This window comes from Serratia sp. LACPHL-BACT-2024-00286, assembly GCF_043109535.1.
In the GTDB taxonomy this organism is placed as follows: domain Bacteria; phylum Pseudomonadota; class Gammaproteobacteria; order Enterobacterales; family Enterobacteriaceae; genus Serratia; species Serratia sarumanii.
The window spans coordinates 55,028-280,018 of record NZ_JBICNA010000001.1 but is presented as its reverse complement, the minus strand read 5'-3'; the positions used below and the strand labels follow the sequence as shown (position 1 = coordinate 280,018).

The 224,991-nt window shown below is 60.4% G+C and carries 216 protein-coding genes and 3 pseudogenes (2 of these 219 only partly in view); 119 read left to right on the top strand and 100 right to left on the bottom strand.

Annotated elements, in window-relative coordinates:
- Positions 1 to 265, top strand: partial view of a siderophore-interacting protein gene (locus ACF8MC_RS01380; protein ID WP_164104834.1) — the 3' portion only. It extends 554 nt beyond the left edge of the window; only the last 265 of its 819 coding nucleotides appear in the window; its start codon lies off the left edge, out of view; the stop codon is at positions 263 to 265.
- Positions 266 to 559: 294 nt separating this feature from the next.
- Positions 560 to 1,663 carry a sodium-potassium/proton antiporter ChaA gene (gene chaA, locus ACF8MC_RS01375; protein WP_033647747.1) on the top strand — a complete coding sequence of 368 codons (1,104 nt, stop codon included), beginning with the start codon at positions 560 to 562 and terminating at the stop codon, positions 1,661 to 1,663.
- Positions 1,664 to 1,700: 37 nt separating this feature from the next.
- Here chaA and lpxO read toward each other — a convergent pair whose 3' ends face one another.
- The 6 genes from lpxO to putP form a co-directional block, all read right to left on the bottom strand.
- Positions 1,701 to 2,603 carry a lipid A hydroxylase LpxO gene (gene lpxO, locus ACF8MC_RS01370; protein ID WP_033634956.1) on the bottom strand — a complete coding sequence of 301 codons (903 nt, stop codon included), beginning with the start codon at positions 2,601 to 2,603 and terminating at the stop codon, positions 1,701 to 1,703.
- Between the two features lie 235 nt (positions 2,604 to 2,838).
- Entirely contained in the window at positions 2,839 to 3,627 is a 789-nt protein-coding gene (phoH, locus tag ACF8MC_RS01365) for a phosphate starvation-inducible protein PhoH (RefSeq protein WP_015378226.1), read from the bottom strand.
- Between the two features lie 719 nt (positions 3,628 to 4,346).
- Positions 4,347 to 5,645, bottom strand: coding sequence for an iron uptake transporter deferrochelatase/peroxidase subunit (gene efeB / locus ACF8MC_RS01360; RefSeq protein ID WP_049234819.1), 1,299 nt, complete (start codon positions 5,643 to 5,645; stop codon positions 4,347 to 4,349).
- An 11-nt stretch (positions 5,646 to 5,656) separates the two neighbouring features.
- Positions 5,657 to 6,793, bottom strand: a complete 1,137-nt coding sequence (efeO, locus tag ACF8MC_RS01355) for an iron uptake system protein EfeO (protein ID WP_033647749.1) — start codon at positions 6,791 to 6,793, stop codon at positions 5,657 to 5,659.
- A 20-nt stretch (positions 6,794 to 6,813) separates the two neighbouring features.
- Positions 6,814 to 7,659: an iron uptake transporter permease EfeU gene (gene efeU / locus ACF8MC_RS01350; protein ID WP_049194677.1), complete on the bottom strand. Its 846-nt coding sequence runs from the start codon at positions 7,657 to 7,659 to the stop codon at positions 6,814 to 6,816.
- A 237-nt stretch (positions 7,660 to 7,896) separates the two neighbouring features.
- Complete coding sequence (gene putP / locus ACF8MC_RS01345) at positions 7,897 to 9,381, bottom strand: sodium/proline symporter PutP (protein ID WP_033647752.1); 1,485 nt, start codon at positions 9,379 to 9,381, stop codon at positions 7,897 to 7,899.
- Positions 9,382 to 9,952: 571 nt separating this feature from the next.
- On the opposite strand from putP, the gene putA reads away from it, so the two are divergent.
- Entirely contained in the window at positions 9,953 to 13,924 is a 3,972-nt protein-coding gene (gene putA / locus ACF8MC_RS01340; RefSeq protein WP_164104835.1) for a trifunctional transcriptional regulator/proline dehydrogenase/L-glutamate gamma-semialdehyde dehydrogenase, read from the top strand.
- Positions 13,925 to 14,241: 317 nt separating this feature from the next.
- Here putA and tcyN read toward each other — a convergent pair whose 3' ends face one another.
- The 7 genes from tcyN to ACF8MC_RS01305 form a co-directional block, all read right to left on the bottom strand.
- Positions 14,242 to 14,994, bottom strand: coding sequence for an L-cystine ABC transporter ATP-binding protein TcyN (tcyN, locus tag ACF8MC_RS01335; protein ID WP_164104836.1), 753 nt, complete (start codon positions 14,992 to 14,994; stop codon positions 14,242 to 14,244).
- A 3-nt stretch (positions 14,995 to 14,997) separates the two neighbouring features.
- Positions 14,998 to 15,660 (bottom strand): cystine ABC transporter permease, encoded by a 663-nt coding sequence (gene tcyL, locus ACF8MC_RS01330; RefSeq protein ID WP_033634963.1) that lies wholly within the window; start codon positions 15,658 to 15,660, stop codon positions 14,998 to 15,000.
- Positions 15,660 to 16,460 carry a cystine ABC transporter substrate-binding protein gene (gene tcyJ / locus ACF8MC_RS01325; RefSeq protein WP_164104837.1) on the bottom strand — a complete coding sequence of 267 codons (801 nt, stop codon included), beginning with the start codon at positions 16,458 to 16,460 and terminating at the stop codon, positions 15,660 to 15,662. The genes tcyL and tcyJ overlap by 1 nt, the downstream gene beginning before the upstream one ends.
- A 115-nt stretch (positions 16,461 to 16,575) precedes the next feature.
- Positions 16,576 to 17,568 carry a D-cysteine desulfhydrase gene (locus ACF8MC_RS01320; RefSeq protein ID WP_025303239.1) on the bottom strand — a complete coding sequence of 331 codons (993 nt, stop codon included), beginning with the start codon at positions 17,566 to 17,568 and terminating at the stop codon, positions 16,576 to 16,578.
- Between the two features lie 123 nt (positions 17,569 to 17,691).
- Positions 17,692 to 18,201, bottom strand: a complete 510-nt coding sequence (gene fliZ, locus ACF8MC_RS01315) for a flagella biosynthesis regulatory protein FliZ (RefSeq protein WP_033647756.1) — start codon at positions 18,199 to 18,201, stop codon at positions 17,692 to 17,694.
- Positions 18,202 to 18,256: 55 nt separating this feature from the next.
- On the bottom strand, positions 18,257 to 18,979 hold the full coding sequence (locus ACF8MC_RS01310) for an RNA polymerase sigma factor FliA (protein ID WP_004934752.1): 723 nt from the start codon (positions 18,977 to 18,979) through the stop codon (positions 18,257 to 18,259).
- 182 nt (positions 18,980 to 19,161) lie between these two features.
- Positions 19,162 to 20,397, bottom strand: coding sequence for a flagellin FliC (locus ACF8MC_RS01305; protein ID WP_033653649.1), 1,236 nt, complete (start codon positions 20,395 to 20,397; stop codon positions 19,162 to 19,164).
- 281 nt (positions 20,398 to 20,678) lie between these two features.
- On the opposite strand from ACF8MC_RS01305, the gene fliD reads away from it, so the two are divergent.
- The 5 genes from fliD (at position 20,679) to ACF8MC_RS01280 (ending at position 26,065) form a co-directional block, all read left to right on the top strand.
- Positions 20,679 to 22,094: a flagellar filament capping protein FliD gene (gene fliD / locus ACF8MC_RS01300; RefSeq protein ID WP_033634969.1), complete on the top strand. Its 1,416-nt coding sequence runs from the start codon at positions 20,679 to 20,681 to the stop codon at positions 22,092 to 22,094.
- Between the two features lie 33 nt (positions 22,095 to 22,127).
- Positions 22,128 to 22,538 (top strand): flagellar export chaperone FliS, encoded by a 411-nt coding sequence (gene fliS, locus ACF8MC_RS01295; protein WP_033634970.1) that lies wholly within the window; start codon positions 22,128 to 22,130, stop codon positions 22,536 to 22,538.
- Positions 22,538 to 22,906, top strand: a complete 369-nt coding sequence (fliT, locus tag ACF8MC_RS01290) for a flagella biosynthesis regulatory protein FliT (RefSeq protein ID WP_004934765.1) — start codon at positions 22,538 to 22,540, stop codon at positions 22,904 to 22,906. The genes fliS and fliT overlap by 1 nt, the downstream gene beginning before the upstream one ends.
- 308 nt (positions 22,907 to 23,214) lie before the next feature.
- Complete coding sequence (locus ACF8MC_RS01285) at positions 23,215 to 24,063, top strand: helix-turn-helix transcriptional regulator (protein ID WP_164104838.1); 849 nt, start codon at positions 23,215 to 23,217, stop codon at positions 24,061 to 24,063.
- A 706-nt stretch (positions 24,064 to 24,769) separates the two neighbouring features.
- Complete coding sequence (locus tag ACF8MC_RS01280; RefSeq protein ID WP_164104839.1) at positions 24,770 to 26,065, top strand: hypothetical protein; 1,296 nt, start codon at positions 24,770 to 24,772, stop codon at positions 26,063 to 26,065.
- Positions 26,066 to 26,107: 42 nt separating this feature from the next.
- On the opposite strand, the gene ACF8MC_RS01275 is transcribed toward ACF8MC_RS01280, so the two are convergent.
- Positions 26,108 to 27,025, bottom strand: coding sequence for a LysR family transcriptional regulator (locus tag ACF8MC_RS01275; protein ID WP_164104840.1), 918 nt, complete (start codon positions 27,023 to 27,025; stop codon positions 26,108 to 26,110).
- A 128-nt stretch (positions 27,026 to 27,153) separates the two neighbouring features.
- On the opposite strand from ACF8MC_RS01275, the gene ACF8MC_RS01270 reads away from it, so the two are divergent.
- On the top strand, positions 27,154 to 27,753 hold the full coding sequence (locus ACF8MC_RS01270; protein WP_164104841.1) for an FMN-dependent NADH-azoreductase: 600 nt from the start codon (positions 27,154 to 27,156) through the stop codon (positions 27,751 to 27,753).
- A gap of 50 nt (positions 27,754 to 27,803) precedes the next feature.
- On the opposite strand, the gene ACF8MC_RS01265 is transcribed toward ACF8MC_RS01270, so the two are convergent.
- A complete protein-coding gene (locus ACF8MC_RS01265; protein WP_164104842.1) occupies positions 27,804 to 29,822 on the bottom strand; it encodes a glycosyl hydrolase family 28-related protein in 2,019 nt (672 codons plus the stop codon).
- A gap of 313 nt (positions 29,823 to 30,135) precedes the next feature.
- A complete protein-coding gene (gene fliE / locus ACF8MC_RS01260; RefSeq protein ID WP_033638515.1) occupies positions 30,136 to 30,450 on the bottom strand; it encodes a flagellar hook-basal body complex protein FliE in 315 nt (104 codons plus the stop codon).
- 314 nt (positions 30,451 to 30,764) lie between these two features.
- Here fliE and fliF point away from each other — a divergent pair, with 314 nt between their 5' ends.
- The 14 genes from fliF to sra all read left to right on the top strand — a co-directional run bounded on the left by fliF (position 30,765) and on the right by sra (position 42,000).
- A complete protein-coding gene (gene fliF, locus ACF8MC_RS01255) occupies positions 30,765 to 32,465 on the top strand; it encodes a flagellar basal-body MS-ring/collar protein FliF (RefSeq protein WP_164104843.1) in 1,701 nt (566 codons plus the stop codon).
- A complete protein-coding gene (gene fliG, locus ACF8MC_RS01250) occupies positions 32,462 to 33,454 on the top strand; it encodes a flagellar motor switch protein FliG (protein ID WP_033634975.1) in 993 nt (330 codons plus the stop codon). The genes fliF and fliG overlap by 4 nt, the downstream gene beginning before the upstream one ends.
- The gene (gene fliH, locus ACF8MC_RS01245; protein WP_033653642.1) at positions 33,447 to 34,151 is read left to right on the top strand and encodes a flagellar assembly protein FliH; all 705 of its coding nucleotides are present in this window, start codon (positions 33,447 to 33,449) and stop codon (positions 34,149 to 34,151) included. The genes fliG and fliH overlap by 8 nt, the downstream gene beginning before the upstream one ends.
- Positions 34,151 to 35,512, top strand: a complete 1,362-nt coding sequence (gene fliI, locus ACF8MC_RS01240; RefSeq protein WP_033634977.1) for a flagellar protein export ATPase FliI — start codon at positions 34,151 to 34,153, stop codon at positions 35,510 to 35,512. The genes fliH and fliI overlap by 1 nt, the downstream gene beginning before the upstream one ends.
- Before the next feature lie 21 nt (positions 35,513 to 35,533).
- Complete coding sequence (gene fliJ / locus ACF8MC_RS01235) at positions 35,534 to 35,980, top strand: flagellar export protein FliJ (RefSeq protein ID WP_033647768.1); 447 nt, start codon at positions 35,534 to 35,536, stop codon at positions 35,978 to 35,980.
- The gene (locus ACF8MC_RS01230; RefSeq protein ID WP_103773554.1) at positions 35,977 to 37,197 is read left to right on the top strand and encodes a flagellar hook-length control protein FliK; all 1,221 of its coding nucleotides are present in this window, start codon (positions 35,977 to 35,979) and stop codon (positions 37,195 to 37,197) included. Before fliJ ends, ACF8MC_RS01230 begins: the two co-directional genes overlap by 4 nt.
- 165 nt (positions 37,198 to 37,362) lie before the next feature.
- A complete protein-coding gene (gene fliL / locus ACF8MC_RS01225) occupies positions 37,363 to 37,848 on the top strand; it encodes a flagellar basal body-associated protein FliL (RefSeq protein WP_039565519.1) in 486 nt (161 codons plus the stop codon).
- A gap of 5 nt (positions 37,849 to 37,853) precedes the next feature.
- Positions 37,854 to 38,858 (top strand): flagellar motor switch protein FliM, encoded by a 1,005-nt coding sequence (gene fliM, locus ACF8MC_RS01220; RefSeq protein WP_033634981.1) that lies wholly within the window; start codon positions 37,854 to 37,856, stop codon positions 38,856 to 38,858.
- Complete coding sequence (gene fliN / locus ACF8MC_RS01215) at positions 38,851 to 39,267, top strand: flagellar motor switch protein FliN (RefSeq protein WP_004934799.1); 417 nt, start codon at positions 38,851 to 38,853, stop codon at positions 39,265 to 39,267. The genes fliM and fliN overlap by 8 nt, the downstream gene beginning before the upstream one ends.
- On the top strand, positions 39,267 to 39,671 hold the full coding sequence (gene fliO, locus ACF8MC_RS01210; RefSeq protein ID WP_033647771.1) for a flagellar biosynthetic protein FliO: 405 nt from the start codon (positions 39,267 to 39,269) through the stop codon (positions 39,669 to 39,671). Before fliN ends, fliO begins: the two co-directional genes overlap by 1 nt.
- On the top strand, positions 39,668 to 40,429 hold the full coding sequence (gene fliP, locus ACF8MC_RS01205; RefSeq protein ID WP_025303257.1) for a flagellar type III secretion system pore protein FliP: 762 nt from the start codon (positions 39,668 to 39,670) through the stop codon (positions 40,427 to 40,429). The genes fliO and fliP overlap by 4 nt, the downstream gene beginning before the upstream one ends.
- A gap of 21 nt (positions 40,430 to 40,450) precedes the next feature.
- Positions 40,451 to 40,720 carry a flagellar biosynthesis protein FliQ gene (fliQ, locus tag ACF8MC_RS01200; protein ID WP_004934803.1) on the top strand — a complete coding sequence of 90 codons (270 nt, stop codon included), beginning with the start codon at positions 40,451 to 40,453 and terminating at the stop codon, positions 40,718 to 40,720.
- A gap of 2 nt (positions 40,721 to 40,722) precedes the next feature.
- Positions 40,723 to 41,505 (top strand): flagellar biosynthetic protein FliR, encoded by a 783-nt coding sequence (gene fliR / locus ACF8MC_RS01195; RefSeq protein ID WP_033647774.1) that lies wholly within the window; start codon positions 40,723 to 40,725, stop codon positions 41,503 to 41,505.
- Positions 41,506 to 41,865: 360 nt separating this feature from the next.
- The gene (sra, locus tag ACF8MC_RS01190; protein WP_086556932.1) at positions 41,866 to 42,000 is read left to right on the top strand and encodes a stationary-phase-induced ribosome-associated protein; all 135 of its coding nucleotides are present in this window, start codon (positions 41,866 to 41,868) and stop codon (positions 41,998 to 42,000) included.
- A gap of 272 nt (positions 42,001 to 42,272) precedes the next feature.
- Here the strand turns inward: sra and flgL are convergent, their stop codons facing one another.
- Positions 42,273 to 43,232 (bottom strand): flagellar hook-associated protein FlgL, encoded by a 960-nt coding sequence (flgL, locus tag ACF8MC_RS01185; RefSeq protein ID WP_041035613.1) that lies wholly within the window; start codon positions 43,230 to 43,232, stop codon positions 42,273 to 42,275.
- Positions 43,233 to 43,290: 58 nt separating this feature from the next.
- Positions 43,291 to 44,940, bottom strand: coding sequence for a flagellar hook-associated protein FlgK (gene flgK, locus ACF8MC_RS01180; protein ID WP_033634988.1), 1,650 nt, complete (start codon positions 44,938 to 44,940; stop codon positions 43,291 to 43,293).
- Between flgK and ACF8MC_RS01175 the strand changes: the two genes are divergently transcribed.
- Complete coding sequence (locus ACF8MC_RS01175; protein WP_033653639.1) at positions 44,933 to 45,151, top strand: hypothetical protein; 219 nt, start codon at positions 44,933 to 44,935, stop codon at positions 45,149 to 45,151. The genes flgK and ACF8MC_RS01175 overlap by 8 nt on opposite strands.
- Here ACF8MC_RS01175 and flgJ read toward each other — a convergent pair.
- From flgJ to flgB, 9 genes are all read right to left on the bottom strand, one after another.
- Positions 45,148 to 46,092: a flagellar assembly peptidoglycan hydrolase FlgJ gene (flgJ, locus tag ACF8MC_RS01170; protein ID WP_060438546.1), complete on the bottom strand. Its 945-nt coding sequence runs from the start codon at positions 46,090 to 46,092 to the stop codon at positions 45,148 to 45,150. The genes ACF8MC_RS01175 and flgJ overlap by 4 nt on opposite strands.
- Positions 46,092 to 47,192 (bottom strand): flagellar basal body P-ring protein FlgI, encoded by a 1,101-nt coding sequence (locus ACF8MC_RS01165; protein WP_004934816.1) that lies wholly within the window; start codon positions 47,190 to 47,192, stop codon positions 46,092 to 46,094. Before ACF8MC_RS01165 ends, flgJ begins: the two co-directional genes overlap by 1 nt.
- Before the next feature lie 10 nt (positions 47,193 to 47,202).
- Complete coding sequence (flgH, locus tag ACF8MC_RS01160; RefSeq protein WP_004934817.1) at positions 47,203 to 47,904, bottom strand: flagellar basal body L-ring protein FlgH; 702 nt, start codon at positions 47,902 to 47,904, stop codon at positions 47,203 to 47,205.
- Positions 47,905 to 47,987: 83 nt separating this feature from the next.
- Positions 47,988 to 48,770 carry a flagellar basal-body rod protein FlgG gene (flgG, locus tag ACF8MC_RS01155; protein WP_004934819.1) on the bottom strand — a complete coding sequence of 261 codons (783 nt, stop codon included), beginning with the start codon at positions 48,768 to 48,770 and terminating at the stop codon, positions 47,988 to 47,990.
- Positions 48,771 to 48,788: 18 nt separating this feature from the next.
- On the bottom strand, positions 48,789 to 49,544 hold the full coding sequence (locus ACF8MC_RS01150) for a flagellar basal body rod protein FlgF (RefSeq protein ID WP_033647783.1): 756 nt from the start codon (positions 49,542 to 49,544) through the stop codon (positions 48,789 to 48,791).
- Positions 49,545 to 49,556: 12 nt separating this feature from the next.
- Positions 49,557 to 50,780, bottom strand: a complete 1,224-nt coding sequence (gene flgE, locus ACF8MC_RS01145; protein WP_033634993.1) for a flagellar hook protein FlgE — start codon at positions 50,778 to 50,780, stop codon at positions 49,557 to 49,559.
- A 54-nt stretch (positions 50,781 to 50,834) separates the two neighbouring features.
- Positions 50,835 to 51,512: a flagellar hook assembly protein FlgD gene (gene flgD, locus ACF8MC_RS01140; protein WP_033634994.1), complete on the bottom strand. Its 678-nt coding sequence runs from the start codon at positions 51,510 to 51,512 to the stop codon at positions 50,835 to 50,837.
- A 12-nt stretch (positions 51,513 to 51,524) separates the two neighbouring features.
- Positions 51,525 to 51,929 carry a flagellar basal body rod protein FlgC gene (gene flgC / locus ACF8MC_RS01135; protein WP_004934826.1) on the bottom strand — a complete coding sequence of 135 codons (405 nt, stop codon included), beginning with the start codon at positions 51,927 to 51,929 and terminating at the stop codon, positions 51,525 to 51,527.
- 5 nt (positions 51,930 to 51,934) lie between these two features.
- The gene (gene flgB / locus ACF8MC_RS01130) at positions 51,935 to 52,348 is read right to left on the bottom strand and encodes a flagellar basal body rod protein FlgB (RefSeq protein WP_033634995.1); all 414 of its coding nucleotides are present in this window, start codon (positions 52,346 to 52,348) and stop codon (positions 51,935 to 51,937) included.
- Positions 52,349 to 52,508: 160 nt separating this feature from the next.
- Here flgB and flgA point away from each other — a divergent pair, with 160 nt between their 5' ends.
- From flgA to ACF8MC_RS01105, 5 genes are all read left to right on the top strand, one after another.
- Complete coding sequence (gene flgA / locus ACF8MC_RS01125) at positions 52,509 to 53,162, top strand: flagellar basal body P-ring formation chaperone FlgA (protein ID WP_033647785.1); 654 nt, start codon at positions 52,509 to 52,511, stop codon at positions 53,160 to 53,162.
- 129 nt (positions 53,163 to 53,291) lie between these two features.
- Positions 53,292 to 53,603 carry a flagellar biosynthesis anti-sigma factor FlgM gene (flgM, locus tag ACF8MC_RS01120; RefSeq protein ID WP_033653635.1) on the top strand — a complete coding sequence of 104 codons (312 nt, stop codon included), beginning with the start codon at positions 53,292 to 53,294 and terminating at the stop codon, positions 53,601 to 53,603.
- Positions 53,604 to 53,643: 40 nt separating this feature from the next.
- Positions 53,644 to 54,078 carry a flagella synthesis protein FlgN gene (locus tag ACF8MC_RS01115; RefSeq protein ID WP_033634998.1) on the top strand — a complete coding sequence of 145 codons (435 nt, stop codon included), beginning with the start codon at positions 53,644 to 53,646 and terminating at the stop codon, positions 54,076 to 54,078.
- A 230-nt stretch (positions 54,079 to 54,308) separates the two neighbouring features.
- Positions 54,309 to 54,683, top strand: a complete 375-nt coding sequence (locus ACF8MC_RS01110; RefSeq protein WP_047571546.1) for a type II toxin-antitoxin system RelE/ParE family toxin — start codon at positions 54,309 to 54,311, stop codon at positions 54,681 to 54,683.
- Positions 54,676 to 54,978, top strand: coding sequence for a DNA-binding transcriptional regulator (locus tag ACF8MC_RS01105; RefSeq protein ID WP_015378258.1), 303 nt, complete (start codon positions 54,676 to 54,678; stop codon positions 54,976 to 54,978). Before ACF8MC_RS01110 ends, ACF8MC_RS01105 begins: the two co-directional genes overlap by 8 nt.
- Positions 54,979 to 55,222: 244 nt before the next feature.
- Here ACF8MC_RS01105 and ACF8MC_RS01100 read toward each other — a convergent pair whose 3' ends face one another.
- The 18 genes from ACF8MC_RS01100 to flhD form a co-directional block, all read right to left on the bottom strand.
- Positions 55,223 to 56,038, bottom strand: a complete 816-nt coding sequence (locus tag ACF8MC_RS01100; RefSeq protein WP_033653633.1) for a 5'-nucleotidase, lipoprotein e(P4) family — start codon at positions 56,036 to 56,038, stop codon at positions 55,223 to 55,225.
- Between the two features lie 328 nt (positions 56,039 to 56,366).
- Positions 56,367 to 56,771, bottom strand: a complete 405-nt coding sequence (locus tag ACF8MC_RS01095; protein WP_041035624.1) for a flagellar protein FlhE — start codon at positions 56,769 to 56,771, stop codon at positions 56,367 to 56,369.
- Positions 56,771 to 58,849, bottom strand: coding sequence for a flagellar biosynthesis protein FlhA (gene flhA / locus ACF8MC_RS01090; RefSeq protein WP_033635001.1), 2,079 nt, complete (start codon positions 58,847 to 58,849; stop codon positions 56,771 to 56,773). Before flhA ends, ACF8MC_RS01095 begins: the two co-directional genes overlap by 1 nt.
- Positions 58,842 to 59,993, bottom strand: coding sequence for a flagellar biosynthesis protein FlhB (gene flhB, locus ACF8MC_RS01085; RefSeq protein ID WP_060430457.1), 1,152 nt, complete (start codon positions 59,991 to 59,993; stop codon positions 58,842 to 58,844). Before flhB ends, flhA begins: the two co-directional genes overlap by 8 nt.
- 129 nt (positions 59,994 to 60,122) lie before the next feature.
- Complete coding sequence (locus ACF8MC_RS01080) at positions 60,123 to 60,521, bottom strand: type II toxin-antitoxin system VapC family toxin (RefSeq protein WP_033640020.1); 399 nt, start codon at positions 60,519 to 60,521, stop codon at positions 60,123 to 60,125.
- A complete protein-coding gene (vapB, locus tag ACF8MC_RS01075; protein ID WP_041035628.1) occupies positions 60,521 to 60,754 on the bottom strand; it encodes a type II toxin-antitoxin system VapB family antitoxin in 234 nt (77 codons plus the stop codon). Before vapB ends, ACF8MC_RS01080 begins: the two co-directional genes overlap by 1 nt.
- A gap of 125 nt (positions 60,755 to 60,879) precedes the next feature.
- Complete coding sequence (gene cheZ, locus ACF8MC_RS01070; RefSeq protein WP_004934858.1) at positions 60,880 to 61,524, bottom strand: protein phosphatase CheZ; 645 nt, start codon at positions 61,522 to 61,524, stop codon at positions 60,880 to 60,882.
- Between the two features lie 10 nt (positions 61,525 to 61,534).
- Complete coding sequence (gene cheY / locus ACF8MC_RS01065; protein WP_004934862.1) at positions 61,535 to 61,924, bottom strand: chemotaxis response regulator CheY; 390 nt, start codon at positions 61,922 to 61,924, stop codon at positions 61,535 to 61,537.
- Between the two features lie 102 nt (positions 61,925 to 62,026).
- Complete coding sequence (locus ACF8MC_RS01060) at positions 62,027 to 63,076, bottom strand: chemotaxis response regulator protein-glutamate methylesterase (protein ID WP_033635003.1); 1,050 nt, start codon at positions 63,074 to 63,076, stop codon at positions 62,027 to 62,029.
- The gene (gene cheR, locus ACF8MC_RS01055; RefSeq protein ID WP_025159837.1) at positions 63,076 to 63,948 is read right to left on the bottom strand and encodes a protein-glutamate O-methyltransferase CheR; all 873 of its coding nucleotides are present in this window, start codon (positions 63,946 to 63,948) and stop codon (positions 63,076 to 63,078) included. Before cheR ends, ACF8MC_RS01060 begins: the two co-directional genes overlap by 1 nt.
- Before the next feature lie 37 nt (positions 63,949 to 63,985).
- Positions 63,986 to 65,602 carry a methyl-accepting chemotaxis protein gene (locus ACF8MC_RS01050; protein WP_086580036.1) on the bottom strand — a complete coding sequence of 539 codons (1,617 nt, stop codon included), beginning with the start codon at positions 65,600 to 65,602 and terminating at the stop codon, positions 63,986 to 63,988.
- Between the two features lie 76 nt (positions 65,603 to 65,678).
- On the bottom strand, positions 65,679 to 67,349 hold the full coding sequence (locus ACF8MC_RS01045) for a methyl-accepting chemotaxis protein (protein ID WP_033635005.1): 1,671 nt from the start codon (positions 67,347 to 67,349) through the stop codon (positions 65,679 to 65,681).
- A 195-nt stretch (positions 67,350 to 67,544) separates the two neighbouring features.
- Positions 67,545 to 68,045, bottom strand: coding sequence for a chemotaxis protein CheW (gene cheW / locus ACF8MC_RS01040; RefSeq protein ID WP_025303271.1), 501 nt, complete (start codon positions 68,043 to 68,045; stop codon positions 67,545 to 67,547).
- A 32-nt stretch (positions 68,046 to 68,077) separates the two neighbouring features.
- On the bottom strand, positions 68,078 to 70,069 hold the full coding sequence (cheA, locus tag ACF8MC_RS01035; protein WP_164104845.1) for a chemotaxis protein CheA: 1,992 nt from the start codon (positions 70,067 to 70,069) through the stop codon (positions 68,078 to 68,080).
- The gene (gene motB / locus ACF8MC_RS01030) at positions 70,066 to 71,136 is read right to left on the bottom strand and encodes a flagellar motor protein MotB (protein ID WP_392423096.1); all 1,071 of its coding nucleotides are present in this window, start codon (positions 71,134 to 71,136) and stop codon (positions 70,066 to 70,068) included. Before motB ends, cheA begins: the two co-directional genes overlap by 4 nt.
- Positions 71,133 to 72,023 carry a flagellar motor stator protein MotA gene (gene motA, locus ACF8MC_RS01025; RefSeq protein ID WP_015378266.1) on the bottom strand — a complete coding sequence of 297 codons (891 nt, stop codon included), beginning with the start codon at positions 72,021 to 72,023 and terminating at the stop codon, positions 71,133 to 71,135. Before motA ends, motB begins: the two co-directional genes overlap by 4 nt.
- Positions 72,024 to 72,167: 144 nt before the next feature.
- Positions 72,168 to 72,752, bottom strand: a complete 585-nt coding sequence (gene flhC, locus ACF8MC_RS01020; RefSeq protein WP_016927281.1) for a flagellar transcriptional regulator FlhC — start codon at positions 72,750 to 72,752, stop codon at positions 72,168 to 72,170.
- A complete protein-coding gene (flhD, locus tag ACF8MC_RS01015; RefSeq protein WP_033635008.1) occupies positions 72,752 to 73,102 on the bottom strand; it encodes a flagellar transcriptional regulator FlhD in 351 nt (116 codons plus the stop codon). The genes flhC and flhD overlap by 1 nt, the downstream gene beginning before the upstream one ends.
- 928 nt (positions 73,103 to 74,030) lie before the next feature.
- Here flhD and ACF8MC_RS01010 point away from each other — a divergent pair.
- The 37 genes from ACF8MC_RS01010 (at position 74,031) to ACF8MC_RS00830 (ending at position 114,607) form a co-directional block, all read left to right on the top strand.
- Positions 74,031 to 74,393, top strand: coding sequence for a hypothetical protein (locus tag ACF8MC_RS01010; protein ID WP_164104847.1), 363 nt, complete (start codon positions 74,031 to 74,033; stop codon positions 74,391 to 74,393).
- A gap of 54 nt (positions 74,394 to 74,447) precedes the next feature.
- On the top strand, positions 74,448 to 74,663 hold the full coding sequence (ydgT, locus tag ACF8MC_RS01005; RefSeq protein ID WP_033635010.1) for a transcription modulator YdgT: 216 nt from the start codon (positions 74,448 to 74,450) through the stop codon (positions 74,661 to 74,663).
- A 197-nt stretch (positions 74,664 to 74,860) separates the two neighbouring features.
- Complete coding sequence (gene uspC, locus ACF8MC_RS01000; protein ID WP_033635011.1) at positions 74,861 to 75,280, top strand: universal stress protein UspC; 420 nt, start codon at positions 74,861 to 74,863, stop codon at positions 75,278 to 75,280.
- An 85-nt stretch (positions 75,281 to 75,365) separates the two neighbouring features.
- Complete coding sequence (locus ACF8MC_RS00995; protein WP_164104848.1) at positions 75,366 to 76,400, top strand: NADP-dependent oxidoreductase; 1,035 nt, start codon at positions 75,366 to 75,368, stop codon at positions 76,398 to 76,400.
- An 830-nt stretch (positions 76,401 to 77,230) separates the two neighbouring features.
- Positions 77,231 to 79,570: a type VI secretion system Vgr family protein gene (locus tag ACF8MC_RS00990; protein WP_033647800.1), complete on the top strand. Its 2,340-nt coding sequence runs from the start codon at positions 77,231 to 77,233 to the stop codon at positions 79,568 to 79,570.
- Positions 79,571 to 79,580: 10 nt separating this feature from the next.
- Positions 79,581 to 79,970: a DUF3592 domain-containing protein gene (locus ACF8MC_RS00985; protein WP_033647801.1), complete on the top strand. Its 390-nt coding sequence runs from the start codon at positions 79,581 to 79,583 to the stop codon at positions 79,968 to 79,970.
- Between the two features lie 101 nt (positions 79,971 to 80,071).
- Entirely contained in the window at positions 80,072 to 80,572 is a 501-nt protein-coding gene (locus tag ACF8MC_RS00980) for a hypothetical protein (RefSeq protein WP_049194648.1), read from the top strand.
- Positions 80,573 to 80,742: 170 nt separating this feature from the next.
- Complete coding sequence (locus ACF8MC_RS00975) at positions 80,743 to 83,295, top strand: DUF2169 domain-containing protein (protein ID WP_164104849.1); 2,553 nt, start codon at positions 80,743 to 80,745, stop codon at positions 83,293 to 83,295.
- Complete coding sequence (locus tag ACF8MC_RS00970; protein ID WP_060430230.1) at positions 83,292 to 84,359, top strand: pentapeptide repeat-containing protein; 1,068 nt, start codon at positions 83,292 to 83,294, stop codon at positions 84,357 to 84,359. Before ACF8MC_RS00975 ends, ACF8MC_RS00970 begins: the two co-directional genes overlap by 4 nt.
- A gap of 30 nt (positions 84,360 to 84,389) precedes the next feature.
- Entirely contained in the window at positions 84,390 to 85,025 is a 636-nt protein-coding gene (locus tag ACF8MC_RS00965) for a DUF3540 domain-containing protein (RefSeq protein WP_033653621.1), read from the top strand.
- A gap of 16 nt (positions 85,026 to 85,041) precedes the next feature.
- Positions 85,042 to 85,434 carry a DUF4150 domain-containing protein gene (locus tag ACF8MC_RS00960; RefSeq protein ID WP_004934933.1) on the top strand — a complete coding sequence of 131 codons (393 nt, stop codon included), beginning with the start codon at positions 85,042 to 85,044 and terminating at the stop codon, positions 85,432 to 85,434.
- A gap of 44 nt (positions 85,435 to 85,478) precedes the next feature.
- Entirely contained in the window at positions 85,479 to 85,979 is a 501-nt protein-coding gene (gene tagV, locus ACF8MC_RS00955) for a type VI secretion system accessory protein TagV (protein ID WP_033638520.1), read from the top strand.
- A gap of 29 nt (positions 85,980 to 86,008) precedes the next feature.
- Complete coding sequence (gene tssJ, locus ACF8MC_RS00950; RefSeq protein WP_048321733.1) at positions 86,009 to 86,539, top strand: type VI secretion system lipoprotein TssJ; 531 nt, start codon at positions 86,009 to 86,011, stop codon at positions 86,537 to 86,539.
- A 40-nt stretch (positions 86,540 to 86,579) separates the two neighbouring features.
- Entirely contained in the window at positions 86,580 to 87,926 is a 1,347-nt protein-coding gene (gene tssK, locus ACF8MC_RS00945; protein WP_033638522.1) for a type VI secretion system baseplate subunit TssK, read from the top strand.
- A gap of 21 nt (positions 87,927 to 87,947) precedes the next feature.
- Positions 87,948 to 89,150, top strand: a complete 1,203-nt coding sequence (locus ACF8MC_RS00940; protein ID WP_049272050.1) for a DotU family type VI secretion system protein — start codon at positions 87,948 to 87,950, stop codon at positions 89,148 to 89,150.
- A complete protein-coding gene (gene tssM, locus ACF8MC_RS00935; protein WP_164104850.1) occupies positions 89,150 to 92,785 on the top strand; it encodes a type VI secretion system membrane subunit TssM in 3,636 nt (1,211 codons plus the stop codon). Before ACF8MC_RS00940 ends, tssM begins: the two co-directional genes overlap by 1 nt.
- 18 nt (positions 92,786 to 92,803) lie before the next feature.
- Complete coding sequence (gene tagF, locus ACF8MC_RS00930) at positions 92,804 to 93,523, top strand: type VI secretion system-associated protein TagF (protein WP_033647808.1); 720 nt, start codon at positions 92,804 to 92,806, stop codon at positions 93,521 to 93,523.
- Positions 93,524 to 93,546: 23 nt separating this feature from the next.
- Positions 93,547 to 94,578, top strand: coding sequence for a type VI secretion system protein TssA (gene tssA / locus ACF8MC_RS00925; RefSeq protein ID WP_041035655.1), 1,032 nt, complete (start codon positions 93,547 to 93,549; stop codon positions 94,576 to 94,578).
- A 121-nt stretch (positions 94,579 to 94,699) separates the two neighbouring features.
- Positions 94,700 to 95,236 carry a type VI secretion system contractile sheath small subunit gene (gene tssB, locus ACF8MC_RS00920; protein WP_033635026.1) on the top strand — a complete coding sequence of 179 codons (537 nt, stop codon included), beginning with the start codon at positions 94,700 to 94,702 and terminating at the stop codon, positions 95,234 to 95,236.
- Between the two features lie 3 nt (positions 95,237 to 95,239).
- Positions 95,240 to 96,745 carry a type VI secretion system contractile sheath large subunit gene (gene tssC / locus ACF8MC_RS00915; RefSeq protein ID WP_016927259.1) on the top strand — a complete coding sequence of 502 codons (1,506 nt, stop codon included), beginning with the start codon at positions 95,240 to 95,242 and terminating at the stop codon, positions 96,743 to 96,745.
- A 57-nt stretch (positions 96,746 to 96,802) separates the two neighbouring features.
- The gene (locus ACF8MC_RS00910) at positions 96,803 to 97,309 is read left to right on the top strand and encodes a type VI secretion system amidase effector protein Tae4 (RefSeq protein WP_074025815.1); all 507 of its coding nucleotides are present in this window, start codon (positions 96,803 to 96,805) and stop codon (positions 97,307 to 97,309) included.
- Positions 97,306 to 97,746 (top strand): T6SS amidase immunity protein Tai4 family protein, encoded by a 441-nt coding sequence (locus tag ACF8MC_RS00905; RefSeq protein WP_074025814.1) that lies wholly within the window; start codon positions 97,306 to 97,308, stop codon positions 97,744 to 97,746. Before ACF8MC_RS00910 ends, ACF8MC_RS00905 begins: the two co-directional genes overlap by 4 nt.
- 195 nt (positions 97,747 to 97,941) lie before the next feature.
- A complete protein-coding gene (locus ACF8MC_RS00900; protein ID WP_004961372.1) occupies positions 97,942 to 98,424 on the top strand; it encodes a type VI secretion system tube protein Hcp in 483 nt (160 codons plus the stop codon).
- Between the two features lie 49 nt (positions 98,425 to 98,473).
- A complete protein-coding gene (locus tag ACF8MC_RS00895) occupies positions 98,474 to 98,977 on the top strand; it encodes a type VI secretion system amidase effector protein Tae4 (protein WP_164104851.1) in 504 nt (167 codons plus the stop codon).
- The gene (locus tag ACF8MC_RS00890; RefSeq protein WP_033653617.1) at positions 98,974 to 99,432 is read left to right on the top strand and encodes a T6SS amidase immunity protein Tai4 family protein; all 459 of its coding nucleotides are present in this window, start codon (positions 98,974 to 98,976) and stop codon (positions 99,430 to 99,432) included. Before ACF8MC_RS00895 ends, ACF8MC_RS00890 begins: the two co-directional genes overlap by 4 nt.
- Before the next feature lie 18 nt (positions 99,433 to 99,450).
- Positions 99,451 to 99,798, top strand: coding sequence for a T6SS amidase immunity protein Tai4 family protein (locus ACF8MC_RS00885; protein ID WP_202637606.1), 348 nt, complete (start codon positions 99,451 to 99,453; stop codon positions 99,796 to 99,798).
- A gap of 69 nt (positions 99,799 to 99,867) precedes the next feature.
- Positions 99,868 to 100,206, top strand: coding sequence for a T6SS amidase immunity protein Tai4 family protein (locus ACF8MC_RS00880; RefSeq protein ID WP_223915260.1), 339 nt, complete (start codon positions 99,868 to 99,870; stop codon positions 100,204 to 100,206).
- 233 nt (positions 100,207 to 100,439) lie between these two features.
- Positions 100,440 to 102,182, top strand: a complete 1,743-nt coding sequence (tagH, locus tag ACF8MC_RS00875; protein WP_164104852.1) for a type VI secretion system-associated FHA domain protein TagH — start codon at positions 100,440 to 100,442, stop codon at positions 102,180 to 102,182.
- Complete coding sequence (locus tag ACF8MC_RS00870) at positions 102,182 to 102,955, top strand: PP2C family serine/threonine-protein phosphatase (protein ID WP_015378289.1); 774 nt, start codon at positions 102,182 to 102,184, stop codon at positions 102,953 to 102,955. The genes tagH and ACF8MC_RS00870 overlap by 1 nt, the downstream gene beginning before the upstream one ends.
- A gap of 28 nt (positions 102,956 to 102,983) precedes the next feature.
- Positions 102,984 to 103,970, top strand: a complete 987-nt coding sequence (locus ACF8MC_RS00865; RefSeq protein ID WP_033653614.1) for a hypothetical protein — start codon at positions 102,984 to 102,986, stop codon at positions 103,968 to 103,970.
- A 15-nt stretch (positions 103,971 to 103,985) separates the two neighbouring features.
- Complete coding sequence (locus tag ACF8MC_RS00860) at positions 103,986 to 104,807, top strand: type VI secretion system accessory protein TagJ (RefSeq protein ID WP_265093611.1); 822 nt, start codon at positions 103,986 to 103,988, stop codon at positions 104,805 to 104,807.
- A gap of 2 nt (positions 104,808 to 104,809) precedes the next feature.
- A complete protein-coding gene (locus ACF8MC_RS00855) occupies positions 104,810 to 105,385 on the top strand; it encodes a type VI secretion system baseplate subunit TssE (RefSeq protein WP_033635032.1) in 576 nt (191 codons plus the stop codon).
- A gap of 4 nt (positions 105,386 to 105,389) precedes the next feature.
- Entirely contained in the window at positions 105,390 to 107,276 is a 1,887-nt protein-coding gene (tssF, locus tag ACF8MC_RS00850) for a type VI secretion system baseplate subunit TssF (protein ID WP_033647812.1), read from the top strand.
- The gene (gene tssG / locus ACF8MC_RS00845; RefSeq protein ID WP_033653611.1) at positions 107,273 to 108,343 is read left to right on the top strand and encodes a type VI secretion system baseplate subunit TssG; all 1,071 of its coding nucleotides are present in this window, start codon (positions 107,273 to 107,275) and stop codon (positions 108,341 to 108,343) included. Before tssF ends, tssG begins: the two co-directional genes overlap by 4 nt.
- A gap of 56 nt (positions 108,344 to 108,399) precedes the next feature.
- Entirely contained in the window at positions 108,400 to 111,054 is a 2,655-nt protein-coding gene (gene tssH, locus ACF8MC_RS00840) for a type VI secretion system ATPase TssH (RefSeq protein ID WP_164104853.1), read from the top strand.
- A gap of 49 nt (positions 111,055 to 111,103) precedes the next feature.
- Positions 111,104 to 112,537: a serine/threonine-protein kinase gene (locus tag ACF8MC_RS00835; RefSeq protein WP_049211936.1), complete on the top strand. Its 1,434-nt coding sequence runs from the start codon at positions 111,104 to 111,106 to the stop codon at positions 112,535 to 112,537.
- Positions 112,538 to 112,678: 141 nt separating this feature from the next.
- Positions 112,679 to 114,607 carry a type VI secretion system Vgr family protein gene (locus tag ACF8MC_RS00830; protein ID WP_121535728.1) on the top strand — a complete coding sequence of 643 codons (1,929 nt, stop codon included), beginning with the start codon at positions 112,679 to 112,681 and terminating at the stop codon, positions 114,605 to 114,607.
- A 191-nt stretch (positions 114,608 to 114,798) separates the two neighbouring features.
- Here ACF8MC_RS00830 and sbmC read toward each other — a convergent pair whose 3' ends face one another.
- The 5 genes from sbmC to rclC form a co-directional block, all read right to left on the bottom strand.
- Positions 114,799 to 115,266 (bottom strand): DNA gyrase inhibitor SbmC, encoded by a 468-nt coding sequence (gene sbmC, locus ACF8MC_RS00825; RefSeq protein ID WP_049211939.1) that lies wholly within the window; start codon positions 115,264 to 115,266, stop codon positions 114,799 to 114,801.
- A gap of 22 nt (positions 115,267 to 115,288) precedes the next feature.
- Entirely contained in the window at positions 115,289 to 116,131 is an 843-nt protein-coding gene (gene kynA / locus ACF8MC_RS00820) for a tryptophan 2,3-dioxygenase (RefSeq protein ID WP_033635042.1), read from the bottom strand.
- 147 nt (positions 116,132 to 116,278) lie between these two features.
- Positions 116,279 to 117,616: a reactive chlorine resistance oxidoreductase RclA gene (rclA, locus tag ACF8MC_RS00815; RefSeq protein WP_060387932.1), complete on the bottom strand. Its 1,338-nt coding sequence runs from the start codon at positions 117,614 to 117,616 to the stop codon at positions 116,279 to 116,281.
- A 37-nt stretch (positions 117,617 to 117,653) separates the two neighbouring features.
- Positions 117,654 to 118,070 (bottom strand): DUF302 domain-containing protein, encoded by a 417-nt coding sequence (locus ACF8MC_RS00810; RefSeq protein WP_049211955.1) that lies wholly within the window; start codon positions 118,068 to 118,070, stop codon positions 117,654 to 117,656.
- 35 nt (positions 118,071 to 118,105) lie between these two features.
- Complete coding sequence (rclC, locus tag ACF8MC_RS00805) at positions 118,106 to 118,678, bottom strand: reactive chlorine resistance membrane protein RclC (protein ID WP_086556934.1); 573 nt, start codon at positions 118,676 to 118,678, stop codon at positions 118,106 to 118,108.
- A 137-nt stretch (positions 118,679 to 118,815) separates the two neighbouring features.
- Here rclC and ACF8MC_RS00800 point away from each other — a divergent pair, with 137 nt between their 5' ends.
- From ACF8MC_RS00800 to ACF8MC_RS00780, 5 genes are all read left to right on the top strand, one after another.
- Positions 118,816 to 119,691 (top strand): AraC family transcriptional regulator, encoded by an 876-nt coding sequence (locus ACF8MC_RS00800; protein ID WP_060387933.1) that lies wholly within the window; start codon positions 118,816 to 118,818, stop codon positions 119,689 to 119,691.
- A 159-nt stretch (positions 119,692 to 119,850) separates the two neighbouring features.
- A complete protein-coding gene (locus tag ACF8MC_RS00795; RefSeq protein ID WP_041035680.1) occupies positions 119,851 to 120,888 on the top strand; it encodes a LacI family DNA-binding transcriptional regulator in 1,038 nt (345 codons plus the stop codon).
- A 271-nt stretch (positions 120,889 to 121,159) separates the two neighbouring features.
- Entirely contained in the window at positions 121,160 to 122,395 is a 1,236-nt protein-coding gene (locus ACF8MC_RS00790; protein ID WP_170929829.1) for an MFS transporter, read from the top strand.
- A 21-nt stretch (positions 122,396 to 122,416) separates the two neighbouring features.
- On the top strand, positions 122,417 to 123,178 hold the full coding sequence (locus tag ACF8MC_RS00785) for an SDR family NAD(P)-dependent oxidoreductase (RefSeq protein WP_049196301.1): 762 nt from the start codon (positions 122,417 to 122,419) through the stop codon (positions 123,176 to 123,178).
- A 49-nt stretch (positions 123,179 to 123,227) separates the two neighbouring features.
- The gene (locus ACF8MC_RS00780; RefSeq protein ID WP_041035686.1) at positions 123,228 to 123,644 is read left to right on the top strand and encodes an RbsD/FucU domain-containing protein; all 417 of its coding nucleotides are present in this window, start codon (positions 123,228 to 123,230) and stop codon (positions 123,642 to 123,644) included.
- Between the two features lie 51 nt (positions 123,645 to 123,695).
- Here the strand turns inward: ACF8MC_RS00780 and ACF8MC_RS00775 are convergent, their stop codons facing one another.
- Positions 123,696 to 125,039 (bottom strand): colicin-like pore-forming protein, encoded by a 1,344-nt coding sequence (locus tag ACF8MC_RS00775; RefSeq protein WP_033653600.1) that lies wholly within the window; start codon positions 125,037 to 125,039, stop codon positions 123,696 to 123,698.
- Positions 125,040 to 125,414: 375 nt separating this feature from the next.
- Between ACF8MC_RS00775 and ACF8MC_RS00770 the strand changes: the two genes are divergently transcribed.
- Positions 125,415 to 126,128: a cysteine hydrolase family protein gene (locus ACF8MC_RS00770; protein ID WP_164104854.1), complete on the top strand. Its 714-nt coding sequence runs from the start codon at positions 125,415 to 125,417 to the stop codon at positions 126,126 to 126,128.
- A 52-nt stretch (positions 126,129 to 126,180) separates the two neighbouring features.
- A complete protein-coding gene (locus ACF8MC_RS00765) occupies positions 126,181 to 127,164 on the top strand; it encodes a GlxA family transcriptional regulator (RefSeq protein ID WP_048321738.1) in 984 nt (327 codons plus the stop codon).
- On the opposite strand, the gene umuC is transcribed toward ACF8MC_RS00765, so the two are convergent.
- From umuC to ACF8MC_RS00730, 7 genes and pseudogenes are all read right to left on the bottom strand, one after another.
- On the bottom strand, positions 127,101 to 128,387 hold the full coding sequence (umuC, locus tag ACF8MC_RS00760) for a translesion error-prone DNA polymerase V subunit UmuC (RefSeq protein WP_060445802.1): 1,287 nt from the start codon (positions 128,385 to 128,387) through the stop codon (positions 127,101 to 127,103). The two genes, ACF8MC_RS00765 and umuC, sit on opposite strands and share 64 nt — an antisense overlap.
- Positions 128,388 to 128,567: 180 nt before the next feature.
- On the bottom strand, positions 128,568 to 129,329 hold the full coding sequence (locus ACF8MC_RS00755; RefSeq protein WP_239506334.1) for an energy transducer TonB: 762 nt from the start codon (positions 129,327 to 129,329) through the stop codon (positions 128,568 to 128,570).
- Between the two features lie 220 nt (positions 129,330 to 129,549).
- Positions 129,550 to 130,467: a FecR domain-containing protein gene (locus ACF8MC_RS00750; protein ID WP_164104855.1), complete on the bottom strand. Its 918-nt coding sequence runs from the start codon at positions 130,465 to 130,467 to the stop codon at positions 129,550 to 129,552.
- 17 nt (positions 130,468 to 130,484) lie between these two features.
- Entirely contained in the window at positions 130,485 to 130,997 is a 513-nt protein-coding gene (locus ACF8MC_RS00745) for a sigma-70 family RNA polymerase sigma factor (protein ID WP_025303329.1), read from the bottom strand.
- A 167-nt stretch (positions 130,998 to 131,164) separates the two neighbouring features.
- A complete protein-coding gene (locus ACF8MC_RS00740) occupies positions 131,165 to 133,702 on the bottom strand; it encodes a TonB-dependent receptor (protein ID WP_060425913.1) in 2,538 nt (845 codons plus the stop codon).
- A 95-nt stretch (positions 133,703 to 133,797) separates the two neighbouring features.
- Positions 133,798 to 134,232 (bottom strand): translesion error-prone DNA polymerase V autoproteolytic subunit, encoded by a 435-nt coding sequence (gene umuD, locus ACF8MC_RS00735; protein ID WP_047730422.1) that lies wholly within the window; start codon positions 134,230 to 134,232, stop codon positions 133,798 to 133,800.
- Between the two features lie 188 nt (positions 134,233 to 134,420).
- Positions 134,421 to 134,600: pseudogene (locus ACF8MC_RS00730) on the bottom strand (hypothetical protein); the annotation flags it as partial.
- Between the two features lie 37 nt (positions 134,601 to 134,637).
- Between ACF8MC_RS00730 and ACF8MC_RS00725 the strand changes: the two are divergent.
- Positions 134,638 to 134,844, top strand: a pseudogene (locus tag ACF8MC_RS00725) (resolvase); the annotation flags it as partial.
- A 58-nt stretch (positions 134,845 to 134,902) separates the two neighbouring features.
- Here the strand turns inward: ACF8MC_RS00725 and ACF8MC_RS00720 are convergent.
- On the bottom strand, positions 134,903 to 135,274 hold the full coding sequence (locus ACF8MC_RS00720; protein ID WP_125460725.1) for a hypothetical protein: 372 nt from the start codon (positions 135,272 to 135,274) through the stop codon (positions 134,903 to 134,905).
- Between the two features lie 212 nt (positions 135,275 to 135,486).
- Positions 135,487 to 135,672, bottom strand: a pseudogene (locus ACF8MC_RS00715) (DNA polymerase V); the annotation flags it as partial.
- Between the two features lie 313 nt (positions 135,673 to 135,985).
- Between ACF8MC_RS00715 and fdhD the strand changes: the two are divergent.
- From fdhD to ACF8MC_RS00700, 3 genes are read left to right on the top strand one after another with little or no spacing between them, the layout of a single operon-like run.
- A complete protein-coding gene (gene fdhD / locus ACF8MC_RS00710; RefSeq protein WP_164104856.1) occupies positions 135,986 to 136,828 on the top strand; it encodes a formate dehydrogenase accessory sulfurtransferase FdhD in 843 nt (280 codons plus the stop codon).
- 58 nt (positions 136,829 to 136,886) lie between these two features.
- Positions 136,887 to 137,804 (top strand): bestrophin family protein, encoded by a 918-nt coding sequence (locus ACF8MC_RS00705; protein ID WP_033635062.1) that lies wholly within the window; start codon positions 136,887 to 136,889, stop codon positions 137,802 to 137,804.
- A gap of 34 nt (positions 137,805 to 137,838) precedes the next feature.
- Positions 137,839 to 138,801: a Dyp-type peroxidase gene (locus ACF8MC_RS00700; protein ID WP_033635063.1), complete on the top strand. Its 963-nt coding sequence runs from the start codon at positions 137,839 to 137,841 to the stop codon at positions 138,799 to 138,801.
- Positions 138,802 to 138,828: 27 nt separating this feature from the next.
- Here ACF8MC_RS00700 and arsC read toward each other — a convergent pair whose 3' ends face one another.
- From arsC to ACF8MC_RS00685, 3 genes are all read right to left on the bottom strand, one after another.
- A complete protein-coding gene (arsC, locus tag ACF8MC_RS00695) occupies positions 138,829 to 139,260 on the bottom strand; it encodes a glutaredoxin-dependent arsenate reductase (protein WP_048321742.1) in 432 nt (143 codons plus the stop codon).
- Between the two features lie 20 nt (positions 139,261 to 139,280).
- Positions 139,281 to 140,564, bottom strand: a complete 1,284-nt coding sequence (locus ACF8MC_RS00690) for an arsenic transporter (protein ID WP_060438531.1) — start codon at positions 140,562 to 140,564, stop codon at positions 139,281 to 139,283.
- 69 nt (positions 140,565 to 140,633) lie between these two features.
- Positions 140,634 to 140,960, bottom strand: a complete 327-nt coding sequence (locus ACF8MC_RS00685; RefSeq protein WP_033647837.1) for a metalloregulator ArsR/SmtB family transcription factor — start codon at positions 140,958 to 140,960, stop codon at positions 140,634 to 140,636.
- 150 nt (positions 140,961 to 141,110) lie between these two features.
- Between ACF8MC_RS00685 and ACF8MC_RS00680 the strand changes: the two genes are divergently transcribed.
- The 4 genes from ACF8MC_RS00680 (at position 141,111) to ACF8MC_RS00665 (ending at position 144,078) form a co-directional block, all read left to right on the top strand.
- Positions 141,111 to 142,220, top strand: a complete 1,110-nt coding sequence (locus tag ACF8MC_RS00680) for a YbdK family carboxylate-amine ligase (protein WP_033647839.1) — start codon at positions 141,111 to 141,113, stop codon at positions 142,218 to 142,220.
- Between the two features lie 95 nt (positions 142,221 to 142,315).
- Positions 142,316 to 142,495: a hypothetical protein gene (locus tag ACF8MC_RS00675; RefSeq protein ID WP_004935085.1), complete on the top strand. Its 180-nt coding sequence runs from the start codon at positions 142,316 to 142,318 to the stop codon at positions 142,493 to 142,495.
- A gap of 210 nt (positions 142,496 to 142,705) precedes the next feature.
- Positions 142,706 to 143,302, top strand: a complete 597-nt coding sequence (locus ACF8MC_RS00670) for a hypothetical protein (RefSeq protein WP_033635069.1) — start codon at positions 142,706 to 142,708, stop codon at positions 143,300 to 143,302.
- 2 nt (positions 143,303 to 143,304) lie between these two features.
- The gene (locus ACF8MC_RS00665; RefSeq protein ID WP_033635070.1) at positions 143,305 to 144,078 is read left to right on the top strand and encodes a DUF3307 domain-containing protein; all 774 of its coding nucleotides are present in this window, start codon (positions 143,305 to 143,307) and stop codon (positions 144,076 to 144,078) included.
- A 48-nt stretch (positions 144,079 to 144,126) separates the two neighbouring features.
- Here the strand turns inward: ACF8MC_RS00665 and mgtA are convergent, their stop codons facing one another.
- Positions 144,127 to 146,826: a magnesium-translocating P-type ATPase gene (gene mgtA, locus ACF8MC_RS00660; protein WP_033653591.1), complete on the bottom strand. Its 2,700-nt coding sequence runs from the start codon at positions 146,824 to 146,826 to the stop codon at positions 144,127 to 144,129.
- Between the two features lie 242 nt (positions 146,827 to 147,068).
- Positions 147,069 to 147,767: an MgtC family protein gene (locus ACF8MC_RS00655; protein WP_025303346.1), complete on the bottom strand. Its 699-nt coding sequence runs from the start codon at positions 147,765 to 147,767 to the stop codon at positions 147,069 to 147,071.
- Between the two features lie 501 nt (positions 147,768 to 148,268).
- On the opposite strand from ACF8MC_RS00655, the gene ACF8MC_RS00650 reads away from it, so the two are divergent.
- Together ACF8MC_RS00650 and ACF8MC_RS00645 are read left to right on the top strand one after the other, a co-directional pair.
- Positions 148,269 to 150,452, top strand: a complete 2,184-nt coding sequence (locus ACF8MC_RS00650) for a glycoside hydrolase (protein ID WP_164104858.1) — start codon at positions 148,269 to 148,271, stop codon at positions 150,450 to 150,452.
- Positions 150,453 to 150,513: 61 nt separating this feature from the next.
- A complete protein-coding gene (locus tag ACF8MC_RS00645) occupies positions 150,514 to 151,899 on the top strand; it encodes a CoA transferase (protein ID WP_164104859.1) in 1,386 nt (461 codons plus the stop codon).
- Here ACF8MC_RS00645 and ACF8MC_RS00640 read toward each other — a convergent pair.
- The gene (locus tag ACF8MC_RS00640) at positions 151,896 to 152,771 is read right to left on the bottom strand and encodes a LysR substrate-binding domain-containing protein (RefSeq protein ID WP_033653588.1); all 876 of its coding nucleotides are present in this window, start codon (positions 152,769 to 152,771) and stop codon (positions 151,896 to 151,898) included. The two genes, ACF8MC_RS00645 and ACF8MC_RS00640, sit on opposite strands and share 4 nt — an antisense overlap.
- A gap of 101 nt (positions 152,772 to 152,872) precedes the next feature.
- Here ACF8MC_RS00640 and ACF8MC_RS00635 point away from each other — a divergent pair, with 101 nt between their 5' ends.
- Positions 152,873 to 154,288, top strand: coding sequence for a pyridoxal-dependent decarboxylase (locus tag ACF8MC_RS00635; protein ID WP_103798399.1), 1,416 nt, complete (start codon positions 152,873 to 152,875; stop codon positions 154,286 to 154,288).
- Positions 154,289 to 154,301: 13 nt separating this feature from the next.
- Here ACF8MC_RS00635 and ACF8MC_RS00630 read toward each other — a convergent pair whose 3' ends face one another.
- Positions 154,302 to 154,943, bottom strand: coding sequence for a GNAT family N-acetyltransferase (locus ACF8MC_RS00630; RefSeq protein ID WP_077791457.1), 642 nt, complete (start codon positions 154,941 to 154,943; stop codon positions 154,302 to 154,304).
- A gap of 796 nt (positions 154,944 to 155,739) precedes the next feature.
- On the opposite strand from ACF8MC_RS00630, the gene rcsA reads away from it, so the two are divergent.
- The gene (gene rcsA / locus ACF8MC_RS00625; protein WP_033635078.1) at positions 155,740 to 156,369 is read left to right on the top strand and encodes a transcriptional regulator RcsA; all 630 of its coding nucleotides are present in this window, start codon (positions 155,740 to 155,742) and stop codon (positions 156,367 to 156,369) included.
- Positions 156,370 to 156,587: 218 nt separating this feature from the next.
- Here rcsA and dsrB read toward each other — a convergent pair whose 3' ends face one another.
- Both dsrB and cspE read right to left on the bottom strand, forming a co-directional pair.
- The gene (gene dsrB / locus ACF8MC_RS00620; RefSeq protein ID WP_033635079.1) at positions 156,588 to 156,788 is read right to left on the bottom strand and encodes a protein DsrB; all 201 of its coding nucleotides are present in this window, start codon (positions 156,786 to 156,788) and stop codon (positions 156,588 to 156,590) included.
- Positions 156,789 to 157,106: 318 nt separating this feature from the next.
- Positions 157,107 to 157,319 (bottom strand): transcription antiterminator/RNA stability regulator CspE, encoded by a 213-nt coding sequence (cspE, locus tag ACF8MC_RS00615; protein WP_004935122.1) that lies wholly within the window; start codon positions 157,317 to 157,319, stop codon positions 157,107 to 157,109.
- Positions 157,320 to 157,695: 376 nt separating this feature from the next.
- Between cspE and ACF8MC_RS00610 the strand changes: the two genes are divergently transcribed.
- The 3 genes from ACF8MC_RS00610 (at position 157,696) to ACF8MC_RS00600 (ending at position 159,951) form a co-directional block, all read left to right on the top strand.
- Positions 157,696 to 158,070, top strand: a complete 375-nt coding sequence (locus ACF8MC_RS00610; RefSeq protein WP_039565400.1) for a hypothetical protein — start codon at positions 157,696 to 157,698, stop codon at positions 158,068 to 158,070.
- A gap of 510 nt (positions 158,071 to 158,580) precedes the next feature.
- Positions 158,581 to 158,790, top strand: a complete 210-nt coding sequence (locus ACF8MC_RS00605; protein WP_033647847.1) for a hypothetical protein — start codon at positions 158,581 to 158,583, stop codon at positions 158,788 to 158,790.
- A gap of 153 nt (positions 158,791 to 158,943) precedes the next feature.
- A complete protein-coding gene (locus ACF8MC_RS00600; protein ID WP_033647848.1) occupies positions 158,944 to 159,951 on the top strand; it encodes an NAD(P)H-quinone oxidoreductase in 1,008 nt (335 codons plus the stop codon).
- Positions 159,952 to 159,995: 44 nt separating this feature from the next.
- Here the strand turns inward: ACF8MC_RS00600 and ACF8MC_RS00595 are convergent, their stop codons facing one another.
- Positions 159,996 to 161,048 carry an SDR family oxidoreductase gene (locus ACF8MC_RS00595; RefSeq protein ID WP_033653584.1) on the bottom strand — a complete coding sequence of 351 codons (1,053 nt, stop codon included), beginning with the start codon at positions 161,046 to 161,048 and terminating at the stop codon, positions 159,996 to 159,998.
- A gap of 110 nt (positions 161,049 to 161,158) precedes the next feature.
- Between ACF8MC_RS00595 and ACF8MC_RS00590 the strand changes: the two genes are divergently transcribed.
- Positions 161,159 to 162,091, top strand: coding sequence for a LysR family transcriptional regulator (locus ACF8MC_RS00590; RefSeq protein ID WP_164104860.1), 933 nt, complete (start codon positions 161,159 to 161,161; stop codon positions 162,089 to 162,091).
- 3 nt (positions 162,092 to 162,094) lie between these two features.
- Here the strand turns inward: ACF8MC_RS00590 and ACF8MC_RS00585 are convergent, their stop codons facing one another.
- From ACF8MC_RS00585 to ACF8MC_RS00575, 3 genes are all read right to left on the bottom strand, one after another.
- Positions 162,095 to 162,484 (bottom strand): YidB family protein, encoded by a 390-nt coding sequence (locus ACF8MC_RS00585; RefSeq protein ID WP_033635085.1) that lies wholly within the window; start codon positions 162,482 to 162,484, stop codon positions 162,095 to 162,097.
- A gap of 95 nt (positions 162,485 to 162,579) precedes the next feature.
- Entirely contained in the window at positions 162,580 to 162,828 is a 249-nt protein-coding gene (locus tag ACF8MC_RS00580; protein ID WP_033635086.1) for a GlsB/YeaQ/YmgE family stress response membrane protein, read from the bottom strand.
- 14 nt (positions 162,829 to 162,842) lie between these two features.
- Complete coding sequence (locus ACF8MC_RS00575) at positions 162,843 to 163,040, bottom strand: YqjD family protein (RefSeq protein ID WP_033635087.1); 198 nt, start codon at positions 163,038 to 163,040, stop codon at positions 162,843 to 162,845.
- Positions 163,041 to 163,666: 626 nt separating this feature from the next.
- Here ACF8MC_RS00575 and ACF8MC_RS00570 point away from each other — a divergent pair.
- Both ACF8MC_RS00570 and yjdN read left to right on the top strand, forming a co-directional pair.
- The gene (locus tag ACF8MC_RS00570) at positions 163,667 to 164,587 is read left to right on the top strand and encodes a Kdo(2)-lipid IV(A) acyltransferase (RefSeq protein WP_041035716.1); all 921 of its coding nucleotides are present in this window, start codon (positions 163,667 to 163,669) and stop codon (positions 164,585 to 164,587) included.
- A 178-nt stretch (positions 164,588 to 164,765) separates the two neighbouring features.
- A complete protein-coding gene (yjdN, locus tag ACF8MC_RS00565; protein WP_033635089.1) occupies positions 164,766 to 165,185 on the top strand; it encodes a VOC family metalloprotein YjdN in 420 nt (139 codons plus the stop codon).
- 15 nt (positions 165,186 to 165,200) lie between these two features.
- On the opposite strand, the gene ACF8MC_RS00560 is transcribed toward yjdN, so the two are convergent.
- Positions 165,201 to 165,395: a hypothetical protein gene (locus ACF8MC_RS00560; protein WP_004935157.1), complete on the bottom strand. Its 195-nt coding sequence runs from the start codon at positions 165,393 to 165,395 to the stop codon at positions 165,201 to 165,203.
- 160 nt (positions 165,396 to 165,555) lie between these two features.
- Between ACF8MC_RS00560 and ACF8MC_RS00555 the strand changes: the two genes are divergently transcribed.
- Both ACF8MC_RS00555 and ACF8MC_RS00550 read left to right on the top strand, forming a co-directional pair.
- A complete protein-coding gene (locus tag ACF8MC_RS00555) occupies positions 165,556 to 167,109 on the top strand; it encodes a sensor domain-containing diguanylate cyclase (RefSeq protein ID WP_164104861.1) in 1,554 nt (517 codons plus the stop codon).
- A gap of 478 nt (positions 167,110 to 167,587) precedes the next feature.
- Complete coding sequence (locus ACF8MC_RS00550) at positions 167,588 to 168,481, top strand: Kdo hydroxylase family protein (RefSeq protein ID WP_049234682.1); 894 nt, start codon at positions 167,588 to 167,590, stop codon at positions 168,479 to 168,481.
- Between the two features lie 41 nt (positions 168,482 to 168,522).
- On the opposite strand, the gene paaZ is transcribed toward ACF8MC_RS00550, so the two are convergent.
- Positions 168,523 to 170,589 carry a phenylacetic acid degradation bifunctional protein PaaZ gene (gene paaZ, locus ACF8MC_RS00545; protein ID WP_047571499.1) on the bottom strand — a complete coding sequence of 689 codons (2,067 nt, stop codon included), beginning with the start codon at positions 170,587 to 170,589 and terminating at the stop codon, positions 168,523 to 168,525.
- 317 nt (positions 170,590 to 170,906) lie between these two features.
- Between paaZ and paaA the strand changes: the two genes are divergently transcribed.
- From paaA to paaY, 13 genes are all read left to right on the top strand, one after another.
- Entirely contained in the window at positions 170,907 to 171,845 is a 939-nt protein-coding gene (gene paaA, locus ACF8MC_RS00540; RefSeq protein ID WP_041035726.1) for a 1,2-phenylacetyl-CoA epoxidase subunit PaaA, read from the top strand.
- A gap of 21 nt (positions 171,846 to 171,866) precedes the next feature.
- The gene (gene paaB / locus ACF8MC_RS00535; protein ID WP_004935173.1) at positions 171,867 to 172,154 is read left to right on the top strand and encodes a 1,2-phenylacetyl-CoA epoxidase subunit PaaB; all 288 of its coding nucleotides are present in this window, start codon (positions 171,867 to 171,869) and stop codon (positions 172,152 to 172,154) included.
- Positions 172,155 to 172,162: 8 nt separating this feature from the next.
- Positions 172,163 to 172,921: a 1,2-phenylacetyl-CoA epoxidase subunit PaaC gene (paaC, locus tag ACF8MC_RS00530; RefSeq protein ID WP_164104862.1), complete on the top strand. Its 759-nt coding sequence runs from the start codon at positions 172,163 to 172,165 to the stop codon at positions 172,919 to 172,921.
- A gap of 9 nt (positions 172,922 to 172,930) precedes the next feature.
- Complete coding sequence (gene paaD / locus ACF8MC_RS00525; protein WP_033653577.1) at positions 172,931 to 173,428, top strand: 1,2-phenylacetyl-CoA epoxidase subunit PaaD; 498 nt, start codon at positions 172,931 to 172,933, stop codon at positions 173,426 to 173,428.
- Positions 173,429 to 173,441: 13 nt separating this feature from the next.
- Positions 173,442 to 174,500, top strand: a complete 1,059-nt coding sequence (gene paaE, locus ACF8MC_RS00520) for a 1,2-phenylacetyl-CoA epoxidase subunit PaaE (RefSeq protein WP_164104863.1) — start codon at positions 173,442 to 173,444, stop codon at positions 174,498 to 174,500.
- 8 nt (positions 174,501 to 174,508) lie between these two features.
- Positions 174,509 to 175,282 carry a 2,3-dehydroadipyl-CoA hydratase PaaF gene (paaF, locus tag ACF8MC_RS00515; protein ID WP_164104864.1) on the top strand — a complete coding sequence of 258 codons (774 nt, stop codon included), beginning with the start codon at positions 174,509 to 174,511 and terminating at the stop codon, positions 175,280 to 175,282.
- 3 nt (positions 175,283 to 175,285) lie between these two features.
- Positions 175,286 to 176,077 (top strand): 2-(1,2-epoxy-1,2-dihydrophenyl)acetyl-CoA isomerase PaaG, encoded by a 792-nt coding sequence (paaG, locus tag ACF8MC_RS00510; protein WP_033635102.1) that lies wholly within the window; start codon positions 175,286 to 175,288, stop codon positions 176,075 to 176,077.
- 2 nt (positions 176,078 to 176,079) lie between these two features.
- Complete coding sequence (locus ACF8MC_RS00505) at positions 176,080 to 177,609, top strand: 3-hydroxyacyl-CoA dehydrogenase (protein WP_164104865.1); 1,530 nt, start codon at positions 176,080 to 176,082, stop codon at positions 177,607 to 177,609.
- Positions 177,606 to 178,046, top strand: coding sequence for a hydroxyphenylacetyl-CoA thioesterase PaaI (paaI, locus tag ACF8MC_RS00500; protein ID WP_060419004.1), 441 nt, complete (start codon positions 177,606 to 177,608; stop codon positions 178,044 to 178,046). Before ACF8MC_RS00505 ends, paaI begins: the two co-directional genes overlap by 4 nt.
- Positions 178,043 to 179,248 (top strand): 3-oxoadipyl-CoA thiolase, encoded by a 1,206-nt coding sequence (gene pcaF / locus ACF8MC_RS00495; protein WP_164104866.1) that lies wholly within the window; start codon positions 178,043 to 178,045, stop codon positions 179,246 to 179,248. Before paaI ends, pcaF begins: the two co-directional genes overlap by 4 nt.
- 15 nt (positions 179,249 to 179,263) lie before the next feature.
- Positions 179,264 to 180,571 (top strand): phenylacetate--CoA ligase PaaK, encoded by a 1,308-nt coding sequence (gene paaK / locus ACF8MC_RS00490; protein ID WP_033635108.1) that lies wholly within the window; start codon positions 179,264 to 179,266, stop codon positions 180,569 to 180,571.
- Positions 180,572 to 180,649: 78 nt separating this feature from the next.
- The gene (paaX, locus tag ACF8MC_RS00485; protein WP_033647864.1) at positions 180,650 to 181,588 is read left to right on the top strand and encodes a phenylacetic acid degradation operon negative regulatory protein PaaX; all 939 of its coding nucleotides are present in this window, start codon (positions 180,650 to 180,652) and stop codon (positions 181,586 to 181,588) included.
- 12 nt (positions 181,589 to 181,600) lie between these two features.
- Positions 181,601 to 182,197: a phenylacetic acid degradation protein PaaY gene (gene paaY / locus ACF8MC_RS00480; RefSeq protein ID WP_033635110.1), complete on the top strand. Its 597-nt coding sequence runs from the start codon at positions 181,601 to 181,603 to the stop codon at positions 182,195 to 182,197.
- A gap of 37 nt (positions 182,198 to 182,234) precedes the next feature.
- Here paaY and ACF8MC_RS00475 read toward each other — a convergent pair whose 3' ends face one another.
- The 5 genes from ACF8MC_RS00475 to ACF8MC_RS00455 all read right to left on the bottom strand — a co-directional run bounded on the left by ACF8MC_RS00475 (position 182,235) and on the right by ACF8MC_RS00455 (position 186,158).
- Entirely contained in the window at positions 182,235 to 183,632 is a 1,398-nt protein-coding gene (locus tag ACF8MC_RS00475) for an amino acid permease (protein ID WP_164104867.1), read from the bottom strand.
- Between the two features lie 55 nt (positions 183,633 to 183,687).
- Entirely contained in the window at positions 183,688 to 183,870 is a 183-nt protein-coding gene (locus tag ACF8MC_RS00470; RefSeq protein ID WP_239506335.1) for a hypothetical protein, read from the bottom strand.
- A gap of 58 nt (positions 183,871 to 183,928) precedes the next feature.
- On the bottom strand, positions 183,929 to 184,300 hold the full coding sequence (locus tag ACF8MC_RS00465; protein ID WP_033653570.1) for a RidA family protein: 372 nt from the start codon (positions 184,298 to 184,300) through the stop codon (positions 183,929 to 183,931).
- A gap of 1 nt (position 184,301) precedes the next feature.
- Positions 184,302 to 185,099, bottom strand: coding sequence for an alpha/beta hydrolase (locus tag ACF8MC_RS00460; RefSeq protein ID WP_164104868.1), 798 nt, complete (start codon positions 185,097 to 185,099; stop codon positions 184,302 to 184,304).
- A 147-nt stretch (positions 185,100 to 185,246) separates the two neighbouring features.
- The gene (locus ACF8MC_RS00455) at positions 185,247 to 186,158 is read right to left on the bottom strand and encodes a LysR family transcriptional regulator (RefSeq protein WP_103772243.1); all 912 of its coding nucleotides are present in this window, start codon (positions 186,156 to 186,158) and stop codon (positions 185,247 to 185,249) included.
- A 98-nt stretch (positions 186,159 to 186,256) separates the two neighbouring features.
- Between ACF8MC_RS00455 and ACF8MC_RS00450 the strand changes: the two genes are divergently transcribed.
- Together ACF8MC_RS00450 and ACF8MC_RS00445 are read left to right on the top strand one after the other, a co-directional pair.
- Positions 186,257 to 186,874 carry a glutathione S-transferase family protein gene (locus ACF8MC_RS00450; protein WP_033653568.1) on the top strand — a complete coding sequence of 206 codons (618 nt, stop codon included), beginning with the start codon at positions 186,257 to 186,259 and terminating at the stop codon, positions 186,872 to 186,874.
- A 4-nt stretch (positions 186,875 to 186,878) separates the two neighbouring features.
- Entirely contained in the window at positions 186,879 to 187,793 is a 915-nt protein-coding gene (locus ACF8MC_RS00445) for a pyridoxamine 5'-phosphate oxidase family protein (protein WP_103772242.1), read from the top strand.
- A gap of 38 nt (positions 187,794 to 187,831) precedes the next feature.
- Here the strand turns inward: ACF8MC_RS00445 and ACF8MC_RS00440 are convergent, their stop codons facing one another.
- Entirely contained in the window at positions 187,832 to 188,047 is a 216-nt protein-coding gene (locus ACF8MC_RS00440) for a glycogen synthase (protein WP_033647872.1), read from the bottom strand.
- 211 nt (positions 188,048 to 188,258) lie between these two features.
- Between ACF8MC_RS00440 and gabD the strand changes: the two genes are divergently transcribed.
- The 3 genes from gabD to ACF8MC_RS00425 all read left to right on the top strand — a co-directional run bounded on the left by gabD (position 188,259) and on the right by ACF8MC_RS00425 (position 190,640).
- Complete coding sequence (gene gabD / locus ACF8MC_RS00435) at positions 188,259 to 189,734, top strand: NADP-dependent succinate-semialdehyde dehydrogenase (RefSeq protein WP_039565356.1); 1,476 nt, start codon at positions 188,259 to 188,261, stop codon at positions 189,732 to 189,734.
- 101 nt (positions 189,735 to 189,835) lie between these two features.
- Positions 189,836 to 190,249 (top strand): GyrI-like domain-containing protein, encoded by a 414-nt coding sequence (locus ACF8MC_RS00430; RefSeq protein ID WP_164104869.1) that lies wholly within the window; start codon positions 189,836 to 189,838, stop codon positions 190,247 to 190,249.
- A gap of 19 nt (positions 190,250 to 190,268) precedes the next feature.
- Positions 190,269 to 190,640, top strand: coding sequence for a glyoxalase superfamily protein (locus ACF8MC_RS00425; protein ID WP_047571479.1), 372 nt, complete (start codon positions 190,269 to 190,271; stop codon positions 190,638 to 190,640).
- Positions 190,641 to 190,646: 6 nt separating this feature from the next.
- Here ACF8MC_RS00425 and ACF8MC_RS00420 read toward each other — a convergent pair whose 3' ends face one another.
- Positions 190,647 to 191,042, bottom strand: coding sequence for a cupin domain-containing protein (locus ACF8MC_RS00420; RefSeq protein WP_047571477.1), 396 nt, complete (start codon positions 191,040 to 191,042; stop codon positions 190,647 to 190,649).
- Positions 191,043 to 191,213: 171 nt separating this feature from the next.
- Between ACF8MC_RS00420 and ACF8MC_RS00415 the strand changes: the two genes are divergently transcribed.
- The gene (locus tag ACF8MC_RS00415; RefSeq protein ID WP_033647876.1) at positions 191,214 to 192,107 is read left to right on the top strand and encodes a LysR family transcriptional regulator; all 894 of its coding nucleotides are present in this window, start codon (positions 191,214 to 191,216) and stop codon (positions 192,105 to 192,107) included.
- Here the strand turns inward: ACF8MC_RS00415 and ACF8MC_RS00410 are convergent.
- Together ACF8MC_RS00410 and ACF8MC_RS00405 are read right to left on the bottom strand one after the other, a co-directional pair.
- Positions 192,104 to 193,093 carry an aldo/keto reductase gene (locus ACF8MC_RS00410; RefSeq protein WP_060430532.1) on the bottom strand — a complete coding sequence of 330 codons (990 nt, stop codon included), beginning with the start codon at positions 193,091 to 193,093 and terminating at the stop codon, positions 192,104 to 192,106. The genes ACF8MC_RS00415 and ACF8MC_RS00410 overlap by 4 nt on opposite strands.
- Positions 193,094 to 193,223: 130 nt before the next feature.
- Positions 193,224 to 203,240, bottom strand: a complete 10,017-nt coding sequence (locus tag ACF8MC_RS00405; protein ID WP_164104870.1) for a non-ribosomal peptide synthetase — start codon at positions 203,238 to 203,240, stop codon at positions 193,224 to 193,226.
- Positions 203,241 to 203,764: 524 nt separating this feature from the next.
- On the opposite strand from ACF8MC_RS00405, the gene pqqU reads away from it, so the two are divergent.
- The 4 genes from pqqU (at position 203,765) to ACF8MC_RS00385 (ending at position 209,006) form a co-directional block, all read left to right on the top strand.
- The gene (gene pqqU, locus ACF8MC_RS00400) at positions 203,765 to 205,897 is read left to right on the top strand and encodes a TonB-dependent receptor PqqU (protein WP_172448274.1); all 2,133 of its coding nucleotides are present in this window, start codon (positions 203,765 to 203,767) and stop codon (positions 205,895 to 205,897) included.
- Between the two features lie 147 nt (positions 205,898 to 206,044).
- Positions 206,045 to 208,417: a glucose/quinate/shikimate family membrane-bound PQQ-dependent dehydrogenase gene (locus ACF8MC_RS00395; protein ID WP_049211400.1), complete on the top strand. Its 2,373-nt coding sequence runs from the start codon at positions 206,045 to 206,047 to the stop codon at positions 208,415 to 208,417.
- Positions 208,418 to 208,644: 227 nt separating this feature from the next.
- On the top strand, positions 208,645 to 208,830 hold the full coding sequence (locus ACF8MC_RS00390) for a hypothetical protein (protein WP_164104871.1): 186 nt from the start codon (positions 208,645 to 208,647) through the stop codon (positions 208,828 to 208,830).
- On the top strand, positions 208,827 to 209,006 hold the full coding sequence (locus tag ACF8MC_RS00385; RefSeq protein ID WP_033635123.1) for a hypothetical protein: 180 nt from the start codon (positions 208,827 to 208,829) through the stop codon (positions 209,004 to 209,006). Before ACF8MC_RS00390 ends, ACF8MC_RS00385 begins: the two co-directional genes overlap by 4 nt.
- Here ACF8MC_RS00385 and ACF8MC_RS00380 read toward each other — a convergent pair.
- The 10 genes from ACF8MC_RS00380 to ACF8MC_RS00335 form a co-directional block, all read right to left on the bottom strand.
- A complete protein-coding gene (locus ACF8MC_RS00380) occupies positions 208,971 to 209,672 on the bottom strand; it encodes a LuxR C-terminal-related transcriptional regulator (RefSeq protein WP_164025309.1) in 702 nt (233 codons plus the stop codon). The two genes, ACF8MC_RS00385 and ACF8MC_RS00380, sit on opposite strands and share 36 nt — an antisense overlap.
- A 109-nt stretch (positions 209,673 to 209,781) precedes the next feature.
- Entirely contained in the window at positions 209,782 to 210,603 is an 822-nt protein-coding gene (locus tag ACF8MC_RS00375; RefSeq protein ID WP_223181969.1) for an adhesin, read from the bottom strand.
- 73 nt (positions 210,604 to 210,676) lie between these two features.
- Positions 210,677 to 211,219 carry a fimbrial protein gene (locus ACF8MC_RS00370; RefSeq protein WP_371317395.1) on the bottom strand — a complete coding sequence of 181 codons (543 nt, stop codon included), beginning with the start codon at positions 211,217 to 211,219 and terminating at the stop codon, positions 210,677 to 210,679.
- Positions 211,220 to 211,233: 14 nt separating this feature from the next.
- Entirely contained in the window at positions 211,234 to 211,725 is a 492-nt protein-coding gene (locus ACF8MC_RS00365; RefSeq protein WP_050438937.1) for a fimbrial protein, read from the bottom strand.
- A 15-nt stretch (positions 211,726 to 211,740) separates the two neighbouring features.
- Entirely contained in the window at positions 211,741 to 212,226 is a 486-nt protein-coding gene (locus ACF8MC_RS00360; RefSeq protein WP_223479916.1) for a fimbrial protein, read from the bottom strand.
- Between the two features lie 18 nt (positions 212,227 to 212,244).
- The gene (locus ACF8MC_RS00355) at positions 212,245 to 212,874 is read right to left on the bottom strand and encodes a fimbrial protein (protein WP_194243208.1); all 630 of its coding nucleotides are present in this window, start codon (positions 212,872 to 212,874) and stop codon (positions 212,245 to 212,247) included.
- 48 nt (positions 212,875 to 212,922) lie between these two features.
- Entirely contained in the window at positions 212,923 to 213,681 is a 759-nt protein-coding gene (locus ACF8MC_RS00350) for a fimbria/pilus periplasmic chaperone (protein WP_033635126.1), read from the bottom strand.
- A 33-nt stretch (positions 213,682 to 213,714) separates the two neighbouring features.
- Positions 213,715 to 216,240, bottom strand: a complete 2,526-nt coding sequence (locus ACF8MC_RS00345) for an outer membrane usher protein (RefSeq protein ID WP_164104872.1) — start codon at positions 216,238 to 216,240, stop codon at positions 213,715 to 213,717.
- A 61-nt stretch (positions 216,241 to 216,301) separates the two neighbouring features.
- The gene (locus ACF8MC_RS00340) at positions 216,302 to 216,847 is read right to left on the bottom strand and encodes a fimbrial protein (protein ID WP_033647884.1); all 546 of its coding nucleotides are present in this window, start codon (positions 216,845 to 216,847) and stop codon (positions 216,302 to 216,304) included.
- Positions 216,848 to 216,938: 91 nt separating this feature from the next.
- Positions 216,939 to 217,463: a fimbrial protein gene (locus ACF8MC_RS00335; protein ID WP_033635129.1), complete on the bottom strand. Its 525-nt coding sequence runs from the start codon at positions 217,461 to 217,463 to the stop codon at positions 216,939 to 216,941.
- 775 nt (positions 217,464 to 218,238) lie between these two features.
- On the opposite strand from ACF8MC_RS00335, the gene ACF8MC_RS00330 reads away from it, so the two are divergent.
- On the top strand, positions 218,239 to 218,511 hold the full coding sequence (locus ACF8MC_RS00330; protein WP_033647885.1) for a hypothetical protein: 273 nt from the start codon (positions 218,239 to 218,241) through the stop codon (positions 218,509 to 218,511).
- Positions 218,512 to 218,573: 62 nt separating this feature from the next.
- Here the strand turns inward: ACF8MC_RS00330 and ACF8MC_RS00325 are convergent, their stop codons facing one another.
- From ACF8MC_RS00325 to ACF8MC_RS00315, 3 genes are all read right to left on the bottom strand, one after another.
- The gene (locus tag ACF8MC_RS00325; protein ID WP_164104873.1) at positions 218,574 to 220,007 is read right to left on the bottom strand and encodes an EmmdR/YeeO family multidrug/toxin efflux MATE transporter; all 1,434 of its coding nucleotides are present in this window, start codon (positions 220,005 to 220,007) and stop codon (positions 218,574 to 218,576) included.
- 114 nt (positions 220,008 to 220,121) lie between these two features.
- Entirely contained in the window at positions 220,122 to 220,520 is a 399-nt protein-coding gene (gspS, locus tag ACF8MC_RS00320) for a type II secretion system pilot lipoprotein GspS (protein WP_047571465.1), read from the bottom strand.
- A 77-nt stretch (positions 220,521 to 220,597) separates the two neighbouring features.
- Positions 220,598 to 220,798 (bottom strand): hypothetical protein, encoded by a 201-nt coding sequence (locus ACF8MC_RS00315; protein WP_015378375.1) that lies wholly within the window; start codon positions 220,796 to 220,798, stop codon positions 220,598 to 220,600.
- 217 nt (positions 220,799 to 221,015) lie between these two features.
- Here ACF8MC_RS00315 and ACF8MC_RS00310 point away from each other — a divergent pair, with 217 nt between their 5' ends.
- Positions 221,016 to 221,450 (top strand): DoxX family protein, encoded by a 435-nt coding sequence (locus ACF8MC_RS00310; RefSeq protein ID WP_164104874.1) that lies wholly within the window; start codon positions 221,016 to 221,018, stop codon positions 221,448 to 221,450.
- A 49-nt stretch (positions 221,451 to 221,499) separates the two neighbouring features.
- Here the strand turns inward: ACF8MC_RS00310 and ACF8MC_RS00305 are convergent, their stop codons facing one another.
- From ACF8MC_RS00305 to ACF8MC_RS00295, 3 genes are all read right to left on the bottom strand, one after another.
- Positions 221,500 to 222,462, bottom strand: coding sequence for a hypothetical protein (locus tag ACF8MC_RS00305; protein WP_033635134.1), 963 nt, complete (start codon positions 222,460 to 222,462; stop codon positions 221,500 to 221,502).
- A 275-nt stretch (positions 222,463 to 222,737) separates the two neighbouring features.
- On the bottom strand, positions 222,738 to 223,370 hold the full coding sequence (locus ACF8MC_RS00300) for a helix-turn-helix domain-containing protein (protein WP_033647887.1): 633 nt from the start codon (positions 223,368 to 223,370) through the stop codon (positions 222,738 to 222,740).
- Between the two features lie 135 nt (positions 223,371 to 223,505).
- Positions 223,506 to 224,312 (bottom strand): IclR family transcriptional regulator C-terminal domain-containing protein, encoded by an 807-nt coding sequence (locus ACF8MC_RS00295; protein ID WP_033635136.1) that lies wholly within the window; start codon positions 224,310 to 224,312, stop codon positions 223,506 to 223,508.
- A 189-nt stretch (positions 224,313 to 224,501) separates the two neighbouring features.
- On the opposite strand from ACF8MC_RS00295, the gene ACF8MC_RS00290 reads away from it, so the two are divergent.
- Positions 224,502 to 224,991, top strand: the 5' portion of a protein-coding gene (locus tag ACF8MC_RS00290) for a 3-oxoacid CoA-transferase subunit A (RefSeq protein ID WP_033647888.1). Its footprint extends 200 nt past the window's final position; the window shows 490 of its 690 coding nt (coding positions 1-490); its start codon is at positions 224,502 to 224,504; the stop codon falls past the right edge of the window.

Below are 224,991 nucleotides of genomic sequence, written 5' to 3'. Positions count from 1 at the left end.
TGTTGAAGTCAATTGGATCGTCGGCGGCACGGAGAAAACCGACGAACTGATCGCTCAGTTCCGCGCGCAGTCCCTGCCGCAGGGCGAAGCGCACTTCTGGCTCGCCGGTGAAGATCGCCTGGTGGTGGGGTTGCGCCGCTACCTGCGCCGTGAACGCCAATGCGATCGCAATCGTCTTTATGCCGTACCTTACTGGCGTGAGGGGCTAAATGAAGAGGGTTACCACAATAAACGGCATGAAATCATGGATAATATTGATGACTAACTGTCTCGTTTTCCTTGATTAACCAAGCGGTAAATGAGTAAACACGACTTTTCTCAAATCTAACGTTAAAAATTGGCGTTACTGCGTAAAAGTAAGTAAATAAAACCGCACCCCGTGCGGTTTTTTTGCTACCCTGATCACATAAAGCAAGCAATTGCTTTCTCAGATAAAAACAACATCACACCGGCGCCGCGGGTGTATCCTAATATAAAATACCTACTGGAAACGCAGAGTTGCCGTGCCACGGCGACCGGCGCCGACGGGCTACGCTGTTTGAGAAGGAGTGCCACCCTCATGAAGTCGCAACACGATCCTGGCCGATCCACCAAATCTCGCCACACCGAATACTCGCTGATCTTCCCCATCGCCGCGCTGGTGGTGTTGAATCTGTGGAGCAGCACCGCTAACTTTCCGCTGATCGTCGGCATCAATATTCTCGCGCTGGTGGGGATCCTCAGCAGCGCCTTCAGCGTGGTGCGCCACGCCGACGTGCTGGCTCACCGGTTGGGTGAACCCTACGGCTCGCTGATCCTCAGCCTGTCGGTGGTGATCCTCGAGGTCAGCCTGATCTCGGCGCTGATGGCCACCGGCGACGCCGCGCCGGCGCTGATGCGCGACACGCTGTACTCCATCATCATGATCGTTTCCGCCGGCCTGGTCGGCTTCGCGCTGCTGCTCGGCGGGCGCAAATTCGCCACCCAGTACGTCAATCTGGGCGGCATCAAACAGTACCTGATGGCGATTTTCCCGCTGGCGGTGATTGTGCTGGTATTCCCGAGCGCGCTGCCGGGCGGCAACTTCAGCACCGGGCAAGCGCTGTTGGTAGCGCTGATCTCCGCCGCCATGTATGGCGTGTTCCTGGTGATCCAGACCAAAACCCACCAGAGCCTGTTCGTGTACGAGCATGAAGACGACGACGGCGACCCGCATCACGGCAAGCCTTCTTCCCACAGCAGCGCCTGGCATGCCGCCTGGCTCATCGTGCACCTGATCGCGGTTATCGCCGTCACCAAGTTCAACGCCAATCCGCTGGAAGGTCTGTTGACCAAAATGAACGCGCCGGCGCAGTTCACCGGTTTCCTGGTGGCGCTGCTGATCCTGTCGCCTGAAGGGCTGGGCGCGCTGCGCGCCGTGTTGAACAATCAGGTGCAACGCGCCATGAACCTGTTCTTCGGCTCGGTGCTGGCGACCATCTCCCTGACCGTGCCGGCGGTCACCATCATCGCCACCCTGACCGGGCAGACGCTGATCTTCGGCCTGCAAACGCCGCATATCGTGGTGATGCTGACGGTGTTGCTGCTGTGCCAGCTGTCGTTCTCGACCGGCCGCACCAACGTGCTGAACGGCACCGCCCACCTGGCGCTGTTCGCCGCCTACATGATGACTATCTTCGCCTGATCAAAAAGGGGCGCACACCGTGCGCCCCCACCTTCGTTTATACCGAGAAGAATATCGCCGCGGCGATCCCCCCGAACAAAATCCACTTGATGATGTAGTAACCGGTGCGATTCCAGGCCTTTAGGCGTTTCCCCACCCGGCGTATCGCATAGATGTATTTGAACATCTTGTTGACGCCGCCGGTGCGATCGCCCTCTTCATTCGGCGCGGTGGCGGCGCTCATCAGATTGCGCCCCAGCCAGTGGTTCACCGCCTGCGCCCAGCGGTAGCGCATCGGCCGTTCGATGTCGCAGAACAGGATAAGACGGTTCTGCCCGCTCTGGTTTTCCGCGTAGTGCAGATAGGTTTCATCGAACATCACGCCTTCCCCGTCGCGCCAGCTGTAGCGCTCGCCGTCCACCTCAATGAAGCAGCGGTCATCGTTGGGGGTAATCAGCCCCAGGTGATAACGCAGCGAACCGGCGTAAGGGTCGCGGTGGCGCGGCAAACGGCTGCCGTCCGGCAGTTCGGCGAACATCGCCGCCTTGACCGAAGGCAGGCTGCGCAGCAGTTCCGTGGTCTGCGGGCACAGGGTCATGGCGGAGGGATGGCTGTCTTCATACCATTTCAGATAAAAGCGCTTCCAACCGGTCTTGAAAAAAGAGTTGAAACCGGCGTCGTTGAATTGATCGGACGCCTTGATCTGCTGGATCTCCATCAGCTTCTGTCCTTCGTCGCGGATGGTTTCCCAGTTATCTCTCAACACCGCCAGCTCAGGAAACTGCTCCGGCTTCAGGTACGGCGTGGTCGGCACGCGGGAAAACAGATACATGAAGACGTTCAATGGTGCGGTAAAGGTGGAATGGTCAGACAGCTGCCGCCACACGTTGTAGCGCACCCGTCCGCGGTAATGCACATAGACGACGCATAAAATAAGCAAAATCAGAACGATGTATTTCATGTTTGAATCGCATCAAGGAACCTACACGCTATGCGCCGCACGGCGCACACCCCAGATAATGTCCTTTTGGCGGCACAGGCAAATTGCGCGCCAATCTGGCACTCACTAATCATTGACGCTAACTCAACGAAAATCTATACAAAAAACCACAATAATTTACACAAAGGTTAAACGAAATGATAAATGAGGGGCGATAAAAAAGGCCGCCGAAGCGGCCTTTCCATTAGCGGATAGGTTAACTGTAAGCGTTGAGCGTGCGCTGGCACAAAGCGGAACGCACGCAGTCCTGTTTTTCAAAGCGGATAACGCCGATCATCTCGTCCTCTTCGAAGCGCTCCAGGGCATCGCTGAGGCCGGATTTCACGCCGCGCGGCAAGTCGCACTGGGTCACGTCGCCGTTAACGATAACCGTCACGTTTTCTCCCAGGCGGGTCAGGAACATTTTCATTTGGCTGGCGGTCACGTTCTGGGCTTCATCCAGGATAACGACCGCATTTTCGAAGGTGCGCCCGCGCATATAAGCGAACGGCGCAATCTCTACCTTGCCGATTTCCGGGCGCAGGCAGTACTGCATAAAGGAAGATCCTAAACGACGTACCAGAATGTCATACACCGGGCGGAAATAAGGCGCGAACTTCTCGGAGATATCCCCCGGCAAGAAACCGAGGTCTTCATCCGCCTGCAAAACAGGACGGGTAACGATAATCCGATCCACCTCTTTATGAATCAGCGCCTCCGCCGCCTTGGCGGCGCTGATGAATGTTTTGCCACAGCCGGCTTCGCCGGTGGCGAAGATCAGCTGCTTATTCTCTATGGCTGATAAGTAATGACCCTGAGCTTCGGTTCTAGCCTCGATGGGTGAGCTATCGCGCTTGTCTCGCGCCATGCCGATAGACTCGACTCCCCCCATTTGCACCAGCGAGGTCACAGACTCTTCTTCCAGCTGGCGATGACTACGAGCGTCACGACGAATAACGCGTTTCGCTTCACGACGTGCTTTGATCACTGCTTTCTGTCTACCCATAGTGGCACCTTACAGTTTGTTTCACCTACCGCAACGGCCTGGCCGCGCGATTATGTTTCACACACGTATTAGGTTTTGGCCTCCTCCGAGCCAATAAGAGCCAAGGGACAAGGTGAATTGACGGCAACGCTTAAGCGCCGTGTCTTCACGGGACAACGCGGACTGCATCTGTAAACGTGGAGTAAAAAGTGATGAGATTCGGTAGCGATAAGAGTGCGGAGTTGCCGGTAAAAGAGAGTCGGAGAGATAACCCTCGTTACAACGAGAAATCAGGTGAGATGTGTTATTTTTTCTTTCCAGCCCAACCAAGGACTTTACCATTAGCGATCCCCGCAGTGATATTTACAGCTTCAAGCTGTGCACCGTGTGAAAACTACCGCCAGATGATTACAGTATAATGACATTCAATCTCGTCGCGTTACTAAAATGTAAAAAAATTTAATATCTTTTGTTTTCAGTCAGCGCTAAAACACTATATCACGCTCTACACGTCATTCCAGAAAAATTTTTACATCAACAATATCAATGAATTGCAATTAAAAACCACAAATGACACTTTGGTTTCTCGATTAAATTTTGCGCAATCCAAAGCCGGTGAGCCGTGCAGATTTTTTTAATCCGCAGGCAAAGCATCGAATTGAACTTCGTCGCGCAATGTCCCGCGCAATAGGCAATACAAAGTAAAACGAGGCGGAAGATCACGCCTCGTCATTGCGCACTCAGGCCTTGAGCAAGCCGCTGGCCAGATAGTCGCCGCCCTCTTTCACGCCCGGCAATACGAAGAAATACCCGCCGCCGATCGGCTTGATGTATTCCTCCAGCGCTTCGCCGTTGAGCCTTTTTTGCACCGTCAGGAATCCTTTTTCCAGATCGGCCTGATAGCAGACGAACAGCAGCCCCATTTCCAGCTGCCCGGCATTCGAGACGCCAAGAGAATAGCTGTAGCCGCGCCGCAGCATCAGGTTGCTTTGGCTTTCCGGCGTGCGGGGGTTCGCCAACCGAATGTGCGCGTCCATCGGTATCACCTTGCCGTCGGGATCGTTCGCGTAGTTCGGCTCGTCATGTTCATGCTTCATGCCGAGCGGCGCGCCGCTGTGCTTTTCGCGGCCAAAGATGGTTTCCTGCTCCTGCAGCGGCGTGCGATCCCAAAACTCGACGCGGAAGCGAATAATGCGCGCCGCCTGGTAGCTGCCGCCCGCCGTCCACGCCGGCTCGCCGGCGCCGTCGCCAACCCACACCACCTTATCCATCAGCGGTTTGTCGTCGGTTTTCGGGTTGGCGGTGCCGTCTTTGAAGCCCAGCAGGTTAATCGGCGTTTCTTTGCCTTTGCTGCGCGCCGCATGCGCCGAGATGAACCCTTCCCGCTTCCAGCGCACGCTGAGCAGATCCGGCGAATGCTTGATGATATCGCGCAGCGCGTGGAGAGCGGTTTCATTGGTGTTGGCGCAGATCTGCAGCAGCAGGTCGCCGTGGCACAGCGCGGCGTCCAGCGCATCGTTGGGGAAGCGCGTCATCTTCTGCAACCGCAGCGGTTTTTGCGCCTGCAGGCCAAAGCGTTCGTCGAACAGCGATGCGCCGACCGAAACGGTGATGGTCAGGTTGTCCGGGTAAATCTCCGGCCCCATGATGCCCGAATCGAGCGGCGGCAGCTTGGCATCCACTTCCGGCGCCTTGCCGCCGTGGGTCAGGAACGCGATGCGATCGGTCAGCAGCCGGAACAGACGCTCCAGATCCGCTTTGCTGGTCGCCAGCACGTCGAACGCTACCAGCATCATCGCCGCCTGTTGCGGCGTCAGCACCCCGGCCTGATGGCGACCATAAAACGGCTGTTTCTGCCAACGCTCATCCTGCGGCGTCGCCAACGGCTCCGCCGCGTTGCCCGCCGCCTGCGCCAGGCGGCTGCCGCCCAGCGCCAGTGCGCCCAGCCCCAGCCCTTGCAGCAAACGGCGCCGCGAAGGCGAGGCCGCCCCCTGCGATTGCGGATGCGGCCCGTTGTTCAGGCCTGCCTTGTTGCTCATAATCCTATGCCTCAGTCCAGGCCCAACACGCCGCGCAGTTGAGAAAGGTCTTCCGCCAGCGTGGTGATCGGCCCTTTCAACGCGTTGCGATCGGCTTCGCTCAGCTTCTCGTAGGACTCATAGCCCTCTTTGGTTTTGTACTTCGCCAAAATGGTGTCCACGGTTTTGAAGTTGGCGTCAATCTTGTCCAGCAGCGGCTTGTTGGCCTTGACCAGCAGCGGACGCAGCAGGTTGACGATCTTCTGCGCGCCGTCGACGTTGGCCTGGAAATCCCACAGGTCGGTGCGGCTATAGCGGTCTTCTTCACCGCTGATCTTGCTGGCCGCCACTTCTTCGATCAGCCCGGCTGCGCCGCCCACCACCTTGCTCGGCGGGAAGGTCAGTTCACCCACGCGTTTTTGCAGCTCAACGGTGTCCTGATACAGCCGATCGGCGTATTTATCCATGTCTTTGGTCGAGTTGTCGGCAAACAGCGCCTTCTCCAGACGGTGGAAACCGGTGAAGTTAGGGTCCGCCGATTTCTTCTCGTAGTCGTCTTCACGGGCGTCGATGCTGCCGTCCAGATCGGAGAACAGCTCGGCGATCGGCTCGATGCGCTCATAGTGCTGACGGGTCGGCGCATACAGCTTGCGCGCTTGCTCCACGTTGCCGGCCTTCACCGCGTCGGTGAACAGCTTGGTCTGTTTCACCAGCCCATCGACTTCTTTGGTGACGTAGACTTTGTATTCGGCGATCGGGCCAACCAGATCCAGCGCGCTCGGCTTGCCGTCGGTGGCGCCGTTGGCCGCCGCAGTGACGGTCAGTTTGCCTTTTGGATTGCTCAGCAGCCCGCAGGTCATATCATATTCGCCCGCTTCCAGCGTGGCGGTCATTTTCTGGGTGAAGCCCGGCGCGATGTTCTCGCGCTCTTCCACCACCATCACCCCTTTCAGGATTTCCCATTCGACGTTTTTCTGGCTGGTGTTATGCACCACAAACTGCGTCTTGCCGGCCGGCACCGTCAGCTGCATCGGTTCGCACTGCTTGTCGTTGACCGTGACTTTGACCTGCGGCACGTCCGCCGCCAGCGCATCGATGCTCAGCGCAAACGCCGGGATAGCCAGTAATGCTGCGTGCAACGCCTTGCGGCGAAATAACGGAGTAGACATACGAGATTCCCTATTAAACATTAATGATTGATTTTACGTTGCGCCGGAGCCGCTGCCGGCTCCGCGCGCTGCGGCAGGAAAAAGAAAATCAGCGCCGGGATCAGATACAGGAAGTAGACCGCCACTTCGCTGACCGTCGGCGCTTCCTGATAACCGAGAATGCCTTCCAGCAGGGTGCCGAACAGCGAATGGGTCGACAGGGTGCTGCTGAAATCGAAGGCGATGTCCTGGAAGTGGTTCCACAGGCCGGCTTCGTGGAAGGCGCGGATCGCCCCCGCGGCCAGCCCGGCGGCGACGAACAGAATGAACAGGCTGGTCCATTTGAAGAATTTGGCCAGGTGCAGCTTCACCCCGCCCCAGTAAATCATCATGCCCAGCACGATGGCGGCCGCCAGGCCGAGCACCGCGCCGATCGGCGCCGCGGCGCCCACGTCTTGCTGGAAAGCCGCCAGCAGGAAGAACACCGACTCCAGCCCTTCGCGCGCCACGGCGAAGAACACCATCGCCACCAGCGCCCAACCCTGCCCTTTGCCGGCGCTGAGCGCCTGATCGATCGCCCCTTCCAGATGCACCTTGACCGACTTGGACACTTTGCGCATCCAGAACACCATATAGGTGAGGATCAGTACCGCCACCACCGCGACGATGCCTTCGAACAGCTCCTGCTGCTTCTGCGGGAACTCGCCGGTGGTTTCATTGATGAAGATGCCGAGCGCCAGACACAGCGCCGCGGCGACAATCACGCCGACCCACACCGCGCCCAGCCATTGGCTGCGCTGCGTGCGTTTCAGGTAGCTGGCGATCAGGCTGACGATCAGCGCGGCCTCCAGCCCTTCACGGAACATGATAAGAAAGGGAACGAACATAAATAATCACCCCTGAAAAGACCGCGGCGGCAGAGAAAGCTGGCTCGACATGCGCTGCGCAACTCTGTAAAGAAACGTAAAATGCAACGAGAGTGATTATCATTCTGCCAAGAAGAAATACAAGAGGCGCCAGCGTGATTTTTTCTAATCAAATGTCACCAGGTGTTGGATGACGGCGATCGGCAGGCGAAAAAAAGGGCGCGTTACGCGCCCCTTGCTGACTGACATCGAACGGCGTTACACCGTTTTATACTCGGCTTCCGCCTGATCGAAACGCTCGGTCATGGTGGCGGATGGCCGGCGGCCCATCAGGCTCACTACCACGATAGCGAGGCAGCCCAGAATAAAGCCCGGGATGATTTCATACAGGCCCAGCCATTCGTACTGTTTCCAGACGATAACCGTCACCGCGCCGACCAGCATGCCGGCCAGCGCGCCGTTGCGGGTCATGCGCGACCACAGCACCGAGATCAGCACGACCGGGCCGAAGGCGGCGCCGAAACCTGCCCAGGCGTAGCTCACCAGGCCCAGCACGCGGTTCTCCGGGTTGGCCGCCAGCGCGATGGCGATCAACGCCACCACCAGCACCATCACGCGGCCGACCCACACCAGCTCACGCTGGCTGGCGCCTTTGCGCAGGAACGCCTTATACAGGTCTTCGGTGATCGCGCTGGAGCACACCAGCAGCTGGCAGCTCAGCGTACTCATGACCGCAGCCAGGATCGCCGACAGCAGCACGCCCGCCACCCATGGGTTGAACAGCAGCATCGCCAGCTCGATGAACACGCGTTCGCCGTTCTGCGACACGTTGCCGGCTTGATCCGGGTTATTGGCGAAGTAAGCGATGCCGAAGAAACCGACGGCGATGGTGCCGGCGAGGCACAGGATCATCCAGGTCATGCTGATGCGGCGCGCGCTGCGGATGGTGCGGTGAGAATCCGCCGCCATGAAACGCGCCAGGATGTGCGGCTGGCCGAAGTAGCCCAGGCCCCAACCCAGCAGCGACAGGATGGCGACGAAGTTCAGCCCCTTCAGCATGTCGAGGTTGGCCGGGTTCTGCGCCTGGATCACCAGCATCGAGGTATCGATGCCGCCGACGGCGAAGATCACGATCACCGGCGTCAGGATCAGCGCGAAAATCATCAGGCTGGCCTGCACGGTGTCGGTCCAGCTCACCGCCAGGAAACCGCCGATAAAGGTATACAGGATGGTCGCTGCGGCGCCGGCCCACAGGGCGGTTTCGTAGCTCATGCCGAAGGTGCTTTCGAACAGGCGCGCGCCGGCCACGATGCCGGAGGCGCAGTAAATGGTGAAGAACACCAGGATGACGATGGCCGAGATCACCCGCAGCAGCTTGCTGTTGTCTTCAAAGCGGCTGGTGAAATAGTCCGGCAGCGTCAGGGCGTTGTTGTTGGCTTCGGTATGCACGCGCAGCCTTCCTGCCACCAGCTTCCAGTTCAGGTAAGCGCCGATGGTCAGGCCGATGGCGATCCAGCTTTCGGAGATGCCGGAGAGGAAGATGGCGCCCGGCAGGCCCATCAGCAGCCAGCCGCTCATGTCGGAAGCGCCGGCGGACAGCGCGGTCACCACGCTGCCCAAACTGCGGCCGCCGAGAATATAGTCATCAAAGTTGTTGGTTGCCCGGTAGGCAAGCAGGCCGATCAGCACCATCCCGAAAATGTACACCAGGAAGGTCACCAGCATAGGTGTGCTCATTGTCATTTAATTCTCCACTTTCATTATTATTCGCGTTTCGCTCCGGCCACGCCGGCGCCGGTAAACCCACGCGCAATGCATTTCACTGGCCGCCGCGCCGGAACGTGGCGCAGCCTGCGAGCGAGTGCAGGTAAAATAGTTTCTGCCCGTAATTGTTGACCGTCGGTTATCCTAGATGAGCCTTTCATCAACCAACAAGATATTTAACAACAAAGTTACACAAAGTTTACCCTGCGTCACATTTACCGGGCTCAAAGGTTGCACTCACGACAAGCAAAATGAGTTGCACCCGGTCATTACCCTTATATACCGCAAGGTAAAACGCCTGCGGCCGCATAAACCCCGCCGCGTTCGCTCAATAACGCAACATTCATGCCAACTGCCGATGTTAAAAAATCGATGAAACTCACACTTCGCTCATCAGCCTGATTTAACAAGGTTGCACAAAGTTGCAACATGCAGGATATTGTCTGCATTCTTAACCCCACACATCTCACGAACCTATCCCAACAGGCTTTCCGGCCTGCCGTTTGTCTAGCCTGATGGGATAGGTTCTAAACACAGGAGTTGGATTGGCATGGGCACTACCACAATGGGCGTGAAACTCGACGAGGCAACACGCGACCGGATCAAGAGCGCCGCGCAGCGCATCGATCGCACGCCGCACTGGCTCATCAAGCAGGCCATCTTTAATTACCTCGAGCGTCTCGAGAGCGGTACCGATATTCCTGAAATTCCAGCGCTGGCCGCTGCGGGCCAGCCTGAAGCGGACGACATTATGCCGCAAGCGCAGGAAGAGTCACACCAGCCATTCCTCGATTTCGCCGAACAAATTCTGCCGCAGTCGGTCACCCGCGCCGCCATCACCGCCGCCTATCGTCGCCCGGAGACCGAAGCGGTGCCGATGTTGCTCGAACAGGCGCGATTACCCGCCGATCTTGCACAGGCCACTCACAAAATGGCCTATGGCATCGCCGAGAAGTTGCGTAACCAAAAAAGTGCAAACGGCCGCGCCGGCATGGTGCAAGGCCTGCTGCAAGAGTTCTCCCTCTCCTCGCAGGAAGGCGTGGCGCTGATGTGCCTGGCGGAAGCGCTGCTGCGCATTCCGGACAAACCGACCCGCGATGCCCTGATCCGCGACAAGATCAGCAACGGCAACTGGCACTCGCACCTCGGGCGCAGCCCGTCGCTGTTCGTCAACGCCGCTACCTGGGGCCTGCTGTTCACCGGCAAACTGGTGTCCACGCATAACGAAGCCAATCTGTCCCGTTCGCTGAACCGCATTATCGGCAAGAGCGGCGAACCGCTGATCCGCAAAGGCGTGGACATGGCGATGCGCCTGATGGGCGAACAGTTCGTGACCGGCGAAACCATCGCCGAAGCGCTGGCCAACGCGCGCAAGCTCGAAGATAAAGGCTTCCGCTACTCCTACGACATGCTGGGCGAAGCCGCCCTGACCGAGGCCGACGCCCAGGCCTACCTGGTTTCCTACCAGCAGGCGATCCACGCCATCGGCAAAGCCTCCAACGGCCGCGGCATCTATGAAGGCCCCGGCATCTCCATCAAGCTGTCCGCCCTGCACCCGCGCTACAGCCGCGCGCAGTACGAACGCGTCATGGAAGAACTCTACCCGCGCCTGCTGTCGCTGGCCCTGCAGGCACGCCAGTACGATATCGGCATCAACATCGACGCCGAAGAGGCCGACCGCCTGGAGATCTCGCTCGATCTGCTGGAGAAGCTGTGCTTCGAACCGCAGCTGGCCGGCTGGAACGGCATCGGCTTCGTGATTCAGGCCTACCAAAAACGCTGTCCGTTCGCCATCGATGCGGTGATCGACATGGCGCAACGCAGCCGCCGTCGCCTGATGATCCGTCTGGTGAAGGGCGCCTACTGGGACAGCGAAATCAAACGCGCCCAGATGGACGGCCTGGAAGGCTACCCGGTCTACACCCGCAAGGTCTATACCGACGTTTCCTACCTGGCCTGCGCCCGCAAGCTGCTGTCGGTGCCGAACCTGATCTATCCGCAGTTCGCCACCCACAACGCCCATACCCTGAGCGCCATCTATCACCTGGCCGGCAACAACTACTACCCTGGCCAGTATGAGTTCCAGTGCCTGCACGGCATGGGTGAACCGCTGTACGAACAGGTGGTGGGTAAAGTGGCCGACGGCAAACTGAACCGCCCTTGCCGCATCTATGCGCCGGTCGGCACCCATGAAACGCTGCTGGCTTACCTGGTGCGCCGCCTGTTGGAAAACGGCGCCAACACCTCGTTCGTCAACCGCATCGCCGACGCCACCCTGCCGCTCGACGAGCTGGTGGCCGATCCGGTCAGCGCCGTGGAAGCGCTGGCGGCCAGCGAAGGCCAGATTGGCCTGCCGCACCCGCGCATTCCGCTGCCGCGCGAGCTGTACGGCGAGAAGCGCACCAACTCCAGCGGCCTGGATCTGTCCAACGAACAGCGTCTGGCTTCGCTCTCCAGCGCCCTGCTCACCAGCGCCAGCCATCCGTGGCGCGCGGAGCCTATCATCGACGCCGAATTGGATCAGGGCGTGGAACAGCCGGTGATCAACCCGGCCGAACCGGGCGATGTGGTCGGCTACGTGCGTGAAGCCACCGAAAGCGAAGTCAGCCGCGCGCTCGACGCCGCCGCGGCCGCCGGCCCAATCTGGTTCGCTACGCCGCCGACGGAGCGCGCCGCGATCCTCGAACGCGCCGCCGAGCTGATGGAAAGCCAGCTGCAAAGCCTGCTGGGCATTCTGGTGCGCGAAGCCGGTAAAACCTTCAACAACGCCATCGCTGAAGTGCGCGAAGCGGTCGACTTCCTGCACTACTACGCCGGCCAGGTGCGCGACGATTTCGCCAACGACAGCCACCGCCCGCTGGGCCCGGTGGTCTGCATCAGCCCGTGGAACTTCCCGCTGGCGATCTTCACCGGCCAAATCGCCGCCGCGCTGGCGGCCGGCAACAGCGTGCTGGCCAAACCGGCCGAGCAAACGCCGCTGGTGGCCGCGCAGGCGGTGCGTATTCTGCTGGAAGCCGGCATTCCGCAAGGCGTGCTGCAGCTGCTGCCGGGCCAGGGTGAAACCGTCGGCTCAACGCTGGTCAACGACGCCCGCGTACGCGGCGTGATGTTTACCGGCTCCACCGACGTCGCCGGTATTCTGCAGCGCAGCATCGCCGGTCGTCTGGATCCGCAGGGCCGCCCGACGCCGCTGATCGCCGAAACCGGTGGCCTGAACGCCATGATCGTCGACTCTTCCGCCCTGACCGAGCAGGTGGTGACCGACGTGGTGGCCTCCGCCTTCGACAGCGCCGGCCAGCGTTGCTCCGCGCTGCGTATCCTGTGCATTCAGGAAGACGTGGCCGAGCACACGCTGCAAATGCTGCGCGGCGCGATGGCCGAATGCCGCATGGGCAACCCGGAGCGCCTGTCCACCGACGTGGGCCCAGTGATCGACGCCGACGCCAAAACCGGCATCGAACGCCACATCCAGGCGATGCGCGCCAAAGGCCGCAAGGTGTACCAGGCCGCCAAAGGCAGCGCGCAGGATGAGAAAGAGTGGGCGCGCGGCACCTTCATCAAGCCGACGCTGATCGAACTCGACAGCTTCGACGAGCTGCAAAAAGAGATCTTCGGCCCGGTGCTGCACGTGGTGCGCTTCCAGCGCAACAATCTGGACGCGCTGGTCGATCAGATCAACGCCGCCGGTTATGGCCTGACGCTGGGCATTCACACCCGTATCGATGAAACCATCGCCCGGGTGACCGAACGCGCCAAGGTCGGCAACCTGTACGTCAACCGTAACATGGTTGGCGCGGTGGTCGGGGTGCAGCCGTTCGGCGGCGAAGGTCTGTCGGGCACCGGCCCGAAAGCCGGCGGCCCGCTGTACCTGTACCGTCTGCTGGCCAACCGCCCGGACGACGCGCTGCAACGTACGCTGCACCGTCAGGACGAAGAGCGCCCGATGGAAGCCACCGCGCGGCCGCAGCTGCTGGGCGCGCTGCAATCGCTGGAGAAATGGGCGGTCACCAGCCAACAAGGCGAACTGGCGGCACTGGCGCAGCGCTATGCGGAACTGGGCCAGGGCGGCACCGTACGCCCGCTGCCGGGCCCGACCGGCGAGCGCAATACCTATGCCCTGCTGCCGCGTGAACGCGTGCTGTGCCTGGCGGATAACGAAGCCGACGCACTGATCCAGTTGGCCGCCGTGCTGGCGGTCGGCAGCAGCGCGCTGTGGCCGGAAGCGGAACTGCAGCGCAATCTGTTCCGCCGCCTGCCGAACGATGTGCAGGCGCGCATCGCCTTCAGCAAAGACTGGCAGCAGGACAAGGTCGAGTTCGACGCCGCCATCTACCACGGCGATGCCGACCAGCTGCGCACCCTGTGCGAGCAGATCGCGCAGCGCGGCGGCGCCATCGTCTCGGTGCAAGGCTTCGCCCACGGTGAAACCAACATCCTGTTGGAGCGCCTGCTGATCGAACGTTCGCTGAGCGTCAACACCGCCGCCGCCGGCGGTAACGCCAGCCTGATGACCATCGGTTAACGCATCGTCAAGGCGGCCATACATTGCCGCCTGATTGGCTCACCGCTACGCAAACCCTGCACTCGTGCAGGGTTTTTTTATTGCCCGCAGCCCGGCCAGACGTTAGCGTCTTGTTATCCTTGCATGAGGATGTGTCGCCTCATGGGCGATAACAATAGGGGGAGCTTAGAACGGATTAGTTTGCTTGAAAGCCGCAGCAGACCGCTACGATTCGCATTGACTCTCGGGTTCGGCAACATCCGGGATACGGCAGCCGCAGCGCGAAACGAATTGTTGAAAGCGGAGTAAATGCGGGCGGGGGAAGCTCCCCCGCCGCCTTATTGATTCCGGAACTTGTCGAGGAATTGCTGAGTGCGCTGGTGCTGCGGGTTGGCGAACAGCGCTTTGGCCGGGCCTTGTTCGACGATGCGGCCGTGATCCATAAAGATAACCCGGTCGGCCACGTCGCGGGCGAAACTCATCTCATGGGTAACGATCACCATGGTGCGTTTCTCTTCCGCCAGTGAGCGCATGGTATTGAGCACTTCCCCTACCAGCTCGGGATCGAGCGCCGACGTCGGCTCATCGAACAAAATCACCTCCGGCTGCATCGCCAGCGCGCGCGCAATAGCCACTCGCTGCTGTTGGCCGCCGGACAGCCGCCGCGGATAAGCCTGCTCCTTGCCGCTCAGCCCCACCTTGGCCAGCAACGCGCGGGCGCGCTGTTCCGCGCTGGCTTTCGCCTCGCCCTTGACGACCACCGGCCCTTCGATGATGTTTTCCAGCACCGAACGATGCGGGAACAGGTTGAAGCTCTGGAACACGAAACCGACCTGCTGACGCAGCGCGCGCACCTGATTTTTCTGTTTGCTCAACGGCTTGCTGCCGTCGATCAGGATGTCGCCGACGCGAATGGTGCCGGAATCCGGCTCCTCCAGCAGGTTGATGCAGCGCAACAGGGTGGTTTTCCCTGAGCCGCTAGGGCCGATGATCGCCACCACTTCGCCGGCGTCCACCACCAGATCGATCCCATGCAGCACCGTCTGACCCTTGAACTGCTTGGTCAATTGCTTAACTTCAATGGCACTCATGCGCTACTCCTGATCCTGGCGATTAACGTGGGCTTCCAGACGGTTTTGCAGTGCGGAAAGCAGGGTCGCCATCACCCAGTAAATCAGCGATGCCGCCAGGTACATGGTGAACACTTCCAGCGTGCGCGAGGTGATCAGCTGCGCCTGGCGGAACAGCTCCGGCACCTGAATGGTGGCGGCCAGCGAGGTGTCTTTCACCAGGCCGATGAAGCTGTTGCCCAGCGGCGGCAAGGCGGTGCGCGCCGCCTGCGGCAGGATCACCCGGCGCAGGGTTTGCCAACGGGTCATGCCGATGCTGGCGGCGGCTTCCCACTGCCCTTTGTCGATCGACGAAATCGCCGCGCGCAGCGTTTCCGAGGTGTAGGCGGCGGTATTGAGCGACAGGCCAATCAGCGCCGCCGGGAAAGGATCGAACTCGATGCCGAACTGCGGCAGACCGTAATAGATCATAAACAGCTGGGCGATCAACGGCGTGCCGCGGAACAGCGACACGTAAATGCGCGACAGCCACGCCAGCGGCCAAAGCGGCGAAAGGCGCATCAGCGCCAGCAGAAAACCAAGCAACAGGCCGAACGCCATACCGCCCAGGCTAAGCTGAAGCGTCAGTATTGCGCCCTTCAATAAAAATGGCGCTGAATCCAGCGCCAGTTGAATACTTTCGTGCATTATTTAGTTACGTCCGCGCCAAACCATTTCTCGGAGATCTTCGCCAGCGTGCCATCTTTTTGCATCTCGGCGATCGCCTGGTCAATCGCGGCCAACAGCTCCGGGTTGTTCTTGCGCAGCGCCACGCCGGACTCCTGGCGGGAGAACGCCGGGCCGGCTACCGCCAGCGTATCGCCGGTTTTCTTCACCAGATCCAGCGCCGCCAGGCGATCCACCAGAATGGCGTTGATGCGCCCGACGCGCAAATCCTGATACTTGGTCGGGTCGTCGTCGTAGGTACGCACGTCCACACCCTGCACGTTCGCGCGCAGCCATTGCTCATAGTTGGTGCCCAGGCCAACGCCGACCTTCTTGCCCTTCAGGTCTTCCTGCTTGGTGATGGTGCCTTCGTTGCCTTTTTTCACCAGCGCCTGAATACCGGAAACGGTGTAAGGGGTGGAGAAATCATATTTCTTCTTGCGCTCATCAGAGATGGTCACCTGGTTGATCACCACATCGATGCGTTTTGATTCCAGCGAAGCCAGCATGCCGTCCCACTTGGTCGGGTTCAGCTTGGCCTTCACGCCCAAATGTTCCGCCAGCGCGTTGGCGAAATCCACTTCGAAACCGGTCAATTTGCCGTCTTCACCCTGGAAGCTGAACGGCGGATAGGTGCCTTCCAGACCGACGATCAGCGTGCCGCGCTGTTTCACCTGCTGCAGCAGATTGTCGGCGGCGTAGGCTTGAGTTGCCAAACCGGCGGCCAACGCGACGCCCACCACGCCCAACAGCCATTGACGACGAACTTTCGCAAACATCATAAACACCCCTGTGTGTTATTTATCTTTTTTGATATCAGCACTTTAACAGTGCGACCGCCCGCATAAAGGAATATAACCTTATAAATATAGTTCAAAATGGAATAACAAGCGGTATTTACACCTGCGGATGGTAGGCGAACAGCGCCGGCGCACCGCCGGTGTGAACGAACAGGATAGGCCCTTCGTCGCGGAAACGCCGCTGGGCGATGCCGTCGATCAAACCGGCCATCGCTTTGCCGGTGTATACCGGATCCAGCAACACGCCTTCTTGCTGCGCCAGCAGCTGCACCGCCGCCATGCCCTCTTCGTTCGGCATGCCGTACTGCGGCGCGAAGTAATCGTCCCACAGCGCGATCGGCGCCAGTTCGTCGATATTCAGCGAACAGGCCAGGGCTTTCTGGATCTGCTCCACCTTCGGCAGCTGATCGATCACGGTGCGCGAGACCGTCACGCCGATCAACTCGGTTTCGGGCAGCAGCTGTTGCAGCCCCACCGCCAGCCCGGCATGGGTGCCGGCGCTGCCGGACGCCACCACCACCGAACTGAACGCCACGTTGCTGCGTTGGCTCTGTTCGGCGATTTCCAATGCGCACTGCACGTATCCCAACGCGCCCAGGGCATTGGAGCCGCCCACCGGCACCACGTAAGGCCGGAAGCCCTGTGCCTCGAGGCGCGTCGCCAGTTCCGCCAACTGCTGCTGCGGATCGTGCAGCGCTTCGCACATCACCACCTCGGCGTTGAACAGGCCGAGCAACAGGCGGTTGCCGTTGGTCAGGTAGTTTTCCGCACGGGTATCGATGGGATTTTCCAGCAGCGCGACGCAGTGCAGGCCCAGTTTCGCCGCCACCGCCGCCGTCTGGCGCACGTGGTTGGATTGAATGGCGCCGGCGGTGACCAGCGTATCGGCGCCTTGACGCAGCGCATCTGCGGCCAAAAACTCCAGCTTTCTCAGCTTGTTGCCGCCCATCGCCATAGGGGTGACATCGTCACGTTTGAGGTAAATTTCACGGCCGAGGTAATCGGAGAGACGGGACAGTTTTTCCAGCGGTGTGGCGGTGCCAACCAGATCCAGACGCGGAAATTGCGCCAGTTGTTGTTGCAGGTTCACTACTTCCCCCCAGGGAATCGAATATCGACATCTGATAACCGATAGATTTAGCAGATGTGAACTGAATAATCATCCTTTATCACGGGGGGAGCCGCAGATCCCGGCCAGCGGCCGGGGAAAGTCTCAGTAGCTGCGCTGCCAGGCGAGATACTGATCGTATTTGCGCAGCGCAATGCGGTAGTTGTTGTGCGCCGCGCTAGGCAGATCGTCAATGATGCGCTGATGGCTGGCGCAGTTGGCGAATTTGTCCGCCGGGTAATTGCGCGCCACCAGCATTTCATCCAGCCGGCGCAGCCGCACCACGTACTCGCGAATGGTGCTGTGGCTCATCTCGGTCTGTTCGAACAGATATTGCTTGAACGCCATGATGTCGAAATAGCTCGGGTGGCTGTTGCAGGAAATCTCGCTGCAAAAGCGGCACAGTGCGGTCAGCTCATGCTGCACGTTTTGCCAGACCGCATCGTCGATCGGCTGATCCATGCGCGCGATGGCTTCTTTATTGATGATTTTGCCGCGAAACACCAGCGCCATGCGGTCCAACAGCTTACCGCACTGGGAGCAATGCGTCTGGCTGTGCTTGTAATCTTTCAGGTAACGGCTAAGCGGCCGTTTCTTCAACAGTATTCCTGGCATAAGGGGCAGTCCGATTGTCGCATGAGTCATCGAGTTGAGGGGCGGCGGGCCGCCGTCAGGTATCGTTCGCCAGCCGCGCGCGCAGGCGCTTGATCGCCTGACTGTGCAGTTGGCTGACGCGGGATTCCCCGACGTCCAGCACGGCGCCGATCTCCTTGAGATTCAACTCTTCCTGGTAATACAGCGTCAGCACCATTTTTTCGCGCTCCGGCAACGCCTCGATGGCGTCGATCACTCGCTGGCGCAGGCTGCCTTCCAACAGGTGATGCAGCGGGTTGGCCTCTTCATGCCCTTCCAGCATCGGTTCCGCGTTCTCGCCATGCTCCTCGCGCCATTCGTCGTAGGAGAAAAGCTGGCTGTTATTGGTGTCCAACAGAATTTGACGGTACTCATCCAGCGAGATATTCAGCGTCTGCGCCACTTCCGTCTCGCTCGCCGGGCGGCCGTAACGCTGTTCCAGCTGCCGCATCACCTGCGCGACCTCGCGCGCATGGCGCCGCACGCTGCGCGGCACCCAGTCGCGGCTGCGCAGCTCGTCGAGCATCGCGCCGCGAATGCGTTGCACCGCATAGGTGGTAAAGGCGGTTCCCTGTAGGGCGTCATAACGCTCAACGGCGTTCAGTAGCCCGATTCCCCCGGCCTGCAGCAGGTCGTCAAGCTCCACGCTGGCGGGCAGCCTGACCTGCAGGCGCAACGCCTCGTGGCGCACTAACGGCACGTAGCGCAGCCAGAGAGAATTTTTGTCCATCACGCCTTCGGCGGTATACAGATCGCTCACTATGTCTTAAACCTGCGGATAAGAGAGTCAGCGCTATTATGCGTAGGGGGCAGAATGCCAATCGGCTGAACAGTCGCACAAAACGGGCTTTATTTGCGCCATGTAATAACCGTGCGGTGCGCGAGCATAAAAAAACCCCGCCGAGGCGGGGTTTCTTTGCGACAGTTAATCGGGAGAGACGATTAACGCAGCAGGGACAGAACGTTCTGAGTAGACTGGTTAGCCTGTGCCAGAACAGAGGTGCCAGCCTGTTGCAGGATGTTGGCGCGGCTCATGTTGGACACTTCGGTCGCGTAGTCGGCATCCTGGATACGGGACTGAGAAGCGGACAGGTTGTTAACGGTGCTGTTCAGGTTGTTGATAACAGAATCGAAACGGTTCTGTACCGCACCCAGGGAAGAACGCAGGGAGTCAACCTGAGACAGCGCTTTGTCCAGGGTCGCCAGCGGGTCGGCAGTTTTTGGCTCGGTGGACTGCTCAGCGCCCTTGGTCACTTTACCGGAAGCGTCTACGGTCGCCTTGAAATATTTGGCATCGGCACCGGTGCCTTCCTGGATCACGTAAGATTTACCGCTGTCGTAAGAGCGCAGGTTAGCCGCATCAGGGCCAGTAGGAGCCACTTCTTTCTCAATGCTGGTTACCGCAGTGCCGCCAGTTGGTTTAGTGGCTTCTTTGGTGCCAACAGATTTCAGATCGCCGGTCGCTTTATCGAAAGTTGCTTTGTAGTAGTCACCATCCGTGTTGATAGCGAATACATCGTCACCCACTTTTTCGTAGCCGGTGATGTCTTTAGTATCAGCCTTAACGGTGCCGGTGTTGATAGCCACGCTGGTGCCGGTTTTCACGGTAGCAGGTGCGGTTGCAGCTACTTTGGATTTATCAATGCCATCAGCCACGCTGAACTTTTCCAGACCCAGCGTTTTAGCGTTGATGTCTTTCAGTTCGATATCGATGGTTTCGCCATCGTTCGCGCCAACCTGGATGGTCAGTTTCTGATCAGAGCTCAGCACTTTCACGCCGTTGAAATCGGTCTGCTCGGAGATGCGGTTGATTTCAGACAGACGCTGAGAGATCTCGTCCTGGATGGACTGCAGGTCGCTGGCAGAGTTGGAACCGTTCTGAGACTGTACGGTCAGACGACGGATGTTCTGCAGGTTGTCGTTAACTTCGTTCAGTGCGCCTTCAGTGGTCTGCGCCAGGGAGATACCGTCGTTGGCGTTGCGAGAAGCCTGAGTCAGGCCTTTGATGTTTGCAGTGAAACGGTTGGAGATAGCCTGACCCGCAGCATCGTCTTTCGCGCTGTTGATACGCAGACCGGAAGACAGACGCTCAATCGCAGTGCCCAGAGAAGACTGAGATTTGTTCAGGTTGTTCTGCGCCATCAGCGACAGGCTGTTAGTGTTGATTACTTGTGCCATTGTTTGCTTTCCTTACGAGTCAGTTGCGTTCTTCGCAACACAGTTAAAAGGTTCGGGCTTGTTTGCCCACGGCGTCAACCACCGTCCCCTCAGGTATCGGCCCTCCCCTAACAACCTTTAGCAATTTTTTAAAATTTTTTGCGCCGCCGGCAATGGCAGAAATAACGCGGTTTTTCCCTCTTCTATTGCGCCATCGTTTTTTTGTTTTTTTCAGTAAACTTTTTCACCGCTGGGCCGATAACGCGTAAAGCGAATAAAGTCATTATCAAGGAGAAGCACGAATGGCATCGATCAGTTCATTAGGCATCGGCTCAGGACTCGACCTTAACGGTTTGCTGGACAAGCTGACCAAAGCGGAACAACAGCGTCTGACGCCGTACACCACCCAGCAGACCAGCTATAACGCCCAGTTGACCGCTTACGGTACGCTGAAAAGCTCGCTGGAGAAGTTTGACAATCTGAGCAAAGACCTGGCCAAGCCAGAGTTCTTCAACAACACTACCGCCACCAAGCACGATCAGTTTACCGTGACCACCACCGACAAATCGGTGCCGGGCAACTACTCGATCGAGGTGTTGAAGCTCGCGCAGCCGCAAACGCTGACCACTCAGACGCCGATTGCCGACCAGCAGGCCAAACTGGGCACGCCGGGCAGCAGCGATCGTTCCATCTCTATTACGGCAGGCAATCCGCCGAAAGAGACCAAGATCCCACTCGGCGACGATCAGACCTCACTGGTCGAGATGCGCGACGCCATCAATAAATCGAAATCCGGCGTCACCGCCAGCATCATGCGCGTCGGCGACAATGACTATCAACTGGCATTAAGCTCCACCACGCCAGGCGAAAAAAACACCATTTCGGTGCAGGTCAATAACGACGACAAGCTCGGCGCCATCCTCAACTACGATCCTAAAAATCCGCCTAAAGATGGCAGCACCGCGATGAAGCAAACCGTGCCCGGCCAGGATGCGGAAATCGTCGTCAACGGCACGAAAATCAAGCGCAGCACCAACTCGATCGCCGATGCTCTGCAGGGCGTAACGCTCGATCTCAAAACCACCACCAAGCCCGGCGAACCGCAAAACCTGGTGATCGGCATCGACAAGAGCGGCAGCGCCGACAAGATTAAAGAGTGGGTAGATAACTACAACTCGCTGCTGGACACCTTCAATTCGCTGACCAAATACACGCCGGTTAAAAGCGGTGAAGCGCAGAATGCCAAAAACGGCGCGCTACTGGGCGACAACACCCTGCGCGGCATCCAGTCTTCGATCAAGAGCGCCCTCAGTTCGGCACAGGACAACCCGGAGTTGAAAGGCCTGGGCAACCTCGGCATCACCACCAACGTCAAAACCGGTAAGCTGGAAATCGACAGCACCAAGCTGAACAAAGCCATCGACGAAAAACCGGATCAGGTTGCCAACTTCTTCGCCGGCAACGGTAAAGACACCGGCATGGCCACCGAAATCCACAACGAGATCCAGAACTACGTCAAATCCGGCGGCATCATCGAGAACTCGACCAAGAGCATCAACACCAACCTCGACCGCCTGAACATTCAGATCACCACGGTCACGGCCAGCATTCAGAACACCATCGACCGCTATAAGCAGCAGTTCGTTCAGTTGGATACCATGATGTCCAAATTGAGCAGCACGGGTAACTATTTACAACAGCAATTCTCGACAAAGTGATCCCTTAACCAGGTAACAGGTAAAAGAAACAACATGTATAACAGAAGCGGCACTCAGGCCTATGCACAGGTCAGTCTGGAAAGCGGCGCCATGAGCGCCAGCCCGCACCAGTTAATCGTGATGTTGTTCGACGGGGCGCTCAGCGCCCTGCTTCGCGCACGCATCCTGATGAACCAGGGGGATATCGCCGGCAAAGGTATGGCGCTGTCCAAAGCCATCAACATCATCGACAACGGCCTGAAAGGCGGCCTGGATCCGCAACAGGGCGGCGAAATCGCCGAAAACCTGGCGGCGTTGTACGACTATATGAAGCGGCGCCTGATGCAGGCCAACCTGAACAACGACGAAGCGGCGATCGCCGAAGTGGTCAAACTGCTGGAAAACATCGCCGATGCCTGGCGCCAGATCGGCCCCAACTACCAACCTTCGCAGGACGCCGTGTAATGGAACGTCAACAGCAGCTGTTAGCCGCTTATCAACAAATTTACAGCCTGAGCAGCCAGATGATCGCGCTGGCGCAAACCGGGCGCTGGGAGGAGCTCGTCGAGCTCGAATTCGCTTACGTGACGGCGGTGGAAAAAACCGCCGCCTTTACCGGGCAAGCCGGCCCTTCCATGGCGTTGCAGGAGATGCTGCGCAATAAGCTGCAACAGATCCTCGACAACGAAACCGAGCTCAAACGTCTGTTACAGCAGCGCATGGATGAGCTGAAAATGCTGATCGAACAGTCCACGCGCCAGAACGTGGTCAACAATACCTACGGCCAGTTTCATGACCGTGCGCTGTTGCTGGGGGAGCCACAGGTCCGATAAGATCGACAATACTGACGAAAATGGATTAAATAGCACTATGCGCTATTACTCTCGGGTTACGTTAGGATATTAATCTATGGCATTTGAATTATTCAGTTTATGGGTAATTGGTAAAATGCGCGCTTCGAGCCTGGCTCTCACTTTAATGGATAAACATTATCCCGACACGGACGTTTTCTGTTCAGCAGGAAATTGATTTTTGATAGATAAAACACGCCGCTGTGTTTCACGGCCCATGGAAAAATGTTGCTCCAACGCGGATCAAAGCGTAAAGATATTCTCAGATAATGGCTGCGAAATGAATATCGATGGAACGTACAATTAATCTCTGTCCAGGAATTGGCGCCTCAGCGCACATCATTCAGCATACTGAATTATTATTCCCTTCAGTCTATTTTGAGCAACCACATCTGTATCTGATACAACAGGGCCATAAGCGCGTACGCTGGCAACAACGCGAGGTGGTGGCTCATGCCGGCGAGCTGTTGATAATCGACGGGGGGCAAACGGTGGATATTATTAACGGCCCATCCGAAGAAGGCGTTTTCAGTTGCCAGTTGCTGACCTGCGACCCACTGCTGCTCACCGTTCAGCCTCCGGCCGAGGACGCGCTGGCGCCGATGCCGTTTGATGCCGTCCTGGCGCTGCGCAGCCTGCCCTGCGCCCTGAAGCACAGTTTCGAGACCACCAGCCTGGCGCTGGCGCTCCGGCAGCGCTTTCCCACCATCATCGTGCGGCACAAGATGCTGGAAATTCTGCTGTGGCTGGCCCAATTCGGCATTCGCTTCATCCACAACGAAGCCAAAGACCTGACGCAGCGCGTGCGCCGCTGCCTGGCGACCGATCCGCACAGCATTTGGACGGCGGCGAAAGTGGCGGAAAGCCTGTCGATGAGCGAAGTGATGTTGCGCCGCAAACTGTCGATGGAAAATACCGCGTTGCGCAACCTGATGATCGACGTGCGCATGAGTAGCGCACTGGCCCTGCTGCAGTCGACCGACTGGCCGATTTCCGCCATCGCGCAACATGTCGGCTATGAAAGCGCATCACGTTTCGCCGAACGTTTTCGCAAACGCTTCGGTTTCGCCCCGACCGCCATTCGCGGTCACCAAAGGATTATGGAGCCGGCCTTTGAACAGCATTACGGTTCCAGCTAATCAATGGCGGAAAACACTGCAATTTAGCTCAGATAGACGATGGCATCTCAAGGATGTGAGCGTACCGAGCAACTTATCTTGACGTATCCGCCAGCGACCGCTGGCGCCTTTTCCTGGTTGCTCTCTTCCTGCCGCTGGCTAATTATCCCGCACAACCCACTGCTCAGTTCCTCACCAAAGCATTAAGTATTTTCCTATTTTGACCGACACCTAAAACTTGCTTGCTATACTGCTTTTCTATCTGACTGTCTAAAGCGAGAACGTAAAAATGCGGCAAAGGAACAACGTTAAAGCCAAGCTTAAGCAAGCTGGTGAAAAGCTGGTGCTTGCCTGCTGTCTCTTGTTGCTGCTTTATTACGCATTGCAATGGTCGTTGCTCCTCGGTGATTTATGATTAATTTTATTTACTTATTTTATTGCTAAATTAATTGCACCGGTGGCCTGCTTCCTGCTGTTATAGCAAATCCCGAGGGCCAACCGTCACTATATCAAACGCAAAATCCGCGCGACTTAGTTAGCTCATTAATTATAAGAATGAAATATACTTGCAGCCTCATTCTATAACCCCATGAATCTACGACACTTGCAGCTAGACCGTCCCATTTTCTTATTGTATGATAGCGCGCGGAAATGCGCTGGCTTTTATAACTACTTTAATCTGAAGCCAGGCGATGCCATATAGGATAAGTAACTTAGGGAATATAATGTGAATATATTAAGTTTTGTTTGGCTAGCTCTTGCTTTCGCCACTTTTTTCCTACACCACAGAACCATTTTCGCCCTGTTGATTATCGCGTCCATCTTTCAATCAAGCGCTATTATCAATACAGGGAGTAATAGCCTACCCATATTCTACTTTATCGAGCTAGTTTTAATAACCCGGTTTGTTTTTACTTCAAAAAACAGCACGCCTGTCTTTAACTTAAAACACCGGGTATTCCTGCAATCTCTGGTGATAATTATTCTTTTTTGGTTCTTCACCTATGCGTTTACCCATCTATTTGAAGGGATAAGAGTTTATTCACCGGCTTATAGCTTTGAAAATAACTACGCCAAAAAAGGTATCTCGCTTGTGTGGGGCAATAACAACATCAAGCAACTGATTCTAATCACGCTGAACCTGATAACGCTATATGTCATTTACGTCAAGCGGCGTGAAATCACGCCTGAATACGCTCTGAAAACCATCATTTTTACGACGTTGGTTTTCTCCGCTTACTGCCTGATTTGGCTCCTTGCCAGGCCGCTGGCGAATGCGATTCAGATTTTGATGTATAACAGCATGCATAACGCCAATGCCATTTTTGAATCCAGACTGAGCGGTACCTTCGGTGAACCGTCATTCGCCGGTATCTTTATCGGCGCAACGATCGTGCCTCTTTTGGTTGCCAAAGGGTTGCGACTGAAGTTAGTGGCCCTATTGATGATGCTGCTCTTGGTTAAAAACGGCTCTACATCAGGCTATTTTACCCTGCTTACGTCGCTGTGCGGCACATTCATTTTCAGTCCGCGTTTTAGCCTGATACAGAAAGTTCTATTTTCTCTGTCTTTGGTCATCGCGTCAAAGCTCACATTTATCTTTTTCCTAGAGAAAATAACCGATTACGCGGACAAAAAAGCGCAAACGATCTCTCACCTCGTGCGTTCCGCCTCCAACTACAATGCCCTTGAAATTATGTATAATACCTTTGGCTTGGGCGTCGGTATCGGTAGCGCAAGAATATCTTCTCTGCCTCTGTCCCTACTTGCTAACTTCGGAATATTGGGGACGATACTGTTAGTCGGTTTTATCGTATCCAAGCTTATTCGTTCGCAATATAACGTCGCCGGCAACGAAGCCAATTCCATGCTTAAATTTATGCTTTTCTCCGCATTTTTGGGCTCCTGCGCCGCCAACCCTGATTACTCTTACGGGTTCATTTGGGTTCTTATTTTCAGTTGCCTGTTAACAGGGAAAACACAGCCGTCACTGCCACGATCAGCGCAACAGCGCACGCTCTGACATCGGCAAGCGTCCCTTGGACCGCTGCCACCACATGCACCCTCAGGCCGACGCGAACCGCGTCAGCCTGCCCGGCAGCTCCGCCACCAGTTTGTCCACCGCCAGCCGCACTTTGAGCGGTTGGTAAGGCATATAGGGCCACACTGCATTCACCGGAAAACTGAGGCTGGACTCACCGCGCATGATCTCCACCAGCGTCCCGGCCATCAGCCGTTCGCGTACCAGCCACTCCGGCAGCCAGGCAATACCGGCGCCGGCGGAAACGGCATCGACGATCCCCTGCATGTCATCCATCATCATCTTGGCCGGTGGCCTGAACGGCCGCAGCTCGCCGTTTTCACCGCGAAGTTGCCAGGGCAACACGGCGCCGGCGTGCAGATACCCCACCGCCTGATGCCGGCTTAACGCCTCCACCGAATTCGGTGCGCCGCAGCGCTGCACGTAGTCGGGCGAAGCGCACAGCAGCATGCCGTGTTCGCCCAGGCGTCGGGCAACCAGACTGCCGCTGTCCGCCAGTTCGCCGATGCGAACCGCCAGATCGAACCCCTCGTCGATCAGATCGATCCTGCGGTCGCTGAACGAAATTTCCAACGACAGTAACGGATGCTCATTCGCCAGCGCCGTCATCAAGGGCGCAATGCACAGATGGCCGAACAACACCGGCATCGAGATCCTGAGCCGGCCGCTGACCTGCATCTTGCCGCTGTCCAGCTGGTTTTCCGCCGCCTGAACGTTCGCCAACGCCTGCCGACAGTGCTCATAGTACAGCGCCCCTTCATCCGTCAGGCTCAGGCTGCGGGTGGTGCGCATAAACAACATCACGCCAAGCCGCGCCTCAAGCCGCGACACGATTTTGCTGACCGCGGAGCGCGTCAGATGCAGTTTTTCTGCGGCGGCGGCAAAACTGCCGCCTTCCGCCACGGCGACAAAGGCCGGCAGCGCGCTGAGATCGCTTTTCATCTTAATGCTTCCAAATTGGAATCAATGAAGTGAAAACCTATCACCACTGGTGAAGATCGAGCAATGATAACCTGCAGTCATTCCGGAATGCCCGGTGAAACCGCCAATTACCGTCTGAGGACAACAGCATGAAAAAAATACTGGTGCTCAAATCCAGCATTATGGGAAACGACTCGCAGACCAACAGCCTGATTGACCGCTATCTGGCAGAACGTCGGGCCAAAGAATATGAAGATCAGATCGTCGAACACGATCTGACGGCGTTGGATCTGCCGGTATTGGACGGCGAGCTGTTCAGTGCGCTGCGCGGCGCAGATAACATCAGCCCACGCGCCAAAGCGGCGGTGGCGCTTTCCGATCGGTTGATCGCCGAACTGAAAGGGAGCGATCTGCTGCTGATCGGCGCGCCGATGTACAACCTCAACGTCCCGACCCAGCTGAAAAACTGGTTCGATCTGGTGGCCCGCGCCCGGCTGACGTTCAACTATACCGCCACCTACCCGGTCGGGCTGGTGGAAGGCGTCAATGCAGTGGTGTTCAGTTCACGCGGCGGCGTACACGCCGGCCAGCCGACCGACGCCGTGACGCCCTACCTGCGCTCGGTGCTGGGGCTGATGGGGATCGGCGAGGTGCAATTTATCTATGCCGAAGGGCTGGATATGAAACCGTACGGCCTCACTCAGGGGCTGGCGAATGCCCACCAGCGGATCGTGGCGTTGGTGGGCTGAAGCAAAAACATCAATAGGATTAAAGACAGTCCATTGCTTAATTTATTCTCCTAAGCACCATCAATACGTATTTGTATATTCCCACCGGCGCTGCTTGAAAGTGTTAAGCGGCCGCCAGTGGGCCACGTAAGATTTAAAACATCATTACCACCTTGATAGTAAACATCTTTAACGACAGTGACAGGATCACTATCTTGCAATTTATATAGTGTAAATATAGCAACCGTCGTAGCAGTTTTTAAATAAACCCTGGCCACTCCACTTGTTTTCCCCCACACTGAGCGTTGAAGCATCGTAGGAGTGTTCGCTTGAAGCGACATCGTTGTTGCCACACTGCCCACCTGTGACTTTAATAAAGGCGGCTCTCTCAATTCAGACGAGTAATTAAATACCGGTGAAGGTGTCAACGACACACTATGCATTCGCAATACGCCGCCCGATATCGATGGCGCTGCACAGCAGATATCCCAAATAGAATAAAGAGGGGTGCTTTCAATAGTAATACGCGCCACATGATAGCCACCTTCAATCGTCCACGGGATTTTTTTCTCTATTTTTGTCGCCTCAGTATAGTTACCATCGGTTACCGTCACCCGGATACCTGGAGAGTCGCCGACAGCAGTTGCATAAGCCATAACAGTCATCGTACCGCTCTGGTTGACATCAAAGGTCCTATTTAATAATCCGGCATAATAGGACGTCGCAGTATTACTGCTTGTCACCTCTTGCGCAACAACCTTAACACCGTTACCGGAAATATTAAAACCCACAGGCATCCCGTTATTCTGGTCAACAGTCAACAAACGGGAGTTAGAAATATAATTGCCATAGGTTCTTTCAAGATGAATCAGCCGACTTCCGATGGTAATGTCACCATTCATCATATTGCTTTGCAATGGGTTGTTTAAATCTAATTTTCCCTTTGATGGCAAAATCGCTGAGCTCAGAATCAAGCTGCAACCCGCAGGGTCAGCAAAGTAAAAGAAAGTGTCTGTACTTTCCCCCAGTAAGGGAGAACCCAGTTGGAACTTCCACCCATTGAGATAATACTGCGCTACCTGTGTTTGGGTTGAGTTACTTAGCGTCATCATCCCCTTTAAGCGCGCATAGTCATGAATGAATGTTCCGCCAAAGAAATCCACAATTCTTGCACCGGAAGCATTCGAATTAACCAGCGTGCCACATTTATCAAAAAGAAAATTGCTACCTGACAACGTCATTAATCGCGTGGTTCCTTTTTGATCATTATTGAACACAACTCCTTTACCAAAACCATGAATATTGCTCAACATCATGCCGTCATGCTCTGAAAAATCAAACATAATGCTTGTTTCCAGCTTCGCCGCTGCGGTGATAGTACTAAAATTAGGCCGAACCACATTAGGATTGCAATGAATATTATCAAAAACCCCTACATCGGCGCACTTCTCCACATGAAAATCGGTGCCATAAGCAAAACCATAAATATTTTGGCAGAACGGAGCCTCACCTTGCTGCGAGAAAAAATTCCAAGCACCAGCATATAGGATGTTAGTAACTGAACATGAACGCCCTACGGTGTGAAAAGTATAACCATACTGGATAAACATTGCCGGATCAGTGATATTTTTGGGCTGTTCATCATAATAAATGACGAACCCATCAAATGAAGGACTGATTGTACATTCGAATAGATTAGTTCCTGGCACCCCCTGTGTTGCTGGTTTTGTACGCACCAACAACACCGAAGGTTCAGCTTTAGGATTAAAACCAGCTGTTATTATGCTTTGATTTCGCCCAGTACGATAGCCTCTGACGGTGACCCCAACAGGTACTTTTAACGAAACATCGCCGGTGATAAGAAAGGTTCCATCGATCCAGACGGTTTTATGCTGCGTTGTCGCCGCGTAATCCAATGCCTGTTGAAATATTTCACGACAATCGGTATTTCCCGTAGGATCGGCTCCGAATCGCGATAGCGTCACGCCAATTTGCGCGTGCACATTAGTATAGCCATTATTAATGCTGCCTAATTGCGAGGTCACATCAGTATCATTAATTACGGTGACAGCGGTACTTAAATTATTCATAAACACCTCAATGTATATTCAGAAGAACGAAAATAACGAGCACAGACTACGGCAGCGTACCGTGTTATGAACGTATCAAGAATTCCCAGAATCAAAGAGTTAGAACCGCTGTTTCAGACACTACAGGACCACTGCCAAGCGGGGAAACCCGCTATTGACCGAATAATGGGTGATTCACGAAAAATAATGGGAGCGCTATATACAGCGAGGTGTGTAAGCACAGAGAAGAAAAGGGTTAAGGCCATAAAGCGGCCGACCTCCGCCCAGTCAGACCGCTTTCAGCAGGTGGAAACCGCGCTGATGTCGCGTAGCATCACACCGGCATATTCATGATGTCCTGGTAGGCCGCGACCAGCTTGTTGCGCACCTGCACGCCCAGCTGCAGCGAGACCGATGATTTCTGCAGATCGACCATCACATCGTTCAGGCTGATGCCCGGCACGCCCAGTTCGAAATCCTGCGCCTGCTTGCGCGCCGTTTGCTGGGTCTCGCTGATCTTGCCGAGTGCCGCAGTCAGTTCGCTGGCGAAGCTGACGCCCTGCGGCGCCGTATTCTGCCCCATCTTGCCGGCCTGAACCGCCATGGTCTGCATCTGCTGCAGCACCCCTTCAATGCCCTGAATCGCCATCTGGTCCTCAATCATCTCGTCACGCCGGGTGACGTTTCACCCTGCACTTCTCCAATGATGCACACCCTAGCACAGCGTTTTCAGACCTAAAGCGGCTAATTAACTGCAAAAAACCCGGCTTATCGGGCAATCGGAATCGTCTGATAAGGCGAATAATGGCCTGCCCAGAAATGGGAGCGCCGCTATTTAGAAGATATGTGTATCAGGGAGTCTGTTTTGTCACACAACGCTAACCATACCGTTCATCAGCCTGGCAGGGAGCTGCTCAGCGGCCCATACGGGATCGTGAGCGCCATTGAAGGACGAGACCTAAAATGAGTGCTTCGATAACCGCCGGCGAAAGCCGCGACAACGGCCTGCAGGCCATCTGGAATCGTCTGCGCGCCAACCCGAAAATTCCGTTGCTGGTCGCCGCCTCCGCCGCGATCGCCATCGTTGTCGCGCTGCTGTTGTGGGTGAAAAGCCCTGACTACCGCGTGCTGTACAGCAATCTGAACGACCGCGACGGTGGCGCCATCGTCACCCAGCTGACGCAGATGAATATCCCTTACCGCTTCGCCGAGAATGGCGCAGCGCTGCTGATCCCGGCGGAAAAGGTGCATGAAACCCGCCTGCGCCTCGCGCAGCAAGGGCTGCCGAAGGGCGGCGCCGTCGGCTTCGAACTGCTGGATCAGGAAAAATTCGGCATCAGCCAATTCAGCGAACAGATCAACTATCAGCGCGCCCTTGAGGGCGAGCTGTCGCGCACTATCGAATCGCTGGGGCCGGTGCAAAACGCCCGCGTTCACCTGGCGCTGCCTAAACCTTCGCTGTTCGTGCGCGAACAGAAATCCCCTTCCGCGTCGGTGACGCTGACCCTGCAACCCGGCCGTGCGCTGGACGACGGCCAGATCAACGCCATCGTTTATATGGTGTCGAGCAGCGTCGCCGGCCTGCCGCCGGGCAACGTGACCGTGGTCGATCAGGCCGGGCGCCTGCTGACGCAGTCCGACGGCACCGGGCGCGATCTCAACGCCTCGCAGCTGAAATACGCCAACGAAGTGGAAAACGGCTTCCAGCGCCGCATCGAAGCGATCCTCGCCCCGGTGGTCGGCAGCGCCAACGTGCGTGCGCAGGTCACGGCACAGATCGACTTCGCCACTCGCGAACAAACCGATGAGCAGTACCAGCCGAACCAGCAGCCGGACAAAGCCGCTATCCGCTCGCAGCAAACCAGCCTGAGCGAGCAGATCGGCGGGCCACAGGTGGGCGGCGTGCCGGGCGCGCTGTCCAATCAGCCGAGCGCGCCGGCCACCGCGCCGATTGAGACCGCCAAGCCGGCCACCGCCGCAGGCAACAATGCCAATGCCAACGCGACCGCGCAAAACGCCGCGACCACCCGCAGCGCGGCGGCCAACGGCGTGCCGCAAAATACCCGTCGCGACGCGACCACCAACTACGAGCTCGACCGCACCATTCGTCACACCCAGCAAAAAGCCGGCACCGTGCAGCGTCTGTCGGTCGCCGTGGTGGTCAACTATCTGGGCACCGATAAAGACGGCAAACCGCAGCCGATGAGCAAAGAGCAGCTGGCGCAGATCGAAGCGCTGGTGCGTGAAGCGATGGGCTACTCCAGCAGCCGTGGCGACACCCTGAACGTGGTCAACACGCCGTTTACCGACACTCAGGTGACCGGTGGCGAACTGCCGTTCTGGCAAAGCCAGTCGTTTATCGATCGCCTGATCGACGCGGGCCGCTATCTGCTGGTGCTGCTGGTGGCCTGGCTGCTGTGGCGCAAACTGGTGCGGCCGCAGCTGCAACAGCGCCAGGCGGCGCAACAGGTCGCCGCCGCCAACGCCCCTGCCGCCAAAGCGGTCGACAGCAGCAAACCGAGCAACGAGGAGCTGGCGCAGCGTCGTAAATCGCAGCAACGCGTCAGCGCAGAAGTCCAGAGCCAGCGGATCCGCGATCTGGCTGACAAAGACCCACGCGTGGTCGCTCTGGTAATCCGCCAATGGATGAGTAACGAGATATGAGCCTGACCGGAACCGACAAAAGCGCCATCCTGCTGATGACGCTGGGTGAAGATCGCGCGGCGGAGGTGTTCAAACACCTCTCCTCGCGCGAAGTACAGCTGCTGAGCGGCACCATGGCCGGCATGAGCCAGGTTTCACACAAACAGCTCGGCGAAATACTGACCGAGTTCGAAGACGACGCCGAGCAATACGCGGCGCTGAGCGTCAACGCCAGCGACTACCTGCGTTCGGTGCTGGTCAAGGCGCTGGGCGAAGAGCGTGCCGCCAGCCTGCTGGAAGACATTCTCGAATCGCGCGAGACCACCACCGGCATGGAAACGCTCAACTTTATGGAGCCGCAGAGCGCCGCCGATCTGATCCGCGACGAACACCCGCAGATCATCGCCACTATCCTGGTGCACCTCAAACGCGGCCAGGCGGCGGATATCCTGGCCCTGTTCGACGAACGCCTGCGCAACGACGTGATGCTGCGTATCGCCACCTTCGGCGGCGTGCAGCCGGCGGCGCTGGCGGAGCTGACCGAAGTGCTGAACAACCTGCTCGACGGCCAGAACCTCAAACGCAGCAAAATGGGCGGGGTGCGCACCGCCGCCGAGATCATCAACCTGATGAAAACCCAGCAGGAAGAAGCGGTCATCGACGCGATGCGCGAATACGACGGCGAGCTGGCGCAGAAGATCATCGACGAGATGTTCCTGTTCGAAAACCTGGTGGAAGTCGACGATCGCAGTATCCAACGCCTGCTGCAGGAAGTGGAAGGCGAGTCGCTGCTGATCGCCTTGAAAGGCGCCGAACAGCCGCTGCGCGAGAAGTTCCTCAAGAACATGTCGCAACGCGCCGCCGACATCCTGCGCGACGATCTGGCCAACCGTGGGCCGGTGCGCATGTCGCAGGTGGAGAACGAGCAGAAAGCCATCCTGCTGGTGGTGAGACGCCTGGCGGAAAGCGGCGAAATGATCATCGGCGGCGGCGAGGACACCTATGTCTGATCGCATTAACACCCTGCCCTGGCAGCCCTGGTCGCTCAACGATCTGGGCGAACAGAAACCGGCGATCGAACTGCCGCAGTTGCCGGATCTCGAACTTGACGATCCGTCGCCGGACGCACAGGCCGAATTGCAACAGCAGTTGGCGACGCTGCGCCTGCAGGCGGAGCAACAGGGCCAACAGTTGGGCTATACCGACGGCCAGCAAAAAGGCTATGAGGCCGGTTTTCAGTCCGGACTGGAGGAAGGCCGCCAGCAAGGGCTGCTGGAAGCGCAACAGCAGCAACAGCCGCTGACCGCCCACTGGCAGCAGCTGGTCACCGAATTCCAGCACACGCTGGACGCGCTCGACAGCGTGATCGCTTCGCGGCTGATGCAGCTGGCGCTGACCGCCGCCAAGCAGGTGCTGGGCCAGCCGCCGGTGTGCGACGGCACCGCCCTGCTGGCGCAGATCCAACAGCTGATCCAGCAGGAACCGATGTTCAACGGCAAGCCGCAGCTGCGGGTACACCCGGACGACTACTCGCGCGTCGAGCAGCAGCTGGGGGTCACCCTCAGCCTGCACGGCTGGCGCCTGCTGGCGGACGGCGAGCTGCACCCGGGCGGCTGCAAGGTCAGCGCCGAGGAAGGCGATCTCGACGCCAGCCTGGCGACGCGCTGGCATGAATTGTGCCGCCTGGCGGCACCGGGAGAAGTCTGATGACCGCGCGTCTCGGCCGCTGGCTGAGCTCTCTGGATACGCTGGAAAAACGCATCGCGCGCGCGCCGATGGTACGCCGCTACGGTCGCCTGACCCGCGCCACCGGATTGGTGTTGGAAGCCACCGGCCTGCAGCTGCCGCTCGGCGCGACCTGCCTTATCGAACGGCACGACGCCGGTGAGGTGCAGGAAGTGGAAAGCGAAGTGGTCGGCTTCAACGGCCAGCGGCTGTTCCTGATGCCGCTGGAAGAGGTGGAAGGCATCGTGCCGGGCGCGCGGGTTTACGCCCGCATCGCGCCGGAAGGCCAAAGCGCCGGCAAACAGCTGCCGCTCGGCCCGGCCCTGTTGGGGCGGGTGCTGGACGGCAGCGCCAAACCGCTCGACGGCCTGCCTTCACCGGAAACCGGTTACCGCGCGCCGCTGATCACCGCGCCGTTCAACCCCTTGCAGCGCACGCCGATCGAGCAGGTGCTGGACGTGGGGGTGCGCACCATCAACGGCCTGCTGACCGTCGGCCGCGGCCAGCGCATGGGCCTGTTCGCCGGCTCCGGCGTCGGCAAGAGCGTGCTGCTCGGCATGATGGCCCGTTATACCCAGGCGGATGTGATCGTCGTTGGCCTGATCGGCGAACGTGGCCGCGAGGTCAAAGACTTTATCGAGAACATTCTCGGCGCCGAAGGCCGGGCGCGATCGGTGGTGATCGCCGCGCCGGCGGACGTCTCGCCGCTGCTGCGCATGCAGGGGGCGGCCTACGCCACCCGCATCGCCGAAGATTTCCGCGATCGCGGGCAGCATGTGTTGCTGATCATGGACTCCCTCACCCGCTACGCCATGGCGCAGCGTGAGATCGCCCTGGCCATCGGCGAGCCGCCGGCGACCAAAGGCTACCCGCCTTCGGTCTTCGCCAAGCTGCCTGCGCTGGTGGAACGCGCGGGCAACGGCATCAGCGGCGGCGGTTCCATCACCGCCTTCTACACCGTGTTGACCGAAGGGGACGATCAGCAAGACCCGATCGCCGACTCGGCGCGCGCCATCCTCGATGGCCACGTGGTGCTGTCCCGGCGCCTGGCGGAAGCCGGCCACTACCCGGCGATCGACATCGAAGCGTCAATCAGCCGCGCCATGACGTCGCTGATCGACGAAGAGCATTACCGCCGGGTGCGCACCTTCAAACAGATGCTGGCCAGCTATCAGCGCAACCGCGATCTGATCAGCGTCGGCGCCTACGCGGCGGGCAGCGATCCGTTGCTGGACAAAGCGATGACGCTGTATCCGCAGATGGAAGCCTACCTGCAACAGGGCATCTTTGAACGCAGCGGCTATGATGAAGCCTGTCAACAGCTGCAGCAGTTGATTGTTTAACGTCACCAGAGGCGCACAGCGATGAAATCACAATCCCCCCTGATTACCCTGCGAGATCTGGCGCAGGATGCGGTGGAACAGGCCGCGCAACAGCTGGGCCAGGTACGGCAGGCGCAGCAGGCGGCGGAGCAGCAGCTGTCGATGCTGCTCAACTATCAGGACGAATACCGCCAGAAGCTGAATCATACGCTCTGCGACGGCATGGACAGCTCACGCTGGCAAAACTACCAGCAGTTTATCGGCACGCTGGAACAGGCCATCGACCAACACCGCCAGCAGCTGCTGCAGTGGGGGCAGAAAGTGGATCATGCGGTGAAGCAATGGCAAGACAAACAACAGCGGCTGAACGCTTTCGAGACCCTGCATACCCGCGCTCTGACGGCGGAGCAGCAGCAGGAGAACAAACGGGATCAAAAACTGATGGATGAGTTCGCTCAACGCAGTGCACAAAGGAATATCAACCCATGAATCTGAACGCCCTGCCCGGTCTGGCCTTACCCGGCGACGCCGGCGGCCTGGCCGAACTGACGTCGGCGCTGGATGAGAGCCAGCTGTCGTCCGCTTTCGCCCAGCTGCTCGGCGCCCGTTTCGCACCCGCCGCCGACGGCAAACAGCCGCCGGTCGCGCTGAGCGCGGACGAAGAACGCGCCCCGGCCCTGAGCCGCAACCAGCTCAATCAACTGCTGGCCACCTTCGGCGAGCGCGGCGGCCTGCTGCCGGGCCAGACCGTCTCAGCCGACGCGCTTTCACCTGAAGGCACCGAGGGCGAAGCGCCCGCCGCCGGCGATAAACCGGCGCAGCCGCCGATCGCCGCCGCCAAAGAGCTGGATGCCGCAACGCTGCAGGCGCTGTACGCCATGCTGCCGGCCGCGATCGTCGCCCAGGCGCAACCGGCCGAAGGCCAACGCTCGCTGCCGGTGGAAAGCGCTGACGAGGCGACTGCGCTGCAGCCCGGCAACGGCCTGCTGAACATCGCGGCGGCCGGTGATAAAACCGCTGCGCGCGCGTCGGCCTCTCCTGATCCGTCGCTGACGGGCGCGAAATCGCCGGCTACCGACGGCGATAATGCCAAGGCGGCGCTCCCGCAACCGACCAACGGCGAACGCGCAAGCACCGCACAACCGCTGCCGGCAAGCGATACGCAGCAGCCAGCGACGCTCAACCACGCTGTCGCCCTGGCCGCCGCCAGCCCGACGCAAACGGCCGCCCCGGCCAGCGCACTGGTGACCGCACCGCCTGCGCCGCAGCTCAACGCGCAGCTGGGCAGCCCGGAGTGGCAGCAGGCGTTGAACCAACAGGTGCTGATGTTCCACCGCAACGGCCAGCAGAGCGCCGAGCTGCGCCTGCACCCACAGGAGTTGGGCGCCTTGCAGATCACGCTAAAGCTGGACGATCAGCAGGCACAACTGCACATCGCCTCCGCTCACGGCCAGGTGCGTGCGGCGGTGGAAGCGGCGATGCCGCAGTTGCGTCACGCGCTGGCGGAGAGCGGTATCAACCTGGGGCAAAGCAGCGTGGGCGGCGAGTCCACCCCGCAATGGCAGCAGCAGGCTTCCAACGGCCAGGGTCGTTCCAACTATGCTGAACATCATGGCGGTGATGGCGCAGCCGCCGAGGGCGTCAGCGCACCGGTGGCGCTGCAGCGCATGGCCAGTGCGGTCAACGGCGTCGATATTTTCGCCTGAGCCGCCGCAAACGCCCAAGCTGGCACCCATTTGCGCGTCTATTCAGGCTATTGCACGCCACAATAGACGCGATAATACCTTTACATGTCATGCGTGCGGCTTTGCCGCGCGCTATGCCCGCCGCCTCGCCGGCCGCGGGTGGAACAACAGGAATTAGATTTGGCTATGTCTCAGAACACCCTTCCCGCAGCACCGAAACGCCCCCTTCTGGTCATCCTGCTGGTGTTGATCAGCGTCGTCGCCTGTGGCGCCGCGGGCTACAGCTGGTGGCTGCTGCAACAGCATAAAAACGGCGCCGAACCGGCCGCCGCCAAACAGCAACCGCCGGCCGCGCCGGTGTTCATGCCGCTCGACACCTTTACCGTCAACCTGGTGACGCCGGACAACAACCCGGATCGCGTGCTGTACATCGGCCTCACGCTGCGTCTGCCGGACGAAAGTACCCGCCGTCAGCTGAACGATTTTCTGCCGGAAGTGCGCAGCCGTCTGCTGATGCTGCTCTCCCGCCAGGAAGCGAGCCAGCTGGCCAATGAACAAGGGAAGCAACGGTTGGTGGCGCAGATTAAGGACGTGCTCAGCCCGCCGCTGGTTAAGGGACAACCGAAGCAGGTGGTCAGCGATGTGCTGTTCACCGCCTTCATACTGCGGTAATCACTATGGGCGACAGCATTCTTTCACAGGCAGAGATCGATGCCTTGCTCAACGGCGACAGCGCGGGTGATGAACCCGAAGCGATAGTCGGCAAAGAGAGCGAGGTCAAGCCTTACGATCCGACCACCCAGCGCCGCGTGGTGCGCGAGCGTCTGCACGCGCTGGAAATCATCAATGAACGTTTTGCCCGGCAGTTCCGCATGGGGTTGTTCAACCTGCTGCGCCGCAGCCCGGACATTACCGTCGGCCCGATCAAAATCCAGCCGTATCACGAGTTCGCCCGCAACCTGCCGGTGCCGACCAACCTGAACCTGGTGCATCTGAACCCGCTGCGCGGCACCGCCCTGTTCGTGTTCGCGCCGAGCCTGGTGTTCATCGCCGTCGATAACCTGTTCGGCGGCGACGGCCGCTTCCCGACCAAGGTCGAAGGCCGCGAGTTCACCCCGACCGAACAGCGGGTGATCAAGCGCATGCTGCGCCTGGCGCTGGACGCCTACGGCGACGCCTGGAGCGCCATCTACAAGATCGACGTGGAGTACGTACGCGCCGAAATGCAGGTGAAGTTCACCAACATCACCACTTCGCCGAACGATATCGTGGTCACCACGCCGTTCCAGGTGGAGATCGGCGCGCTGACCGGCGAGTTCAACATCTGCATTCCGTTCGCCATGATTGAGCCGCTGCGCGAGCTGTTGACCAACCCGCCGCTGGAAAACTCGCGGCAGGAAGACAGCCATTGGCGCGAAACCCTGGTGAAGCAGGTGCAACACTCCGAACTGGAGCTTATCGCCAACTTCGTCGATATCCCGATGCGGCTGTCGAAAGTCCTGAAGCTGCAGCCGGGCGATGTATTACCGATAGACAAGCCGGAACGCCTGATTGCCCATGTGGACGGCGTACCGGTGCTGACCAGCCAATACGGCACGTTGAACGGGCAATATGCCCTGCGTGTTGAACATTTGATTAACCCTATTTTGAATGCTCTGAGTGAGGAACAGCCCAATGAGTGATCCTAAGCAACCGTCTGGCGAAGGAAAGGAATCCGTAGACGATCTGTGGGCTGATGCGTTTAACGAGCAGCAGTCCTCAGAGAAATCCGGCGCGAGCACCGAAGGGGTGTTCAAGTCGCTGGAAGCTCAGGATGCGCTCGGCAGCCTGCAGGATATCGACCTGATTCTGGATATTCCGGTCAAGCTGACCGTGGAACTGGGGCGCACCAAGATGACCATCAAAGAGCTGCTGCGCCTGTCGCAAGGCTCGGTGGTAGCGCTGGACGGCCTGGCCGGCGAGCCGCTGGACATCCTGATCAACGGTTACCTGATCGCACAAGGTGAAGTGGTGGTGGTGGCCGACAAGTTCGGCGTGCGCATCACCGACATCATCACCCCGTCCGAACGCATGCGCCGACTGAGCCGCTGATGACCGTCGCGGCGCCCGTTACCGTCCAAAGCAGCCAACCACCCGCCGCGCCGGCCTTGCCGGCCGGTTCGGTGTTGATGCAGGTCAGCAGCGCGCTCGGCGGCATTCTGCTGCTGATCCTGCTGGCCGGTTGGCTGTTCCGCCGGCTGGGCTTCGCCCCGCAGGCGCGCAACAACAAGCTGCTCAACCTGCGCGCCAGTTGCCAGGTCGGGCAGCGCGAGCGCGTGGTGGTGGTGGAAGTCGACGATACCTTGCTGGTATTGGGCGTCACCGCCCAGCAGATCACCCCGCTGCACACCCTGCCCGCCCCGCCGAAAGACGAGGGCGCGGCCGACGCGGCGACGCCGGCGGACTTCCGCCAACTGATGCAAAAAGTTCTGAAACGCCCGGAAAAATCGGCATGACCTCGACTCTTCATACCCTCGTCCGCCGTCCGGCGGTTTGGCTCCCTGCCGCCCTGCTGTTCATCAGCCCGGCGGCTTTGGCGCAACTGCCGGGGCTGATCAGCCAGCCGCTGGCCAACGGCGGCCAAAGCTGGTCGCTGCCGGTGCAGACGCTGGTGCTGTTGACCTCGCTGACCTTCCTGCCCGCCATGCTGCTGATGATGACCAGCTTCACCCGCATCATCATCGTGCTCGGGCTGCTGCGCAACGCGCTGGGCACCCCGTCGGCGCCGCCGAACCAGGTGATGCTGGGGCTGGCGCTGTTCCTGACTTTCTTCATCATGTCGCCGGTGTTCGACAAGGTCTATCAGGATGCCTACCTGCCGTTCAGCCAGGACAAGATCGGGTTGGAGGTCGCGCTGGATAAAGGCGCGCAGCCGCTGCGCGAATTCATGCTGCGCCAAACGCGCGAAACCGATCTGGCGCTGTACGCCAGGCTGGCCAATCAGCCACCGCTGGCCGGCCCGGAGGCGGTGCCGATGCGCATCCTGCTGCCCGCCTACGTCACCAGCGAACTGAAAACCGCCTTCCAGATCGGCTTTACGGTGTTCATTCCGTTCCTGATTATCGACCTGGTGGTCGCCAGCGTGCTGATGGCGCTGGGGATGATGATGGTGCCGCCGGCCACCATCTCGCTGCCGTTCAAGCTGATGCTGTTCGTGCTGGTCGATGGCTGGCAGCTGCTGCTCGGCTCGCTGGCGCAGAGTTTCTATTCGTAACCCCCGACCGGAGAACGCGAGATGACACCTGAATCGGTTATGGCGCTCGGCACCGAAGCGATGAAAGTGGCGCTGGCGCTGGCCGCCCCGCTGCTGCTGGCGGCGCTGATCAGCGGCCTGGTGGTCAGCCTGCTGCAGGCCGCCACCCAAATCAACGAAATGACGCTGTCGTTCATCCCCAAAATTCTGGCGGTGGTGGCCACCATCATCATCGCCGGCCCTTGGATGTTGAACCTGCTGCTGGACTACATGCGCACCCTGTTCAGCAACCTGCCCACCCTGATCGGCTAACCGTGCTCACCTTCGACAGCGCGCAGCTCACCGTCTGGCTCAGCCACTATTTTTGGCCGCTGCTGCGCATTCTGGCGCTGATAAGCACCGCGCCGGTATTCAGCGAAAAGCAAATCAGCAAAAAGGTCAAAATCGGCCTTGGCGGGCTGATCGTCATCCTGATCGCGCCGACGCTGCCCGCCAGCAATATCCCGATCTTCTCCGCCGCCGGCCTGTGGCTGGCGATTCAACAAATTCTGATCGGCGTGGCGCTGGGATTGACCATGCAGTTCGCCTTCGCGGCGGTGCGCCTGGCGGGCGAAGTGATCGGCATGCAGATGGGCCTGTCGTTCGCCACCTTCTTCGATCCCAGCGGTGGCCCGAACATGCCGGTGCTGGCGCGCCTGCTCAACCTGCTGGCGATGCTGCTGTTCCTCAGCTTCGACGGCCATCTGTGGCTGATTTCGCTGCTGGCGGACAGCTTCCACACCCTGCCTGTCCAAACGCAGCCGCTGAACGGCAACGGCTTCCTGGTGCTGACCCAGGTCGGCTCGCTGATCTTCATCAACGGCATGATGCTGGCGCTGCCGCTGATCTGCCTGCTGTTGACGCTGAACATGGCGCTCGGCTTGCTCAACCGCATGACGCCGCAGCTGTCGGTCTTCGTGATCGGTTTCCCGGTCACCATGACCTTCGGCATCATGACGCTGGGCATGATGATGCCGATGCTGGCGCCGTTCTGCGAACATCTGTTCGGTGAAATCTTCGATCGGCTGGCGGCGGTGATCGGCGGCATGACCTTCTGAATCCCTGCTCCGCCCCTTCTTTCCCCTCCCGCTTCCCTCTGAGACAAAATGGCAATAAAAACGCTTTCCTGGAACAAAAGCCTGAGAAACGTCTTTTATCCGGATTAAGGTTCAAATGTCTCCGGCGGCTTGAATAAATAAAACCCCGGCCTAGAATAGACCCGGCAACAAAAAATATCGCCTTGCATCACCTTGATTTTCCGCGGCGATAAAATACGTTTATCTCGAGTAAAAAATAAAAACAACTCAGTCACGCATTGTTAAATGCGCGGCAGATAACTGACACCCTGAATAAATGCGTCCGGCGCCTGCCGGCTGCAGGGCGCAGCATCGACCTTTGCTAACCACAGGAGCGAGATCATGATTAAAGCGAAAAGCAACCGCAAGGCACGCCGGTTATTCGGTTTGACCCACTGGAAAAGCAACAAGTTTAGAGTTTCTTTTACCGAGACGGCCGACGGCGGGAAATGGAAAGTGGTGAAGAAAAAGAAATAGCACCACTATTTATCGTCAGGGAAATAATATCCATCACGATTTTTCCGCCACTGATTTCAATAATGCCGTTGCGCATTAAACAGGGGTGACAATCGTATTATTTCTTTCTTGATGAAAAAAAGGCGCGTCGCTCAGTCAGTAGTGGGAGAACAAGCGACGCGCCAAACGAGTGCGCCCGGTTTCAAGAAGCCTCCCTCCCCGCGGGGCGGAGAGGGTATTTTCTAAGCGCACTAAAGGGAAACCCGTCGCGGTCAGGCAACGGGGTATTGCTCTTAACGATTCATCTGGAACAGCGACATGCCCTGCATATCGCTGAAGGTTTTATACGACGCCTGCAGCGCCGCCTGCTGCATAAAGTAAGACGAAATAGACTCGGCCAGATCGGCATCCGTCAACGCGCTCATCTGGACCTGGTTGGTCATGTCGCGCTCTTTGCCGATGCTGTCCAGCTGATCCATTTCCTGCAGCTGGCTACCCAGCTCGGCGCGTACGCTCAGCACGTTGTTGTAAGAGTTGTCCAGGCCGCGGTTGGCTTTCGCCAGCGCATCGTTCACCTGCTGCCTGGTGGCCTCATCGGCGCCCTGCAGCGGGGTTTTCAGCGCGTTCAGCGCGATATCAATGCTCTCGAACACGTTGCTGACCGGCGCGCTGCCGTCCGGCTCAGGCTTGGGATTGCTGGTCAATGACATGAACACCGCGTTGCCGGTATGGCCGATGGTCATGGTGCGGTTGGCGTCCACTTTCTGCTGAACCGTCTTGTCGCCGCCCTGATAGCTGACGGTGCCGCCGTTATCGACGAACGGCGCCTTGTCGTTCACGTATCCGCCGAACATATAGCGGCCGTTGCCGTCGGTGCTGTTGGCCTGGTTCAGCAGCTGATCTTTCAGCCCCTGCAGCTGGGTGGCCAGCGACTGACGGTCGTTATCGCTTTCGGTGCCGCCGGCGCTGACGATCAGCGCCTTCATGTCCGCGATGGTGGACGTTGCGCCGGCCAAGACCGTTTCTTCCATCGACACGCTTTGGCGAGCGAAAGTGCGCGCCAGCGTGTATTGGCTGTTTTCCGCCTGCGACTGCGACAACATCACCGCGCGCGACGCCGCCAGCGGATCGTCGGACGGGTTGATCACCCGCTTGCCCGAGGAAAGCTGCTCGGCGGCCTTCATGAACAGCGACTGGTTGCCCGTGATGCCGTTCATGTTCTGTTGGTACATCATGCTGGTGCTCATGCGCATGCTGTGGGTTCCTTACTCTGAGCGTCGGCGCCGTAATCGGCGCCGATTAACAATAAAATCAACGAATATTCAGCAGCGCATCGAACAGCGAGCTGGCGGTCTGGATCACCTGCGCGTTGGCCATGTAGTACTGCTGGAAACGCAGCAGCTCACCGTACTCTTCGTCGAGGTTAACGCCAGACATCGACTGCTGTTGCGCGCCCAGCTGCGTCACGATCTTGGCCTGCGACGTGGCGATGGCCTTGGCGGCAGCGGTCTGGTTGCCGACGCCGCTGACGATGCCGGCGTAAGCGCCACTCAGGGTCGCCTTGCCGTCCACCAGGTTTTTGGTTTGCAGATCCAGCAGCTTCTTGGCGTTTTCGTTATCGCCGCGGCCGCTGTCGTCTTTACCGGCGGCGGCGATCTTGGATGAATCGGTGATGGCCACTTTCAGATTGCCCGCCACGTCGCTGACCGGCTTCACGGTGAAGCTGTCTTTGGCCTGCGCATTGCCGTCGATGCTCACTTCCAGCCCGTCGAAGTTCAGCGTCGGTTTGCCGTCGGCGCTGGTGCCCGGCGTGGCGTTGACTTTCACGTTGTCGGGCAGGCGACTGACCTGCCAGTTGCTGCCGTCGAACTCGACGCGATAATCGTTGGCCTTCACCTTGCCGGTGTCGGTGTAAGCGACCGACAGCGACGCATCGCCGGTGTTGCGGGTGTTATCCACCACCCGGCCGCCGCTGAAGCTGAAGAAGTCGCCGCCCGCGTCGCCGTTCAGGTCGAAACCGGCGCGATGCTGCTGGTTGAAGCTGTCCGCCATCGCCAGCGCCAACTGGCCCAGCTGATTGCGCACGCCGTCCAGCGTCTCGCTGCGGAATTTCAGCACGCCGCTCAGCGTGCCGCTGGTGATCTGGCCTTCCGGCACTTCGCTGGCGCCGTTGCCGCGGTTATAGCCGATGGTCAGACGGGAAGGATCGCTGCTGGAAGGCACGGCTTCCACCTGATAGGTGTTGCTGCCCTGCACCAGGGTCAAACCGTTGGCGAAGGAGACGGTATAGGCGTCGCCGTCCTGCTGCGTGACCTGTACGCCCACCAGCTGGTTCAGCTCGGTAACCAGCTGATCGCGCTGATCCAGCAACGCATTCGGCTCGCCGCCGGCGCTGCCGCGCAAGCGGGTGATCTCGTCGTTCAGTTTGGCGATCTGTTGGCTGTAGCTGTTGATCTGCTGCGCCGTATCGCTGATCTGCTGATTGACGCCGCTGTCCATGTCGCGCAGGAATTTGTCGGTGTTGTTGAACTGGTTCACCAGGCCGTTGGCCTTGCCCAGCACCGTCTGGCGCGCGGCGTCGTCACCGGCGTTGCTCACCAGGTTCTGCAGGTTGGTGAAGAAATCCTGCATGTTGGTCGACAGCGGGTTGGTTTTGCTCGCCAACAGGTTGTCGATCTGCGAAATCTTCTCGTAATAGGCGTTTTGCGCCCCGAACGAACTCTGTGCGCCGCGCAGCTGGTTGGTGATGAACTGGTTGTACTCGCGGTTGACGCTGGTGACGGTGACGCCGTTGCCGATAAAGCCGCTCATGGTGGCCATGCCGCCGTTCTGCGCCAGGATCGCGGTCTGGCGGTTATAGCCCGCCACGTTGTAGTTGGAGATGTTGTTGCTGACGGTACTGAGCGCCACCTGAGCCGCATTCAGCCCGCTCATCGCGGTATTGATTAAGCTATTGGACATCGGAATTCCTTATGCTGCGGCGCCGGTGGCCCACAGGGTTCAAATTGAGCTGCTGAGCCTGTTCGCTCAGCCTGTCTCGGTTATCGGCAAAAATGAGAAGAACTTGAGGAAAAAAAGCGGCAATGCGGTCAGCCTCCGGCCAGCCTTCATTACCGCCTATCCCCTCAATAATTGGCGCCGCAGCAAGGCAACAAGCATGACGGGGATTTAGAACAACTCTTTCAAATCGTGGGTATAGGCTTTGACCGCCTGTTCCCCCGCGCTCTTCATCTGCTGGATCACGCTGACCAGTTTGCTGGCGTACTGCGGGTCGGTGGCGTATCCGGCGCGCTGCAACGCATGCGCCGCCTGCTCCGGGCTGCGCGCGGCGGCCACGTCGGCGTAGCGCGGGTTGTTGGTCAGCAGTTTGACGTAATCGGCGATCGCTTCGACATACGAACCGTAAACGCGGAACTTCGCCTTCACCTTCTTCGCCGCGCCCTGTTCGAACTCGGTGGTGGTGATCTCCGTCACCGGCCCGTTCCAGCTGCCGCCGGCCTTGATGCCGAACAGGTTGTAGCTCGGCGTGCCGTCTGAGGTCGGGATCTCGCGCTGCCCCCAGCCGGACTCCAGCGCCGCCTGCGCGACGATCAGCTGATGCGGAATGCCGCTCTGCTGGCTGGCCACCTTCGCCGGTATCGACAGGCGAGCGACGAAGTTGCCGTTGTTGAGCGACAGCGGCGCGGCGGCCGGCGGAGCTTTCGGCATCGCGCGGCGCACCATCTGCTCCAGCGCCTGGTTCGGCAGCGTTTGCAGCACCTCGTTGTCCAACGCCATCGGCGACAGGCCCGCCGTTTCACTCGGCACCGTGTTGGCATTGCTCATCTGCTTGACCATCATGTCCGCCAGCCCCAGCCCTTTTTGCGACATCTGCTGGGCGATTTGCTGGTCGTACATCGAGGTGTAGAGCCGCGTTTGATCGCTGCTCAATACCCCGTCCTGCGGCAAGGCGGAACGCATGCTTTTCAGCATCATCTGCACGAACATGCCCTCCACCTGCTGGGCCACCTGCTTGAGGTTGCCCTGCGGGTCGGCCGCCGCGTCGCGCTTGAGGCCGTTCAGCGCCTGGGCGTCATAGGCCGCGCCCGACATCGCCATCAGATCGCCGGCCATCAGATGATTTCCAGCTTGGCGCGCAGGCAGCCGGCGCTCTGCATCGCCTGCAGGATCGACATCAGGTCGATCGGCGTGGCGCCCAGCGCGTTCAGCGCGCGGATCACGTTGTTCAGGTTGGCGCTGGCGTTCACCTTCTGCAGCGATCCGCCCTGCTGTTGCACCGAGATCTGGGTGTTTGGCGTCACCACCGTCTGGCCGCCGCCGAACGGCGTCGTCGGCTGGCTGACGGTGTTCTGCCGATCGACCACCACCGACAGGTTGCCCTGGGCGACGGCGCAAGAGTCGAGGATCACATCGCGGTTCATCACCACCGAACCGGTGCGCGAGTTGATGATCACTTTGGCGTCCATCGCGCCGACGTTGACGGTAATGTTTTGAATCTCCGCCAGGAAGCGCACCTGAGAGCTGTTGCCCTGCGGCACCAGCACCTGGATCGTGCGGGCGTCGAGCGGCGTCGCGGTGCCGCCGCCGCGTTGGCGGTTGATGGCATCGCTGATCTGCTGCGCCAGCGTGAAATCTTCGTCGTTCAGCTGCAGGTTGAGAACGCCGCCGCTGCCGAAGGTGGTCGGCAGCTCACGCTCGATGGTGGCGCCGTTGCTGATGCGCCCGCCCGCCAGCTGATTGACCTGCACGCTGCTGCCGCCGGCCGCCGCGCCCGCACCGCCGACCAGCACGTTGCCCTGCGCCAGCGCATAAACCTGGTTATCCACGCCTTTGAGCGGCGTCATCAGCAGGGTGCCGCCACGCAGGCTCTTGGCGTTGCCCATCGAAGAAACCACCACGTCGATGTTCTGCCCGGCGCGCGAGAACGGCGGCAGTTTGGCGGTCACCATCACCGCCGCCACGTTTTTCAGCTGCATGTTGGTGCCCGGCGGCACGGTGATGCCCAGCTGCGACAGCATGTTGCTCAGGCTTTGGGTGGTGAACGGCGTCTGCATGGTCTGGTCGCCGGAGCCGTCCAGCCCCACCACCAGGCCGTAGCCGATCAGGGCGTTGTCTCGCACGCCCTGCACCGTCACCAGATCGCGGATGCGCTCCGCCGCCGCCGGCAAGCACACCAGCCCGACGCACAGCGCGATAAACCATTTTTTCAGCATCAGTCAATCCTTAGAACGGTGAAACATTTAAGAAGAAACGCTGCAGCCAGCCCATGGTCTGCGCTTCGTTGATATAGCCATTGCCGACGTATTCGATACGCGCGTCCGCCACCTGCGTCGAGGTCACCGAGTTGTTGCCGCTGATGGTGCGCGGATTGACGACGCCGGAGAAGCGGATGAATTCGGTGCCCTGGTTGATGGCGATCTGCTTTTCCCCCACCACGTGCAGGTTGCCGTTGGCCAGCACCTGGTTGACCGTCACCGTAATGGTGCCGTTGAAGGTGTTGTTGGCGTTGGCACCGCCCTTGCCGCCGAAGGTGCTGTCGCCGGAAATGTCCATATCGGCGCGCGCATTGCCCAGCAGGCCGTCAAGGTAACGCGGCGAGGTGGCGACGCCGAACTTGCTGGCGCCGTTGCGGCTGGCGTTGGCGGAGGAGCTTTTGCTGGCGCTGACGTTTTCCTGCAGCACGATGGTCAGGGTGTCGCCGACGTTGCGCGGACGGCGGTCTTCGAACAGCGGCTGGTAGCCGTAGTTCATCGGCTGCACCGTCTGGAAGATCGAGCCGTTCGGCATCGGCGCGCTGGCCGGCGCCGGTTGCGCCGTGGTCGCGCCGTCCACCAGCGGTTTGTGCGGGATATAGGCGCAGCCGCTCAGCGTCAGCATCACCATGCCCGCCAGCCAGCGTTGTCCCTGCCGCGGCAGGATTGCCATCGAATATGTGGTTACCACGGGTATCGCCTTTGTTTCACGAAAGAGAATGACGGGCGCGGCAAGCCGGGCCCGTCAATGACAGATTACAGTTGCGTCAGCTTTTGCAGCATCTGATCGGAGGTCGATACCGCTTTGCTGTTAATCTCGTAAGCGCGCTGAGTCTGGATCATGTTGACCAGCTCTTCCGCCACGTTGACGTTGGAGGTTTCCACGTAACCCTGATACAGCAAACCGGCGCCGTTCAGCCCCGGCGTGCTCTCGTTCGGCGCACCCGAGCTTTCGGTTTCCTGGTACAGATTCTCGCCCACGCTCTCCAGACCGCTGTCGTTGACGAACGTGGTCAGCGTCAGTTGGCCCACCTGCTGGGCGGCGGTTTGCCCCTGCTGGGTGACGCTGACGATGCCGTCGCGGCCGACGGTGATGGACAGCGCGTTAGCCGGAATGGTGATCGCCGGCTGCACCTGGAAACCGCTGGAGGTCACCAGTTGGCCGTTCTGATCGATCTGGAACGACCCGTCGCGGGTATAGGCCTGGGTGCCGTCCGGCAGCATCACCTGGAAGAAACCCTGCCCCTTGATGGCGACGTCTTTACTGTTGTTGGTCTGCGACAGGTTGCCCTGGCTGTGCAGACGCTCGGTCGCCACCGGACGCACGCCGGTGCCGATCTGCAGGCCGGAAGGCAGCGTGGTCTGCTCGGAGGACTGCGCCCCCGGCTGACGCATGGTCTGGTACAGCAGATCTTCAAATACCGCACGCTGGCGTTTGAAGCCGTTGGTGCTGACGTTCGCCAGGTTGTTGGCGATCACGTCCATGTTGGTCTGCTGCGCGTCCAGACCGGTTTTGGCAATCCATAAGGATGGAATCATCGGTTATTTCCTTGCTGCTTAACTCAATGAGAGCAGTGAGTTGGCACGCTGTTCGTTTTCATCCACGCTGTGGATGACCTTCATTTGCATTTCAAAACGGCGGGCGTTGGCGATCATGTCGACCATGGTCTCCATCGGCTTGACGTTGCTGCCCTCCAGCACGCCCGGCATCACCCGCACCTGCGGATCGTTTTGCAACTGATTGCCGCGCTGCTGTTGGGTTTCCGGCGTCAGGCGGAACAGCCCGTCGTCACCGCGCATCACTTCGCGCGCATCGGCCTTCACCAGCTTCAGGCGGCCGATCTGCGCGATGGTGTTCGGCGGATCGCCGGCGTTCAGCGCCGAAATGGTGCCGTCGGCCGCGATGGTGATCTCCGCCGACGGCGGCACCTCGATCGGGCCGCCGTCGCCCATCACCGGCAGCCCCTGCACCGTCAACTGCCCGGTGGAGGAGATCTGAATGTTGCCGTTGCGGGTATAGGCCTCACCGCCGCCCGGCAGGCTCACCGCCAGGAAACCGTCCTGCTGCAGCGCCACGTCCAGCGGACGCGCGGTGTAGTTCAGCGCCCCCTGGCTCATGTCGGCGCCCGGCGTCGACGCGGTCACCAACGTGCGCGTCGCCAGGCTCGGCCCGTCGACCGGCACCGCGCGCAATGCGGCGAGCTGGGCGCGAAAGCCCGGCGTCGACGCGTTGGCCAGGTTGTTGGCGGTGATGGACTGCTGCTCCAGCGTTTGGCGCGCCGCGCCCATCGCGGTATAAATCGCGTGATCCATAACTCGGCCCTATTAGCGCAGGCTAACCAGCGTCTGCAGGATGGAGTCCTGCGTCTTGATGGTCTGGGCGTTGGACTGGTAGTTACGCTGCGCGACGATCATGTTCACCAGTTCCTGGCTCAGATCGACGTTGGAAGATTCCAGCGCGCCGCTGGTCAGCTTACCGAAGCCGCCACCGCCCGACAGACCGACGCGCGGCTGACCGGACGCGCCGGTTTCCTGCCAAACGTTATCGCCCTGCGACGCCAGCCCTTCCGGGTTGGAGAAGTTGGCCATGACGATCTGGCCCAGCACCTGGGTCTGCTGGTTGGAGTAGATGCCCACGACGGTGCCGTCGTTGTTGATTTGGAAGTTGGTGTATTCACCGGCGGCATAGCCGTCCTGCGCCACTTTGCTCACCGAGTCGCTGCCCACGTTCTGCTGCATGCTGCCGGCGAAGCTCAGGGTAAAGTTTTGCGCCGGCGCGCCGTCTTTGGCAGTCATCGGGATCACCATGCTGAACTCGCCCGGCGCGCCGTTGGTGCTGGTGGTTTTCACCAGGTTGCCGCTGGTGCTGAACTCCATGGTGCCGGCGTTCACTGGCGCGGCGCTGCCGTCCTGGGTATAGACCTGCCACTTGTTGTCGTCGGTCTTGACGAAGTAGGCGTTGATGTTGTGCGCGTTGCCCAGCGAGTCGTAAGCGGTGATGGTGTTAACGTAGTTGTAGCTGTCCTGTTTGGTCGGATCGAAGGTCTTGTTCTCCGGCACCTTATGGGTGGACTTCAGGTTGGTCACCATCTCGCCGGAAGTGGACGCCTTGGCATTCATCATGCCTTCAGGAATGCTCAGCGGCACCGGGTTGGCGCCCTGCTGGATGGTCGGCGGGGAACCGGCCGCCGGATAACCGGTCAGCTGCAGGCCCTGCATGTTGGTCAGGTTACGGTTCTCGTCCAGCTTGAACTGGCCGTTGCGGGTATAGAAGATGCCGCCGTCTTTATCCTGCATGCGGAAGAAGCCGTTGCCGTTGATGGCGATATCCAGCGCACGGCTGGTGCCGGTGGTGGTGCCGCCCTTGAAGTTCTGGGTGATGCCGGACACCTTGACGCCCAGCCCAACCTGCGAACCGGCGAACATGTCGGCGAAGGAGACGCTGCCGGATTTGAAGCCCGCGGTCGCGGAGTTGGCGATGTTGTTACCGATCACGTCCAGATTGGTTGCTGCCGCGTTCAAGCCGCTGACTGCCTGAGAAAAGGCCATGTTATTCTCCGAATAGTGGTCAGGCTATCGTCCGATTGAGCCTGATGCTTAGGGTTATAAGATCTGTCGCACGTCTTCCAGGGTGGCGTTGCCGGCCAGGCCGAGATCCAATTTGGCGCCGTTGCCGTCGCGGATCACGCCGTTGACCAGCCCGAAGTGCAGGCTGCGCGCCACCAGCTGCTCGCCGTTGCCTTTGGCGTTAACCGCCACTTTGTAGGCGCCGTCAGGCGCGGTGGTGCCGTCATCCAGCGAACCGTCCCAGGTGAAGGCGTGTACGCCGGCGGTCAGGCCGCCGATTTCGATGGTGCGCACCACCTGCCCGCTGGCGTTGGTGATGGTGGCGGTCACCTGATCGGCGGCGCGCTCCAGTTCCACGCCGAACGGCGTGGTGCTGACCTTGCCGTCCTTGCTGCCGACCAGAATGTTGTTGCCCGGCACCATTACGCCGTGACCGATCAGCGCAGTCGCCTGCAGCGACTGATTGCTGTTGATCTGGCCGGAGATCGACCCCAGCGTGGTGTTGAGCTTTTCGATGCCCTGAACGGTGTTGATCTGCGCCAGCTGCGAAGTCAGTTCGTTGTTCTGCATCGGATTGGTCGGATCCTGGTTTTTCAACTGCGCCACCAGCAGCGTCAGGAAGCTGTTGTGCAGATCCTGGCTGTTGGTATTTTTGCTGTTGTTACCGATGACGGTGTTGTCCAACGACTCGTTGGTGGTTGCGGCGATAGCCATGGGAACCTCCGGTTACTGACCCAGCGTCAGGGTTTTCATCATCATCGACTTGGTGGTGTTGAGCACCTCGACGTTGGCCTGGTAGCTGCGGGAAGCGGAGATGGTGTTGACCATTTCCCCCACCACGTCGACGTTCGGCATGCGCACGTAGCCCTTGGCGTCCGCCAGCGGGTTGCCCGGCTGATACACCAGACGTTCGGGCGCCGGATCGTCCACCACCTGGGCGACGCGCACGCCGCCGGTCGGCTGCCCGGGCGCCGCCGCGACCTGGAACACCACCTGCTTGGCGCGGTAAGGCTCGCCGTCCGGGCCAGTCACGCTGTCGGCGTTGGCCATGTTGCTGGCGCTGACGTTCATGCGCTGGGATTGCGCCGATAGCGCCGAGCCGGAGATATCAAAAATGTTCAGTAAAGACATGCGCCTTATCCTTGTTGCAGCACGGACATCATCCCTTTGATCTGCCCGTTGAGCAGCGTCAGGTCGGTCTGATATTTCAGGCTGTTATCGGCAAAGTTGGTGCGTTCGCGATCCATGTCCACCGTGTTGCCGTCCATCGATGGCTGGTCCGGCACCCGGTACAACAGATCGAGCTGCGGCGGCTGCAGGGTCTGCGCCGGGATGTGGCGCGCCGCCGTCAGGTTCAGCGACATGCCGTTGCCGTTGACTCGCCCTTGTTCCAGCACTTTGTTCAATTGGCTGGCGAAATCGATATCCCGCGCCTGATAACCCGGCGTGTCTGCGTTGGCGATATTGGCGGCCAGAATTTCCTGCCGCTGGGCGCGCAAGTTCAGCGCCTCTTGGCCAAAGCGCAGAGCCGCGTCCAGTTTGTCGAGCATGCTCCCTCCGCGAGGTTAGAATTTGGAGTCGACAGCATAAACGCCCCCTGCGCCACCCTATCGCGGGAATAAACGCAAAATGGGGCGCTATTTATCTGCTTAGCCTGCGCGCGCTGCGGGTACACTTACGCGTATCCCGATGAGGCTTGAGAAGATGACGATGAAAGGTAAAATGCTGCTGCTTATCGGCCTGCTGTGCAGTCTGAACGCGCGCGCCGACGATCTGGCGACGCAAATCGAAAGCTTCATCCAAGGCAAGTTCAGCGGCGAACCGGTGCAGGTGAAAGTGCGGGTGCGCACGCCGCCGGCCCAATGGCCCGCCTGCGAACTGCCGCAGCTGTCGCTGCCGCCCAACGCGCGGATCGGCGGCAACGTCAGTATTTCGGCGCGCTGTGGCCAGGAGCGGCGTTTTATCCAGACGCAGGTGCAAGTGTTCGGCCGCTATCTGGTTTCGGCGCGCGGCATCAGCGCCGGCAGCCGGTTGACCGCGGCGGATCTGACGTTGAAAGAAGGCCGGCTCGATACCCTGCCGCCGCGCGCGCTGACCGAAGCGGGCAAGGCGTTGGGCGCCGTCAGCCTGCGCAACATCAGCCCCGGCCAACCGCTGACCCTCGCCATGCTGCGCCGAGCCTGGATTATCAAGGCCGGGCAATCGGTACAGGTCAACGCGCAGGGCGAAGGATTCAACATCAGCGGTGCGGGTAAGGCGATGAACAACGCCGCCGCCGAAGACAGCGTGCGGGTGCGCATGGCGTCCGGGCAGATCGTCAGCGGCGTGGTCGGGGACGACGGCGCGATCCGCATTACGTTATAAAAAAGTAAAGGTTCCGCAAACCTTGCCGATAAGACAAATCAAGCAGCATTTTATCGGCCACCAGGGCCGCAACACTTTCATTGCAGCGTCGTCGCCCGAGAGCGGTCACGGCGTAAACGGAGATGGACCATGAGTATCGATCGCACCCAGCGGTTACAGCCGGTTTCCACTGTGCAACCGCGTGAAACCCCGGCCGACAACCCGCTCCAACCGCGTAAGGCCGCCGTGGCCGAAACGGCCGTCAGCGGCACGCAGGTCAAGCTGAGCGAGGCGCAGGCGCGCCTGATGCAGCCGGGCACCCAGGATATCGATATGGGCCGGGTCGAGGCCATCAAGCAGGCGATCCGCAGCGGCGAACTGAAGATGGACGCCGGCAAAATCGCCGACGCGCTGCTGCAAGACGCGCAGAGCGACATTCAATGGATCGCCGGGCGCGACTGACGGCGCGGCGGCGAGTAGCGGTAAAGGATAAGTCATCACTATGGAAAACCTGGCACAACTGCTGGATAAACTGTTGGAAACGCTGCAGGCGCTCAATGGCGTGCTGGAGGAAGAGCACGACTTGCTGTGTTCCGGCCAGTTGCCCGGCGTGGCGCTGCAGCGCGTAACCGATGCCAAAAGCCAGCTGCTGGCGACGGTCGCCTACCTCGAGCAACAGCGACTGGGGCAGGAAAAAGCCTGCGGGCAACGCGCGCCCTACGCCAGCCATGCGCCCCTGGCCGATCGCTGGCAACGCGTTCAACTGCTGAGCCAAACGCTGCGCGAAAAGAATCAGCACAATGGACTGCTGCTCAATCAGCAGATCGACCATAACGCTCAGGCGCTGGCGATCCTGAGCAAGAACAATAAATCGCTGTATGGCCCGGACGGCCAGTCGCACGCCGGCAGCCTGCTCGGCAGAAAAATCGGCGTCTGACCTAACTCATTTCGCCCGGTGAACGCACCGCCGGGCGCGGGTTTCCCCGGTTATGCGCAGCCTCTCGCATTTTCTTCTTACCGCTTTCTGAATTCCCTTAACGCTATGCGCCAGGCTGCGCATGCCGTGAATTTGGCTGTTTCTTTCCCTTTGGCCGCTTGTCACCCTGTGGTTATTTTTAAATCACTTGAAATATACCCTTAACGGGTATAAATTCGCAGGGAGAGCGAATGGCCGATATTTATCTCACCAAAACCTTTCTGGGTTTTGCCGCGCGCGAGCGCATCAGCGACGCCACGATAGTGAAAGCGGCGCGAGAGATGCAACGTCAGCTGTACGACGCCAATCTTGGCGGTTGCGTATACAAAAAGCGCATCGCTCGGACGGGTGCGGGCAAACGCGGCGGCTATCGGGTACTGATCGTTTTTCGCGATGAAGAACGCCTGTTTTTTATGCGCGGCTTTGCCAAAAGCGAGAGAGAAAACATCAGTACGGACGAGTTACAAGGATTGAAACATCTGGCTGCGCTGTATCTGGATTATTCGCCATTCAGACTTTACCAGCTGGTCAACAACAAGGAATTACGGAGGCTAAGCGATGAGTAAAATTCTTGCCGAGATCCACCAGGAAGTTCAGGGCCTGCACCGCGCCGGTTTCGTCGACGACGTGACCATGCGCACCTTCGACATGCTGTGCCTGCGGCCGGTAAAACAGTTCGGGCCGGCCGAGATCCGCGCATTGCGCGAACGCGAAAACGTCAGCCAGCCGGTGTTTGCGCTGTATCTCAACGTCAGCAAAAAGGCGGTGCAGAAATGGGAGCGCGGCGAAGCGCAACCGAACTCCGCCGCGATGAAGTTGTTGACGCTGGTGGAACGCAACGGCCTGCAAATTCTGGCCTGAGGCGCCCCTCCCGCCACTTCGCTCATCGGATGAGGTCGGCAGCCGTCGGACAGACAATCGATGTTGAAATCAGAACACATTCAACAGCCCTCGATACAACAAGGAACTATCCGATGTATATTATCGATTCTATTAATTGCTTCATATCGAGAGCCAGCGAATCGGCCTATTGAATAAAACGCTTCAGGGTATTTATATTCATGCCATAAATGCCCGTAGCTTACATTTACCTTACCTGTTTTTGTTACTTAAACGGCGTCAATTTAGATGCTCGCAGCTTATAAAGCTCATTGTTTTTCGCTTTAAACTGGCCATCGATAATACCGCCATACCAATCGCCATACATCGGATTCGGGAAGATAATAAAACGCTTGCCAAATTCTTGCTGCACATCCTCCATCATTTTATTCCTTTCAGCCTGGCTTTTACCTTTTGAATCAATAAAGTCAGCCAGATTGTCGCCAAAATACAGCACGACGTCATACTGGCTTTCCAACGCGTCGCGACGACTCTGTTTACCCTGCATCTCCGGTGTTTTTAACAACAGATTTTCTTTTTTCGCCTGAGGCAAATTAATGCGGCGTAAATTTTTTAGCGTCACGTCAATCTGCGACTGCTTTCTGTCACTCAGGTAGAAAATGGTAACGCCGTTTTCATCGGCAAACCTCAGGAAATCGATAGCGCCGGGCACGGCTTCCGCCGCTGCCATGTCGACCCATTCGTCCCAACCGTCAAGCAAAAACGACTGGTTCTTTATCAACCAGGCCTGGTGCGGGCTGTCATCCAGCACGGTCTCATCAAGATCCAGCACGACGGCACGCGGCTTCTCCGATTTATTCTTTAATTCCTGCTCAAGTCGGAGCTTGCCCAACTGATACCCTTGATAAAAAGCCGCCCGTGCCTCTGCCGCATTCTGATACCACAATACCGACATGGCGAATTGTTCCGTGAGGCAACTGGCGGGCAGTTCAGTCCGAGAAGGATCGCAGTGATTATTTGACGAAGCGGTGAAAGCCACGCATAAAAGTAATAATGGCATGTATGATTTTAAAATTTTCATAGATACTCCATATAAGTTTAATTTTATGAGAGTACGGCGAGGATTATTTATATAGTTAATACATTGCGCATAATTTACTGAGGGACGGGTAAATTAACGCCCTTCACGCACATTTAATCTTCATAAATTTGAAGGTTAAGCGGAAATTACAATAAAACAAAGAGAGAAACAACGTATAAAAATAGGATTATGACTGTTGTCACACAAACAGGCTCCAGATTGTGCCGCGCGACAAAGGCGGCCGTGAGTCTTGAATTTCCAGGCTCATTTTATCGCTTAAGTATAACGCCGGCCGGCGCCAAACCACCCCACCGAACCGGGCGGCGATCTATTCGTAATTGACGATCACCTGATTGCCAATCACCCGCAGCGGCGGGTTCAGCCCGCCTTGCGACTGCACGTAATAGACAAAGCGCAATTCCGCATTGGCCGGTTCGCCCTGCAGACCGTTGCTGCTGCCGCTGCCGCCGCCGAGCGGAATGCAGCGGTTTACCGTGCAGAGCTGGGCCTGCAGCCCGGCCGGCTCCGGCCCCAGCAAACGGTAGCGCCAGCTGACGCGGGTGATGCGCGCATTGGCGTCCGGCAGCGCGTTCGGCGGCCGCAAACCGGCGGACTCATCGCGCATGCCGCCCTGTTCCAACGTCACGCCCGCCCCTTCGGCCACCCAAGAGCCGGACACCGCGCCGGCAGTCAACGGGGCCAGCAAACACAGCACGAACAGACAGCGTTTCATCAGGCGGCTCCGATGGTCGAGGTCATGCGAATCTGGCGATCGTCGTTGATCTCGAGGTTGGACAGCACCACGAGCTGCGGCAGGCTGCGACGCAGGAAGCGCGCCAGTAAAGGCCGCAGCGCATGGTTAACCAACAGCACCGGCGGCGCGCTGAGCATCTCTTGCCGCTGCAGCGCCTGGCGCGCCTGTTCCAGCAGGCGATCGGCCAGCCCCGGCTCCAGCCCGCCGCCGCCCTGCAACGCCTGCAGCAACAGACGCTCCAGTTGGGTATCCAGACCGATGACCTGAATCTCGCCGTTGCCCGGGAACCACTGCTGCGTGATCGCCCGGCCCAGCGCCACCCGCACCACGGTGGTCAGTTCATAAGGATCGCTCTGCGCCGGAGCGTGCTCCGCCAACGTTTCGACAATGGTGCGCATATCGCGGATGGAGACGCGCTCGGCCAGCAGGTTTTGCAGCACCTTGTGCAGCGTGGTCAGTGATACCACGCCCGGCACGAAGTCTTCGGTCAGCTTCGGCATCTCCTGCGACACGCGATCCAGCAACTGTTGGGTTTCCTGGCGGCCAAACAGCTCGCTGGCGAACTGGCCGATCAGGTGATTAAGGTGCGTCGCCACTACGGTGCTGGCTTCCACCACGGTAAAGCCCTGGATCTGCGCCTGCTCGCGCAAGGCACTATCGATCCACACCGCCTCGAGCCCAAAGGCCGGATCGACGGTTTTGTCTCCCGCCAGCTCGCCCACGGCATTGCCGGGGTTGATCGCCAGCCAGCGGCCCGGCTGCGCTTCACCGCTGCCGATTTCGACGCCTTTCATCAGGATGCGGTAGCTGGCAGGCGGCAGTTCCAGGTTGTCGCGAATGTGTACCACCGGCGGCAGATAGCCCATGTCCTGCGCGAATTTCTTGCGGATCCCGCGGATACGCCCCAGCAGCTCGCCGTTTTGTTGAAAATCGACCATCGGAATCAGCCGGTAGCCCACCTCCATCCCCAGCGGATCTTCCAACTGCACGTCGGCCCAGCTGGCTTCGGCGGCCTGCGGGTTGTCCGGCATCACTGGCTCTTCAACCGCTCTCGGCGCCTGTTGTTCACGGCCGCGCAGCCACCAGGCAAGACCCAACAGAGCCGCGGTAAACAGCAGGAACACCAGGTTCGGCATGCCCGGCACCAGGCCCAACAGCCCGAGCACCCCGGCGCTCAACAGCATCACGCGCGGATTGTTGAACAGCTGGCCCACCATCTGCTCGCCGACGTCCTGATCGGTCGCGACGCGGGTGACGATAACGCCGGCGGCGGTGGAGATCACCAGTGCCGGGATCTGCGCCACCAGGCCGTCGCCGATGGTCAGCAGCGTATAGCTTTCCGCCGCCGCCCCCAGCTCCATGCCGTGTTGCACCACGCCGACCAACAGGCCGCCGACCACGTTCAGCACCATGATCATCAGGCCGGCGATGGCGTCGCCGCGCACGAATTTACTGGCGCCGTCCATCGAGCCGTAGAAATCGGCCTCCTGGGTGACTTCGGCGCGGCGTTTCTTCGCTTCGTCCTCGCCGATCAACCCGGCGTTCAGGTCTGCGTCGATCGCCATCTGCTTACCCGGCATACCGTCCAGCACAAAGCGCGCGCCCACTTCGGCGATACGCCCCGCCCCCTTGGTGATCACCATAAAGTTGATCAACACCAGGATGATGAACACCACGATACCGATGGCGAAGTTGCCGCCCACCAGGAAATGGCCGAAGGCCTCCACCACGCGGCCGGCGGCGGCGGAACCGGTGTGCCCTTCCAGCAGGATGATGCGCGTCGACGCGACGTTGAGCGACAAACGCAGCAACGTTGAGAACAGCAGAATGGTCGGGAAGGCGGCGAATTCGAGCGTGCGCTGGGTGAACATCGCCACCAGCAGCACCATGATCGACAGCGCGATGTTGAAGGTAAACAGCAGGTCGAGGATAAACGCCGGCAACGGCAGCACCATCATCGACAGGATCAGCAGGATCAACACCGGGCCGGCCAACACCTGCCACTGCGTATCTTTAAAATTGCCCGGCAAACGAAGCAGGGAGGCCAAATTAGCCATCAGAGTCACTCTCTTTTGCAAAATCCAGTGCTTCCGGCACCGGTAAACGTTCAGGTTTTTTCGGGATCAGGCCGCCCTCGCGCCGCCAGCGGCGCAGCTGGTACACCCAGGCCAGCACTTCGGCGACCGCGGCATACAGGGTGGCCGGAATATGCTGCCCAATCTCGCTGTGTCGATACAGCGCACGCGCCAGCGGCGGCGCTTCCAGCATCGGGATGCGGTGTTCCGCGCCGAGCTCGCGGATGCGCAAGGCGATTTCACCGGCGCCCTTGGCCAGCACTTTCGGCGCACTCATTTTTTTATCGTTGTACTGCAACGCGACGGCGTAGTGCGTCGGGTTGGTGACGATCACGTCCGCCTTGGGTACATCGGCCATCATGCGGCGCCGGGCGATCGCCCGCTGCTGCTGACGAATGCGCCCCTTGACGTGCGGGTCCCCCTCCTGATCCTTGAATTCGTCGCGAATATCCTGCTTGGTCATCTTCAGCTTTTTGAAGTGGCTCCACAGCTGGTAGAACACGTCGAACGCCACCATCGGCGTCAATCCCAGCACCACCAGAAAACCGCAGAACAGAATCATCTGCAGCGCATTGCCCAACGCGTCGAGCGGCTGCTGGGTCATCAGATGCAGCATCGCCGCCCAGTTGTGCCACAGATAGAGGCCGGTCACCCAGCCGACCAGCGTCGCTTTCAGGATCCCTTTCAGCAGCTCGGCCAGCACCTGGCTGGAAAAAATACGCTTCAACCCGGACAACGGGTTCAGCCGTTTCAAGTCGAATTTGATCGACTTGCCGCTGAACAGGATGCCCCCCAACAGCATCGGCGCGGCGAGCGCCACCAGCACCAACCCCGCCATGATTGGCAACAGCGCCAGCACCGCCTGGCGCAGCAACATGCCCAGCTGGCGCAGCATCTGTTTATCGTTGCTGACCATGCCGTGGTCGAAGTTCAAGCCCTGCGTGAGCATCGCCGCCAGCTGTTGCGTCATGTTGCTGCCGGACATCAGGATGATCGCCAGGCCCGAGAGCAGCATCAGTACCGAGGTCAGTTCGCGGGAACGCGGGATCTGGCCGTCTTCACGCGCCTTCTCCAGCCTGTGGGGCGTGGGGGCCTCGCTTTTTTCCAGATCGCTGTCTTCAGCCACGAAACGCCGTTCCTGTGTCGGGAGGGTAAAGAATGGCGGTCAGCATGCCAAAAAATTGGCGATGTCATTGACGGAACAACGGGGGAAAAGGCGGGTTATTTAGGGGATGAGACAATCAAGGGGGAAACATTACAACCAATTTTCCAGCCGCAAACCCTCAACGCGCTCAAATTCGCGTCGATTATTGGTCACCAGTATCAATCCTTCGCTGCGCGCATGCCCGGCGATATGTAGATCGTTTACGCCAATAGGCGTTCCCTGGCGTTCCAGCGCAGCCCGGATGTTGCCGTAGTGCGATGCCGCTTTGGCGCTGTAATCGAGAATGTCCAATCGGGAGACAAAATCCTCAACCACTCTGGCGTTCACCGCTGGGCGAGCGCTTTTCTCCACCCCGTGAACCAATTCGCCATAGGTGATTGACGAAATGACCATTTTACCTGCATAACGATTGAATGCCTCCAGCACTTCCAGCGGCCGGCGCTTAATGACATAGATAACAATGTTGGTGTCCAGCATATGACTGAACATCAAAAATCTTCCCGCTCGCGCTGGTGCTGCCCGGCACGTTCATTGAGGAAATCATCGCTCACCTCATTTTCCGCACAGAAGAAACTGTCCCAGGTATTCTCCAGGGGGGCAAGAATGCGCTCTTTGCCCACTACGCGGACGGTCACTTTAGAAACGGTATCAGGGAAACGCACCTCTGCAGGCAAGCGTACAGCCTGTGTCCGATTATTGGTAAAGACAGAACCTAACGTCATGGCAACCTCCTTTAACTAGAGTACAAATTATAACCGCCATGATGTATATAGCAACGCTATATACATTAATCTTTGCGGGGCACAGCGCAACTTTCGGGGCGCGCCGCTGCGCGCCCCGATAAGCCTCAGAAACCGAGGCTGTCGAGCAGATCGTCGACCTGCGCCTGGTTGGCGATCACGCCGACGCCGTTCTGATCGAGCTGTGGGCCGTTCAGCAGGCTGTCGTTCGGCCGTTTTTCCTTCACCGGCTGCTCCGGCATGTTTTCCATCAGTACCATCAGCAGCTGCTTTTCGATCTCCTGCACCACGTCCATCATGCGCTTGATCACCTGACCGGTCAGATCCTGGAAGTCCTGCGCCATCATGATCTCCAGCAGTTGGGCGTTGGTGAAGGCCGTATGGCCCGGCACCTGATCCAGATACTGGCGCGTGTCGTTGACCAGAGAACGCGCGTCGTCCAGTTCGATAGGATTGGCGAACCACTCGTCCCAGCGCCCCTTCAACGCGTTCGCGCCGGATTCCAGCTCCGCCTGGCGCGGTTGCGCCGCCTCCACGCAGTTCAACGCCCGTTCCGCCGCCTGCGCCGTCATGGTTACGACATAGTCAAGACGGTCGCGCGCATCCGGGATCGCCTCTGCCGCCTGGGCGATCGCCTGATCGAGCCCCAGTTCGCGCATGCTGTCGCGCAGCATTCGGGTCAGTTGGCCGATGCGGGAGATGATCTCTCCCGCGGTCGCTGCATCGCTGGCAGGCATTGGAATGTCTCTCATCGCCCTCTCCTTACATGCCCAATTTTTCAAAAATCTTGTTGAGCTTTTCTTCCAGCGTCGCCGCCGTAAATGGTTTCACTACATAACCGCTGGCGCCGGCCTGCGCCGCCGCGATGATATTTTCTTTCTTGGCTTCCGCCGTCACCATCAATACCGGCATCGCGGCCAGCGCGCTATCGGCGCGGATGGTTTGCAGCAGCTCCAGCCCGTCCATGTTCGGCATGTTCCAGTCGGACACCACGAAGTCGAAACCGCCGGCGCGCAGCTTGTTCAGCGCATCCGCGCCGTCTTCAGCTTCTTCGACGTTGTTGAAGCCCAGCTCTTTGAGCAGATTTCTGACGATGCGACGCATGGTGGAAAAATCGTCCACAACCAGAAATCTGAGGTTCTTGTCTGCCATTGTTACTCCTGAAATAGTTAACCGTTTAATGATGCAAAACCGCAGGCCGCCGCGCGGCGAACCTGGGTCATATCGCCGCCGAGTAGACCCTGCGGACTAAAATCAAATGCGCAATGCCTGGCCGCCGGCGATCTGCGCCAACATGCGCTGGCTCATCCTGTCCAGCTCGACCACTTCGCTGACGCCGCCGCCGGCGATCGCCTCGCGCGGCATGCCGAACACCACACAGCTCGCCTCGTTTTGCGCCAGGGTATAGGCCCCGGCGCGGTGCATCTCCAGCATCCCCGCCGCCCCGTCGTTGCCCATGCCGGTGAGGATCACGCCCACCGCATTGCGGCCGGCATATTGCGCCACCGAGCGGAACAGCACGTCGACAGACGGACGATGGCGGTTAACCGCCGGGCCGTCATGCAGCTTCACCTGATAGTTGGCGCCGCTGCGCGCCAGTTCCAGGTGGCGATCCCCCGGCGCGATGTAGGCATGGCCCGGCAGCACGCGCTCGCCGTCCTCCGCTTCTTTCACCGTGATCTGACACAGCTTGTTCAGCCGCTCGGCGAACGAACGGGTGAAACCGGGCGGCATGTGCTGGGTGATCAGCAGCGCCGGACTGGTGGCAGGCAGCGGCTGCAGCACCTGGCGGATCGCTTCGGTGCCACCGGTGGAAGCGCCGATGGCGATCAGTTTTTCACTGCTCAGCAGCGGCGCGTGGCTGAGGATCGCCGGCGCCGGGCTGTTGGAACGCTGCGGCAGGCGCGCCCTGGCGGCGGTGCGGATCTTCTCGGCAATCAGCTCGCTGTAAGCCAACATGCCTTCGCGAATGCCGAGCTGCGGTTTGGTCACGAAGTCCACCGCGCCCAGCTCCAGCGCGCGCAGCGTGATTTCCGAGCCTTTGCCGGTCAGCGAAGAGACCATCACCACCGGCATCGGCCGCAGGCGCATCAGCTTCTCGAGGAAATCCAGCCCGTCCATGCGCGGCATCTCGACGTCCAGCGTCAGCACCTGGGGATTAAATTTTTTGATCAGATCGCGCGCCACCAGCGGATCCGGCGCGGTCGCCACCATTTCCATGTCGGCGTGGCCGTTCACGATTTCCGTCATCAGCTGACGCATCAGTGCCGAATCGTCTACGCATAACACTCTGATTTTACTCATTACCTCTCCTTGGTCAGCCCATACACGGTCTGCCCACGCAAGTAGAAATCCCGGCTGATTTGGCTGAAATTCTCGGAGTGGCCGGCGAACATCAGCCCCCCCGGCTTAAGCAAGGGAACGAAGCGGCGCAGGATGCGCTCCTGCGTCGCCTTATCGAAATAGATCATGACGTTGCGGCAAAAAATGGCGTCGAATTGCCCCGGCAGCGCCCACTCCGGCGCCAGCAGGTTCAGCGGCTGAAAGTTCACCCGCGCCGCCAGCTCCGGCCGCACGCGCACCAGCCCCTGATGCGGCCCGGTGCCGCGCAGGAAATAGCGCTGCATTTGGGTCGGCGTCAGGGTGCGCAGATCTTCCTGGCGGTAAACGCCCGCTTCCGCTTTTTCCAGCACCTGCGTATCGATGTCGCTGGCCCAGACTTGGCAACTGCCGGCCCGCTGGCCCAATGCATCGCTCAACGTGATGGCGATCGAATACGGCTCTTCGCCGGTCGAGGCCGCGGTGCTCCAGACGCTGTAGCCGTTCGGCCGCGAGCGCGCGTGTTCCGCCAGGATCGGGAAGTGGTGCGCCTCGCGGAAAAAGGCCGTCAGGTTGGTGGTCAGCGCGTTGATAAACGCCTGCCACTCCGCGCTGTTCGGATCGCTTTCCAGCAGCGCCAGGTAGTCGCCGAAATCGTGCAATCCCAACAGCCGCAGCCGGCGCACCAGACGGTTGTAAACCATCTCGCGCTTATGCTCCGCCAGCACGATGCCGGCGCGTTGATAAATCAACTGGCTGATACGGCGAAAATGCACGTCCGACAGCGGCAGGCGCTGCACCATTTGCGTCAACATCGACGCAGTATCCCGGTTAGAAGTTGACGGCGCCTGTTTCATGCCACCTCACCGGGGAAACACGTGCTGCTTATGCGGTTTAACAATCTTGGGCTTCCTTTACCACGGGTGAAACTGCGTTGTTGCTGTTACCTGGCGCGACGAAGTTATCGTCCGCCAGACGGAATACCGCGACCGCGTCAGCCAGGGTAATGGCCTGCTCTTCCAGCGCGGTGGCGGCAGAAGCGGACTCTTCCACCAGCGCGGCGTTCTGCTGGGTGACCTGATCCATCTGGGTCACCGCCTGCGTCACCTGCTCGATGCCGCGGCTCTGTTCATCCGAAGCCGACGCGATCTCGCCCATGATGTCGGTCACGCGGGTCACCGAACGCACGATGTCCTGCATGGTGGCGCCGGAGTTTTCCACCAGCACCGAGCCGTGTTTGACGCGGCTGACCGATTCATCGATCAGCACCTTGATCTCTTTCGCCGCCTGTGCGCTGCGGCTCGCCAGGTTGCGCACTTCGCCGGCGACCACGGCGAAACCGCGCCCCTGTTCACCGGCGCGCGCCGCTTCCACCGCCGCATTGAGCGCCAGAATGTTGGTCTGGAAGGCGATGCCGTCAATCACGCTGGTGATGGCGCCGATTTTCTGCGAACTGTTGGCGATATCGTGCATGGTGGTCACCACGTCGCCGGCCAGTTCGCCGCCCTTGGCCGCGGTGGCCGAGGCGTCGCGCGCCAGCTGAGAAGCCTGCCGCGCATTGTCGGCGTTCTGTTTCACCGTGGCGGTCAGCTGTTCCATGCTGGCGGCGGTTTCTTCCAGCGACGCGGCCTGCTGCTCGGTGCGGGAAGAGAGATCGTTGTTGCCTTCGGCGATCTCCTGCAGGCCGATCAGAATCGACTCCGCGCCGTCGCGCACCGCGCCGACGGTGCCGATCAGCGACTGCTGCGTGCGTTGCAGGCTGGCGAACAGCATGCTGATTTCATTGCGGCCATACACCTGAATCGGCGTCGCCAAATCGCCGGCGGCGATGCGTTCAAAATGGCTGCGGATCTGGTTCAGCGGCTGTATCAGCATGGTGCGTAACCACCACATGGCGCTGCCGGTCACCACGATCAGCATCAAGACCGCCCCCGCCAGCATCAGGCCCGCCAGCGTGAAGGAGAACTGGTTGGCGTCTCTGGCCTCGCTGATGTCGCCGTTGACCAACTGCAGGTACTGCACGAAGTCGGCTTCGAACAGGTCCTGGGTTTTCTGCGTCGGCTGATCCATAAACGCCTGCAGCTCCCCTTTCTCCAGGAAGCCGATCAGCTCGCGCAGCGCGCCGCGCAGCCGCTCGTAGCTGGCCTTGGTGGTTGCCGTCTGCTGACTCTGTTGCTCACTGCTGCGCTCAACCGCCATAAACTGATTGAAATAGAGATCGGCCTTCTGCAGTGAACTGCGGGCGCTGCTCATCAATTCGTTCACCTGCTCCTGCGGCAGTTTCAGCGCCGCACGGGTGCCGGCGCGGTTCAGCGTATTACGCGCCTGCAACAGCGACACCCAGCTCAGGCTGAGCGAATCGCGCTGCTGGCTGCCGAGGGTGATGATGTCGAGGTTGTGGTTATCGGAACGAAACGCGGAATACGACAGGCCGCTGCTGGCCAGCTGCAGAACGCAGAAGGTCATCAACAACAGGAACAAGCTGGTAGAGATACGGATTCGGTTAAACACTGTGAACCTCCTTGCAGCCGGCCGGCGACCGGCCTACGTAGGGAAAAGGGCCGCTGCGAGAGAGGCCCGATACCGGTCAGAACGTTTCCCAGTTATCCTGCAGATCGCTGGCGTTCATTTTCTTATGATTGATTACCGGTGTTACCGTCGCCTTGCTGGTGACAGGCGCTTTAAACTCTTCCTGGCCTTCCGGCCTCAGGCGGAATACCGCCACCGACTGGGTCAGCATGCTGGCCTGTTCTTCCAGCGCCGCCGCCGCCGAGGCGGATTCTTCCACCAACGAGGCGTTCTGCTGGGTCACGCGGTCCATTTCCGCTACCGCCTGGCCAACCTGATCGATACCGCGGCTCTGTTCGTCCGACGCCGAGGCGATTTCGCCCATGATGTCGGTCACGCGGGTGACGGCGTTGACGATGTCGCCCATGGTTTCGCCGGCGCTCTCGACCAATACGGAACCCATATCGACGCGGCTGACCGAGTCTTCGATCAGGCCTTTGATCTCTTTGGCCGCCTGTGCGCTGCGCTGCGCCAGGTTGCGCACTTCACCGGCCACCACCGCGAAGCCGCGGCCCTGCTCGCCGGCGCGCGCCGCTTCCACCGCGGCGTTCAACGCCAGGATGTTGGTCTGGAAGGCGATGCCGTCGATCACGCCGGTGATATCGGCGATTTTCTGCGAGCTGCCGGCGATGTCGTGCATGGTCTGCACCACGTTGGCCACCACCTTGCCGCCCTTCTGCGCGGTTTCGGAGGCGCTCAGCGCCAGCTGTGAAGCCTGACGGGCGTTTTCGGCGTTCTGTTTCACCGTCGCGGTCAGCTGTTCCATGCTGGCAGCGGTCTCTTCCAGCGAAGCGGCCTGCTGCTCGGTGCGGGAGGAGAGATCGTTGTTGCCCGCGGCGATTTCAGACGCGCCGCTGTAGATGGCGTCCGCGCCCTGACGCACGCCGCTGACGGTTTCGATCAGTTCGCTTTGCATGTGTTTCAGGCTGGCCGCCAGCACGCCCATTTCGTTGCGGCTGGTGACCACGATCTGCTGAGTCAGGTCGCCGGCGGCGATCTGTTTGATGTGGTCAATCATGCGGTTCAGCGGGCGCACCAGGATATGATGGATGCCGGTCCAGGCGAGTACGATCACCGCCAGCACTACCACCAGCACCACGATCAGCGTCCAAATGGCCGAGTTGTACGAGCTGTTGCTGCCGTCGACCGCGATTTGGTACAGCTTGCCGTTTTGCTCCAGATACAGGTTGTAGCTCTGCTCAAAGTTGTCCTGGTAGCTCTGCGTAGGCTGATCGAAGAAGGCGTTGATCTTGCCTTCGCCCAGCAGCTGAATCAGTTCGGAGAGCGCGCCGTACAGAATGTCGTACTGTTGCTTAACGCGTTCTGCCGACTGGGGATCCTGACGCGGATCCTGAGGGATCTTTTCGTAAGCGGCATAGTGTCTTTCCGCCCTGGCCAGCTCTTCTTTCGCCTTGGCCAGCAGTTCATCAATGGTGGCGCCGCTGCCGATCTTATTGGTATCCATCATGTAGCGAATACCGGCACGGTTTAGGGAGTTGCGCGCCTGCAGCAGGTCAACGCGGCTTTCACTCAGCTGCAGCTGCTGCTGGCGGATCGTTTGCAGGACGGTAAAGTTTTCCTTATCGCTTTTCAGCGAGGAGAAAAAGAGTCCGCCCGAAATCAACTGCAAGGCGCCAAACAGCACCAACACCAGCAACAGGCTGGTGACCACCTTCATACGATTTAACATGATTTCCCTTGTTGAAGCCCGCGCAGACAGGCTCTGATGACGTTGAATGTGAGAGTTATCGGCGCCGTGCGGCAAAACTTTATGCGGGAAAGTAACTATTTTTAGTGGGGGTTCCGGGCGCGGTCTGCGGCGCCGCGACAGGTCAGGAAGAGTGATGGATGAAGGGGGCAGCGCCCTGCCCCCTGGGGTCATGAATCAGACGCTTTTCGCCACGCTGTCGACCAGCGACATCTCTTCGCTGCTCAGCAGCTTTTCGATATCCACCAGGATCAGCATGCGCTCGCCCAGCGAACCGAGACCGGTGAGGTATTCGGTCGCCAGCGTCACCGCGAACTCCGGCGCCGGGCGGATCTGCTCGGCGGTCAGCGACAGCACGTCGGAAACGCCGTCGACCACGATGCCCACCACGCGCTGACCAAAGTTCAGCACGATTACCACGGTGTTTTCATCGTAAGACACGCTTTGCTGCGAGAATTTCACCCGCAGATCGATGATCGGGACAATCACGCCGCGCAGGTTGGTGACGCCCTTGATGAACGCCGGCGTGTTGGCGATGCGGGTCACCTGATCGTAGCCGCGAATTTCCTGCACCTTGAGGATATCGATGCCGTACTCCTCATTGCCCAGGGTGAAAATCAGAAACTCTTGCCCTACCGTTTCGCCAGCCAATTTGCTGACGGCTGCCAATCCTGCCATATCATTCACCTTTTAAATCAATAAACTCATTATTATGCGGCGGCGTCCGTCAGACGCTTTTCACGGTTCAAGGTTTGCAACGCCGAGACATCGACGATCAAGGCCACGCTGCCGTCGCCCAAAATGGTCGCGGCGGAGATGCCCGGCACTTTGCGGTAGTTGCTTTCCAGATTCTTCACCACCACCTGATGCTGGCCGATCAGTTGATCCACCAGCAACGCATAGCGGCGGCCGGCGCTCTGCAGGATAACGACGATGCCCTGCGTGGCGTCGGTTTTGGCGCCGTCCACTTCAAATACCCGATACAGCTCCACCAGCGGCAGGTATTCGCCGCGCACCTGCAGCACGCGTTCGCCCCCGGCCAGCGGATGCAGATCTTCCGCCTGCGGCTGCAGCGATTCCATCACCGCGTTCAGCGGCAGGATGAAGACTTCGTCGTTCACCTTGACCGACATGCCGTCGAGGATCGCCAGCGTCAGCGGCAGCAGGATGCGGATGGTGGTGCCTTTGCCGGCCTGCGAACGGATCTCGACGTGGCCGCCCATCTCCTGAATATTCCGTTTCACCACGTCCATGCCGACGCCGCGGCCGGAAACGTCGGTCACCTGCTCGGCGGTGGAGAAGCCCGGCGCGAAGATCAGCATGCCGACCTCTTCGTCGCTCATGCTGTCGCTCACCGCCAGCCCTTGCGACGCGGCCTTGGCGAGAATTTTTTCGCGGTTCAGGCCGGCGCCGTCGTCGATGACTTCAATACAGATGTTGCCGCCCTGATGTTCGGCCGACAGCACCAGATTGCCCACCGCCGATTTGCCGGCGGCGATGCGGGTGGCCGGCTCTTCGATACCGTGATCGAGGCTGTTGCGCACCAGGTGCGTCAACGGATCGATGATGCGTTCGATCAGGCTCTTGTCCAGTTCGGTCGAGCTGCCCTGCAGCGTCAGCTCCACCTGCTTGTTCAGCTTGCCGGCCAGATCGCGCACCAGGCGCGGGTAGCGGCTGAAGACGTATTCCATCGGCATCATGCGGATCGACATCACCGACTCCTGCAGATCGCGCGCGTTACGCTCCAGCTGGCTCATGCTGTTCAGCAGATCGCCGTGGTTGACCGGATCGAGCGTGCCGGAGCGCTGCGCCAGCATCGACTGGGTGATCACCAGCTCGCCCACCAGGTTGATCAGCTGATCCACCTTTTCCACCGCCACGCGAATGCTGGTGGACTCGCTCGCCTTGGCGCGCGCTTTCGGCGCTTCCGCCGCTGCGGCGGCCGGTTTGGCGGCAGGCGGCGCCGGCGCAGGTTCCGGCACGGCGACCGCTGCCGGTAAGCTAGCTTCTGCGACGGCCGGTTCGCTCGGCGTCGGCGTCGAGAAGCTGATTTGTTCCGGTTCCAGCACGAAGCACAGCACGGCGCTGATGTCGTCTTCGCTGGCGGAGGTGAGCAACGTCACGTCCAGACTGTGTTCCGTCTGATGAGGGTCTTTAACCTCACCGAGGTTGCCCAGCTCTTCCAACATCAAGGGAATTTCACTGGCTTTCAGCCCGTTCAGGCTGATGCGCATGCCGCCTTCGATCGCCGCCGGCTTCACGACAGGCTGCTGAACGGCCGGTTGAGCCGCGGGCGCCGCCTGCTGCTGTTGCACTTCCAACGCCAGCTGGCGCAGCGCCTGGCAAATGTATTCAAAGCTTTCGGCGTCAGGCTGTTGCGAGGTTTTATAGGCGTCCAGTTGCTCCTGCATAATGTCTTTGGTTTCCAGAAACAGGTTGATAATCTCGGTGCTCAGGCTCATTTCCTGGCGTCTTGCACCGTCCAGCAGGTTCTCCAGCAGGTGGGTGGTTTCCTGCAGCACCGAAAAGCCAAAGGTCGCCGCGCCGCCCTTGATCGAGTGCGCCGCGCGGAAGATGGCGTTCAACGGCTCGATATCGGGGGCCAGCGGATCCAGCTCCAGCAGATGTTGCTCCATGTCGGCCAGCAACTCGTCCGCCTCATCAAAGAAAGTCTGATAAAAATCGCTAATGTCCATGCTCACGGGGTCACCTCTGGCTGTGAGTCGCGGTTAGTCGGTGCGGGTGCGGCCGCCGGTTGTTCCGGCGCCTGATCGGCCGGGGCTATCGCCGGGGATACCTGCGCTGGGACGCTAGGCGCTGGCGTTGACGCCGCCGGCTCCGGGGCTGCCGCCGAGGGCTCCGGCGTTTGGCTGGCCGGTGCAGTCGCCGACGGCGCCAGCTGTTTCAGGCCGTCCGGCTGGTCGATATCCATCGCGTTGCTTTCGGCATTTTCATGTTCGATGCCTTCTTGCGTTTGCTTATTCAGCACCAGCACGGTGATGCGACGGTTAATCGCGTCATCGGCGCCGTGCTGTTTCAGGCTCATGGTGGCCGCCATGCCCACCACCCGCAGCACCTTGCCTTCCGCCAGGCCGCCGGCGATCAGCTCGCGTCGGGAGGCGTTGGCGCGATCGGCCGACAGTTCCCAGTTGCTGTAGCCGCGCTCGCCGCTGGCGTAAGGGATATCATCGGTGTGGCCGGACAGGCTGATCTTGTTCGGCAAATCGTTGAGGATCGGCGCTATCGCCCGCAGAATATCGCGCATGTAGCTCTCGACCTGCGCGCTGCCGGTTTTGAACATCGTCCGGTTTTGGCTATCGATAATCTGGATGCGCAGCCCCTCGTCCATCATGTTGATCAGCAGATGCGGGCGCAGCGCCTTCAGGCGCGGATCGGACTCAATCAACTCATCCAGCTTTTCGCGCAGCTTGTTCAGGCGCAGCTCTTCGGCGCGCTTGTCCGGCGAATCGACCTGCTTTCTCACCAGGCCGTGCTGCTGGGTAGGATCGTCGCCGCCGCCCGGGATCGGGCTGCTTTCGGAGCTGCTCTTGTCGCCGCTGGTCAGTGCCACCTTGAGCGGCGTGCGGAAATATTCGGCGATTTGCGTCAGCTCCTGCGGGCTGGCGATCGCCAGCAGCCACATCACCAGGAAGAACGCCATCATCGCCGTCATAAAGTCGGCATAAGCGATCTTCCAGGAGCCGCCGTGATGGGCGGCATGATGCGACTTGCGCTTTCTGACCAGAACGACCGGATGATTCTGTTTCATGCTTCTTCTTCTTCCGTCGCCTGCTGCGCCGGCGCTTTCACGCGGCGCACGTGTTCTTCCAGCTCAACGAAAGAAGGACGTTCGGTGGTATACAGCGTTTTGCGGCCAAACTCGACGGCGATCTGCGGCGCGTAGCCGTTCAGGCTCGACAGCAGCGTGACCTTGATGCACTGCATCATCTTGACGTTTTCGGCGCTCTTCTGGCGCAGCAATGTGGCCAGCGGCGAGATGAAGCCGTAGGCCAGCAGAATGCCGAGGAAAGTACCGACCATGGCGTTGGCGATCAGCGCGCCCAGTTCCGCGGCCGGCCGATCGGCCGAAGCCAGGGCGTGCACCACCCCCATCACCGCCGCGACGATACCGAACGCCGGCAAGGAGTCGCCCACCATCGCCAGGCTGCCGGCGGGCACTTCGCTTTCCTGCTCGTAGGTTTCGATCTCTTCGTCCATCAGCGCTTCGATCTCGAACGCATTCATATTGCCGCTCACCATCAGCCGTAAATAGTCGGTAATGAACTCCACCAGGGTGTTATCGGCAAGGATGCGCGGATAATTAGAAAAAATTTCACTTTCTTGCGGATTATCGATATCGAACTCGAGCGACAGCATGCCCTGCTGGCGCGATTTGGCCAGCAGGCGGAACAGCAGCGCCATCAGATCCATGTACAGATCTTTGTTGTATTTGGAACGGCGCATCAGCCGCGGCAGCGCGCGCAGCGTGGCTTTGATTGCCTTGCCGTTGTTGCCGACGATGAAAGCGCCGACCCCCGCCCCGCCGATAATCAGAAACTCCGCCGGCTGATACAACGCACCGAGATGGCCGCCCACGATCAGGTAGCCGCCAAACACCGCACCCAATACCACCAGATAACCCAAAATAACTAGCACACGCATTCCTTAAATTAACAATGTGGATGGAAGGTGGGGCAAACGCGCCCTGGCGCACAGACCAGGCTGCGTGTCTGGGGGCGGCATGCCGCCCCTGCGTATCACACGTCGGTATTCATTGCCGAGAGCCGGCAATGTGGCGGCTCAAATGGCGCGTTTGACCTGCTCGTCCAGCAGTTGAGGAATAATATCGGCCAGTTGCGGCGAAAGTTTACGTCTTTTTACGGCGCGGGATGGGGGTTGGCATAAACTGCAAATGAAACCGTTCAGCGGCTGGTGCGCGTGGGTGATAAATGCGCCGCCGCAGCAGCTGCAGGCAGAGAGCTGCAGCATGCCGCTGTCGACGAAACGCACCAGCGTCCAGGCACGGGTCAGCGCCAGCAACGGCGCCTCGCCGGCCTGCTGGGGGCACTGCTCGAGATAGAGGCGATAGGCTTTGATCACCGCCTCCACTCCGCTGCACTGCCCGCTTTTCATCAGAAACAGGTAGGCATTGTAAAACATCGACGAGTGAATATTTTGTTCCCAGGTCATAAACCAGTCGGTTGAGAACGGTAACATTCCTTTTGGCGGCGGGCTGCCGCGTAACTCCTTGTAAAGTTTAATCAAGCGCCCGCGGCTGAGCTGGGTTTCGCTCTCCAGCATCTGCAATCGGGCTCCCAGCGAAATCAGCTCCATGGCGAGCTGAATGTCCTTGGCTTCTTGAACGATACTTTTCTCAACCATCATCAGGCTCTTTTCTTCGTCGGGCTAGCGTCTTTATTCGATAGCTCTTGCAGTAAATGGCTTGATAGCAAAATGCCGGTATGGATTTGTTGCAGATCGTCGACGCGCGACTCTTTGGTCAGGCGTTCGATGGTCTGGCTTTCGTTAAAGCGGAAGTGGCAAACCAGCTGGTTGGTCTCGGCCAGTTTAACCATTTGCGGCAAAGTCAGCTGCGCCAGCGCATCGGCCATGGCTTCATCAATACCAAGACGGAACATCGCGGACGCTTTTTCATCGTTGATCAAACGCTGTGCTAAAAGTAAATATGACAGATTGATGTCATAAATATGCTTAAGTAATTCAGACGTACCCATATTCCCCATCCCGACAGACTATGTTTAAAAACATACGCTGGGTGATAAATTTTATCGCCCGTGACCTGGGTTGTTTCCCAAAGCTGGCAAATTAATCTCTCAAAAACGACTGCTATAATTTTCAACAATCGCTAAATTTGACCACTGTTCAGTATTTGCTACGAGCGTAAACCAACGTGTATGGATGTACAGCATTCTGCTTCGATAGTGTTTAGTCACCATGAAACTATTTTTACAAATTTAATAAGATTATTCCTAAAGCAGCGCAACTCTACCCCCGAACCATTAGCACACACAATGTAAGTGAGAGGCAATTTTAAATACAATGTGACATGGATCACAAAAATAAAAAATAATTAAGCCAAATACACCCAAATACGCTCACTTATTGACCGCCATTTTGTTCACAAAACAGCCATAGGTAAAAAAACGTCTTAAAAACAATGTTTATCCGCCAAAAAATTATCTTTTTTAGATCAATTCGAACAAAAGCATCACCAAACCAAAATAACAGAACAAAAATCTGTATATAGGCAACAAACTCAGTATAAATAACCATTTGAGTTACTAAAAAATATCCAAGCCGAAAAATAACTTGTGTAAACTATAAGGTTATTAGCTATCGGATTTGACTTAAGCCCTCAGCCTGAAGCTGTTCTAATTTTCCGCATCAGGTGATTATGGCTTATCAATGATTCGCAGGCGTAGTGAACAAGCAAACAGACGTAACGATATGTTTCCGTATTAGCGCGATGCAAGAATGCTTTTTCTACATTAGAGTTCCCCAAAACGACATATCGGCAGCAATCCATAAAACTTTAATGCCTTTTATTTCTTTTTCTGTCGCCGTGATAATTCGCTCTCCCCCAGAGATTATTTACATGGCTTACGTTTTCATCACTTCATTGTCATAAAATAAAACGCAGTTTTGTTTTACTCTTCATATTTCCCCATCGAGAAAAACGGCTTTTCAGCGCAAGCGACGACGACAAACACCGCCCAATGCCGCAGCGGCGCCACGGACGGTGAAAAAATCACCGCAAAAGATGGCCTGGCGCGGCGCCGCGAGCTTGTGCACGGCAAGAACGACGACGCGTCGGCCGTCAGCCGCCCTGAGACTTTCCCTATTTATCCGTTTATCAGCAGGATGAGATTGCTGACGGCGCACTGGCATATTATGATTTATCAAAGCGCCGTTACGTGCGGCGTGACATCATTACCCGGTGCAATTTATCTACTTGAAATGATTTTTGTCAGGTCGTACATCGCTGCCTCGACGGCGTCGCCGTGAGCCGCCGATGTGTTATTCACCCGGCTTTAACTATTAACAGGCTATATTTTAATCATGACCGATACGCTCGAATATCTGCTGACATTCCGTAAATGCTCCTCTTTGGACAGCCTGGAGAAGGTGTACGACAAACTGAACTACTCCATTGAAAATGATAAAGAAATGAGCAACATGTACCGCGCCGCCGACCACCGTCGCGCCGAGCTGGTTGCCGGCAAATTGTTCGATCTGGGCAAGGTGCCGAAAACGCTGTGGGCGCAGGTGCTTTAATTCAGTGAAATTACGTGCGGCAACGGTTTTATCTTTTATTGCTATATAACCGGGGTAAATTCGGCTTTTATTGCCGCGCGTGATGCGAAACACATTTATTCCCCCCGCCAGGCTCTACCCTTTATCCGACGCAGTACCTCCGCCAAGGCCGCCGACACGGCAGCCTGAAATGCGATGGATACAACAAGGAGTGGGATATGGGGTATCAAAACGTTCTGGTCACCGTCGCCGTTGCCCCCGACAGCCACCGCCTGGTGGAAAAAGCCGTCTCCATCGTCCGCCCTTACGGCGGCAGTATCACCTTGTTAAGCACCCTCGCCAACCCGGAAATGTACAATAATTTCGCCGGGCCGATGCTGGGGGATTTGCGCTCGTTGATGGAGGAGGAAACCCGGCTGTTTATGGAGGAACTGCGTCAACGCGCCGGCTACCCGATCGCCGATGCGCTGATCGTGCACGGCGAGCTGGGTGACAGCCTGGAATACGCCAGCCGCCGTCAGCCGTTCGACCTGCTGATCTGCGGCAATCATCGCGACGGCATGATGAATAAGGTCTCCTGTTCCGCCGCCCGCTTTATCAATATCAGCCACATCGACGTGCTGATCGTTCCGCTCTAAGGCTAAGCACATTCGGTAACGTTGTCTTGCCGCCCCTGGACTAGGCTTAACGCATCTTGTTTGTCGCAACGCAAAGGAGCTTTCGATGTCCCCTTCTTCTCAACAGAACCGCCGCTTCCTGCTGGCCTCGCGTCCGCACGGTGAACCGACGGCGGCCAACTTCCGTCTCGATACCGTCCCCGTGCCACAGCCCGGCGCCGGGCAGCTGGTGCTGCGCACCGTTTATCTGTCGCTGGATCCTTATATGCGCGGGCGCATGAGCGATGCCCCCTCCTACGCGCCGCCGGTGGAGATCGGTCAGGTGATGGTGGGCGGCACGGTATCGCGCGTAGCGGCTTCACAGCATCCCGATTTCAACGTCGGCGATTGGGTGTTGGGTTATGACGGCTGGCAGGATTACGCCCTGTCTGACGGCAGCGGCCTGCGCAACCTCGGCCCGCACCTGCCGCATCCTTCCCGCCTGCTGGGCGTGCTGGGCATGCCGGGATTTACCGCTTACATGGGGCTGCTCGACATCGGCCAACCGCAGGCGGGGGAAACGCTGGTGGTGGCCGCCGCCAGCGGTGCGGTCGGTTCGGTGGTCGGCCAAATCGGTAAGCTGAAAGGCTGCCGCGTCGTCGGCATCGCCGGCGGGGCGGAAAAATGCCGCTATGTGGTGGAAGAGTTGGGTTTCGACGCCTGCATCGATCACCGCGCCCCTGACTTTGCCGAACAGCTGGCGGCCGCCTGCCCTAAAGGCATCGACATCTATTACGAAAACGTCGGCGGGGCGGTGTTCGACGCCGTACTGCCGCTGTTGAACACCAAAGCGCGCATTCCGGTGTGCGGCATCATCGCCCATTACAATGCCACCGGGTTGCCTGCGGGGCCGGACCGCTTGCCGCTGCTGGAGGGACTGATCCTGCGCAAACGCATCCGTATGCAGGGCTTTATCATCTTCGACGACTACGGCTCACGCTTTGACGAGTTCTTGCAACAAATGAGCAGTTGGGTCGAACAGGGAAAAATCAAGTTCCGCGAGGACATCGTCGACGGGCTGGAGCAGGCGCCGCAGGCGTTTATCGGCCTGCTGCAGGGCAAGAACTTCGGCAAGTTGGTGATCCGCGTCGCCGACGAGTAACCGGTAACAGGGCGTGGTACACCACGCCCTGCTTTTAATGCACGGCACCGTCGCCGAATCTCACATCCTCCTCGACCGTCAGCGTCACCTGCACGATAGTGCGCACCGCTTCCACCCTCGCCGCCAGCGCCCTGCTCGGCTTGCCCGGATGCGCCGCCGCCGGCAAACGCGCAACGCGTACGCATTCTCCCGCTGCCTGACGAATTGGCCATCACGTCTTTCCCCATTGAGCCGATCGCCGGCCGGCAGGCAAAGCGCGACCCGGCCTTAATCTGGCTCTGCGGCCTGATAAGCCAAATCGCCTTCGCTCCCTGTCCACATTAATAATTGCTGCATTATCAACCGTTCAACCCCTCGACCAACGGCCTGCAGAGGGGGCTTCCCACGCCTACCAAATAGGAATCATCCGAATTAACATTCGGAAAATTTATATATTTGATCATCTTTAAGTGGCAAATGGTAAGGATAAAAAACAGTCAGTGACTTTTTTTACGTAAAAAAAGAGTTGTTTTATAAGCACGTTGACTTAAGTGTTACAGATTTATTTTTTGGTATTACCAATTATCCAATAATTTGAGATAAAAAATGATCTGCTCGCATGTATATGTTTTAGATGATTAAAACCAAGATCGTGAGCAAGTTAACGAATTGAGCATTGATCCACAAGGCTATTTTGCAAATGCAGAGCTCTATTGTAGACTGCACAAATCGTGCCTTTGTGTAAACTTTGTTAAATCTTTCGTCAGTTCCTGTCTCCATTCGTGACAGATACGCCATCGGGATCGCGCGTCAATTCTCGTGCGGTAGCTATGCCTAAAGCGGGGAATAGTATGGATCGCCTTATCATTGCGCACACGCCTTTGCCCTCCCATCAGCTGTTGTTCAGAAGCCTTTCCGGTGAGGAAAAACTGGCCGGATTGTTCGAGTTCGACGTCGAGCTGCTCAGCCCCGACAATCGGCTCGATCTGAAAGCGCTGCTGGGACAAAAAATCACGTTGGAGCTGCGGGGCAATCCGCTGGCGCCGCGCTATCTCAACGGCAATATCACGCGTATGACCCTCTCCGGAAGGGAAGCCGGCGGCAACCGTTACTATATCTACCGCGCCGTGCTGCGCCCCACGCTGTGGTATCTGACGCAAAACCGCGATTTTCGCATCTACCAGGAAAAGACCGTTCCCGACATCCTGACGCAGGTGCTGGGGCAGTATCAGGTGAAAATCGATAACCGCCTGAGTTACGACTACCGCATCTGGGGGTACTGCGTGCAGTACCAGGAGAGCGATTTCGATTTCATCAGTCGCCTGATGGAGCACGAAGGCATCTATTACTATTTCACGCACCAGCAAGACGGCCATACGCTGGTGCTGGCTGACGCGCCGTCGGCGCATCAGGAACTCGCCGGCTACGCCAGCATTCCCTATCAGCTCGCGGAAGGCGGCCTGGTGGAAAACAAAGACAGCATCAACAGCTGGAGCGTTTCGGACGCCATCACGCCCAGCCTGTATAGCCTGGATGACTACGATTTTCGCAAGCCGCGCGCGCGGTTGCTGGAGGCGCGGCAGAATCCCGCCTCGTTCGCGCAGGACAAAGCCGAGGTGTTCGACTGGCCCGGGCGTTATACCGATCACGCCCACGGCCAGTTTTACGTCAAGGTTCGCCAGCAGGAGTTCGAAGCGCAGCACGAGCAGATGAGCGGCGAAGGCAGTTCGCAGGGCATTGCGCCCGGCTACCGTTTTCAACTGATCCAGGCGCCGCGTATGGAGGACAACCGCGCCTACCTGGTGGTCAGCGCGCATTACTTCATGCAGGAAAACAGCTACGCCAGCAATGATAACGACGTCGGCGAGCAGCGTACCGAATTTCAGGTCGTTCCGGCGGACATCAATTGGCGCCCGGCGCGCATCACGCCCTGGCCGAAAACCCACGGCCCGCAAACTGCCGAAGTGGTGGGGCCGGAAGGCGAAAGCATCTGGACCGATAAGTATGGCCGGGTGAAACTCAAATTCCGTTGGGATCGCCACGGCAGCGGCAATGAAACCAGTTCCTGCTGGGTGCGCGTCTCCAGCGCCTGGGCCGGCTGGAAATACGGCGGGATCCAGATCCCGCGCGTGGGCGAAGAAGTGGTGGTCGACTTTATCAATGGCGATCCGGATCGCCCTATCATCACCGGCCGCGTTTACAACGAAGACAGCATGCCGCCGTGGGATCTGCCCGGCGACGCCACCAAAATGGGCTTTATGAGCCGCAGCAAAGGCGGCGGCGCCGACAACGCCAGCTTCCTGTTCCTGGAAGACTCGCCCGGCAACGAATCTTTCGACATGCACGCCGAACGCAACATGAACATGACGGTGGAAAACGACAAGAACGTCAATATTGACGGCAGCCGCACCACCACCATCGGCCGCAAGCAGGACGACACCGTCACCGGCGACGCCACGTTCCTGTACAAAGCGAAACGCACCACCACCGTCGATGGGCTGGAAACCGCCAACCTGAACGCCCACCAGACGGTGAACATCAAAGGCGGCCGCGACCTGACGATTATCGACGGCGGCGATAAAATCGACATCACCGGCAATCAGTCCTTCAAGCTTGACGGCGCGCAGACGCAAAACATTACGCAGACCCAACACGTCACGGTGAAGGGCAATCAGACCCTCGACATTACCGAAGGGCAACAAACCAGCACCATCAAGCAAGGGCAAACGGTCAACATCACCTCCGGCGGGCAGCACACCACCATCACCGCCGGCGGGCAGGAATTGACGGTTAAAGGCGGCGGCCAAACCGCTACCGTCACCGGGAATGTCACCGAGACCTACAAAAACGATCAGAGCACGACGATCACCGGTACGCTGACCATCAAAGCGAAAACGATCAACATCACCAGCGCGGACGGCGTGTCGGTGCAGACACCGAGCTGGAAAGATAACTGCCACGGTTGGAAATGGGTGGCGACCGGGGCCAACTTCGCCTTCTACGGCTCCAATCTTGCGTTGACAGGAGCCAGCCTGAAACACACGATGCTGGATATTTCGCACAATCCGCTGGCGATCAGCAAAACCAATTTCAAGCTCAGTAACGATCCCATGACGTTCACTCAGCTTGGCGCGCTGGTGACCAACGGCGCCTTACGGTTGAGCACCAAGGCGCTGGCGATCTTTTTATAAAGGGACTCCCATGTCGAAGGCCAAAAATGTTCTCACCGTTATCGGGTTGATTTTATTGGCTCCTATCCTCAGCCTGGTGGGTTTTTTCAAATTCATCACGGTCGATATCTGGGGTTATTTCAAACATATCGGTTCTTCCCTCAGCGTGATGGAGAACGGTATTTCCGCCTCCGGGCAAATCGTCAGCATTCGCCAGACCAACCTGTGGGACGGGAATCGGCCGGTCTGCGAAGTCGAAGTCAAATACATCGCCCAAGACGGAAAAAACCATACGGCCGTGGCGAAAGGCCCAATTAGCGTCGTGGATCTGCCGCGTTATCAGCCGGGCCATTTCACCGCGATCAAGTACGACCCGAAGAACCCCAAAAAAGCGGTGATCGAAGAGCTTTCCCGGCTTTGAGCGAAAAGGCTTCTTTCAATCACGCGATCCGATTGCAACGCTCTGCCAACGGCTTATCGTTCATCGGTTCGCTAACTCACCTTGCATAAGGAAGTGTCACGATGGGCGCGTTCATTGCCTTTTCGACGCAGGACAGCCTCTGGGGACAAATCCTGTTTACCTTCTTTGGCATCCTGGTTGGCTGCGTCTTGCTCGCCGCGATCGGCAAAACCTTTTTGTCGGCCAGCCGAGCGGCCGCGTTGCCTGCGCGGTTGCTGATCTTTGTCGCGCTGATGCTGGCGCTGCTGAAATACAACCAGCAGGTGATGTCTGCGGTGAATGCCCCCGCAGAGTTGATCGGGTTCCTGATTTTGCCCGGCTTTTTGATGGGTTATCTGGGTGCGGCGCCCACCGGCAGACTGGCACTGGCGATAGAGCTGCCCTGTTTTGCGGCGCTCGCCGCGCTGCTGATTCTGGGCACCGCCGACGTCGAGTTTTTTGCCCCCTATCACCTGGAGAGCGCCGGCCAATTTATCGCCAAAGCGATCGCCGCGGCATTGTCCGTCGCCGCCGTGCTGTTGGCTCGCGGAATAAACGGGAAGGACGGCGCACTGTCCTCTTGATCATCCCTTTCGAAGCGGGGCCCTCCCCGCATTAACGATCGGCGCTGAACGCCGCATCGTTTTCTTCATCTGTTGTGACATAGCCTGATATCTATTAAACCGAAAAACGGATTGTTTTTGAGCAGCAGCCTGGCTGCCAGCTGATATCCACAGGAAGCTTTACACACACAATGAAAGTCGTAAAACCTCTGCGCCTCAGCGCGCTTCATCGCCCCTTCTCTTGGCAAGGGCAAAACCATCTGGGCGTTTCCGTTTTGGCCTTGGCCGATATGGGGGCTTCCCCGCGCCTGCGCCCCGAACCGGAGCTGTGGCAGTTGGCCGCCGAAGAACTCACGCTGAGCGGCGGCGTGCTCGATTTGGCTATCCCCAAAGCCTGCGCGGAGTTTCTCGCCACCGGTAACGCCTACACCCACCATCAACAAGACAAAACCGCTTGCGCCGTAAAGATCCAGCTGGATTCGCTGGAAAAAACGCTGGTGGTTTTCGGCGATCGCCATTGGATCAACGATCGTCCCTCCACTCCCCTCCCTTTTGCAGAAATGCGTCTGGACTGGCGCCGGGCTTACGGCGGCACCCAGTTCGCCGATAATCCGCACGGCATCGGCGCCACTCCAGAAACATTTCCGCAGGGCCGCATCCATCGCCTACCCAATATTGAACCGCTGCAGGGGCGCCTCGCGTCTCCTCGGCAAAGCGCGCAACCGGCGAGCTTTGACGCGTTGGATATCACCTGGCCGCGCCGCTTCTCCCGCATCGGTAAAAACTACGACGCCGACTGGTTGAAAAACGGCTTTCCCGGCTTCGCCAACGATATCGACTGGCGCCTGTTCAACATGGCGGAAAGCGATCAGCAGTTTCCTCAACGCGACAGTTTGCCGCCCCGCGCCGCCTATCGAATTTGGAACATGCACCCTTCAGAACCGGTGCAGCAAGGTCATTTGCCGCCGTGGCGCACACGCTGTTTCATCAACCGGCTGCGCGGCGACGAAACGCATTTCGAAGAAATCGCGATGCGCCACACCACCGTCTGGTTCTTCCCGCATCGGGAACAGATGCTGCTGATTTATCAGGGCAGCACACGCATCAATGAAGACGATGCCGCCGACGTAATGCAGCTGATGCCGGCTTTGGAAATCGAAGGCGAGCCCCGCTCCACCGCGCATTATCGGCAGGTGTTGACCCAGCGGCTGGATAAGGAACGGGGGGCTCTGCACGCGTTTCGTGAGCAAGAGTTGTTGCCGGAAGCGTGCATCGGCGCCTGGCTGGATACGGAAACGCCGACGCAGCAAAGCCCGATGGCGGAAAATATCGCCGCCTACGAGCACCGGCAGCGCGAAGAGCACCGCCAGCGCCTGCTGCGTGAAGGCCAGGACATCGATGAACTGTTCCCGCTGCCGTCGCAAGACGCGCCGCCGAAGCTGGACGAGCTTGCCGAATTCGTCGAGCGTCTCGAAAGCCAGGCCGAGGCGCAGTATCAGGACATGCTCAAGCTGGCGCAAGCCGAGGGTATCGATCCGCGCAATCCCGGTGGGGATCACGTGCCGCCATCCGGTGCGGAAAGCTACCAGCAGCAGCGCGATCTGCTGTTCCAGGAGGCGCGCCGGCATCCCGACGCGTTCAGCGAAAAACAGCTGGGGGAAAGCGAGCGCGCGCTGCACCAAATGTATTTAATGTCGGCACAGGCGCAAAGCCCTGCGCTGCGTTTAAGCGGCGATCTGGCGCAAATCATTCGCCAACGCGTCACCGCCGCCATGCTGCGTGATAAGGATCTCAGCGGTCTTGATCTCACCGGCGCCGATCTGTCCGGCATGGATCTCTGCCAGGCTAACTTGCGCGGCGCTTTGCTGGAAAACGCCAATCTGCGCCAAACCCGACTGGCGGGCTGCGACCTTCGCGAGGCGATGCTGGCGCGCGCCGATCTCAGCGGCGCCGTCTTGCAGCAGGCCGATCTGAGCCACGCCTCTTTGGCCCTGGCGAAATGCGAAGCGACGGATTTCGGCGGCGCGCAGCTGCACGAAACCAACATTCAGCAAACGTTGTTTCAACGCTGCGATTTCACGATGGCCTCATTACGCGATTTGCTGGGATACGAAACCTTGCTCGGGCAGTGTGATTTCAGCCGCGCCACGCTGGCCAACATTACGCTGATGGAGCTGCAACTGGAGCAGCTGACATTCAGCCACGCCCGGCTCGACAAAGTCAGCTTCGTCAAATGCCGCTTGCAGGCGGTGAACTTCGATCGGGCGCGGCTTGAAAGCTGCGCCTGGGTTGATACCGAGACGCAAAGCCTCAGTTTCCGCGCCGCACGCCTCACGGCCTGCGCCTTCGCGGCAAAGACGCTGCTGCCGCAGGCGGATTTCAGCGACGCGACGCTAAACCAGTGCAATTTACGCCAGATGCCGTTGCAGCGGGCCAATTTCAGCCGTGCGCGTCTCAATAATTGCGACCTGTCGGAAAGCCGGTTGAACGAGGCTGATTTCCGTCAGGCCAACGGCAGCGGCAGCCTGTTCATTCGCAGCGATCTGTCTCGCGCCAACCTGCGCGACGCCAATTTCATTGCGGCGATCCTGCAAAAATGCGTGCTGTCGGGCGCCGACCTGCAGGGCGCCAATCTGTTCCGGGCCGACCTGTCGCAGTCGCAAGTGGATCAGGCGACCCGGCTCGAGGGCGCCTATACCGCCAGGGTGAAAACATTGCCTCGCCACAACGGGAAGGAAGTATGACCTCAAAGCCAGAGCAAATACGCCAGCGCGTGAAACGCGGCGAGCTGATTGCCGGTGAGGATTTGCACGGCCTGTCATTCGCCGGTATGGATTTGGCCGGCGGCATGTTCAATGAACTGAACCTGAACGGCGTGAACTTCTCCGATTGCGATCTGCGCGACAGCGTCTTCAGCAATTGCCGGCTCGAACAGGCGCAATTTGCACGGGCGAACCTGAAGCAAACGGCCTTCAACCAGTGCGCCATGTCGGGCGGCCGCTTCAGCGAGAGCCATATCGAACTGACGATGTTCAACGACTGCCGGCTTGAACAGGGCGACTTCAGCCGGCTGGCGCTCAACCAAAGCCACTGGATGTCATGCCAATTGGCCGGCGCGAATTTTTCCGCCACTCAGCACGATCGCACCACCTTTTACGAAAGCCCGCTCGACGGCGCTGCGTTGAATCAGGCGCGGTTATCTCTTGTCACGTTCTTCCGATTAAACCTCCGTGACACGCGGTTTGAAGGGGCAGATTTCGACCGCGTCACGTTTTTCGAATGTGACCACCGCGGCAAAAGTTACGCCGGGCAGCGCCTGATCGCCTGCCAGTTTACCGATAACCAACTGGACGACGTCGATTTCAGCCAGGCGACGCTGCGTCAAAGCAACTTTAAGGGCGCTTCGCTGCGGCGCGCCAACCTGGCGGGCGTGCAGGCGCAGCAGTCACTGTGGCTGGAGGCCAATCTGACCCACGCGCAGTGCCGCGGCGGGCAGTTCGATCAGGCGATCTTCAGCGAAGCGACGTTGGACGCCGCCAGCTTCAACCAGGCGCGCCTGTATCAATGCGTATTCCAGCACAGCCGCGCGGCGCGCTGTGATTTCAGCGACAGCGACCTGACCTACGCCGACTTCTGTTATGCCGACATCGGCGCCGCCGATTTCCGCCGCGCGCGCTTTATGCGCACCCGCATGCACCGCGCCCATCAGCAGCAAACGCGCTGGGGCGATCGCAGCGGAATTCTCGAGCGCGACGAAGAGCTGTACGCCGCCGAAACCTGGAGCGCACAGCGCCAGAGCCGAATCTGAATGCATTGACCACTTCACGAGGGGATCACCATGAGCGTTGCCAACACAACCCGCGCCGTCAACATCGCACCGCCCCAGCAGGCCGCCGGCCAGGTCGTCAACCTGTTGCCGGACGGCAGTCTGGTGGTGGAGTGCGAAGGCCGCGGCTGGCATTGCCGCCGGGCGGCGAGCTGCCTGCTGACGCCGGCACTCGGCGATAACGTGCTGGTCGCCGGCTGCGGCCACCAGCTGTGGGCGATCGCCGTCCTTGAGCGCGCGGAACCGCAAAGCGCGGCGCGGCTGAGCGTTGCAGGCGATCTGCACATTGAAACGCCGAGCGGCTCACTGTCGCTGCACGGCGCGCAGGCGCTGAAACTGAGCGGCGACGCCATGACGCTGCAGGCCAACAGCGGCGACTGCCAGGTCGACAAGATGAAATACAGCGGCGAAGAGCTGTCGGCCTTCGTCAGCATCAGCCGCCTGGTCGGCAAACGCTGCGAGTCGCTGTGGCATTCGGTCAGCCAGATCAGCCATTCGCTGTTCCGCAAAGTGCGCCAGACCGAGCACGTGCGCGCCGGGCAGCTGGATTACCAGGCGGAAGATTACGCCCGCATTCATGCCCGCAACACGCTCATTACTTCAAAAGACATCACCAAGCTGGATTCGGAACAAATCCACGTCGGATAACCTGCGGAGGCCTTTTATGTTTGCCAACAGCCAAATGATCGGCGTGGACCTGGCGTTTCCCGACGTCTGTCTGACGCCAAGCCCGGCGCCAGTACCCGTGCCCTACCCGGATATCGCCCTGGCGCCGACCGCCATTCCGAACGCGTTCAACATTCTGTTCGTCGGCACCCCGGCGCACAACATGGCGACGGTGACGCCGCTGACCAACGGCGACAACCCCGGCGTGGCCACCGGCGTCGCCTCCGGGACAGTGATGGGGCCGTCCCGCCACCTGACCGGCGCCTTTACCGTGCTGCTCAAAGGCACCCCGGCCACCCGGCTGACCAGCCTCAGCCTGCAAAATTCCACCAACGCGCTCGGCATGCGCATCGTGCCGAGCCAATTAAAAGTGTTGCTGCTTGCGCCCTGATGACGGCGCCCTATTACACAGCCATTAAACAAGAAGAGGACATTGTGAAAACACGGATTACCCTGACGCTGCTGACCGCCCTGACGCTTGCCGGTTGTTCCACGCCGCCGCCACCGCCGCCGGCGCTCAATAACGACGCCATCGTCAGCAGTGAGGTCAACGGCGTCACGCTAAAGCACCGCGCCGCAGTGAGCGCGCCGCAACAGTTCAAGCCGATCGGTGAGGAGTACCGCAGCCTGTACGCCGCCAGCATCATGAGCAGCCCGAATTATACCGGCACCGCCGTCGGCAGCCTGGACAACGCCGCCGCGTTCTACGCGCTGGGCGAAGTGGAAAACAACTGGCTGGCGATCTCCGCCATCCGGGGCGGCGACCTGGTGGGTTACATCCAGGCCAACGCCGGCGTACCGGAAGCGCGCTACAAATCGACGCTGCGCAAAGATCTGCCGCGCCGCGCGCGCGCCGCCAAACAGGACTGCGTCAAAGTCGGCGGCGACAGCAAGGCGTGTAAAAACGCCGGCTCAGCCACCTGGATCCTCCAGTAGTCAGCACGCCTGCGGGCGACGAGATTCCCATGATGACGACCCCTATCGCTTCCCGCTGGTGCGGGATGCTTTTTCTACTGCTGGGCGCACTGGCGCTCGGCGGCTGCATGTCTTCCGCCAAAAGCGTGCCGTCGCGTTACAGCCTGGTGTTCGATGCCGATCGCCAGGTCAACGCCGCCGCCGGCGCGCAACCGGCGCCGATAAAAATTCGCGTGCTGCTGCTGCGTTCGGATGCGGAATTCATGGATGCCGACTTCTTCAGTCTGCAAAACGACGCCAAAAGCGTGCTCGGCAATAGCCTGCTGGACAGCGATCAGTTCTTCCTGACGCCGGGCCAGACCGGCAAAAAACTCGGTGGGCAAAGCGCGTTGGATGCGCGCTACATCGGCGTGATCGCCGAATATCAAAATCTGGACGGCAAAACCTGGCGCCTTTCACTGCCGCTGCCGGAACCCACCGAAACCAATTTCTACAAGGTATGGCAATTCTCGCCGGATGAGCTGGAAGCGCATATCGTCGCGGGCGTGAGTGGCCTGCGCCCCGTAAAAAAGGTCGACTGACCTACCGCTGCGCTGAAGCGAAGTAACTATAGGTGTGATGATGAAAGATGCTCATAAGGTTGTCTGGACTGAGGGGATGTTTTTGCGCCCCCACCATTTCCAGCAGGCGGAAAACTATCTCGAAGGCTATATGCGCAACTGGGGCCAGGCCCACAGCGGCTGTTTCTGGGGATTCCTCACCCTGGATCTGGACCAAACGCTGCTGCGCCAGGGCAAGATTGCCCTCAACGCCGCCAGCGGCATCATGCCGGACGGCACGCCGTTTCGCTTCGCCGGCGCCCAGCAGGCGCCCGCGCCGCTGACCATCGCCGAAAACAAGACCGGCGAAAACGTGGTGCTGGCCCTGCCGACCTACCGCGCGGGGCGTGAAGACGTGATCTTTCAGGAAAGCCCGGAGGCGCTGGCGCGCTATCTGGCTTACGAGAACGAAGTCGACGATCTCAACGCCGTCTCGGTGGGCAGCGCGGCGCTGCAGTTTGGCCGCCTGCGCCTGCGGCTGATGCTGGAGAGCGAGCTCAACGCCGAATGGACGGCGCTCGGCGTGACCCGCGTGCTGGAAAAACGCGGCGACAACAGCCTGCGCCTCGATACCGCGCAGATCCCGCCGATGCTGAACTGCCAGGGCAACCCGGTACTGAAAACCTTCATCAACGATCTGCAGGGCCTGCTGCAACAGCGCAGCCAGCAGATGAGCCAGCGCCTGCTGCAGCCGGGCCGCGGCGGCAGTTCCGAAATGGTCGATTTCATGCTGCTGCAGCTGATCAACCGCCACCTCGGCCAGGTGAGCCACGCCTACCACCTCGACCATCTGCACCCGGAGCGCCTGTTCGCCGATTGGCTGCAGTTCGCCACCGAGCTCGCCAGCTTCTCGGCGCAGCGCACCCCGGAAGGCCGTCTGCCGGTGTATGACCACGACAACCTGGCGCTGTGCTTCGGCAAGCTGATGCTGTTGCTGCGCCAGGGGCTGTCGGTGGTGCTGGAAGACAACGCCATTCAGCTGACGCTGGTCGAACGCTCCCACGGGCTGAACGTCGCCACCGTGCAGGACGCCAAAATGATGCGCGACTTCGGCTTCGTGCTGGCGGTGCGCGCCGACGTGGCCGCCGAGGTGTTGCTGACCCATTTCCCGGCGCAGATGAAGATCGCCCCGGTCACGCGCATCCGCGATTTGGTGCAGCTGCAGCTGCCGGGCATCGGTTTGCGCACCATGCCCGCCGCGCCGCGCCAGATCCCCTATCACGCCGGCTACACCTACTTCGAGCTGGAAAAAGGCGGCGACCTGTGGAAACAGATGGAAAAATCCAGCGCCTTCGCTCTGCACCTGGCGGGCGAATTCCCGGGGCTGGACATGGAATTTTGGGCGATTCGCAGCCATACGGACCGGTAACCTATGACTCAGGAAAATAGCATGGCGCCGGCGGCCAACCCGCTGGTGGACGCCGCCAACCCGCTGCTGAACGCCATTTCGCAGATCCGCCAGTCGGCCACGCACGCCAACCCGGCGCAGCTGCGCCAACAGCTGATCGACGAAATGCGCCGCTTCGAGATCCGCGGCCAACGCGCCAACCTGCCGTACGAGGTGATCATCGGCGCGCGTTATTGCCTGTGCACCGCGCTGGATGAAGCGGCGGCGCTGACCCCGTGGGGCAGCAACAGCGTGTGGTCCGGCAGCGGGCTGCTGGTGACCTTCCATAACGAAACCTGGGGCGGCGAGAAATTCTTCCAGCTGCTGGCCAAGCTGTCGCAAAGCCCGCGCGAGCACATCAACCTGCTGGAGCTGATCAATTATTGCCTGCTGCTGGGCTTTGAAGGCCGCTATCGGGTGATGGAAAACGGCCGCTCGCAGCTGGAAACCATGAAACAGCGCCTGCTGCAGCTGATCCGGTCGGTGCGCGGCGGCTATGCCCCGCCGCTGTCGCCCCATGCGCTGGATCTGCCGGTACAGCAGAAACTGTGGCGCCCGCTGGTGCCGCTGTGGGCCTGCGTGGCGCTGACCGGCTTCCTGGCTTCGCTGCTGTTCATCGCCCTCAACTGGCGGCTGGGCGACAACACCAGCCCGGTGCTGGCGGCGATTTACCAAACCAATCTGCCGCAGGTGGCGATCGGTAACCCGGCGCCGGCCGCACCGCCGACGCTGAGCCTGAAGAGCTTCCTGCGCAAAGAGATCGCCGAAGGGCTGGTGGTGGTGCGCGACGAAGCGCAGCAAAGCGTGGTGATCCTCAAAGGCGACGGGCTGTTCGACTCCGCCGCCACCACGGTGCGCGCCAACTATATTCCGGTTATCGACCGCATCGCCGCCGCCATGAACGGCGTCAGCGGCAAAATCCTGGTCACCGGCTACAGCGACAACGTGCCGATCCGCAGCGCCCGTTTCGCCTCCAACTGGGAGCTGTCGCTGGCGCGCGCCGAAGCGGTCAGCGCCCGGTTGCAAAAGCACCTCGCCAACCCGCAGCGTGTCAAGGCCGAGGGCCGCGGCGAGAGCAATCCCGTCGCGCCGAACGATAACAAAGTGAACCGCGCGTTGAACCGCCGGGTAGAAATTACGCTGTTGGTCGCCCCGGAAAATACCCAGGCGGAAATCAACGGCTTGCCGCAAGGAACCGGAAAGTAATGCTCAGTACGTTATTCTCCATCATCACCAGCCGCCTGCTGTGGGGCTTTGTCGGCATTACCGCGCTGGCGTTCATCATCTGGATGATCGGCCCGCTGGTGGCCATCGGCGACTATCGCCCGCTGGAGCCGGAACTCAACCGCCAGATCGCCATCGGCGTTATCTACCTGATCTGGTTCCTGTGCCGACTGATCCCGCGCCTCTACAGCGCCTGGTTCAACAGCCGCCTGCTGAGCAACCTGCGCGCCGCCGAAGCGGTGCCGGCGGAAGACGGCAAGCCCGAGGTCAAACAAGACGATCAGTTGGCGCAGCGCTTCGACGAAGCGGCGCAGCTGCTGAAAAAGGCGCGCTTCACACCGGGCCAGGGCGACGGCAAACACCGCTGGATGACCCGTTTCAGCCGCCAATACCTGTACCAACTGCCGTGGTATGTGATCATCGGCGCGCCCGGCGCCGGCAAGACCACCGCGCTGGTCAACTCCGGCCTGCACTTCCCGCTGGCGGATCGCTTCGGCAAATCCGCGCTGCGCGGCGTGGGCGGCACCCGCAACTGCGACTGGTGGTTTACCAACGACGCCGTGTTGCTCGACACCGCCGGCCGCTACACCACGCAGGAAAGCCAGCGCGAAGAAGACGCCGGCGAGTGGCAAAGCTTCGTCGCGCTGTTGAAAAAATACCGCACCCGTCAGCCGATCAACGGCGTGATGGTGACCATCAGCGTCGCCGATCTGCTGAGCGACAGCGCCGAAGCGCGCGCCGCCCAGGCCAGCGCGCTGCGCAAACGCCTGATCGAACTGCACGAACAGCTGGGCATTCACTTCCCGGTCTATGTGCTGGTCACCAAAACCGACCTGCTCAACGGCTTTATGGCCTACTTCGGCAGTTTCGACAAAGCACAGCGCGACCAGATCTGGGGGTTCACCTTCCCTTACGAGCGCTCGCGGCAGCCGGACTTCAACCTGAACGCCGCTTTCGAACAGCAATACGCCCTGCTGCAACAGCGGCTGGACGCGGCGCTGCCTGATACGCTGCTGATGGAGCACGACGCGCGCCAGCGCGCCGAAAGCTACCTGTTCCCGCAGGAGTTCGCCGCGCTGCGCCCGCTGCTCGGCCAATACCTGGAGCAGGTGTTCGCCACCTCCAGTTTTGAAACCCGCTTTACCCCGCGCGGCATCTATTTCACCAGCGGCACGCAGGAAGGCCTGCCGTTCGACCGGGTGATGGGCGAGCTGAACCGCTATCTGCAGCTGCCGACGGCAAACTCAGGGGCGCAGGCCAACGCGGCCTGGGACAGCGTGGGCCAGGAAGCGCCAATCCCGGCGGCCAAGGGCCAAAGCTTCTTCCTGAAAGAGACGCTGGAATCGGTGGTCTTCCAGGAATCCGGGCTGGCGGGCAGCAACCGCTGGTGGGAATACCGCAACCGCGCCCTGCACTGGGCGGGTTACATCGCGCTGGCGGTGATCCTGGCGGTGCTGGCGATGCTCTGGTTCACCAGCTACGGCAACAACAAGGCCTATCTGGCGGAAGTGGCCGCCAAAGTGCCCGGCGTCGAGCGCCAGGGGCAAAACCTGACGCAGTTGGGCAACGGCGACATGTTCTCGCTGCTGCCGTTCCTCAACAGCCTGCTGCACCTGCCGGACAGCCAAAACTTTTCGCTGGACGATCCGCCGTTCACCTACCGCATGGGGCTGTTCCGCGGCGATCAGGTGAGCGACGCCGGCAATGCGCTGTACCAAAAAGCGCTGAAAGAGCTGCTGCTGCCGCAGGTGGCGCAACAGATCGCCGCCACGCTGCGCAACGACAACCACGGCGATGCGGACTTCAGCTACGAAGCGCTGAAGGCCTACCAGATGCTGTATCTGCCGAAGCAGTACGACGGCAAATTCCTGCGCGCCTGGGTGATGCTCAACCTGCAGCGCAACCTGCCGCAGGGCAGCACCCAGAAACAGCTGCAGCAGATCGAATGGCATTTGGGCCAGTTGCTGGATGCGCAGATCCAGGCCTCGCCTTACGCCAAAGACGACCCGCTGGTGGCGCAGGCGCAGGCCGCCATCAACCGGGCGCCGCTGTCGCAGCGCGTCTACGGCCGCCTCAAGAGCCTGCTGCTGAAGCAGACCGACATCAAGCCGGTCAGCCTGGTCGATTTGGCCGGCCCGCAGACCGAGCTGGCGTTCAGCCGCAAAAGCGGCAAACCGGTGACCGACGGCGTGCCGGGACTGTTTACCTCGCAGGGGTATTGGAAAGCGTTCAACGACAACATCGATCCGGTGACCGACACCCTGCGCAAGGAAGACGTCTGGGTGTTGAACAGCCAGACGCCGGAGCAGAAGAGCGCTGATTTGACCAAAACCATCCGCCAGCTGTACATGCAGGACTTCATCAGCGCCTGGGATGAGCTGCTGGGGGATATCCAGCTGGCCAACATCGGCAACCTGACCCAGCGCATCAGCAGCGCGCGCCTGTTGTCCGGCAACCCGTCGCCGATGCGTAACCTGCTGGTCAACGTCAGCAAAAACGTCACCCTGCGCGACGAGAAAAGCGACGCCGATTCCCGTTCGCTGCTGGCCAAAACCGAAGACAGACTGAATCAAAACGCCAATCGCACGCTGGAAGCGCTGTTCACCAACCGGCCGGCCAACGCCGACGGCGACGTATCCGCCCAGCCGGAACAGCTGGTGATGGCGCACTTCGCGCCGCTGCTGGAGCTGGCGCAAAGCCAGGGCGAAGGCAATAAGGCGATCCCTTTCGACAGCGTGCTCAAGCAGGTCGATGAGCTGTACAGCTATCTGACGGCGGTTCAGGGCGCGGCCAACAGCGGCATGTCGGCGCCACCGAGCGACATCATCCCGCGTCTGCAGGCCGAATCCGGCCGCTTGCCGGTGCCGTTCAAACAGATGCTGCTGTCGCTGGCGATCGGCGCCAGCAGCGACACCCAGCGCAAAGAGATGGAGAACGTGAAAAAGCGCATCAGCTTCGAGGTCGGCAGTTTCTGCCGCCAGGCGATCGCCGGCCGTTATCCGCTGGTGGCACGGGCGCGCCAGGAAGTGACGCCGGACGATCTGGCGCGCATGTTCGCGCCGAACAGCGGGCTGATGGACAGCTTCTTCCGCGACAACCTGCAGGGCAAGGTCGACACCACCCGCGCCAACTGGCGCTTTACCCCCGGCGTGGACGGCAAGACGCTGCCCGGCGGCGAAGGCATCCTGCGGTCGTTCCAGCAGGCGCAGCGCATCCGCGACGCCTTTTTCGCCAACGGCACCGCGACGCCCTCGTACCGCGTGACCGTGCGGCCGGTGCGGATGGATAACGACATTCTCAACCTGACGCTGGATATCGACGGGCAACTGTTCAAATACAGCCACGGCCCGCAGGTGCCGCTGGTGGTCAGCTGGCCGGGCACCCGCAATACCAACCAGGTGCATCTGCAGCTGGCACTGGCCAACGGCACCACCGCCAGCCTGGTGACCAGCGGGCCGTGGGCGCTGAACCGCCTGGTGGATATGGCGCAGTCTTCGGGCACCGGCGGCCTCGGCCGTCAGGCGACCTTCAATCTTGACGGCCACCGCGTCACGCTGGAGTTCACGCCCAACAGCATTCGCAATCCGTTCCAACTGCCGGCCTTCTCGTGCCCGTAGCCCCGAAAGGACATGACCATGAGCACTGATTCAAGCGCCCCGACGAGCATCGGCTGGTACGGCAAACTCCCTTCCGCCGGCGACTTCCTGCAACGCCGCCTGCCCGATCCGGTGGTCAACAACTGGGCCCACTGGTTCCATAACGGGCTGGTGAATTTGCAGCGCGATGCGCAGGGGCCGAACGGCCACCCGTTCAGCAACGCACCGGTGTGGAACTTCGTGATCCCCGCCACGCTCGGCAGCCCGTACGTGCAGATGGGTTGCCTGTTGCCGGCGCGCGATCGCGTCGGGCGACGCTACCCGATCTGCGCGCTGCGCCTGTTCAGCCAACAGGATTGGCGGCCGCAACAGCTGAACATGGCGGCGAGCTGGTACCAACAGCTCGGTTATACCCTGCTGAACGGCGTGCGCAACGGTTTCTCCGCCGAGCAGATCGACCGCACGTTGCAGGCGATCCCGGCACTGCCCAGCCCGCCGGCGGAAGCGGATTCCGAGATATTGTCGATTATCGGTTTCCAGCATCCGGACGTGCCGGGCCTCGGCTGGCAACAGGCCGCCGACTGTTTCGACCCGGCGCAGTACACCAGTTTCTGGTGGACCAATCAGGCCGACGGACACCCGCTCTACACCCACGTGCACAGCGGCAACCTCACCGTGCAGCTGTTTTCACTGCTGTTCGAGCCCAACGGCTGGGCGCGCCCCGGCCGCGGCGGCCAGTACCCGCAAATGTTTGATTAACATCGCTCGTTGAAGGAAATTTTATGGCTATCGACACCGATACCCTGCTGGCCCCGGTCGACGCGGACAATCCCTGCGGCGACAACCTGGAATACGACGCCGACTTTCTGGCGATGGAACAAGCCGCCACCGGCAAGGCCGAACAACAGTTCGGCAGCACCATCATCCCGGAAGAAGCGCCGGATTGGGTGCAGGTCGAACGCCTCGCGACCTCGCTGCTGACGCGCACCAAAGACCTGCGCGTCATGTTGTATCTCACCCGCGCCTGGACCCAGCTGCGCGGGTTGCCGGGCTACGCCGACGGGCTGACGCTGATCCACCAGTCGATGGCCCGTTACTGGGACGCCCTGCAGCCGCCGCTGGAGTTCGACGGCGAGGCCGACCCGCTGTTTCGCATCAACGCGCTGGCCGACCTTGGCGACAAAGCCGCGCTGGCCGCCAGCGTGCGCGCCGCGCCGCTGCTGAAAAGCGCCGCCGGTGAAATCTCGCTGCGCGATGCCGGCGCCCTGCTCGACGGCAGCAAGCAGGAGTGCCCCAACTTTCCCGGCGGCCGCGCACGGCTGCAGGATGAGCTGGCGCAACAGGATCGCCCCGAAGGCGCCCTGGTGGCGCGCATCGCCAACACCCTGAGCGCCATTCGCGGCGAAGTGACCCGTCATCTGGGGGAAAGCGCGCTGCCGGAAATGAGCGCGCTCACCAAGGTCTTTTCGCTGGTGGCGCTCGCCGGCCAGAGCGAGGCCCCGGCCGCCGCCGAACCCGACGCCCCGCCGGAAGCCGCCGCCGTGCAGCCACCCGCCGCCGTGCAGAGCGCCACCGCCCCGCTCAACTGGCGTAGCGCGCAGATCCAGTCGCGTGACGACGCCCAGCTGATGCTGGACAAGGTGAAAAACTATTTTCGTCTTCATGAGCCGAGCCACCCGGCGCCGCTGATGATCGATCGGGTCCAGCGGTTGATTACGCTGGACTTTATGCAAATCGTCCGCGATTTGGCGCCCGATGGGCTTAACCAACTGGAGACCATTCTCGGTCGCCCCGACAACGAGGAGAACAGCTAGCCGCCGACCTTTGTTCTCTTGACGCATCCGATACCGTCTGCCCCTGAGCAGACCCGAATCAGAACCTGACTCTCCCAGCCGGACGAGGCGCGTTCCCAATCGCCATTAGATGGAGTAAATCATGTCAAACTCGAAATCCCGCAGCGGGCAGAAATTCATCGCCCGCAACCGCGCGCCGCGCGTACAGATTGAATACGATGTCGAAATTTATGGCGCAGAGCGCAAAATCCAGCTGCCGTTCGTGATGGGCGTGATGGCGGATCTGGTGGGGAAAGCGGTCGATCCGCAAGCCAGCGTGGAAGAGCGCAAGTTCATGGAGATCGACGTCGACAACTTCGACGAGCGCATGAAATCGCTGAAGCCGCGCGTCGCTTATCAGGTCGACAACACCCTGACCGGCGAAGGCAAGCTGAACATCGATCTGACCTTCGAAAGCATGGAAGACTTCTCCCCCGCCGCCATCGCCCGCAAGGTCGACGCGCTGGACAATCTGCTGGACGCCCGCACCCAGCTTTCCAACCTGCTGTCCTACATGGACGGCAAGAACGGCGCCGAAGAGCTGATCTCCAAGATCCTGCAAAACCCGGCGCTGCTGCAATCCCTGACCGACGCGCCGAAGCCGGCGGTTAACGACGAAAACAACGAGCGTGAGGATTAATCGATGAGCAACTCGCCTCAGCAACAAAATGCGTTGCAGACCACCGAGACTTTTTCCAGCGATGAATTCAGCGCGCTGCTGAACAAAGAGTTCCGGCCGAAGACCGATCAGGCCAAAGAAGCGGTCGAGAACGCGGTGAAAACCCTGGCGCAGCAGGCGCTGGAAAACACCGTCACCGTTTCTTCCGACGCCTACCGCACCATCCAGGCGCTGATTGCGGAAATCGACGAAAAGCTGTCGCAGCAGATCAACCAGATCATTCACCACGACGACTTCCAGAAGCTGGAAGGCGCCTGGCACGGCCTGCATTATCTGGTCAACAACTCCGAAACCGACGAGATGCTGAAGATCCGCTTTATGAGCATTTCCAAGCAGGAGCTGGGCCGCACGCTGAAGCGTTATAAAGGCGTGGGTTGGGACCAGAGCCCGATCTTCAAGAAAGTCTACGAAGAAGAGTATGGCCAGTTCGGCGGTGAACCGTTCGGCTGCCTGGTGGGCGACTACTACTTCGATCACAGCCCGCAGGACGTGGAGCTGCTGGGCGAAATGGCCAAGATCGGCGCCGCCTCGCACTGCCCGTTCATCGCCGGCACCGCGCCAAGCGTAATGCAGATGGAGTCCTGGCAGGAGCTGTCCAACCCGCGCGATCTGACCAAGATTTTCCAGAACACCGAGTACGCCGCCTGGCGCAGCCTGCGCGAGTCGGAAGACGCGCGTTACCTGGGCCTGGTGATGCCGCGCTTCCTGGCGCGCCTGCCGTACGGCATCCGCACCAACCCGGTGGACGAGTTTGACTTCGAAGAAGACACCGACGGCGCGACCCACGGCAACTACACCTGGACCAACGCCGCCTACGCCATGGCCGCCAACATCAACCGTTCGTTCAAAGAGTTCGGCTGGTGCACCGCCATTCGCGGGGTGGAATCCGGTGGCGCGGTGGAAAACCTGCCGTGCCACACCTTCCCGAGCGACGACGGCGGCGTGGACATGAAGTGCCCGACCGAGATCGCCATCAGCGATCGCCGCGAAGCCGAGCTGGCCAAAAACGGCTTTATGCCGCTGGTGCACCGCAAAAACTCCGACTTCGCCGCCTTTATCGGCGCGCAGTCGCTGCAGAAGCCGGCGGAATACTACGATGCCGACGCCTCCGCCAACGCCCAGCTTTCCGCGCGCTTGCCGTACCTGTTCGCCTGCTGCCGCTTCGCGCACTACCTGAAGTGCATCGTGCGCGACAAAATTGGCTCCTTCCGCGAGCGTGACGACATGGAACGCTGGCTGAACGACTGGATCATGAACTACGTGGACGGCGATCCGGCCAACTCCTCGCAGGAAACCAAGTCGCGCAAACCGCTGGCCGCGGCGGAAGTGCAGGTGGAAGAGATCGAAGACAACCCGGGCTATTACAGCGCCAAGTTCTTCCTGCGCCCGCACTACCAGCTGGAAGGCCTGACCGTCTCCCTGCGCCTGGTGTCGAAGCTGCCTTCGCTGAAGCAAAACGACGCGTCCTGATGGGCTGAAGTCAGGCCGCGATAGTGCGGCCTGATAAATAAAACATGGAGGTAAATCATGGGAACAAGACCCCGTTTTCTGGCTGCCTGGACTGCGGCTAAAAATATTTACGACCCAAACGATCCTCTGGGAAAAGTTAAAAATACGATTGGCGGTGCCGTAAAACGAAATTTTGAGATACCCGCCGAATCAGGTGGCTGGGAAAACAGCTGTGCCGTAAGAATGAGTTACGTGCTCAATTACACAGGCCATCCGGTTCCCAGAATAGGTCAGTTCACCGTCTCAGGCGCAGATAAAAAATGGTACTTTTTCCGCGTGCGGGATTTGATTCCCTACCTGACTAAAACGTGGGGAAAACCTGACATGATTGTTAATTACCCTCAATTACCGGTCACGCAACTGGCCAACAAAAAAGGATTAATACTTTTTGAAGTATCAGGTTGGGGAAATGCGGGCGGGCACGCCACTTTCTGGAACGGAACCAGTTGTTCAGATCATTGCTATTTCAATGAACCCGGAACCAATTACTCTACTCCGCGAGCCAATTTTTGGGAGTTGCCATGAACAAGTTAATCACAATCGGATTGGCAACTACCTTGTTGGCACTCTCGCAGTCATCGCTCGCCAAGGACATTCAAGATCCGGTGGCATTTATCAAACAGATGCCTTATCACCAGGTCGTAAAAGAACTGGCATTGTCACGCTGCCTGGCACAGGTCTCCGATTCGGATAAAGCATTCTCTCTTGATGCAGCCAGAACAGCGAATGCGATGAGAGAATGGATGCCATTCGATATCGAATCAGGTGATGAGAAAATCAATGTTCTCATCGACAAATATAAATCCAGAATCAATGAGTTTCACAGTGAAACTAAAGACAAGAGTCAAGGCGTCACCTTGAACTGTCTGCGGTTGTACCATAGCCCTGAATTGGACAAGCTTTCCCGACAGCTCATAGCAGGCAATCCAGATCGCACGTGGAATCAAGATAACGCGAAATAATTAAGCATTGAGCCATTAGCACTTAATAGTGGCTCGGTAACCCGTACCGATAGTTTTCGGTATTTAATAAGGTGCATGGCACAAGGATATAAATTGGTAATGCATTACCACACTTGCAATTCCTGCTGCTATTACCTGAGTTTTTCAACGTAACGTTAATACTACTGTTAACCCTTAATAAAGAGTGAAGAAACTATGGCTATTGATATGTTCCTGAAAGTTGAAGGTGCCAGCGGCGAATCTAAAGATTCGAATCACAAAGGCTGGACCGACATTACTTCTTTCTCCTGGGGCGCTTCTCAACCGGGCAATATGGGCGTTGGCGGCGGCGGTGGCGCCGGTAAAGTGTGCTTCAACGATCTGCACGTTAACGCGCTGGTCGACAAGTCAACCCCGGCGCTGCTGAAGCACTGCTCCAGCGGTAAGCACCTGACCAAGGTTGAGTTGTCTGTCTGCAAGGCGGGCGGTACTCAGGTTGAGTACGTTAAAATCACCCTGGACGACGTGCTGGTCACCGCCGTGCAGTACACCGGCGCAGGCGGCGAAGACACCGTGGGCGTCACCTACTCGTTCCAGGCGGCGAAAGTGAAACAGCAATACTGGGAGCAGAGCGACAAAGGCGGCAAAGGCGCCGAAAGCAGCGCAGGTTGGAACATCAAGGAAAACCGCGAAGCTTAATTTGTATGCCCCCCGGTTACGGCCGGGGGTCTAATATAGGGAAATAACAATGAATAATAGCCGCCCCATTTTTTCAGCCGCATGGGCTGCAAGCACTAAAATATATAACGCGCAATATTCAGCTCAGAATGTTGCCGAGATTATCGGTGGGCGTGTAGCCATGAATATTGCGCCTAATGGAAAGTGGGAAAACACCTGCGCTGTACGCATGAGCTACATCTTGAATAAATCTGGCTTTCCTATTCCTTATGTAAAAGATCAGACCGTATCAGGCGCCGATCGTCAATGGTATTTTTTTAGAGTTAAAGATCTTATCGCTTATTTGACAAAGATCTGGGGCAAACCCGACCTTCGAGTCAAGTTCCCTCCTCCAGGTGGTGGTGAATTAGCAGGAAAGAAGGGGATCATATTGTTTGAAATTGCAGGTTGGAGCGATGCCGGAGGACATGCTACGCTCTGGAATGGGAACGGCGATTGTTATGATCATTGTTATTTCAATGAACCAGAAGCTCGCTATACAACAAATTACGCTAACTTTTGGGTATTGAGATGAAAAAAATCCTTATCTCCTTTTTTTGTCTATATGCCACTTGTGCTATAGCACAGAAAAATCAAGAAGAACCTATTGAAAAGTGGCCACCGCAGGCAGCATACAGAAACTATTTGCAAAACTATAAAGATATCGCTCTAACCTACTGCATTTCAGTCGCTTATAAGACATCACCAGAAGCCAGCAAAGATGCAATTGCCTCATCGAATGGAATCGATGCGTGGTCATACTATGCAATTCGTGATGAAGAATCCCCTATAATTGCGCTGACAAAGCAGTACTTGCAAAAGAATTACAATGCTAAGGATGGGAAAAGCCGCTTAGACTTAATGAAGTGCATGGATATGTACCATAGTAAAGATCTTGACAAACTTGCGAAAGACTATGTACAGCGCCCTAATGATAATTGGGTGAAAGACAATCCGGATAGAATAAATGAAAATCCTCCTCGGAAATAATCAGTGAAAAGAATCTTACTGACTGTGGCCATCGCCGCAACGTTGAACGCTAATGCAGCGACAAAAATTGACTACTCCCCTGCCGAGTACCTCAAAAACTACGCGCTTAGCGTTTGTATCGCCGAGGGATACTCAGCGAAAGAAGTCAAAAACGATGCCGCCGCCGCTGCTCGGGGTTACATGGAGTTCGGCGATTATTCTCTGGAAGCGCATACCGCTGTCAGGGCGCTGGCAAAAGAATTTCTGGCAAAGCCCTATGACAGCATGTCTGGGGAGCCGATGACGATGGCAAAGTGCATCGATCTTGTACATAGCCAAGCGTTGCAAGCCATCATCAAGAAATACCAAGGGAAAGACGACAACTGATATCAGAGTTGCTCAAACGACGGCTCATATCAAAGGTTATCTCGGATGAGAAGATACACGTACTTTTTAATGTCTCTGCTGCTCGGAAGCCATGTAGTCCTTGCTGAAAACTCGCTCAACGCTTTATCGCAAGAGGCACTATATAAAAATTGGTTAACCAGCCGCTGCATTGGGAAATCCACTGACTCAGAAAGAACCAAACAAGACGCCTTCCGTTCCGCCGCCGCCTATTTAGAATTGAGTGAACTGCCTCTGGATGCATTCGAACAAGGTGAAAAACTGGCTGAACAGTATGCCAATAAAAATAACCAAGGCTCAGTTAAAGGGAGTTATCATATTTTAGCGTGTCTTTCGCTGCAGAGCGCCAGTGAAGCTAACGTCATCTTTTTTCGCTACTCTAATCAGTAAATTAGTTATAAGAGGGTAGTTACCTTGGGATAATCAAGAAATCTAATTTCAACTCTCTAATCAACAAGCCTTCAATTAATAACAAAAGCATTTCGTAAAATTAAGACCACAACAAGCCTTAGTGAACAAGTTAAGAAACAACTTAACGGCTTGCCAAAATACCCGCCAATTTTGGCAAGCCACAGATCGAATCATTAATTATTGCACTACCTCCTAATCAGCAGGAATGCCTTATGCGATTTTCCATTGTAAAAAATAAAAGCGGCCAGGTTCCGCCGCAGAGCAGTTGCGATTTTCTGCCGCCGGGCGGCACCATCGGCCGCAGCGTGGACAACAACCTGGTGCTGCCGGACGAAGAGCGCGCCATTTCCCGTCTGCAGGCGATCGTGCATATTTCCGCTGACGGCGAATGCCGCATCACCAACCGCGGCAACGTTACCCGCGTGCTGCTGAACGACATTCCGCTGGAACGTGGCCGCCAGGTTGAACTGCAGGACGGCGACGTGCTCGGCATCGACGATTACCAGATTGAAGTCAGCGCGCTGCAACAGCACGCCGCGCCACAGGCTCAACCGGTGGCCAAGGCCGCCGCCACTGCCGCTGCTGCGGCCCCTGCAGCCGCCGCCAAAGAAAAATCCGCCGCGCCAATCCCCAACGAAATCTGGGACAGCCTGGTGGAAGAATTCACGCCGAATGCGCCGGCCGCCGCCACAGTCACACCGCCGCCGGTCGCCAATCCAGGCAACCACCCGCTGCTGGACACTCCCGCTCGCGAGCTGAACCCGGCCGATCCGCTGGCGCAGCTGGCGGGCGATGTCGATCTGCGCCAGCTGCAGCAGCAGCAAACCGATCCGGCAGCGCTGTTCAACACCGACACCACCTTTGAGCGCGAACACATCCTGGCCGATACCACTCCCAGCGCGCTGCTGGCGGAGCAGGCTGCGCCGCCGCGCCCGGTGGCTCCCACCCAAAAAACGCAGCAACCGGAGCAAGAGCTGGATCCGCTGGCGCTGTTCGGCGGTTCATCCGCGCCCGCTTCACCAGAAGCGTTGAACAGCAACGATCCGCTGGGGCTGCTGATGGGCGGCGCCGTGCCGCTGGCCCAGCCGGAGGAACCGGTACAGCCGCCCGCGCCGCCGTCTCCGCCGCCGATCGCCGCACAACCGCAAGCGCCGCGCCCACAGCCGACGCCGCCACCTGTGCAAATCCCCGAGCCGCAGCCCCAACCCGCGCCGCAGTTCAGCCAGGAGGAACCACCCGTGCAGCCGCCGCGCCCGCGTCAGGGCAACCGCCTGGGCATCGATCCGGTCGCCTACCAGTCCGCCCAGCGGCAACACGCCGCCGCGCCGAATGGCGACACATTGGAAGGGCCGTTGCTGGCGGCGCTGCTGCAAGGCATCGGTCTCGACGATCTGCAGCCGCAGCCGCACTTCGACGAACAACAGATCCGCCAGGCCGGCCGCCTGCTGAGCCTGTTCTCGCAAGGCACCGTCGCCCTGCTCTCATCCCGCTCGATCCTCAAGCGCGGCGTGAAGGCCGAGATGACCATGATCCTCGACGAGGCCAACAACCCGTTCAAGCTGCTGCCTTCGGGCAAAACGGTGCTGATGCAGATGTTCGGCAGCCAGATGCCAGGCTTTATGCCGCCGGAGCAGGCGGTGCGCGACGCGCTGATCGACCTGCAGGCGCACCAGCTGGGGATGATCGCCGGTATTCGCGCCATCATCGCCGCCATGCTGCAGTCGTTCAACCCGGAGCGTCTCGAAGAGGAAGCGCGCAAGGAAGGCGTGGCGCCGCGCCTGTCGCTGCCCGCCAACCGCAAGGCTGCGCTGTGGGACTACTTCGTGAAGAACTATCAGCAAACCTCCGGCGAGATCGAGGACGATTTCCACACCCTGTTCGGCGAAGCCTTCCTGCACGCCTATGACGTTGAAGTGAATCAATACAAAGACTCACAGACCAAACCGGACGCGTAATGAATATCACCATAGCCTCTACCTCCAACCAGGGCGGCCGCGCCTCCAACCAGGATCAGACCGGCGAGGTGCTCGGCAACCGCGCCGCCTGCTTCGTGGTGTGCGACGGCATCGCCGGCTTTCCGGGCGGCGATATCGCCGCCAAACTGGCGCGCGATACCATTTTGCAAAACTTCGACGGCGAAAAGCACCTGAACGCCCAGAGCATTCGCCAGCACATTACGCGCGCCAACGCCGCCATCCACCAGCAGCAGCGGCAGTCGGACGAATACAGCAAGATGGGCACCACGCTGGTCAGCCTGTTTATCGATCGCGATTATCAGCTGGCCTACTGGGCGCACGCCGGCGACAGTCGCCTGTATCTCTTCCGCCGCGGCTACCTGCATGCCGTTACCACCGACCACAGCCTGATCCAACAGATGCAGGACGCCGGTTATCAGACCAACGGCATCAACAGCAACCTGCTGTATTTCGCGCTGGGGCTCAATGAAGAGCGCGACGCCACCTACAGCGACGTGCTGCAGCTGGAAGACGGCGACGTTTTCCTGCTGTGCACCGACGGCTTCTGGCACAGCTTCAGCCAGGCCGAACTGGAACAGTCGCTGCACATGGTCAACTCCCCCAGCGAGTGGATCGCCCTGATGCAGCAGGCATGGAAGAAAAACAATAACAGCGATAACTACAGCGCTATCGCCGTCTGGATTGGCTCACCGCAGGAAACCACCCTGCTGCATTCGCTGGCGGATGCGGAGCGGTTTCTGAGCCGCGACTGAGCAGCGCACATTCACAGCAAGGTTCACTATGAAATATTGGATGCCGGGGCTCGTCGCCCTGATGGCGGTGCCGACCGCGCAGGCGATGAACTATCGCCTGGTTTACTCCCCCAGCCAGAAGCTGGAAGTGTTTATCGATGACGTCAAAAACAGCAATCCGGCAAGCTGGTGCGGCAAAAGCATCCCGCTGCGCATCGTCTCGGCGCAAAGCCAGGATCCGGCGGTGCTGAACGACTTCCTGCCGCGCGTCGGCAATCTGCTGGAAAAGCAGTGCCCGAAAACCGGCCACCTGCCCTGGACGCTGACCGACAAGCGCGGTGAGAAGCTGGCCAGCGGCGAGGCCGCCAAAGCGCGCGGCTGGAAACCGGTGGTCAAACAGGAGGCCGTCGAGCAGCCGCAGACCCCGCCGCAGCCGGCGATCCCTGCGGCGGTAGCCGTGACCTCTCCGCAAGCGGACACCGCGCCGGCTCAGCGTTTCAGCCTGCCGCAGGGCTGCCACTTCCGCACCTTCTGGCGTGACGAAGCCAACGGCGGCGCGCTGTTCATTCCCGCCGGCGACGCGCTGCGCTGCGGCGAAGACGGCTGGCTGCAGGGCAGCGGCGCGGTCACGCTGCAACAGGGCGGCAAAACCCTCTCGCCGACGCTGTGGTTCCTGCAAGGCTATCCGCTGGCGCAGATCAACGGCGGCGATCGCGCGCTGACCGTCGTCAGCGCCAACGCCCAGCGGCTGGTTCTGGGCGGCAACCCGCAGGCGCCGGGCAGCTTCCTGCTGCTGAGCTTCGAACCGAAGCTGCACGCGTGGGCGTTCAACGGCGAAGCGATCGTTGAAATGCCGCGCGTCGACGCCGCAGACGAGAACAAGATCAAACAGCGCCTGCAGCAGGCGCAAACCGCCTGGCAACCGCTGCTGAGCGCCCCCGCTCCGCTGACCTTCAAGCTGGTGGAAAAGCTGGCCGCAGACCGGGTCGATCCCGCCAGCGGCAGCTACCTGTCGGTTAACGGCGCCACTCACTGATTATAAGGAAAGCCTGTGAAATCATTAGCAAGCATGCTGCAAGGCCAGTCGATCGGCGCGGCCATCACCGCCGTCGAAAACGATATCAAGGCGAAACCGGCGGATGCCGACCTGCGCGCCGCGCTGGTGCAACTGCTGTGCCTGAGCGGCAACTGGACGCGCGCCAACGCGCAGCTGAAATCCTGGCAGGCGCTGAAACCGATAGCTCAACCGACCACGCTGCTGCTGATGCAGTCGGTCAACGCCGAGCTGCAACGCCAGGCGGTGTTTGCCGGCACGGCCGCGCCGGCGCTGCTGCGGCAGGATCAGCCCTGGCTGAAACTGATGGTGCAGGCGCTGCATCAGGATGCGCAAGGGGCGGCCGAACAGGCCCAGGCGTTGCGCGATGAAGCGCTGGAGGCCGCCCCGGCCGGCGCCGGGCGGTTAACGCTGGCCGAAGGCGACCAAGAACGGCAGCTGCGTTTCGACTGGCTGACCGACGGTGACGGCCGCCTCGGCCCGGTGTGCGAGCTGGCGCTGAACGGCGTTTACTACTGGCTGCCGTTCGCCGACATCGCCGCGATCCAGTTCCAGGCGCCGCAGAGCGCCATCGATCTGGTGTGGAGCCATGCGCTGGTGCGCCTGACCGACGGCCGCGAACAGGTGTGCCAACTGCCCGCCCGCTACCCGCTGGCCGAAGACAGCGACGACGCGCTGCTGCTCGGCAAACGCACCGAATGGCAACCGCTGGGCGACGGCACCCACTATGCGGGGCTGGGCTTGAAGACCTGGCTCAGCGAAAGCGACGAATTCCCGCTGCACAGCCTGCGGCAGCTGAGCTTCGACGCGAGCGCCTGACCATGAACGACAAGCGCCCACCCCACTACGACGGCGGCGATCTGCACCGCCAGGGCTATCGCTATCGTCAGGACAGCGAGCGCCTGACGTCGCGCGACAAAATGCAGCCGGTGCTGCTCGACATGCTGACCGACGACGAGCCGCAGAAAAAACAGGAGACGCAGGTGCGCAACCTGGTGTCGCACAGCGAACTGCGCCGCCGGGTGCTGCGCGATCTGCAGTGGCTGTTCAACTGCGTCAACAGCGAATCCAATCTGGATCTCGGCGATTTTCCTCAGGTGCGGCGCTCCACCCTGAATTACGGCATCGCCTCGCTGGCGGGCAAGCGCATGTCGGACATCGAATGGCTCGACATTCAGCGCGCGCTGACCGAGTCCATTCTCCATTTCGAGCCGCGCATTTTGCCCGAAGGGTTGCAAGTGCGCTGCATCTCGGACACCGGCTCGCTGGAGCTGCACAACGTGTTGTCGATCGAAATCAAGGGCCGCCTGTGGTGCGTGCCCTATCCGCTGGAGTTTCTGTTCCGTACCGATGTGGATCTGGAAAACGGCCACTTCGATCTGAAAGACATAGGGTAAGGCGATGGACAGTAAACTTTTAGACTATTACAACCGCGAGCTGGCCTATCTGCGCGAGATGGGCGCCGAGTTCGCCGAACAGTACCCGAAGGTCGCGGGCCGTCTCGGCATGCGCGGCATCGACGTGGCGGATCCTTATATCGAGCGCCTGATGGAGGGCTTCGCCTTCCTCACCTCGCGCGTGCAGCTGAAAATGGACGCCGAGTTCCCGCGCTTTTCTCAGCGCTTGCTGGAGATCATCTACCCCAACTACCTGTCGCCGACACCGTCGATGGCGATCGCCGAGCTGCAGCCGGACAGCAGCAAAGGCGATATCAGCAACGGCTTCGTGGTGCCGCGCGGCACCATGATGGACAGCCAGACGCTGAAGAAAAGCGGCATCACCTGCAGCTACGCCACCGCCCATGACGTCACGCTGCAGCCGGTGCGCATCGCCGCCGTCGAGCTGGGCGGCATTCCGGCCGATATCCCGTTGGCCTCGCTGGGGCTGCAGCACAGCGGCTGCGTCAGCGCGCTGCGCATTCGTCTCGAGTGCTACGAAAGCGTGACGCTCAACAACCTGCAGCTGGATCAGCTGATGTTTTACCTGGCCGGGCCGGACATGCAGGCGCAGCAGCTGCTGGAACTGCTGATGCAGCACAGCGTCGGGCTTGTCTGCCAAACGGTGGAGGCGCAGCCGCAGCGGCGGGCGCTGGCGCTGGACGGGCTGCGGCAGGAGGGCTTCGCCGCCGAACAGGCGCTGCTGCCCAACGACCTGCGCAACTTCGAAGGCTACCGGCTGCTGCAGGAGTACTTCGCCTTCCCGGCGCGCTTCCAGTTCTTCAGCGTCAACGGCCTGCGCCCGCTGCTGCAAAGCGTGCGCGAAGGGAAAAAGGCGCTGCGCCAGTTCGAGATCGTGGTGCTGCTGGATCGGCACGACGCCGCGCTGGAACGGGTGGTCGACGCCGCCCATTTGGCGCTGCACTGCACGCCGGTGATCAACCTGTTTCCGAAGGTCGCCGAACGCATCGCGATCAACGAAAAAAACCACGAATACCATCTGGTGGTCGACAATATCCGGCCGCTGGATTACGAAGTGTTCTCGGTGCAGCGGCTCGGCGGCAGCGCCAGCGAAAAACGCTACGAGCAAGAGTTTCGGCCGTTTTACAGCACCCTGAGCGCGGACGACGGCAACTATGGCGCCTACTTCTCGCTGCGGCGCGAACAGCGCACGCTGTCGGAGCACGCCCGCCGCTACGGCACCCGCACCGGCTATGCCGGTTCGGAAGTGTTCGTGTCGCTGGTGGACGAGCGGCAATCGCCGTGGCACAGCGATCTGAAATACCTCACCGCCGACGTGCTGTGCACCAGCCGCGACCTGCCGTTGATGTTGCTGCAACAGGATCAGGGCAACTTCGTGATGCCCGATTCGATCCCGATCAAGCAGGTCTCGCTGCGCAAAGGCCCCACCCCGCCGCGCCCGGCGCTGGCCGAAGGCATGATCACCTGGCGGCTGATCAGCCAGCTGCAGCTGAACTACCTCAGCATGATGGACGGCGATCCGGAACAGGGCGCCGCCAGCCTGCGCCAGCTGCTGGGGCTGTACGGCAACCTGAGCGAGCCGGCGATCGCCAAACAAATCCAGGGCGTGCGCCACTGCAACCTGCGGCCGGTCTATCGGCGAGTGCCGGAGCCGGGCCCCATCGTGTTCGCGCGCGGCATCGCCATCGATCTGACGGTCGATGAGCAGGCGTTCTCCGGCAACAGCCCTTATCTGCTCGGCAGCGTGCTGGAGCGCCTGTTCTCGCGCCTGGTGGCGATGAACACCTTCACCGAGATGACGCTCTCCAGCCAGCAGCGCGGCGAAATCGCCCACTGGCAGGCGCGCATGGGCAAAAGGACGCTGATATGAGTGCGGAGATGATTGCCACCGAACTGGCGCCGCCGCAGATCAACGCGCTGTATCGCCTGCCGGACGACTTCTGGCCGCGGCTGCGCAGCGCGCCTTACAAGCACGATCTGTTTCAGCTGCTGCGCCGCATCGACGCCCAGGGCGGCCAGCCTTACCTGCTGGGGCGCGCGCCGCTGCCGCGCCATGAGATGCTGCGCCTGGGCCAGGAGCCGTCGCTGTCGTTCGCGCCCTCCACGCTGGCGCAGGTGGCGCCGCGCGCCAACAGCCCGCTGCACGACGTCTCGATCTTCAGCTTCGGCCTGTTCGGCCCCAACGGGCCGCTGCCGCTGCACCTGACCGAATACGTGCGCGAACGGGTGTACCACCACCAGGACACCAGCCTGCTGGCGTTCACCAACCTGTTCCATCACCGGCTGACGCTGCTGTTTTACCGCGCCTGGGCCGACGCGCAGCCGACGGTGTCGCTGGATCGCCCGGACAACCGGCGCTTCGACGAATACCTGTCGAGCCTGATCGGCATCGGCCAGCCGGCGCAGCAGGAACGCGACAGCATCAACGCCCACGCCAAACATTTTATGGCCGGTCATCTGATTCGCCACAGCCGCGATCCGGAAGGCCTGAGCAAGATTTTGCAGCAGTATTTCAAGGTGCCGGTGCGCATCGTCGAAAACGTGCCGCACTGGCTGCGGGTGGAACCGCGCGAGCAAGCTCGGCTCAAGGCCGGGCGCGGCGCGCCGCGGCTCGGCGAGTCGGCCTTTCTCGGCATCGCGGTGCGCGATATTCAGCACAAATTCCGCATCGAGCTGGGACCGATGCCGCAGCAAGACTATGACCGCTTCCTGCCCGGCGCCGACCTGTGCCGGCAACTGCGCGACTGGGTGCGCCAATATCTGGGCATCGAGTTCGTCTGGGAAGTGCGCCTGATCCTGGCGAAGGAACAGGCGCACGGCATCCAGCTCGGCGGCGCGCAGCGACTGGGCCTGAGCAGCTGGCTGGCCGACGATCGGCGGCAACGCGATCTCGACGATCTGATCTTCAGCCCTGAACCGCTGGAAAATCCGTTCTGACCCTATTTCGGCCGGCGCCCTGCGGCGCCAGGCCACTCTGAGACCTGAGGAAAACCATGTCTGAAATCAGCCGCTCGGTATTATTTGGCAAACTGGATAGCCTGTTATTCACCTCTCTGGAAAGTGCGACGGCGTTTTGCAAGCTGCGCGGTAACCCCTACGTCGAACTGGCGCACTGGCTGCATCAGCTGATGCAATCGCCGGACGGCGATCTGCAGCAGATCGTCCGCCACTTCGCGCTGGACGAGGCGCAGCTGGCGCGCGATATCGTCGAGGCGCTCGATCGCCTGCCCCGCGGCGCCAGCGCCATCTCCGATCTGTCCGAGCACATCGACAGCGCGGTAGAACGCGCCTGGGTCTATGGCTCATTGAAATTCGGCGCGGCGCGCATCCGCGGCGGCCACCTGCTGCTCGGCATCCTGAAAACCTACAGCCTGCGCCATCTGCTGAAGGCCATTTCCCCGCAGTTCGAGCGCATCAACGCCGATCTGTTGATGGAGCAGTTCGCCGCCATCACCGCTCACTCGGCGGAAAACGCCCAGGATGCGGCGGCTGAAAGCGGCGCCGAGAACGTATCCGGCGCGGCGCGCAGCGGTGAAAGCGTGCTGGCGCAGTATGCCCAGGATCTGACCGCCAGAGCGCGCAACGGCGAGATCGACCCGGTGGCCGGCCGCGATGAGGAGATCCGGCAAATCATCGATATCCTGATGCGCCGCCGCCAGAACAACCCGCTGCTGACCGGCGAGGCCGGCGTCGGGAAAACCGCGGTGGTGGAAGGCCTGGCGCTGCGCATCGTGGCCGGCGACGTGCCGCCGCAGCTGCGCGACGTGAAACTGTGCCTGCTGGACATCGGCATGCTGCAGGCCGGCGCTGGCGTCAAAGGCGAGTTTGAAAAACGGCTGCAGGCGGTGATCGACGAAGTGCAGTCCAGCCCGACGCCGATCATCCTGTTTATCGACGAAATTCACACCCTGATCGGCGCCGGCGGCGCCCAGGGTACCGGCGACGCCGCCAACCTGCTGAAACCGGCGCTGGCGCGCGGCCAGCTGCGCACCCTCGGCGCCACCACCTGGTCGGAATACAAGAAATACATCGAGAAGGATCCGGCGCTCACCCGCCGTTTCCAGGTGGTCCAGGTACACGAGCCGAGCGAAAACAAAGCGCTGCTGATGCTGCGCAGCACCGTCAGCCCGCTGGAGCAACACCACCGCGTGCTGCTGCTGGATGAAGCGGTGGACGCCGCGGTGCGGCTTTCGCATCGCTATATTCCTGCCCGCCAGTTGCCGGACAAGGCGGTGGCGCTGCTGGATACCGCCTGCGCGCGCGTGGCGGTCAGCCAACATGCCGAGCCTGCTCAGGTCGAAGACTGCCGCCACCGCATCGATGCGCTGCAGATAGAGTTGGATATCGCCCGCCGCGAGGCCAAGGTCGGCATCGGCGATCCCCTGCGCCCGCAGGAGATTGAAGCCCAGCTGACCGCGCTGCGCCAGGAATTGGAACAGCTGACCGACCGCTGGCAGCAGGAGCTGGCGCTGATCCAAGAGATCATCACACTGCGCGCTCAGCTACACCAACAGGAAGCGGAGCCTGCCGACGAAGAGACGCAGGCTGGCCCTGACGCCGACGCGCTGCGAGCCCAGTTGGGCGAACTGCAGCAGCAGTTGAGCGCGCTGCAGGGCGAAGCGCCGCTGATCTTCGCCGCCGTCGACGCCAACATCGTGGCGGCGGTAGTGGCCGACTGGACCGGCATCCCGCTGGGCCGCATGGTGAAAAACGAGATTGAGGCGGTGCTGCAACTCTCCGACACCCTGAACCAGCGCGTGATCGGCCAACGCCATGCGCTGGATCTGATCGCCCGCCGGGTGCGCACTTCGCGGGCGCGGCTGGACGATCCGAACAAGCCGGTCGGGGTGTTCCTGCTCGCCGGGCCGTCCGGCGTCGGCAAGACCGAAACCGCGCTGGCGCTGGCGGAAACCCTGTACGGCGGCGAGCAGAACGTCATCACCATCAACATGAGCGAATTCCAGGAGTCGCACACCGTTTCGACGCTGAAAGGCGCGCCCCCCGGCTATGTCGGCTACGGCGAAGGCGGCGTGCTGACCGAGGCGGTGCGCCGCCGCCCTTACAGCGTGGTGCTGCTGGACGAAATCGAGAAGGCGCACCCGGACGTGCATGAAATCTTCTTCCAGGTGTTCGACAAGGGCTGGATGGAGGACGGCGAAGGCCGCCATATCGATTTCCGCAACACCATCATCATCCTGACCTCCAACGTCGGCACCGATCTGATCGCCGGACTGTGCAGCGATCCGGAGCTGCTGCCGGAGCCAGAGGCGCTGAGCGGCGCGCTGCGCCAGCCGCTGCTGTCGGTGTTCCCGGCCGCCTTGCTCGGCCGCCTGCTGGTGGTGCCGTATTACCCGCTGACCGACGCCACGCTGGGCAACATCGTGCGCCTGCAGCTGGGCCGCATCCAGCGTCGCCTGGCGGAGAATCACGACATCGTCTGCACCTTCGACGACGCGGTCATCGAGCAGATCGTCAGCCGCTGCACCGAGGTGGAGTCCGGCGGCCGCATGGTCGACGCCATCCTGACCAACACCCTGCTGCCGCAGATCAGCCACACCCTGCTGACCGGCAGCGCCAACGACCAGCGCTATCGCCAGCTGCATATCGCGCTGCAGAACAACGAATTCATTTGTCAATTTCAGGCATAACGCCGCGGCCGCCGAGGCGGCGGCCCTTTGAACACAGAGAGTCATCACTATGTCGGGAACCGGGATAACCAAACCGAATTCGAACAGCCTGCCGAGCGGCTATCGATTCAACGAATTCGAGATCCAGGAAGCGATCGGCGAAGGCGGCTTCGGCATCGTCTACCGCGCCTACGATCACCAACTGGAACGCACCATCGCCATCAAGGAGTACATGCCGACCTCGCTGGCGAAACGCAACGACGATCTCAGCATCGGGCTGCGCGGCGAGCGCTTCGGCAAAACCTTCCAGGCCGGGCTGAACAGCTTTATTCAGGAGGCGCGCCTGCTGGCGCGCTTCTCGCACCCCGGCCTGCTGCACGTGCTGCGCTTCTGGGAAGAGAACGGCACCGCCTACATGGGCACCCAGTTTTACAGCGGCACCACGCTGAAGAACCTGCAGGCGCAGCAGCCGGAGAAAATCAACGAGGCGTGGATCCGGCGGCTTCTGCCGCCGCTGTTCAGCGCCATCAACACCATCCATCAGGAAGGCTACCTGCACCGCGACATCTCGCTGGATAACATCCAAATCCAGGAGAGCCAGCTGCCGGTGCTGCTGGACTTCGGGTCGGCGCGCAAAGAGATCGGCAACCTGTCGGACGAAACGGAGATCATGCTGAAACCGGGTTTCGCGCCGATCGAGCAGTACACCGAGAACAGCGACGGCGAACAGGGGCCCTGGACCGATATTTATGCGCTGGGCGCCGTGCTGCACACGCTGATCGTCGGTTCGCCGCCGCCGGTCAGCGTGGTGCGCAGCATCGAAGACAGCTATCAGCCGCTGGCCGAGCGCCGTCCCGCCGGCTACTCGCCGGAGCTGCTGCGCACCGTCGACCGCGCGCTGGCGCTGAAACCGGAAGACCGCCCGCAGACCATCGATGAAATGGCCGAGCTGTTGCATCTGCCGATCGCCGATGAAAATGAAATCATCAGCACCCCGGCCGCCGCGCCGGAGAACCTGCTGGTGGCCGCCAACCCGGCTGCTGCCGCCGCGGCCGCCGGCGCCGTTACCGCGCGCAGCACCCAATTCTCGCGGCCGATGATGGCCGGCGCCGGCGTCGCGGCGCTGCTGGCGATCGGCGCCGTCGCCTGGCTGAGCGGCGGCGAGGATGATACCCCGGTCGTAGCGCAAAACACCGAGACGTCACCGGCGCAGAAAACCCTGACGGAGCAGCCGAGCGCGCCATCTGCGCCGGTGGAACCGCAAAAGGCGGCGCCGCCACCGCAGCCGGTGGCGCTGGTGTACTTCAAACTGCAGCCGGGCGAACAGGTCAGCCTCGACGGCAAGCCGCAGCAGGTGACGCCGGGCGAAAACGGCTTCGCCAGCCTGAATCTGGCGCCGGGTCGTTATCAGCTGGAGATCCGCCACAACGATCGGCTCCGCCAGCAGCAACTCAGCATCGACAACGCCGGCACCTGGCTGGTCAATCCGGCCACCGCCGGTTAATCCCGTTCTGCCCCCCGCCGCCGCGGGGGTTCCCTTTTTCATGAGACTGACGCACCACTGCCCACCATCATTGGCCGCGCGGCAAGGCCGCTGCAACGTCGGGGTATGCAGGGCACGACGTCAATCACAGAGGATGTTCTCATGTTGGATCGCATTATTGCGCACACGCCGCTGGGCCAGGAGCAGCTGCTGTTCCGCTCGCTGGACGGTATCGAGGCGCTTTCCACCCCTTTCGACTTCTCTATTGAATTGCTGAGCACCGACGCGCGGCTCGATCGCAAAGCGCTGCTCGGCCAACCGCTGACGCTGGAGATCCCGACTCAGGGCTTTCTCAGCGCCCCGCGCTACCTGAATGGCAAGATCACCGCCATCGCCGTCAGCAGCGAAGAGATCGGCGGTACGCGCTACGCGGTGTATAACCTACACGTACAGCCGGATCTGTGGCCGATGACCAAGGATCGCAACTTCCGCATCTTCCAGGAACAAACGGTGCCGCAGATCGTCAAGACTCTGCTGGCGGAGCACAACGTGCAGTTGGAAGATCAGCTGACCGGCGACTATCGCCTGTGGGGCTACTGCGTGCAGTACAACGAAAGCAGCTTCAACTTCATCAGCCGCCTGATGGAGTTGGAGGGCATCTATTACTATTTCAAACACGAGATGGGCAAACACACGCTGGTGCTCGGGGATGCGCCCCACCACCACCAGCCCTATCCCGGCTACGAGATGATCCCCTACCACCTGACGCCGTCCGGCGGCAGCACCAGCGAGGAAGGGATCAGCCAGTGGACGTTGTCCGATCGCGTCACGCCGGGCATCTACAGCCTGGACGACTACGATTTCCGCAAGCCGAACGCCTGGCTGTTCCAGGCGCGGCAAAACCCGGTCTCGCCGACGCCGGGGCAGATCGACGTCTACGACTGGCCGGGCCGCTACACCGAGCATCAGCAGGGGGAGTTCTACGCCCGCGTGCGCCAGGAAGCCTGGCAGGCCGAGCATCAGCAGATCCGGGGCACCGCCACCGCGATGGGCATCGCTCCCGGCAGCACCTTTACGCTGTATAACGCCCCGCACGCCGACGACAACCGCGAGTACCTGACGCTGCAGGCCAACTACCATCTGAAAGAGAACCGCTACGCCAGCGGCGACGATCAGAGCAGCGAACACCGTATCGACTTCACCGTGCTGCCGGCGGACGTGCCCTGGCACCCGCCGCAGCAGGCCACCTGGCCGAAAACCCACGGGCCGCAGACCGCCCGGGTGGTCGGCCCGGCCGGCGAATCAATCTGGACCGACAAATACGGCCGCATCAAGGTGAAATTCCACTGGGACCGCTTCGGTCCGAAGGACGACGGCAGCTCCTGCTGGGTGCGCGTCTCCAGCGCCTGGGCCGGCCAGGGCTACGGCGGCGTGCAGATCCCGCGCGTCAACGACGAAGTGGTGGTGGACTTTATCAACGGCGATCCGGATCGGCCGATCGTCACCGGGCGCGTTTATAACGAAGCCAGCATGCCGCCGTGGGCGCTGCCGGCCGCCGCCACCCAAATGGGCTTTATGAGCCGTTCCAAGGACGGCACCGCCGACAACGCCAACGCCCTGCGTTTCGAAGACAAGGCCGGCGCCGAACAGGTGTGGATCCAGGCGGAACGCAACATGGACACCCAGGTCAAAAACGATGAGAGCCACAGCATCGCTAACGACCACACCCACCTGGTGGGCGGCAACCAGATCAAACGGGTGGTGCTCAATCAGGCCAGCGGCGTCAAAGGCGAGGCCTCGGCGCTGACCGGCAAAACGCGCAGCGACGCCGTGGTCAACGCCTTTACCCTCGGCTCCGGCGAATCGCTGCGGCTGGAGTGCGGTGAAAGCGTGATCGAGCTGCTGGCGAACGGCCAAATCAACATCACCGGCACCAGCTTCAATATCACGGTGAAAGAGAACGGGGAGATCAATACCGGCGGCCAGCTGGATCTCAACCAGCCCGGCGGCGCCGCGCGCACCGCCGCGCCGGGCGGCGGCCATCAGGCGGCGATCCAGAGCGCCGTCGATCAGCTGTTCCCTAAAGAGTAGCCAAGTGGCACGCAGGGAAAGCCGGTTAACGTCGGCTTTCGGGCGGCGGCGCCGGCAAAACCGGCTGCCGCTGTAACCCCTTTTGGCAAGGAGATGAATGCGCTGGCGGCAAGGTCACCGACGTTGAGCCAAAACAACGGGCTGAAGCTGTCCCGTTCATCGCTTCAGCCTTCCTTATCATCAACGCCCCCTCACCACTTCTTCACCGTCTGGTAAATATCGAGGTCGAAATAGCCGTCGGCTTCGCAGTCGTTGAGATAGTGCTCATAGCTTACCCCCTCAACCGGCTGATAGCCGCTGGCTGGCAACAGCTTCTGGTAGAACTCGCCCCACACCCGCTCGAAGTCGCCATCGCTGATGCGCACGTGGTAGACCGCGTACTGCCCGGCGGGCAGCGTCTGCACGGTAACGCCCTCGCTCTCCGCCGGCAGCGCGAAATCGTCCGCCACGCTCATCACCACGTCGGCGCGCAGCTTTTCCGACGCCACTTCCGCCGGATCGTCCCAATACAGCACCAGCCATTTGCCGAACGGCACGCCGTGGCGCTGCCGCCATGCCAGCAGTTGCTGCGAGCCCTGTGGGATCGTCTGCGGATACGGCCCCACGACTCTCACCCCCACCACCTTCTCCGCCGCCTTATCGATAATCCTCACGCTCATCGCCCTTCCCCCTCACATTGTCTCAGGCGCCGATTTCGGTACGTACGTCCAGCAGCTCGGGGAAAAAGGTCAGATCCAACGCCTTTTTCAGGAAGCTGACGCCGCTGGAACCGCCGGTGCCCGACTTAAAGCCGATAATCCGCTCCACCGTTTTCATATGACGGAAGCGCCACAGATGGAAGCTCTCTTCGATATCCACCAGCTTCTCCGCCATTTCATAAGCTTCCCAGTAGGTTTGCGGGTTGTCGTAGATCACTTTGAACGCCGGCAGCAGATCCGGGTTGCGCTGGTAGGGCTGCGTCCAGTCGCGCTCGAGGCACTCCTGCGGGATCGGCAGGCCGTGGCGCGCCAGGTACAGCAAGTATTCGTCGTACAGGCTCGGTGCTTCGAGGATCGCCTTCAGCGCGGCGTGTTTTTCCGCGTCGCTGCTGAACACCGCCAGCATCGCCGCATTCTTGTTGCCGAGCAGGAACTCGATCGAGCGGTATTGGTGCGACTGGAAGCCCGACGAGCTGCCCAGCACGTCGCGAAACTCGACGTACTCCGACGGCGTCAGCGTTTCCAGCACCGCCCACTGTTCGAACAACAGCCGCTGGATCTGTTTGACGCGCGCGAGGATTTTGAAGCAGTGGCTGAGTTTGTCCTGCTGCACCAGCCGCAGCGCCGCCTGCAGCTCATGCAGCATCAGCTTCATCCACAGCTCGGAGGTTTGGTGCTGTATCACGAACAGCATTTCATCATGATGCGGCGGGTTGGAGAGCGGGTGCTGGCAGTCCAGCAGTTGGTCCAGGCACAGGTAGTCGCCGTAGCTCATGCGTTTGGAAAAATCGGTGACAATCGCGCTTTCTAATTCCCGTTTGTTCATCTGTGATCTCCGTTGCGCCCAGCGCCCCATCGGCCTGGAACGTGCCGCAAAGAGAAAACAATAGTACAGAACCCGCCGCCCCGAAGGGCGATAAACGAGAGGTGCTTCGCAGATCTCACTCATCTGCGCCGCCCCTCTCGCCCCGCTTTACCCTATCAGCCCAAACAGGTCGTTGAGCGACTCGCTCATGGTCGGATGGGTGAACAGCTGATCGCGCAGCCGGGTATAGGGCAGCCCGGCGTCCATCGCCGTTTTGACGATGTTGATCATCTCGTGGGCATCGCGGCACAGCAGCGCCACGCCGAGGATCTGGCCGGTCTGCGCATCGACCACCGCCTTCAGCAGGCCGCGCGTGTCGCCCAGCACGCGGGCGCGCGGGATAGCCGCCGCCGGCAGCGTGGCGACCTTAATGTCGCGCCCCTGCTGCCGGGCCTGATCTTCGCTGAGGCCGATGCGCGAGAAGCTGGGGGTGATGAACACCGAGTAAGGCACTGCGCCGCGATCGGCCGTGCTGCGTTTACCCGCGCCGAACAGGCTGTCGCGCACAATGCGGAAATCGTCCAGCGAGATATAGGTAAACTGCGGCCCGCCGTTGACGTCCCCCAGCGCCCAAATATGCGGCACGCTACTGCGCAGCTGCGTGTCCACCCGCACGGCGCCGCGCTCATCCGTCTCAACGCCGGCGCGCGCCAGCTGCAAACCTGCGGTGTTTGGCGCGCGCCCGGCCGCCACCAGCAGCGCATCGAACGACTGCACGCCGCCCTGATGCACCACCTCAACTCCCCCTTCCACATCGCGCACCTGCTTCACGCCGGCGTTAAACGTGAAGCTGACCCCGGCGTCGCTCAGGATTTGCTGTATCGCCTGCGCCATATCGCGGTCTTCCCGGCCGAGCAACGCATCCGCCTCTTCGAATACCGTCACGGCGCTGCCGAACTGCGCGAACATCGAAGCGAACTCCAGCCCGATATAACCGCCGCCAATAATGCCCAACCGCGCGGGCCGCTGCGTCAACTGCAGCAGGCCGGTGCTGTCGTAACTCCGCTGCGAGCGCTCCAACCCGTCGATCGCCGGCCGGCGGCTGACGGCCCCGGTGTTGATGAAGATGCGCTCGCCGCTCAGCACCTGCGTTCCCGCCGCGCCCTGCACGCTGATGCGATGCGGATCGATAAACTCCGCCCGTCCGTCGATCACCGTAACCTGTTCAAGCCCCGCCAGGTTTTGGTAATTTTTCTCCCGCAGCAGGCCGGTCACCTGCCGCTTGCGCGCCATCGCCTGGCTGAACGCCTGTTCGCCCGGCCCGTGAAGCTCGGCATCGTGCACCAGCGTTTTGGTCGGGATGCAGCCGATGTTGATGCAGGTGCCGCCATACATCTGCGCCGACGCCTCCACCATCGCCACGCGCCATCCCTGCCCGGCCAGAAAGGCCGCCAGCGTTTTGCCGGCCTTGCCAAAACCGATGATAATCGCCTGATAATCGTACATTGTGTCGCCTCGTCTCGTGATGTTCATCGCCGGTCAATCAGCGTATTGCGGCCTCAACTAGCCGCTCCAGCGGCCTCAGCGCCGCGATCTGTCGTTCGTCGGCCCCGGCGCTCCGCTTCAGACTTTCCGCCGGGTGGTAGCTGACCTGCGTTTTGCCCCGTTCGTCTTGCGCAATCAGCACCCTGAACGGCAGATCCAGCGCCAACGCCGGCCGCGCCAGCATCAGCGGCGTGCCCGCCAGCGGGTTGCCCAGCACCAGCACCGTGGTGGGCGGCATCGTCAGATGATGCTCACGCGCCGCTTTCGCGTGATCGAACTCGGCGAACAGCGTCACGCCCTTCTGCTCGGCCGTGCTGATAATGCGCTGACGCGTTTGCTGATAAGCGTAGGCGCTCTCTACCGTTCGGGTTTCTTGCCCCATCGTCCCCTCCGCCACGGCAGAACAGGCCAGCATCATCAGGCTGCCGGCCACGGCCCGGTTCATGACGCTCATGCGACCTTCCCCCGCCACTGTTTCTCGAGCAAACTGCGCGCCGAATCCGCCATGATCATCACCGCGCCCGCCAACATCAGGGTGTCCTTCAGCACCAGACGCCCGGCGCCGGAGAGATAAGGGAAACCGTGATGCGCATCGCCCAGCGCGGGCACCCAGGCCTCCGGGGTGGTGATCAAAAAGGTCAGCGTCACCAGCGGCGTGCAAAAGGAGAGTATGCCGCCCAATAGCCCCAGCCATTTGGAGAACGGGTTGGCCAGCACCAGCAGCGCGATCGCCACCTCCACCACGCCCAGGCCGTTGGAGAAGCCATAGGTATTGTTGGCCTGCTGCCAGGCGCGGGCGGCGAGGTTCAGTTCGCCTTCGTGCGTCAGGTGAGCCTGATAGTCCTGCGGCATGTCATAGAAAAACGACATCAGCGGGCTGTTGGCGACGAACGGCGTGATGCTGTCCGCTTCGTAAGGGATGAATTTGAGCAGGCCAATCCATAAGAAAACGATGGCGATGCTGAGGCGAATCAGCGTTAATCCCAGCTTGTCGCCCTTGCTCAGAAAGAATAGTATTTTCATTACCGGCTCCATGTCATTGATAACTCATGCATCGCAGCGGCGCCCTCCGCATCGCTGCACTATCGAACCGATCTTAGTGCTTCGCATTACGCCGGCCCATTGCCGAAACAATCAGCTTCTTAGCCAGGAGTCTCAAAATGGATCCGCTCAGCCAACTGTTGATGCTTAACGACATGCGCGGTTATGTGGCGCGCGATTGCCATTTCAGCGGCGAGTGGCGCTCGCCGCATGCCGCCGGGGAGTGGAGTCAGATCCGCTGGCACATGGTGCTGGCGGGCAGCTGTCGGCTGGAGATCCCCGGCGGCCGGCCGGTACCGCTGGAGCAAGGCAGCCTGCTGTTCTTGCCGCACAACTCCGCCCACCGCCTGCTGCCGGAGAGGGCCGACAGCGCCACGCACCTGCTGTGCGGCGTGCAAATCTTGCCGCACAGCGCGTCGCCGCTGCTGGCGAGCCTGCCGGAATGTTTGTTGTTCAACAGCCGCCAACAGGGGCGGCTGGCGCTGCTGCAGGCGACCGGCCAGCTGCTGAGCGATGAGTTCAGCCAACAGGGCCAGGGGCACAACGCCATTGTCAGCCAGACCATGGCGCTGCTGTTCGCGCTGGCGATCCGCGCCTGGCTGGCCCAGCCAAATCAGAGCGGCAATCTGGTCGCCGCGTTGCTGCATCCGCAGTTGGGCAACGTGGTTGAACAGATGCTGCGCCGCCCGCAACGTCCCTGGACGCTGGTTGAACTGAGCAAACAGGCCCATATGTCGCGCGCCAACTTCGCCCGCGTCTTTCGTCAGGTCACGCAGCAAACGCCGCTGCAGGCCCTTACCGCCATCCGCATGCAGCTGGCGGCCCGGCTGCTGGCGCGCCAGGCGTTGCCGCTGAGCCGTATCGCCGAACAAACCGGCTATTCGTCGGAGGTGGCGCTGCACAAAGCCTTCACCCGCCACTTCGGCCTGACGCCGGGAAAATTCCGCCAGCAGGCCGCCGATGCGCCGCCGGACGCTTGCCCGATCCCGGCGTAACCTCCCACCCCGCCTTACTGTTTAGTAAACAACTCGGCCGCCGCCTGACAACTCTCACAAATGCGCGATCCCATGCGGGTTTCGCCCCGGTTGCGGCTTGCCTGCGCCTGTCTTCCCTTATAGATTGCAGGCTAACGGCAGGCAGCAAGGTATCGGCAAATGGCAAATATTCGAGATGTCGCGCGGTTGGCCGGCGTGTCCATCAGCAGCGTGTCGAACCTGCTGAATAACCGCAGCCACCAGATGAGCGCGCAGACCCGTGAGCGCATCGAACAAGCGATGGCAACCCTGGGGTATCGGCCGGCCCGAACGGCGGCGTTACCCGCACCGCAGGCGAAGATCATCGGCCTGCTGCTGCCGTCGATCGTCAACCCGAGCTTTTCGGCGCTGGCGCATGCGGTCGACGGTGCGGCGCGGGCTCACCGTTACCGCGTCTTGCTCGGCAACGCCTACCGCCAGGAACAGGAAGAGGCCGCGTTTATCGACGATATGTTCCTGCACGGCGTGCGCGGCATCATCGTGGCGGCGAGCGACATTCGCCAGACTCATTTTGTTCGGGCCGCCGAGCGAGGCATGAAGATCGTCAGCTACGACAGCCCGTTCGCCGAGCCGATAGCCACCGATGCCCGGCTGTTCGACAGCGTGTCGATGGACAATATCGCCGCCGGGCGCCTGGCCGCGCAGCACCTGCTCGAACGCGGCTGCCGACACATTGTGTTCGCCACCGAAGCGACGCTGACCGTCGGGCGCAGCCACAAGATCGACGGTTTTCTAAGTGCGCTGGGGCACAGCCTGAGCGAACGCCAACGGGTGATCGAAGGCAAAGCCAACAGCGCCTACGGCGACACGGAAATGTTCGAGTTGGGGCTGACGCTGGCGCCGCGCGTGCTCGCGCTGACGCCGCGCCCGGACGGTATCGTGGCGATTAACGATGCGCTGGGCATCGGGCTGATGGTGGGGCTGCGCGCCGCCGGCGTCCAGGTGCCCGCAGACATCTCGGTGATCGGCATCGACAATATCGCGCTGGCTGGCCTGGCCGAACCGGGGCTGACGTCCGTCAGGCCGCCGCTGGCGGAGATGGCGCAGCTGATGGTCGAGCGCCTGATCGGCCGCATCAACGATGATGCGCAACCGCCCGGCGAGTTTCTCTTCCCGCCGACGGTCATCAGCCGGCGCTCGGTCAAAGCCGCCGGCTAACTGAAATAACAGCGTCTTCCCCAGGCGATGCGCCGCGGCATCGTCCGGATCGGTGTCAGCCAAAAACAAAGGAAAAGGCCGTCGGGCTTAAGGGATGCCCGCGCCTCAATGAATCAGCGTCGTGCCGTTATTTAACGTTCAGCTCAGGGTTATGGGCCGGGCCTCTATTATTCCGATTAACCACATTGGAAATATCAAAATGAAAATAAGCAAGCCGCAGGATATTGAACGCAGCGCTATCAGGAAATTGACGCTGCATATTGTCCCCCTCATGATTTTATTGTATTTCCTGGCGTTTCTCGATCGCAATAACATGGCCTACGCCGCCAAAGCGCTGGAAGATAACCTGGGCCTGACCGCCTCGGCCTTCGGCTTCGCCTCCGGGATTTTCTTTATCGGCTATTTCCTGTTTGAAATACCCAGCAACGCCGGCACCATTAAATTCGGCCCGCGCATCTGGTTCGCCAGAATATTAATTTCCTGGGGCATCTTCGCGACCCTGCTCGGCTTTGTGCGCACGCCGCTGGAGCTGTATATCTGCCGTTTTATGCTGGGCGTATGCGAAGCCGGATTCTTTCCCTCGGTGGTGTATTACTTTACGGTGTTCTTCCCGGAAAAATACCGCACCAAAATCCTCGGCATGTTCATCATCGTCCAGCCGCTGTCCAACGCCGTCGGCTCGCCGATTTCCGGCTTTATTCTCAATATTCAGCATGACTGGTTCGGGTTCGCTCCCTGGCAGCTGCTGTTTATCCTCGAAGGGCTGCCGCCGATCGTCATCGGCCTGCTGATCCCGTTCCTGATCAAGAACTCGCCCAAGGACGTCGGCTATCTGAACGTGGAGGAAAAGGCCTGGCTGATGAGCAACGCCGGCCGCTCCAAATCCGGCTCTAAAATCACGCTGGGCGACTTCCTGAAAGGGATGAAAAACAAGAAATACCTGCTCTACGCATTGCTCAACTTCGGCATGGTGTGCGGCATTTACGGCTTCGGCACCTGGCTGCCGTCGATCATTACCGCCCTCTCCGGCGGCGATATCTTCCGCGTCAGCCTGCTGGCGCTCATTCCCTACGGCCTGGCCGCGCTGCTGGTGTACCCGTGGAGCCTGTGGGCCAGCAAAACCAAAAAGCTCGGCGTGTTCGCCGGCCTCAGCATGGTGGTCGCCGCTATCGGCCTGATGGGGGCGGTGACATTTTTTAAATACGATCCGCTCGTCGCGCTGTCGTTCCTGTGCATCGCCGCCATCGGCATCTACACCGCCGTGCCGCCGTTTTTATCTATGCCCGCCAATATTTCCACCGGCGCGGCCGCGGCCGCCGGGCTGGCGGTGGTCAGCTGCATCGGCAATATCGGCGGCTTCGTCGCGCCTTATGCGGTGGGCGTACTGAACGATCTGACCGGCAGCAGCGCGCCGGGGCTGTTTTTCCTGGCCTCGTGCCTGTTGGCCACCGGGTTGATCTGCATTTTCTACTGCGCGAAACAGCGTGAAGGCGTCATCAATACTTAACGAACCAATAAGGAGTCAATCATGGGCGATCTTGCGGGCAAAAAGGTGTTTATCACCGGGGCGGAACAGGGCATCGGCCGCGCCACCGCAGAGCGGCTGATCAAGGCCGGTTGCGACATCTATTTTCACTATCACAGCGACGAAAGCGGCCCCAAAGCGCTGGTGGCGCTGGCCCATTCATTGGGGCAAAAGGCCGCTTACGGCTACGCCGATCTCATCGATAGCGACGAAACGCTGCGCTGCGTTTCGGCCGGCGCCGAGTTTCTCGGCGGCATCGACATTCTGGTCAATAACGTCGGCGGCATCGTCGGGCGAAAATGGCTGGGCGAGATCGACCGCGCCTTCTGGCAAACCGTGATCGACGTGAACATGACCACCATGCTGAACGTCACGCAAAGCGCGCTGCCGTTCCTGAAGGCGGCAAACGGCGCCAGCATCGTCAACCTGGCGTCGCAAGCCGGCCGCGCCGGCGGGCACTCCGGCTCGCTGGTCTATTCCGCCACCAAGGGCGCGGTGCTCACCTGGACGCGCTCGCTGGCGGCAGAGCTGGGCGAATACGGCATCCGAGTGAACGCGGTGGCGCCCGGCCTGATCCTCGGCACCCGCTTCCATAATCGCCACACCACCCAGGCATCGGCGGAGGAAACCGTTCGCGCCATCCCGCTGGGCCGCGCAGGCACGCCGGACGACGTGGCGCGCGCCATCACCTTCCTGGCGGCGGAGTACGACGGCTTCATCTCCGGCGCCACCCTCGACATCAACGGCGGCATCTACCGCATGTAATTCAACCGCGGGCGGCATGGCTGCCGCCCTCTCATTCAGGAATCGCTTTATGATCAAATCCGCCATCACCCACCCGCCGCTGCTCGCCGCGCTGGCGCAATGCGGGCATAAAACCCAGGTACTGATCGCCGACGGCAACTACGCCTGCGTGACGCACGCGCCGAAAGACGCCACCGTGGTCTATCTGAACCTGGCGCCCGGCACGCTCGCCGCCCCGCCGATCCTGGAAAAACTGCTGGCCTGCATCAACGTGGAAAGCGCGGCGCTGATGGCCTGCCCGCCGGACTTCACCAACACCATCGAAGCCGAATACCGACAGCTGCTGCCGGCGCAGTGCCCGGTCGAACATCTGCCGCGCGAGGCGTTTTACGCCGCGGTCAAATCGGATCGGACGCTGCTGGTGATCGCCTCCGGCGAACAGCGCCGCTTCGCCAACCTGCTGCTGACGGTGGCGCCGGGGGGGTGAGAAAGGGACATGTCGATAGGATAAAAAGAGGGGGCTCCCCCCCTCTTGCGGTTACAGATCCACAATCAGTTTTTCCAGTTCTCCTGCAAGAGCCGCATCGATATAGCTGGTAGCCCAGCCAAACAGATAAGCGAATGCAAAAATGCCCACCGTCGACGACACCAGCGTCGGCGCGAAAAACGCGGCGATAGCGGAGAGCGTGTAGCCTGCCCCGATGGACAACCCGAGCGCCTCAAGCTGATTACGGAACGCTTTCCAACTGCCGGTAGAGAAACCCTCGATCGCGGCGTTTGTCAGGTCCGCCCCTTTAATCGCCCAATCCACGCCGGTAAACGCCTTGCCCAATACCCGCGCATTGCGGGCATACTGTTCCGCATCGATCTTTTTCAACCAGGCGACAATCGCCGCTTTATCCTGCGCCTTGAGCTTTTTGTTCAAGCCCTTCGTTAATTGCTCGTAGGTTTTTTCCGCATCCTGCACATTGCGGATATATCTGCCTTGAATTCCTGCCTCCAAATCCTTGGCGAGCTTGGCGTATTTCGCGCCGAGCTTTTCCGCGATATCTTTATTGATGCCGGCGGCCAGGCTGACGCCATCCTTGATCGCTTTTAATTCCGCATTTTGATATTCGACGAACTCCTTAACGATATTTTTTACCGAGCCTGGAGATTTCACCGGCTTACCGTTGGCATATTTCACCTCCATGCCATTCAGATTATCCCCTCTCACCACGGCGATAAACGCGGGCCGGTTCTTATTGGCCTTATAGTAGAGACTGTAGGTCGCCATTCCGGCTTGCTTTTCCACCTTCAAATGATGAAAGCCGAAATAACTCCCGGTCGTGCGGGTCGTCGAGAACTCACCGCTTTTGCCGTTACCATGCCAGCCGTTGACGGGCCGATCGCGGTGTGAGTCTGTCACGAAACTGCCTAACGAGGAGGCGCCGATCTGCCCGGCGTTCAGGCCATTATTACCACCTTTACCGGGGGTTGAGGTCTTGCGCGCATGGCCGGTTTCGATATCCCCGATCGCCACCATTCCTCCCTTGGCGTTGACTCCCATCACCAGTCCACCCAGGCCAATGTGCTTAGCCTGATCGGCCGTCAGACCGGTGGCAGAAAGGCTCAGCGTGCCGGACGGGCTGACGCTTTCAATACGCAATTGTGCATCCGGGTTGATTCTGCGCGCCGCCTTGATCACCGCCGCCAGCTTCATGCGCAACGCCGGATCGTTTTGGATCGCCGCTATCTGTTGCTGTTCCGGGCTGTTGCCAACACTGGCGCCGCCGCGATCGCCGGAATGGCCCTTATCACCGCCCCCAGGTTCTGGGCCCGTACCACGTTCAGAACTCCAGTTAGTTCCATCCCCTTTACCGCCATAATTAAATCCAGGCATATGCTTAATCCTTATTTCTTTATTATCAACATGCCGAGAAATACGCACGACGTAATTCTCGGCAAACCAATTTTTAACTGCCCGTCCGTTATAGAAATTCACAGCAACAAGAACAATGCATGGTGGCTGTGTGGCAGATTAAACAAAGAGAAACGGCGTTAACGGCAGAAATATGACGACCGAAAAACTTGATAGTCATAAATAGAAGGCGCTTACAGGAGGGGGGGATATGCTGCGGCTTCCGATCCCGATTCAGATAACAGCCGCACACGAAGTTGGCCCAAAAGTACCGAATGTGGTCACCTGCCCTACTCTTGCACGATGAGCGGATGGCAAATAATGGCTCCCGAACTTATCGTTAACAGGAGAATACAAATGAAAGCTTTGGTTCATGCCACCTTGCTGGCCGCCATGATGGGCGCCGCTTCCTTCAATGCATTGGCTCAGGAGACCGAAAACGTGAATACCAAAACCATCAGGGCCATGTCGGGCGCCCCCGCCACCACTGCCCTGGCCGCCGCCAAAACGGCGCTGATCGTGGTGGATATCCAGAATGAATATTATGCAGGCAATAACTTCCGCGGCAAAATGGTTATCCCGGATGGCCAGAAGGTGTTGGATAACAGTAACAAGCTGGTTGAGTTCGCCCGCAAAAACGGCATGCCGGTCTATTTCGTGCGGCATCTGGGGCCGGCCAACGGCCCGCTGTTTGCCGAAGGCTCGGTCTACGCCGAATTCCATCAGGCGCTGCAACCCGCTAAAGGGGATGTAGTGATCACCAAAGCGACGCCGAGCGCGTTCGTCGGCACCGTTCTGGATGCGCAACTGAAGAAGCAGGGCATCAAAACGCTGATTGTGGCCGGTTTGATGACGCACATGTGCATCTCTTCTACCGCACGCGACGCGGTGCCGCTCGGCTATGATGTGCTGATCCCGCAAGACGCGACGGCGACGCGCGATCTGGACGACGGCGCGGGCGGCGTGGTCGATCATCGCGTGTTGCAGCGGGCGGCGCTGGCCGCGGTGGCGGACGTGTTTGCGGAAATCAAAACTACCGAGGGCATCCTGGCTCTGCCGGTGACCAAATAAGGTTCAGCGCGCCGCTCCCCGGCGGCGCACACTGCAAGAGGCGTTATCGCGGATGAAAATAGGCATTGTGGTTTTCGACGGCATCATTCCCTTTCACCTTTCGGTGCCCTTTGCGGTGTTTGAAAAAGTGCTGGCGCCTTCAGGCGCGCCGCTGTGCGAACTGACCCTGTGCGCCGCCGAGCCTGGCGAGCTGAAAACCAATGCCGGTTTTTCCATTGTGGTCAACCTTGGGCTCGGCGCGCTGAGCGGCATGGACATGGTGATCGTACCCAGTTGGGACGCTCCGGCCCGCCAGCCGGAACCCGCGCTGCTGGATGCGCTGCGCCATGCCCATGCCGCCGGCGCCACCGTCGTCGGCCTTTGCATGGGCGCATTCGTGCTGGCGGCGGCGGGCCTGCTGAATCATCGCCGGGCCACTACCCACTGGCGCTGGCTGCCGGACTTTCAGCAACGTTATCCGGCGGTGCTCGTCGAAAATGACGTGCTGTATCTCGATGAAGGGGATGTCGTGACGTCGGCCGGCACCGCCGCCGGCATCGATTGCTGCCTGCACCTGGTGAGAAAACGCTGGGGCGCGGACATGGCGGCGCAGGCGGCGCGCCAGTTGGTGGTGCCCCCTCACCGGCAAGGCGGACAATCGCAGTATGTCGCGCTGCCGGTGCAAAATACCCGCCAGGGGGATAACTTTTCCTTGGCGCTGGCCTGGGCGATGGAAAACCTGCATCAGACGCTGTCGTTGGATAGTCTCGCGCAGAAAGCCTGCATGAGCCGCCGCAGCTTTACCCGCCGGTTTCAGCAAACCACCGGCACCCGCTTTTCGCTTTGGCTGCTGAATCAGCGCCTCATCGCCGCACAGCGTTTGCTGGAAAAAAGCGACTGCTCGGTGGAAACCATCGCGGAAAAGGTCGGCTTTCCCTCTACCACCTCATTGCGGCGCCACTTTCTTAAGCAACTGAACACCTCGCCCTCGCGCTACCGGCGCGAGTTTCGCGGCGACAGCCGCACCACCGGAATATCCGCCAGCCGGGTGGTGTAGGCCGGCGACAGCATTTCGCGCTTCATTTGCCACGGCTTGACGATCCCCTGCCCGGCGAACCACACGCGCCCGCGCCCTTCCTGATTCAGGCGATCGAGGGTCGCCATCAACCGCTCGCTGTTGCGGCGCGGCGGGCAGTCGTCGAACAGATCGATTTGCGCCATGGCGGCGGCGCTGAAATCCCCCAGCACCACGCCGCCCTTCAGATAACGCCGCCCTTCCTGCCAGATGCTTTCCAGCGCGCGCACCGCCATGGCGATGATGTCGCGGCTGTCGTTGCTCGGCGTTTGCAGCCGGGCGGTGCCCATATTGCTGTAATACCCCTCGCCCGCCGAATGCGGGCTGGTTTTGATAAACACCGACACGTTGCGGCAATAGCGCTTTTCCTGCCGCAGCTTTTCGGCGGCGCGTTCGGCGTAGCTGCAGATCGCCTCGCGCATATGCGGGTAGTGCGTCAGCCGCTGGCCGAACGAGCGGGAACAGATGATCTGTTCTTTCGCCGCCGCCTCATCTTCCCATTGCAGGCACGACTCGCCGCGCAGCTCGCGTATCGTGCGCTCCAGCACCACGCTGAAGGTTTTACGCGCCAGCCGGGTATCGCAGTCCGCCAGCTGCAGCGCGGTGTGAATACCCATCGCCTGCAGCTGGCGAGTCAGGCGGCGCCCCACGCCCCATACCTCTTCCACCGGGATCAGCGCCAGCAGCTTGCGCTGGCGCGCCGGATCGGATAAATCCACCACGCCGCCGGTGCCGCGCCATTTCTTGGCGGCGAAGTTGGCCAGTTTGGCCAGCGTTTTGCTCGGCGCAATGCCGACCCCGACCGTTAAATGCAGCTCGCGCCGGATGCGATCGCGCACCCGCCGGCCGAACTGCTCCAGCGCTTCGCAATGCGCCACGCCGTCCAGCCGCAGAAAGGCTTCGTCCAGCGAGTAGATCTCCACCGCCGGCGCCATCTCTTCCAGCGTGTCCATCACCCGGCGGGACATGTCGGCGTACAGCGCGTAGTTGGAGGAAAACACCGCGACGTTGCGGCGGTGCATCTCCTCTTTAATTTTGAAATAAGGCGCGCCCATCGGCACGCCCAGCGCCTTCGCCTCGGCGCTGCGGGCGATCACGCAGCCGTCGTTGTTGGACAGCACGATCACCGGCCGCCCCCGCAGATCGGGCCGAAAGATGGTCTCGCAGGAAGCGTAGAAGCTGTTGACGTCTACCAGGGCGAACATGGTTACCGACCTTTCATCGTCAGTGGGTTGTTATTCATAACGGCACCAGATTACTGTTCATGCATACAGTATTTGTATTTTTCTGGCGACGATCAAGTAGAAACCACCCCATCGCTGCTATCCGTTTGATGCGCATTGGCTTTTAACTCAGCCTCCGTTTACCTGGAGCCAAGTTTTTCATTAACGGCGAACTTCACGCAGATCGAAACGAATCGGAATGTTCACGCTGAATTCCGCCTGCCCCGCTGCGATCTCGTTGCCGGGCGCGGGCAGTGGAGAAGCGCGCTGCGGTAACTGAAGCGCCTCCCGGTCGAGCGAAGCAACCCCACTCGATCGCAATAGCTTCACACCCAGCACGTTCCCCTGCCGATCCAACGTCACGGCAACCTGAACAACCCCCTGGCGCTGTTGGCGTACCGCCAGGGCCGGGTAGCGTTTGAAACGGCTCAAATGCGCCAACAGCAGGCCGCTCCAGACCGAGGCATCCTGGCTCGGCTGCGACGCCACGCTGGTTTGCGGCGCGGCAACACGCTTTCCATCCAGAGACGGCGGCGCGCTGGTGCTTGATGCTATTGAGCTTGCAGACGCTATTTTTTCCTGTTCCTTTTGCCTTGGACGCGGCAGTTCCGTCTTCGGTCTGATGGGGTCGTTCCGTTGCCCTTTGGCCTTGCTCTGCTGCTCCGTCGCACGCGGCGCATGAATCAGCGGAGGCATCGCCGCCTCCGGTTCCCGGTTGGCCTGCCGTTGCGCCACCGCCTGCACCTGGCGCACGCCGGTTGGCATCGGCTCTGCGTTGGGGATCGATTCCGCCTGCTCGGCAACCATCATCAACACCATCGGTTGCGCCGCGGGCAGCAACGGTGGCACCAGGTGATAACCAAGGCCAAACAACAACGCACCATGCAGACCCAACGCCAACACATTGGCGGTAGCCCAGCGCAATCGCCCGCCTGTAGGCGGTAAAGATAAATCGGCAGGTAATACGTTGTGATTCAACATGGAAAACGATACTCAGGTTAAGCGTGAAACAGACCAACGTACGCAACGGTCACGACGGTCGGGGCATGTCAGAAAAGTCGTTTAGGCACGCGGCACCGGGCAGGAAACGAGAAAAAAACAGGCCAATCAAGAAGGAAAAATACAAATAGCAGAGTTAAAAACTTTAGGATACGGTGATGAAGTATTTTGACAGCATATTTAACCTAACCGGCAGCGCACCGGGCAGAGCCGCAATGACTCGCTCGGGGTCAGCCAGCGGGAACGCACCGGAGAGCCGCAGGCCGGCTACCTCCGGCCGGCAGAGAATAACGCCCTGACGATAACGCCCCAGCTCCATCAGGAAGTCGTCCAGCCGCATGTTGTCGGCCAACAGCATGCCTTGCCGCCAACCGGGCTCTTGCGTCACGCGGTACGGATCGCCAATGCCTTGCCGGCTTAATCTGCCGCCCTGACCGGCGTTGAGCACCGCGTTCCGATGCGCCGGCGAAAGGATCGTGACTCGGCCAAGATAAACGGCGATATCACTGTAGGTTTCCCACAGGCGAACGCTGAAGCGAGCAGCCTGCGCCACGATCTCGCCCTGCGGCAGCCTCACCGTCAACGCGCCGCTTTCCGGCGGCAGATTCACCATCATTTCACCTTCCAGCAATGCGGCCTGCTGAAGGCTGACGTTGACCGCCGTTTGCGTGTTCAGCATCAACTGCGCGCCATCCGCCAACGCGACGGTTTGCTGCTCCCCCACCGCCGTGCGGTAATCCGCCAGCCAGGGGCGCCATGGCAGCGCGCCAGAACCGATGCCAACCGACCCTACCACGCCGATGGCCGCCAGGCTTCTCAGCAACCGGCGGCGTTGCGGGTTCGGCAACTGCGACAGACTACGCTGCGCCGCCGCCCCGTTAAGCAGAGAAAAACGGGATGAAAACGCGGCGATATGCCGCCAGGCGCGTTCATTTTCCGGTTTCGCCTGATACCAACGCCGCCAGTTTTCCCTATCCGCGTCGCTTGCCTCTTCCGACATCAGCTGGGTTAACCAGGCGGCGGCCTCACGCGCGCTCTGCCGATCGATATCCGATTCCATCATGGGTTCCGCACCTGCCGTTACGCCGCCAATGCAAAGAAACAGTGCAAATTGGCGCGCTGCAGATATTGTTTCACCGAACTGGTCGACACCCGCAAACGTTCAGCGATGTCGCAATAACGCATGCCCTGCAGGTGCGCCAACAGGAAAGCCTCGCGAACGTGCGCCGGCAATCCGTCCAACGCCTGATCCAACTGTTCGAGCATTTCGAGGGTTTGTTGACGAACCTCCGGCGAGGGCGCCTCGATCGCCGGCAGCTCGCTCAAGGCCTGCAGATAGCTCTCTTCGATTGTTTTACGTCGGTAATAATTCGCCACCAGCCGGCGCGCCACGGTCGCCAGGAAGGGGCGTGGTTGCCGAATGGCAAGCAACTGCGGGCTCAGTAAAATACTGATGAACGTATCCTGCGCCAGGTCTTCGGCGTGATGCGCGCACCCGACCTTCTGTCTCAGCCAATGGCATAGCCAACTGTGGTGCTCAAGGTAAAGCTGTTGAGCAAACCCGTTGGCTGCCGCGGCCTCTTTCCTTGCCATTCGGTGACACCAATTGATAATGAGATTGAAAATGATAATTATTATTATTTTAAAATTGTAACTTCTGTGTCAAGCGATTGCTGATGATTTATAAACGGCGAAAAAGTAGGGAAATACGGGAGAGAAAACGTGAAAAGGGGCCAAAATGGCCCCTGTTAGCAGGATATTCAGAAACGTTGGCTAACGCTAAACTTGATGTTGCGCCCTACGCCGGACACCGATTCGCCCAGGTAAGGGTAATAATCGCGGTTGAACAGGTTGTCCACCGCGACGCGAGCTTCGAAGCCCTGCAAACCGCTGGGCTGCCACGAGGCGAACAGGCCGTGCAATGCATAACCCGACGTTTTCGGCAGCGCCCAGACAACGGCCATCGGATCGCCGTCGGCCGGTGAACGATCCTGTTTACGCACAAAATCGCCGGTCCAGCCGAAGGCCATGTCCCACTGCGGTACTTTCATACCCAGCATCGCGTGTGCCGTAACGGGTGGAATTTCGGCAATCCAGGTTTCGTTGCCCCACGGATCGCGCGGTGAAGCGTCGCGTTTGCCGCGAATCGAGGAGAACGACAGGCTGCCGAACAGGCTTTCGCTGTCATAAAACGATTCGAGCTCCACGCCCTCAATGGTATAGCCCGGCAAGTTGCGATAGTTCGACAACGGTTGCCCACATTGGCCCCCATGCCGTGCGGCGTCGCACACTACGCCGCGACGATAGAAAATCTCGTCCTTGCCGCGATTGCGGAACAGCGTAGTGCGGATCTGCAGGCTGTCTCGCGCCATCAACACATCGTTGAAGTCCAGCACCGCGCCAAGGCGCACGCCCGTCATGCGTTCCACCTGCAGGCCGCGGCTGGTGCCGGGCACGCTGGAAGCGGCGTATTGCACTTCGTACTGTTCGTCGATCACCGGGGCGCGCCAGGTGCGGCTAACGTCGGCAAACAGGGACAGATTCGACGTCGCTTTCCACATCACGCCCAAATGCGGCGACCAGCCGGTATAGGTCACGCTGCTGTAATCATGGCCCACGAGCGGATCGCTGTCGTTATAGCGCGGCGCCCGGTTCGGTTGCCCGGTATTGGTCACATGATCGTAACGCACGCCCGGCGTCACGGTCAGGCTGCCGAAGCTGACCGCATCCTGCAGATAAACGCTGCGGGTTTCCTGTTCGCCCGCCGGCATGTAATACGGCTGGAAATAGCCGTAGTTGTAACTGGCGTTTTTCACCTGCGAGGGGTAATACATCAGGGTATCGCGCTGATGTTTATGCCACCGCGCGCCGAGCAACAGCTTGTGCTCCAGCGGCCCGCTGGCGAAACGGCTTTCATTGCTGACGTCAAACTGCCGATCGGTATAGTTCACCCAGCTTTCATTGCCCAACGTACCGAGATAGCTGAACTTTGAAGCGGAATCCGGCCGCTTGTCATGCTGTTCTGTCTTCGAATAGGCATAAGACAGCGTCAGATTCAGCAACGGCTGCGCTTCCGGCGCCAGATTCCATTTCACCGAGTAATTGGTGTCCGTCTGGTCGCGATACACCAGAATGCGGCGCCACGCGTCTTCCCGGCCATATTTATCGATATCCGCCTGGCTGGGCGCGGCGATATCGTCCCGCTTGGCGGCAAAAGGCTGCCAGCCATCGGAATCGGAGCGCATCGCCGACAGCGTCAGCGTTTGCGCCTCGCTCAGATAAATATTGGTTTTTAACAGGTAGGAAGCCTGATCGTTGGCGGAATAGGCAAAGCGCGTGCCGTCCGGCCGCTTCAGGTTGCCGCCGTCACGCTTGCTCATGTAGATCAAACCGTCGGCGAATCCTTCCGGCGTACGGCCGTACAACGCACCGCTGTAAATGCCCTGGCGATCGTTGGTGTGGTAGCTGTATTTCAGCAAGCCGCCAAAATCTTCGCCCGGCAGCAGCATATCCCCGGCATCTTTGGTCTCCAGCGTAATGGTTCCGCCAAAACCGCCATTGCCGTTCAACAGATTGTGCGGCCCCTTATCGACCTCAACCTTTTTCAGCAATTCGGGTTCAATGAATACCGAACCCTGCCGATATTTCTCAAATCCCTTCGGCGCCCCGTCCAGCACCACCTTCACATCTTCCATGTCGCCCATGCCCCAGATATTCAGGCTTTGGCCACCCGGGCGCGGCGATCCCGCCATCCCTACGCCGGGCAAGCGATCAAGCAAACTGGCGATATTGTCTGCCTGCACACGTTCGATATCTTCTTTATCCAGCACCGAACGGCCGGCGGCGACGCTGTCGGACAAACCGCCGACCACCGACAGCTCCGGTATCGTCAACGGCTGAACCGGCCCGGCGTCGACCAACCGATATCCCTGTGCGGTTTGTTGAGCGCGCAATCCGCTGCCCGCCAACAGCGTATTGAACGCGTCGGTGAGGCGATAATGTCCCTGCAGGCCCGCGGTGCTTTTTCCACGCGTCTGTTCGGGCGTGAAAATCACTATCACGCCGGCCTTAGCGGCCGCCGTCTGCAAGGCGGGCGCCAGATCACCGGCGGGAATGGCGAAGGAAAGGATAGCGGGCTGTTCGACCGCCGAGGGTGATGCCGACGCACCGGGTGCCGCCATCGCGGAGGTGAGCATGCCCGATAGTGCGCATCCTATCCCGATAGCGACGCGCTTCCCGGTAATGCGTTTGGCTGATGTGAACGTACGCCCTGCGCCGTTCTTGTTTTTTATGGCCATGAAGGATTCCCCTGAGTGTATTGAACTGGAAACTCAGTAGAGAGGTCACGCCAACGAAAAGATCGGGCAGAAAAAAATGAAAAAAAGGGCCGAAGTTACCGCGCCGCGTAGACGATAAAGGTCACCACGCCGAAGATCTCCAGCTGCGCCTCATCGTCGAACACGATCGGCGCGTAGGCGGGGTTCATCGGTAATAGCCGCACGTCGGGGTGGCGCTGCAGTTTTTTGACGGTGAATTCGCCGTCCACCGCGGCGATCACGATATTGCCGTGCTCCGGCGTCAGGGCGCTGTCGACGATCAGCAGATCGCCATCCTGGATATTGCCGTCGATCATCGACTCGCCGCTGGCGCGCACGAAGTAAGTGGCGTTGGGGTGCCGCACCAGCAGCTTGCCGATGTCCAGCCTGCTCTCGACATAGTCCTGCGCCGGGGAAGGAAAGCCGCAGGCCACGCGATCGGCAAACAGCGGTAACGTCAGGGGGTCACCTGGTGAAAAAGCATACAACCTTGAATTGCTCAGCATAATCATAACCAAACTGTATATTTATACAGTAAAGCATAAACAAAACGCGAACGCGTGCAACCCCCAATCCCCCTGCGGATCGCGCTTTGCCGCGTAATATAATAATTTTCTTAGTGATTTTTCTTGCAGCTTTCGGCGTTCTTCGCGTGTGTTTACACACATGATACCCACCAAAACTGTGGATAATGCGGCACTCAGACCGTTGGCGTATCGATGGGCAGGATGAGTGAGGGATTGTCATTGCGAACGGCGCCGACGGCGGGCGATACCGGTTGCCAGACGAAATCCTCTGCCTGCAGGCTGTACACGTCAGCCTGCATTTGACCAGAGGGCGGGACTAAGCGGGTGTCGAGCCAGTCGCGCGCGGCCGTCGGTCTCTGCTGCGTACAGCGCCGCAAATAACAGCGGCAGGCCTTGCCTCACGGGAGGAACGGCGGACGGCCTTACAAAATGACGCCAATAAAATTGCGACTGGCAATGGCATCAATGGGACGGACAGAGACGAAAGTCAGTACGTTATGCCAGGAGCTTGGGATAACCCGACAAACGCTGTACCGCCACATTTCCCCTGATGGTCCACTGCGAGCTGACGGTATAAAGCTGCTCAACCGGGGATAATTTTAGCGGACGGAAAAATCTGGGGTTCCGGCGTAGAACCCCGAATAAGGAATAATCCTTAATTCATTTCAGGATTATTAATTCCATCTAAAACCTCTCGGCAATATTCTTTTTTATAGGCTTCATCATTACTTAATGACTTAACCAAAAAATCAGCATTTTTCCAACCATTATCCCAATGCGTATCGAATCCTGACTGTTCAAACTTTAATGTTCTAGTTAATGAGTCCTTTATTTGTTTTTTATATTTATCAATTTTCTCATTGGTTGCCCCACAAACATCATGTGCAACACGAGCATTTGAGCCAGAAAAACCTATTGCTGAAATTGCCATCGCTTCATTTGATTTGTCGAAATCATTCGCATATGCCACAGCATTAGATAAAGCGAATATGACAAGAGCAGGTATGGTTTTTTTGTATGAAATCATCTTTCACCTCTACTCATTGATTGTTCATGGGGTCAGTTTGGATATCGAAAATTATTGTACATTAAGGCTGCTTTTTAATCAGTCTCAACTTCTTTATAGAAGGCCTGAATGCGACAAACTTGGGAAGTACTGTAGCCTGTCGCGTCTGCTGTTTCTCGGATGCTCAGTTTCTTAATCTGTCGGTAGTGCCTGATCCATCCTGCACGCTCCATCTCGCCGCTGGCGCGCACGAAGTAGGTGGCGTTGGGGTGCCGCACCAGCAGCTTGCCGATATCCAGCCTGCTCTCGACATAGTCCTGCGCCGGGGAAGGAAAGCCGCAGGCCACGCGATCGGCAAACAGCGGTAACGTCAGGGGTTCATCTGGTGAAAAAGCATACAACCTTGAATTGCTCAGCATAATCACAACCAATCTGTATATTTATACAGTATAACATAAACAAAACGCGAACGCGTGCAACCCCCAATCCCCCTGCAGATCGCGCTTTGCCGCGTAATATAATAATTTTCTGAGCGATTTTTTTTTACGCCTGCTAAGGGTTTCACCGCCCCTTGCACACACGTTATCCACCAAAACTGTGGATAACCTGGTGGGGTCGCCGGCAGACGTCATTCCCTGCGCGAGCGGGATCAGAATCCTGTATAATCCCCACACCTGCTCAATAAGAATTCATCCCCGTCGGCGCCTCGTCACCGACGGTCACGAGAACGTTATGAACAAGCACCTGCTCCTCGCAGAAACCGACGATATCGAACAGGAATGCCTGTCGCGCCACGCGGTCTGGCAGCGCAACGGTCTGGCCCAGGCGCAACAGGATTGGCTGGCGGAAGAAGTGCCGGTCGCCCTGGTGTACAACGGCATTTCCCACGTGGTGATGATGGCGACGCCGAAAGATCTGGCGGCCTTCGCCATCGGTTTTTCGCTGTCCGAAGGCATCATCGCCTCCCCCGACGATATCTACGACATCCGCCAGCAACCGGCCTGCAACGGCATTGAAGTGCATGTGGAACTCTCGAGCCGCCGTTTTATGCAGCTGAAAGAGAAGCGCCGCAGCCTGGCCGGCCGCACCGGCTGCGGTGTCTGCGGGGTGGAACAACTGCAGGAGGTCGCCCAGCCCATCGCGCCGCTGCCCTTCACGCAACGCTTCGATTTGGCCCTGCTCGACCGGGCGTTGGCGCAGCTGCAGGAGGTGCAAACGGTGGGGAAACTGACCGGCTGCACCCACGCGGCGGCCTGGATCCAGCCGGATGGCGCGCTCAGCGGCGGGTGTGAAGACGTCGGCCGCCACGTGGCGCTCGACAAGCTGCTGGGCTACCGCAGCCAACAGGCGTGGCTGCAAGGGGCGGCGCTGGTGTCGAGCCGCGCCAGCTATGAAATGGTGCAAAAATCCGCCATGTGCGGCGTCGAGATCCTGTTCGCCGTTTCCGCCGCCACCCGCCTGGCGGTCGAGGTGGCCGAGCGCAGCAACCTGACGCTGGTGGGCTTCAGCAAGCCAGGGCGCGCCACCGTCTATACGCACCCGCAGCGGCTCTGGCAATCGACGACGGCGGCATAGCGCCGCCGGATAAGAATCGACTATTCTCAATAGCAGGACACCAGGAAGCACCCACGTCATGATAATTCGCCCGAACCAGAACTGGTTTTTTCGCCTGTTCGCCTGGCACGGTTCCGTGCTGTCAAAGATCACCTTTCGCCTGTCGCTGAACGTGCTGATGTCGATAGTGGCGGTGATCAGCTATCAATGGTACGAACAGCTCGGCGTGCATTTGACCATCGCGCCGTTCAGCCTGCTGGGTATCGCCATCGCGATTTTTCTCGGCTTTCGCAATAACGCCGGCTACAGCCGTTTTGTCGAAGCGCGCAACCTGTGGGGCTCGCTGCTGATTACCGAGCGATCCCTGCTGCGCCAGATAAAAAGCCTGCTGCCGGACGAACCGGCGGTGCACCAGAAGGTCGCCAAGCTGCTGATCGCCTTCAGCTGGAGCCTGAAGCATCAGCTGCGCGCCACCGATCCGACCGCCGATCTGTACCACAACCTCAGCAGCAAAGAGCTGGCGGAGGTGATCGCCAGCCCGATGCCGACCAACCGCATCCTGCTGATGCTGGGCCAGGAGATCGGCAAGCTGCGCCGACGGGGGCTGCTGAGCGACATCACCTTCGAGCTGCTCGACAACAAGCTGAGCGAGCTGTCCCACGCCCTCGGCGGCTGTGAACGGCTCGCCAGCACGCCGGTGCCGTTCGCCTATACCCTGATCCTGCAGCGCACCGTTTACCTGTTCTGCAGCCTGTTGCCTTTTGCCCTGGTGACCGATCTGCATTACATGACACCGTTTGTTTCGGTGTTCATTTCCTATACCTTCTTATCCTGGGACTCACTGGCCGAAGAGCTGGAAGATCCGTTCGGCGTGTCGGCCAACCATCTGCCGTTAAACGCCATCTGCAACACCATCGAGCGCAACCTGCTGGAAATGAACGACCAAAGCCCGCTGCCGCCGCCGATGAAACCCGACGAGCACTTTAATTTGATCTGATCGATTTCACCCGAACACACTGGAGCCGAATGCAATGAATGCAAATAACAACCCGCCGCAAGCCGTATTCACGCCGGTAACGCGCCATGCCATCTTCATCGTCGCCACCCTGTCGCCCGTTCCCGCCCATCTGGCGGCGGTGCGCGCCTGGTGCGGCGACATCGCCGCCGTGGTGCGTTCGGTCGGCAAACGCGCGCCGGCGGGCAACCTCACCTGCGTTTGCGGCTTCGGCTCCGAAGCCTGGGATACGCTGTTTGGCGCCCCGCGCCCTCGCCAGCTGCATCCGTTCAGCCCGATCGGCAGCGGGGAACGCGTCGCCGTCGCCACGCCCGGCGATATCCTGCTGCATATCCGCGCCGATGAAATGGATCTGTGTTTCGAACTGGCCTCGCAGCTGGTCGGCAAGCTCGGCGACGCCGTGACGGTGGTCGAAGAGGTGCACGGCTTCCGTTACTTCGATCAGCGCGCCATGATCGGCTTCGTCGACGGCACGGAGAACCCGGAGGGGCACGAAGCCTTCGACTACACGGTGATCGGCGACGAAGACGCGGCGTTCAGCGGCGGCAGCTATGTGCTGGTGCAAAAATACCTGCACGATATGCAGGGCTGGAATTCGCTCAGCGTGGAAACGCAGGAGAAGATCATCGGCCGCCATAAGCAGTCCAACATCGAACTGGATGAAGCGGTCAAACCGTCGTCATCGCACAGTTCGCTGACCACCATCACCGACGAGCAAGGCAACGAGGTGAAAATTCTGCGCGACAACATGCCGTTCGGCCGCCCCGGCCTGCGCGAATTCGGCACCTACTTTATCGGCTATGCGCGCTCTCCGCAGCCAATCGAGCAGATGCTGGAAAACATGTTTATCGGCCGCCCGGCCGGCAACTACGATCGGCTGCTCGATTTCAGCCACGCGGTGACCGGCACCCTGTTCTTCGTGCCGTCCGCCCCGCTGCTGGAAGCGCTGGCCGATCGCAGCGGCGCCGAACTGCACTGATTTTGCCTGGGCGCAGGGCCGCAGCGATCAACCTTTGGTTATCCTGCAGCCCTGCGCATCGATCACCGGCTCCCCATCCTCTTTGCTGAAAGCCCCGCGCTGCGGATCCGGCAGAATATCCAACACCGCCTCCGACGGCCGGCACAGGCGCGTGCCGAGCGGTGTCACCACAATGGGTCGATTGATCAAAATCGGCTGTTGCAGCATGAAGTCAATCAGTTGCTCATCGTTCCAGCCGGTCTCATCCAGTTTCAGCTCGGCGTAAGGCTCGACGTTTTTACGCAGCAGCGCGCGCGGCGTCATCCCCATTTCTGCCAGCAGCGCAATCAACCGTTCACGGCTGGGCGGTGTTTCCAGATACAAAATCACCTCCGGCTCAACGCCGCTGTTGCGGATCAGCGCCAACGTATTGCGCGACGTGCCGCAAGCCGGGTTGTGATAAATCTTGATACTGCTCATGACGGTTTCTCCTATCAGGATCAAACGGACAGCCGCAGCGCCAGCGCAGCCAAGGTGACGAACAGGATCGGCAGCGTCATCACCAGCCCCACGCGAAAATAATAGCCCCAGGTAATGACGATGTTCTTCCTTGCCAACACATGCAGCCACAGCAACGTGGCCAGGCTGCCGATCGGGGTGATTTTGGGGCCGAGATCGCTGCCGATGACGTTGGCGTAAATCATCGCCTGCTTGATGACGCCTTCCGCGCCGCTTCCGTCGATTGACAACGCCCCCACCAGTACCGTCGGCATATTATTCATGACGGAAGAGAGAAACGCGCTCAGGAAGCCGGTGCCGAGCGTCGCCGCCCACAGCCCCTGCCGCGCCAGCGCGTCCAACACGCCGGAAAGCAGCTCGGTCAAGCCGGCATTGCGCAGCCCGTAGACCACCAGATACATGCCCAGCGAGAAAATCACGATCTGCCAGGGCGCACCGCGCAGCACTTTGCCGGTGTCGATCGCGCGCCCACGTTTCGCCACCGCCAGCAGAACCAGCGCGCCGCAGGCAGCGACCAAACTCACCGGCACGCCGAGCGGCTCCAGAGCGAAGAAGCCAATCAGCAACAGCGCCAATACCGCCCAGCCGGCTCGGAAAGTCGCACGATCGCGAATCGCTTCTTGGGGTATCGGTAAACGCGTCAACGCGTAGCGCCGCGGAATATCCTTGCGAAAGAACAGATGCAACATCACCAGGGTCGCCGCCACTGCGGCAAGGTTGACCGGCACCATCACCGCCGCATACTCCGTAAAGCCCAGCCGGAAGAAATCCGCCGAAACGATATTCACCAGATTGGACACCACCAGCGGCAGGCTGGCGGCATCGGCGATAAAGCCCGCCGCCATCACGAAAGCCAGTACCGCCGCAGGGCGAAAGCCGAGCGCCGACAGCATGGCGATCACGATCGGCGTAAGGATTAACGCGGCGCCGTCGTTCGCAAACAGCGCCGCCACCACGGCCCCCAGCAGCAGCATGTAGGTAAACAGCCATCGGCCTTTGCCGTTGCCCCAGCGCGCGACGTGCAGAGCAGTCCAGGCAAAGAAGCCGCTCTCATCCAGCAGCAGGCTGATGATGATGACGGCGATAAAGGTCGCGGTCGCATTCCAGACTATCTGCCACACCACGGGAATATCGCCGACGTGCACCACGCCGCTCAGTAATGCCAATCCCGCGCCGAACGCCGCGCTCCAGCCAATGCCCAGCCCTCTCGGTTGCCAGATAACCAAGGTCAACGTCAGAATAAAGATCGCTCCTGCCACTATCATCGCCGTCTCACCGCCTCTTCACATCTACATATTCGATTTTCCGTATGTGTTTGCGCAAATTTTTTACCGTTACGGGCAGCCTTTCGCTACGCGTTGCCCCAACTCCATCATCTGTTCTGCCCGACACTGATAAGCCTGCTCAATAATCCCCGCCGCCCAAGCCGGCATATGCGGCGACAGGCGATAATATATCCACTTGCCATCGCGCCGATCGAGCAACAGCCCGCTTTCACGCAGCATCGCCAAATGCCTTGAGATTTTGGGTTGCGGCAGCGCCAATGCGCCCGACAACTCGCACACGCACAGCTCGCCGGCGTGGCGCAGCAACAGCACCAGCGTCAGACGCGTCTCGTCCGACAGGTTTTTAAACAGCTTCAGCGGCGTCAATGACGTCATGTCGCACTCCCGTTAACCTTATCGTCTCCACAAATCGCTCATGAAGATACCATTTTCATATTCGGAAAAACAAATATAAAACACAAAACGTTGTCCCCCTCGCCGAGGCATATACTTATCTTTATGCTGTTCTTGCAGGAAGGAGGCACCATGCCGCTCACATTCAAACGTTCGGAAAGGCTCTCCATCGGCACCGAAATAGAGCTGCAACTGGTCGATGACAAGCACTACGATCTTACGGATCGGGCCGACCGGGTGGTCAGCGCGGTCGGCGACCGCCGGCGCGTCAAACATGAGCTCACCAAATCGATGGTGGAGCTGAACAGCTCGGTGCACCGCGATCTCGATGAGCTGCACGCCGAACTGCGCGCCCTGACCCATACCGTCCGGCGCAGCGCGCAGCGCCTGGGCTGTGACGTCTGCGGCGGCGGCCGCCATCTGAGCAACGACTGGCGCAAGCAGGTCATCAGCGACAACGCGCGCTACAGGCAGCTGGCCAGCCGCTTTGGCTATCTTTCCAAGCTGGCCTGCGTGTTCGGCCAACACATCCACCTCGGCGTCAACGACGGGGACGAAGCGATGTACCTGTGCCATGCGCTGACGCCCTACTTTCCGCAGCTGATCGCGCTCAGCGCATCGTCACCGCTGTACCAGGGCGTCGATACGCGCTTTGCCAGCTCCCGTTTCAGCGCGCAGAATTCCTTCCCCAACTACGGATGCCTGGAACACATCTACAGCTGGCGCGAATTCAATGCCTACTACGAACGGCTGAACGCCGCCGGCGTGATTGAAAGCATCAAGGATATTTACTGGGATGCGCGGCCCAAACCGGAGCTGGGCACGGTGGAGATCCGCATCTGCGATACGCCGCTGCGCCTCGCGCATGCCGTGCTGCTGGTCGGTTACTGCCGTCTGCTGGCTGATTTCCTGTTGCAACACCGCACGCCGATCGCGCCGGAATACGATGCCTTCACCAATTACAACAAGATCAACGCCTATCGCAGCGGTTTCGCCGCCGAATACGTCGATCCCGCGACGCTGCGTCGCAGCAGCCTGACCGCCCATATCCTGCACACTCTCGATGCGCTGAGCGGGTTCGCCGAGCGACGGGAGGATCGGGCCGTGCTACAGGCGATCGAGCGCCATGTCCGCCAGGGCATCAGCGATTCGGAGCATATCCGCCAGATGTTGCACAACGGCCTGCCGCAGGCTCAGGTGATCAAGCGCCTGTGCGATGAGCTGTTGCAACCGGCAAGTTAAGTTTCGGCTATCGATTCCATACGCCAAAGCCGCTGTTCATTATGTGCTCTTTCGCTACAATCGTGAGCACTGACATTCATCGTATCGAGGACACCATGTACAACTTCTCCCGCTATCAGGCAAAAGAACTGGCGCTGGCTTACATGAGCGGCAAAAAACACGATCTGTCGCCGCAGGAATTTTTGCAGCAGCTGAAAAGCAGCGAGCGATCGTTTGAGCACCTGCTGAAACACGGCAGCGAAATGCCGCGTGACGTGCTGGTTAAAAGCTTCTGAACGGCCGGTTGCCGGCCACTTTCCGTTTACGCCGCCGGTGGCGAGCCTGCAGGCCCGCGCATTCCCGGCCATTCATTCCCCTCCTCACTCTGCCTCAATTCGTCCTCACAGGCGAAAAGCCGATAAATTCGTATTCACAGGCGAATTATTGACATATTCGTATCCAGGTGCGAATTTATAGTCACCCTTCTATAAACATCGGAACATGTCATGCCGACGCCAATCAGCGTAATCAGCGGCGATCTGGTCGATTCCCGCCGCTCAGACACCGTCAACTACCTCAATGAGCTGCACAGCCTGCTCGATCGGCTGCGGCGCGACGGGCGGCTGCATCAGGTGGAAATCTTTCGCGGCGACGCCTTCCAGGCGCAGGCCGCCCCGGAGGACGGGCTGCTGCTGGCGGTGTATATTCGCCTCGCGCTGCGGGCAACGGGCGCCGCGCACTGGGATGCGCGCGTCGCCGTCGGGCTGGGCAGCCAACGGCCCGACGCCGCCGGCTATGGCAGCGCCTTTATCAATTCCGGCAGCGCGTTGGACGCCATGGCGAAAAATTGCCGGCTGGCTCTGAAAACCGACAACGATCGGACAAACGCCATTGTCAGCGATCTGCTGCCGATGTTAGATCATGTGATTGGCCGCCTGTCGCAGACCGAAGCGCGCATCGTCCAGGCGAGAATGTTCGCCGACAGCGGCGCCGCCGTGGCGGATCAGCTGCAAAAAGCCGCCTCCACGGTCTCCGCCGCGTTGAAACGCGCGGCCTACGAGGAAATCATGCGGTTTATTCACGCCATTAACAGGATCGTCTGACTATGGATCTGACCTATGCGCCTTTGCTGGCCTGGCTGTTGCTCGTCCATCTGCTGGCGGATTTTCCGCTGCAGCCGCTGAGTTGGGTGGAAGATAAAATCCAGCATCGCGCGCGTTCACGTTTTCTGGTGTTGCACGCGTTGCTGCACGGGGTGCTGGCCGCCTGGGTGGTGGCCGGTTTCGGCCTGCTGCACGGCGGGCTTTCTTCACTTCAGGTGCTGGCCAGCCTGCTGATCATCGCCGTCAGCCACTACCTGATCGATTTACTGAAGGTCACCGCGATGAACCGCCTGAGCCCGGCCCGCAGTTTCCTGCTCGATCAGGGATTGCATCTGGCGGTAATCGCCTTGCTGTGGCTGGGGCTGACGCCGAATGCCGGTGAACTGCTCGCCGCGCTGGGGCGGCAACTGGGGCGTTGGCAAACCGGCCTGGTGCTGGTGGCCTACAGCCTGATTTATCTGCCGATGAGCCTGCTGATCGGGCAACTGCTGGCGCACTGGACGCCGCAAATGCCGCCTTCGGCCAAGGCCGACAACGACTCGCTGCTGCGCGCGGGCAAACAGATTGGCTATCTGGAGAGAACGCTGATCCTGACCTTTGTGCTGCTGGGGCAAATCCCGGCGATCGGCTTTTTGCTGGCGGCTAAATCTATCTTCCGTTTCGGCGATCTGCGCCAGAGCGACGATAAGATGCGCACCGAGTATGTGCTGCTCGGCACGCTGTTTTCCTTCACGCTGACCATCATGCTCGGCCTGCTGGTCAACAAACTGCTGTAGCGGAGCGGGGGCGAAGAATTTCGCCCCCGAAGTGAGTGCCGAAGCGGCTTACAGCCACTCGCCGAAGCGCCGGATGTAGAAACGCTTCATCAACTGCGCGACCACGCAGTAGCTGACCAACGTAGCGGCCAACCACGGGAAGTATTCCCACGGCAGCGGCTGCAGGCCAACCAGGGCGCCGAGCGGCGAGAACGGAATGTAGATGCCGAGCGCCATCACCAACCCGGTGGTCAGCAATACCGGCAGCGCCGCGGTGCTCTGAATGAACGGGATCTTCTGGGTGCGCAGCATATGCACCACCAGCGTTTGCGACAGCAACCCCTCAATGAACCAGCCGGACTGGAACAGCGCCTGGTGTTCCACGCTGTTGGCGGCGAACACGTACCACATCAGCGCATACGTCGTGATATCGAAGATTGACGAGGTCGGCCCAATCCACAGCATAAAGCGCCCGATGTTTTTGGAGTCCCACTTGCGCGGCTTGCGCAGGAACTCTTTGTCCATCTTGTCCCACGGCAGCGACAGCTGGGAAATATCGTACATCAGGTTTTGAATCAACAGGTGGATCGCCAGCATCGGCAGGAACGGAATGAAGGCGCTGGCCACCAGCACCGAGAACACGTTGCCGAAGTTGGAGCTGGCGGTCATGTTCAGGTACTTGATGATATTGCCGAAGGTCTCGCGCCCTTTGATCACCCCCTCTTCCAGCACCATCAGGTTCTTTTCCAACAGGATGATGTCCGCCGACTCCTTGGCGATGTCGGTGCCGGTGTCGACCGAAATGCCGACGTCGGCATCGCGCAGCGCCGGTGCATCGTTGATGCCGTCGCCGAGGAAGCCGACGGTATGGCCGTTGGCCTGCAGCATTTTCAGCACCCGCGATTTTTGCAGCGGCGTCAGCTTGGTGAAGACCGTGCGCTGCTCCACTTCGCGCGCCAGCGTTTCGTCATCCATCTGTTCAATCTGCAGCCCGGAGAGCGGTTCACCCGGCTCCAGCCCGACGTCGCGGCAAATCTTGCAGGTGATCACCGGGTTGTCGCCGGTCAGCACCTTCACCGTCACGCCGTTTTCCTGCAGTGCGGCGATCGCCTGCTGCGCGCTCTCCTTCGGCGGATCGAGGAAGGTCAGCAACCCTTGCACCACCATGTCGCGCTCGTCGGCCACGCTCAGCGGGTCGGCCGGGCGTTGCGCATCCAGCTCGCGCGTCGCCAGCACCAGCACGCGGAAACCGTCTTCGTTATACTCGCGGGCCAGCGCCTGCAGCGCCGCACGGCGCGCGTCGTCCAGTTCCAGCGTCTTGTCGCCTTCACGCACGTGAGTGGCGATCTCCAGCATCTCCTCTACCGCGCCCTTACAGATCAGCTGCTGCTTGCCATTTTCGTCCGCCACCACGATCGACAAGCGGCGGCGCACGAAATCGAACGGCAGCTCATCCACCTTGCTGAAACGCCCCAGGGCTTCGATCCCCGGTTTGCCGCGCCCGAAGCGGATCACCGCCTGATCCATCAGGTTCTTCATGCCGCTCTGATGGAAGCTGTTCAGCCAGGCCAGGTGCAGCACCTCGTTATCCCTGGCGCCGTTGACGTCGATATGGTGCTCGAGAATGATGCGGTCCTGGGTCAGCGTGCCGGTCTTGTCGGTGCAGAGCACGTCCATGGCGCCGAAGTTCTGAATGGCGTTCAGGCGCTTCACCACCACCTTGCGGCGCGACATGGCGATCGCCCCTTTCGCCAGGTTGGAGCTGACGATCATCGGCAGCATTTCCGGCGTCAGGCCGACCGCCACCGCCAGTGCGAACAGCGCCGCCTCGCTCCAGTCGCCTTTGGTGAAACCGTTGATCAGCAACACCACCGGCACCATCACCAGCATGAAGCGAATCAGCAGCCAGCTGACGCTGTTCACCCCGCGATCGAACGCGGTTTGCGCCCGCGAACCGACGATCGACTTGGCCAACGAGCCGAAGTAGGTGCGCCCGCCGGTCGCTACCACCACCGCCGTGGCGGTGCCGCTGGCGACGTTGGTGCCCATCAGGCAGACGTTGGAGAGCTCAAGCAGCGCGTTCTCGCTGGACACTTCCCCTTCGCTCGACTTCTGCGCCACGCTGCCCATGGCATCGTATTTTTCGATAGGGATCGCTTCGCCGGTCAAAATCGCCTGGCTGATGAACAGATCGCGCGAGGCGATAAGGCGCACGTCGGCCGGCACCATGTCGCCGGCGGAGAGCTGAATGATATCCCCCGGCACCAGTTCGCGGATCGGCACTTCCAGCGTCAGCGGATGCGCGCTGTAGCTGCTGCGGCGCAGCACCGTGGCGGTGGTGCGCACCATCGACTTCAGCGCTTCCGCCGCTTTGTTGGTGCGGTATTCCTGCCAGAAACGCAGCAGCCCGCTCAGCGTGACCATGATGAGAATGATAATGACGCCGGTGAGTTCAGTTTCTTCACCGCTCTGGCGCGGCAGCCAATAATCGGTAAAGAAACTGATCGCAGCCAGCACCATCAGCACGAAGATAAACGGGTTGTTGAAAGCCTTGATCAGCTGGATCAAGGCATGCGGCGCCTTGTCGTGGGCGACCTGATTGGCGCCGAACTGCTCCAGCCGCTCATCGGCGTCGTCCTGGGTCAAACCGTTGCGGTTGCACTTCAGGTTCGCCAGCGTTTGGGCGATGCTGTTGGTCGCTTCTTCCGCAATGGCGTAGGTCACCGCGTCTTTATCACGGCGACGCGTTCTTTCATTAATCTGAGTCATAACGCTATTCTCTTATTTTCGTTCTGCGCACAGGGATATCCCGCCCGATAAACAGGTGACTCTGCGCAGAGTGGAATTTTTTAATTAGCGTGACTGAATAGCGTGATTACCCTGTCAGCCACGCAAGAATCATTTCCCTTCCGGGGTCATCGTCCATAACGCCTCCTTAATGCCCGCGTTATTCAGGCCTACCTGAATAAACACGAACATATAATCAAGTTAATAAATATTTATATCATTACTCAGACCGGTAATTCGGACGCAACGCGCCAGCGAACGGCGCTCACGCTTTTTTCCAGGCTGACGCGGCAGACAATACCCTCAATTTCTTTTTGTGCGGCCGGCGTGGCGGTAATTTCCGCGCACACTTCCAATTGCCCCGGGCTGGAAATATCGGCGCTGCGCAAAGATTGCAGCCGCAAGGCGACGCCGTTCAGCGCCTGCAGAATCAGGGTGCGCACCAGAATTTCATCCTGCTCGCCACAGGTCACCTGAATGCGATAGCACAGTTCCAGATCGGTCGCCTGCTGGTGCGGCTGCAGATTGATGCGCTGGGCGGCCTCGCGCAGCAGGATATTGGCGCACAGGATCACCAGCGTGGCGACCACCGCATCCCAATGCTGGCCCAGGCCGCACAGTACGCCGATCCCCGCCGAACACCACAGCGTGGCGGCGGTGTTGAGGCCGCGAATGTTCAGCCCTTCACGCATGATAACCCCGGCGCCGAGGAAGCCGATACCGGATACGATCTGCGCAGCCACGCGGCCGGCGCTGGCCGGATCGGTGGACATGGAGCTGAGAATAAAGACCGCCGCGCCGGTCGCCACCAGCGCATTGGTGCGCAGGCCGGCCATGCGTTGGCGCCACTGGCGCTCGGCGCCAATTACCGCGCCCAGGCACATCGCCAGCAATAAATTTAAAACGAAAGGAGTCATAGCCATGACTGTCCCCTTAATTAACCTCAGGAGATAAAATCATGTGCTGTTTAGCACACGCAAAATCGCGCCGAAAATAAATCAGCGAATCAGCGTACTGTGCCTGGAGGGAAAAGGCTGTGGCTGCAGAATACCATAATAACGTCCAACTCAATTCACCTGAAACCATCAGGCCTCAGGAAACGTTTTATATTCGGGTATGCACAGCTCAGGAATAACTGGAGAGGGGTGCTGCCCGCCGATAACGGCAAGCAACAAATCAGAAGAGAATTGGTCAGCTTGCCTTATTTGTTTTATTACAACTACAACTGTCCAATTGGGTTTCTCCACCGAAATTTTGGCTGAGTATAGTGACGTCGGGTAATGAAGTAAAGGCTAATTTATTAAACGAAAAATAAACTGAAATACCGCGATGATATTTCGATGTCACAAATCGGCAGCGACAGCGTTGGGCGGCAGTGCGCTTATCGGTAAACTGCTCCCCTTCATCTTTCAAGGACGCCCCCGATGAAACACCGGCTTTCCCCGCTCGCGCTCGCGCTGCTCGTCAGCTATCCCGCCGATGCCCTGCTGCTGCAGCAAGGCGACGCGCAGTTTGAACTCGATCCCGCCACGCTGCGCATTGCCGCCGGCGCTGTGCCGGTCAATCTGGCGCAGCCCGCGCAACAGGTGGAAGATCTCACCGCGTCGCCACAACGCGCCAGCTGGCGCTGGCCGCAGAGCGCGGTCAAGGTTAGCGCCCGTCTGGAAGGCGGCGATCTGCGCCTGAGCTTCAGCAGCGACCGGCCACAGCTTCTGAACTGGTATCGCCTGCCGCCACAAACAGAAACGCTGCTGTTGCCGATCGGCGAAGGCAGCCGCATTCCGCTCGACAACGCCGTCTGGCGCCATTACCTGACGGCGGAAATGACGCCGCTGGATACCAACTGGGATCTGAAGCTGCCGCTGTGGAGCCAGCAATACCAGGGCAAGGTCTACAGCTGGCTGATGTTGACGCCGTTCAGCAACCGGGTCACCTTCGCCTCGGCGCAGGAAAAGCTGGAGATGCGCGCCGGGCATCAGTTCAACCGCTTCAATCAGCAACAGGCATTCGAGGTGCTGCTGCACGTCGGTGACACGCCGCTGTCCGGCGCCCGCCGCTATCGCGACTATTTGCAACAGAACGGCCAGTTCAGCAGCCTACGCGAGAAGATAAAGCAGGCGCCCGAAGGCGAAAAGCTGATCGGCGCCACCCATGTCTACCTGTGGGGGGACAAACTGCTGGCGGCGGAAGATGTCAAAGATTGGCCAGGGTTGCTGCACTACCTCGCCTCTCCCGCCGCCGAAGCGCTGCGGCAGAAGATGGATGCCGAGAGCAGAAAGCTCCTGCTGCAGCTGGCGGGCAAAACACCGGAGGGCTGGCAGCAACAGCCCCTGATCGACGGCATCAACCAGGCGTTGACGGCGCAAATCCCGCTGGGCGCCACGCCGGATGACGCCGACTTTCTGCAGGCGCAGCAGCGCCAGGCCGCTGCGGTGCGGGAACGGGCGCAGCGAGAGCTGGGGCGCTGGCTAACCCCGGCGGACCGTTGGGGGCAAGGGCTGGCCGAACCGGTGATCGACGCGCTGCGCCAGGCCGGCTTGCCGCGCCTGTGGTTAGGCACCGATAACTGGACCGCCGCCTTCCTGCACCCGCAGGCGGTGGGCGCAGCCAAAGCGGCCGGCTATCTGATCGCCAGCTACGACTCCTACGATACCGCCATTGCGCGCGGCGTGAACGACAGCTGGCTCACCGCGCAACTGCCGACGGCGCTGCGGGAAAGTTGCGCCATCGTGCGCGCCGACGGCAGCAAGAAACCCGGCTTCGGCAAACAGGGTTACTACCTCAACCCGGGCTGCGTCCTGCCCTATTCTCAACGGCGCATGCGCGAGCTGGTGCAACTGGCCGGGTTGAACAGCCTGTTCCTCGACGTGGACGGCACCGGCATGGTCTCCGACGACTATCAGCCCGGCCACCCGACCGGCGCGGCGCAGATGGCCGAGGCGCGCAACGCCCGGCTGGCCTGGTTCAGCGCCACCCTTAAGCTGCCGCTCGGCTCGGAGGACGGCAATGCGGTGACCGCCCGCAGCCTGATGTTCGCCCACGGCATGGAAACCTGGGGATTCGGCTGGGGCGACAAGCAGATGAATCAGGATAAATCCTCGCCCTATTATCTCGGCGCCTGGTGGCCCAACGCCCAACCGGCGTTTTTCTTCCGCCCCGCCAAGGTGAAGCAGCCCTACCGCACCGTCGAATTCGATCCGCGCTATCGCCTGCCGCTGTACCAGGCCGTTTTCCACGATGCGATCGTCAGCAGCCACCACTGGAATTACGACAATCTGAAGTTCAGCGACGTTCAGACCACCCGCAGTCTGCTCAGCCAGCTGTACAACACCGCGCCGATGTTCCATCTGAGCCGCGCCACCCTGGCGGCCCGCCTGCCGGCGATCAAACGCGCCGACGCCGCCTTCCGGCCGTTGCATCAGGCTCTCTGGGACAAAGCGCTGACCGACTTCCGCTGGCTCGATCGGGACGGCTGGGTGCAGCAGACGACCTTCAGCGACGATTCGACGCTGACCGCCAACTTCAGCGCGCAGCCGTTCGCCGGCGTAGCGGCCCACAGCCTGCGCGCCAAACTGGCCGACGGCCGCTCGTTCGACGTTGCGCCTTAGCAAGGTCGCCGGCGATGGGCTACGCTAGGCTATATTTCCGACGACCCGCAAGGAGTGGCTGATGACGCCTCTGATCCACACTCTGCTCGACGAGATTTGGCAAAGCCTGGGGCAACGCCCCGCGCCCTGCGACCGGTTAACCGTAAGCGGTACCGGCGCATTGCCTTCGGCTTTTCCCGTGACCGAATTGGCGACCGCCGCCTGGAGCGCCGCCGGTTTGGCCTGCGCCGAGTTGCTTCGCCGCGAGGCAGCCGATGCGCCGCAGGTCTGGATCGATCAACGCCTGGCCTCGCTCTGGTTCGGCTGGACGCTGCGCCCGCTGGGTTGGACGCTGCCTGCGGCCTGGGACGCCCTGGCCGGCGACTACGCGACGGCGGACGGCTGGATACGCCTGCACACCAATGCGCCGCACCATCGGCGGGCGGTGGAACAGGTGCTGGGCCCGGCACCGGACAAAGGCGCGCTGGCGGAACGCGTGCTGGGCTGGAAAAAAAACGAGCTGGAGGAAGCGGTGATCGAGGCCGGCGGCTGCGCGGCCCAAATGCGCTCGGCGGCCGCGTGGCGACAACATATTCAGGGCAAGAGCGTGGCGCTCGAACCGCTGATCCACGCCTCGCTGCAGCCGGAAGCACCGCCGCCGGGCTGGACGTTGCCCGTCGCCCGGCCGCTGCACGGCGTGCGGGTGCTGGATCTGACGCGCATTCTCGCCGGGCCGATCGCCACCCGTTTTCTCGCCGGTTTGGGCGCCGACGTGCTGCGCATCGATCCCTACGGTTGGGATGAGCCCGGCGTCGAGCACGAGGTAATGCTGGGCAAACGCAGCGCGCGCCTCAACCTGACCAATGCGCACGATCGCCACACGTTTGAACATCTGCTGAGGAACGCCGACGTGATCGTGCACGGCTACCGTGCCGGTGCGCTGGAGAAGTTGGGCTATGGCGCGGAGGAAAGGCGCGCGCTGGCGCCGGGTCTGATAGACGTCTGCCTGAATGCCTACGGCTGGAGCGGACCGTGGCGCACCCGGCGCGGTTTCGACAGCCTGGTGCAGATGAGCTGCGGGCTGGCGGAGGCGGGCATGGTTTGGCGCAGCGCCAGTTTGCCGGTGCCGCTGCCGGTACAGGCGCTGGACCACGCCACCGGCTATTTGATGGCGGCGGCGGTGCTGACCGGAATGGCGCAGCGCCTAAGCCGCGGCACCGGCTACCACGCGCGGCTGTCGCTGGCGCGCACGGCGCAACTGCTGCTGGCGCATCCCTGTTCGGCAGATTATCGGCCGGAGCCGCTGGCGCCGGCCGGAACCGCCGACGAGAACCCGGAAACGGAACTGACTTACTGGGGCGCCGCGCAACGCCTGCGCGCCCCGTTAAGCCTGCAGGGTACGGCGCTGCAATGGGCGTTGCCGGCGACCACGCTCGGCACCTCACAGCCGGAGTGGCTGCGCCGTTAAACCGCCGCCAACTGTTGCTGCAGCCATTGCAGCAAGCGTGTGACCGCTGGCGTCAGCCCGGCGGTCTGCGGCCACACCAGATAAACGTCGTCCTCGCTCAGGCGACAGGGCGCAGCCAGCGCCACCAGTCGCCCCGCGTCGATCGCATCCTGCACCAGCAGCTTTTTCGCCAGCGCGATGCCGAACCCCTGCTCCGCGGCGCGAATCAACAACCCGGCATCGTTGAACACCGCCTGTTGCCGCCCGCACAGCGAGCGCCCTTGCGCATTGAACCAGTCGCGCCACGGGCTGACGTCGTGCTCCAGCAAGGGAACGTCGCCGCCGTTCTCGAATGCCGTTCCCCACTGACGCGCCATATCCGGCGAGGCGACCGGCAGCACGTCGCCCGACGCGATGCGCTGCGCCTGCAGCCCCGCCCACTGGCCGCTGCCAATGCGGATCGCCGCATCGAACCCGCGCTGCGACAGATCCTGCAACGCCAGCGAGGCATCGATATCCAGCGCAATATCGGCGCAGGCTGCATGAAATGCCGGCAAACGCGGCAACAGCCAGTAATGGGCAAAAGACGGCAGCACGCTGATGCGCAGCGTCTGGCTCGCCGCCAAGCGCCGGGCGCGGGCGACGCCCTGCTGCAGCGCCTGCAGCGCCGGCTCTACCGCCGCCAGCAACTCTTTCCCGGCGGCATTCAGGCGCACACCGCGCCCGCGCCGTTCAAACAGCGGGTAGCCCACCGCCTGCTCCAGCAGCTGAATTTGCTGACTGACCGCGCCATGCGTCAAATGCACCTGCTGCGCCGTGGCGCGCAAATTCTCCAACCTGGCGGCGATAGCAAAGGTCGGCAAGACATGCAGCGGGAGACGTTCATTCATCATTGGTTAACCAGGCTAGCCAAAAAGGCTATTTTTCATCGATTTTTGCCCGCAGGCAAATGTTCTATGTTTACCCCATCATCCCTGACGCTTTCGGAGCCGCCATGCACCCGCGTTTACAACAGGATCTTGCACAGTTTCCGCAGATCCTCGATCACACCCGCCAGTTGGCGGAAGATTTTCTGGCCGGGCTGCAGCAACGCTCAGTCTGCCCACCGCTCGCGCAACAGCAGCTGCAACCCGGTGACGATCGGCTGGCGGAAAACGGCGAAGGCGCCCTGGCGGCGCTGGATGACTTTTGGCAACGTTATCAGGCGGGCATTTCCGCCAGCGCCGGCCCGCGTTATTTTGGCTTCGTCACCGGCGGGGGCACGCCGGCGGCGGTCGCGGCAGACTGGCTGGTTAGCGTGACAGACCAAAATAGCCAACTCAGCCATGATACGATCGCCGCGGCGATCGAGCTGGCCGCGGTGACGCAGTTGAAATCCCTGCTGGGCCTGCCGGAAGCGTTCAGCGGCAGCCTGGTCAGCGGCGCCACCATGGCCAATTTCGCCGGGCTGGCCATTGGCCGGCAGTGGCTGGGGCAACAGCACGGCGTGGATATCGCCCAACAGGGCCTGGCGGCGCTCGGCCCCGTCCGGGTGCTGGCAGCCAACCCGCATTCCAGCAGCGTGAAGGCGCTCAGCATGCTCGGCATCGGCCGCGACGCGCTGACGACCGTCGCCAGCCTGCCGGACTCAGAAGCCATGGATATGGCGGCGCTGGAGCGACAGCTCGCCGCCGGCGCAGGCCAGCCAACGCTGGTGCTGGCCAGCGCCGGCACGGTCAACACCGTCGCTTTCGACGATCTGCCGCGTCTGCTGGCGCTGCGGGAGCGCTATCCGTTCTGGCTGCATGTCGATGCGGCATTCGGCGGCGTGGCGGCCTGCTCGCCGCTATACGCCCCAAGGCTCGAGGGCTGGCAGCATGCCGATTCCATCACCGTCGATGCGCACAAATGGCTGAACGTGCCTTATGACAGCGCGATCCAATTTACCCGCCACCTGGATCTGCAGATGCAGGTATTTCAGAACCATTCGGCTTACCTGGAAGCGCCGACGCCGCGGCCGGACAACTATCTGCACCTGACGCCGGAAAATTCGCGCCGCTTTCGCGCCCTGCCGCTTTGGCTAACGCTTAAAGCCTATGGCCGCAGCGGCATACGGGATATCGTCGAGCGCAATGTCCGATTGGCGCAGGCGCTGGGCGCGGCGTTAGCGGCCGACGACGGCTTCCATCTGCTGGCGCCGGTGAATTTGAACGTGGTGTGCTTCGCGCTCAGTCACCCGCAGGGCGACAGCGAAGCGGCGCGCGATCGCTTTCTCGATCGCCTTAACCGGCACGGCGTGGTGCGTTGCACCCCGACGAGCTATCACCATCAGCCGGGGATCCGCGCCGCGCTGGTCAACTGGATGACGGAGGAACAGGACATCAGGCTGGCGCTGGACTCGCTGCGCCATTGCCTGGCGGAAACGGCCTAATGCACGCGGCGCATTACTCGCGTCGGAAGGCCTGCAATTGCCGTGCTTGCCGCCCGTCATCGCCGATGTTATCCGGCGATAGCCAGGCGGCAAACGCCGCGCGCCGCGCCGGCCATTCTCCGTCGACGATCGACAGCCAGTCGGTGTCGCGCGTGCGTCCTTTGACGACGACGGCCTGGCGGAACGTGCCTTCATAGCGGAAACCCAGGCGCTCGGCTGCCTGGCGTGAAGGCAGATTGAGGCTATCGCATTTCCATTCGCAACGCCGGTAACCAAGATCGTCGAACAGGTGCCGCAGCATCAGGAAGATCGCCTCGCTGCCCAGCGCACTGCGCTTCATCAGCGGCGACCAGTTGATGGTGCCCAGTTCGGCCACGCCGTTGGCGGGATCGATGCGCAAAAAAGCGCAGGTTCCTACCGCGCGCCCGTTCGCCCGATCGATCACCACCATCGTATTTCTGTCTGCGCTGGACGCCTGCGCCTGGAGATAACGTTGGAAATCTGCGCGCGACTGCGGGCGTTCCCAAAACAGATAGGTCCAGTCGCGATCGTCCTCGGCGGTTTGATAAGCCTGATAAAGCGCATCCCCCCAGCGCTCGAGGTTAAGCGGTTCCAGGCGGCAAAACCGCCCTTGCAGTGGCGTGTGGCCGGGCATGCCTGCCGGCTGCCAATGAGGGAGGGCTTCACCTATCGGCTGCCCATACTGATTCCGTCTCACCGCGGCATCCTGTTTTTTGAAAGGTGGAGAGGCAAGTTAAAACCAACGCGGGCCAGAGACAACTCCGACCTGCCATTCCTCCCCGGGGATCGGGCAGCAGGATGATAGTTTAGAAAAATCACTCAATCACCGTTAAACATTCACGAAAACTATTTCATGTGAAATAAATATCCAGATAACTCATTGTAAAACGGTGATTTATAGCAACAATTAAGCTACACATTCCAGCCAGAATGTTAACTTCTGTTTGTTGTTATGATAAAAAAAGGCGTGCTTATCATTTGCGCGAAAAGAAAAAAACACCGCAAGACAATGATTTTTATATGTAAAAATGCAAAGCATTCAGGGCGAGTGTTTTTTCACCGCTCAAGAAACGCGCTGAAATACCTCAAAAAAACGACACATGAATTTTTTTTAAGACTTTTCCTAGCAAACTAAAATTTTGTTTCGTGACATGATGAACAGATTCACGGCAAGCAATGCAGACAGGCTCGGGCGCCAAGCGCAAATCAGGCTCAACATGCCGAAGCTGGACGAACAGCAGATCGCTCTGACTTAAGCCAAACTTATAGATTCATGCAATTAATAAGTTTAGTATGAAAATATCATTGAGTGACGTCGTGTTTATTGATAGAACACTCGCTACACTGAATTATTGCTCCATTTTGCCTTTCGGCTTTTTAGGCTTTTTCTCATATTACCGCAGTAAAACGGATTTAAGTGGGGGTGCGATATGCCAACGATCATCATGGATTCATGTAGCTATACCAGATTGGGATTAACCGACTATCTGACTTCGCATGGCGTGAAGAAACGCCATATTAATGCCATCGAGGACATTGACAGCCTGCACGAAAAATGCAGCAAGTTGAATCCCAGCTTGGTGTTTATTAACGAGGACTGCTTCATCCACGAAGCGAACGCCACCGAGCGAATAAAACGGGTGATTTCACTGCACCCGGATACGTTATTCTTCATCTTCATGGCCATTACCAACGTACATTTCGACGATTATTTATATGTTCGCAAGAACGTCATCATATCGTCAAAATCCATCAAACCAGAGACTATGAATCAGCTACTTAGTCACTATCTCGAGAGAACGTCCCTACGGGCGGAGAAATCCTCTCTGGATCAAACGCCGGTAACGCTGAGCCAGACCGAATCGAACATGTTACGCATGTGGATGTCCGGTCAAGGCACCATCCAGATATCAGACCAGATGCAAATAAAGGCCAAAACGGTCTCTTCCCACAAAGGAAACATCAAGCGGAAAATAAAGACGCACAACAAGCAGATCATTTACCACGTTGTTCGTCTGACCGATACCTTGACCAGTGGAATATTTGTCAATAGCCGTTAAACCACAGAGAAGGCCCCCACTCTGTTTTGCCAGCCGTTAAATACCTGGTGATAATGTCATCTGGATATCAGATGCTGGCGCCCTTAAAAGAATACCTGCTGCGTTATCCCCCGCTAGCGCAACGGGTATTTTTTTGTCATCGATAAAAAGAATCTTACCGCTATGAAATAATCTCAAAACGGACAATTTCATTAGCAAATTAATGAGATTAGCCGAAGTTACTGCCCATGCTCGCGACAGGGCTCCACAAACGTGCCGTCACGGCTGTCGATTTCATTAAAAAACCATACGCCCGCCGGGTAGTCGTCAAGAGAAACCAGATACATGGTGCCTTCGTTGAACACCTCTACGGCCAAAATGATGCCTTCACGCCGCGGGCCGCCGTCTGTTTTTACCGTCACTCGATCGTTAACCTGCATACCATTCCCCATTATTTGCGATTGCCGTCAGTGTATTACAAAACCGAGGGCGATGGACACCGCCCTAGCCCTGCCGGCCTCTGCTATCAGCGTAGCAGCCGCCTGGATTTTCACTTTCTTAACGGTTTGGCCGCAGAATCTTAAACCAGTCTCGCGTAGCCTGTCTTCAGGCGTTTCCCCCCCAGAGAAGCGCTCGCAAATGAAGAAGTAACAAGGAACTTTTGCCCGCTGACTTGCGGGCTTTTTTTCGCACCGCCGAATTTCAGACACAAAAAAACCCGCCGCAGCGGGTTTTTTTCAATCAGCGCCAGGCGCCAATTAGATAGCGGTAACGTTAGCCGCAGATGGACCTTTCGCACCGTTCTCGATAGAGAACTGTACGTTCTGGCCTTCAGCCAGGGTCTTGAAGCCTTGATCCTGGATAGCAGAGAAGTGTACGAATACGTCTTTGCTGCCGTCTGCTGGAGTGATGAAACCAAAACCTTTAGCTTCGTTGAACCACTTCACTTGACCTTTGATCATGTTAGACATGTCTAATTCCTTCAATAATAAATGTAAGCCGCCATGGGCGAGGTAGCCGGTCATCAGTTACTTATGGAGGCACTGGAAAGGAAATTCGTCAGAGAAGGGCTATCCGGGATAACGCTTTAAATTTGAACTACTTTACTCAAAATGTCGTGCATAAATAGGTCTGTACCACAGGCCGACATCATTAACTCACGAGCGCGCGGCAATAGCAACCTTTTTCGCCGCGATGGGGCGCTAATCTCGGCTAAACGCACAGGATTTGACCCCGTCTGCCGATGGAATCGCCGCCTGGCTCGCCCGTAACGCCCAAGGCAAATGATAGTAATTCTCGTTCTGCTGTTTTATAGTTGCCTGACGAAATCATTCAGGGAGAGTCACCATGCCGAGATGGCTTACATTGCCGGCCGCCAGTGCCATTCTGCTGGCCTTTGCCGCTTGCAGCGCCCCGTTGGGCGCGCTGGAGCTGAATTATCATCCGCCTGAACCCAGCATCACCCCCGCCCCCAAAACTGCGCCGGAGCCGGGGCCGGCCCCCAAAGCGGAAAAACCGCCGATTGCCTGGGCAGAGGCGAGAGATAAAAGCGGTTTTCGCGTCGATATCGAGTGCGATCATCCAGGCTGCAGCAAACCACGCGCCAAACCTTATCCCGCGTATGAAGGCCCGGTGAAGAAAACCGATCGCCGCCGCCAGTCCGATCCTTATTCCACCAATCAGGATCCCGATTACAACATTCAGTTGGGCTATGAGTGGTAGCGGCGCTTTCGGAGTAATACCTATATCAGCCGCCTTTGCCGCTGCATAGAATAGCGTCAGTTCACCACTCCTCCTGGTGTTGAACACAACAAGCTGTGTTGCAAATCTTTATGCGCCTCCCTATAGGCGCTTTTTTTTTGCCTCGCCCTCACAGCGTCTTCCCGATTACAGATTGCTCTCATTGCCCCGCAGAGTGATCAATGTCACAAATACGCCTCCTTGCCATTCTTATTCGGAGGTAACGTTCATGGCCACAGGATCCCTTGCCCTCCTGGCCGTCTTGGCCGGCATTGCGGGCTTCGCCCTCTATAAACATTTAAAATCTCAGAAAAAAAGCACACTCATCCGCCCGTACGATCGGTAACCAACAACGCGCTTTCACCGCGAAGGCCCGGCACAACGCACGCCGCGCCTTCGCGGGCTGTCATGCTTTCATCACAAAATTGTCACACTATGGCCATATGATAATTCGCGTTTATCCGCTCTGGCTTAACACCAAGGATTTCGCCCATGACCATAATTAAAGCTGCAAACCATCAGGAAGCAGAAAAACTCATCCGCGCCGGCACCGCCAAGAAAATCGAACTGGCCTACGATATCGGCAGCGACGACTTCTTCCAGCTTGCCAGCCTGTGGTGCGATAAAGGCGCCAAGATCTCCAAAGGAAAAGACCACTTCATCGTCTCGTTGAAAGGGTTCCGCATCCCCCCTAACGATTGATGCCCTGCCGCCCATCGCGGCGGCTTCGCCCCTTCCTCGCAAAACCGCTCTATTCGACCACGCGCGCCTTATTCGATTTCGCTAAGCTAACAGCAGACTTTATTGCGGACGTTTCGCCCGATAGCCACGTCCGCCACGATGAGGAGAGTGACCATGTCAACAAATGCAGCGCTGCCCGGCACGATGAAAGCGATTGAAATCAGCCAGCCGGGCGCCCCCGAGGTTCTGGTCGTCGCTGAACGCCCGGTGCCGGTTCCGCAAGCGGGCCAACTTCTGGTGAAAATCGCCGCCGCCGGCGTTAACCGCCCCGACGTGCTGCAGCGCCAGGGGAACTATGCGCCGCCGCCCGGCGCCTCGGATATCCCCGGCCTGGAAATTGCCGGCGAAGTGGTGGCCACTGGGGAAGGCGTGACCCGCTTCGCGCCCGGCGATCGGGTTTGCGCCCTCATCGCCGGCGGCGGCTATGCCGAATACTGCACCGTGCATGAAAGCAATGCGCTGCCCGTTCCGGCGGGCCTGAGCCTGACCGAGGCCGCCGCGCTGCCGGAAACCTTCTTTACCGTCTGGGTCAACGTGTTCCAGCGCGGCCACCTCAAGGCCGGCGAGACCGTGTTGATCCATGGCGGCACCTCCGGCATCGGCACGGTCGCCACCATGCTGGCGAAGGCCTTCTGCGCTCAGGTGATCACCACCGTCGGCTCCGAAGAGAAACGACAGGCCAGCCTGGCGCTGGGCGCCGACGTGGCGATTAATTACCGCAGCGAAGACTTTGTCGCACGCACCAAAGACGCCACCAACGGTAAAGGCGCCGACGTGATCGTCGACCTGATCGCCGGCGATTATGTAGCCAAAAACTATCAGGCCGCGGCGATGGAAGGCCGCATCGTGCAAATCGGCACGCAAAACGGCGTGGTGAAAGAGCTCAATCTGATGCCGCTGCTGTTGAAACGCCTGACCCATACCGGTTCGACGCTGCGTTCGCGCAGCGTGGCGGACAAAGCGCAGATCGCCGCCGAGCTGCGCGAGAAGGTTTGGCCGCTGCTGGAGCGCGGCGTGCTGAAGCCGCAAATTTTTAAAACCTTCCCGCTTGAGCAGGCCGCCGCCGCGCATGCGCTGATGGAGTCCAGCGAGCACATCGGCAAGATCATGTTGACGTTCTGACCTCATTCCCCGCGGCCGGTGCTGCGGGGAAACCGATGCCACGCTCAGGGGATGATGCCGCGACGGCGGAACTCATCGAACAGCGAGAAAAACATGGCTTCGGTTTCGACGAACTGATGGAAACCGAAGCGCCGCGCCTTGCTGCCGTCCGCGAACATGTCATAGTCCCAGGAAAAGACGAAATCGGCGAAGCGCCAGCCGGCCACCGCGCGATAGTCCGGTTCGGCCAATTGGTGCCGCTGCACCAGCTCGCGCCACAGCGGCGCTTTGTCCGCCATCATGCTCTCCAGCGGCATCGGCAGCGGCGGCGCACATTCCAGCCCAAAGTAAGCGGCGATTTTCGGCCACATCTCGCTCCAGCGAAACAGATCGCCGTTGTTGATATTAAACGCCTGATTGGCCGCCGCCGGCTCGGTCGCCGCCCACAGCGTGGCGCGCGCCAACAGCCCGGCATCGGTCATTTCCAGCAGGCTGTGGTAAGCGCCCGGTTTACCGGGGAAGCGCAGCGGCAACCCGAGCGCTTTGCTGATCGACGCGTAAACCGCGATGCTTAACGCCAGATTCATCGGATTGCCGAGGGAGAAGCCCCCCACCACGCTCGGGCGAATGGCGCTCCAGCGCCAGCGCTTGCCGGCCTGCCGCTGCGCCAGATACTGTTGCTGCGCCACGTTAAACTCCGGCGGCATATGCCCGGCGTCGCTTTCGCGCGCCGGCGTTTTAAACGGCCCCAAATGCGCGCCATACACCTTATAGCCCTGCATCAGACTGATGTGCTCCAACGCCGGTGCGGCCGGCTCCAGCCCCTCGACAACGTGTTGCAACATCTGCAGGTTCGGCGCCACCAGCCCCGCCCAGTCCGGCGCATCCTGATAGGCGGCATAGAAAACGTGGCTAATCGCGCTCAGCGGCCGCAGCGCGTCGCGCGTCGCCGCCGCATCCAGCAGATCAACCTGCAGGTGGCGCACCCCCGGCGCCGGTTGTCCACCCCGACGTGAAACGCCCACCACTTGCCAGCCCTGGCCGGTCAACTCCTCAATCAATCGGCGCCCAATCACGCCATTGGCGCCGATCACCAATGCCTGTCGCTTTGCATTCATCTTGCCACTCCTCAGGTTGTCGATGCCCTGAGTGTTATTGATTAGCGATGCTTGCGGTAGCGCCGAATTAGCACTAACACTTATAAGAAAAATCTATAGGCAAGATCGACATGGATAAACTGAGCGCAATGAAAACCTTTATGCGGGTAGCGGAACTGGGCAGCCTGTCGGCCGCCGCTCGCGATCTGCGTTTGACGCAGCCGGCGGTCAGTCAGCAAATCGCTGCCCTGGAGCAGCGACTGGGAGCCCAGCTGCTGTTTCGCAGCACCCGGGCGGTCACCCTGACCGATGCCGGCAGCGGTTATTATCAGCGCCTCAAACCGATTCTGGCGGCGGTCGACGAAGCGGAAGAAGCGCTGCACGGCCAGCGCCACCAGTTGCAGGGCAATCTGCGCATTCACGCCCCGACCGGGTTCGGGCAGTTGCACGTCACACCGCTGGCCATCGCTTTCCAGCAGCGTCATCCGAACCTCGCCATCGAGCTGCTGCTGGACGATCGCCTCGCCGACGTGATCGGCGAAGGCATCGACGTGGCGCTGCGTTTCGGTGAACTGCATGCGCCCGGCATGGTGGCGAAACGTTTGGGCGAGCTGCAACGCCTGCTGGTGGCGTCACCGGCCTATCTGGCCAGGCATGGCACGCCGCGTTTCCCGGCGGAGTTGGCGAAACATGCGCACATTCGTTACAGCGGCCTGAACGACGGCGATACGCTCACCCTGTTCGGCCCGCACGGCCCCGAGACGGTTGCTCTGCGGCCCACGTTCCGCGCCAACAATACGCTATCGCTGCTGGCCGCCATTGAGGCTGGGGCCGGCATCGGCGGCGCTCAACGGCCTTTAATCGCCGAACAGCTGGCGACGGGGGCATTGGTGCCCGTTTTGCCGGAATACCGCTACCCGCCTATGGCGCTGCACGCGGTCTATCCCGCCTTGCGTTTTATTCCGGAGAAAGTGCGCGCCTGGGTGGCACATCTGCAGCAGGCGTTGACGACGATCGAGGGGATCAGCGGAGTGAATGCCCCCGGCCAGACGCCGGGAGCCTAATCATTATTTGAACAGTTTACCGACCATGTCGCCCAGCTCGTTGCTGTCTTGCTGCACTTCACCGTTTGGCGAGGCGGCATCGGTGACCGTTGGCAAGAACTGTGCAATGGTGCTGGACGCCTGAGCCGGATCGATACCCAGCTTTTCAGCCAGTTGGTTGATGGCGTCGCTACCCAACGCCTGCTGTACGTGATCGCCGGTAATCGGCTGATTTTCGCCATTGCCGAGCCAGGAACCGACGATATCGCCGAACTGCCCCTGACGGAATTTGTCCAAAATAGCCTGCAGGCCGCCTTGTTGCTCGACCCACTGCATAATGGCGATGTAGTCGATGCCTTTGCCGTTGGCGCCGCCGCCCAGAATGTTACCCAATACGCTATCGAACAGACCCATGATATTCCCCTTTCAGCGAGTGCGGACTGCGCCGCGCCGCCGGATTGATTTCACGAAAAAGGGCCGCCGCGGCGACCCTGTTGAGCAATGGCTGCTTAGCCTTTGATCTTCCTGTAGACAAAAAGCACCACCAGGGCGCCGATTACTGCCACCACAAAGCTGCCCAGGTTAAAACCGTCAACGCGGCCCATACCGAAGAAGGTGCTGATATAGCCGCCGACTACGGCGCCCACGACCCCCAATATAACGGTCACAATAAAGCCGCCGCCGTCTTTGCCCGGCATAATCCACTTGGCCAGGATACCGGCGATTAAACCAAAAATGATCCAGGAAATGATGCCCATCTTTACTCTCCCTATTACCTTTTGCCTAACAGAAATCCTATTACCAGGCCCACGACGGCGCCGGCGCCTATCCCCGCCCAAGGGTTATCCTTGATGCAGGCACATGATTGCTCGAGCGCTGCCTTTACGCCGCTGCGCACTTCGCAGGCGGTGGTTTTCACGTAGTCGCTCGGTTGCTCAACACCGTTTAGATCGTCATTTTCATATGACATGTCAAATCCTTACAGACCAACCCTCTGAGAATCTCGTCACATGTTTCGCGCCAGGCGCCGTCCGCTCCGCGATCTTGCTCTGGGCAACCTGCCCGCTGCCGCTCAATGCAGAGGCGTACGGCGACAAACGCATAACTTCACACTATGACTATAGTAAAAAATCAGCGGTTTACCCATTTCCGTCCGTCTGAATTTCACCGTACAAAAAACGATCTGATTTCATCCTGCTGTCATCTCGCGAGGCTAAACTTTAAACAAATCCTCCTGGAGGAAACGCCGATGTTCAATGCCCCTTTTGTCCTGATTCTCGCGCTACTGTACGCACTGGCCGCCGTTTGGGACGGTTCCGCTGCGTTATTGTTTCATTAAGGTTACATAGCAGTTGTCACTTTTGCGATGCGCTTAATTGTGTCTTTATTTTTCAATTTCGCCAGTCGTTTGAAATAGCTTAAAATATCTGCCATTCCCTCGGTAAAAATCCTATCTCCCCCCGTTTTTCGCCTGCGCTTAACTAAAGCGTAAAAAAAGCATTAATGGAAAATCCTATTTAGCTCAGAATGTTCTACCATTCGCTCTATGAAAATTTGGGTTAAGGTCCCATTGGAAAAACAAGGAATCACAGGAAAATGCTTTCTAACCAACGCTTTGAGCGCGAATTCTTGCGCCCTCGTTATTGGTTGCTGTGGATAGGGCTGGGAATACTCTATCTCTTGGTATTACTGCCCTACCCGCTGATTTATCGACTCGGACACGGCCTTGGCAGAATAGCCATGCGCCTGATGAAACGCCGGGTAAAAATAGCGCGCCGCAATTTAGAGCTCTGCTTCCCCGCAATGCCCACCGCCGAGCGCGAGGCGCTGATCGTCAAAAATTTTGAGTCCGTCGGTATGGGCCTGTTCGAAGTCGGCATGGCCTGGTTCTGGCCCGACTGGCGCATCGCCCGCTGGTTCAAGGTGAGCGGCATGGAAAACATGCGGCTGGCGCGTCAGGGCGGCAAAGGCGTTCTGCTGATCGGTCTGCATTTTCTGACGCTGGAACTGGGCGCGCGCATTTTCGGCATGCAAAACCCCGGCATCGGCGTGCATCGCCCGCACAACAACAGGCTGATGGAGTGGGTACAAACACGCGGCCGGCTGCGCTCGAATAAATTCATGCTCGATCGTAAAGATATCAAAGGCATGATCCGCAACCTGAAACAGGGCGAAATCCTGTGGTACGCGCCGGATCACGATTACGGCCCGCAAAGCAGCGTGTTCGCGCCGCTCTTCGCCGTGGAAAACGCCGCCACGACCACCGGAACCTTTATCCTGGCGCGCATGGGGCGGCCGTCGATCGTGCCTTTCGTGCCGCGCCGCCTGCCAGATGCTCAGGGCTATGAGCTGATCGTGCAGCCGCCGTTGACGGACTTCCCGCTGGATGATGAAACGCGCGCGGCGGCCAAGATGAACCGCGTGGTGGAAGAACAGGTGCTGCTGGCCCCCGATCAGTACATGTGGCTGCACCGCCGCTTTAAAACCCGCCCAGCCGGCGAGCCGTCGCTGTATTGACCGCCCTTGCGCCTTCGCCCGTCATGCCGGCGGCGAAGGCGCACTCACCTCGCACAAGCATTCTGCGCCAGGGGAACTACACTAATAAGTCACCGACGGCAATTATTGCCGCCAGCAACCATTTCTTCCTGCCCGAGGGCCGGTCGTTGCCTGTCGAGCCACAACCGAGGTCAATGTCATGCTGGTACAACCCTATCTGTTTTTCAGCGGTAACTGTGAGCAAGCGATTAACTTCTACGAACAGCAGTTGAATGCCAAAATTGAAATGGTCATGCGCTATAAAGACATGCCCGAAGAAGCCCGGCAAGACGGGCCGCAGGACGTCAATCCGGAGGCGATCATGCATGCGCGCCTGCTGATCGGCGACGGCGTACTGATGGCCTCCGACGGCTGCCCGCAAGATGACGGCGGCGGCGCTTCTCATAAAGGCTTCTCGCTGTCGCTGAACCCCAGCGATGCGGAACAAGGACGCAAACTGTTCGACAATCTGGCGCAGGGCGGCCAGGTGACGATGCCTTACCAAGCCACCTTTTGGGCCAAAGGCTTTGGCATGCTGACCGACAAATTCGGCGTCAACTGGATGATTAACGTCGAATAACCCGTCATGGCGCCGCTAGCCATAGCGGTGCCAGTCATACGCCGCCTTGGCGAACAGCACGAACAGCAGCGCCAACAGCGCCAATCCCAACCGCCAATAGGGCGACCGGCGCCGCCGCCAGGCGAAGTACATCATCACCGCCAGCGTCCCCAGCGTAAGGGGGTAATACACCGCCAGCGTCAGTAAAGCGATAATGATGTAATCCGACATGGCTCTTTCACTCCACAGTGTTCACCCCGCCGCTGATACGGGGTGCAAATGCCCTTTCTCGCTATCGCCACGTTAAGGGCTAGAGGTCTGGCGCATTTATGCATAAAATATAAGATTGCTCTTAACTCAAATTGAATAGTAATCAAACAACAAGGGTGACATGACTCAGCAGCAACCCATACAGGATGCCGTGCCGGCGCGCAGCGTTAAAAGCTCCCCATTATTATTTCAGGCCGGCGTGTTTGTCATCATCGTTGCCGCCACGCTGATCCTCTTTAACAGCTGGCAAATCTGGAACGCGCATCAGCGCGATCTGCGCAGCGCCGAGCATGAATCCGCCAACCTCGCCCGCTCGCTGGCGCAGCATGCCGACGATACTTTCATGCAGGTGGACGGCAACCTGCTCGATCTGACCGAACGTCTCCAAACCGACGGGTTGGGCCCAGCGCAGCTGACGCGGCTGCAGCGCGTCATGCAGACGCAGGTCGGCAACCTGCCGCAGCTGCACGGGCTGTTTCTCTACGATGCGCGCGGCCGCTGGCTGGCGACCTCCTCGGGCAAATTCATCAAGAACGCCAACAACGCCGATCGCGATTACTTCAAATACCATCAAAACCGCGACGGCGGCGGCCTGTACATCGGCAAGGTGATCCGCAGCCGCACCACCGGCGATCTGATCATTCCCGTTTCGCGGCGTTTCAACAACCCAGACGGCAGCTTTGGCGGCATGGTGCTGGCGACGCTGTACGTCGATTATTTCCGCCAGTTTTACGACAGCTTCGCCCTCAACACCGACGCCTCACTGAACCTGCTACTGGCGGACGGCACCATCCTTTACCGCCGCCCTTACTCGGCGGCGTCGATCGGTAAAAGCATCGCCAAGGGCGTGTTGTTCAGCGAAATTTTACCGCATTCGGAGTTCGGCAACGCCACCATCACCTCGCTGTACGACAAAGTGGAGCGCATCTACGGCTATTCGCGGGTCAACCGCTTTCCGCTGGTGATCGCCGCCGGGTTGTCGAAACGCGACGCGCTGGCGGACTGGCGCACCGACGCCGGTCTGTTCGCCGCGGGCGGCCTCTCGCTGCTGATGATCCTGTTGGCGATGGGCATGGTGCTACTGCGGCAAATCAAGCACAGCATGCAAACCGAAGCCGAGCTGATGCGCACCCGCGATCAGTTGACCAGCATCAACCAGATGCTCGAAGAGCTGGCGCTGCTGGACGGCCTGACCGGGCTGGCCAACCGCCGCCAGTTTGATATCGCGCTGAAGAACGAGCTGGCGCGGGCTTCGCGCAACTACCGCAGCGTGGCGCTGCTGATGCTGGATATCGACTATTTCAAACAGTACAACGACAGCTACGGCCACGTCGCCGGTGACCAGTGCCTGCAGCAGATCGGCCAAACGCTCAAAGGGTTGGCCTGCCGCAGCAACGACGTCCTGGCGCGCTACGGCGGCGAAGAGATGGGGATTATCCTGCCGGATACCGACGTGCAAGGCGCACTGATTTTCGCCGAGCGCGTTATCAACGCGGTGCGCGATCTGAAAATTCCGCATCAGGGCAACCCGCACGGCATCGTTACCATCAGCATCGGCATCTGCGCCAAAGTGCCGCATATGTATAACGATACGCCGATCAGCTTTATCAATGAGGCGGACAGTGCGTTGTATCAGGCCAAGAAAAAAGGCAAAAACTGCATTTACGGCGCTTAACCAATAATCGGGTCACCAAGATTTGGCGGCCCGATTTATTCGCCAGAAAAATGAAGTAGTTCCCTCACGAAACATTATTTCACTGGTTTACCCTGCACTCTGAATAAAATAACGAAAATAATAAGCAGTATATTTATTTTCATTGTAATTCAACAAGATAAAACACGCCATTCAGCAGGCAATTTGTGCCTTTTTTGATTATTCGTGCCTATGCCTCGCCTCGTTTATACCCCGTTTACTTTTCATTGGCATTGCCGGTGATACCCTTATCAGGATTATTCTATCTATCAGGAAGCCATCGCACGCTTCGGCGCATTGCGCCCTGCTGATACAGCCATAATAGAACCCACAAATTTCACGTTGTCATTGGGCGGCCTGCTGACGCCGCTCCAGCCAGCCACTGCGCAAGCCAGTGCAGCCAATCACGCGGCAACCTGAGAGGCAGGAATAAAGCGATATAGATTTGCAAGGAGATCTCATGCCTACTGGCGATATTATGCACGAACAGGCCGTCCTGACGCTGCCGTTACGACAATGGGCGGCAGCGGAAGCATCCAGCGCGGTCAGCGAACTGGAACAGGGCAAGGTGCTGTTTCTGCCCGAACTGGCCTTCACCCTGTCTGAACAGGAAATGCCGCTGCTGGATCCGACATTGGTCGACCCGAAGCGCAAAAACATCAGCTACCAACCGCTGTCCGGCAAGCTGAGCGGCGTCGCCGTCGCGGAACGCCGGCAGCAGGTTCAGCAATTGCTGGAACGCTATTACCAATCCTGCCGCCAGCTGATCGCCGGGCTGTTGCCCGAATATCAGGAGGCGCTGCACCACCCGACCGGCAGCCTGCGTTTACATCCGGTTTCCGCCTGGCGGGCGGCCAGTTCCTGGCGCAAAGACGACAGCCGGCTGCACGTTGACGCCTTCCCGTCGCGCCCGAACTACGGCGAACGCATTCTGCGCATTTTCACCAACATCAACCCGCACGGTGAGCATCGCCAATGGCGGGTCGGCGAGCCGTTCCCTGAGCTGGCGGCACGCTTTATGCCACGTCTCGCTCGCTACTCCGCTTTCGGCAGTTGGCTGCAGCACCAAGTGCGCATCACCAAAACCCGCCGCAGCCATTATGACCACCTGATGCTGCAGTTGCATGACGCCATGAAGGCCGACGGCGATTATCAGCAACGGGGGCCGCAGCTGGCGCTGACGTTCCCGCCGGGCAGCAGCTGGATTTGCTTCTCTGATCAAACGCCGCATGCCGCGATGGGCGGCCAGTTTATGCTGGAACAGACCTTCCTGCTGCCGGTGAATAAGATGCAGGATCCGCAGCGTTCACCGCTGAAAGTGCTTGAACAGCTGCGCGGTCAGCCGCTGATCTGAATGATTTGCCGCCGCCGGGGGCCGGCGGCGGCAAACGCGCATCACGCTTCGAAGTCCCCCTGTTGGCGCGCCACCAGCGTCAGAATGCTGTACAGCGCCACCGGCTGCTGTTGCTGATTCAACACCTGCACATCCCACACCACCACGCCGTGCGGGCGATCTTCGGCGGTTTTCTGCGGCTTGCGGATTTTCTTTTTGCAGGTCAACCGCACCTGAATGGTATCGCCGATCTTCACCGGCTCGATAAAGCGCAAATTTTCCATGCCGTAGTTGGCGATCACCGGCCCGACGGCGGCGTCGACAAACAGCCCGGCCGCGGCGGACACCACAAAGTAACCGTGCGCCACCCGCTCGCCGAACAGCGAGTCGGCGGCGCCGATCTTGTCCATGTGCGCGTAGAAATGGTCGCCGCTCAGGCAGGCGAAGTTGACGATATCCGCTTCGGTCACGGTGCGGCGCGCGGTCAACAGGCTGTCGCCCAGCTGCAGCTGCTCGAAGTATTTCCGGAACGGATGCACCGGATGCTCGGCGACCGGCGCGCCGCGCACCCATTCGCCGCCGATGGCCGCCAGCATCGCCGGGCTGCCCTGGATCGCCGTGCGCTGCATATAGTGTTTCACCGCGCGCAGCCCGCCCAGCTCTTCACCGCCGCCGGCGCGCCCCGGGCCGCCGTGTACCAGCATCGGCAGCGGCGAACCGTGGCCGGTGGACTCCGCCGCCGCCCGCTCATCCAAAATCAACATGCGGCCGTGGGCGCAGGCCGCCGCGCGAATGAAGCGCGTGGCCAATGCCGGATCGGCGGTCACCAGCGAGCCCGCCAGGCTGCCCTGCCCCAGCAACGCCAACGCGATCGCCTGTTCGGTATCCGCATACGGCATCAGCGTCGCCACCGGGCCGAAGGCCTCGGTGCCGTGCACCGCCTGATGGGTGAACGGATCGGCGCAATACAGCAGGGTCGGCGGATAAAACGCCCCGCCGCGCGCGCCGTCGCCCAGCACCTCCAGCTTATCCAGCGCCGCGCCACAGAGCGGTTCGCAGCCGTTGCGCAGCAGGAACTCCACCTTGCTTTGCACATCATCACGCTGCTCGTGGCTGACCAACGCCCCCATGCGCACCTGCTCCAGCTGCGGGTCGCCCACCGTCACCCCCGCCAGGCGCTGCAGCAAGGCCTGACGCACCGCCGCCACCTGCGCCGCCGGCACGATGATGCGGCGGATCGCGGTGCATTTCTGCCCCGCCTTGGCGGTCATTTCACGGCACACTTCTTTGATGAACAGCGCAAACTCCGGCATTTCCGGCGTCACGTCTTCTGCCAGCACGCAGCAGTTGAGCGAATCCGCCTCCATGGTGAACGCGATCGATTTCTCCAGCAGGCGCGGGTGTGCCCGCAGCCGCTGCCCGGTCTGCGCCGAACCGGTGAAAGTCACCGCATCCTGGTAATCCAGGTGCGCGAACATGTCGCCGACGCCGCCGCAAACCAGCTGCAGCGCCCCTTCCGGTACCAGGCCGCTGTCGACGATCAGCCTGACCATCGCCTGCGTCAGCTGCGCGGTGGCGGTGGCCGGCTTGATGATGGCCGGCATGCCCGCCAGCCAGGTCGGCGCCAGTTTCTCCAGCATGCCCCAGCACGGGAAGTTGAAGGCGTTGATGTGCAGCGCCACGCCGGGGCGTGAAGTGAGCACGTGGCGGGCGGCGAACTGCGCCTGTTTCGACAATGGGATCAGCTCGTCTTCCGGCCACAGGGTATCGTCCGGCAGATCGCGGCCGGCCATGCCGGCATAGGCGAACAGCGTGGCGATGCCGCCCTCGATATCGACCCAGCCGTCGCTGCGCGTCGCCCCGGTTTGATAGGAAATCTGATACAGCGCCTCTTTATGCGCCAGCAGGTGTTTGGCTACCGCTTTCAGCATCTGGGCGCGCTGCTGGAACGTCATGTGCGCCAGCGCCGGGCCGCCGCGGCTGCGGGCATAGTCCAGGCTCGCCGCCAACGGCAGGCCGTCGGTGCAGACCTGGTACAGCGCTTCGCCGGTCACCGCGTGGCGGATTTCGCGCGCCTCTCCCTGCCCGTACACCCAGGCGCCAGAAAGATAACTGTGTAACTGCTGCATGTGCCCTCCGAAATTCATAAATTTTCACCATACAGCTTAATTACGTATCATATAAATGCCAGTCGAGGCCAAATCAAATTTTAACAAAAAGAGAACAAAAGGCGTTTTCAGACCGCTTAACCTGCCATAAACAAGGAATTAATCACTTTATTTATCAAATAAAATCAAATAAATAACAAAACCAATTGTGAGTGGCCTCGCAAAACCACATTAATTACGTTTGATCTTTTTGTTATCAGTTTGTAGCCTTATGGTTAGTTAAAGTGATTCACATTTTTATGTTTAATGTGAAAAACACGAATCACCAAGAGGCAAGCATGACAACTGACGCACAGTATCAGCAGCATTTCGACGACAAGATCGCGGCGGATATCGCCATTGAGGCCAAAGACTGGATGCCGGACGCCTACCGTCAGAACCTGATTAGGCAGATTGGCCAACACGCCCACTCGGAAGTCATCGGCATGCTGCCGGAAGCCAACTGGCTGACGCGCGCCCCCACGCTGCGCCGCAAAGCGGTGCTGCTGGCCAAAGTGCAAGATGAGGCCGGCCACGGTCTGTACCTCTACAGCGCCGCCGAAACCCTCGGCTGTTCGCGCCAGGACATCTACCAAAAGATGCTCGACGGCAAGATGAAGTACTCCTCTATCTTCAATTACCCCACGCTCAACTGGGCGGATATCGGCGTGATCGGCTGGCTGGTCGACGGCGCCGCCATCGTCAACCAGGTGGCGCTGTGCCGCGCGTCCTACGGCCCCTATGCGCGGGCGATGGTGAAGATCTGCAAAGAGGAAAGCTTCCATCAGCGCCAGGGCTACGAGGCGGTAATGGCGATGGCCAACGGCAGCGACACGCAGCGCGCCATGCTGCAGGACGCCATCGATCGCTTCTGGTGGCCGGTGCTGATGATGTTCGGCCCGAGCGACGCCGACTCCCCCCACAGCGCCCAGAGCATGGCGTGGAAGATCAAACGCCACAGCAACGATGAGCTGCGGCAGAAGTTCGTCGACAACACCGTGCCGCAACTTGAAGCGCTCGGCATGACGGCGCCGGATCCGGAGCTGCGCTGGGACGCCGCCGCGGGCCACTATCGCTTCGGCGAAATCGACTGGAGCGAGCTGCATGAGGTGATCAAAGGGCGCGGCCAATGCAACCACGAACGCCTGCAGGCCAAACGCCGCGCCTGGGAAGACGGCGCCTGGGTGCGCGACGGCGCCATGGCCCACGTAGCGAAAAACGCCGCCTCCGCCGCATAGCCAACATAAGGAACCGAGATCATGAGCCACGTTGAATGGCCGCTGTATGAAGTGTTTATCCGCAGCAAACAAGGGCTGGCGCATCGCCACGTCGGCAGCCTGCACGCCGCCGACGACCAAATGGCGCTGGAAAACGCCCGCGACGCCTACACGCGCCGCAACGAAGGTTGCTCGATCTGGGTGGTGCAATCGCGCCATCTGATCGCCTCGCAGCCGGAAGATCGCGGCGCGTTCTTCGATCCGTCCGAAGACAAGATCTACCGTCATCCGACGTTTTACACCATTCCCGACGGCATCAAGAACATGTAGAGGCGACCATGACGGTTAACGATCCGCGCATCAGCTATTTACTCCGCCAGGGCGACACGCCACTGATCCTCGCCCAGCGCCTGTGCGCCTGGTGCGGCCACGCGCCCGAGTTGGAAATCGATCTGGCGCTGGCCAACATCGGGCTCGATCTGCTCGGCCAGGCGCGCAACTTCCTGGGCTACGCCGCGGAACTGGCCGGCCCGCCCTGCAGCGAAGACAGCCTGGCCTTCGGGCGCGACGAGCGCCAGTTTCATAACCTGCTGTTGGCGGAGCAGCCGAACGGCGGTTTCAACGACACGCTGGTGCGTCAGTTTCTGCTTGATGTCTACCACGTACAGCTGCACCAGGCGCTGAGCCGCAGCCGCGATGCGCAGATTGCCGCCATCGCCGCCAAATCGTTGAAGGAGGCCGATTACCACCTGCGCTTCAGCCACGGCTGGATGATCCGCCTGGGCGACGGCAACGACGTCAGCCACCGCAAGATCCAGCAATCGCTGGATAACCTGTGGCGGTTCACCGCCGAGCTGTTCCACGCCGACGCGCTGGAGCTGGAACTGGCGGAACAAGGCATCGCCGTCGATCCCCGCGAACTGCAGGCCCCCTGGCAAGCGCAGGTGGAAGAGACGCTGCGCCAGGCGACGCTGTTGCCGCCTGCCGAGCAGGCGTTCCGGCACGGCGGCAAGCAAGGCCGGCACAGCGAACACCTCGGCCCGCTGCTGGCGGAGATGCAGTTCCTGCAGCGCGCCTATCCAAACGGGCAATGGTAGGAGGCCGCGATGAACGTCACCCGTTTGCAACCCGCCGAAATTCCGCAGATTTGGCACTGCCTGCAGCAGATCAGCGATCCCGAACTGCCGGTGCTGTCGATCACCGATCTGGGCATGGTGCGCGACGTGGCGCGCGACGGCGCTGGCTGGCGCGTGACCTTCACTCCAACCTATTCCGGCTGCCCGGCCACCGAATTTCTGCTCAACGCCATCGAGCAGCGGCTGGCGGCCGCCGGCTTCAGCCCGGTGCAGGTGGACATTCGCCTCAGCCCGGCCTGGACCACCGACTGGATGAACGCCGACGCCCGCGAACGGCTGCGGCAATACGGCGTAGCGCCACCGCAGGGGCACACCTGCGATCGGCCGCACGCCCACGGCCCGGTAGCCTGCCCGCGCTGCGGCAGCACCCACAGCGAGAAGATCAGCGAGTTCGGCTCCACCGCCTGTAAAGCGCTGTACCGCTGCTGCGACTGCCGGGAACCGTTCGATTATTTCAAATGCATATAGGAGCGCTGACACCATGACGGTCTTTCATCGCCTGAACGTCGCCGCCATCGAGCGCGAAACGCCGGACGCCGTAGCCATCACCCTGCGGGTGCCCGAAGAGCTGCAAAACCAATACCGCTATACCCCCGGCCAGCACCTGACGCTCAAGGCGTTGGTCAACGGCGAAGAGTTGCGGCGTTGCTATTCCATCTGCAGTTCACCGCAGGAAGGCCTGCTGCAGATCGGCGTGAAGGCGATTGATCAGGGGCGCTTCTCCGGCTTCGTCAACCGCATGCTGAAAGTCGGCGACGCGCTGGAGGTGATGGTGCCGCAGGGGCGCTTCGGCTACCAGCCGCAGGCAGAGCGCCACGGCAACTACCTGGCGATCGCCGCCGGCTCCGGCATCACGCCGATGCTGTCGATCATCAAGGCGACGCTGCTGCTCGAACCGGGCAGCAGCTTCACCCTGATCTACGGCAACCGCAACAGCCGTTCGATGATGTTCAAAGAGGCGCTGTCGGACCTGAAAAACCGCTACCCGCAGCGTTTTCAGCAGCTGTACCTGTTCAGCCAGGAAAGTCTCGACAGCCCGCTGCTCAGCGGCCGTATCGACCGCGAACGCCTGACGGCGATCGGCGGCGCGCTGCTGGATTTCCGCGACTATGACCACGCCTTTATCTGCGGGCCGGAATCGATGATGAACGACGCGCAAACCGTGCTGGAACAGGCCGGCGTCCCGGCCAACCACATCCACAGCGAGCGCTTCAACACCAGCGGTTTGGCCGCCCGCCCGCGCCACAGCGGCGATCGCAACGCCACCCGGGTGGCGATCCTGCTCGACGGCCGCCGGTTAGATATCGAGATCGGCGAACAGGACGACAGCATTCTCGACGCCGCGCTGCGCCAGGGCGCCGACCTGCCCTACGCCTGCAAAGGCGGCGTCTGCGCCACCTGCAAATGCCGTCTGAAGGCCGGCCAGGTGGAGATGGGCGTCAACTACAGCCTGGAGCCGGATCAGCTGGCTGCGGGCTACGTATTGAGCTGCCAGTCGTGGCCGAAAGGCGACGGCGTGGTATTGGACTTCGACGTCTAGGAGCCGCGATGGACACCCCCTTTATTTTACATCAGCAGCAGCACCGCGTGGTCACGCTGACGCTGCATCGCCCGGAGGCGCGCAACGCCCTGAGCACGCCGTGCCTGGAACAGCTGGTTGCTCGGCTGGAGCAGGCCGACGCCGACAGCGGCGTGGGCGCCGTGGTGATCGCCGGTGCGGCGCGCTTCTTCGCCGCCGGCGCCGATCTGCGCGAACTGCAACAGCAGGATCTGCCGGCCGCGCTGGTGGATCGCCGTCCACAGCTGTGGCAGCGTCTGGCGCAGTTCAGCAAGCCGCTGCTGGCGGCGGTGAATGGTTATGCCCTGGGCGCCGGCTGCGAGCTGGCGCTGGCCTGCGACATCGTCATCGGCGGCGAAAGCGCCCGCTTCGGCCTGCCGGAGATCACCCTCGGCCTGATGCCGGGCGCCGGGGGCACCCAGCGCCTGATCCGCTGCGTCGGCAAGTCGCGCGCCAGCCAGATGGTGCTGACCGGCGAGCCCATCGACGCCCGCACCGCGCTGCAGGCCGGTCTTATCAGCGAAGTGTGCGTCGATGCCCTGACGCTGGAACGCACGCAGCAGATTGCCGAACGCATCAGCCGTCAGGCGCCGCTGGCGCTGCGCGCCGCCAAACAGGCGCTGAAACAGGCCGAGGAAACCGGCCTCAGCCAGGGGCTGGCGATGGAGCGTCAGCAGTTCGTCACCCTGGCCGCCACCGACGATCGCCGCGAAGGCATCGCCGCCTTTTTCGAAAAACGTACGCCAAACTATCAGGGGCGCTGATTTATGGATAACGCATTGATTCTCAGCCATCTCGACGCCGGGGTGTTGACGCTGACCCTCAACCGGCCGGATCGGCTCAACAGCTTTAACGACGAGATGCATCGCCAGCTGAGCGAAGCGCTGACGCAAGCCGAGCGCGATGACAGCGTGCGCTGCCTGCTGATCGCCGGCGCCGGGCGCGGTTTCTGCGCCGGGCAGGATCTCAACGATCGCAACGTCAGCGCCGATCAACAGGCGCCGGATCTCGGTCTGTCGGTCGAACGTTTCTACAACCCCCTGATCCGTCGCCTGACCGCCCTGCCGAAGCCGGTGGTGTGCGCGGTCAACGGCGTGGCGGCCGGCGCCGGCGCCGCGCTGGCCCTGGCGTGCGATATCGTCATCGCCGCTGACAATGCCAGCTTCATTCAGTCGTTCTGCCGTCTGGGGCTGGTGCCTGACTCCGGCGGCAGCTGGTTCCTGCCGCGGCTGGCCGGCCACGCCCGCGCGATGGGCATGGCCATGCTGGGTGACAAAATCAGCGCCCAACAGGCGCTGGCGTGGGGCATGATCTGGCAGGTGGTGCCGGCGGATGAATTGGCCGACCGCACGCAAACGCTGGCGCGCCATCTGGCTACCCAGCCGACCTACGGCCTGGGGCTGATCAAGAAAGCCCTCTACAGCTCGGCCACCAACAGCCTCGATCAGCAGCTCGATCTGGAGCGCGATCTGCAACGCCTGGGCGGCCGCAGCGACGACTATCGCGAAGGCGTCAGCGCGTTCTTTGCCAAACGCACGCCCAACTTCAGCGGGAAATAGCCATGAACGCGCCCCTTCTTAACGGCCAGGTGGCGGTGATCGGCGCCGGCACCATGGGCATCGGCATCGCCCAGGTGGCCGCCGCCGCCGGCCACCCGGTGCGGCTGTTCGATATCGCGCCCGCCGCCGCCCAGCGCGCGATCGACGATCTCGCTCGCCGCCTGCGCCGGCGGGTAGACGGCGGCAAGGCCGACGCCGCGCCCACCGAAGCGCTGCTGGCGCGCCTCGAACGCGCCGACTCGCTCGAGCAGCTGGCCGACTGCACGCTGGTGATTGAAGCGGTGGCGGAAAATTTGGCGATTAAGCAGAGCCTGTTCCGCGATCTGGAGGCGATCTGCTCGCCCACGACGCTGTTCGTAAGCAATACCTCTTCGCTGTCGATCACCGCCATCGCCGGCGCACTGCAACACCCGCAGCGCATGGCCGGGCTACACTTCTTCAACCCAGCGCCGCTGATGAAACTGGTGGAGATTGTCAGCGGTCTGGAGACCGGTACCGAGACCCTCGCCGCGCTGCAGGCCTTGGCGCAGCGCTGGGGTAAGCAAAGCGTCGTATGCCGCTCGACGCCCGGATTTATCGTCAACCGCGTGGCGCGGCCGTTCTATGCCGAAACCCTGCGCGCGCTGGAGGAACAGGTGGCCGACGCCGCCACGCTGGACGCGGTATTGCGCGACGCCGGCGGTTTCGCCATGGGCCCGCTGCAGTTGACCGATCTGATCGGCCAGGACGTCAATTACGCCGTGACCGAATCGGTGTATCAGGCCTTCTATCAGGATCCGCGCTTCACGCCCTCACTGGTGCAGCAGGAGCTGGTGGCGGCCGGGCGCCTCGGCCGCAAGTCCGGCCGCGGTTTCTACCGCTACGACGCACCGCGATCCGCCGCCGCGATCGCCTTTGCGCCTCCGGCGCAGGCCGCATTGCCGCAACGCGTTACGCTGCACGGCGACTGGTCTTCGCTGGCCGATTTGGCGGAACTGTTGATCGAAAATGCGGGGGCGATCAAACAACCCGGCCAGACCAGCCCGCACGTCACGATCGACGACGTTACACTGATGTTAACCAATGGTAAAACAGCCGGCCAGCTGGCCGACGAACGTGGAACGCCCGTGGTGCTGTTCGATCTCTGTGCCGACTATGCGCACGCCTCCGCCATCGCCATCAGCTGCGCGGCGCAAAACGATGCGCAACACAATGCCAAAGCGATTCGCCTGTTGCAGTCCCTCGGCAAGCAGGTCATTCAACTGCCGGATTACCCCGGCCTGCTGACGATGCGCACCCTGGCCATGCTGGCCAACGAAGCGCTCGACGTGGTGAACAAAGGCGTCGCCAGCGCCGAAGATACCGATCTGGCGATGCTGCGCGGCGTCAACTATCCGCGCGGCCCGCTGGCCTGGGGCGCCGCGCTCGGCTGGCGCCACATTCTGGCGACGCTGGAAAACCTGCAACGCTATTACGGCGAAGCGCGCTATCGCCCAATGCCGCTGCTGCGCCGCTACGCTTCCCCCGCCTCTTTCTCAGGAGCCGAACGATGAACGCCAATACGCCGCGCGCGCTGGCTCAGCGCTGCGCCGAACAGATGTTCCAGCAAGATACCTGCGCTCAGGCGATGGGAATGCACATCGACGCCGTCGACGCCGGATACGCTCAGGTCAGCATGACCGTCGGCCCGCAGATGCTCAACGGCCACCAGACCTGCCACGGCGGCCAGCTGTTCAGCCTGGCGGACACCGCCTTCGCCTACGCCTGCAACAGCCAGGGGTTGGCGGCGGTGGCCTCCGGCTGCAGCATCGACTTCGTCCGCCCGGCGCTGGCCGGCGACCGCCTCACCGCCAGCGCGGAGATGCGCCATCAGGGCAAAGCCACCGGGCTGTATGACGTCGAGATCGTTAACCAACTGGGCAAAACCGTCGCCTGGTTCCGCGGCCGCGCGCACCGCCTCGGCCACAGCATTTTAGGAGATCAGGCATGAATCAGGCATTTATCTGCGACGGCGTGCGCACCCCGATCGGCCGCTATGGCGGCGCGCTGGCCCAGGTGCGCGCCGACGACCTCGCCGCCCTGCCGCTACGCGTGCTGTTGGAACGCCATCCGCAGGTAGATTGGGCGCAGCTGGACGACGTGATCCTCGGCTGCGCCAACCAGGCCGGGGAAGACAACCGCAACCTGGCGCGTATGGCGCTGCTGCTGGCCGGATTGCCGGTCGGCGTTTCCGGCACCACGGTAAACCGCCTGTGCGGTTCAGGCCTGGATGCGCTGGCGATGGCGGCGCGCAGCATCAAGGCCGGCGACGCCGGGCTGCTGCTGGCGGGCGGCGCGGAATCGATGACCCGTGCGCCGCTGGTGATGGGCAAGGCCGACAGCGCCTTCAGCCGCCAGGCGCAGCTGTACGACACCACCCTCGGCTGGCGCTTCGTCAATCCGCGGATGCAGGCCGAGTTCGGCACCGATTCGATGCCGGAGACCGCCGAAAACGTCGCGGCGCAGTTCAACATCAGCCGCGCCGATCAGGACGCCTTTGCGCTGCGCAGCCAGCAGCGCGCCGCCCGGGCGCAGGCGCTGGGCCACCTGGCGCAGGAGATAGCCCCGGTCAGCCTCAGCGGCAAAAAAGGCGCGGTGACGCTGTTTAGCCAGGATGAACACCCGCGCCCCGACACCACCCTCGATCAGCTGCAGGCGCTGAAAACCCCGTTCCGTCAGCCCGGCAGCGTCACCGCCGGCAACGCCTCGGGCCTGAACGACGGTGCGGCGGCGCTGATCGTCGCCTCCGAAGCGATGGCGGCGCGCCAGGGGCTGACACCGCGCGCGCGCATCGTTGCCACCGCCACCTGCGGCGTGGAGCCGCGGCTGATGGGCATCGGCCCGCTGCCGGCCACCCGCAAGGTGCTGGAGATCGCCGGGCTGAGCCTGGCGCAAATGGACGTTATCGAACTGAACGAAGCGTTCGCCGCCCAGGCGCTGGCGGTGATGCGCCAGCTTGGCCTGCCGGACGATGCCCCGCAGGTCAACCCCAACGGCGGCGCGATCGCTCTGGGGCATCCGCTGGGTATGAGCGGCGCGCGCCTGGCGCTGGCCGCCCTGTTTGAACTGGAACGGCGAGCCGGCCGCTACGCGCTTTGCACCATGTGCATCGGCGTCGGCCAAGGCATCGCCATGATCATTGAGCGTGTCTGACCCCTGAGGCTAACCATGACAATAAATCCACAGCCCCTCGAAACGATCGAATTCGCCTCGCGCGATGAGATTGAAGCGTTGCAGTTGGCGCGTCTGAAGTGGACGCTGCACCACGCGTACGACAATGTGCCGATGTACAAACGCAAATTCGACCAGGCCGGCGTACACCCCGACGATCTTAAGCAGCTGAGCGATCTGGCGCGCTTCCCCTACACCACCAAGCAGGATCTGCGCGACAACTACCCGTTCGACACCTTCGCGGTGCCGATGGAACAGGTGGTGCGCATCCACGCCTCCTCGGGCACCACCGGCCGCCCGACGGTGGTGGGTTACACCCAGCGCGACATCGATAACTGGGCCGATATCGTCGCCCGCTGCCTGCGCGCCGGCGGCGCCACCGCCAAAGACAAGGTGCACGTCGCCTACGGTTACGGCCTGTTCACCGGCGGCCTGGGCGCGCACTACGGCGCGGAGCGGCTCGGCGCGACGGTGATCCCGATGTCCGGCGGCCAAACGGAACGCCAGGCGCAGCTGATCCTCGATTTCAAACCCGACATCATCATGGTGACGCCGTCCTATTGCCTGACGCTGATCGACGAGCTGGAACGCAAGATGGGCGGCGACGCGCGCGGCTGCTCGCTGCGGCTCGGCGTGTTCGGCGCCGAACCCTGGACCGAAGCCCTGCGCCACGAAATCGAAACCCGCATGGGCATCAAGGCTCTGGACATTTACGGCCTGTCGGAAGTGATGGGGCCGGGCGTGGCGATGGAGTGCCTGGAAAGCGGCGGCGGCCCCACCATTTGGGAAGACCACTTCCTGCCGGAGATCATCTGCCCGGAAACCGGCGTCGCCCTGCCGGACGGCGAGCACGGCGAACTGGTGTTCACCACCCTGACCAAAGAGGCGCTGCCGGTGATCCGCTACCGCACCCGCGATCTCACCCGGCTGCTGCCGGGCGACGCGCGCCAGATGCGCCGCATGGGCAAGATCACCGGCCGCTCCGACGACATGCTGATCATCCGCGGCGTCAACGTCTTCCCGTCGCAGGTGGAAGAGCAGATCATGCAGTTCGAGCAGCTGTCGCCGCACTACCAGCTGCAGGTCAGCCGCAGCGGGCACCTGGACACGCTGGCGGTGCGCGTCGAACTGAAAGAATCGGCGCTCAGCCTCAGCCACCAGCAGCGTTGCGACATCTGCCACCAGTTGCGCCACCACATCAAATCGATCGTGGGCGTCAGCACCGACGTCAGCATCGCCAACTGCGGCGATATTCCGCGCTCGGAAGGCAAAGCGCAGCGCGTGGTCGATTTGCGGCCACGCTGAGGCGCACGGCGTCACGGATGACGCCGCCTTAAATTATGGTAATGTTATGGCTCATCGAAGGCTAACCCATGGAAAAATATGGAACATAAACTGGATGAGTTCATTCGCCATGCCGTCGACGCGCAGCCGATCAGCGGCACCTCGCTGATCATTTCGCTGTACGGCGACGCGCTCAGCCACCGCGGCGGCGAAGTGTGGCTCGGCAGCCTGAGCGCGCTGCTGGAGGCCTTCGGCTTCGGCGATCGCTTCGTGCGCACCTCGGTGTTCCGCCTGCAAAAAGAAGGGTGGCTGGCGGTGGAGAAAATAGGCCGCCGCAGCTTCTACCGCGTGACCGAGCAAGGGATGCGCCAGTTCCGCCACGCCGAATCGAAAATCTATTTGCGCGAGCAGCCTGCCTGGGACGGCAAGTGGGAGCTTTTGCTGCTGGAAAGCGCCGAAAAAAACGCGCGTGCGCGGCTGAAAAAAGAGCTGGGCTGGCTCGGGTTCGGGCAAATCGCCAGCAACCTGATGGCCGCTCCCACCCATGCGCAAACCGACGTGACGGCGCTGCTCGGCGAGCTGAACGCCAGCGAGCAGGTGATTTACTTCCGCGCCGATTATCCCTACAACCGCTCTGAGCAAACCCTGCAGAAATTGGTGGCCGACTGCTGGTCGCTAAGCGAGGTGGCGGCCGGCTATCACGAGTTTATCGTCTCCTTCCGGCCGCTGATGGCGCTGCTGCGCGAAGTCGATCCGGCGGCGCTGACGCCGCTGCGCTGTTTCCAGATTAAGCTATTATTGATTCACTTCTTCCGTCGCGTGGTGTTGAAAGATCCGCTGCTGCCGGACGCGCTGCTGCCCGCGCAGTGGGAGGGCCAGATCGCCCGCAACCTGTGCATCAATCTTTATCAGCAGGTCGACCGCGCCGCGACGGAGTACGTCAGCGCGCTGGCGGAAACCACCATCGGTGCCCTGCCCGCGCCGGCCGCCGGCTACTATCGGCGCTTCGGCGGCCTGCCGCGCGACCCTACATATTAAGGAACTCACGCTATGCCTGTATATCAGATTGACGGCCTGACGCCGGTCGTTGACCCCAGCAGTTACGTGCACCCGACGGCGGTGCTGATCGGCGACGTGATCGTCGGCAAACACGTGTACATCGGCCCGAACGCCAGCCTGCGCGGCGATTTTGGCCGCCTGGTGATCTGCGACGGCGCCAACATTCAGGACAACTGCGTGATGCACGGCTTCCCGCAGCAGGACACGGTGGTGGAAGAAGACGGCCATATCGGCCACGGCGCCATCCTGCACGGCTGCCGCATTCGCCGCAATGCGATGGTGGGCATGAACGCGGTGGTGATGGACGGCGCGGAGATCGGCGAGAACACCATCGTTGGCGCGATGGCGTTCGTCAAAGCCGCGGCGACTCTCGAAGCCAACAAGCTGGTGGTCGGCAGCCCGGCGCGCGTGTTGCGCGATCTGACCGAGCAAGAACTGGCCTGGAAGATCGCCGGCACCCGCGAATATCAGGATCTGGTTCAGCGCTGCAAATCCTCGCTGCGCGAAGTGGCGCCGCTGACCGAAATCGAACCGGGCCGCCAGCGCCTGAGCTTCGGCGACCACCTGATCCCGAAAAGCCAGCTGTAATCCCGGGGCTGAGGCGCGCCTCAGCCCCTCTCCCGCATTACTCCACCTCCGGCGCCTTGAACGGCGACGACGCCGCTGCGCGGCGGCTTTGGAAGCGGTAGGCCGCCACCAGCAGCAAGGTGATCGGAATACCGAACCACAGCGTCATGCGGAAGAATTCGGTAAACGCGGTCGAGATCATCAGCGCCGCCATCAGCCCGGCGCCCAGCAAGGTGGTATAGGGGAACCCCCACATGCGGAATTTCAGGTGGGTCTGCCGATGCCGGCGGCGGAAGAACAGATGGGTGACGAAAATCATCAGCCAGGTAAAGCAGGCGCCATACACCGAAATGGACATCATGGCGGCGAACGAGGTTTCCGGCGCCACCAGGCTCAGCACGATAGACACCACGATGCCGATGCACGACATCGCCAGCGCATTGACCGGAATGCCGCGCCGGCTGACGCGCCCCAACGCCGCCGGCGCCTGCCCGGCACGCGACAGCGAGAACATCATGCGGGTGGTGATATACAGCTGGCTGTTCATCGCCGACAGCGCCGCCACCAGCACGATAAAGTTGAAAATACCGGCGGCGGCGGGCAGATGGATGACGTTCATCGCCATCAGGAACGGGCTTTCGCCGGTGCCGGACTGGCGCCAGGGCACGATGGCCAGCATCAGGGCGATCGACAGCATGTAGAAGATGAACAGCCGCACGAGGGTGCCCTTGAACGCCGCCTTCACCGCAATCACCGGATTTTTCGCCTCGCCGGCGGCCACCGCGATCATTTCAATGCTCAGGTAGCTGAAGATGGACACGATCGTTGCGAACCACATGCCCTTGACGCCAAACGGCATGAAGCCGCCGGCGGTCAGGTTGCGCAGGCCGTAGGCCGGGTTGCCCGAGAACGCCAGCATGCCGAGACCGATCAGAATGAACGCCACGATCGCCGTCACTTTGACGGTGGACAGCGCGTATTCCACCTGGCCGAACGACTTCACGCCGATCACATTGACGACGATCACCGCCGCCGAGAACAGCAGCACCCACGGCCAGGTCGGCGTCGCCGGGAACCAGAACTGCATGTACATGCCGATGGCGGTAACTTCGGTGCCCACCGCCAGCACCACGCAAGACCAGTAGGAATAACGCACCAGAAAACCGAACAGCGGGCCGAGATAGAATTCGGCGTAGTCGCCGAACGAGCCGGGCGTCGGATGTTCGGAGGTCATTTCCGCCAGGCACCCCATCAACAGCAGCGCAATAACGCCGCCGATCAGGTAGCTCAGCAATACCGCCGGCCCCGCCATCTGAATGGCGTAGGCACTACCGAGAAACAGCCCGGTGCCGATAGCGCCGCCGATCGCCAGCATCGACATCTGCCCGGCGGTAAGATGCTTGTTCAACCCGCCCTGACGGCGGGCGATATGCTCAAAATCATTCATCTGTGGCATGGCTGGGTTCCCGGGCGAAGTTAGACGGTACGGGTGACGTCGAGAATGGCGGCGGTCACGTAGTCGATATTGCCGGGGTTGAGCCCCGGCAGGCACATGCGGCCAGGCGAAAATCATTCTGCCGGTCGTAATAGAGGCCAATGCCTAAATTCACTTTTTGCGGATTGGGATCCTGCAAATAGACTCCCATCAGCGATGGAACAGAATCGGCCGCGGAAGGTGCAATCTGTTTAAACATGACGCATCCTTAACTCGTTATTGAATTAATATGAAGGCAGACTTAATGAGAAATTAAATCAGGCGATGGCGCTGACGGTAATTTCTATTTTCATCCCCGGCACCACCAATTTATCGACAATAACCGTGGAGCGATTGGGATAAGGATAATTAAAGTATTTCCGGTAAATATCATCGAGCAATTTAACGTCGTTAACGTCGGTGAGATAAACCATTACCTGCAGCACCTTATCGCTGTGGCTGCCCGCCGCCTTCAGCGTCTGGGCCAGGTTGTCGAAGGTTAGCGCAATCTGTTGCTCAGGCGCGCCGGTCTCGATGCTGCCGTCCGCCCGCACCGGGCCGTGGGCGGTAAACAGCATGCCGCCGCCCCGGGTAGCCCAGGAAAAAGGCTGGCCGATCTCCGGCAGCCCGGTTTCTACGATCTCGCGCATGTCAGTGGTTCCCGTGGTGGTCAAGTTGGCGAAGCAGCGCGCCGTCGGCGGCGAACAACGCATCCAGAATGGTGAAATGATTGGCGCCGGGCACCGCGACCAGATCGGCCGGCAGCCCGCCTTGGCGCAGCGCCGCGTGATAGTGCTGCGACTGGCCGATCAGTTCCGGCAGCTCATCAGCGCCGTAATACAACGTGAGCGGCTTACTGCGCGCCGGCAGCCGGCGCGCCGGGCTGAGCGTTTCAATCTGCCGCGCGGTCAGCTGCAGCGCCCGGTTGACATAGCTCTCTTGCAGCGGCGCCAGTTCGAACAGGCCGCTGACGGGAAAGACCGCATCCACCAACGCATGCCGCTGCCAAAACGCCGCAAGATGCCCGCCGGCGGAATGGCCGCAAAGATGCACCGGATGGGCATAGTGCGGCGGCAGACGACGCTGAATGGCATCAAGCGCCGCCCCCACCTGGCGGCAAATGGCGTCAAGATTAACCGCCGGCGCCAGCGCATATTCCACCAGCACCACGTCAAAACCCAACGCCAACGGCCCGGCGGCGATAAAGGCGAAATCCGCCTTATCGCAGCATTGCCAATAGCCGCCGTGAATAAAAATTAACGTGCCCTGGTGCTGCTTTGCAGAATAAAGCCAATCAAACGTCTCGCGTTCGCTTTCGCCATACGCAATATTCTTTTCATGCTTAGCCTGATGATAAATAGCCGCACTGCGGGTCTGAAATGAAGCCAAAATAGCGTCTTCACTATCCACCGCAGCGCCGTTGTCATAGCTCCCCGCAAGTAGTTTCATATATTAAACTTCGTTTATTATTTAAGATATAAATTAACTATTAGCACCGGCAACATTATTGTCAAGATGGGCGCATCAGCAATGCGCGCCCGGTAAAATAAAATGAGACAGGCGGCGAAAAAGTTTAACCCATGAAACTTTTCGCGCTTATTTTCCCCGCCCGTCCGGCTGAATTTGCGGCAATGCGCTGAGCCGTTCAAACGCATAATCCCAAAAGGCGCGCACCTTGAGCGGCATGCGCTGCGCCTGCTGCGCCACCAGCTGTACCGGCATCGGCAACGGTTCATGGTCCGCCAGCAGCCGCACCAGCGTGCCGGCGGCCAGATCGTCCGCCACCTGATACGAGAGCAGCCGGGCGATGCCCTTGCCGGCGCGCACCGCCAGCAGCTGCGCCTCCACGTCGTTGAGCAACAGCCGGGGAGCCAAGCGCACGCGCTCGCCGTTTTCCTGCGGGCCGAAGCGCCATTCGCGCAGCGACGGCCGCTGGGTGCCGACGATGGTGGCGTGCTCCGCCAGCTGCGCCGGCGAGCGCGGCTCGCCGCAGCGCGCCAGGTAAGCCGGGCTGGCGACCGTCACCCGGCTGACCTGCCCCAGCCGCCGCGCCACGCGCGAAGAGTCCTGCAGATGACCGATGCGCACCGCGATATCCAATCCTTCGTCAATCAGATCGAGATTGCGATCGTTCAACACCATTTCGATCTGCATCTGCGGGTAGTCATCGAGAAACGCCATCACCACCGGCGCCACGTAGCGGCGGCCGAACTGCACCGGCGAGGTGACGCGCAGCAAGCCGCTCAGCTGCGCTTCAGTGGTATCCTGCACCACCGCCTGATAATCCTGCAGCAGCTGTTGCGCGCGCTCCAGCAGGCGCACGCCCGCCTCGGTAGGCGCCAGCCGCCGGGTGGTGCGCTCCACCAGCCGGGTGCCGAAACGCTGTTCCAGCGCGGCGATCGCCCGGGTGATCGCCGGCGCCGAGCGCCGCAGTTTGCGCCCAGCGGCCGCCAGGCTGCCCTGCTGCACCACCGCCACGAAGATGGCCAACTCGTCTAATCGATCCATAGACTCTTCCGAAAAATGAAATTATCAATTTCCACATTGCCGGATTCCGCTCATTCGCCGCAAGAGTATGCTGAAAAAAAACAGTGAGGAGAAACGCCATGTCCACCATCACCCTCTACGGCACCCCGCTTTCCGGCCACGTTCACCGCGTGGCGTTGCTGCTGCGCATGCTGGCGCTGCCCTATGAATGGGTAGAAGCCTCGGCGGAAGTACGCCAGAGCGCGGCCTTTCGCCGGCTCAACCCGTTCGGCCAGATCCCGGTCTTGCAGGACGGCGATCTGACGCTGGCCGACAGCAACGCCATTCTGGTCTATCTGGTGAAGCGCTATGCGCCGAACAGCCACTGGCTGCCGGAACAGCCGGCGGCGGCGGCGCGAGTGCAGGCCTGGCTTTCCAAAGCCGCCGGTGAAGTGCGCTACGGCCCGGCCTCCTGCCGGCTGATCGCCCAGTTCGCGGTGCCGGAGGATTATCAGGCGGCGCGGGCAATCAGCGATCGTTTTCTGCCGCAGATGGAGCAGCACCTGAGCGAGCGCGACTATCTGGCCGGCGAACAGGCGACCATCGCCGATCTGGCCTGCTATAGCTATGTGGCGGTCGCGGCCGAAGGCGGCATTTCGCTGGCGCCTTACCCCGCCATACGCCGCTGGGTGGCGAGCATCGCGGCGCTTCCCGGCTTCTTCGCCATGCCGGCTCTGCCGGAACCGGCGGCGAGCTGACGCCATGATCTCGCAGCGGTTCCACCCCGATGAGCTGCGCGCGCAAACGCTGGCCGGTTTCGATCGCGTGGGCGGCGGCATCTACCCCGCGATGCCGGATCAGCACCGCGCGTTTTTCGCCGCACTGCCCTACCTGTTCGTCGCCACGCTGGACGACCAGGGCTGGCCCATCGCCACCCTGTTCAGCGGCCCGCCCGGGTTTTTACGCACGCCGGACGACACGCACCTGCGCATCAGCGCGCCGCGCCGCAGCGACGATCCCGCCCAGGCGCTGTTGCTGCCCGGCAAACCGGTCGGCGCGCTCGGGCTCGACTTCAGCAACCGGCGGCGCAACCGCGCCAACGGCACCGTCGGCCGCACCGACAAAAACCGGGTGGAGATCGTCGTTCACCAAAGCTTCGGCAACTGCCCGCAGTACATTCAGCGCCGCGAACTCTACCCGGTGGAGAGCCGACCACAGCCGGTTGAGCATTTAGCTTCGCTCGATGCGGCGGCGCAGGCGCTGATCCGCACCGCGGACACCAGCTTCGTCGCCAGCGGCGCGCACCTGGAACTGGCGCAGGGCGGCGTCGATATTTCCCATCGCGGCGGCCGCCCCGGCTTTATCCATCTGGCAGGCGACACGCTGTGGATGCCGGACTTTCGCGGCAACCGCTATATGAATACGCTGGGCAACCTGCTGGCCGAACCACGGGCGGCGCTGCTGTTCATCGATTTTGAGCGCGGCGACGTGCTGCATCTGCAGGGAAAAACGCAGATCCTCTGGCAGGCGGAAGGACATCCCGGCGTTGAAGGGGCGGAACGCTATTGGCGGTTTGACGTTCACCGCGCCTGGCGTTTTGCGGCGGCGCTGCCGTGGCGGGGACGCGATCTGGAATATTCGCCGGCAACGCTGGCGACCGGGGTGTGGCACCGCTGAAATGAAAAGCCCCGCTGCGGCGGGGCTAAATCGGAAGATTACAGGCTGTGTTCGGCCGCCGATGCGGCCTGATAAAGCTGACGAAAATAACGCAACCGCGCAAAGAACAGGCGGCTTTGCTGTTCCGACATATTGCCGGCCACCTGCCCGGCGTCAATCTGCCGCCCTTGCCATTCCATCAGGGCGATGCTCGACGCCAAAAAATCCATTTCGCTGCCGTAGGCCGCGAGATGTCTGTCCACTGATTTCATCATTCGCACACTCCTTTTAATCACATCGAAAAGGGTCATATGCCTGCTCTTTCAGTATCGGCCCGGCGGCGGATATTTTTTGTACAGAAGGTGCGCATGAAGAAAACGCTCATCTTGTCGCCGCTACGGCAAACGGCGGCGGCAAAGTTTGCTAGGGTAAAGGGTAGCCGTATGGGATAGACCATTCTGTTGAACTCAGCAAAGGAAGAGACCAATGAGCACCAGCATTAGCGCTACCCTCAAGGATCCCACGCTGTTCCGCGAGGCCAATTACATCGACGGGCAATGGTTGCCGGCCCAAGCAGGCCGTTCGATCGCCATTCATAATCCCGCCAACGGCGAGCTGGTCGGCCACGTGCCGGCCTTCGGCGCCGAAGAAACCGCGCGCGCCATCGCCGCCGCCAAGAAGGCTCTGCCCGCCTGGCGTGCGCTGACCGCCAAAGAACGCGCCGGCAAGCTGCGGCGGCTGTTTGAGCTGATGATGGAAAATCAGGACGATCTGGCTCGCATCATGACGGCGGAACAGGGCAAACCGCTGGCTGAAAGCCGCGGTGAGATCGCCTATGCCGCCTCCTTTATCGAATGGTTCGCCGAGGAAGGCAAGCGGGTCTACGGCGACACCATTCCGCAGCCGCAGGCCGGTCGCCGCATTATCGTGCAGAAAGAGCCGATCGGCGTGTTCGCCGCCATCACCCCGTGGAACTTCCCGGCGGCGATGATCACCCGCAAAGCCGGCCCCGGCTGGGCGGCGGGCTGTACCGGAGTGATCCGCCCCGCCAGCCAGACGCCGTTCTCGGCGCTGGCGATCGCAGTGCTGGCGGAGCGCGCCGGGCTGCCCGCCGGGGTGTGCAACGTGATCACCGGCCCCAGCAAGGGCATCGGCGGCGAACTCACCGCCAACCCGGATGTGCGTAAACTCTCCTTCACCGGCAGCACCGAAGTCGGCGCGCAGCTGCTGGCCCAGTGCGCGCCCACCATCAAGAAAACCAGCATGGAGCTGGGCGGCAACGCGCCGTTTATCGTGTTCGACGACGCCGATCTGGACGCCGCCGTGGCCGGCGCGGTCGCCTCGAAATACCGCAACGCCGGCCAGACCTGCGTCTGCACCAACCGTTTTCTGGTGCAGGACGGCGTATACGACGCCTTCGCCGCCAAACTGAAAGCCGCCGTCGCCAAGCTGAAAGTCGGCAACGGGCTGGATGAGGGCGTCACCATCGGCCCGCTGATTAACCCGGACGCAGTGGAGAAAGTGCGCGAGCATATCGCCGACGCCGTCGAACACGGCGCATCGGTGCTGCTGGGCGGCAAGCCTGACGCGCTGGGCGGCAATTTCTTCACCCCGACCATCCTGACCGACGTGCCGCGCACGGCGAAAATCTTCCGCGAGGAGACGTTCGGCCCGGTGGCGCCCCTGATCCGCTTCAACCACGAGGCCGACGCCGTCGAACTGGCCAACGACACGCCGTTCGGCCTGGCCGCTTACTTCTACAGCCGCGACATCGGCCGGGTGATGCGCGTGGCCGAAGCGCTGGAGTACGGCATCGTCGGCATCAACGAAGGGCTGATCTCCACCGAGGTGGCGCCGTTCGGCGGCATGAAGCACTCAGGTTTGGGGCGCGAAGGCTCAAAATACGGCATCGAAGACTATCTCGAAATCAAATACCTGTGCCTTGGCGGTTTGGGCGCCTGATGCAATGGGCTCCCGCGCCTGCGGGGGCCCTGCCTGGCGGTTTTGGAGAGTCTTTGCTACCTTTAGGCCTCTCGTTCAAACGGTTAAAAGGAATTTCCGCTATGCACCCCCTCTCGATGCAGTTGCCCGGCTTTTACGTCGCCGGCCAGACAATCAGAACCACCAATCAGGACGAAACCCGGCCCGAAACGGCTAAAATTTCTGCGCTGTGGTCAGACTTTTTCGTCACCTCGCCCGCCATGCCGGTCTACGGGGTCTACTCCAACTACGCCTCCGACGCCGGCGGGCCGTTTGACGTCACCGCCGGCAGTGCGGCAGAGAGCGGTTTGTACATCGAACCCGGCCGCTATCTGGTGTTCCAGGCCCGGGGCGCGATGCCGGCGGCGGTCATCGAAGGCTGGCAAGCCATCTGGGCCTACTTCGAGCAACACCCGGAAATCGAACGCCGCTTCCTGACTGACTTCGAAGCCTATACCGGCCCCGACGCGGTCGATATCCATATCGGCTGCCGCTAACGTAACAGTGAGATCGACGATGACCACCTTCTCCCCCGCCATTCCGATCCTGCGCATCTTTTCGGTCGACAAGGCCAAAGAGTTTTATCTGGATTTTCTCGGTTTCACGCTGGCGTGGGAGCATCGTTTCAGCGAGGATCTGCCGCTGTACATGCAGGTGAGCCGCGCCGGATTGACGCTGCACCTGAGCGAACACTACGGGGACAGCACGCCCGGCGCCGCCCTTTTCATCCCGGTGCACGATATCGACGCGCTGCACCGGGAGCTCACGGCCAAAAACTACCGCTATGCCCGGCCGGGGGTGGAGGTTGTCGACTGGGGCAAGGAGCTGAATCTCACCGATCCGTTCGGCAACCGCCTGAGGTTTTGCGAGCAGAGCCACGAAGCCTGAGCGGCCTTATTGGCGGTACTCCGCCTCGCTGACCGGCTCCAGCCAGGTCACCGGGCTGCCGTCCACCGCTTCGGCGATGGCGATATGGGTCATGGCGGTGTCCGGCGTCGCGCCGTGCCAGTGTTTGACGCCTGCCGGGATCCAGACGATATCGCCGGAGTGCATTTCCTGCGTGGCCTCGCCCCACATCTGGATCCAACCGCGCCCCTGAGTGACAATCAGCGTCTGGCCGAGCGGATGCGTATGCCAGGCCGTGCGGGCGCCGGGTTCGAAGGTGACGGTCGCGCCGCCCACCCTGGCCGGCGCGTCACCGGCGAACGGCGCGTCGATGCGTACCTGCCCGGTAAAATAATCCGCTGAACCGCGCTGTGATGGGATCGAACCGCTGCGTTGTATTTTCATCTGTCGTGTCCTCCGCGCCGGCTCTCACCGCCGGCGCTGATCGTCATGAGTGCGTGATGCCAAGATAGCGCCATGCTTTTCCGGCGACTAGCGGGTAAAATGCGCAAGGAGCTATGAGCTAAATTCATAAATCTGCGCGACAGTGCGCTCACCTTCCTCTTCGGTGCCGATATGTTGAAAGAAAACTTTAACGATCTGATCGCTTTCCTGATGGTGGCCAGGGAGCGCAGCTTCACCAAAGCGGCGGCGCAGCTTGGGGTTTCCCAATCGGCGCTCAGCCACGCTATTCGCGGGCTGGAAGAACGCCTGGCGCTGCGCTTGCTCACCCGCACCACCCGCAGCGTCGCCCCCACCGAGGCCGGTGAACGGCTGCTCAACAGCATCGGCCCGCGCTTTGCGGAGATTGAAAGCGAGCTGAACGCGCTGGGTGAAATGCGCGATCGGCCCGCCGGCAACATCCGCATCACCGCCGGCGAACACGCGGTGGATGCGGTGCTGTGGCCGGTGTTGCGCACTTTTCTCGTCGATTACCCGGATATCAACGTGGAAATCACCGTCGACAACAGCCTGACCGACATCGTCGCCGGGCGATTCGACGCCGGCATTCGGCTGGGGGAACAGGTGGCGAAGGATATGGTGGCGGTGCGCGTCGGGCCGGACATGCGCATGGTGCCCGTTGCCTCCCCCGCCTATTTCGCCCGTTACGGCCGCCCCGCCACGCCGCAAGCGCTGCAAAACCATCGCTGCATCAACATGCGCCTGCCCACCCTCGGCGGGCTGTACGCCTGGGAATTTGCCCGCGATGGCCGGGAGATCAAAGTGCGGGTGGAGGGGCAACTGACCTTCAACAGCCTGCGCCAGCGGATCGACGCCGCGCAGCTCGGCCTGGGCATCGCCTTTGTGCCGGAAGACACCGTCGCCGAGCCGCTGGCCGACGGGCGGTTGCAGATGGCGCTGGACGACTGGTGCCCGCCGTTTCCCGGCTATTACCTCTATTATCCGAGCCGCAGGCAGCACACCACCGCCTTTGCGCTGCTGATTGAGGCGCTGCGGCGCGGGGCTTAACGCCCGACGTTTTTCTGCAGATGCGCCGGGTAGCGATCGCCGATCACGTCGATAGCGGAAAGCGCGCGCTCAATCTCGCCCAGTTCGTCCGCTGCCAATGTGACCTTCGCCGCCGTGAGGTTTTCTTGCAGACGATGGCGCTTGGTGGTTCCCGGAATCGGCACGATCCACGGCTGCTGCGCCAGCAGCCAGGCCAGAGCGATCTGCGCCGGCGTCGCGCCCTTGCGCTGCGCTATCTGCCCCAGCACATCCACCAGCGCCTGGTTGGCTCGTCGCGCCTCGGCGCTGAAGCGTGGCACCTGGTTGCGAAAATCGCCGCTGTCGAAGGTGGTGTCCTCGGTGATGGCGCCGGTGAGAAAGCCCTTGCCGAGCGGGCTGAACGGCACCAGACCGATGCCCAGTTCCGCCAACGTCGGCAAGATTTCACGCTCCGGCTCACGCCACCACAGCGAATATTCGCTTTGCAGCGCCGTGACCGGCTGCACTGCGTGAGCACGCCGAATGGTTTGCGCTCCGGCTTCCGACAGGCCGAAGTACTTCACTTTCCCTTCGCGAATCAGTTGCTGCACCGCCCCGGCCACCTCCTCGATAGGCACCTCGGGATCGACGCGATGTTGATACAGCAGATCGATGGCCTCTACCCGCAGGCGCTTCAGCGAACCGTCCACCGCCCGGCGAATATGCTCCGGACGGCTGTTCAACACCTGTTGCCCCGCCGGCTGCGACAGATCGAAACCAAACTTGGTGGCGATAACGACCCGATCGCGCACCGGCGCCAGCGCTTCGCCCAACAATTCCTCGTTCGTGAAAGGACCATAAATCTCGGCGGTATCGAAGAACGTCACGCCTTCGTCGACCGCGGCACGGATCAGCTCGATCGCCTGTCGTTTGTCGGTGGCCGGGCCATAGCCAAAACTCAGCCCCATGCAGCCCAACCCCAACGCCGAGACTTCCAGCCCTTCGCGCCCCAATTTGCGTGTTTGCATCTTCACTCTCCCGCTGATTGATACCGGCGCCGCCTGACGCGGCGCCGCTCCGGTGTGATGACTGTAAAACACGGTTGGCACCATGACTATGGGGCGAAATACGCTTGGGCTTATGAGCCAGGCTCATGAATCAAACGTCATCGTTGAGCGCTTGGCCGATCGCCTCCTCACACAGCAGGATGTTATGGTGATGACAAGCCAGCGGGATGACCCTCAGCCGCTCACAGACCGCGCCTAGCCCATTATCCGCCACCGCCAGCAGCGGCGCCGTGACCGCCTCCGGCAACTGCGGGTTCCTCTCCGTCGCCTTAAACAGCGTCACCTTGGTGGTCTGCAGCCTGCGGCTCAGACTCCCCTCAGACAGCCGCCGCTCCGCCTGCCCTGCGGCCATGGCGCGTGTAGCCGCCTCGCCTTCGATGCCCAGCACCGGCAGCAGCAGATCCAAGGGCAACTCCGCCGTAGCCTGCCTGTAGAAGCTGTCCAGCAGATACAGTTGCACGTTACGGCAGCCACGCGCCTCCAGGCGGGCGGCAATCTCCAACGCGATAATGCCCCCCAGCGACCAACCGAGAATGCGCACCGGCCCGGCGCTTTGCAGCAGACCGGCGGCGATCATCTCGTTCAAATACCGTTCGGCCAGATCGCCGAGCGAGTCGATAGCGGGTTGATGGTAAAGGTTATGGTTATCGACGCCATAGCAGTTGAATCGCCCCTGCAGCGGCTGGGCGAAAGCGTGGAATGCCTCCGCCCCTACCAGCGCCGGATGGATCATCCATACGACGGGCGCGCCCTCTGCCCAGCGGTTAAGCGGCAAGACCAGGCGGCGTTCGTTGGCGGCCAACAGGTTTTTCAGCGTGCGACTTTGCAACAGCTGCACCACCGGCACCGGCGCGGCCATCAATTCGCCCATGCCGACACACAGGGAAATGGCCTTGATCGAGGTGCCGCCCAGCAGGAAGAAATCGTCCGTCATGCCGACCTGCCCGCACTGCAGCGCCGCCTGCCACAGCGCACACAGCTGCTGTTCCAGCTCGTTCGCGGGAGCGACATAAACCTGCGGTTCGCTCGCCGCAGGCGTAGGCAACGCCTTGCGATCCAGCTTGCCGCTGGAGTTGTGCGGCAACGCTTCCAGCCGCATCAGCGCCGCAGGCAGCATGTACAACGGCAATTGCCCGCTCATAAAGGCCAACAGCGCCGATTCATCCAGCGGCGCCTCGCTGACGTAATACAGCGCCAGGCGCTGCCGATGCGCCTCCGACAGCACGACGGCGCAACAGGATTTGATCGCGCCGAACGCCAGCGCACATTGCTCGACCTCGCCCAGCTCAACGCGGTAGCCGTTGATTTTCACCTGAAAATCCATACGGCCGAGGAACTCCAGGTTGCCGTCCGGCAAATAGCGGCCGGCGTCGCCGGTGCGATAAAGCCGCTCACCCAGCTCCGGATGGTAGATGAATTTCTCTTCGGTCAGCGACGGATTGCGGTAATAACCGCGCGCCACGCCGATCCCACCGATGTATTGCTCCCCCGGCAAGCAAGGCGGCAGCACGCGCAGATGACGATCCAGCACGTAAAAACGCTGATGGGCCATCGCCTGACCGTAAGGCACGCTGGGCGCCAGGATCGGCGTCTCCGGGATATCGTACAGGATCGACCAAATAGAGCTCTCGGTCGCGCCCCCGGCGCTGACGACTCGGCACCCCGGCCGCCATTGACGAATGCGCGCTGGCAGTTGGCGGGAGATCACCTCACCCACCAGCACCACGTTGCGCAGCTGCGGCCACTGCGCCTGCGACGCGGCGGATTCCAACTGCTCTACCAACAGCGTCATCACCGAAGGCGCGGAGTTCCAGAAGGTCACGCCCTGAGTCATCAACAGCCGATGCCAGGCCTCAGGCTGATAGCGTTCGGTTTCGGACGGCATCACGATAGCGCCGCCCACCGACAGCAGGCCGAAAATATCGAACACCGAAATGTCGAAACTCAGCGCGCTGAGCGCCAACCCGCGATCGTCCGCGCCGAGTTCCAGCTGGCGCAAGGTATCGATGATGCTGTTCACCGCGCCGCGATGTTCTATCGCCACCCCTTTCGGCGCGCCGGTAGAGCCGGAGGTGAAAATCACATAGGCCAGCGCGGAAGGCGCCGGCAAGACAGGCTCTCCCGGCGCCGCCGGCGGTAACGCCGTGACGGCCCCCTGCGGATCGATGGTCAACAGCCTGGCCTCGCCGCTGGTCGCCCATTCCCGGCTGCTGAGGATAATTCGGGTCTGCGACTGCGCGACGATATCCAGGCGGCGGCGTTCCGGCCAGGCGCCGTCCAGCGGCAAATAGGCCTTGCCGGCCATCAGAATCGCCAGCACCGCAATGATTTGCGCCCGCCCTTTGTCCACCATCACCGCGATGGTATCGGCGCGCATGTCCGCGTGCTGACGCAGCTGCAGCGACAGCGTCAGCGCGCGCCGATACAGCTCACCGTAGCTCAGTTCGCCCCATTCATCGACGATCGCCCGCCGTTGCGGATGGCGCTCGGCCTGACGGATGAAATCATGATGGATGGCGCGCTCAAAATCGTAGGCCGGCGGACAGGATTGATGGAAGGCGCGTTGCCGTGCCATTTCGCTCTCCGAGACTAGCGCCAACTGGCTGACGCGCTGCTCCCCGTGATTGACGATCTGCGTGAGGATGGTCAGATAATACTCGCCCAACAGCGCCAGCGTGGCCGGTGCGAACAATGCGGTGGCATAGTTGAAGATCGCCCTGCCGCCCTGCGGCGCCGGCTGTATGCTCAGCGTCAAATCGAATTTGGCCGCCTGGTAGTGCGCCAGCAGATCCTGCGGCGCCAGCCAGGCCGGCGCATCCCCCTCTTCCTCCAGCGCGAACAGCGCCTGGAACAGCGGATGGCGCGACAGATCGCGCGGCACCTGCAGCAGCTCGATCAGCTGATCCAACGGCAAATTCTGATGCCGTTGCGCCTGCAGCACGCCGTCAAAGACCCGGTTTACATAGTCGTTCAGCGACGCCGCATCGTCGATCTGCGAACGCAGCGGCAGCGTGTTGACGAAGAACCCGATCGCCGAGCGGGTCTCCGCCACCGGCCGGTTGGCGACCGGCGTGCCGACCAGAATATCTTGCTGGCCGCTGAAGTAACCGAGCAGCAGGTTAAAGGCCGCGAGATACAGCGCAAACGGCGTGACGCCCTGGCGCCGGGCGAACTGCGTCGCCTGCATCGTCAGGGCCTCCGGCAGCGCGATGACGTGGTTGGCGCCGCGATGATCGAAGCGGGCCGGCCGCACGAAATCGAGCGGCATTTCCAGCGCCTGCCACCCATCCAGCGCTTGTCGCCAATACGCCTTCGCCTCATCCGCCTGAGCGGATTCCAGCCAGCGCCGCTGCCAGACGGCATAGTCGCCATAGTGCAACGGCAACGCCGCCAGCCCGGCCTCTTGCCCTTGCCGCTGCGCCTGATACAGCACGTCCAGCTCCTGCAACAGCACCGGCTGCGACCAGCCGTCAAACGCCAGGTGATGCACCAGAATCAGGCTGTAAGTCACCCACCCGCCATCCGGCTGCGCCACCCGGTAAACGGCTGCCCTGATCGGCAATTCCGCCCCCAGCGCGAACGGCCGGTCGATATCCTGCCGCAGCCTGTCCGGCCAGTGCGCCGCCGCCAGCGTCACGCGCTCCAGCGAAAGCGTCAGTTCACAGGCACGGGCGACGGCGCTTTGGGATGGCATCTGGACAATCAGGCTGTGCAAGACCTGATGCCGGGCGACCACCGCCTGCAAACTGCGCTCGTAAGCCGCCAGGCACACCCCGTCGCCGAGACGGAACAGCATCGGCACGTGGTAGAGATTGCCGCCGCCGTTCAAATTCTCGATAAACCACAGCTGCAGCTGTGAAGAAGAGAGCGGATACTCGCGCTGCCGCAGCGGCGGGATCGACACCGGCGCGGCGCCCTGCTCCTGTTGCGGCAACGCGCGACACAGCGAGCGGATCGTCGGGAAGCGCCCCAGCTCGCTCAGCGTGACCTCGCGCGCCAGCCGCCGGCCGATCTGATAGCAGGCCTGGATAGCCAGAAGAGAGTTGCCCCCCAGCGAGAAGAAATTGTCCTCCACGCCGATATCCTGCCGCTGCAGCAGATCGCGCCACACCGCCAGACAAGCGTTCTCCCATTCGCTCTGCGCCGCGACGAACTCACGCGCCGCCCTTTCCGGCTGCGGCAACGCCTGTCGCGCTATCTTGCCGTTTTCGGTCAGCGGCAGCTGCGCCAGCTGCATCAGCGCCTGCGGCACCATGTAAGGAGGCAGTTGGCGGCTCAAATGCTGAGCCAGCGCCTGAGGGGCGATCGCCTCATCGGCAACGTAATACGCGGCCAGGCAGGGCTGCGGTTGCGTGACGAGCACGCAGCAACAGGCGGTCACGCCCGGATAGGCGAGCGCGGCATGTTCTATCTCCCCCAGTTCGATGCGATAGCCGTTCAGTTTGATCTGCTGATCGAGGCGCCCCATAAACTCCACGTTGCCATCCTCCAGCCATCGGCCCGCATCGCCGGTGCGATACACCCGCTCCTGCAGCTCGTCATGCCAGAAGAAACTCTCGGCGGTGCGTTGCGGATCGCCGTAATACCCGCGCGCCAGGCCTTCCCCCGCCAGATAGATTTCGCCTCGGACACCCGGCGCGGCGGGCCGCCGCCCGGCATCCAGGATATAGCAACGCTGGTGCGGCAACGGTTTGCCGTAAGGAATGCTGACCGACCGAATTTTCTGACCGCGCGGCACCTCGTACAGCATGGTGAAGATCGCCGCCTCCGTAGCGCCGCCGGCGCTGCAAAAACGGCCGTGCGGCGCCCAGGCCAGGCAGCGTTCCGGCAGTGAGGTGGCGATCCAGTCGCCCCCCACCATCACCGCCCGCAGCGCCGGTGCCGGCCCGGCCGTCAACCCCGCCCCGTTCACATAATCCAGCAACAGCTCCATCAGCGCCGGTGCGCTCAGCCATTGAGTCACCCGATGGGTCATCATCAGCTGATACCAGGCCTGCGGATTGGTCCGATCCCGCTCGGCCGGCATTACGACCGCGCCGCCGGCGCTCAACGGGCTGAAAATGTCGAAGATCGCCAGATCGAAGCTCAACGCGCTGAGGGCCAGGCTGCGATCCCGCTCGTTGAGGCCGAAATACCGCCGCACGCCCTCCAGCATATTCACCGCGCTGCGATGTTCGATCGCCACGCCTTTCGGTGTGCCGGTCGATCCCGAGGTGAAAATGATATAGGCCAGGCTGTCGGGCCCGGCATCCAGCGCCGGCAGGAGCTGTTCCGGCAGCGGCAGCTGCGCCGCCAGCCCTGCGGCATTCAGTTCGATCAGATTGATCTCGTCGCAGGCCCAGGGCGCATCGCTGAGCAGCGTATTGATGCCGGCCTGCGCCATCACGTTCAGCCGGCGCTGCGGCGGCCATGCCGCCTCCATCGGCAAAAACGCCTTGCCGCACATCAGCGCCGCCAGCAGGGCTACCGGTTGCCGGCGCCCCTTGTCGGCGATGACGGCAATGGCGTCACCGGTCATCCGCCCTTGCACGCGCAGCTGAGTGGCAAGCGTCAGCGCCGCCGCGTGCAGCTCGCCGTAAGTCATCTCGCCCTGCTCGTCGACAACCGCCACGGCCTGCGGATTGCGCCGCGCATGCTGCACGAAGTCCTGTTGCAGGCTGCGTTCAAACGCATAGCCGAAGGCGGGCGACGCCGGCAGCGCCTGACTCTGCGGTTGCAGACGGATATTTTCCAGCGGCCAGTCGTCGTGGTGCGCCATCTGCTGCAACACGGCGAGATAGTAGCCGGCCAACCGATCCATCGACGCTTTGCTGAACAGCGCCGAAGCGAAGTTGAAGCGCGCGCGCATCTGCTCCCCCTGCGGCGTCAGCGTGAGCGTAAGATCAAACTTGGCGGTGCGTTCATAAGCGCTCAGATCGACCACCGACAGCCAGTCCGGGCGCGCCAGTGCGCCGCCTTCGCTCTCCAGCGCGAACATGACCTGGAACAGCGGATGGCGCGAAAAATCGCGCGGCAGCGCCAGGTCGTCCACCAGCGCTTCCAGCGACAGCGTCTGATGCTGCTGCGCCTGCAGCGTCGTGGCCGCGACCTGCCGCACAAACTCCACGACGCGATGACGCGGGTCGATCTGCCGGCGCAAAGGCAGCGTATTGACGAAGAACCCGATCAGATTCTCCAGTTCAGGGCGGCTGCGGTTGGCCAACGGCGTGCCGACCATGACATCGTTCTGGCCGCTGTAGCGGGACAGCAGCAACATGAACCCCGCCAGCATCACCGCATGCAGCGTCACCCCCTCTCTGCGCGCCAGCGCATCCAGCGCCTTCACCAGCGCCGCCGGCAACGGCACTTCGCTGTTGTCGCCGCGCTCGTCGAAGACCGCCGGCCGCAAAAAGTCCAACGGCAGCGAGAGTTGCTGGCAACCCGCCAGCGCTTGCCGCCAAAAGGCCAATTCTTCCGCCCGGCGCTGCACATTTTCCGGCGCTTGTTGCCAGCGCGCATAGTCGAGGTATTGCAACGCCGGCTCTGTCGCCTCACGCCACGTGCCGCGATAGCGCGCGTCCAGCTCCTGCAGCAGCACCTCAAGCGACCAGCCGTCAAAGACGATGTGATGGAACACCAACAGGCAAACGGTCGTTTCCCGCTCCGCCGCATCGCGGTAACGGTAGCGCGTGGCGCGCAGCGGCAGCTCGCTCGTCAAATCCATCGGCTGGCTGCAGGCTTGCGTCAGCGCGGCGTCAAATTCATCGGCGCTCAGCGTTAGCACAGGCACCGGCAACGCGGTGTCGCTGACCCACTGGCTGGCTTCGCCCCGATCATTCTGGCGAATCAGGCTGCGCAAGATCTGGTGGCGCTCGACGATCGCCTGCAGGCACTCCGCAAAACGTTCGTCATCGATATCCGGCGACAGCCGCAGCAGCACCGGCGACAGATAATGCGTGGCGTTCACCGACAGTTGCTGAACAAACCACAGCCGCGACTGCTGAAGCGACAGCGGCGCCTCCCGCAGCCCGCCGGGGAGGATCGGCAGCTCGTCCGGCGGCGCCTGACGCTGGGCAGCGATGTGCTCGCTCAGCGCGGCCACCGTCGGGTGCTGATTCAACGTCAGCACCGAGATCTTCGCCCCCGGCAGTTTATTCACTTCGTGGCACAGCCTGATCGCCATCATGGAGTTGCCGCCGAGGCGGAAGAAGTTGTCATCCACGCCGACATCGCCCCCCAGCAGCCGATTGAACAGTGCCGACAGGCGAATCTCCAGCGGCGAACACGGCCGGCGAAACGCCGTTTGCGGCTCGATCGGCAACGGTTCCGGCAATGCCCGGTAATCGACCTTGCGGCTCACCGTCAGCGGCAGCGCCGCCAGCGCCCGCATCGCCGAGGGCAACATGTAGTGCGGCAGCTGCGCCGCCAGCCGTTGCAAGATGTCGCCGGCCTCCGGCTCCGCGCCAGGTTGCGGCACATACCAGGCCGCCAGCTGGTCCGTAGTGCCGGGACGCAGACTCACCACCGCCTCGGCCACCCCAGGCAGCGCGCGCAGCTGCATTTCTATCTCGCCCAATTCGATGCGATAGCCGTTGATCTTGATTTGCTGATCGTGCCGTCCGAGGTACTCCAGACTGCCGTCGGCCAAGCGCCGCACTCTGTCGCCGGTGCGGTACAGGCGCCGGTACGGTTCACGCAGTTCAAAAGGATTGGCGGTGAACGCGGCCTCCGTCAACGTCGGCAGGTTCAGGTATCCGCGCGCCAGGCCGACACCGGCCAGGCACAGCTCGCCTTCCGCCCCCAGCGGCAGCAAGTTATCGTGCTCGTCAACCACATAGCAACGCATGTTGGCGATGGCGTGGCCGATATTGCGCGCGCCGTTGCGGCGATAAATATTCAGGCTGGCGCTGACCGAAGCTTCGGTCGGGCCATACATGTTGGCGACCTGCATGCCGCGGGCCAGGTAATGGTCGAGCGCTTCCTGCGCGCTCGCCTCGCCGCCGGTCGCGAGATAGCGCACCGAAGCCGGCAATTCAGGGAAGGTGCCAAGCAGCGCCGGCGGCAGGAAGCAGGCCTCGATGCACCAGGCCGTCATCTGTTCGCACAACAACGCCGGATCTCGTCGCTGCGCTTCGCTCGCGATGAACAGCCGGTGGCCGTTGCCCAGGGCCATGAACACCTCAAAGACGTGCGCGTCAAAGGCCAGCGAGGCGAACTGCAGGCAGTTGAGCGCATCCGGCTCATTGCGCAACAAACGCTGCGTATGGCCAAGCACCATGTTGGCTGCACCCCGGTGTTCGCACAGCGTGCCCTTCGGCCGCCCGCTGGTGCCGGAGGTGTAAATCACGTAGGCCAACTGCCGGGCGTCCACACGCGGCAAGCTCGCGGCATCCGCATCGGCGAGCGGTTCATCCGCCGACAGGCAAAGATCGCCCGGCGCCAATCGCTGCGCCGCGGCCTGCAACGCGCTTTCGGTCAGGACGATCGGGCTGTTTACCTCTTGCAGGATATAATCCAGCCGCTGCGCCGGCGCGGCGGGATCCAGCGGCACATAGGCACCGCCCGCCTTCATGATGGCCAGCATCGCCACCACCGCCTCCACGCTGCGCTGCAGATACAGCGGGATCAGCGTCTCCGGCGGCATGGCCACGCCGCGCAGCCGTTGATACTCCGCCTGCAGCCGCAGCGCCAAACGATCGCTGCGCTGCGCCAACTGGCGGTAGCTGAGCGATCCTTTGGCGTCGGTCACGGCGATGCGTTCCGGGTGACGGCGCGCCTGGCGGGCCAAGCCGTCGAGCAGCGTCGCTTCCGCATCGGCCGTTGCAGGCCCGCTCTCCCAGGCGTCGCGGCAGCGCAAAACCTGTTGCGCCGTCAGCTGCGGCCAAGCGGCAATCGGCGCATCCGGTTCGGTTAACCCGCGCTGCAATAGCCAAAGATACTGCTCCGCCATCTCCGCCATCTGGGTCGCGTCGAACAGATCGGGGCGGTAGCGCAGGCGAAACTCAAAGGCCTGCTCGGTGGGCTGATACTCCAGCAGCAGTTCCGAACCGGCCAGATCGACATTGAACCGGTGATTGACGCCAATGCGACACCCCTCGAGCGCCAGCGGCGCATCTTTCAGGTAAGCCTGGGTAAAGTTGACGTTCAGCTGACGCACCGGACTGAGGCTCAGCATGTCATAAACCGGTAATTGGCTGTGCCGCAGCTTGCCAGCCACCTTGAGCGCTTTGCTGTAGGCCAGCGTCGCGCGGTACAGCTGATTGAACGTGGCTCCCGGGGCGAGGGTCAAGGGAAACACCGCAGTGTTGACCTGTGCGCCGAAGAACAGCGCCTCGCCACCCTCCGGCGCGATGGGATAACCGATATGCACCGTTTCCTGCGCAGATTGTCGGGCGATCAGCAGCGCCCACAGCGTTTTGAAGATCAGGAAAGGATTGGCATACCTGACGCCGGATTTCAGCGCTTGCCATTCGGCGAACGGCAACGCAAAACGCACTTCGCCGGCACCGGGCGCTTCGGCCGCTGCGCCGGGGAGATAAGGCAACGCCACGCGCGGGGCGCATTCGGCCAGCATGTCGCCCCAGAATGACGCGGAACCGAACTCGTGTTTCAACGCCGCGATATCCGCCTCATAGCGCCGGTACAATGTGCTGATGTCCGTTTCATCCGCCTGCGGCGGCGTCACCGCCGTGCCGCGATTGTAATAGGCGGAAACGGCGCTGTAGAACTCCTGTCCGGACAGGCCGTCGATCAGGATGTGATGAACGACAATGATCAGGTTATAGCGCTGCGGAGCCAGCTCAATCAGATAGAAGCGGCACAGCGGCCCTTCCCGGAGATCGAACGGCGTGTTGATTAACTTACCGACATCGCAATCGGCATCGAGCGTTTCCAGCGCAATTTTTTTCGCCGACCTTACCCAGCGTAATTGCGAGGCGCTGTCATCCAGAACGTGGTGAAACAGAATATAGTCACGGCAAACCCCGTCGATCGCCGCGCGCAGTCGGCCGACGTCCAATTCTCCCTCAATCGTCTGATCCAGCACCAGGTTGTACTCGCAGGAGTGTGGATTGAGCATGTACTCATTCCAAAATGTGTGGGTATAGGGTGAAGCGATGAGCGCGTCCATAAATCAATTCCCTTTTAATATATTCCGTAAATATATAAATAGATACTTATGCATGACATAAATACCGTAAGCGTTATACGATTGAGCTGTTAACTGAAAACCTAAAAAAGATAAGAGAGAATATTATTTTATTTTTATAAAAAATAAAGCCACAAAAATACAAATAAATAAACACCATAAAAAACAATTAGATAGAATCTATTTTGATTTTCCACCAATGGATTAACCACATTGCATTCATTAATAAAATAAATGAAAGAAACAAATTAAAAAAACGAATAGGATTATGTTTAAGATAAGTCAGGGTAATTTAAAAACGCCCAGCACATCGCTATTGAATAGAGAACTTTCTTAATTGAAAACACGCCTCTTTCGGCTGCGCTATTCCAAAGCATACGATATCAGAATATCCTATACTCTTTGCAGGATGCAGTTTCCTTCCCCTTGAATGCCGGTACAGGGAGTCAAAATGACTATTTTCGCCCCCTTGCGGGCAACTCTTTCAGCATTATTGGCAGAATTATCTGATGAATAAAAAACGTCCCGTCTTGACCCCGGCAACCCTGTTATTGCTGCAGCCGATCTGTATCGGTTCGGCCCTGGCGGCGGAGCAAAAAGACAGCGACACCCTGGTGGTGATGGCGCAACCCACCGGATTGACGGAGCTGGGGTCGCCGGTCTCCGTCAGCGTGATCGACGGCGAAGACCTGCGCAACGCCGCGCCGCAGATTAACCTGTCGGAAAACCTCGGCAGCGTGCCGGGCCTGCAGATCCAAAACCGGCAAAACTATGCGCAGGATCTGCAGCTGTCGATACGCGGGTTCGGTAGCCGCTCGATGTTCGGCGTGCGCGGGGTGCGCATGTACGTCGACGGCATTCCCGCCACCATGCCCGACGGCCAGGGGCAAACCTCCAATATCGACATCAATTCCGTCGAACGCATCGAGGTGCTGCGCGGCCCCTATTCCGCGCTGTACGGCAACGCCTCGGGCGGGGTCATCAATGTTGACACCATTACCGGCACCCAGCCGCCGACGCTGGAAGCCGGCGGCTATTTCGGCAGCGACAACACCTGGCGCTACGGGGTGAAAGCGACCGGCGCCACCGGCGACGGCACCCAGGCCGGCGACGTCAACTACGCCATCTCCGGCACCCGCTTTACCACCCAGGGCTACCGCGATCACAGCGCCGCGCGGAAAAACCTCGGCAACGGCAAGCTCGGCGTGCGGCTGGACGACGTCAGCACCCTGACGCTGATGTTCAACAGCGTCTCAATCGATGCCGGCGATCCGGGCGGCCTGACCGAAGCGGAATGGAAGGAAAACCCGCGCCAGGCGCCGCGCGCGGATCAATACAACACCCGCAAATCGCTCGACCAGACCCAGGCCGGCCTGCGCTATCAACGCCAGATGAGCGAGCGCGACGAACTGACCCTGACCGCCTACCACGGCGAGCGCCACACCACGCAGTACCAATCAATCCCGATGGGGCCGCAGCTCAACCCCACCCACGCCGGCGGGGTGATCGTGCTGGAAAGAAAATATCAGGGCATTGACACTCGCTGGAAGCATGAGGATACTCTCGCATCGTTACCGGTAACACTGATCGGCGGTCTGGATTATGAAACCATGACCGAACGCCGGCAGGGGTTCGAAAACTTTATTCTGCGAGACGGCACAGTGGACTACGGCGAGAAAGGCGACCAGCGGCGCAACGAGAAGAACCGCATCTGGAACCTGGATCCTTACCTGCAAACCTCCTGGCAACTGACGCCGCACTGGACGCTGGATGCCGGCCTGCGCTACAGCACGGTCAGCTTCGACTCGACCGACTATTACATCACGCCGCGCAACGGCGACGACAGCGGCAGCAAGCGCTACCACCAGTGGCTGCCGATGGGCTCGCTCAACTACAAGATCAATCCGGCGTGGAACCTTTATCTCTCCGCCGGCCGCGGCTTTGAAACCCCCACCATCAACGAGCTCTCATACCGCCCCGACGGCCAGGCGGGCCTCAACATCGGCCTGCAGCCGTCTACCAGCGACACCGTCGAGCTGGGCAGCAAGCTGCGCCTCGGCAACGGCCTGGTGAGCGCCGCCCTGTTCCAGACCGAGACCGACAACGAACTGGTGGTGGCGGAAAGCAGCGGCGGGCGCACCAGCTATGCCAACGCCGGCAAAACCCGGCGGCGCGGCCTCGAACTGGCGCTGGATCAGGAGTTTGCGCTGGACTGGCGCCTGAATATGGCCTGGACGCTGCTGGACGCCACCTACCGCAGCGATATGTGCGGTAAATCCGGCTGTACCCCCGCCGGCAATCGCCTGCCGGGCATCGCGCGCAATATGGGCTACGCCTCGCTGGCCTGGGCGCCGCCGGAAGGCTGGCACGCCGGCGCGGAGCTGCGCTACATGAGCGACATTCAGGCCAACGACGCCAACAGCGCGCAGGCGCCCTCTTACACCGTGGCCGGCGTAAACGCCGGTTATCGCTTTACCTGGAACCGCTGGGCGCTGGACGTGTTCAGCCGGGTAGACAATGTGTTCGATCGCCGTTACGTCGGTTCGGTGATCGTCAACGAAGGCAACGGCCGCTATTTCGAGCCGGCGCCGGGTCGCAACTGGGGTGGCGGCGCCACCTTGTCTTACCGCTTTGAATAAGGCAAAGCACCTTAAGGTTAAAAGACGGGATGGGTTTTACGTCACCCTAGCGGCTTCCCGCTGAAATATTAGGGAGAAACCGCGTGTTTTTTCCGATTTGGCTTAATCTCTAAATCGGGGACTTTCATTTTTGGTAAGGGTATTGCTATGCAAAATAAAGCGTCACTATCGCCGCTTATCGTCATAACGGCGCTATTTGCCGCCTTGAGCGGGCTTTATCTGCTCGGCGGCGGCATTTGGCTGGCCAAGTTGGGCGGTTCGCTGTATTACATCATCGCCGGGCTGGTGCTGCTGGCGACCTCCTGGCTGCTGTTCCGTCGCCGCGCCACCGCGCTGCTGCTGTACGCGGTGTTCCTGCTGGGCACCACCGTTTGGGCCCTGTGGGAAGTCGGCCCGGACTTCTGGGCGCTGACGCCGCGCCTGGACGTCACCTTCTTCTTCGGCCTGTGGCTGGTGCTGCCGTTTATCTACCGTAAGCTGGTCGCCAACGGCAAGTTCGCCTATGGTGCGCTGAGCGCGGCGCTGGTCATCACCGTCATCGCGCTGGCCTATGCCGTATTCAACGATCCGCAAGAGATCAACGGCACTCTCGACGCCGCGCAGGTGCAGCCGAAAGACGCCACCGGCGCCGACTGGCCGGCCTATGGCCGCACCCAGGAAGGCACCCGTTACTCGCCGCTGAGCCAGATCAACGACAAAAACGTTGGCCAGCTGCAAGAGGTTTGGCGTTTCCAGACCGGCGATCTTAAGACCGCCAACGATCCGGGTGAGATCACCAACGAAGTCACGCCGATCAAGATCCGCGATACCCTTTACATGTGTACGCCGCACCAGAAGCTGTTCGCGCTGGATGCCGCCACCGGTAAAGAAAAGTGGAAATTTGATCCGCAGCTGAAGTACAACCCGACCTTCCAGCACATCACCTGCCGCGGCGTGTCTTACCACGAAACCGCTGCAGCCGCGGGCGCCGCCGGCGATGCCGCACCGGCGATGTGCTCGCGCCGCATCATTCTGCCGGTCAACGACGGCCGCCTGTTCGCGCTGGACGCCGACACCGGCAAACCCTGTCCGGACTTCGCCAACAACGGCGAGCTGAACCTGCAGAGCAACATGCCGTATGCGACGCCGGGCCACTACGAGCCGACTTCGCCGCCGGTGATCACCGATAAAGTGATCGTCATCGCCGGCGCCGTGACCGACAACTACTCCAACCGCGAGCCTTCCGGCGTCATTCGCGGCTTCGACGTCAACAGCGGCAAGCTGCTGTGGGCCTTCGATCCGGGCGCGAAAGATCCGAACGCCATCCCGGCGGACGAGCATCACTTCGTGCCGAACTCGCCGAACTCCTGGGCGCCGGCCGCCTATGACGCCAAGCTGGATATCGTCTATCTGCCGATGGGCGTTTCCACGCCGGACATCTGGGGCGGCGATCGCACCCCGGAAATGGAGCGCTACGCCAGCGGCCTGTTGGCGCTGAACGCCTCCACCGGCAAGCTGGCCTGGTTCTATCAGACGGTACACCACGACCTGTGGGATATGGACGTGCCGGCGCAGCCGACCCTGGCGGACATTACCGACAAGAGCGGTAAAAAAGTGCCGGTCATCTACGTGCCGACCAAAACCGGCAACATCTTCGTGCTGAACCGCACCAACGGCGAGTTGGTGGTGCCGGCGCCGGAGAAACCGGTACCGCAGGGCCCGGCCAAAGGCGACCGCCTGTCGCCGACCCAGCCGTTCTCCGAGCTGACCTTCCGTCCTGAGAAGAAGCTGACCGGTGCGGACATGTGGGGCGCGACCATCTATGACCAGCTGGTCTGCCGCGTTATGTTCCACAGCCTGCGTTACGAAGGCACCTTCACCCCGCCGTCCGAGCAGGGCACCCTGGTGTTCCCGGGTAACCTCGGCATGTTCGAGTGGGGCGGCCTGGCCGTCGATACCGATCGCGAAATCGCCATCGCCAACCCGATCGCGCTGCCGTTCGTGTCCAAGCTGATCCCACGCGGCCCAGGCAACCCGATTGAGCCGCCGGAAGGCGACAAGGGCGGCAGCGGCACCGAATCCGGCGTACAGCCGCAGTATGGCGTGCCGTTCGGCGTGACCCTGAACCCGTTCCTGTCACCGTTCGGTCTGCCGTGCAAACAGCCGGCCTGGGGTTACATTTCAGCCGTGGATCTGAAAACCAACGACATCGTGTGGAAAAAACGCATCGGCACCGTGCGCGACAGCTCCCCGCTGCCGCTGCCGTTCAAAATGGGCATGCCGATGCTGGGCGGCCCGGTGACCACCGCCGGTAACGTGTTCTTCATCGGCGCCACCGCAGACAACTACCTGCGCGCCTTCAGCGTGACCAACGGTGAAAAACTGTGGGAAGCGCGCTTGCCGGCCGGCGGCCAGGCGACGCCGATGACCTATGAGGTCAACGGCAAGCAGTACGTGCTGATCTTCGCCGGCGGCCACGGTTCCTTCGGCACCAAGCTGGGTGACTATCTGGTCGCTTACGCCCTGCCCGACCAGAAGTAACCGCTGCAGTTAATACCGCGCAAAGCACGCCGCAAGGCGTGCTTTTTCTTTTCCCGCCCCGCCGACTGCCCCTCGTAATACCCTTAATTTTTTCACTCTCATTGTTGATAATGGTTATCATTCGCAATATTATGAGTGCGTGGCCCCGGCAGCGGCCCGAAATCCTTATCCAGCTTAATGGGCAATACAACGATCGGCCGCCTGCGGGCGGCTTTATTCGGAGGCGCATGGTCGACCATACTCGGAAGCATCGAAAGAAAATTCTGCAAGCGGCGGTGAAGACGCGGCGCGCCGCTCTGACGCTCGCGGCGAACTCCCCCGCCACTGCGCATTTTATTAGTTTGCCCCATCAGACGGAGGCCGTGCTGGTGCACCTGGTCGGCGATGATGACGCACAAGAGGAGCATGAATGAACCTGCAGCCCTTTACCGCCATGCTGATGTTCGCCTACGTGCTGTTGATGGTGCCGCTGCTCTACATCATCGACAGCCGGCTGAGCGCCAGCAAACTGGTGCGCAAAGCCACACAAAACGTCATCATCATCGTGTTGACGCTACTGTTCTTCAGCGCGATGACGCTGCTGTATTGACGCCGCAGCGGTTCCGGCGCCAAGCCGCGCACCTGAACCGCCCCCCTCTCCTCGCGAACGCTCTACGGTTTTCAGGCCCCCTTGCCGCAGCCAGTGGTATAAATCGACGTTGCGTTTGAACCCCAGTTTTCTCATCGCTGCCTGTTTGTGGTTACTGACGGTCTTCACGCTCAACGCCAAATAACGCGCTATCGCCGTCGGCGGCATTTCCCAGGCCAGATAGCGCATTACATCCTGTTCGCGGCGGGTAATGCGCTGCCGCTCGCACCAATAACAGCGGCGCGCTTCGCTATCAGACGTCTGCAACGCCAGCGCCTGTTCCACCCGGCTCAGCACGAGGCCGATCGTATCGTTGCGAAAGATCACACCCGATTCGCTGATGCAGCGCGGCTTGTCGCGCCAACGGGTGTCATCCGGCGCACGCAGAGAAAAATTAATCTGTTTACCGCCCTCCGCGGCACGCAGGCAGAATCGCGCCTGCCAATCCCTTTCCACGGACTGGAACACCATATCCGCCTGCGCCGCCGCGGCGGGATCCAGCAATCGAACCGGAATCGCCCTGCGGGCAAAATAAGGCAGCAGCACCCGCTGCAGCCCTTCAATAAAAAAGCGGTCGTTATCGATGAACGCCAGGGACAGACTATTTCCCATCGGTACCTTCTCCATGAAATCTCCCTTTTCGCACCCAGATGCACGTCATCCTTTCCGCTTATCAGCGCTAACAAGACCGATGACGGCCTTGCGGTGATACGCGGCCTTAAGCGCGACCAAGCGGCTACGGCAGCGCCAGAATGGCGACCGACTGCCCAGAGTAATCACCGGCTTTGACCGTTCCGGTCACGCCGAGCGTTGAAGTGACCGGCAACGTGATGCCGCTCGTGTCGGCAGTGAACGGATAGCCCTGATTGCCCAACACGCCATTGATGCGTAGCGTGCTGTAGACGCCCGAGTTGTTGCCCAGATCCAAACGGCCGCTGCTGCCGGTGCGGATATACATGACGATATTCATCTTCTGCGAACACACCACCCGCAGACTGCCGCGCGCGGTATTACCCGCCAGTTCAGTGTCCTGCAGCACGCCATGGTTCAAATCGAGCTGCTGCTCATCAATGCCGCACACCCCGACCGGCGGAGGCGCGATGCCGCAGACGCTGCTGGGCATCAGGCGCGCATTGCTCCCCGTTACCGCGGAACCGGAGCGCGTGTTGTAAAACAACCCGACGCACTCCTGAGTGATCGACTCCCCCACGTGCGAAGTGCTCCCCTGTATCGGCAACGGATAGATGCTTTGATAAAAACGGCTGAGCTCGCCCATCGTCGCCAATTGAGTAATTTGCGGATAACGCGTCGAGCCGACAACGTAGGCAGACGGTGACACCGAAGATGTGCCCCCGGTGTTGGTGCTGGTATGCCGGTGGTTAATGCCGATAGCGCAATTTGCCTGCTGATAGCAGGGATTGGGCGACAGGTCGTCCATATCCCAGCTTTCAAGCACGAACTTATAGCTAGCGTTGGAGGGAGAGCCGGTGCTTTGGGTGACGTACGAATAGATTTGTGCCGAGCACAGCCCCGGCGCCAGGCCAAGCAGTAGAGACATCCATCTGAAATGAGCACGCTGCATCGCGTCAGGTCCTTATTCTGTTTTGCCGAATACCGGGCCGGCCCGGCGTTTATTGATAGTCCAGGTTGAAAGTCGCAATGGCGTTGAACGCGCCGCGACCGATGGTCTTCTTCGCCAGCGCCTCCGGTTCGCCCCGCACATAAGCCTGCACGGCGATCACCGTACTGCCGTTCTGCAACGGGTATTTGCCGCCGGCGCTGTTGAGCGGCAATGGCCGCCCTTGCGCGGTTTCCATGCCGATGGCGATCCCGCTGGCCTCGCTGCTCGCCGCCAGCGCCAACAACCCCGGCAACTGCGGGTTTTCCTCGCCCTTGAAGGTGATCGACACCGTTTTTCCCAGGCTCAGATCGCATTCGGACAGCCGCAGCTCGAACGGTTGGCTCAACGTGCGCTGATTCAGGTACAGGTATTTGTCGACCACGGTGCCGAAATCCAGTTGGATATCTTCGTCGCCCGGCTGAATGACACAGGGCTCCGCCACCAGCGCGCCGTGCATATACAGATTGTCCGCCGCTCGCACCATGCCGCTCGCGCCCAGTGAAAACAGCAACAGCCCCGCCGTCGCCCAACGGCGTCTTGGCGTCATTTTCATACGTGTTCCCTCCTTCACTGGTAGTCAGCCTGCAGGGTCGCCGTGGCGTCGAACGCCCCTTCCGTCAAGGTTTCCCCCGCCTTGCCGACCGGCACCGCTTCCAGCACCGGCGGCTTGAGCGGATCGATGGGCAGCGAACTGCCCACTTTGAATGGCGCGGCATTTTGGTAAATGCGAATGCCCAGATAACGGTGGTTGGTTTGCACCGCCGCCTCATCGAAAGAGGTCGCCGTGCCGTTCAGGCGCAACATCATGTCCCACTTGCCGATCCCCGGCTCGCAGGTAATGCGATAGCCGATGGTTTGCCGGTAATTCACGCCGTCGACCTTATTGATACCGACGCGATCGCCGAAATCCACATCGATCACGCCATCATCGTTGATGGTGCAGGGCGGCGGCTCGATCAGCGTGCCGCGGAACTGCATATCGACCGTTTTTTCCGCCCAGGCGAAGTGGCACACCACGCCGGCGCACAGCAGCACGCTCGCCGTTAAACGCTGTTTCATGCTCTAGCTCCTGCGTTACTGATAGTCCACTTTCATCGTCGCGCCGGCGGTGAATTCACCCGCCGTCAGTTTGGCAGTGGCCGATTTCACCGGCACCGCCTCAAGCGTCGGCGTGACGGGATAGGTAAAACTCAACCACTGATTGATTGGCCAGCGGCCTCCCCCGTGAAGCAGCGCGATGCCCAGTCCGTCCTGGCTGGTGCGCAACAATTGACCGTCGAAACCGGCCGCCGCCCCCTGAACCTGCAGTTTGAGAGCGTTGCTGCTCTGCCCGTTGCACGTCAGCGTATAGTTCACCGGCCGCCGATAGTTGCTGCCGTCGATCCGGGTGGTCATCACTTCATCGCCGAAATTCACCTCGATAGGCTGCCCACCGTTGATAACGCAGGGAGGGGAAAGCACGGTGACCCGCACGTTCACCAGGGTGTTAGCCTCAGCCGACAGTTGAACCAGCGCCAACAGCCCCGCCAGCCAGAGCGCCGTTCGGCTTCGTTTCATCATCTGCGCCATCTCACCGCCTCAGTCATAACTCAGCCTAAAATCCACCGCCGCCCGATAAGCGCCGGCCATCAACGGCGCCGCGGTTCGCTCCGGCGCGACGGTGTAGCTCAAGGTATTCTGCCCCGGCGTCAGCATCAGCGGCTCACCGCGGCTGCCCAAGCGAACGTCGCGGCCGCGGCCGTCCAGCAGGCGCAGCCCCAGACCAGACACGCCCTGCGCTTTCACCAACTGTGGGTTGTCCATATCCGCCGGCGCGCCGAAGCTGACCGTCACCGCCGGTTGGTTCGGCGCCCAGGTCAGTGCGCCGGTGCGCGCATCGCGCTGGCTGGTCGAGGCGCGCAGACAATCTTGCAGACGCAGCTCGAACGCCACCGGCAGCCCGCGATCGCCGGCCTGCCGCAAGCGTGCGGTGCCGGTTTCCCCCAGCCAAATATCCTGCCGCGCGCTGGTCATCTCCAACCGACAGGCACTCTCCGTCAGCGCGCCGCGTACCTGCAACACGCCGTTGGCGCCTTCCACCTGCCAGTTGTCGGCCGCGACGGCTTTCGGCAATAGCAGCGGCAACATCAGCGCCAGGCCGCCCATCGCGGCGTAATAGCGCCATTCGCAGCGCTGCGGCAGGCTGTCCTTTTTCAGTTTTCGTTTCATCCTTTGCACCTGAGTCACTCTCCCGTCGATAACGGCCTGAACAGAGGGTTATGAAGCCGGTTTCTTTTCCGGCACCACTTTGCAACTGCCGCCGCTGCAGCTGAAACTGAGCTGCGGCCGGCCGCCGTAGTCGTTGATATAGGTCAGCACCGGGCTGCCGCCCAGGGCCGCCGCGCTCACGGTCAGCCGCGCATTGCTCTTGGGCGCGATCATGAAGGGCTCGAAACCCTGCGCGCCTTCGCCGTGCTTTTTGCTCCCGGCATCGACAATGGTGATGTAATAAGGGGTCGGGTTATTGACCTGATAGCCGTCTCCCTGCCGCGTCAGTGTCAGTTGCTCTTGCCACGGCGTCGCCATGTCGGCGCGGCTCGGCACGATCGCCGTCGGCCGGTAAAACAGCTTGATGCGCGTTTGCAGCGCGATCTGCAGCGTGTTCGGTTTGTCGCTCTTCGGCGGGATCTCGCGCAAATTGAAGTAGTACAGGCTCTCGCGATCCTGCGGCAGCTGTTTGGCCGCCGGCAGCGCCTGAATCTTTATCTGGCTCGGTTTGCCCGGCTCGATGCGCTGCACCGGCGGCAGCACCACCAGCGGGCTCTGAATCTTGTTGCCCTGCTCGTCCTCCAGCCAACCCTGCGCCAGATACGGCAGCTGTTTGTTCTGGTTGCTGAGGTTCAGGCTGACCGAGCTCTGGCCGCCGTCAAAGATCACCCGGGTGCGATCGAGCGCGATCGCCGCCGATGCCTGCTGCGACATCGCTGTGCTCAACAGGGCGATCGCCGCCGCGGTCTTCAGGGAAATGTTCTGCATGTTGTCGATTACTCCAGATTCAGAATGATGAATTTATTCAGCCGGGGCGAGCGGCCGGCAAGGCAGCAACAATGTGCGCATCAGCATGTCGGCCGGCAGCGAAGACGGCAGCTGTATTTGGCACTGTGCGGCGCCATTCCAGTGGACCGTCATGGTTTCACCGGCGTTGATGCCGCTTAGGTAGACGCTGCCGCCGTCGTTGACGATGCCGGTTTCCTGTTTGCGGGCGTTCAACACCGTAGCGCCGAACGGCGGCGTACTGCCGTCCGCCAGTTTGACGATCGCCATTGCCTTCTCACCGGCGATCACATCGAACTTGCGGTAGCCAATCGCCCCTTCCGTCAGGGTGGCCTGCACCACCGATCGGGTGGCCTCGGCGTTGTCTCCCAGCTTGTTCAGATCGATACTGGCCTTGTTGCGGTAATAGCTGTTGACGTCCGCCACCACCGCCTTGCCGAAGCGGTTGGTGCTCACGGTGCTGCCGTAGCCGCGCACCGGTACCCCGGCTACGCCGTTGGTGTCCAGCAACAGGCGCGTACCGCCCATAACGGTAGAGCGATGCAGCGCGCCGCCTTCCTGCGTGACGGTCATCCCTCCCTGCGCGGACAGGCCAACGGCGCTGTAGCGCCCGGCCTGATAGCTGGCGTTGGCGCTCAGACGCGCCACGTCGCCCTCGTGGTTGTAGTAGCCGTTCAAATTGGCGCCGCTCCGCGCGCTGCCGGCGCTCACCTGATAGTTGTTGTGTTCGTCGACGCGGTTGTAGTACCCCACGCGATGAGTGTTGTCGTTGCGATTCACCGTGGTGTTGTAGCTGAGAGTGGCACCATTGCCCCACGGCATTGACAGCGACAGATACATGCCGTCGTCGTTGGTCTCGTTGTAACGGTTGCGATAAGCCGACAACGACAGGCTCAGGTTTTTGAAGTCGCCGATGTCGAAATAGCGCGACGCCGTCAGGCTGTAACGGTCATTGGCCGGGCGATCCCAATAAGTCTGATGGTTGTAGTTGAGGTAGGTGCTCAACCCCCAGTCGCGGAACTGCTTGTTAAAGGTGATGGTGTACATCTCCTTGTTGTTGCCGACCCGATTACCGTAATAACGCGCGTCGAGGTATTCGCTCATGCTCATGTAGTCTTCTTGCGAGAAACGGTAGCCGGCGAAGGTGACCTGGCTGTCCAACTCATCGAAGGTTTTCGAATAGCTCACCCGGTAAGAACCGCCGCTCAGCGTTTTTTCCTGCTGCGGCAGGCGCGCCCGCGATTGGGTGGCGTCGAACGACAGCGCGCCGAACATCATCAGATCGCGCCCCACGCCCAGCGAAAGGGCGTTATAATCGCCGCCCGCCAACGCGCCGCCATACAACGACCAGCCGTTGCTGATGCCCCATGAGAATTCGCCGGTGCCAAACAGCGGCCCGCGAGCGTGGTGTTGCCAGTCGGACGGCTTGCCCGCCGCCAGTTTGAAACGCCACGAGCCCGGGCGGGTCAGATACGGAATGCTGGCGGTGTTCATCTTGAACGCCTGTACGCTGCCGTCCTGTTCTTCCACCCGCACATCCAACTCGCCGGAGATGGCGTCATTGATGTCCTGAATACGGAACGGCCCCGCCGCCACCTGGGTTTCATAAATGACCCGCCCCTGCTGACTGATGGTCACCTTGGCGTTGGTTTTGGCCACGCCGACCACCTCTGGCGCATAGCCGCGCAGGTTGGGCGGCAGCATATTGTCGTCGGAGACCAGACTCGCGCCTGAAAAACGGAAGCTCTCGAAAATGCCCGAATCCAAATAGTCTTCACCCAGCGTCAGGCGCGAACGCAGCGCGGGGATGGCGCGGTAGGCGTAATAGCGGCTCCACTCCAACTTCTTATCGGTAGGCTGCCCGACACCGGTTTGATGGTTAAGCTGCCCCTGCCAGTCGGCGCGCAGACGCCAGGCGCCGAGATTGGCGCCGGCGGTACCGTTGCCGCTGACGCTATACTCGCGAGTGCCCTCCTTTTGCTGATGCCGGCTTTGAGCATTGAGGTTATAGTCGAACAACAACCCCGGAATGCCCTCATCCCAGCGCGACGGCGGATCCCAGTCTTCCGAGCTGTACTCCATATAAGCCTGCGGCACGCTCAGATAGAGCGCAGCCGTCGCAAGATCGCCGCGCGACGCCATGCCTTTCAGGCTGGATTCGTCCAGACACTCACCCTGATGCCACCAGCTGAGCGATCGCATCATCTCTTGCTTCAGCCCCAATTGTTCGACCAACGCTTTGGTGATGCAGGCCCGGCTGCCGTCCGGATCGCTGTCCGACGGATAAAACGATATTTTTTGCTCCGGCAGTTCGTTTTTATTGATATGAACCACCATGCTGTAACTCCCCGGCATAATGTAGCCGCTGCGGGAAAATTGGCTTAGGTCGATATTTTTCCGATCGTTAACATCCAGAATGTCGGTATTAAATTGAATACCGTCTTCAGCGTAAACACGCGTTGATGAACTTCCCAGTGCCAGCGTGATACATAACCCCAAAACCTGAAATCGAAATAGCTTCCCAGCAGGTGATAACATCATATCCCTAACCTTTATCGTATATTTCCGTCGTTGCGGCCCACCGTAAGCCGTAATAAAAACTTCAGTAATAATCCAGCTTGAAGCGCACCGCAGAAAAATAGCTTCCGGCATGCAGCGGTTGCTTATTGGCAACCAGCTTGATGGAATAGTTGAGCGACATGCTTCCTGGTGAAATATCGCCACGTGGCAAAGGCACACCGGGCGCCGCGATATTCCCTTGGCCATCGGATATTTGCAGCGCCACACCCTTCGCATCTCCGCGCACGCCGAATAACTCGCCATCGGCATCGCCGTCAAAAACAACCTGGAATTGCTTCCAGTTCGGCAAATTGGGCTTTGGCCGTTCAAACGTGCAGTTGATTAATTCGATGGTGAATGGGCGCGTATTGCCCTGTCCATCGCGCGCAATATTTCCCAGCGGCAACACATCCATATCGATAGTCTGATCGCGACTGCCGGCGGCAATGGCGCAAGCGGTATCGATAATGGCTCCTTGCATATTCACTCGCCCCCATCCCTGAACCTTGGGAGCAGCCTGAGTGGCCGGAATAACTAGCATGGTCATCAATATGCAAGGAGACACTAAATGATAAATAAACCGGTTCATTGAATACCCCTGACAAATACCCTTCATCCTGGGAAAATGCATGCGGGATATCCCGCATGCATAAAAGACGTCACGCCAATGGCGATGAGACTTATTGGTAAGCCAGTTTGAAATCGGCTACGGCGGTGAAATCACCTGGAACCACGGTGGCGGAAGCGCCGTCACCCTGCAGGTAAGCGGCGAAGCGCAGCGTGTTGTTGCCGTCGTTCAACGTCTGAGGAGCCGTTGCGGTGCCCAGTTTGATCGGATTGCTCGCCATGTCGGTAATAGCGATGCTGGCGCCGCTGGCGGTACCGATGATGCCCAGCAGATCAGGGTTCGCGGCGGAAGCCTTGCCGTCAAAAGTGGTGGTGACGGTTTTCAGCGTGGAGGTGTCGCACTGTTCCAGTTTAATATCGAACTGACGCGGCGCTGATTTGCCGCCATTTTTCAGCGCGACATTGGAAATCTGCCCCATTTCCACAGTTTGATCGACCGATTCAGGCGCAATGGAGCAAGGAGCATCAATAATAGAACCGGTAAAAGTCACTTTGCCATGACCCTGATCGGCGGCATTCGCCAGAGAAGACACGCCAAACGCCAGAACAGTTGCCAGCATGATTTTGTTCAGTTTCATAATTCACTTATTCCTTTAATATTGTGTAAAAAGCGCAGGATTGCTCCCGTTCCTTTAACAGCCATTTATACATTCCAGAATGAATAACGGTATTACTCTTCGCCAAAAAGAAAGACGTCGCAATTGTGAAATCGCGACTGTCAATTCATTACCACCCAATTAGGGTTATAAACGAATAGCTAAACAGGCAAAAGAAAAACACGCTTAAATAAAGATCGTCTAAAGACTTACCCTTCAGAGATATTTAAAATAAGCTTCGTCTTACCCGCTCATTTTGGCCTGGTTATTCTTACAAAAACACTCACACCTTGGAAAGCCATTTTAATCAAAACCAATAAATACAAAATATAAGCCCAAAAACCACGAGACGAATATATTTTTGCGAGACAACAGATCGTAAAAGCAATAACACCAGTCAATTGTATCGAAAAACATATTTTCCACGACATTAACGATCGCCATTTTGCTATTTGCGTTATAATGCGCCGAGAAAGAGAAGGAAGACTTAACGATCCGAACAGGTGAAAACCAGGCTCGGAAGTACACCATGGAGCAAAACAATGAAATACAGCCAATACACACAGCCGGCCGGGCCCCCGGCAACGGCATTCTCCATCCTGCCCCTTGCCCGCCGCCGGGTTATAGCGGCGAAAATATCAGGTTCAGACGGCCGTCCGGGAATAGCTCAGGAGCGTCTTGTCGGCAACCGGCACTATTCTCTGACCCATCTTTTACCGCTATATCAAAACTCACCTGAAGTTTAAGGGAGGCTTACATGGCAAAACGCATCTCAAAACAACAAGAATTGCAGAACCTGCAGCAACATTTACTCACGACGCTACACAACCTGTGCCCTTCAGCCAGGGAAACGCCGCCGCCGCCCCCCGGCGAATGGCCCACCACGCGCCAATTGGCCGAGTCCAACGACTTGACGATTTATCAGGCGCGCAATTTGCTGCTGAGCCTGGCGGGCAAGGGAAAAGTGCTGGTCACCCAAGGCCCTGTCAATAACTCACTGCGCTGGTATCCTTCGACTCACCACTCCTGACGACGCCATTTTCTTGCCGGCGGCCGTTCAATCGGCGCCGGCAGTTCCCCGATAATACACGGTTAACCTTTCCTCTCTCGCCTCATCCGCGGATATTTCCACAGCCAGCGCCCGCTGACCATGCGCCAATAGAACAAGGCGCCGCGCACTGCCCAATCGAGGAACATCCCCAACCAGACGCCCACCACGCCCATGCCCAGTTCAATGCCCAGTGCGTAGCCCGCCACCACGCGGCAGCCCCACATGCCCAGCATCGTCACCCACATGGCAAAGCGGGCATCGCGCGCGCCTTTCAGCCCGGCAGGCAACACCCAGGAAGCGGCCCAGATCGGCATAAAGGCGGCGTTGAGCCAAATCAGGGTTTTCACCACCGATTTCACGTCATCCTGCGAGGTATAAAACGCGGCGAATACCCCGGCCAGCGGCGCCGTGCCCCAGGCGATGGCGGTTAGCCCAAGGGTAGACAGCCAGAAAATATGACGCAGCTGCCGCTCCGCCTGGCCGATCTCGCCTTTGCCGAGCCGCCGGCCGACGATGATGGTCGAGGCCGATCCCAACGCGTTGCCCGGCAAGTTGATCAACGAAGCGATGGAGAAGGCGATGAAGTTACCGGCAATCACGTTGGTGCCCATGCCGGCGACGAACATCTGCGTCAACAGCTTGCCGCCGTTGAACAACACCGATTCAACGCTGGCGGGAATGCCGATCCCCAGCACTTCCCACAGGATGCTCATCTTCAGCGGCGTGAAATAGCTTTTCAGCGTGATGTGCAGCGCCGGGTTAAAACCGATCGCCAGCACATAGAGAATGGCGATGGCGCCGATATAGCGGGAAATCGTCAGCCCCAGCCCGGCGCCGACGAAGCCCAGCCCGTGCCAACCCAGCATGCCGTAAATCAGGATGCTGCTGATGATGATATTGAGGATATTCATGCCGCCATTGATCAGCAGCGGGATCTTGGTGTTGCCCGCGCCGCGCAGGGCGCCGCTGCCGATCAGCGCAATCGCCGCCGCCGGGTAGCTCCACACCGTGGTCTGCAGGTAAGAGAGCGCCAGCGCTTTCACTTTCGGCGAGGCCGCGCCGGCGATCACATCGATGATCGGTTCGCCCGCCAGATGAATGCCCGCCGCCAACAGCAGCGCCACGCCGGTCATCAAGACCAGCGACTGACGCGCCGCCGCCCGCGCGCGCCTGCGATCCCGCTTGCCGAGGCTGAAGGCCACCACCACGGTGGTGCCGAGATCCACCGCGGCAAAAAAGGCGATGATCACCATGTTGAAGCTGTCCGCCAGCCCCACCCCGGCCATCGCCTCTTTGCCGAGCCAGCTCACCAGAAAGGTGCTCAGCACCCCCATCAGCAGCACGCAGGCGTTCTCCAGGAAGATCGGCACCGCCAGCGGCGTGATCTCGCGCCAGAACAGCACGCGGTAGCTTTTCCGTTTGGCGTACCAGGGCGTATTTTCCACGCGCTGACGCAGGGCGGCATACAGGTTCAAGGTGGGCTCGGTGGATAAAAGTGAAACATCATTTCAAATGATGATCGATAAATCGTTATCCTGCAAAGAATTTTTGGGCGCCCGTGACGAGCGCCCGACAGGCTTGCCGCAACGCTACTCCATGTAGTCTTCCTGATCGGCCTGCGCCGCCGCGATAAAGCGCGCGGTGCTGCGGCTGAGCGTGGCGCATTTATCCGTCAGCAGCTGATTATCCTGTTGCAGAGCCAGATAGCGCGCCTGGGTGAGCGCCGGCAGCTGCCGATACCCTGCCGCATGCGTGTCCCAGCCGCGGTGCTGCGCCGTACGCATCGCGGTGCGCTGCAATTTCACATCGTCCGGCACTTCGCTGCGCCCGCACGCCACGCGCAGGAAATGCCCGCCGGCCAGCATCAGAGCAATGTGATCCAACTGCGCCTGCAGCGGCGGCGCCGGTTTATGCGCCGTCTGCTGACAACCCGCAAGCAGCAGCAACGCCACCGCGCCGCAAAGAGAAGTGCGAAACAGACTAGACATGGGCGCTCCCGGAAAACCTGTGGGTGATGCAATGATCTTAGGTGAGCGGATGCCGGGCGGCAAGGCGGGTTACACGCTTAGCGCCGGCCGCTGCTGACCTTGGTGGCGCGGGCGGGGTTGCCGGCGACGAACTCCAGCGTGGGGGAATAGTAAAACGGCAGCCAGGCGTTATAGCCGCTCTCCCACTCCCATTTGACCGGGCAGGGCCACAGCATGTCTTCATGCAGGATGTAATAGATCCACCGCCCGGGCGGACGGCGCGGTTTGCGCGTTTTCATAGCGGGTTCGACGGCCTGATGGAATGCGATAGGGTGAACTGCTGCATTTTACCGCGATTTGGGTCGCGGGGACAGCCTGCGCTGCCATGCGCAATGCCCGCCGAACCTCGCCCGCTGATTCGACGTAAAGCCCGCCGTTTTACTGATCCAGAACATCTTTCGCATTCACCTTGCTGATATATTGATTGAAAATCATTCCTATTCAGGAGGAAGGGTCATGGTTAAGTCACTGAATGCGGCATTCACGCGCCTTTTTGATCGCCCGGACGCCGGTAAGTTGGCGCTCAGACTGACCTTCGGCGGGCTGATGCTGTTTCACGGCGTGGCGAAAATTCAGCATGGCGTCGGCTGGATCGCCGATGCGTTACAACAACAGGGGCTGCCCGCCTTCATCGCCTATGGCGTGTATGTAGGGGAGATCCTGGCGCCGATACTGATCGTTTTGGGGCTGTTCACCCGCCCCGCCGCGCTGATTTACGCCCTCACGCTGGTGGTGGCGTTTCTGATGGTGGGCACCGGCAAGGTGTTTACCGTCACCGACGTCGGCGCCTGGGGCATTGAAAACGAACTGGTGTTCTTTATGGGTGGGGTCGTCATCCTGCTGCTGGGCAGCGGGAAATACGCGATCGCGCGCAATGAAGCCTATCGGTAAGCGGCACTATTAAAAGGAGGTTCCTGATTCGAACCTCCTCTCTGCATGCCTAAGGTTTGGCAAGCAGCGTGTTCGCCATGAAAGACAGTAAGGCGGTCGATTGAGGGTAGGCTGCACGGTTCTCGGTAACCTCGCGATCAAACCGCCAGTTCATGATGTAAACCACAGGCGCATTGGGATATTGGTTAATAAAATCCCAATACAGTTGAATTTGCGCATGCAGTTGCTGGTCGTTCATTCCTAACGATGCCGTGGAAGGCGGTACCAACACCCACTTTTGTCCGGCTGCGCTTATCGGCGCCAGGCGGTTGTAGGTACTCCACATATCCGCCACCGACCAGTTGTAGTTATCCACCCCAACCCAATCGGGCGTGCTTTTTACGTTGGCCGGACACGCGGTCGCAGGCGCGCCCTGCTGTATTTCACGGATCCATTCGGCGTTGTTGGCATGCCGGTAGGACAAGATGGTGTAGATGGGGATCGCGACGCCATACTGCTGCATGGCCTGCCGCAGGGTGCAAACATAGCTTGAATATTGGTAAGCGTCGTATTTCCCCGCGGTCTGTAACGCGGGAACGTCGAACGGCTCATCGATAAAATAAATGGCACCGGGCTTATGTTTGGCTTCGGCGATCTTTTTCACCGCCGTCCAAATGGCGTTCCAGGAACCCGCGGCCTGACAACTGCCGTTCGAGTCTGCGCCAGGGCAGATATCGATAAACGGCGATCCCGAGACCGCACCCGAACCAGCCTGAATGTTCACGGCGCAGGTGCCACCGGCGCAAACGGGCAGATTGAGGCTTGCCAACGTGTGCACCACGTTCAGATTGGTCATACTGAAGCCGGTGCCGGTAATCGCCTTAAGCGCCTCTGTGGCGCTGAAAGACGGCGTGGCAGTTTCATAAAAGTCCAGCCAGTCATAGCCGTAATACTTGATATTGGCGTTGGGGCCCGCCGCCAGAGCGTTGGCGCCGATCAGGCACCAGCACAGCAGTGCAAAACGTTTCAGCATACTCTTCTCCTTCAAACCCTCGTCGATGTTAGCCAAAGGTGGGCGGCAAACGGCGCCGACCACCGGAAACACCATCGTGACACCGGCTATCGACGATGGCCCGCCGTCTGTGTTGTGCCGCTGCAGAACGAACGCTGAGTCAAGTTTGAGGAATACGTCGCGTCGGTTTTCTTGCCGAACGGCGAGGAGATGCGGGTAAAAAAAGGATCGTAGAAGAGCCAGGCGGAGACCGGCGGGAATCAAGCCTCATAATATAAACCGCCGGCTATCGGCCATTAACTCTCGGCCAGGCGGTACACCGGGACCTTGCGCGTCGTGCCGGTCAGGGTGTCGAAGATCTCGGTTTCCGCCGTCACGATCGCCATGCCGGTTTTTCTTAGCCTGCGCACCTCGGCGGCAATGCGCTGGATGCCGAACCAGAACAATCCATCCAGCGCCGTTACCGGCAGCCCCTGCTCCAGCGCCAGCTTGAGCCGCTCACGCGGCGCTTTGAGCGCCTTGGCGATTTCCCGGTAAGGCAGCGCGTCCACGCCCGACGCCGAGGTTCGATGAATACGGGTCGACAGGCTGTACTGAAAGGCCTCCGGCACGCCGCTCAAATCGCTTTTCAGGCTGTAGACACAGCCGAAACGCTTGCCGTTGAACACCACATTTTTTTGACTTATCGACAGCTCATCGCGCAGGCCGGCGATCAGCTGCGGCGCCCGCACCAGCAATAAGCGAAACGGCAATTCGAAACTGGTCACATAGTCCACGTTGAGCAGCGCAATGCGCAGACGCTCTTCCGCCCCGGCCTGCGTCTCGCGGCACTCGTTCAGCACCTCACGCCACTGGTGCGCAAGGCGCGGGGCCTCATCCAGCGGCGCGAAATGGTATTTCTCGATGTGATAGTCGATTTTCTCGTTCATGTCCGTTGGCCCCCGCGTCAGTCATCTTTGCCAACAGCAAATTACCTTACCCGCGGGCAACAGTACAACACCGCATGACTCACCTGGCGCGGTAAAAAACCGGCGTTAACTCCGGCAGGTACCCAAAGTTCAAGATTAGTCGTGCAACAGCAGCGATATCTCTTCCGCGGCCGAGCGCAATAAAGGCAAGTGGTGCTGATACAAACGCTCTGCGGAAACCTGGCTGGCATGCACACCGACGTTCAACGCCGCGGCGATACGGCCGTCCGGCGTGGTGAGCGGCACCGCCAGTGAACGCAGGCCAATCTCCAGTTCCTGATCGTTGATGGCATATCCCTGCTGACGCACGCGCGCCAGCTCTTCCCGCAATGCGCTAACGCTCACCAGGGTATGGCTGGTGTAACGCAGTTGCGTCAGCCGCGCCAAATAGTCATTCAACGGCTCATTGGCGAGCCCGCTCAGCAGAACCCGCCCCATCGACGTCGTGCTGGCAGGTAAGCGACTGCCGACGTGCAAATCGATGGTCATGATCCGCGAAGTCGATGCGCGGGCGATATAAAGAATGTCATCACCGTCCAATATGGCCATGGAACAGGACTCATTGAGCGTCTGGCTGAGTTGCCTCAACACCGGTTGCGCGGCGTTGGCCAACGGCGAAGCCGCCAGCCAGTTATGGCCCAGCGACAAGACGCGCGGGCGCAGCTCATAATTCTTGCCGTCTTCCGCGTACACAAAGCCCAGCTTACTCAGGGTGTAAAGGCAGCGGCGCACCGCCGCGCGCGGAATGCCGGTACGCTGGCTAATCTGCGATACCGACATCAGCCGCCGCTGCGGCGTAAAAGCCTGCAGGACTTCCAATCCTCGCGCCAAAGAGGCCATAAAGTCGGGATCCCCCTTCCAGGGATCGGTGCTGCTGCGCGTAATTTCCTGTCCTTTTTCCATTCTCGTTACCCCGCTGTCTGCCTGAAATTTCGGTGTGCCGACGATCACAGCCTGCGAACCTTTGTTAAACAATAGCCGATAATCGCACACTTTTTCGATAATCGGTATTGTTTGCCTGAAAGGGACGATCTACTTTTCCCATTGACGATAGACACTCCCCCGGCGGGCATCGAACAAAAGGAACAACAGATGATCGATAAAAGTGTGGCCACCCTGGAAGATGCCGTGTCCATCATTCCGGACGGCGCGAGCATCATGATTGGCGGCTTTGGCCCCGCGGGACAGCCGCTGGAACTGATCGATGCGCTGATTGAACGCGGTGCTCGCGAGCTGACGGTAATCAGCAATAACGCCGGCAACGGCGACAGCGGCCTCGCGGCGCTGCTCAAGACCGGCTGTGTGCGAAAGATGATTTGCTCCTTCCCGCGCCAGGCCGATTCGTGGGTCTTCGACGATCTTTATCGCCGCGGCGCGATCGAACTGGAACTGGTGCCGCAGGGCAACCTGGCGGCCCGCATGCAGGCCGCCGGCAGCGGGTTGGGCGGCATTTTCACCCCAACCGCCTTTGGCACGCCGCTGGCGCAAGGCAAAGAAACGCGTGAAATCGACGGGCGTCATTACGTGTTTGAAACGCCCTTAAAGGCGGATTTCGCCTTGATAAAGGCCCATCGGGGTGACC

What these genes read in the sequence shown, in the direction of transcription:
- chaA (WP_033647747.1), top strand. Translation starts at nt 560, where the DNA reads ATGAAGTCGCAACACGATCCTGGCCGATCCACCAAATCTCGCCACACC.
- lpxO (WP_033634956.1), bottom strand. Translation starts at nt 2,603, where the DNA reads ATGAAATACATCGTTCTGATTTTGCTTATTTTATGCGTCGTCTATGTG.
- phoH (WP_015378226.1), bottom strand. Translation starts at nt 3,627, where the DNA reads ATGGGTAGACAGAAAGCAGTGATCAAAGCACGTCGTGAAGCGAAACGC.
- efeB (WP_049234819.1), bottom strand. Translation starts at nt 5,645, where the DNA reads ATGAGCAACAAGGCAGGCCTGAACAACGGGCCGCATCCGCAATCGCAG.
- efeO (WP_033647749.1), bottom strand. Translation starts at nt 6,793, where the DNA reads ATGTCTACTCCGTTATTTCGCCGCAAGGCGTTGCACGCAGCATTACTG.
- efeU (WP_049194677.1), bottom strand. Translation starts at nt 7,659, where the DNA reads ATGTTCGTTCCCTTTCTTATCATGTTCCGTGAAGGGCTGGAGGCCGCG.
- putP (WP_033647752.1), bottom strand. Translation starts at nt 9,381, where the DNA reads ATGACAATGAGCACACCTATGCTGGTGACCTTCCTGGTGTACATTTTC.
- putA (WP_164104835.1), top strand. Translation starts at nt 9,953, where the DNA reads ATGGGCACTACCACAATGGGCGTGAAACTCGACGAGGCAACACGCGAC.
- tcyN (WP_164104836.1), bottom strand. Translation starts at nt 14,994, where the DNA reads ATGAGTGCCATTGAAGTTAAGCAATTGACCAAGCAGTTCAAGGGTCAG.
- tcyL (WP_033634963.1), bottom strand. Translation starts at nt 15,660, where the DNA reads ATGCACGAAAGTATTCAACTGGCGCTGGATTCAGCGCCATTTTTATTG.
- tcyJ (WP_164104837.1), bottom strand. Translation starts at nt 16,460, where the DNA reads ATGATGTTTGCGAAAGTTCGTCGTCAATGGCTGTTGGGCGTGGTGGGC.
- fliZ (WP_033647756.1), bottom strand. Translation starts at nt 18,201, where the DNA reads ATGCCAGGAATACTGTTGAAGAAACGGCCGCTTAGCCGTTACCTGAAA.
- ACF8MC_RS01305 (WP_033653649.1), bottom strand. Translation starts at nt 20,397, where the DNA reads ATGGCACAAGTAATCAACACTAACAGCCTGTCGCTGATGGCGCAGAAC.
- fliD (WP_033634969.1), top strand. Translation starts at nt 20,679, where the DNA reads ATGGCATCGATCAGTTCATTAGGCATCGGCTCAGGACTCGACCTTAAC.
- fliS (WP_033634970.1), top strand. Translation starts at nt 22,128, where the DNA reads ATGTATAACAGAAGCGGCACTCAGGCCTATGCACAGGTCAGTCTGGAA.
- fliT (WP_004934765.1), top strand. Translation starts at nt 22,538, where the DNA reads ATGGAACGTCAACAGCAGCTGTTAGCCGCTTATCAACAAATTTACAGC.
- ACF8MC_RS01285 (WP_164104838.1), top strand. Translation starts at nt 23,215, where the DNA reads ATGGAACGTACAATTAATCTCTGTCCAGGAATTGGCGCCTCAGCGCAC.
- ACF8MC_RS01275 (WP_164104840.1), bottom strand. Translation starts at nt 27,025, where the DNA reads ATGAAAAGCGATCTCAGCGCGCTGCCGGCCTTTGTCGCCGTGGCGGAA.
- ACF8MC_RS01270 (WP_164104841.1), top strand. Translation starts at nt 27,154, where the DNA reads ATGAAAAAAATACTGGTGCTCAAATCCAGCATTATGGGAAACGACTCG.
- ACF8MC_RS01265 (WP_164104842.1), bottom strand. Translation starts at nt 29,822, where the DNA reads ATGAATAATTTAAGTACCGCTGTCACCGTAATTAATGATACTGATGTG.
- fliE (WP_033638515.1), bottom strand. Translation starts at nt 30,450, where the DNA reads ATGGCGATTCAGGGCATTGAAGGGGTGCTGCAGCAGATGCAGACCATG.
- fliF (WP_164104843.1), top strand. Translation starts at nt 30,765, where the DNA reads ATGAGTGCTTCGATAACCGCCGGCGAAAGCCGCGACAACGGCCTGCAG.
- fliG (WP_033634975.1), top strand. Translation starts at nt 32,462, where the DNA reads ATGAGCCTGACCGGAACCGACAAAAGCGCCATCCTGCTGATGACGCTG.
- fliH (WP_033653642.1), top strand. Translation starts at nt 33,447, where the DNA reads ATGTCTGATCGCATTAACACCCTGCCCTGGCAGCCCTGGTCGCTCAAC.
- fliI (WP_033634977.1), top strand. Translation starts at nt 34,151, where the DNA reads ATGACCGCGCGTCTCGGCCGCTGGCTGAGCTCTCTGGATACGCTGGAA.
- fliJ (WP_033647768.1), top strand. Translation starts at nt 35,534, where the DNA reads ATGAAATCACAATCCCCCCTGATTACCCTGCGAGATCTGGCGCAGGAT.
- ACF8MC_RS01230 (WP_103773554.1), top strand. Translation starts at nt 35,977, where the DNA reads ATGAATCTGAACGCCCTGCCCGGTCTGGCCTTACCCGGCGACGCCGGC.
- fliL (WP_039565519.1), top strand. Translation starts at nt 37,363, where the DNA reads ATGTCTCAGAACACCCTTCCCGCAGCACCGAAACGCCCCCTTCTGGTC.
- fliM (WP_033634981.1), top strand. Translation starts at nt 37,854, where the DNA reads ATGGGCGACAGCATTCTTTCACAGGCAGAGATCGATGCCTTGCTCAAC.
- fliN (WP_004934799.1), top strand. Translation starts at nt 38,851, where the DNA reads ATGAGTGATCCTAAGCAACCGTCTGGCGAAGGAAAGGAATCCGTAGAC.
- fliO (WP_033647771.1), top strand. Translation starts at nt 39,267, where the DNA reads ATGACCGTCGCGGCGCCCGTTACCGTCCAAAGCAGCCAACCACCCGCC.
- fliP (WP_025303257.1), top strand. Translation starts at nt 39,668, where the DNA reads ATGACCTCGACTCTTCATACCCTCGTCCGCCGTCCGGCGGTTTGGCTC.
- fliQ (WP_004934803.1), top strand. Translation starts at nt 40,451, where the DNA reads ATGACACCTGAATCGGTTATGGCGCTCGGCACCGAAGCGATGAAAGTG.
- sra (WP_086556932.1), top strand. Translation starts at nt 41,866, where the DNA reads ATGATTAAAGCGAAAAGCAACCGCAAGGCACGCCGGTTATTCGGTTTG.
- flgL (WP_041035613.1), bottom strand. Translation starts at nt 43,232, where the DNA reads ATGCGCATGAGCACCAGCATGATGTACCAACAGAACATGAACGGCATC.
- flgK (WP_033634988.1), bottom strand. Translation starts at nt 44,940, where the DNA reads ATGTCCAATAGCTTAATCAATACCGCGATGAGCGGGCTGAATGCGGCT.
- flgJ (WP_060438546.1), bottom strand. Translation starts at nt 46,092, where the DNA reads ATGGCCGGCGATCTGATGGCGATGTCGGGCGCGGCCTATGACGCCCAG.
- ACF8MC_RS01165 (WP_004934816.1), bottom strand. Translation starts at nt 47,192, where the DNA reads ATGCTGAAAAAATGGTTTATCGCGCTGTGCGTCGGGCTGGTGTGCTTG.
- flgH (WP_004934817.1), bottom strand. Translation starts at nt 47,904, where the DNA reads ATGGCAATCCTGCCGCGGCAGGGACAACGCTGGCTGGCGGGCATGGTG.
- flgG (WP_004934819.1), bottom strand. Translation starts at nt 48,770, where the DNA reads ATGATTCCATCCTTATGGATTGCCAAAACCGGTCTGGACGCGCAGCAG.
- ACF8MC_RS01150 (WP_033647783.1), bottom strand. Translation starts at nt 49,544, where the DNA reads ATGGATCACGCGATTTATACCGCGATGGGCGCGGCGCGCCAAACGCTG.
- flgE (WP_033634993.1), bottom strand. Translation starts at nt 50,780, where the DNA reads ATGGCCTTTTCTCAGGCAGTCAGCGGCTTGAACGCGGCAGCAACCAAT.
- flgD (WP_033634994.1), bottom strand. Translation starts at nt 51,512, where the DNA reads ATGGCTATCGCCGCAACCACCAACGAGTCGTTGGACAACACCGTCATC.
- flgC (WP_004934826.1), bottom strand. Translation starts at nt 51,929, where the DNA reads ATGTCTTTACTGAACATTTTTGATATCTCCGGCTCGGCGCTATCGGCG.
- flgB (WP_033634995.1), bottom strand. Translation starts at nt 52,348, where the DNA reads ATGCTCGACAAACTGGACGCGGCTCTGCGCTTTGGCCAAGAGGCGCTG.
- flgA (WP_033647785.1), top strand. Translation starts at nt 52,509, where the DNA reads ATGAAAGGTAAAATGCTGCTGCTTATCGGCCTGCTGTGCAGTCTGAAC.
- flgM (WP_033653635.1), top strand. Translation starts at nt 53,292, where the DNA reads ATGAGTATCGATCGCACCCAGCGGTTACAGCCGGTTTCCACTGTGCAA.
- ACF8MC_RS01115 (WP_033634998.1), top strand. Translation starts at nt 53,644, where the DNA reads ATGGAAAACCTGGCACAACTGCTGGATAAACTGTTGGAAACGCTGCAG.
- ACF8MC_RS01110 (WP_047571546.1), top strand. Translation starts at nt 54,309, where the DNA reads ATGGCCGATATTTATCTCACCAAAACCTTTCTGGGTTTTGCCGCGCGC.
- ACF8MC_RS01105 (WP_015378258.1), top strand. Translation starts at nt 54,676, where the DNA reads ATGAGTAAAATTCTTGCCGAGATCCACCAGGAAGTTCAGGGCCTGCAC.
- ACF8MC_RS01100 (WP_033653633.1), bottom strand. Translation starts at nt 56,038, where the DNA reads ATGAAAATTTTAAAATCATACATGCCATTATTACTTTTATGCGTGGCT.
- ACF8MC_RS01095 (WP_041035624.1), bottom strand. Translation starts at nt 56,771, where the DNA reads ATGAAACGCTGTCTGTTCGTGCTGTGTTTGCTGGCCCCGTTGACTGCC.
- flhA (WP_033635001.1), bottom strand. Translation starts at nt 58,849, where the DNA reads ATGGCTAATTTGGCCTCCCTGCTTCGTTTGCCGGGCAATTTTAAAGAT.
- ACF8MC_RS01080 (WP_033640020.1), bottom strand. Translation starts at nt 60,521, where the DNA reads ATGTTCAGTCATATGCTGGACACCAACATTGTTATCTATGTCATTAAG.
- vapB (WP_041035628.1), bottom strand. Translation starts at nt 60,754, where the DNA reads ATGACGTTAGGTTCTGTCTTTACCAATAATCGGACACAGGCTGTACGC.
- cheZ (WP_004934858.1), bottom strand. Translation starts at nt 61,524, where the DNA reads ATGAGAGACATTCCAATGCCTGCCAGCGATGCAGCGACCGCGGGAGAG.
- cheY (WP_004934862.1), bottom strand. Translation starts at nt 61,924, where the DNA reads ATGGCAGACAAGAACCTCAGATTTCTGGTTGTGGACGATTTTTCCACC.
- ACF8MC_RS01060 (WP_033635003.1), bottom strand. Translation starts at nt 63,076, where the DNA reads ATGAGTAAAATCAGAGTGTTATGCGTAGACGATTCGGCACTGATGCGT.
- cheR (WP_025159837.1), bottom strand. Translation starts at nt 63,948, where the DNA reads ATGAAACAGGCGCCGTCAACTTCTAACCGGGATACTGCGTCGATGTTG.
- ACF8MC_RS01045 (WP_033635005.1), bottom strand. Translation starts at nt 67,349, where the DNA reads ATGTTAAATCGTATGAAGGTGGTCACCAGCCTGTTGCTGGTGTTGGTG.
- cheW (WP_025303271.1), bottom strand. Translation starts at nt 68,045, where the DNA reads ATGGCAGGATTGGCAGCCGTCAGCAAATTGGCTGGCGAAACGGTAGGG.
- motB (WP_392423096.1), bottom strand. Translation starts at nt 71,136, where the DNA reads ATGAAACAGAATCATCCGGTCGTTCTGGTCAGAAAGCGCAAGTCGCAT.
- flhC (WP_016927281.1), bottom strand. Translation starts at nt 72,752, where the DNA reads ATGATGGTTGAGAAAAGTATCGTTCAAGAAGCCAAGGACATTCAGCTC.
- flhD (WP_033635008.1), bottom strand. Translation starts at nt 73,102, where the DNA reads ATGGGTACGTCTGAATTACTTAAGCATATTTATGACATCAATCTGTCA.
- ydgT (WP_033635010.1), top strand. Translation starts at nt 74,448, where the DNA reads ATGACCGATACGCTCGAATATCTGCTGACATTCCGTAAATGCTCCTCT.
- uspC (WP_033635011.1), top strand. Translation starts at nt 74,861, where the DNA reads ATGGGGTATCAAAACGTTCTGGTCACCGTCGCCGTTGCCCCCGACAGC.
- ACF8MC_RS00995 (WP_164104848.1), top strand. Translation starts at nt 75,366, where the DNA reads ATGTCCCCTTCTTCTCAACAGAACCGCCGCTTCCTGCTGGCCTCGCGT.
- ACF8MC_RS00990 (WP_033647800.1), top strand. Translation starts at nt 77,231, where the DNA reads ATGGATCGCCTTATCATTGCGCACACGCCTTTGCCCTCCCATCAGCTG.
- ACF8MC_RS00985 (WP_033647801.1), top strand. Translation starts at nt 79,581, where the DNA reads ATGTCGAAGGCCAAAAATGTTCTCACCGTTATCGGGTTGATTTTATTG.
- ACF8MC_RS00980 (WP_049194648.1), top strand. Translation starts at nt 80,072, where the DNA reads ATGGGCGCGTTCATTGCCTTTTCGACGCAGGACAGCCTCTGGGGACAA.
- ACF8MC_RS00975 (WP_164104849.1), top strand. Translation starts at nt 80,743, where the DNA reads ATGAAAGTCGTAAAACCTCTGCGCCTCAGCGCGCTTCATCGCCCCTTC.
- ACF8MC_RS00970 (WP_060430230.1), top strand. Translation starts at nt 83,292, where the DNA reads ATGACCTCAAAGCCAGAGCAAATACGCCAGCGCGTGAAACGCGGCGAG.
- ACF8MC_RS00965 (WP_033653621.1), top strand. Translation starts at nt 84,390, where the DNA reads ATGAGCGTTGCCAACACAACCCGCGCCGTCAACATCGCACCGCCCCAG.
- ACF8MC_RS00960 (WP_004934933.1), top strand. Translation starts at nt 85,042, where the DNA reads ATGTTTGCCAACAGCCAAATGATCGGCGTGGACCTGGCGTTTCCCGAC.
- tssJ (WP_048321733.1), top strand. Translation starts at nt 86,009, where the DNA reads ATGATGACGACCCCTATCGCTTCCCGCTGGTGCGGGATGCTTTTTCTA.
- tssK (WP_033638522.1), top strand. Translation starts at nt 86,580, where the DNA reads ATGAAAGATGCTCATAAGGTTGTCTGGACTGAGGGGATGTTTTTGCGC.
- ACF8MC_RS00940 (WP_049272050.1), top strand. Translation starts at nt 87,948, where the DNA reads ATGGCGCCGGCGGCCAACCCGCTGGTGGACGCCGCCAACCCGCTGCTG.
- tssM (WP_164104850.1), top strand. Translation starts at nt 89,150, where the DNA reads ATGCTCAGTACGTTATTCTCCATCATCACCAGCCGCCTGCTGTGGGGC.
- tagF (WP_033647808.1), top strand. Translation starts at nt 92,804, where the DNA reads ATGAGCACTGATTCAAGCGCCCCGACGAGCATCGGCTGGTACGGCAAA.
- tssA (WP_041035655.1), top strand. Translation starts at nt 93,547, where the DNA reads ATGGCTATCGACACCGATACCCTGCTGGCCCCGGTCGACGCGGACAAT.
- tssB (WP_033635026.1), top strand. Translation starts at nt 94,700, where the DNA reads ATGTCAAACTCGAAATCCCGCAGCGGGCAGAAATTCATCGCCCGCAAC.
- tssC (WP_016927259.1), top strand. Translation starts at nt 95,240, where the DNA reads ATGAGCAACTCGCCTCAGCAACAAAATGCGTTGCAGACCACCGAGACT.
- ACF8MC_RS00910 (WP_074025815.1), top strand. Translation starts at nt 96,803, where the DNA reads ATGGGAACAAGACCCCGTTTTCTGGCTGCCTGGACTGCGGCTAAAAAT.
- ACF8MC_RS00905 (WP_074025814.1), top strand. Translation starts at nt 97,306, where the DNA reads ATGAACAAGTTAATCACAATCGGATTGGCAACTACCTTGTTGGCACTC.
- ACF8MC_RS00900 (WP_004961372.1), top strand. Translation starts at nt 97,942, where the DNA reads ATGGCTATTGATATGTTCCTGAAAGTTGAAGGTGCCAGCGGCGAATCT.
- ACF8MC_RS00895 (WP_164104851.1), top strand. Translation starts at nt 98,474, where the DNA reads ATGAATAATAGCCGCCCCATTTTTTCAGCCGCATGGGCTGCAAGCACT.
- ACF8MC_RS00890 (WP_033653617.1), top strand. Translation starts at nt 98,974, where the DNA reads ATGAAAAAAATCCTTATCTCCTTTTTTTGTCTATATGCCACTTGTGCT.
- ACF8MC_RS00880 (WP_223915260.1), top strand. Translation starts at nt 99,868, where the DNA reads ATGTCTCTGCTGCTCGGAAGCCATGTAGTCCTTGCTGAAAACTCGCTC.
- tagH (WP_164104852.1), top strand. Translation starts at nt 100,440, where the DNA reads ATGCGATTTTCCATTGTAAAAAATAAAAGCGGCCAGGTTCCGCCGCAG.
- ACF8MC_RS00870 (WP_015378289.1), top strand. Translation starts at nt 102,182, where the DNA reads ATGAATATCACCATAGCCTCTACCTCCAACCAGGGCGGCCGCGCCTCC.
- ACF8MC_RS00865 (WP_033653614.1), top strand. Translation starts at nt 102,984, where the DNA reads ATGAAATATTGGATGCCGGGGCTCGTCGCCCTGATGGCGGTGCCGACC.
- ACF8MC_RS00855 (WP_033635032.1), top strand. Translation starts at nt 104,810, where the DNA reads ATGAACGACAAGCGCCCACCCCACTACGACGGCGGCGATCTGCACCGC.
- tssF (WP_033647812.1), top strand. Translation starts at nt 105,390, where the DNA reads ATGGACAGTAAACTTTTAGACTATTACAACCGCGAGCTGGCCTATCTG.
- tssG (WP_033653611.1), top strand. Translation starts at nt 107,273, where the DNA reads ATGAGTGCGGAGATGATTGCCACCGAACTGGCGCCGCCGCAGATCAAC.
- tssH (WP_164104853.1), top strand. Translation starts at nt 108,400, where the DNA reads ATGTCTGAAATCAGCCGCTCGGTATTATTTGGCAAACTGGATAGCCTG.
- ACF8MC_RS00835 (WP_049211936.1), top strand. Translation starts at nt 111,104, where the DNA reads ATGTCGGGAACCGGGATAACCAAACCGAATTCGAACAGCCTGCCGAGC.
- ACF8MC_RS00830 (WP_121535728.1), top strand. Translation starts at nt 112,679, where the DNA reads ATGTTGGATCGCATTATTGCGCACACGCCGCTGGGCCAGGAGCAGCTG.
- sbmC (WP_049211939.1), bottom strand. Translation starts at nt 115,266, where the DNA reads ATGAGCGTGAGGATTATCGATAAGGCGGCGGAGAAGGTGGTGGGGGTG.
- kynA (WP_033635042.1), bottom strand. Translation starts at nt 116,131, where the DNA reads ATGAACAAACGGGAATTAGAAAGCGCGATTGTCACCGATTTTTCCAAA.
- rclA (WP_060387932.1), bottom strand. Translation starts at nt 117,616, where the DNA reads ATGTACGATTATCAGGCGATTATCATCGGTTTTGGCAAGGCCGGCAAA.
- ACF8MC_RS00810 (WP_049211955.1), bottom strand. Translation starts at nt 118,070, where the DNA reads ATGCTGGCCTGTTCTGCCGTGGCGGAGGGGACGATGGGGCAAGAAACC.
- rclC (WP_086556934.1), bottom strand. Translation starts at nt 118,678, where the DNA reads ATGAAAATACTATTCTTTCTGAGCAAGGGCGACAAGCTGGGATTAACG.
- ACF8MC_RS00800 (WP_060387933.1), top strand. Translation starts at nt 118,816, where the DNA reads ATGGATCCGCTCAGCCAACTGTTGATGCTTAACGACATGCGCGGTTAT.
- ACF8MC_RS00795 (WP_041035680.1), top strand. Translation starts at nt 119,851, where the DNA reads ATGGCAAATATTCGAGATGTCGCGCGGTTGGCCGGCGTGTCCATCAGC.
- ACF8MC_RS00790 (WP_170929829.1), top strand. Translation starts at nt 121,160, where the DNA reads ATGATTTTATTGTATTTCCTGGCGTTTCTCGATCGCAATAACATGGCC.
- ACF8MC_RS00785 (WP_049196301.1), top strand. Translation starts at nt 122,417, where the DNA reads ATGGGCGATCTTGCGGGCAAAAAGGTGTTTATCACCGGGGCGGAACAG.
- ACF8MC_RS00780 (WP_041035686.1), top strand. Translation starts at nt 123,228, where the DNA reads ATGATCAAATCCGCCATCACCCACCCGCCGCTGCTCGCCGCGCTGGCG.
- ACF8MC_RS00775 (WP_033653600.1), bottom strand. Translation starts at nt 125,039, where the DNA reads ATGCCTGGATTTAATTATGGCGGTAAAGGGGATGGAACTAACTGGAGT.
- ACF8MC_RS00770 (WP_164104854.1), top strand. Translation starts at nt 125,415, where the DNA reads ATGAAAGCTTTGGTTCATGCCACCTTGCTGGCCGCCATGATGGGCGCC.
- ACF8MC_RS00765 (WP_048321738.1), top strand. Translation starts at nt 126,181, where the DNA reads ATGAAAATAGGCATTGTGGTTTTCGACGGCATCATTCCCTTTCACCTT.
- umuC (WP_060445802.1), bottom strand. Translation starts at nt 128,387, where the DNA reads ATGTTCGCCCTGGTAGACGTCAACAGCTTCTACGCTTCCTGCGAGACC.
- ACF8MC_RS00750 (WP_164104855.1), bottom strand. Translation starts at nt 130,467, where the DNA reads ATGATGGAATCGGATATCGATCGGCAGAGCGCGCGTGAGGCCGCCGCC.
- ACF8MC_RS00745 (WP_025303329.1), bottom strand. Translation starts at nt 130,997, where the DNA reads ATGGCAAGGAAAGAGGCCGCGGCAGCCAACGGGTTTGCTCAACAGCTT.
- ACF8MC_RS00740 (WP_060425913.1), bottom strand. Translation starts at nt 133,702, where the DNA reads ATGGCCATAAAAAACAAGAACGGCGCAGGGCGTACGTTCACATCAGCC.
- umuD (WP_047730422.1), bottom strand. Translation starts at nt 134,232, where the DNA reads ATGATTATGCTGAGCAATTCAAGGTTGTATGCTTTTTCACCAGGTGAC.
- ACF8MC_RS00720 (WP_125460725.1), bottom strand. Translation starts at nt 135,274, where the DNA reads ATGATTTCATACAAAAAAACCATACCTGCTCTTGTCATATTCGCTTTA.
- fdhD (WP_164104856.1), top strand. Translation starts at nt 135,986, where the DNA reads ATGAACAAGCACCTGCTCCTCGCAGAAACCGACGATATCGAACAGGAA.
- ACF8MC_RS00705 (WP_033635062.1), top strand. Translation starts at nt 136,887, where the DNA reads ATGATAATTCGCCCGAACCAGAACTGGTTTTTTCGCCTGTTCGCCTGG.
- ACF8MC_RS00700 (WP_033635063.1), top strand. Translation starts at nt 137,839, where the DNA reads ATGAATGCAAATAACAACCCGCCGCAAGCCGTATTCACGCCGGTAACG.
- arsC (WP_048321742.1), bottom strand. Translation starts at nt 139,260, where the DNA reads ATGAGCAGTATCAAGATTTATCACAACCCGGCTTGCGGCACGTCGCGC.
- ACF8MC_RS00690 (WP_060438531.1), bottom strand. Translation starts at nt 140,564, where the DNA reads ATGATAGTGGCAGGAGCGATCTTTATTCTGACGTTGACCTTGGTTATC.
- ACF8MC_RS00685 (WP_033647837.1), bottom strand. Translation starts at nt 140,960, where the DNA reads ATGACGTCATTGACGCCGCTGAAGCTGTTTAAAAACCTGTCGGACGAG.
- ACF8MC_RS00680 (WP_033647839.1), top strand. Translation starts at nt 141,111, where the DNA reads ATGCCGCTCACATTCAAACGTTCGGAAAGGCTCTCCATCGGCACCGAA.
- ACF8MC_RS00675 (WP_004935085.1), top strand. Translation starts at nt 142,316, where the DNA reads ATGTACAACTTCTCCCGCTATCAGGCAAAAGAACTGGCGCTGGCTTAC.
- ACF8MC_RS00670 (WP_033635069.1), top strand. Translation starts at nt 142,706, where the DNA reads ATGCCGACGCCAATCAGCGTAATCAGCGGCGATCTGGTCGATTCCCGC.
- ACF8MC_RS00665 (WP_033635070.1), top strand. Translation starts at nt 143,305, where the DNA reads ATGGATCTGACCTATGCGCCTTTGCTGGCCTGGCTGTTGCTCGTCCAT.
- mgtA (WP_033653591.1), bottom strand. Translation starts at nt 146,826, where the DNA reads ATGACTCAGATTAATGAAAGAACGCGTCGCCGTGATAAAGACGCGGTG.
- ACF8MC_RS00655 (WP_025303346.1), bottom strand. Translation starts at nt 147,767, where the DNA reads ATGGCTATGACTCCTTTCGTTTTAAATTTATTGCTGGCGATGTGCCTG.
- ACF8MC_RS00650 (WP_164104858.1), top strand. Translation starts at nt 148,269, where the DNA reads ATGAAACACCGGCTTTCCCCGCTCGCGCTCGCGCTGCTCGTCAGCTAT.
- ACF8MC_RS00645 (WP_164104859.1), top strand. Translation starts at nt 150,514, where the DNA reads ATGACGCCTCTGATCCACACTCTGCTCGACGAGATTTGGCAAAGCCTG.
- ACF8MC_RS00640 (WP_033653588.1), bottom strand. Translation starts at nt 152,771, where the DNA reads ATGATGAATGAACGTCTCCCGCTGCATGTCTTGCCGACCTTTGCTATC.
- ACF8MC_RS00635 (WP_103798399.1), top strand. Translation starts at nt 152,873, where the DNA reads ATGCACCCGCGTTTACAACAGGATCTTGCACAGTTTCCGCAGATCCTC.
- ACF8MC_RS00630 (WP_077791457.1), bottom strand. Translation starts at nt 154,943, where the DNA reads ATGCCCGGCCACACGCCACTGCAAGGGCGGTTTTGCCGCCTGGAACCG.
- rcsA (WP_033635078.1), top strand. Translation starts at nt 155,740, where the DNA reads ATGCCAACGATCATCATGGATTCATGTAGCTATACCAGATTGGGATTA.
- dsrB (WP_033635079.1), bottom strand. Translation starts at nt 156,788, where the DNA reads ATGCAGGTTAACGATCGAGTGACGGTAAAAACAGACGGCGGCCCGCGG.
- cspE (WP_004935122.1), bottom strand. Translation starts at nt 157,319, where the DNA reads ATGTCTAACATGATCAAAGGTCAAGTGAAGTGGTTCAACGAAGCTAAA.
- ACF8MC_RS00610 (WP_039565400.1), top strand. Translation starts at nt 157,696, where the DNA reads ATGCCGAGATGGCTTACATTGCCGGCCGCCAGTGCCATTCTGCTGGCC.
- ACF8MC_RS00605 (WP_033647847.1), top strand. Translation starts at nt 158,581, where the DNA reads ATGACCATAATTAAAGCTGCAAACCATCAGGAAGCAGAAAAACTCATC.
- ACF8MC_RS00600 (WP_033647848.1), top strand. Translation starts at nt 158,944, where the DNA reads ATGTCAACAAATGCAGCGCTGCCCGGCACGATGAAAGCGATTGAAATC.
- ACF8MC_RS00595 (WP_033653584.1), bottom strand. Translation starts at nt 161,048, where the DNA reads ATGAATGCAAAGCGACAGGCATTGGTGATCGGCGCCAATGGCGTGATT.
- ACF8MC_RS00590 (WP_164104860.1), top strand. Translation starts at nt 161,159, where the DNA reads ATGGATAAACTGAGCGCAATGAAAACCTTTATGCGGGTAGCGGAACTG.
- ACF8MC_RS00585 (WP_033635085.1), bottom strand. Translation starts at nt 162,484, where the DNA reads ATGGGTCTGTTCGATAGCGTATTGGGTAACATTCTGGGCGGCGGCGCC.
- ACF8MC_RS00580 (WP_033635086.1), bottom strand. Translation starts at nt 162,828, where the DNA reads ATGGGCATCATTTCCTGGATCATTTTTGGTTTAATCGCCGGTATCCTG.
- ACF8MC_RS00575 (WP_033635087.1), bottom strand. Translation starts at nt 163,040, where the DNA reads ATGTCATATGAAAATGACGATCTAAACGGTGTTGAGCAACCGAGCGAC.
- ACF8MC_RS00570 (WP_041035716.1), top strand. Translation starts at nt 163,667, where the DNA reads ATGCTTTCTAACCAACGCTTTGAGCGCGAATTCTTGCGCCCTCGTTAT.
- yjdN (WP_033635089.1), top strand. Translation starts at nt 164,766, where the DNA reads ATGCTGGTACAACCCTATCTGTTTTTCAGCGGTAACTGTGAGCAAGCG.
- ACF8MC_RS00560 (WP_004935157.1), bottom strand. Translation starts at nt 165,395, where the DNA reads ATGTCGGATTACATCATTATCGCTTTACTGACGCTGGCGGTGTATTAC.
- ACF8MC_RS00555 (WP_164104861.1), top strand. Translation starts at nt 165,556, where the DNA reads ATGACTCAGCAGCAACCCATACAGGATGCCGTGCCGGCGCGCAGCGTT.
- ACF8MC_RS00550 (WP_049234682.1), top strand. Translation starts at nt 167,588, where the DNA reads ATGCCTACTGGCGATATTATGCACGAACAGGCCGTCCTGACGCTGCCG.
- paaZ (WP_047571499.1), bottom strand. Translation starts at nt 170,589, where the DNA reads ATGCAGCAGTTACACAGTTATCTTTCTGGCGCCTGGGTGTACGGGCAG.
- paaA (WP_041035726.1), top strand. Translation starts at nt 170,907, where the DNA reads ATGACAACTGACGCACAGTATCAGCAGCATTTCGACGACAAGATCGCG.
- paaB (WP_004935173.1), top strand. Translation starts at nt 171,867, where the DNA reads ATGAGCCACGTTGAATGGCCGCTGTATGAAGTGTTTATCCGCAGCAAA.
- paaC (WP_164104862.1), top strand. Translation starts at nt 172,163, where the DNA reads ATGACGGTTAACGATCCGCGCATCAGCTATTTACTCCGCCAGGGCGAC.
- paaD (WP_033653577.1), top strand. Translation starts at nt 172,931, where the DNA reads ATGAACGTCACCCGTTTGCAACCCGCCGAAATTCCGCAGATTTGGCAC.
- paaE (WP_164104863.1), top strand. Translation starts at nt 173,442, where the DNA reads ATGACGGTCTTTCATCGCCTGAACGTCGCCGCCATCGAGCGCGAAACG.
- paaF (WP_164104864.1), top strand. Translation starts at nt 174,509, where the DNA reads ATGGACACCCCCTTTATTTTACATCAGCAGCAGCACCGCGTGGTCACG.
- paaG (WP_033635102.1), top strand. Translation starts at nt 175,286, where the DNA reads ATGGATAACGCATTGATTCTCAGCCATCTCGACGCCGGGGTGTTGACG.
- ACF8MC_RS00505 (WP_164104865.1), top strand. Translation starts at nt 176,080, where the DNA reads ATGAACGCGCCCCTTCTTAACGGCCAGGTGGCGGTGATCGGCGCCGGC.
- paaI (WP_060419004.1), top strand. Translation starts at nt 177,606, where the DNA reads ATGAACGCCAATACGCCGCGCGCGCTGGCTCAGCGCTGCGCCGAACAG.
- pcaF (WP_164104866.1), top strand. Translation starts at nt 178,043, where the DNA reads ATGAATCAGGCATTTATCTGCGACGGCGTGCGCACCCCGATCGGCCGC.
- paaK (WP_033635108.1), top strand. Translation starts at nt 179,264, where the DNA reads ATGACAATAAATCCACAGCCCCTCGAAACGATCGAATTCGCCTCGCGC.
- paaX (WP_033647864.1), top strand. Translation starts at nt 180,650, where the DNA reads ATGGAACATAAACTGGATGAGTTCATTCGCCATGCCGTCGACGCGCAG.
- paaY (WP_033635110.1), top strand. Translation starts at nt 181,601, where the DNA reads ATGCCTGTATATCAGATTGACGGCCTGACGCCGGTCGTTGACCCCAGC.
- ACF8MC_RS00475 (WP_164104867.1), bottom strand. Translation starts at nt 183,632, where the DNA reads ATGCCACAGATGAATGATTTTGAGCATATCGCCCGCCGTCAGGGCGGG.
- ACF8MC_RS00470 (WP_239506335.1), bottom strand. Translation starts at nt 183,870, where the DNA reads ATGTTTAAACAGATTGCACCTTCCGCGGCCGATTCTGTTCCATCGCTG.
- ACF8MC_RS00465 (WP_033653570.1), bottom strand. Translation starts at nt 184,300, where the DNA reads ATGCGCGAGATCGTAGAAACCGGGCTGCCGGAGATCGGCCAGCCTTTT.
- ACF8MC_RS00460 (WP_164104868.1), bottom strand. Translation starts at nt 185,099, where the DNA reads ATGAAACTACTTGCGGGGAGCTATGACAACGGCGCTGCGGTGGATAGT.
- ACF8MC_RS00455 (WP_103772243.1), bottom strand. Translation starts at nt 186,158, where the DNA reads ATGGATCGATTAGACGAGTTGGCCATCTTCGTGGCGGTGGTGCAGCAG.
- ACF8MC_RS00450 (WP_033653568.1), top strand. Translation starts at nt 186,257, where the DNA reads ATGTCCACCATCACCCTCTACGGCACCCCGCTTTCCGGCCACGTTCAC.
- ACF8MC_RS00445 (WP_103772242.1), top strand. Translation starts at nt 186,879, where the DNA reads ATGATCTCGCAGCGGTTCCACCCCGATGAGCTGCGCGCGCAAACGCTG.
- ACF8MC_RS00440 (WP_033647872.1), bottom strand. Translation starts at nt 188,047, where the DNA reads ATGATGAAATCAGTGGACAGACATCTCGCGGCCTACGGCAGCGAAATG.
- gabD (WP_039565356.1), top strand. Translation starts at nt 188,259, where the DNA reads ATGAGCACCAGCATTAGCGCTACCCTCAAGGATCCCACGCTGTTCCGC.
- ACF8MC_RS00430 (WP_164104869.1), top strand. Translation starts at nt 189,836, where the DNA reads ATGCACCCCCTCTCGATGCAGTTGCCCGGCTTTTACGTCGCCGGCCAG.
- ACF8MC_RS00425 (WP_047571479.1), top strand. Translation starts at nt 190,269, where the DNA reads ATGACCACCTTCTCCCCCGCCATTCCGATCCTGCGCATCTTTTCGGTC.
- ACF8MC_RS00420 (WP_047571477.1), bottom strand. Translation starts at nt 191,042, where the DNA reads ATGAAAATACAACGCAGCGGTTCGATCCCATCACAGCGCGGTTCAGCG.
- ACF8MC_RS00415 (WP_033647876.1), top strand. Translation starts at nt 191,214, where the DNA reads ATGTTGAAAGAAAACTTTAACGATCTGATCGCTTTCCTGATGGTGGCC.
- ACF8MC_RS00410 (WP_060430532.1), bottom strand. Translation starts at nt 193,093, where the DNA reads ATGCAAACACGCAAATTGGGGCGCGAAGGGCTGGAAGTCTCGGCGTTG.
- ACF8MC_RS00405 (WP_164104870.1), bottom strand. Translation starts at nt 203,240, where the DNA reads ATGGACGCGCTCATCGCTTCACCCTATACCCACACATTTTGGAATGAG.
- ACF8MC_RS00395 (WP_049211400.1), top strand. Translation starts at nt 206,045, where the DNA reads ATGCAAAATAAAGCGTCACTATCGCCGCTTATCGTCATAACGGCGCTA.
- ACF8MC_RS00390 (WP_164104871.1), top strand. Translation starts at nt 208,645, where the DNA reads ATGGTCGACCATACTCGGAAGCATCGAAAGAAAATTCTGCAAGCGGCG.
- ACF8MC_RS00385 (WP_033635123.1), top strand. Translation starts at nt 208,827, where the DNA reads ATGAACCTGCAGCCCTTTACCGCCATGCTGATGTTCGCCTACGTGCTG.
- ACF8MC_RS00380 (WP_164025309.1), bottom strand. Translation starts at nt 209,672, where the DNA reads ATGGAGAAGGTACCGATGGGAAATAGTCTGTCCCTGGCGTTCATCGAT.
- ACF8MC_RS00375 (WP_223181969.1), bottom strand. Translation starts at nt 210,603, where the DNA reads ATGTCTCTACTGCTTGGCCTGGCGCCGGGGCTGTGCTCGGCACAAATC.
- ACF8MC_RS00370 (WP_371317395.1), bottom strand. Translation starts at nt 211,219, where the DNA reads ATGAAAATGACGCCAAGACGCCGTTGGGCGACGGCGGGGCTGTTGCTG.
- ACF8MC_RS00365 (WP_050438937.1), bottom strand. Translation starts at nt 211,725, where the DNA reads ATGAAACAGCGTTTAACGGCGAGCGTGCTGCTGTGCGCCGGCGTGGTG.
- ACF8MC_RS00360 (WP_223479916.1), bottom strand. Translation starts at nt 212,226, where the DNA reads ATGATGAAACGAAGCCGAACGGCGCTCTGGCTGGCGGGGCTGTTGGCG.
- ACF8MC_RS00355 (WP_194243208.1), bottom strand. Translation starts at nt 212,874, where the DNA reads ATGAAACGAAAACTGAAAAAGGACAGCCTGCCGCAGCGCTGCGAATGG.
- ACF8MC_RS00350 (WP_033635126.1), bottom strand. Translation starts at nt 213,681, where the DNA reads ATGCAGAACATTTCCCTGAAGACCGCGGCGGCGATCGCCCTGTTGAGC.
- ACF8MC_RS00345 (WP_164104872.1), bottom strand. Translation starts at nt 216,240, where the DNA reads ATGATGTTATCACCTGCTGGGAAGCTATTTCGATTTCAGGTTTTGGGG.
- ACF8MC_RS00340 (WP_033647884.1), bottom strand. Translation starts at nt 216,847, where the DNA reads ATGAACCGGTTTATTTATCATTTAGTGTCTCCTTGCATATTGATGACC.
- ACF8MC_RS00335 (WP_033635129.1), bottom strand. Translation starts at nt 217,463, where the DNA reads ATGAAACTGAACAAAATCATGCTGGCAACTGTTCTGGCGTTTGGCGTG.
- ACF8MC_RS00330 (WP_033647885.1), top strand. Translation starts at nt 218,239, where the DNA reads ATGGCAAAACGCATCTCAAAACAACAAGAATTGCAGAACCTGCAGCAA.
- gspS (WP_047571465.1), bottom strand. Translation starts at nt 220,520, where the DNA reads ATGTCTAGTCTGTTTCGCACTTCTCTTTGCGGCGCGGTGGCGTTGCTG.
- ACF8MC_RS00315 (WP_015378375.1), bottom strand. Translation starts at nt 220,798, where the DNA reads ATGAAAACGCGCAAACCGCGCCGTCCGCCCGGGCGGTGGATCTATTAC.
- ACF8MC_RS00310 (WP_164104874.1), top strand. Translation starts at nt 221,016, where the DNA reads ATGGTTAAGTCACTGAATGCGGCATTCACGCGCCTTTTTGATCGCCCG.
- ACF8MC_RS00305 (WP_033635134.1), bottom strand. Translation starts at nt 222,462, where the DNA reads ATGCTGAAACGTTTTGCACTGCTGTGCTGGTGCCTGATCGGCGCCAAC.
- ACF8MC_RS00300 (WP_033647887.1), bottom strand. Translation starts at nt 223,370, where the DNA reads ATGAACGAGAAAATCGACTATCACATCGAGAAATACCATTTCGCGCCG.
- ACF8MC_RS00295 (WP_033635136.1), bottom strand. Translation starts at nt 224,312, where the DNA reads ATGGAAAAAGGACAGGAAATTACGCGCAGCAGCACCGATCCCTGGAAG.